Origin of the sequence: Proteus sp. FME41 (assembly GCF_014897315.1) — a bacterium.
Classification (GTDB): Bacteria; Pseudomonadota; Gammaproteobacteria; order Enterobacterales; family Enterobacteriaceae; genus Proteus.
In genome coordinates this window covers 1-230,686 of record NZ_JABUYL010000001.1, presented here as the reverse complement: position 1 = coordinate 230,686, position 230,686 = coordinate 1, and the positions used below count along the sequence as shown (strand labels likewise).

Below are 230,686 nucleotides of genomic sequence, written 5' to 3'. Positions count from 1 at the left end.
GTTTAGGTGAAGGTAATATTGGTAAAGTTCCTTTTAGCTATATTATGCAAGATCCCCGTTTTGATGGCATTCCACTTATTTTAGAAACGATTAATCCAGATATTTGGCCTGATGAAATAGCGTGGTTAAAATCACAACAACGCTAATCGCTGTGATATCTACTACAGCTACAATTGCGGTTTACCTTTCAATAAACCGCAATTAATAAATTTTATTTAATAGGTATTAATTCAATCTGAGTCATCATTTCAGCAAGTTGACTTCTGTCTTTTATTCCTACATCCGACTGACTGACAGATAAAGCAGAAATCGCAGTCGCAAGGCGCAATGTATGTTCACTGGTTTGGCTCATTAATAAACCATAAACTAAACCTGCAACCATTGAATCACCTGCACCAACAGTGCTTATGACATCACAATGAGGAGGTTTTGCTAGCCAAGCTCCTGATGCATTTACCCATAAAGCGCCTTTTTCACCTAATGAAATAACCACATGAGCAATACCATTCTCTCTTAGTTGATGAGCAGCATTGATAATATCTGTCATCTCAGTAAGCGCATGTCCTATCCATGCTTCTAATTCTCGATGATTAGGCTTTACTAACCAAGGCGCAGCTTTCAGTCCAGCAACAAAGGCATCACGACTACTGTCGAAAATAATACATGGACATAATCTTCTTAATTTAATCATCCATTGAGTAAAAGCATCAGGTTCAATGCCTTTAGGCAAACTTCCACTCACCACCACCATATCAAAATGGCCTAACCAATTTAGCGAGTCTGTTGAAAAGCGTTGCCAGTCTTGCTCTGCTACCGTGAAACCTGAAAAATTAAAGTCTGTAACTTGCCCTTTTCCTTCAGTTAATTTCACATTAATACGTGTTCGTCCTGACACAAGATAAAAACGGTTTGCCATCCCATTTTCACTGAAAAAATGCTGAAATTCCTCTTGGTTTTCGCGTCCCATAAATCCGCTAACCGTAATATCTATTCCTAAATCGCGCAGAACTTTAGCGACATTATTTCCCTTTCCAGCAGGATTAAGCCCAGCAGTTCGGACTAAATTAACACCACCTATATCAATAGCTGGACAAGCACCAACAAGATCATAGGCCGGGTTTAAGGTGATCGTAGCGACACGGCGACTCATGCCCTCACTCCCAAATCGTTTTTATTATGAATATTTAGGGTGCTATATATAGCATTAATTAACCTTTTATTCAGTGAAATCACTCGGGTTGTTCTTGCACTCTTGCTATCATCAAAGGACAATATCACCCATAAAAACGACTTATCTTATCCGTTATCGATAACTATATAAAAAATAAGGAGCTTAGAATGTCAGTCGTGGTAGGCGTTGGCGTGATTATCGTAAATGAAAAAGGCGACATTTTAGTAGGAAAGCGTTGTGGAAAACATGCACCTTACTGGTCAATTTTTGGTGGTCATGTTGATGAAGGTGAAACATTTGAACAATGCGCCATTCGTGAAATAGAAGAAGAAATTGGTATTGCAATTACAGCGCCTCAAGTGATTGGTATTAGTAATAATCTGGAAACTTACCAATTAGAAGGCAAACACACTGTCTCTATTTGCATGGTTGCACAATACCAAGGCGATAAACCCAAATTAATGGAGCCAGACAAATGCTCTGAAATTCGCTGGTGTTCACCCGATGATTTACCTGAACCTCATTTTGAAGCTAGTCGTAACTCCATTACCTTATGGAAAAGTAAACAATTTTACCAAGATTAATTAAAAATCCTCTATCCTGTTCATTATTCTGAATATTCTCTATTCAGAATAATGTTTTATTTTTGCTTAAAACTTGACTTATTTATCCCCTTATTTCTTTATCATTTCTAATAACCTTCGCACTAATCTATTGATTTATATAATCACATTTTTCTATTGTATTATTTTTACTCAGTTTTTTCTTTTATAAAGCACTATTTCCTCTATTTACACCTTGAATTCAAAAGTGTATTCTTTACACCATCAAGCTAGTACATTGAGTTAATTTTATAAGGACATCTTATGTCAGAAGTCACATCACTAACAAAGCGACCATCCGTACTCGGTGGTGCTATGATCATTGCAGGTACCGCCGTCGGTGCTGGTATGTTTTCCATTCCTATTGTGACTTCAGGTATCTGGTTTACCGGTTCTATTTTTCTGTTGATTTACACTTGGTTTTGTTTATTTATGTCTGGATTAATGATCTTAGAAGTGAATCTTCATTATCCTTTAGGTTCCAGCTTTCATACCATTACCAAAGATTTGTTAGGAAAAGGCTGGAGCACCATTAATGGCCTTTCTATTGCATTTGTTCTCTATATTTTGACTTATGCTTATATTTCAGCAGGCAGCTCAATTATCGTACAAAATTTTGCAGAGATGATCAGCGTACCACAAGCGATTGCAGGCCTAGTATTTGCTTTGATTGTCGCTTTCTTCGTGTGGTTATCAACACGTGCAGTGGACAGATTAAGCACTATTTTAATTGGCGGGATGGTCATTGCGTTTATATTAGCTATTGGCGGTTTATTTACTGAAGTAAAAATGCCGGTGTTATTTAACACAAATGAAAGCAATGCCAGCTACTTACCATATGCCTTAGCCGCATTACCTTATTTACTTACCTCGTTTGGTTATCACGGTAATATTCCAGGTTTAGTAACGTACTACCGTAAAGATGGCAAAGCAGTCATGAAAAGCTTACTTATTGGTACGTTAATTTCACTCGCGATTTATATTTTATGGCAGTTTGTGGTACAGGGTAATATACCTCGTGAAGATTTCAAGCAAGTCATTGCTGATGGTGGAAATATTGGTAATTTATTAACTCAAATGCGTTCAACTACTGCCAATGCTACAGTATCACTGCTATTAGATTTATTCTCTTATATGGCATTAGCAAGCTCATTCTTAGGCGTTTCATTAGGATTATTCGATTACTTAGCGGACTTCTTTAAATTCTCCAATACAGGAAGTGGTCGATTTAAATCTGCACTAGTGACGTTTATACCCCCGACTATTTTAGCCATTATTTTCCCTGATGGCTTCTTATATGCCATTGGATTTGCAGGTCTCGCAGCAACTATTTGGGCAGCAATTATTCCAGCCTTAATGGCAAAGGCCAGTCGCCAACGTCATCGAGGTCAGAGCTTTAAGGCTCCTGGTGGTATGTTTATGATTGGATTTGTTATTTTATTTGGCATCATCAATGCTAGCGCACATATCTTAGCAAACTTTAATTTTCTCCCTATCTACCGTTAATCCCTTCATCAAAAGCCAGCATTAGTTGGCTTTATTTTTTATTAAATCTTATAAAAATGTGTGCGAATAACTTGCCAAGTTTCTGCACTACGAGTAATTTTGTCGCCATTATCGTCAATGTTATTTAATGGAAGGTTTTATATGGCAAAAGCCAATGAAATTAAACGTGGTATGGCTGTTAGTTATAACAACAAATTATTACTGGTAAAAGATGTTGATATTCAAGCACCGAGTGCTCGTGGCGCAAGTACTCTGTACAAAATGCGCTTTACTGATATCCGTACAGGCCAGAAAGTAGAAGAGCGTTTTAAAGGCGATGATATGGTTGATACTATCAACTTAACGCGTCGCGCTGTCAGTTTTTCTTATATTGATGGTGATGAATATATCTTTATGGACAATGAAGATTACACACCTTACACCTTCAAAAAAGATCAAATTGAAGATGAATTACTGTTTATTCCTGAAGAAGGCTTAGCAGGAATGCAAGTATTAACAATGGATGGCCAGGTTTTAGCATTAGAACTGCCACAAACTGTTGATATGGAAATAGTAGAAACCGTTCCAGGTATTAAAGGTGCATCAGCAAGTGCGCGTACAAAGCCTGCAACATTACCTACAGGATTAGTTATTCAGGTACCTGAATACCTTTCAACAGGTGATAAAGTTCGTATTCATATTGCTGAACGTCGTTATATGGGCAGAGCTGACTGATCAATAGTCAAATGCTCCCTCATTAGCAAATCGCTAATGTTGCTTAAATAGGTCAGATAATCGTAAGAAATCCAATGTGACAAACGATTATTTGACTTGTTTATCCTTGATACTTCTCTCTGGCACAACATCTTAAAAATATTGAACGTCAATAACACCATTCTTTTGTGTGCTATCCATCCAACGAATTTGTGCCTTACCCATATCTTTAGGCAAAATAATAGTTTGTTGGGATTTATCAAAAGAAGCCGGAACGATAGATTGAGTAGAGGTAAACACTTTGTTGTGTTTGTAGCACTGATATTCAGCTTTATCGAGAGTGAAATTCATTTCACATGCAGGATCAACAATTGCACCCCGCAGATAAATCTGCCCTGTTGTTTGCATGGGATCAGATGCCCAAGCTAACGATATCGAACTGGAAACGAGAAGACTACATACTACGGTCAGATATTTTCTCATAACGACCTCACTTCTTGTTTGCGCTAGCAGGTATGAGGATCACACCTACCCGACATATTTTCATCATAGCAATAAAATATGACAATCATATAGACAGAAGAAGAATATTTGATGTCTATCAAATATAAGTGTTCGATATTTATAAATAAGAAATCAACGTTGATTAAACTTAAGTCAAATATTTTTAACTTTAATAACAGTTCTATAAAACCATTAAAATTTTATTTAATTAACACAATTATTTTTATAATAAAGACAATAGAAAATTAATTATAAACAATATTCATTACAGCTAAGTTGTCATTAATCCATTTAATATCCATAGAACCTTTGTTGTTAATCAGCTTTGAGTTAAAGTGTTTGTTCCTTTCTAGCTGATATTCAGATTCCTGCATTTCACGTCCATTCCAACAGCTTGTTTTAAAAGTATTTTTATCCGTATCCATCTGACAATTTCCTTCCACAATTGCACCAACAAAAGTAATTGTTCCAGAGCCAATGACTTTATTTTCTTTACTAAAAGATGAAGTACTAAATAATAAAGCCAAGCACATAGCTGTAATATATACCTTCTTCAAAACTAATCTCCTCTATTTATTGGGTGTAGAAAGCCAACAGGCCAATATGTTATTAAAGTCCTAACTAATATCGGCTTGTTACTTTATTTATTTAATTTTTATCTTTAATTAAAGAATAGAAAAAAATTATACAATACTCAAATTAAGACTATCAAGAAAAAATATTCTAAATTTAAGTTAGGTAAGGATGAATGCAATCAACAAAAATGAAACGAACAGGTAACATTTATCTAAGCGACAAATTGCAAAGATATATTTTTTTATTTTGACTATAGTCCTATAATCAAATTTAAACTTATTGTGATCTACATCACTAAATACACGTAAAAATTGTCATTCTATTACTATGAAACTTTCTAATTTTCGTCAAAAAGCAGTCGCCATCTTTCTACTTAATCTGGCGGGACTAATCATTTTTTTCTCTTGGTATCTTCCAACGCAACACGGATTTTGGCTATCAATAGATACTCATATTTTTTATTTTTTTAATCAGCATATTTTGCCTGATACGTTTTTTGCTACTTTTGTTGCCTATATCAATAATAGAGCCTTTGACTTAGTCATTTTATTTGCAATGGGTGCACTTTATTACAATACATTTCGTAAAAAAGATTATATAGGCAAACGTCATCTTATAATTGTGGGATTAGTAATGGTAATAAGTGCCGTGCTGATTAATCAAATTGGACAAAATATTCCCATTGAAAGGCCCAGCCCAACACTGCATTTTCAAGATGTACATAGAGTAGGCGTTATCACGGGTATTCCGACAAAAGATGCCTCTGGCGACAGCTTTCCGGGGGATCATGGCTTGATGTTGCTTATCTTTTGTAGCTTTATATTACGTTATCTTTCATTCCGCTCTTTCTTATGTGCGCTTTTTATTACTGTTATATTCTCACTACCTCGTGTTATGGCTGGCGCACATTGGGCTTCTGATATATTAGTAGGCTCAATTTCTTTAACTTTAATCACGACCAGTTGGTTATTAATCACGCCATTATCTGATGTCATAATTAAAAATTTAGAAAAATACCTCCCATTTAAAAAACAAAAGGGAAAATGAATCTAATTTATTACAAAAGAATAGGTGTAATCTTTGCACTTATTCTTTTGGTCCGATTTTTATGAGTTAAATGATATTATTATGACAAAATGAGATCTATTTTAAGTATTAGCACTTTATTATCTAATGTTTTGTAAATTAAGCCTCTTTTCTCTCGCCATTTAACGCCTCTTTCTGTACACTTTTCTAGTTTCCTCATTATTTATTGTTTAATGTGGATATTTACGTGCTTTAGAGCACGTTTTTCGCGAAATGGGGTTGCCAGAGTTAAATTACACTATATTCTCTGGTTATTTGGTGAATTATTCATGTGCGCTTCTGCACGTAAGGATGTAAGGGAAATCTGTCACAATGAGAACAAAACCGTATATGAGAATGCTTAAGCTCATACCGGCGTTCATTGTTGTAGCTACGTTATCGGCCTGTAGCTCACAGAACGCAAATTCACGCTTAGCGAATTCAAGCACTGCCCCACTTAATACATCATCAAGCACGTCTATTTCCCAAGCATCTCAAGATGAATTTGAATCATTGGTGAAGAATCTTGATATCAAATCTAAGATACTTGACCAATATGCAGACTGGAAAGGTGTTGCTTATCGTTTAGGTGGAGACACAAAAAAAGGCATCGACTGTTCTGCCTTTGTACAACGAACTTTTCTTGACCAATTCGGTGTAGAACTACCTCGCTCAACCTCAGACCAACAATTTTCAGGTACTCAGGTTAATAAATCAACATTACAAGCAGGTGATTTAGTTCTATTCAAAACAGGCCGCACTATGCGTCATGTCGGTATTTACATTGGTAATGATAAGTTTGTTCATGCATCCACCAGCAATGGTGTTACTGTGTCACAAATGTCAAATGTATACTGGAACAAACGTTTTTATGCAGCAAGACGTGTTATTGAAAATAACGATGCAGCACTTGTTGAAAACAACCTTTCTCAAAATATATTAAGATAACTTATTCCCTTATATCTTATCGCAATAAAAAAGCCTCATTATTTGATTAATGAGGCTTTTTTTGTGTTCTTTACTCATACTATAAATCACACAATCATTATGTCACTTTTATAAAGACATATAAATGTTATAAATAAGAATATGCAGTAGGGAATGGCTCAGCGATAGCAACACCGGCATTTTTTAAACAACATAATGCTGCACATTCATCGTCGCTACACAAGAAAAGGCAACGTACCCCATCCCACTCAATCACAACGCTATCAATATGGAGATTACTCAGATACTGACGCAAATTTTGTATTGCCTCGTCCAGTGTCATACCATCATGACTTAATAATTTTAAGCCAATCAATGTATTTTGCTTTCCAGCATCATTTTCAGGCAGTATCTCGACTCTTGTACCTGCAAAACCTGCTAGCCACCGATAACTCAGCGGCAGCTTATGAACTACCGAAAGTTGTACATTATTCACAAATCAATCCTGTTTCATCAACACGTTAATTTAATACATCATCAATACGAGTTTGAACTGACTTGCTCACACTTCATATTAGAACTTGGTTAATTGTAAAACATAAATGTTACATTTATTTTACAAAAAAAGTAAAGAGACGTATCAAACCATTTATTTAGTCTGGTGTTTGTACGCATTCATTTCTACGATGATTAATCTCATCAATTATTCTTTCATTTATTTAACATTTTATCAACCATATAAAATAATTGTATAAAATATTACGCATTCATGTAAAACAATTTATCAATTTTTATCACGATACTTCATATCAACAAAACAATAATAGATGATTATTAAAATAAATTTTACTTAATTTAACAAAAAAACAACATCAGGTATTGATTCAAATCAAAAAACAGACTAATTGGAAACGTTTCATGAAATACAGCAGAGGAAAATGTGGTTTATTCAGAGGAAATAAAGGAAAAGAAAAGAAGCACGCTATAAACTTCTGTTATTTATAGCGTGATATTCTTATTTATAACGACGAGCAAGTAAAATAAAGCCCATAGCAAACAGTACACAAAAAGCCATAGCACTAACCATTGGCCATTCTGATTTTGCAGGAAACATAGCAATGGCTGTACCCACTAAAGCACCCACACCAAAACGGACTGTTCCTGCTAAAGAGGCAACCGTTCCCGCCATATGAGGATAATCATCAAGGATCACGGCCATCGCATTTGAGGTGATCATGGCAATTCCACCGATATACATTGCAACCCCAACAACAAGGAAATAGAAATGCAAATTAAGCGCAACCACGAATAATAAAAAGATCCCCATAATACATTGAATGGTTAAACCAAGACGTAACATATTCAATGCACCAAATCGACGAACATATCGTCCATTAATACTGGTCAGAACAATTAAGAAGATGATATTAAAACCAAAATACAAACCAAATTGATCAAATGGAATGCCGTGTAATTCGATATACACGAAGGGTCCTGCACTGAGAAACGAGAACATCCCAGCAAAAGAAAATCCCGATGCTAAAATATAACAAAGCACGCGACGTGTTCTAAATAAACTAATAAATTGGCTAAATGTGACCCTTAAACTAAAGCGCTGACGGCGCTCTTTTGGTAATGTTTCTGGAATATAAAAAGCAATTAATGCAGCCGCAATCACTGCGGCTATTGCGATACTCCAAAAAATAGCATGCCATGAAAACCAATTCATCACCCAAGCACCTAATAATGGTGCTAATAAAGGTGCAATTGTCATTACTAAAGAGACAAAAGACATACTTCTAGAAAAATCATCTCTAGAAAACATATCTCTCATTAATGCATTAATCACCACACTGGCAGCCGCAGCAGCAAAGCCATGTAAAAAACGCATGCCAATTAACATATCAATAGATTCAGATAATGCACATGCGCTAGAGGCAAAAGCAAAAACGATCACACCTCCCAAAATAACAGGTTTGCGCCCCAAACTATCAGCCATAGGCCCATACACTAATTGCCCTATAGCAAAACCAAAAATATAGATACTTAATGTCAGTTGCACTTTACCACTAGGCACGCCAAAATCTTGCGCAATAGTCGGTAAACTTGGCAAATACATATCTATAGCCAATGGCATAAGCATGGAAATCAGCCCCAGGATTAAAATGAGACTCAGGTACGACGAACGTTGCTGTTGCACGCAGATAAACTCCCAAAAACGACAGGATAGATAATAATTATTGAGGTATGTGGATGCTGTTGATCTCTTCTTCTGTTAATGGACGATATTCGCCCTCAGCTAAAGTTTCATCTAATGTGATATCCCCAATACGCTCACGGTGTAACGCACTTACATGATTACCCACCGCAGCAAACATACGTTTTACTTGATGATATTTGCCTTCACTAATAGTGAGTTTGACTTCTGTTGGCGTAATAATTTCTAAAGTTGCTGGTTTTGTCAGATCTTTTTCGCCATTAAGTTGCACGCCTTTTTGGAACTGTTCAGCAACACCCTCGGCAATAGGCTCTTCCAGTGTGACGTAATAGGTTTTCTCACAATGATGCTTTGGTGCGGTAATACGATGTGACCATTGACCATTATCTGTCAATAAAACAAGCCCAGTAGTATCAATATCTAAACGCCCAGCAGCATGTAATTTATAAGCCAGTGGTTCATCAATAAAATACAGAATTGTCGGATTAACAGGATCATCAGTTGAACATACATAGCCGATAGGCTTATTCAACATAAAGTAACGAGGCCCTAAAATTTGAGTTAACACATTACCGTCATAAGCGACTTCTTGCTCTGGCGCTATTTTGGTTGAACCGCTTTTCACCACGTCACCATCAATTGTTACAAGCCCTGATCTCAGCTCACGAAGGATCAAGCTACGGCTAATCCCCAATTGCTGGGATAAAAATTTATCTAATCGCATGAATTTCTCTGAAAAATGGAAGAATACCATCTGATATGAGGTATCTATTAAAAATGAATATTAACAATAAAACAACTAATTAATTTATCAATAAATTATCACTATCTTTACCCACTAATCCCCTTTTCTCTTATTCGCGCTATCTATAAAAAAATGTTACGCTGGCACCCTGTTTGATTTCTTATGTAGAGTTATGGCTTTTACACTCAGACCCTATCAACTTGATGCCGTTAACGCGACAATCTCTTATTTTCGCCAACACCACACACCCGCGGTCATTGTATTACCTACTGGCGCAGGGAAAAGCTTAGTTATCGCAGAACTGGCCAAACGAGCGCGTGGGCGTGTATTGGTATTAGCACACGTAAAAGAATTAGTAGAACAGAACCATAGCAAATATGAAGCTTATGGTCTATCTGCTGATATTTATGCCGCTGGCTTGCAGCAAAAAGAAAGTCGCGGGAAAGTTGTCTTTGGTAGCGTACAATCTGTCGCGCGTAATTTATCTCAATTTAATGATAAATTTTCACTTCTTATTATTGATGAATGTCATCGTATTAGTTTGTCTAAAGATAGCCAATATCAACAAGTTATTAAGCAACTGCAATCCATTAATCCACAATTACGTGTTTTAGGATTAACTGCAACACCTTATCGTTTACCTACTGGTTGGATTTATCAATATCATTATCACGGTATGATTAAAGGCGATGAAAATTGTTTTTTTCGGGATTGTATTTATGAATTACCGTTGCGCTATATGATAAGTAATCATTTTTTAGTGCCACCAACACGCTTAGATATGCCTATTTTGCAATATGATTTTAGCCAAGTAAGAACAAGTCAAAATGGAATATTTAATGAAGAAGATCTTAATCGTGAAATAAAAAAGCAAAAACGCATTACACCACATATTGTTTCACAAATTAGTGAATATGCAAAAAATTGCCGTGGTGTGATGATATTTGCGGCTACCGTTGAACATGCAAAAGAAATTCTCTCACTTTTACCGCCAAACGAGGCCGCATTAGTAAGTGCTGATACGCCCTCTCATGAACGAGATACACTTATTTCTCGTTTTAAACAACAACAGTTACGTTATATGGTTAATGTTGCTGTATTAACAACAGGCTTTGATGCACCTCATGTTGATTTAATTGCGATTTTACGCCCTACGGAATCAGTCAGCTTATATCAACAAATTGTAGGGCGCGGATTAAGATTATTTGCAGGAAAAACAGAGTGCCTGATTTTAGATTATGCAGGTAATCCTCATGATCTCTATCTTCCTGAAGTCGGCACTAAAAAACCAAATCCAAATAGTAAGCCGGTACAAGTTTTCTGCCCTATTTGTCAATTTGCCAATACCTTTTGGGGAATTGTTGATGCTGATGGCGATATCATTGAACATTATGGGAGACGTTGCCAAGGTTGGGAACTAAATAAAGATGGGCAAAAACAACAATGTGAATTTCGTTTTCGTTTTAAATTATGTCCCCACTGTAATGAAGAAAATGATATTGCAGCGCGCCGTTGTATCCACTGTGATGAAATTTTAGTTGACCCTGATGATATGCTTAAAGCAGCATTAAAACTCAAAGGGGCACTTGTCCTGCGCTGTGGTGGCATGCAATTTCAATCTGGAAATGATAGTAAAGGCGAATGGCTAGAAATTCATTATTTTGATGAAGAAGGTACATCAGTATCAGAACGTTTTCGTCTAACCACTCCAGCACAACGTAAAGTCTTTGAGTTGAAATTTTTGCGTGAACATCAACGTGTACCGGGTGTCCCTATTGTTTGGCATAATGCTAACGACATTATTAAACAATTTGATTTATTACGTTACCCTGATTTTATTGTTGCCCATAAAGGTAAAAAAGAGCACTTTTGGAAGATAAGAAATAAAATTTTCGACTACGTCGGACACTACCGAAAAGCAGATACCTTGTATTAATATGGATTAACATTTGCTGTTAGCCCGCTTTTTCGTTAAAATGCGCCCCGCTTTATCTATTTTTAGATAAACCAAATCTCGAGCTTGTTGCTGGGTCGCCTGTAACAGGTATGTATTTTCTTTCTTTTTCATAAGAGAAAAAAGATGTTAACTATTAATGCAACTGTACGTAAAGAGCAGGGTAAGGGTGCGAGCCGCCGCCTGCGTGTGGCTAACCGTTTTCCTGCTATCGTTTATGGCGGAAATGAAGAGCCAATCGCTATCGATTTAGATCACAACGAAGTGATCAACCAAGAACACAAATCTGAATTCTATTCTGATTTCGTTAACCTGGTTATCGATGGCAAAGAAACTAAAGTTAAAGTTAAAGCAGTGCAACGTCACGAGTATAAGCCAAAAATTACTCATATTGACTTCCTGCGCGCTTAATAAGCCACCCTTCGAGCTTTATTTTTCGGGACGCCGAGCATGTAACGCCACTTAATGTGGCGTTATTTGTTTCTGTCGCTTAATTATTTTTCTGATGCCCTACGCTGTAACTGATCACGTAAGTTCGGCGGTGTGCCTTTAATGGTGAGTGTATCTGTTGCTGGATCCCAGAATATTTTCTCTCCTAATAATTTCGCATCAAAATTAACGGTTAATCCACCACCACTGCCAGAGTATTTCATCAGTTGACGTAAGGTACTGCGATCAGCAGGGAACGTTTCTGCTAACTCATAGCCCTTTTCTTCTGTAAATTGTGCAAAATTTTGATCACCTAAAGAGGGAAGTTCTTCGGCAAGCTGAGTTAAGGCGATTTCTTCTCCAGATTGCAATTGCTCATTGCAGTAGCTATATACTTGTTCACGACAGGTTTGACGTTCTTGTTTACCCATTTCTGATGCTTCACAAAAATCATCAACGGCCTGTAATAAACCTTTGTTTTGAACCTTAGCGTTTAAACCTTCTTGAGCACCTAAAAAATCCATAAAGAAGTCAGAAACTTTACGACCGACTCGACCTTTTAAAAAAGTTAAATAACGCAGCGAATCTGGTGCAGTTTCCCACTCTGTTAAATCAATACGAGCAATGATATCTGCATGAGGAATATCTAAATAGCGCGTTGATGAAACATCAAGGCTGTCATTCACCCACATACTGTTACAACTACTGAGCACCGCAATTAAAAGATAATCTACCGCTAAATAACGATAATGACAAAAGAGAACCGTGCCCCCTTCAGCAAAAGGATATTTTGCTAATTCATCTTTTAATCTCACTGTTGCTGCTCGCGAAAAACCTAAAAAATTTTCTTCGCCTTTACGCTGTAAACGCAATGCTTCAGCTAATTCGCTTTCTTCATTAAACAGACCATAAGCTTTATTTTTTGCACTGTAGACACGATGCAACTCTTCAATCATTTCCTGAACAACAGGCTCAATGTCTAATACTGAATCGCGTAGCACCACTTCTAATGTTTGCTCATCTCGCTTGATAAGCTGATGTAAGACTAACTGACTAATATCTAGACTCATGGTCGTCCTCTTTTATTTCTTCACTTTCTCATGCGCGTATTCAAACACTCCCTACTTTCAGTATCAAGGGAAAATTAATTAATTTAATAGCGGAAAAAGACCTAGCAATACGGTAATATATAGCGTTTTATTCATTTAGTAGGAATTCTGATTTTATGCCACAAAAATCCCGTTATAGTGATGAACAAGTTGAGCAATTACTTGCAGAACTTGTCAGCGTTCTTGAAAAACATCATACTCCTACAGATCTTTCTTTGATGGTGTTGGGGAATATGGTGACAAACTTAATTAATACCAGTATTGCACCTGCTCAACGAATGCTGATTGCTGATTCTTTTGTTCGCGCACTGCGTGCTTCAATTGATGAAGGCAATATTCACTAATAAACATAGAAAAATTACTCATAGACATGGTAACGAGACCTCAATCCTATCGTGAAAAAGTATCCCAAATGATCAGTTGGGGTCACTGGTTTGCGCTATTTAATATTATTCTAAGCTTACTGCTTGGAAGTCGTTACCTGTTTATTTCAGATTGGCCTGCAACTTTTGCGGGTCGTTTTTACGCTATTGTAAGTTGGATGGGACACTTCAGTTTTATTGTCTTTGCTATCTACATCCTTATTCTTTTTCCACTCACTTTTGTCGTTGTTTCTCAACGCCTACTCAGAGTGATCTCTTGTGCTCTTGCCAGTGCAGGTTTAACTATCCTTATCTTTGATATGGCTGTTTACCAGCAATTTCAGCTTCACCTTACTCAACTTGTTTGGGATTTAGTTATTAATCCAGATGAAGGTGAAATGACACGTGAATGGCAACTTATTTTTATTGGCATCCCTATTATCTTTCTTATTGAGATGCTGTTTGCAACGTGGAGTTGGCAAAAGTTACGTAGTCTAAATCGTCAGCGATGGGGAAAACCCTTGGCAGGCGTCTTTATTACTTGCTTTGTATTATCACACTCTATGTCAATTTGGGCTGATGCTAACTTTTATCGCCCTATCACCATGCAACGCGCTAATTTACCGTTATCGTATCCAATGACAGCGCGTAAGTTCCTTGAGCGCCATGGTTTCATTAACCAATCAGAATATGAACAACGTGTTATCAGTGAAGGTAATCCAGCCGCACAAGGTATCACTTACCCACTTGCTCCATTAATCTATGCCGAAGATACCTATTCTTATAACTTGCTCGTGGTTGTTATTGATGGTTTAGGTAACGAAGAAGTGCCTAAATTACCAAGCTTGCGACAATTTGCACAAAATAACCTCGATTTTTCACGCCATTATTCATCTGGGATTGATAATGATACGGCATTATTTGGTTTATTTTATGGTATTTCGCCATCTTATTTAGATAGTGTGTTAAGTAGTAGAAAAAATTCAGCCTTTTTCGATGCGCTAAGTTATCGAAACTATCAATTAGCCTTGTTCTCTACCAATGGGTTTCAAACCCCCTTGTTTAAACAAGCGGTATTATCTGATTTTTCTATTCCGACATCACGTAGTGATAATAACGATGCTACGATTGATAGCTGGCGAAATTGGTTAGTGAAAAATAATCAAGCAACACCTTGGTTTTCTTTCTTACAAATTAATGGCCATACTAATAAAGACGCTCAGCGTATAACATTGAATGCACAATTAGAGGCTATTTTTAATACACTGCAAGACACCAAGGTACTTGATAATACCGTTGTCATCGTGACCTCTAACTATCATCAAGACAGTGATAAGAAGCAAAATAATCAATGGCTTTCTAATAAAACAACGTTTAACTTAAGCCAATCACAGGTACCTCTGATGATACATTGGCCAAATATGGCACCACAGTTAATTGATAAAATGACTAGCCATCAAGATATTATGACGACGTTGATGCAGCATGTTTTACATGTCATTAGCCCTGCGGATAACTATTCTCAAGGTGAAGACCTTTTTGCAAGTAGTCGCAATCACCCATGGATATTCACAGGTGATGACGAAACATTTGTGATCTTTTTACAAGATAATACTTTGTTGATAGATAAACATGGCAGATATGCATTATTTGATAAATCAGGAAAAGAAATTAGTGCCGCAAAACCTGATTTGAAATTATTACTGCAAGTTCTTGCTGAACAAAAACGCTTCATTGAGCGCTGATCCTATCAATAATGTATAAAATTACGTCACTTAATGCGCAAAGGGTTGCTTTAGCAGTCAAAAACAGTAATATACGGGATATAAACGGCATGTAGCGCAGCCTGGTAGCGCACCGTCATGGGGTGTCGGGGGTCGTAGGTTCAAATCCTATCATGCCGACCAACAATATTTAAGAAAACCAACCATTTACGGTTGGTTTTTTTATGTCTGAAATTTGCTACTGGTAAAACTCTGGTAAAACGACGACAAATAATCTCTCAAAATCCCCCTTTCTTTAGCCCATAAAATTGCCCTTTTCTTCTTGCTATTCTATTCATTACTCTATATAAATTACTGTACAAAAACACAGTTAAATAGGTGGTACCATGATTAAACTTGAAATCAATAATGCTGAATATATTGCTCAGTTAGAAGAGGCTCGTTTATCTGCAGATAACCCTTATGGCTATCTGTTTATGGATATTATCTTTTCTGATCCAATGTTTGATGAGAGCACGTTTAAAATGAAAGATGTTAGACGGGAGCCAATGAGGACGTATATGACGGAGGATGTAGCAAGGGATTTGTTTGAGAAATTAAAAACTCATTTCAATCATCAAAATATGGTACCGACATCAAAAAACATAAAGAATCTTATGTAGTTTTAGTTATTTGAAATCATCTTTCTCGCTTGTTACTAATGAGTTTGTTAGTATCTATTTTAATTAAATTTTCTTTAGTATATAGATAAAAAGAGAGATTATAATGGACTTAAAACAGTGCGATAAAAAACAATTAAAAGAAGAATTTGATAGACTTACAGCATTAACAAGCTATAAATCAACAATGGGTGTTTTTGATATTTTCACTAGACTACCTGAATTATTAAATAATGGTGAAACTGTTTTATGTGTTAATAGCGGACTCGTAAAATCTAATATTTGGTTGATCATTCCTACAAACAAACGAGTTATTTTTCTACATAAAAAGAGTGGCCTTTTCCATAAAAAAATTGATTCATCTTCCGTAAATTATGATGCAATTACTTCAATTGATTCATCTTCTGGATTAGCAGGAGGCAAAATAAAAATAAACACTCCTGGTACTATTTATGAAGTTGGTACACTACAAAAAAATTCAGTACAGCCACTAGTTGATATTATCCTATCTACAAAAAATAACTCATCACAACAACCTTCTAATAATAGTGGTGGTGATGATCTGTTATCTAAATTAGAAAAATTGGGTAAATTAAAAGAAAGTGGTGTACTGACAGAAGAAGAGTTCCAAGAACAAAAAAGTAAATTACTTAATTTATAATTTTAATAGCGGACTCTCTAATTAGTGTCCGCTATTTTTACTCATTCTGGCTTTTCTGGAAATTCTATATCGGGAGCTAACAATAGATTTACATCGTCTAATTTAACTGTATAAATTTCCCATGCTGTAAGTAATTCTTTATCTTCGTCTGTTGATAACCCCAAACGTACTTTACGTTCTAGTTGAATAATACGAGATTCTGCAAGTTGTGAAAGCTCCTCTTTTTGTTTTGTTGCTAAATTAACATGAGCATCTCTGACAGCTTTTTTGTCAACAACCCAAATTTCCCCATTCCATTTATCAAACTCACTAGTTGGCTTCAACAGTGTGAGTGTTTCAGGTAATGAACCTATAAAATCAATCATAATGGGTTGTTTGGTTTGTGTATCATAGGCAACTGAATCTCGATAATCGTCAACAATTTCCCACGATGCACTATCTTTTGTACGCCGAACGGCTTGATTTTCTTTTTTGGGTAATAGTGGCTCATCTAAATAGGCACCGGCTGACAACGAAACATCAAACAGAACATTTTCCATTGTTGCTCCTATATATTCATTCGTGATTGGATGAGCCAAATAACATTTAACCCAGCCAGCAACTTTTGCCAACCCATTTTCGCCAATTATTCCATTTTGAATATCTAAACTATATTTGCTCATTATGCTGCTCTCACTATGTATAAAAATGCAATGTTACGCATGCGGGTTTCGTTGCTATTTTTGCCTTCTATTTGTTGCCAAATGCCGTAACCACCTTGGTTATTCGTACCAGTACTACCAATCCAGCCTACTTTCTTTTCATACTGTGTTGCTACTTCACTATCATCATTAAATAGATTTGTTGATAGCAAACTGTTACCCATCTGTTCTGACAATATTTGACGCCCTACATCAACACCTCGGCCAGCATCTAATCCACGAATAACATCAGCACGCAAATCTGGCAATCTTCCAGATGGATATGCAATAGACAATTTGGGATATGTTGCTTTATTGAATGTTTGACCTTGGCAGATTAAATAGCCGGAGGGTGCTGTCGCTAATGACCAAGGAATAGGGGAACCAACAGGAATATTGTTAGCCTCTTCAATATCACTCATTAAGGCAAGGGTACCGGTTTTATCTGGAAGTACGACACCTCTCCACCCATTAACACCATCAGTGTGTGTGATTTCGGGTCTACCCGCTGTTAATTCGAATTTAATTCGGCGCTCACCCGCCTTTGCGCCAACATTATTCGTTGCGTAAATAGGGCCATTAAAATCTTGGTTTAAGCTAGACGATTTATCAGCATAATTGCCTTTACTTTGATATCCATTTAATTTTGCATCAACTTGAGATTGAGAATAAACACCCGACATTCTGTCAAAATGCACTGTGCCCCTTGTCATAAATCCGCGTTTATCAAATCCCCACACTGTTGCTTGAGCATCCCGATCATACCCACCTGTTGCTCCATCATCATTAACAAAGATAAGTATTTTATTATTGGGGGAGATGATTTTTGACTCTTTACCTGAAAAACTTAAAAGCGGTAATTTTGGCGAGTATCTATTATCAGACTCTAACTTTGTATAACTTTCTCCAGCTAGCGCCATTGTTCCTGATTTATCAGGAACAACTATGGTTTTCCATGTTCCTGATTTACCATATTTAACAATTATTGTAGGGGTGTTAGTTGCTGTTTTTAACGCAAGCCTCACATCTTCAGAAGAGGATTGCACCTCCCCCGTAACTTCTAATGGCCCTTCAAATTTTTGAGTAGATTTTGAACCTTTGTCTGCATAATTACCTTTTAGTTGGTAATTTTTTCCGGCCTCTTCAATATCACTCATTAAAGCAAGGGTACCGGTTTTATCTGGAAGTATGACACCTCTCCACCCATTAACACCATCAGTGTGTGTGATTTCGGGTCTACCCGCTGTTAATTCGAATTTAATTCGGCGCTCACCCGCCTTTGCGCCAACATTATTCGTTGCGTAAATAGGGCCATTAAAATCTTGGTTTAAGCTAGACGATTTATCAGCATAATTGCCTTTACTTTGATATCGCCCATCACTTTCTATTGCTGTATAACTATCACCTTTATTAGCATAATTGCCTTTTCCTTGATATCGCCCGTCACTTTCAGTTTTTGTGTAACTATCCCCTTTATTGGCGTAGTTACCTGCTGGCGCATAATTGCCTCTGGGCTGATACTTATTATCAGTTTCAGATTTTGAGTAGCTGTACCCAGAAAGTATGTAATTGCCTAGTGGTTGAAAGCGTTTATCTGATTCCCCCTTTGAATATGCCCCCACATCACTAGCTGTGGTGTCTGCTTTTAATTCTGTCCATGCATTACCCGTGACTGGCTCAACATTATTATTTTCAATTTTAGATTGCCAAGCTTTGTTTTTATGATAAACCACACTACGAATAGGGTAAGGTTTACCCGCTTCTGACCACTTAGCAAAACCTTGCAATTGCATTTCACCAATAGACTCGGTGATATCGTGAAATAAACTATTCATTTTTTCACGTTCAATATCTTTTGCGGATGGATCTGAGGTCTGGTCACGTTCATAGTCATAACTGTATCCCTGAGTATAAGATACAGAGCCATCAGGCTGAGTTTCAACAGGCACAACTATTTTATCCCCTTGTGTTGCAAAGGGAACTTTGAATATTTTTGTCATGGAAATTATGCTCCGAAGTTACTATCTATGAAGTTTTTACGATGCTGACTAAAGCCAAAGGATTTTTTTGTCACAATACGATATTTAACACCGACACCTGAAGGACGAGGCATTAAATCGAAGTTTTCTAATAAAAGTCGTAAACGCTCGTCGGGATTAAAATTAAAAACGTAATACATGTAGGACATATCTAGAGGATCAAGCACAAAGACTTTACTGTTATCACGCCAAAAGAAGCGTTTAAGAAAATCATTAATATTGGTGACCGTAGGACTTTGTGTCAGATTAAAATAGCGCATTCGCACTAACATGCGTTTTTGGTCAGCCGTCAGTGACAATGTGTAATCCGCATTGCGTCTGAAATTGGCTTTAAAATTGGCTTTCTTTTTGCCAAAACCAAACCCGATTTTATTTTTATCACTGGGTGGAATATCAATGCCTAACGGCACATCCAGAATGCGTGACCAGATTGAAAGCCCAAAGTCATTCGCTGTATCGATATTAAACACGTCTCGGTACCAGTTTTGCCAAAATGACACCATCGACTTCTCAAAATGAGAAGCTTTAAAACTGGCGAGTTTTTTTAGATTTTCGGCATCTTCATACTGCCAGAGGATCGCTTTTAATAAGTCTGAATGAAACTCAAATTGTTGAATGTTCATACAATCACCACTTGCACAGCACCCCGTTGCAAGCGTGCGATTTGATTAATAGCAATAGGTATTAACGCAACATTCCACACTTTCCCGTCCAGTGACAATTCAACTTTAGTGACAAATAAACGAGGCTCAACAGTATTTACCGCTGAAGCTATCTCAAAAGGCGACACTTCACGCCCAACAATCAAACCGTTATCGCCGTCCAGCTCTCCGCGCGTCCATTGTTCTATGGCACTAGGGATAATAGTCTGCGCATCAACGGCTGATTTTTTAACTGTCACTCGACAAAAAACGGTGATCTCTTTAGGGCGTGAAAATTTCACCTTGTATTCTTGTCCACTCACTGGCTCTACAACACCAATTTCGATCTCACCATTAAAAGCCGATCCAATGGTTTTGGTTCTAAGTAATGATTTAGCAATTTCGTTACTATCGCCCCCTTCCACACAAACGTAAATACTGTGAGGTAACAGAGAGACACCATCAATAGTGAGCACTGCATCGGTGTAGTTCTCTCGAAAAGAAAGTGAGTTAACGCCCTCTAGCTCATACAGTGAAGAAGTGATCGCTTCTGCAACACTGACGGTATTTTTAGCCAGTGTTTGCTTGCGTCTTCGCCTTGCTTTGATATCAGATTCAGCATAACGGCCAACAACGGCGTGAGTGGGATTATTGACTTTTTCCCAGCCTAACACTGAACTGGCAACCGAATTAAGTTGGCCAGCACCGCATTCAACAGGGCCATATTCAACTGCCCTCATATCCCCTGTTGCTTTACCTGTATTATCAATAATCAAGGGTGAAACTGTTTCGAAGATAGCACCGGCAACACTGGATGCGAGTGAACTTTTTGGAATAATCGTGCCGGGTACGCCACTAAATTCAACACTCGAAAGATAAGAGTGTGTAGCATTAATACGTTGGCCACCCATTAGTGCCCATATTGCATCAAGAAAAATACCACCAGCAATATCAGGGTTTATTTGATTTGCTAACTCGGCATTATTCCGTGCCATCGCATCACGATTTTCGACTTCCATCGTAGCCAATACACCTTGTGGTGTTTCAGGGGCAAGGTTAATAGATTGACCAAACACCGCACGAAACTCGCTTTCAACTTCATCACGTATTGTGGTTGTGTCGGGAAGAATAACGCCTTTATTATTGATATAACGATAATCAGCCATTCAATGTAAACCCTCCGTATATCGTGCGAATTGTTGCTTGATACTTCAATTCACCGTTTTCCACTGTGGCGCTAAAATGAATCACTTCAATCACCTCCTCAATTTCGCTCATACGTTGTCTAAATGCGGTTTCAAACATCGGAACATCCGCTTGGCGACCAAATGTCGTTGGCCAGAAAGGAATACCTTTATCTTTTTTATGTAACATTTCACCACGCACGGCTTTAGCAAAGTGCTGACAAAGTTTTTTAACCGCTTCATCTTTTTCGCTAAATTGGAGATTTCCATCAGGGCCAATAAAGAGATCATTATTTTTATCAATTAAAAAGGTTCTCATAGAGGCGCTCCTGTATTCCCTCGGCCGGTTTCAACACCACTATGTTGGTGTGTAGAACCAATATCTTTCCCGTTATGTCGCATGGTTCCCCCTTGTGAATCGCTATTACCATTTACCGCGTAATTACCGTTCACAGTGACATTGCCAGTAAATATCGTTTCAGGGGCGTTGATTTCATACTTTGGCGTTTCTAGCACCACTTTATCGTTATGAAGAGAAAAACAGACTGAACCATCCATTGATTGAATAACTAAAGCATCAATGTTCTTTCCATCAATAGCCCATCCTTTGATGGTGTCAGGGAAAAACATCGCATCACTGAATGAATGGAGACGCGCAGTATTGGGTTGATCTTCTAATCCGCCACGTTGGAAAATTAGGCTAATATCTCTGTCATTGGCTTTTATCCAGCCAAAATCACCCGGTTTAATGGGCGCTCTAATAAAAAAACCACCACCACCAAATCGAAACACGGGAATATTAGCAACCGGTGCTCGCCCGACTGTTCCCCCTTCCGTTGTTACCATCATCACAAGCGGTTTGATAACAGCACGATTGGTTTTATCGTCATAACTCACCACAGTTGCAGGAAGCATATCTTCTGTATTCATCATCAGATTACGAAATGCAGACGTGAACGCACCTGCCAGTGAGCCGTCACTGGCAATGTCAGTATTGGGTTTATTCATTGTTATGCTCGTTTACAGGTAGCCTGATAAAAGAAAGGATCATCATGTGAAGCAACATCAAATTTCAGTTGTTCAATGATGTAGTCGCCATTAAGTGCAGAATTGAATTTACTCTCGAGTCGTAGCATTCCCCCTAGTTCTGAGGCGCCATCAATTAAGTAGGTAACGGACAACCCTTTTTCGGTGGCTTTGGGTATACCCACCATGCCTGATTTCATGCTAAGAATGCGCAAGCGCCCTTTTAATGCTTTATCGTCATCTTTTACAAATAACGTATCATCATCAATAAACGCTTTAACGTTTCCCGCTTCCTGCAGTCGCTGTACTTGCTGTAATGCTGAACCGCAAAAATACCAATTAGCAATATTCTTATCGGTAGCTTGAAAATCTAGTCTGACTTTACAGTCTTTCGCTACTGACGATGCGATCTCGCTTATTTTCTGCATGGCCCCACCACTGGAAGAAACAATATCACCCGAACTGGCGTTATTAGTTTTAGCCTTAATTGTTAATGTCACATCCGGAGGAGAGGCAATTTCTGCACTGACAATATCACCCGTAAAAATACGAAATAATCCCGTATTGACACGCCCGACCTCAAGATAGAGGCGACGAGTTTGTTTGCTTTTATGATAAGGGCTGGTTTCAGTGAGAAGATAATCTCGAGTGTGGGCGTTTAATCCATCAATGCTAATTGTGCATTCATTTTGTAAAGGATTGGCATACTTGGTGCCGTTGGCTTTAATACGCAAACCTTCATACCACTGCAGTCGTTCTGCAACTTCAATCCCCACCCGTATTCGTCGTAAGTCCATCATCACTCCAAATAATTAATGATTGGGTTCTATCAAATAATTCGTACCAGGGCAGATCATCATTTTCTGTTATAAATGCTAAATTGGACCATCGGTCAGGTAACGATAAGGAATGATAGGTGTGTTTGCCACCGCACGCATGCCCACTGCAATAACCTCACTTTCTCGTTCAATATCGAGATACATTGCATGGCGACCGGCTTTTATTGTTAGCGTCCAATTAACACCGTCTAAATTGACGGATAAGCGCTGGTTTGGTATGGCTTTTAAAGGAACAGTTTTCATTAGAAGCTCCAATCACCATCCGCGATACGAGTTGCAACAGAGCCTTTTTTCTTAGTCTCAGCATCCGCTTCTTTTGTTTGCACATTCCCCCGATTTACCGTTGATGATTGTGACGGCTTTTGTGTTGAACGAGGCGGTAATTCTCCATACTCAGGCTCAACAGTGCGCCACTCAACAAACCTTAGGGACATCTTTATAGCATCAATCATGTCGGGTATTTCATCATGATTAAAACCCGTTAATAACATCGGTTGGTAAGTTTTAACTCGGGTTTGAATACCGACAAGTTTGTGTTCATCAAAAACTTGTTGCATCGATGAGAAGATGTTTTTTATTTCCCCTGTTAGCACTAAATCCATACCAATTTCGATGGGATTAATAATCACATGATCACTACGAGTTTCACCGCTTTCAACTTGAAACTGTGTCGCTTTATGCTCATCTCTGATGTTGATTTGAATTGGATTAACGCTATCAAACAGTGTAGAAAACGACTCTAAATCAAAGATTTTGACTTCTGTTATCATTTTGCTACTCCCGTTGAGTTTTGCTGATTAAAATCGGCTAGCTGATCTTGCAATGCATCTTTTGCGCCCGATGCCATACCCTGCGCATCTGTGGCTTGAGTTTCAACCTTAATTTCTCCAATGCTTATGTTACTTTCATGTTTCACATTGGATTGATTACTAATAGCTTGGCTTGTAATCGGGTTCATCGCATTGTTGGCAATCGCATCTAACTGTGCATTGGCTTGAGCAAGAGATTGTCTAACCGGTGGCTGTTGTGCTGTTTTGCTTTCTTCTTGAGGTATCGCATATTCAATATCACCATTATCATTGACTTTACGTTCTACGTTTTGAGTGACAGTGATTTCTTCATCATCACCGAAACCGAAAAACTCTTTAGCCGATTTCCAACCATTTTTAACCGCATCAAGTCCCGTATTTACCCAACCAATGATTTTTTTAACTTGCTCCCACATCCATTCAAACGCTCCCACAACGGCATCCGTCACCGTAGTAAAAACACCCGCAAAAGACTTACCCCATCCTGCAATCACTGAAATACAATTGATGAGAAACTTAACATACGCTTTTAAGCCTGATGCCATTAGATCCCAGCCGGCAACAACAATATCCGCCACAACACCAACGATAACTTTTAGATATTCAAAGAGCTTTTTGAATGTTTCCCACAATGTAAGAATAACAATTTTCAATCGTGGATATTTTTCAAGAATACGCCCAATCATCGAATCGTTACCGTCGATAAAGTTCATGATGTCGTCATAAACAATCGCAAATGCCATAGCTAAAAGCGCAATAATGGCAATAATAGCGATAATTGGCCATGTTGCTGCAAGTGTTGCTGATGCAGCAGCTATCATTGGAGGGACGTAATAAAGTGCTACGGCCAAACCAACAGCTGAGAAAAAACCTATCAATAAGTTTTTATTCTCTTTGCAGAAAGAGATAAATTTAGTTAACCAGCCTAACCCCTTCGATAAAGCAGGGATCACCATCTCTAGAAAGGAATTCTTTAATACGCCTGATGTTTGTTGAAACTTAGACATGGCTGTATTGAATTTAATCGAACTTTCAATACTCTCTTTGCTAATTCCTGAATATTCTTTTTGAATACCCATTGTGCGCTCTAGTTCTTTGCGCCCCTTCATCATTAACTCAATGGTTTTATCGTCCGATACTCCCATACCTTCCAGCGTTTTCTTCGCTTTATCAAAGCTCATACCTTGAACTTTGTCCGCTGTCTGAAGCACTTTTTCCATTGAGTCTTTAGTGTTGCCAAACGCATTGGCCATAGCGGATAAATCGGCTTGTGCGGACTCTATAGAACCGCCCAATTCAGCCATTGCACCAGAAAATGCATCAACGTCTGCGGTCGCAACGCCGATCTGTTTACCCAACTTATCCAGCGTTTCAATCTCTTGAGAACGAGAAACGGATTCAGCAAAAATACTACCAATACTCATGACAATGCCAACGGCACCTAGCGCCTTTGTCGCAAATCCTGCAACCGAGCTTCCAGCTTCTTTATACTTTGCCTCTGTTTCTGAAAGTTCTTTTTGTAAGTGATCTTGAGCCTTTGATTCCTCGTCAGTGGTTTTAATCCCTTTTGTACACATTGTTTCAATAAACTGCGTATAGTCGGCATTTAATGCAGTGAGAATGGCTTCAATGGCTTTCTTTCCCTCCCTGTTCTTTTTCTCTGCATTAGTGAGTGTGCTTAACTCATTATTCAAAGCCAGTAATTCATCTTGCATCTGTTGATATTGTGCATTTAACGCGTCAGATGAAACATTGCTGTCATTCATCCCTTGTGATAGCTCATCACGTTGAATATCAAGCAAACTCATTGATGATTTCAGCTCATCAATTTTAGATGTTACAGACGTTATTTTTTCTGGTATGTCATTACTATTAAGATCAAGAGTAATTTCACTATCAGGAATATTTGATATCTGAGAAATAATCGTTTGAATAAATCCACTAAATTTATTTTCAGTGTTATTTAATCCATTTTGAATGCTTTCAATTTCAGAGATTAAATTTGAAGAAATATCGGCACTATCACCCGTTGATAAAATTGTTTCCTTTAAGCTTTTCAGCTCTTTTATTGTCGACGCTATTTTTTGTTGTGCTTCACTTGTATTGATATCTATTTCAAGAGAATCATCTAATTGAATATTTCCGATATTATCGATAACGCTTTGAATAACATTAGTTATTTCATCTGCGTTTGTGTTTGCACTTTCTTTAATGCGTTCTATTTCAGCAATGATGTTATTAGCAACTCCTGATGTGTCACTATTAACATGAATATCGACTGAGTTTGATGATAACTCTGTCAATTGAGCTGATAAGTTTTGAATAAATTGAGTAAACCCATCAGCTCCCATTGTTGCCGATTGTTGCGCTTTTTTCATCTCAGCAATAATGTCATCTGTCGATTTACTGACTCGATTAAAAGCATCATCAGCTTGTTGAGTATCAAACTCAAACACTTGTACAAACGTATCTAACAGCGACATGATTAACTATCCTTTCGATGAAGCCAGCGCTTCGTTATAGCGATTAGTAATTGCGATCTCCCACAAATCAAACGCCTCTTCTAAATCTATTGACGTTTTGAGTTCTGTGAGCGTGGCGAAACCGGCTGAGATGATGACGGCAAAGAATCCATCAGCGTTTTTATAATCGACGGGAGTGAACCGGTTATTTTGTTGAGCAGGAATTGGAGGAAACCTTGGCTCCCGTCTTTGCCGAAAAAACTGGTGTTATACTTCAGCATTTCGAGTTCAAGACGGATCAATGCTTCTCCATCGGGCACATGATTATCAATCAGAGTGCTAGTTTTTAAGTAAACTTCTTGCCCTTCTTTTTCTACTGCAACGTAAGCTATCATTTTGAGCATGGCTTCTTTGCTGACTTCATAATCACCAATTTTGGGCGCATTTGATAAAGGGTATTTAGCGAGAATTTCACGCCCAATCGTTGCCGGTAATCGGCTAATAATAAAAGTGTGCTCTTCACGGTCAGCATCGGTGATCGTAATTTCTTTCGGTTTAATCAACATGATTGATATCCATAAAAAAAGGCGGAAGAACCGCCTTGAATTAACGTGCGCGAGTGCGGTCGAAGTCTTGGAACACAAACGTGTATTGCTTTGATTTGTGGCGTCCTGCACTGGCAACAGAACTACCGCGACTGCCATTTGTAATTTTCCCGTTACGCGCAGTAGTCGTTGAACCATCTCCGTATGAGGCAACCATTGTGATAATGTCGCCTGCATGACGTTGTCCGCGACGAGCAGTATTAGAGTCAAGCAAGATAGCGAGATTTTCATCTTCTTCGCTACCGGCTAAAACATTAATCGTCACCGTTTGAGGCGTAGGCGCTGACCAACTGACTAGATTGCCATTGATGTCCATACCAGTTTGCGCAATATCGACAGCTGGCAAATCTAATGGATCGGCATCATCAGCGAACGTTGTTATTTGAATACCGGTTGGAAATGTTTTGTGTGCTTGAATAACAATACTCAAGCCGGTTGCTGATACATCATTCATATTGTGTTCCTTACACTAAGTTGTGAGAGCCTTCGACTTTACGAACCCAGTCGCCCTTACCGTAAATTAATACATATTTCATCACGTACTCGGGCAAATCAGATGGGCCTGTGCTTTCGACAATTTGAGCGTTGTACCAATAACCCTTGTTTTGTACATCATGCCATGCCAAATCATCACCAGAAGCGTCTGTCACCGCGATTTTTTGAACATCAGTTAAGGTTTTACCAGCCAAAATGGTGCCGTTATTAATCGCCTTAGTTACCGCCCCTGCAATCACCATCATTGCTCGTGCTTCACCGTCTTTATTGGCAGGAACTCCACGTGTGGCCATTAACAAACTAAACCACTGTTGTGAGATATAGGCCTTTAACCATTGCTCGTTAGCATGGACACTCATATCTAATGGGTTAGCAATACCACCACATAAAAAACCACGTTGATAGAAACTAATATGTGAACCCGATACCGCCGTTTCTCCGTAATAGTTCACCCGTAGTTTATCTAAGCGATCAGCGTCAATATCGGTCGTGATTTGCGATGGGAACGTGACACCAAATTGACGGTACATATAGTTTGTCGTCGCATTGGTTCGGTCATAATCCGTGGCTGACATAATGGCCATAGGCAACGCATGAACAAAGAATTTATCCGCTGTTCTCAGGTTTAAGGCTGTTGAAGCCGTTCCCACCAACGCTCCACTAAAATCTTCAGCATTTTTGTTAGTCACAGATAAATGAAGTTGGTACTTCACGTTTTCACCCGCAACATACTGCGCCAGCTCTACTGCATGTTCTAATGAGAGTTCCGTTAAAAACGTTGCGCTACCAAATGAGTCTGAAATTGCTTCAGATGTGATGAACGCTTGCAATGGAGTCTGAGCAGGATTACCGGCTGATGATGTGCCATGGCTAATATTCATTGCATCAGCAAGCACTGATTGACGCACGCTAATATCAGCACGCTCTTGTACGCCACCGCTAATAACAAAAGCGCTGTCTAGGGAATTAAACGTGACATACGCGCTAGAAAACTGAGGTTCATTTTCTGCATTCAATTTCGCTTGCACAGCTGTCGCAACATCCGCATATGATGTGCTTTCAGTAAGATCAATTCCTGTGATTGTTTTTGTCACTTTTCCAATGGTGATATTGAGTTCACCATCATTAATCAATTTTAAATCGGCTAAATCCCCCGTTTTGTTGCCAAATAAGGTCGGAGCTCGACCAACGGGCTCATAAGATGCAATTTGCAATTCTTTGGGCTTGCTTGCTGGTGCTGGGCTGACATAGCTGAAATACTGTCGTGCAAAATGTGCCTCGGGTGAATCAGCACCCAATAAGTCATCGACTTGGCCACTGGCAAATTCAAGCACTTTACCTGCAGGGATTTTAGGATTAGTTGAAAAAATACGAGCCGTGAGCTTGCGCATCGGTACAGCAGACGCGCCAATCACCGCACTCGCGATATCGACATAGCGAGTTTGTTTGATAGACATAACGTTCCTTAAATACGATAAATATCGGGATACAACGCACTCACGGCGTCAGTATCAGGATGAAGTGTGCGATTAAATGTCACATTGAAATCAAATGAGGGGTTTTGTTCGTAGTTGCCCTGGTCATTCAGAAAATAAGGCGTTCGAATACCGGTTGCACGTTGAATGCCAATACCTTGTTTCCGAAGTGCCTCAACAAACGGTAATGAATTGGCGATCATTCTGACAATCGCGGTAATATCCTTGGCTGTATAATTGCCTAATTGCGTCACGAACGCTTGAACTTGGTACGTATTTTCTGATAACTGGTTTTCTTGGTGATTGGCTTTATTGCCTTGAACATTATATTTTCGCCCTTGCCAGCCGTGGCCGTTTTCATTAATGGGAAAAAACATCACCATATTATCTTCACGACCTTGCTTTGTAGATTGGAAACCGGCTTTAACAGGGATCTCAATACCGACTTCTTTTAACTGCAACAAGAGTTGCTTACGAATTGCGACATCAACATCATAATCCGTCATAAGTGCCCGCCTCGATACAGATCACCGATTTCCAGCCATCTTGTTCGTACCAGTCTGCATCACCCACTACGTCATATTTACGACCATTGAACACCAGAAAATCAGGAGATGTACCACGTTGAACGGCTTTAATATCATGAGAAGTATATAAGCGCCGGTACACTTGGCTTGTATCTAACCCCATTGATTGAACATCTTGAGTATCAACGGCCTGCCAACTTCCACGAACTTCTACGGGATCGTAATAGTAATTCTGGTCATTCCCTCTAGCATCAGGCCCACGCTCCTTAAATCGAAACCAAAGCACCTTTTGCTGGGGAATATAACGTGAAGCGATACGGTTTAAGTTACCAAACATTATTTATCCTCCACTGCGAAACTAACCGCTTGAAGCATTTGGCCAGTATCGACTAACGGCTTATCGGTGGCTTTGCCTTTGCTATGTCGACGAGCTCTTGCTTTGACCGTTGACTCCTCCAGCGCTGGGGTGGTGACTGCTTTTATTGCCATTTTCACATCGCCCGCAACCGTCGCACCAATTTGAGTCAGTCCATTATCCAGCGTGATATTGCCCTTAATAGAGGCTTTCACAGCACGAAAAATTAACTGACTATAATCCTGCTTTTTATCATTCATGGTCGGTCTTAAAAATGGGCGAGGAGGAATGCCACCAGCGGGATAGCCCAACTCTTGAATAGAAGCAACATAAGCAATAGGTGTTCCATCGGGGTACTTTGAATGCTCAAAGAAGCCAACACTTAATCGCTTTTTAGCCAATTCATCGTAAACCGCTTTTAATTGTGCTAATTTAGTCATTAACGTAATCGCCCTCCTCGCGTAAATCGCCCTCCTACACCCCGAAAAGCTGAACGCTCACCGCCACCACCAAAATATTGAGGAACGCTACAACGCTTAATCAGTGCTAGAAACTGCTGGCCAAAAGTTGTCATTTTAAACCAGTGCGACCAGTCCGAACCGGCAGGGGGTGCCGTAAATGACACGCTCACCTTATCAATGGTTACACTCGTCACCACACCGGTGGGCGACTCATCATCAGCAATCATTTTTCTGAGTGTTAGCATGTGTGCAACAACGAGCATCCACAGCTCGTTAGTACAAACACCCTTACAGGCAGAGAAATAGTTCAACGCAGATTGAGCAATGATAAATATTTCATCATCACCCACAGAGTTAAACTGCGGATAGAGCACACGGAATGACGTTAAAGGGAATGTGCTCGTATCCATAATCACTTACCTTTTTTGTTGGCTTTAGGAACATCTAACTTTTCAGCCTCTAACGATTCAGGAGTGTCAGGGGCTGATTGGTCGCTAGCTTCCATATCAGTGGCAACTTTTTCGGGATCTTCTTTGCGATGCTCAACTGTAATAAAGCCATTCTCACAATGAAGCTTAAAAACGTGATTTTCTTTGAGCTGTTTATATTGCTCATCAGTAATTTCTGTCACACGGCCACGCGGTGTGTACATGTGTTTAGTCATCACGTTAGCTTGGCCAGCAATAAACACTTTCCCGTCTTTTACCGTATAGTTCTGGTCATTTGATAAGGTGCAATATGCGTAAAGAGGCATGGAGTGCTCTCCTATTGTTTAGATATAAAAAAGCCCTCAAATGAGGGCGCAAAAAGAGAAGTGGTAAGATTAAATGCCGGTTAAGCGTGTCACCGCCCACGGACGAGTTACAAACACACCCGCTGTCGCATTGGTCGCATCTTCCATATACCCTTTAATTTGATTGAGTGAACCTAATAACTGGTATTTCACAGGCACGACTTGAAGGATCACCGCACTGGTTGCCGTTGAGCCATCATCAATGCTATCTGCGAACATATAGGCCACATCAGCCCCACCATTTGCGCCAACAAATTCAGGAGAGAAAACCAGACGCATATTTGGATAGTTTTCATTTATCCATTGTTTGACTGTTTCACCACGTGCCACCGGATTAGCCACATTCAGTGCAGAACGAAAGCCCAACGGCAATGTTAAGGTAATTGGCGTATCATCTTTGATAATACCGCCAGAACTCGTTTCAATACGCGAGAACATATCGGTAATATCGGCAGTAATATCCGCAAAGGTTCCGCCTTTCCATTTACCCTTTGCGGTTTCATAGGCGGGCAAATTAGGCTCATTCATCAAACCAAAGACGCGCGTTTCAGGGCTATTAAACCCGTAGTAACCCACGCGCTCACGCCCTTGCTCTAATGATTCAGTCACTGAATTGCGCTTTTCTTCCATCGCAACAAAGCCTGCAGACGATTGGCGTGCTTCTTCTAATTTCCCCACTTGGAAACCCAATTCGAAACGGACAAGACCACGGCGCTCTTGGTCTTGCGCATAAGACGCTAATGGTACATTGGTATGGTCACCATAAAGCTCTGCTTTACCAGTTGGCGTTGCGACATTCAGAATAATTTCTTCATCATGCCACTCACCCGCATTGACAATACCGGTGATTTCATCCAGTACACGCACGCGCGTTGCGGTACGAATGACACCCGGTAAAACGTGTTGCAACATTTCGCGTTGAATTAAGCCCCCCTGCATTGCACCACCGCTAATCGCGGAGTCCATCGCAGAAAAACCACCAAAGCCGATTTGCGCTAATTCACCGTATGTCCATTTCTGATCAGGGTTAATATTCAGTTGTCCATGTTTTTTGACATCACGGCCAGACATGTGAAATTTAATGTTACTAACTGGCATTACTCACCTTCCTTTGGAGACACTGGATATGGGATTTCTGTTAAACGAATAATGCCCAAATGAGCACTCTCTGTAGATTCAAGGTGTCGGCTGATATAACCAATAACACGATCACCAGCATTAATTGTTGCTTTAGACGATAACGAGCCGTCAGCTTCATCGAACACAACCGGTGCGTTGATTTTTCCTGCCACTTCTTTTAGTTCAACGAAAACTTCACCCATTGTCAGGAATTCGCCCTGTGTGCCGTTAAGAGCAAATTTTTTCTCGATACGATAGGCTTTAGGGTTAATCATGATCCCAGCAAATGCGCCTTTACCACCTACCTGAACGGATTCCACTGAATCATCGTTGTAGGTATACGCGCGACCGAAAATATTTAGCTCTTCATCCGCTGAACTAAGAATGGCTGAAACAGCGCGAATAGGGCCTGCATGACTAATTTCACCGACAACACCAGAAATTAGCCCATTTGCTACTGAATTAGGAATTGCCATTATTTCTCCCCCCATTTATCCATAATTGATTTATTGCTCACTGCAGAGTCCATTGTTGAACTCGGTTTTTGAGAGTCAGGAATACGCCCTTGCATCCAAGCATCGAGGGCGATCGCTTCGGCGCCCTTACTGCATTGAATACCCAGTTTTTCAACACCGTACTCTGCGACTTGTTGTTGAGTCATAGCAGAGTGGTCAAACACACCAATGAACGGCGTTAACTTATGTGCTAACGAATCACGCACACCGATTTGTTTGAGTAACTCACCAGTATCCATTACCGGTTTTGCTTTCTCTAATCGCTTAACTTTACGTTTTAGAGATGCCATTTCATCCATTGCGGTAATGCTACTATTCAGGCGTTTTAAACGACGATGGAGGCCATCAGTAGTTGCTTGATCAAGATGCTCTTTGGCTTCTTCAATCGCTTCAACTGCAGTTTCAATCGCAATTTCGGCTTTCTCAACTGCCTCGGGTTCGCCAGTTCCCGCCTCTTCTGTGGCGACTTCGGCTTTTTCCACCGCTTCTTCCGCTTTCTGCTCTTCGTCAGGGTCTGAATCAGTTGAAGGTTTATCTTTATCGTCTGGTTCATCGTCTGTCGCAGGCTTAGCGCTGGTAATTGCTTCTTTGATAATGGCTTTTAACGCTTCCAATTGCTCAGGCGTAAAGGCACCTTCATCAGTAGTTGGTTTGTCTTTGTTTTCATTTTCAGGATTCATGCGAATAAGTTCCTTTGTGTCTATGGTAATAACGGAATGGTCTTGCACAGCAACATCAGCGCCAGTGCGCCCTTCATCAACTAACGCAAGATGGTTGGCTCTAATATGCCGTTGTATGGCGTCATAACGTTCACCGTTAAATTCGCCTGGTGTGAAATCGTAAACACAGCGATAACCAGGAGATAATTCAATTTTTCCTCCATCAATTTGGCTAATCGCTGAATTAGAAAGGATTTTGATATTGCCTCTGAGGTAGGGGTATTCAAAATAAACCCGCTCCCCGATGACTCCTTGTATCCCCTTTTTTTCTGCAGGTGTGCCGTCTTTCCCTAACATTTCATGCTCATCAACAAAGGGCATTAATTTGAAAGAGTTAATTGTCTCTGTGCTGGCTAGTTCTTCTTGCGGGCGATACACCTTATAAATTTTGTCGGGTATTGGTGCACCAATTTCACACCCCAAATAATCAAAAACCCCAACTTTAGAGATGGGGTTATCTTTTACTTCCAGCCAGCCGTTTAAATCATATTGTCGCTTTGTCATGTCTCCTCACCAAAATCAATAACCGGTGTCCAGAAGCATTTACAGTTTGGCAACTGTCCGGGCAATCCTCGCTCTCCCGTTTTGGGATCAATAATTGGTGGGTTATCTAAATCGAATACTTCACCATCCAATTTAATATGCCATTCACGAGGTTCTGCACCCCCACCAGAGTGATGCCAAACTGCCTTACGAATACCAGCAGATTTCATACGTTCATAGTTAACCGCCGTTGTAATCTTTCGCGTTTGATCAACTGCGATAAAACTCGCTCTTTTTTCTAGCTTTTCCTTTTCTATATCAATAAGCGGTTTCACTTCATCAAATAACGTTTTAGCGCCTTCACCACCTTGGCTAATAGAGAGTAAGGCAACACTTTCAATACGTTGATGAAATTGCAGTGGAATAGATTTAATGAGTGATACGTTTTCAGCCGTAGAGGCAATGATTTTATCTTTCAGAGCTTCAGGCATATTAGGGGTTTTGATAGTGATCCCCCCTGACAGCTGTTTGAGAGAATCATCTAAATTACGCTTTGCGCCTATATCGACTTGAGAAACAAACTTATCCGCAATCTCTGAGGACTTTTGCTTAAAAATACTATCCCATTTACGTTTTAGCCGGTTCAACCAGATACGTGTTTGACTGGCAAAACTAGCATCCATCGTAAAACCCTCAAAGTCGTCATTTAATTCACTAAACACTTTTTCATAGTCTTTAATCATTGAATTAATGAGTCGTGACATGTCACATTGATAACGACTAGAGGGAGCTACTGAATACTGCAGGGGCTTCCCTTTCATTACTGCTTGGCGAGAGGTTGCCCATTGCGCTCGCTTCGTTTGTACTCGTATTCGCCTCGACATAATCTGCCTCGTTCACTTCAATGCCGTAATAGCTGGATGCTTTATCGCTGGCTAGTTTCTTACGAATATCTAGCCCATCAATGGCCCCTGTTGTTGCATAGGCTGAATCGGCTTGTGCTTGCTTAAGCTCAATATCTGCACTCTCAACAGCCGTTGGGCTATCAAGTGGTGCCCATGTGATAGAGATTTCTGTCACGGGTAAATCTTCGCTACGCATTAACATGTCGTAATGACGCTGTAATAGCTCTTCAAGGTCGTTTGATTGAATACTTTCAAGCTCTTCGCGGTAATTGGCTTCTTCGTATTCCCCCGTTGAATTAAAGCCTTTCGGTGTAGTACCTAATAGCTTTGTTGCTGGTACATTGGAAGCCGATGCCACCAGCTGATATTGCGTCATGATTGTTGCATCTAAATCCGCTAATGAGGTGTCGAATTGCTGAACGACATCTTCTTTGCCTACTGTCTGAACACCGTAATTATCTCTCGTTTCAATGAAATCAAGAATATTTTGGCGAATAGTCAGTTCATCCATCCCTTCAATATCTGCCATGCCAATCGTCAGTAAGCGCTTGGTCATTGCCAGTTGTGGTGCTTCATTCGCTGTGCGTTCTGAGGCATAGACTCGCTCATAAATGCGTTCTGGCACTGATACACCAAAATAGTTGTAAAGTGGCTTAAGCACGTTAGGTACAGGGAATGGTACAAACTTAATAAAGTGAGACTTGTGATATTTACGCCCACCGATCACATAATAAGTAGGCTCGTAGAAATCCATGCTGGCAGGATCTTGAACATTGGCATCCGTTAAATCAGCCGTTACCCATTGTGGGTCAATCTGTTTAATTCCCTTGTACATGCCTTTGGTCACGCCATCGATATTAAACGGGTTTTCATACCACTCTTTCGGGTTTGATGTCTCAACAACAAATAACGCTAAACGACCGCCGTATACTCTCCCAAAGTGAACCAGCTCTTTCAGTTGGTGTGTAATACGGTATTTTTTATCACGTTTGCGGAGCTTTTTGCTGATAGCGCGATCATCGTCGTTATCACAATCAATATCGTAACCCTGACGTATCGCATCACGCGCGGGCATATTGCAGGCTTTATCCACCAGCCAATGTTTGGCGATAACCGCACACATATTGTTACCGATAAACATTTGTGAGGCATACCAAGAAGCCTGTGACTCCGGCACACCGTAAACCTGCTCACCTTTAAATGAGGGAACATAACTATCAATGCTATCCATTGCGACGCCATTGATTGTAGGCTGGGGTAAGTCCAATCCTTTAAAGTCATTATCAGGAACCAGTGAAGAATATAAATGCGTTGAGAACGCAGACCGTTTGGGTGCTTTTCTTATTTCAATTTTTTTCTTACTAAATGGCCACATACTAAGTCCTCTTACGAGAGAAGAAACCGCCTTTTTTCTTCTGGTATAAATCACGTAGTGCCTGCGTCATCGCATCCACTGTGTCGTCATGGCCAGCAAATGGGAATGTGGTAATTTCCTCCACAGTTTCCACAATCCACGGTGCAATGTCTTTGTGGGGGAGCCACACATTTCCAGCCTCCCATTCAGCAGTACACGCATGGGCACGAGCAACCTTGCTACCATCTGGCTCGACGGGAATTAACCCTGATATGGTTGATTTGAGAGAGTCGATTACAGCAGGGCCATTAGCTTTGTCTTCCACCAACTTACGTCGCCCTTCAGGGAATTTTTCAGCTAACCATTTCACCGACTTTAAGGTTTCAGTAAAACTCATGCGCTTTCTAATTTGATACAGTAGATAAGCATTTGCATCTTTCTTGCCCCATACCTGCCCCACCACATAGTCAGTACCGTCACTATCTTTAAAGGTCATATCCCAACTATGAATAACCGTATCGAATTTTTCAGGTAGGTCTTTCGGTAAGTAATACTGAGCAAATTCTTCGTGGAAGATTTGACCATCACCCGGCTTAGGTTTTTGTTGGTACATGGCAGACCAGAAGTAATCACCGAGGATTGCTTTTGTCTCAAGAAGTTTATCAAGAGGGTGTAACTCAGGAACAAGCGCCTCATTCTTATCGTTGATAGCAGGAAACGTTAATACTTGCGTCTCTGGTGCAATATCTTTTAATCGTCCAGATAAGTCATCAGTAGCCCACCGAGTGGCCATGATGATTTCACCGCTATATTTAGAGAGACGCGTTTTAAACGTAGAAACGTACCAATTCCATATCGACTTTTTAGTCGTTGGACTCAAGGCTTCTTTTGAGTTCTTTATTGGGTCATCAATAATACCGAGATCAACTTTCTTACCTGTTAATGGCCCACCTACACCAGCACAAACATAACTGCCTTTGTGGTTAACAATATCAAACTCGTCAGAATTACGTTTAACCGCAATACCGTTTTCAGGCTTATTGCCTAACCAGCTTTTAGGAAATAGCGCACGATATTCATCGGACATCATAATTCGCTGAACATCTGTATTCATATCCCCAGCTAAATCTGAGGAGTACGATAATGCCCCAACGCGCATATTTGGGTATTTACCAAAGAAATAGGCTGGCAAATAGCGAGAAACAATATCAGACTTACCATGCTGAGGGGGCGCACTTAAAATTAACTTAGGGCGTTCGCCCTTCATCATATTTTCAATAAATATATCTAGCGCATTACACACCGTTTCTGAAAAGTGGCTTGTAATGTATTCATGGTTTATATACTGAATAAATTCATGCAAACTACGCCTAGCTATCTCTCTCCTGACCTCTTCATCAAACAAGTCGAAATTGACATCCATAGAGATACCTAAAGTGACAAAAACAACCCTTTCATACCGTAATTGGCACGAAATGATTTTCATGTTTTTGATAACAATTGATTAACAATAAAAAAGAGATTAAACAGAAAGAAAATTGTTACTTTTAGCGGTTTAGGTTGTGTTTTTAGTTGAGTTCAAAAGTGAAGGGGCGCATTAGAACCATTATGTTAAATAGAGCTACTTTTCACCCTTTTTTCTCAATTGAAGTAGTTGCTCGAAACTAAGGTGACTTAAATCTATTCCTGTTGTTTGAATAGGCCCACCATCGGCACCAGTTAATTCCGTCTTGTTCTTCAGCATACCTAAATGCTGTGCAACCATCTTAAGCGCTTCATCTTGATTACGAGTGATAACCTCAACACCAAACTTACCTTCTTTCACTCCCGCAAATACTCGACGAGCTGGCCCTGTTAAATCACGCGTATCATGAAAATGCGCACGACCAACACCAGCACCGTTACAGCGCGGACAATCAGGATTTGGATCTAATGTTTCATCGTAACCATAGCCACCCACATCTTGTGGAGGAGGTTTCTTTGCTACGACTGCTTTTTTAGTAGCATCTTCAAATTCTATTGAGTCACACCACTGATAATTGAAACCAAAGCCCCAGCAATGACGACAACATAATCGACGGTATTCAGTCAGCTCGTTAACGTCTGCTGTTGCAATATCCCACCACATTTTTAATACAGCGTCTTGGGTTATCTCTGTTCTGCGTTCCCGTTCTGCTAATGCGTCAGTGATTGCTCGTGAAACCTTAGCATTTCTTAGCATGCGAGTAGCATTGACATAAGCTGTATTTCCTTCGCCTTTATAGCCAGCTCGCTTATATGCTCCCGTTCGATTTAAGTCGATGAGGTATTCACTAACAAATTTAACCTGTTGTTCAGTTAGCCCGTAATTGCGCAGACTAAACGTGTTTTCATCATCGTGCGCATTACTGGATTCATTACTATGCGCAGTTGGTATATCACTATTGCGCATTGGCTCTTTTGCGCATTCTTTTTTCTGCGCAGTGCGCAATTTCTTGTGCGCAGTTTTTTGCGCATTCTGCGCACTGGATATTTTGATATATCGTCGGGCTGTTGAGTAGTTCAGTTCCTTTAGTTCACACCACTCTTTAGGGGATATTCCTGTTATAGCATGTTCGGCGAGGAACTGTTGTTGTAGCATCCCCCAATCCGGTTTTGCCATTGTGTTTATCTCCTTTGCCTATTAAAAAGCCCACTCGAAAGTAGGCTTTGTGATTGGCTATCCCCACACATATTTAGAGAGGCTCCGATTTTTAGTGTGCGATTACACTTTATTCACATTAAAAGCTTAATAAAACATCTATTATGATAGCGTATTCATACTATTACTTCGTTTTATCTTGCTCCAAACTCTGGATGTTTTTTATTTTTGACACGCAGCGCCCATCAACTAAAGTTAATTAGCGCTAGTCAAAATCCTCTCCCCATTCCTCATTCATCCATTTGAACATATCTTTATTTTCAGAATTAGGTCCAAAACCTGACCATGTATCTCCATCTTTATTCATTTCTATAACCAGCATCCTAGTACCAGGACAAATCTCTTGTAACTTATCCCTCAAAAAACTGGCACTCATATCTTCCTTACTTGATGTTAACAGCCAGAAATTATTTAACCAGCTCCACCACCCAAAACCGTTTGATTTAACAAATTTTTTTATTTCATCTATTTGCTGTTCTGTAGTAGAATTTAATCCTATTATAAATTTCTTTTTCATTACTTTTTATCCTCCGCTGCGTCTTTATTACCATCATTAGAGGATGTTATGTTTAGGACTTTTGGGTTACCATAATCCTTCTCACTATTTGTTAGGTTTATATGCTGGTTTTCAATGTGTTCACCAGTATAGCTGTCACCAACTACCTGTTTTTCTATTGCCATTTTTTGTATTGACCACTTTTCACTTCTTAAGTAATCTGGGTTATTAGTCAAACAATGCCAGTAAACTACCATCAGGAATACCAAGATAGCTAGTAGCAAGATAAATGTGCCGACCTTCAGTAAATTGTCAGCCTTGAAATAAACCTCCGCAATTAACGCTGAAATCAATATACCAATAACCCATAACAAGGGGTGTATAATTGTTGATTTCTCCCCAGTTTGATTGGCCTGCCCGAATAATGACGTGATCCATTTAGGTGAAATCAAAGCTGCTTTCCTCTAGATATAATTAATTTCACCATCTTATCACACCTACTAATATATTTGTAAAATGGCCATTTAGAATATTCTTCCAGTCAAATCTACATAAAATGCCACTAATACTCTAATTTGTTATTTTTTATTCTCTATATACACTATCTGCTTAGAGGTAGCAGGTCTCAACTAACACACAGGCCAGCAACAACACCGCTCTATGACATTACTTTGATTGTCCTTTTCTAATTTGTTCTAACGCATCGAGTTGAATATTTGCCTGCTTGAGATCCGCTAATAAATAAGGTATCCATTCAATAGCCTGACAATAAGTTAATTGTCGGGAGGAAGTGAAACCAACACCTGTTGTGTCAATCCGCTTGGGATCGCCGGACAAGGTGCTGGCTCGTAAACGGTATGTGTCGTAGAGCATCCCATCAGTAAAAGGCTGAGGAACAATAAGATCACAAGTTGGCTCTTTCTTAAGAATCGTTCTGTATTCAATGATTTTCTCCTGTGATTCTGCTTTAGAGACAATGCCGTTTCGATAAGCAGTACCCGTTATTTGATTGATACGGTTGAATTCGAATGACTGTTCAGCAATCAACTTGCTTTGTTTGTCATTATCGACTTGAAGCCTGTCATTATCTTTTTTCAGCAGCTTATTATCATCGTGAACAGTAACAACCCACCAGCCTAGGCCAACAACCATAATGAATAGCCAAAATGATTTATCGAATTTCATTACAAACCCCAATACGCATTAAGCCGGATATGACTTATGTGTTAATTGGAAGTGCGGGCCGTCTTTAAAGCTTATCCAGTTGCCGCCCCACTCAAGGTCAACGCCTAGCTCTTTTGCAGCTTGAAGCATTGCATCAGCAACTAATTTGAATTTCGACCAATCTTTCCATGGGATTTCACGATTAACCAGCGGTGCGCAGTCAACTGCATGGCCAGTTAAGTGGCGGCTGTTCATTGTCTGGCTAGCGCCATTTTTCACTAATTGTCGTTGACGAGCTTCCGTTCGCTTACCTTCGATAACCATAAAATCGACATCGCTTAATTCTAGTGCTCGTCGAGTTACTTTGATTAAATCAGGATGAACACCCTGCATGTTCTTTTCACTACGCGTACTAAATACAAATTTACTCACCACTAACCTTCCTTAAAAACCGCTTTTCTAATGTTTTAATTAACTCAGCTCCAGACCAACCGGCTAAACCAGCAATACCACCAGCTAATTCTGGAACCCACTCATAATAGCTAGATGCTAGATACACCATTGCACCAGCAAAAATAGAGACGATAACTTGAAAGAAAAATACCCCCCAACTTATATGCTCCCCATTCAGCGCTTTATATGCACAACTAGCTGCAGTGCCTAACAAAGTCATGACGCTGATAAGTATGCCCACAAGCCAGTTATAGTTATTGGGGTCTTTATATGGCATTTTCTTCATACCTCCCCCTTAGCTTGGGGCTTATTAGTTAATAAAAGTCGGACTTAGTCATAATTACTTTCGTAATCTAAACTGTTCTATTTCCAGTCTGGTTTGTTCAAATCGCTCTTTCTCAAGTTCAACCCCAAGAACTCGACGATTTAACTTTAATGCGGACTTTAGTGTTGCACCTGATCCCATAAAGAAATCAGCAACCAGATCACCTTCGCGACTGCTTGAGCGAATAATGTGTTCCATCATTTCTGCTGGTTTTTCACAAGGGTGTTTACCTGCGTAATATTGCACAGGTGGATACGTCCACACATCGGTGTAAGGAACATCAACGGTGACAGAAAAAGGACGACGTAATAATTGATATTGTTCAGCAAGCTCCTGGTATTCTCGACTAAGAGAAGCCTGAACCTCTATCAAATCAGCATGATCACGATTTAAAGGATTACTACTAAACTTTTCACTTGCTACACGCTGAAACAGCTCCTGCAGTTTTTTGTAATCAGACTCACTAGGTAGTTGCCATTGGCTATAACTAAACCAGTGTGAAGCCATATGCTTACCTGTTGTCTGTTTTATTTCTTTTGCTGTTATTCCTAATGATTCACGTGCAGATTTAAAATACTCAATTAAAGGCTTAAATACGTTTTCTTTAAGCGCCTTGCATTGCTGAAGATAAGCACTACTTTTGCCCTTGTATGGGCTTTGATAATGTTCAGCAAATAAAATTCTTTCAGTGCTTGGGAAAAAACTGCGTAAATCAGCTTTACATGCCCTACGCCAAGGCCCTGATGGTTTAGCCCATACAATGTGACTTAGAATATTAAATCTTTCACGGACGAGCAATTCTGTATCTGACGCTAGTTTTGAACCACAAAATATATAAATACTGCCATTAGGCTTTAATACTCGCCAAAATTCAGCAAGCATTTCATCAAGCCAAGATAAATACGCGGTGACATTTTCCCACTGATTATCCCAACCACACGCCTTTACTTGAAAGTATGGCGGGTCAGTTGCAATTAAATCAATACAGTTGTCTGGAAGTGTTTTTATATAGCTGAGTGAGTCATCATTGACTAAATTCACACTGTTTAAATTCACAGTATTTTTCATAGATCAGGAGAACCTTTTTTGATAAGCTCACAATGCTTTGTGCACATAAGCAGTGGGCTTTAGTTTGTCCGTGATCTACCAGAACGGGCAAATGACAGCGGGGATGTTAGTAGCATCCTCACTGTCGCCCATTTTCACAGTATTAGATATTTTGAAATGTGTTTTCTTTGATGTTTTCTTTGATTAGTCCCGCCATCGCCAACTGCGTTAATATCAATTGACAACGTGGCTCAGTTAAATAAGTAAATTGTGCAACTTCGCCAGCTGTAACTTCCATCGTGTGCGGAACAACTTCAAAAACAAGTCTTGCCTCTTCTGTCATATCACTATGTTTTAACATGATATTTTAATACCTTTGGTCAGTTATTGGTCGTGAATACACATGTAACTCTGAACAAAGGAAACAGCAAGCCTTATCTGTTTTAGATACAAAAAAACCCAGCGCTTAGGCTGGGTTAGTTGGTCACTGTATAAAAACGGCAACTTATACTTAAATAGTGGTTCATTGGCTCAAAGAAGTCAACACGTTCTTGCTATTATTTTTACTTTTCCACTCTTTTTCACGTTTTTTAAATGCATCTTTTAAATATGGGTAAATTAAATATTCAGCTGAACTAATTATGTCCTCAATTTCTCTTCTGCATGTAGACATAGAGGGTTTTCTATATTCTACCGTTCTATTGCGTCTAATCATTTGGCGCGGTTTCACGATATGGTGATAATAACGAGCAATAGCGCGATCTGAACTACCAAAGGCATACCGCAGTAATAAGAGCGTAAAGGCTATTCTGTCTATGTGATAAATTTTATCGACCACTTTAGCGATCAACATACCATCATCATCATTACACATTTCTCGCTCGGGATAATCGCGCCTTTCTACTGTCGCCATAAATTCAGCGATAATACTGCTTTGCCTTTTTTCTATCCTCCCTGAATAAACCCATGCTCCAAATTTTGATAACCAAGGCTGAATCCATGCGACTTGATCATCATCAAGTTTTAACCCATCAGATATACTCTTTATACTCGACATGCTCGTAACTCCATTACTTCTTGCTTAGTCTGTTCCAATAACTCAATCTCGGTACCATGAATTTCTTGCCACGATTTAGGCGAAGCGTGAAAGCCGGTTTCGTAACACGCTCTATGATGTGGAGGACACAGTGGTAAAACATCCGTATGACTAGCCCGTTGTGCCATTCCCTGCCCCGTTCTAACATGATGAATTTCCGCTAAACTGGCTCCAAACCCCATATTGCGACAACAAATACACCCCAGTTCTGCTACATCTGATAGCCACTGTCTTTCTTCTTTGGTCTTTGATTTGATCATTGGTCTTGCCTCTATGTGAAACTTAATAATTGAGATACTGTATTTTCTACAGCTTTTTGAGTAGGGAATTGCTTGCGAAGGATAAAATTCCACAGCACATCGAGTGTGGCTTTGTAGAGTTCACTAAATGCTAAGTCGTCCATATTTGCAAAGCTGATTGATTTAGCGACACGACGCAAACTACCGTCTGGCATTTCAAACGTATCGTAATAACCGGCTTGCTCTATGACCCAATAACGAAAAGCATCAAATGACTTTGTTGCTGAGATATTTTGCGCACGATTTTGTGCAACTTCTTCAAGATAGATATCAGATGCGAATAAAAGCGCGTCAGCATTATCCGTGTGATATGAAAGGAATGTGACGTAACCACGCACTAATTCTTTTTCTTCAGGTGAAATTGTACCGCCAACCGGCTCCCAATATTCATAGCCTAAATTAAGTAATGCGAAGTATTTACGATGGAATCGAGGGTTACGAGCTTTCTTAAAATTCGCTGAAAGCACATCACCACACTTGATTTTTGAATGCAGAAAATCTCTCGTAACAGGGTTAGCCGGTACAAGAGTATCGTTAGACATTTTGATAAAGCTATGCTGTGCCATACTTGACTCTCAGTTGACACAGCAAATATTTAGGATTGGGTGTTCAGGCCAATGGTATGATTATATAGGAATTAGCTAACCGAATAAATAAAAGAAGTTTTATCACTAATTGGTTTATTAACACAAAACAATTCTCGTACTAACTCTCTTGTAATCCCTGTTTTAACAAGAATGTTATTCCATGATAGGTCGTCTAACATTTCAATACTTCTAGTAAGTAACGTTGGTTCTTCAACTTGGATAGAATTATCCCCAGGCTCAATTGCAGTATATCCTTTTGTATTAAGATACATATATCCTTGTCTTGCTTGGTCTTTTGTAATTACCCCTAAAGCTGAAGCTCTATAAATTATCATTCTTAGGCTTACTCTCCAGCGTAATTTAAACTCAACTAAAGCACTCCAATCTAAATAACGCCCTTTCATTTTAGGAAATTCTTTCATGAAAGAAACTCTTGGAACCATAAAAGCACTAGAAAACTGATTTGCTTGACTCTCAGTTAAGTTATCTCCAGTAATAATTCCATCGTGTAAAACAATATGACCCAATTCATGTCCAATATCGGATCTAAATCGACATACAGAACTTTTAGCATCGTTACGAATTATTATTGGCCTCTTACTATTTACAGTAAAAGCATCAACTCTGTCATCAACATCGGACACATGTGCGATAATAATGCCTAAATTCTCAACGAATTTAACCATAGATGTTATTGGTCCTAAACCAATACCCCAATAGCGACGACAACTCTCAGCTATTCGTTCAATATCATCTAATGTACTCATTGCTCGATCTGAAATATCCGGAATATTTAGTTCAGGATATTCAATTTCATCTTCAAGAGCAGATAATAAAGAACTCAAGATTTCAGCCCTTGCTAATATGCTATTAGTTAAAGTTTTAGTTCTCGATTTTTTACTTCTAAAATGACATTGTTCATCTTCTATTGGGTAGCTACGCTCACTAAATAGAAAATTAGGCAATATATTCAAATGCCTTGCAATCTCATCAGTTAGCTCTTCTGATGGTTTAAATCCTTTCTCTAATTTGCTAATATATTGTTTACTTTTACCTAAAGCGGTCGCTAACTCTTCACACGACAACCCCCTCGCCATCCTAGCAAGACGTAATTTATCCCCTCTATAGCCTGATTTAAAATCAAACAGTTCCATCTTTTTTCACAGTTTCATCTGTTGTGTTACGGCGTTTCAATGGAGCATCATCAATATCAGCGGCATCAGGTCTCGCATCAGAACTATCCATCAACGGAACGGAAACAGTTTCATAATATCTAATTTCACTTACGCTAGAACCATTTTGGTTAATGCCTACTAAAGCCACATCCCATTGAGGAAACTCATCAGCCTCCTCAATAAAATACGGCTCAGCAAGTATTCGCCATATTAAATCATGCTCCGCTTCTAAATCATTACCGCCAAATAACGTTAATTGTTTCGATTCAGCTTTGTTTCTCACTAATCGATGCTTTTTCTTTGGTGCAAAAATACAGTCTTTCGAGAACTGGATAGGAACCATATTAATCGAAAAAACAAAATCAAGTCTTCCAGACACCATTTTCAATTCAGGTATGGTGCCTTCTTTAGCTGTTATTTTAATATGCTCTCTTACCCAGATATACTCACGTGATCCAGTAATCAAGCGACAATCTAATCTATGCTCATGTTTAGGAACCTCCATAAGTACACCAACAATAGATTTTAGTAAGTCCATAACTGGTTTTTGTTCTAAATATGGTTGGATATCCCAACAAGGGGCAAGGCTTCTATCTTCCATTCGTATTAAATCCTATTTTGTGAAATGTCAGATATATATTTTCGTATTTTCTTGTTTTTGTCAACTAGAAAACTTCGGATATATTGATATTTGACAACCAATACTCTTGATCTATTTATATACTCAATTTTATCTCATTATATCCTTTGGTTACCCAACATTGTGAATCGCCAGACAAACAGCATTGTTGAACAGGTAATTGCTCACCACAGCGTTTACACTTTTGCTTAGATAACATCTCAGCTTGCCTTTTATACTCAGCATCATCTTTACGAATAAGCATCTGTAAGTATTCAACAACGTCATACGGTTCTCGACCAGGCATGCGTAATACACAATTACGCTTTAACATTTCCAATTCTTGATTATCTACAAGTAATTCAATTTTGGTTACACCTAATTCTTTCTGCCGTTTACGTTGTTCTGATTTGCGTTCTGCTACTGTTTTTGCCATTGGTCTTGCCTCTATTAGTAGTACAACTGCTCACAAACAATTTAATCACTAAAGTTAAATTCAAATAAAAGGTAACCATGCTTGGAATGAATCACAAAATTATCCCAGCGTATTGCGTACCAAACTGGCGGGATCATATTCACTCTGTATATTGAAGAACCTATAGTGTATGGCTGAATTAAATCTCTAAAACCAACGACTAAATTCTTTAGTAAATCCGGATGCTTTGTAGCAATACCAAGCTGAAAAAACCATTCTTCCACTATTTTAATCATATCGTTTTCACTGATTTGCTCTAACGAAACATTCCAATGCTCAATGGGGTGTTCATCGCTATGAGGAATAATTACTGACTGAAGCGAGCTAAGTAACGTCGCTTTTTCTTCCACATAAGTGCACTCATAGTCAGGGGCAACATTTGGCTCCCTATTCAGTGACTCAACAGCGCATAAGTAGCCATTAATTTTTTCAACATCCAACAAAACAAGTTCTTTCGACATCGGTTTACATTTCATTTTTCATCACTTTTATTTGATTTAGATATCAATTACATATAATAAATTCAGCCAATAATTCATCATTTACCTCGATATAAGATAAATTTTCGCCCTAATTTTCTTTAATGCTTGCTGCCCTATCAGTCGATATTTACCATCTTTATCGATTAATTCTGATGTAGAAATTCCTCTTTGATTTCGACCAATTAATGGCCTAATCGGTGGTATCACTCGCCCGTCTTGTATTTGCTGATAATAAATAATTAACTGCTTTCTTATGAAATCCCTAACATCTTTATCGGGTAAATTATATTGCGTCATTCGCGATCTCGCCTCAGGCACAATTAAATACATAATATCTGAACTCCACGGGAACGACTCAATCGATGGATATCGCCACTCCATGTTGCTATAACGCTTCATTTCATTCATCACTTCACAGACTGAAGGCAAACCCATTGATTGCATCATTCCTTCACGGCACCAACCAATAAATTTTCCACAGGATGGCCAAAAATCTGATTCCTGCTGTCTGGCAATACTCATCCCGGCTTTTAATTGCTCAACAGATGTTATTTTATTTTCAATAAATGCGAGTACCCATTGGCGTTTAGTCGCTGAAATATCATCTCTATTTGAAAATACGGTATGTTTTGAAGCTGGGAAAATTTGTACTAAATTATCAAATAGCATATCAACCAGTTTTTCCGCATACGCATTAATACTTGTAGGTTTATTTTGTGGTTGAGCCAACTCGGATAATCTCTGGCCATCTCTAGTTTCAATCGCTGAAATTAAATTTTTCATAGGGTATTCCCCCATGCTTCAGGGCTATTCCAATGAACTTGATCCGATGTGCAGTTTTCATCATGAGAAATTTCAGCAAATTTTAGTACAAGCTTATCCCACTGTTTTCTAAGTGTGCTTGGACTAAGTACATTTTTGCACCAAAAAGGATCTTTATTTACCCTATTAAACAACTTGCATATTTGTCTATGAGTTCGACCATCAATTGTTCGCATCAATCGCACCTCGTTGGCCCATAACGCCCAATTAGGTTCTTTAGGTGGATCAATATCACTATCTGATTCAGATGCGTTATCGTAAAGCTCCATCACTCTTTTGAAAATCCATTGAGCACATAACAAATCATCTGCAGTACCCCATTGCCGTTTTTTAGCGCTGAATACAACAGCCTCAGGGTGACGAGTAATAAATAATTGGTCACTCGCATTTTTGTCTGGTTGTGAAGCAACCGGACAAGAAGGGGTTTTATTATCTGTAGTAATATATGTAGTAATCTCTGTAGGATCGAACTGCGGATTTGTTTCACCGCCACCGTCTGTTTTGTCTTGTCGCGGTCGTTCGTTTTGTTGTTCCGCGAAATCACTATTATGACTTTCCCCAGTTGCGCTTTGCGCATTTGGGGCATTTTCAATAGGTTGTGACATGACACTATCTAATTTTTCACAGTCAATTAGATAATAAATTTTATGTTCTAGGCGTTTATTAGTCTCAATCAAAATGCCTCTGCTAACTAAATGCTTTCTGGCCGTAAGTTGTTCTCGATAGCTTAAACCCGTCTCAGATTCAATTTCTTCTGATGTTTTATAAACACCTAATTTAGAGTCAGCTTTGTCTTGCCAATAAAATATTTGGCTAAAAAATATTACTGCATTTACACTACCCAAGCGTTTTACTAGCCCGGGGAAATAAGCAACTGGACGTCCAAAGTCTAATAACAAATCGGATGCTCTCACTTCACACCCCCAACGATTTAGCTATGTCATAACAAGCATTTTTATACTGCTCAGCGGTTAGTTTTTTTAGGCGTAACTTTTGTTTCTGCTTCTCATACTGTTCCCAAACTAATAACGCAATAACACGTCTACCCTCAAAGATATCTTTAATTTCTGATATGTGGGCAGGCTTATCATTCAGCATAAACCCGTTACGATATGTAATTTTTTCAGTTGATCTAATCATTGGTCTTGCCTCTTGAATTAATGCACGCTGGTCGGGCGTGATATCTCATTTAATGCACGTACTACATTGTTTATTTGGTGTGACATGTCACGACCCTCTAATAAGATTTCAGTCATAGCATCAGCAAAACGCTGAATAGCTACGGTTGCTAAATAGTTTTTGGTGTCTCCACGTACTCGAGCTAACCTTGAAGCTGGTAGTGCCATTTCTATCGCTGGCATTAACTCAGCAATCTTTCTTTGAGATGCACGAGAATCACCCCTTAACCAGCGAAATATTTGTTGCCGGTTATTGTTGATTGCTTTCCAATCAGCTTTACCCGATTGATCTTCAATTGCGTGTAAACGACCATGTTCTTGATTAATAACCAATCGTAAGTAAGCTCGGCTAATCTCAATAGCAACATACTCTTGCCCTTGTTCTACAGCCCAATTCTCAACTTCAGCTCTGATAATATTGATATCAAAATTCATTTTTGCGTCTCCTGTCGCTAAAAAATTGATTATGCATAATCAGTTTTTTAATTTGATACCTGTAATACTGAATGCTCCTTTGGTAAGCCATCCCAAGGGTTAGGATAATCAACTGGATTGAGATCATGTGGTGTTACTAACCAATTAGTTTTTGCTGACCATTCAATAGCTTTTCTACCTTTTGGTAGGTAGCTACCAGCTATAACTTGGCTAATAAACCCTTGGGTAACTCCAACCATTTTCCCAAATTCAGATTGGCTAATTTTTTGTTTTTTTAAATACAAACCTAATTTCATGTTTTTCTCCTGTTATTTAACAACTGAATATTAGCAATGCTAATTTAATAAATCAATAGCAATGCTATTGGAAAATTATTAGCAATACAAATAAAATATAACTATGAATAGAAAAATTTCAGAATCAGACAAAATTGCAGCTCAGAACCTACGAAATATTTGGGAAGCTAAAAGAGAATCTCTGGGCTTAACCCAAGAAAAAGCTGCAGATATTATGGGATTTGCAACTCAAGGCGCCGTAAGCCAGTATCTAAACGGTAGAACAGCTTTAAATACAGATACTATTCTAAAGTTTGCATCATTATTGAGAATTGATCCGGAGGATATTAATCCGGAACTAAAAACTTTATTAGACTATGTTAGAAAAACAGGAAAAGAAGAAGATACAAAACAACTAATGCCATCCACTCAAGATGAACATACAACATTAAAACTAATGGATGTATACGCGAAGGCAGGCCCTGGTGGCTTTATAAATAACGATTTCCCTGACACAATTAAATCTATTGAGTTTTCACCAGAGAAAGTTTTTGAGTTATTTGGCCGTAAAAGCTTAAAAGGAATTGAAATAATTAATATTAGTGGCGACAGCATGTCCCCTGCTATTAACCCCCGAGATGTTGTTTTTGTTGACACCCACAATGAGTTTTTTGATGGCGACGGTGTTTATATTTTTTGCTTCGAAAACTCGTTGTTTATAAAAAGGTTACAACGAGTTAAAGGCAGAAAACTAGCGGTTAAATCAGATAATCCTGCTTATGAAACATTTTATATCGAAGAATCAGAAATGTATGATCTTCGAATTATTGGAAAGGTAATAAGATCTCTTCCTATTAAAATGATTGATTTTGCGTAAAATAACAATGAGTTAAATATAACCACCGTTGATGAGGTGGTTTTTTTTCACCTAAATATTAGCATTGCTATTGACACATAAAATAGCAATGCTAATATTAAAGCCATTCAAAACAACACAGCAAGTGTTTAGGTAAGTGTTCAAATTCAGTTTTGCTGTTATGCCGGAGGAGAACTACAGCTCTCATCGTGACCTGTCATGATTACCACGACATAACGGTAAATTTTTTAGCAGTACCAGGGAATTTAATTAGTGACCGACCACAGCTATAAGGCAAGACCTGACAGCTCGGAAAGACGGGCAACAAATTTTAGACGTAAAAAAACCCACCGAAGTGGGCTCTTTTACCCGGGTCGCTGACCAAAGCTAACCGGAAGTTCTACTAGCGCGACCAAACGCTAGAAGAGGCAAGACCAATGATAAATCACTGATCACCGTTATTTTAAAGGAGTTGCTATGAAAGCACAACCTGAAAGCCTAACAGTCACACTCTATATTCACGCTCAAAAACAGTTCGATGGTTCTTACCAATATAATGCCTATGCATTTAAAGCAGATCCCAATACTGGGCTAGGTTTTGTTATTGCAGAACACACTATTGATGTTCCTTTTAAAGAGCCTACTCAAACTGATCTCATCCATGCTGAAATTGATTTTCTACGTAATGAGCAAGAAAAAATTCTTGCTGATGCCCAAGTGAAATCAAGCTTATTAGAAGATCAAATCCAAATGTTACTTTGCTTAGAAGGCAAGCCAATCTCTAAAACTGACGAAGAAATTCCTTATTAAGAGGCAAGACCAATGAAAACTTTTATCTGTGTATTTGAGCCTACGACCGAGGCTCGTACAAACAACGGTGCTGTACCGCTGGCTATAGCGTTAAGCACTGCTAATACAAAGCTGGCAACAGCAACGGCTGTAGTAAAATTATCTGAAGTATATCCAGAATCAATGGATAACTTTAATACTGATGAGCCTTTAATGAGTGAATACATTGACGGTTCTTCTTGCCCTACTTTAGATGCTTTCGATGAAAAATTTGCCATTGAAAATGAGTTTGATGGTACTCAATGGAAACCTATCGAATATAAAGAATTTAAAAAACTGGCCACAAAACCTCGTATCGCAAGTTTATTATTATTTGGTAAGACGCTAATAACTAATAAAGAATTGTCGCACGCATTGAAATACCTCAATGAAAGTAAAGAAAATCCAAAAATTTGCAATATCGCCACAGGTCTTGCCGAAATCACAAAGTTATCTTTGATGGATGCTGAACAAACAATGGAAATAGCACAGTCTATCTATGAGTTTGCTAATGATGATGTCACCGTTGAAGAGGCTAAGTCATTAGGTGAAAGTTGGCTGACAGAAGAACCAAAGCAACAGGAAGAAACGTCTTCTATCAAACGTAACTATGCAACCATAGATACTGAAATCGCATTAGCGTTATTAAATAATTTTGATCCTACTAATGTTCTTCCCTCTCAAGTGAAGAAAGCTAAAGAACTGATAGATGATGACGACAAAGCATGGAAACGCTGGTCAATGGATTTACGCACCACAACGGGCATCTTAGAGATACCTCGTGAGAAAATTTTCTCGTTAATAACTGAAAGTAAAAAACGGTCTGAACTATTAGATAATCCCAATGCACGAAAAGAATTTATTGATCAGCATTTAGGTATTAATAAACCTAATAACACTGAAAAAGAAGAACATATCGCGTCTAATCAAACAAATAATGTCTCTTCTGCATCCAATGAAAATACAGTTGAAAAAGAAACCAAACCTAAGCGTTCACGTAAAAAACAAGAAGAAGTTCCAAAAACAGAGGTTTCTCAAGTGGTCGAGCAAACTGAAGAACCTAACGAACCTGAAACACCATCAGTACAACACGATAATTTTGAACAACGAGCTAGTGTGCTTGATGAAGTTCTTAATTTAGGTGATGCAAATAATCTTAATATTTGGAAGCGTGTACAGCGTACAGACCCTCGCTTTACTAAACCATTAGAAGGCATGGGATTCATCGGAACCAGTATAAACAGCACCTACATGTTTATGCGCGCGACTGAAATATTTGGCCCTGTCGGTGAAGGGTGGGGTTATGAAGTTCTTGAAGAAAAATTTATTGATGGAAAGCCTCTTGTAGAACCTGTTCTCGATGAGCGTAATAAACAAGTTGCAACCCGTTTTTTACGTGATGGTGATGGCTCGTTATTCTGCGAACAGAACCACTCAGTTAAGATCCGCTTTTGGTACATCATCGAATGTGAAACCCGTGGTGAGTTTGAAAGCTATGGTGCTACTCCTTACCGTTATCAAACCCAATATGGCATTAAAGTTGATGGCGAAGTTATTAAAAAATCGCTGACTGATGCAATCAAAAAAGCACTGTCAATGCTTGGCTTTAGCTCTGATGTTTTTATGGGAATGCACGATAACCCTGAATATTTAGCAAGTAACAAGCTTGAATTTGAAATTAAAAATGCGAGTGAAAAAGCTGAAGATATCACTCGTATTCGTAAAGAGTTAGACGAGAAATTTACTAAGCATACGGAAGTTATGCGTAGTGCTGTTACTGAGAATGAATTGCGAGGCATTGCATCCACATTAACGCGCGAAATTTCTGCACATATCAAATTAGCTCAAGAACGTCGTGATAACGATTACGAGAAATATTTATCTGGTCGATTACGTCGATTAAACCAAATCGAAAAAGAGTGTTTAGACCAACTGAAACATAAAGAAGAGGCAATCTAATGACCAAAACTACCGCTATCGCACTGGCGACTAATTACGAAAAATTACAACAACTCGTTGAAACAGGAGAATTCTCTCCTGAAGATATCGCAGATACGTTGGAAGGTATCGAGGGCGAGCTAGGTGATAAATTGGATGCAATTATGCACCACGTTCGCAATATCGAAGGTCAAGCTAAAACACTTGATGAGGAGTCTAAACGGTTATCTGATCGTAAAAAATCATTCGAAAACCAGGCTAAAAACCTAAAGAAATATGCTCTCAACTGCTTATTAGCTTCAGGATTAGATAAATTAAAAACAACAAAAAATACATTCACAGCTAGAGCTGGTGTTGTTCGAGTCATTATCGACAATGAAGCTTTGTTACCGGATGAATTGGTTGATGTTCAAACAATCACCGCGCCTGATAAAAAAGGCATCAAAGATGCGATTGAACATGGTCTTGAGATCCCCGGAGCACATCTTGAAGTTGGTGAACGCTCATTGATGGTTCGTTAATTCATAATAGCGCCCTTTATCGGGCGCATTATCAGGAGATAAACGTTATGGCCATGAAGTTAGAAGTTGTCATCACTCATGATGAAACGACAAATAAATGCAGTATAGAATGGTCTACGGCATCAACAGAAAATGTCACTGAGCAAGAACAACAGGCACTTTCATCAATGCAAAAAGCATTATTACTGCAACTGGGGCATCCCACAAATATCGCTATTATCCATTAGTGTGACATGTCACGAAGAGGCAAGACCAATGCTAAGACACTCTCAACAAAAAGACCAAGCCGTAAAGATCACATTACCTGATGGTACACATGGCTTTGTTTCAACAGATAGACGTTGCCACGTTTCATACGATTTTCCAGCACACGTGAAAATTGAACTTCAGCAAACCATCGCTGAACAACAAAGGGGGGAACAGTAATGTTTGGTTTATTCCTTTTAATATGTAGTTCAGTGAATTGCCAGTTCGAGCCCTATGGCTACATTTATCCTGATGAACAAAATTGTTTAATTGATAAAGAGGTACTCGCTACCAAAGGGAAAATTGCGGAGTGCTATCCAGTAGAGGGAATTATTCGGGTAAAAAATTGATTAAGCATAATCAGTTTTTACTTTTCGTTATTATTAACATTGTGGTTTATTCAAAACCAATGGATAACCACAATGAAATTATTAACACCTTGGGAACCGGGTTCTCAATTATTAACAAGTTTTGATATTAAATTAGGTCGGTTAGCGTTCAGTGTAAGAAATAGACCATGTACTGAAGCTGAAATCAAACACTCCTGCGATACAGCAGACCGGCTTATTTTATTGATGATGAGGCAAGACCAAAATGAGCAGAAAACTGATGAAAGCTAGTGCATGGGCTAAAAGAGAATTTGAAATAGGTTCTATTCCAGATAATAGAACCATAAAAAAATGGGTAGAAACTGGTTTATTAAAAGGCAAAATCGTTGATTGTTCTGTTTGGGTGTATTCATCTGAGCGCTGGGGTATCGAGTCCGTTATTTCTTCATGTGTTGATGAGTTAATAAGGGCTTCTTGATATGGCCAGTAGACCAAGAAGAAAGGAATTTAGGCATTTACCTGACTTCCTTTATTTTGATAAATCAGTCAAACAATATCGTCTTACATTAACTAATGGATTAAGAAAATGTATTGGTGCTGATAAAGCAAAAGCTATCGCAATAGCCAGAGAATACAATAATATCATGCGACCAGAAAAATCTGTTTCTGTAAATTCATTAATTGTTGATTCAGGAGGGCAATATGGTGAAGCCCTTCCCTTCTCTGAGCATTTAGATAAATTGTTTTCTCGGATCATTAATGATGAGCAACCATCTAAAAGCACGTTGAATGACTGGACTAACGACCTAGAAAGAGTGAAATCCTTTTTTAAGGATATTCCATCAAATGAAATATCTCTCGAACACGTTAATGGATTTATTAATGAATACCATGCTGAAGCTTCTGCCAATGTACAAAATCGAAAAGTAGGCTTTTTAAAGAAGATTTTCAGTTATGCAATAGACGAATCTCTTATGTTCGATAATCCAGCAGAACGTAAAAAGATGAAAAGAGTCGACGGCAAAAAACGTAGAAGATTATCTTATGATGACTTTCTTAAAATTCGAGCATCCGCAGAGCCTTGGTTAAGAACGGCAATGGATCTCGCATTACAGACAACACAGGCTAGGCTTGAAGTCTCACGAGTAAAATACAATATCAAAGCACCTAAAGAAAGAATATGTGGGTGTGTTTGGTATGAGGAGCCTAAAAATGGGATATATGGAATGATCTATATCCATAGGCAGAAAGTACAATACAAAGAAGCTTCTCACGTTGCTATTCCTATAGGAAAGGCATTAAAAGAAATCATTGATAATAGCCGTGACAATGTGGCAAGCCCTTATATTGTGCATAGACTGCCTACTCGTATCCCAAATAAAGTGAGTAAAGAAGTTAATCATCCAACACAAGTCGCACCTGATTACCTTAGCCGTGCATTTTCAGCGTTGCGTGATCAAGTGGGCGTTACCAGTCATTTGCCTTTAGATGAAAGACCAACCTTTCATGAAATAAGAGCATTGGCGGCCTTTATGTTTAAACAACGTGGTTTTGATCCTCAAGCTCGAATGGCTCACAGTGATGCAGAGTCGACAAAGATTTACACCGAAAACCATGTACAATGGGTTGAAGTGCCACATTGTGAGATTGCATAAGTTATATTATTGCAGATTTAGTCTTATACAGCTGAACCAATTCTAATTTGACACGCTGTTCTTACCAGATAAGGACATTAGCTTTTCAGTCTGTATTAACAGATATACTATTGTATGTTTCATTAATTCAGAGTAACCCTGAAAAAAATTTAATGAATACAGTCAGAAAACAGAATGTAAGAGGCTGGCATGAAAAAAAACACGGGAAAGGAATATGAGGAATTTGTTGGAGCTATTCAACAAAGTTTGTTAAATGCGGAGGGGATGTCGCATTTAAAAAATACATTAGTGGAGGTAAACAAAAAAATAGAAGACAGAAACGGAATTTTAAGGCAGTTTGATGTGTATTGGGAATTTAATTACGGTGGTTATGATTACAAGACGGTAATTGAATGCAAAGACTATGCATCCACAGTGACCATTGACAAAATTGATGCATTTATTGGTAAAACACAAGATATACCAGGTCTTCGTCTCATCTACGCTACTAAAACAGGCTACCAGAGCGGAACCCAAAAAAAGGCAGAACAATATAAAATAGATCTTCTTATTATAAGAGAAGGAATTGACGATGACTGGACTGCACCTGATGGGACACCATTAACAAAAATTATAAATTTAAATATCATTGCTCACTCGTCTCCAATAATTACTTCATTTTTTCCTATAATCGAATCCTCTTGGTTGGGCTCTCAGTTAGGGCTTAATATTGAAGATATAAAAAATAAATTCAGTGATATATGTAATAACAAAGTTTTCATATTAAATGAAATAACTGGCGCCAAATTTTCACTTTTTGACTTGGAAAATTCACTGACTAATAAAATACCTGATATAAAGTATGGTGCTGGAACATATAGTGAGAAGCTAAGTAATTCATATTTAGAGTCTACTGATGGAAAATTAAAAATAAAAATAAAAGGATACAAGTTAAACTATCAATACTCTGAGCCAATAGTGTCTACAACAATAATTGATTACTCCAAAGAGCTCTTAGGTATTGTACAGAACTACTCATCAGGAGATAAACGAATGATATTCAAAGATGGGCAGGTTAAGTGATTCTATTTTGAATAAAAAACCAACATTCAATCGCCCTCTAATGGAGGGCACTTTTTACAATGAGCACGTAATTATATACTATTCACTCTTGATATTTATTAATAAATATACAGTTTTATTAGCAATTATCCATCAACAGTAAGATAACTCATAACATCTATTTTTTCGCTCAACTCTTCATATTTAACTACACCCTACCTACGAAACATATCAATTCTAGTTTGAACTAACGTACATAAATATAGTGGTAAAACTCTCTCTAACTCATTGATTCTTATAATGCACATTTTGTATATTTAGCACTGTATGTAATTACATATAAAAGCATTATTTGCATTTATAATCAATGCGTTATGTAATTTAAAATCGGTTTCATGGGGTGTCGGGGGTCGTAGGTTCAAATCCTATCATGCCGACCAACAATATTTAAGAAAACCAACCATTTACGGTTGGTTTTTTTATGCCTGAAATTTGCTTGGTGTAAAACTGGTGTAAAACTGGTGTAAAACCCCCATCTTGTTTGCCCTGGTTAAAGCTCAATTCTCGCCCGGTTTCTATACTATAATTTTTGCTTAAGTTATTAACTAATTATGTAAAAAAGATCTTGTAGGCTAACTAAAAAAGATAAATTAAACGATAGATATGATTACTTAAGAAAGAAATAAGAAATGCATGATATGAGAAGCTTTCCTTGATTAAAGAAGAGTAAAATCTTTTTATTATGTTAATCAACCTCGTAAGTTCCATAAAATGGAATAGGCGACAATATGAAAAAATAATACACATACTTAGCATTATTATATTAGCCACATTTTTGAATAGCTGTACATTCTTCTCGTTGGATGAATCAGATACTCTTTCATATTAAACAAGTGAGTTAGTTAACAAAAACGGCTCCACAATTGCGGAGCTCTAATAAAATTAAATGTGATAAGAATCAATCGCCCACTATTTAAAAATAGAGCTCTAATTAAATTCAAAAACCAACATTTACACTGTTTATAAAAGAGCCTTCCCCTGTTGTGGTGGATAGTACATAATTAATTTGTTTTCAAACACGACACAACCTTTATGGTTTATCTATTTTAATGAGATGGAATTCCTTATGAGCGTACCACAAACAAAAGCTGAATTACTTTTAGCTATTGATAAAAATTTCAATAAATTAATTAGTTATTTAAATGCAATCCCAGCAGAAATGACATCTGAACACTCAATGGATGGGCACGCCAAAGGAACAGAGATGAGTGTTCATAATCTTGTTTCTTATTTGCTCGGATGGAATGCTCTTATTGTAAAATGGATCACTTCTGATGCCAAAGGCCTACCTGTCGATTTTCCAGATACGGGTTATAAATGGAACCAACTTGGTCTTCTTGCTCAAAAATTTTACTCCGATTATAGCGAGTTAAATTATGACTTGTTAGTATCTGAGCTTCAGACTGTGAAAAATGAAATTGTGAAGCTTATTGATGAGCGAACTGATGATGTCTTGTATGGCAAACCATGGTACACAAAATGGACGATGGGCCGGATGATCTCATTTAACACATCTTCGCCTTACGCCAATGCTAATGGAAGATTAAGAAAATGGGCAAAAAACAATAATATCGAATTAAAGTAAGTATCAGTGTAAAAATTACACATGTATTTAAAAACAATGTAGGGCTAGTGATCAATGTAATCGACTAAGTGATATAATCACTCAGTTATCATTGCCGATGTTTAATTGATATCCTGTTATTTTTATAATGGATAGGAATATGAATAACAAACAAAAAAATAAAAAATTGTTTACATTTACATCTCCATTATTATCTTTGACGATATCACTCTATCTCAGTATATTTACATTTGGCTATAATAATATTATTTGGCTAGTTTCTTCTTCTATTATTTTTTTTGTCGGTATTGTCGTATTTATATCTTCTTTAGAAATTTCTATAAAAGTTATTTATTTTAAAAAAATATCATTTTTACATACTAATAAATTTGTTATTTTAATCTTTACTTTAATGAGTTTTATAGCAGCCACCATCGTGCTGATAATGATATTTTATGAAGAAAAATTATCCTCTAACTTTTTTAACAGTGTGGAATTTGTTGCTTTTCTTATAGCTTATTTTTCTTTTATCTTAGTATCTATTTTTGTTTCTTGCGTATATTGCATGATTAATAATAACAAAAAATTCTTTTTACTCTCTCTGTTTTTGTTATTGATAATGATAATTATTTTCTTTAAAGAAAGAGATGCTCATTTTTTAATATTCTATTCCCTTATTTTCTTTATTATATTTTTAGGTGGAGTAACTATTATTACGATAAGAAAGGCTTTTTCTAATTATGATTAAGTTGTGGTTTTTCAATAACATATTTTTAATAGATTAAAAATTTCCTTTACTACGTTGCTGCTCAATATAAATGTTCTGATTAGCTTTAATACTATTTAATGTACTATCAGAATATGGATCTTCTTTATGACTTTTACTTTCTTGAGATTCTATTGCTCCTGTTGATGAGCAAGCAGAAATAAAAAAAATACCCAAAAGCATAAGTAATCTCATATCTACTCCAAATAATATTTTAAATTAATAGCAAATGTTTAGAGTAAAAATAAACAATTTAGTTCATAAAATCAATCGTCTTCATTTTTTATACTTACTCTTAATATGGTTACATAATAAATCATACATCGATCGCAACACAAAAAATGGATGCAATAATGAAATTATTTATGTCCTATGTTGGCGGCAATGTGGTAAGTTAAACATAAAAACCCAATATATTCAATGTGTTATATCATAAAAATCTATAGATACTTGGCCTGCATTAAGAAAGGTATGGTTTGGTGACAAAGATAAAGTACATATTGATGGTTATACTGAAATTACTTGGGTTGATGGATTTGATATCAGTCTTAGTCTTAGCAATAAGACGAGCAACAATAAATTATATTTTGTTAATGTAGGTAGTTATCACCCATCAAACCTAGCTGAACTATTTATTTGTTGCACAATCGCCAAATGAGGCCAAAGAAAAAGCCATCCTAACGCTTTTAGTCGATAGCCAGCAATACATAAAAATAATTTAAAAGATGTTGATGATTGCATTTTGTTGAGTAAAATCGGTAATTACTACATTCATCTAATATCAAGTAATGCAAGTGAACATTTCAAACCTTTATGGCAAGGTTATCAACCTATTGGTATTGAGAAAAATTAATAATTATTTTTACTGCGCTGTAAATTGTCAATGTAGTAAATTTCTCGAGTGACGCAATCATCAACTCATTTTCAAATATCAATCAACCACGTATTAAATAATATTGATATTTTCATTTGAAATAATTTTATATTATTTTTTTGTTACTTTTATTATTTAAAATTCATCAATTTTTTAAAATAAAAACCTTTTTTAGTTTTTGGAAATTTATTTCCATTATATATTTTTCGTTCATAATCTCGACCAGCATAGTGATTATCACCATAAAATTGACCATATAATGCTGTTTTAGGGCATACATCATCAGAAAAGAATCTATGATTATTATCCACTTCCATTTTCCTTATTTAATTTTAATTAATTAGATACCTCTTAAGGTAAAATATCTATAAATAGTTATTAACTTACAATATATATAAATCATTCAACACCATACTACTTCTATAAAAATAGATCCAACTTTGTTCTTATTTTTATTTAAAAAAAACAAATAAAATAATAAAAATAGAATATTTCAACTAAAGGCCATATTAGACAAAATAAAAAAAGAAGGTATGATATAAATATCACACACATTTTTTATTATAATAATTTATTATCTATATCTTTGTTCGCTACACCAAATGGGATATGTACAGAAGGAAGTTCAGACGAAGATTTTAAATGTAACTTTTGATCATCAAAGAATATATGTGGTTTTAAAATCTTTAGCACATTCGCTTTCTCTACTCCGCCCATAAAAAAGGCTTCATTAACAGAAATTCCCCACGCTCTCATGGTATTAATAACTCGCTTATGAGACGGCGCATTTCGTGCAGTAACAATGGAGATTTTAAGTAATGGAACATAACTAGAGTCTTGTTTAACTTTTTCTAACTCAAGCTTTTGAATATCAGAAATACGCAATAAGAAATTTTTTAATGGCCCTGAGTTATGGGGTACATCAACCATTTTAGCTTCATGACGATGAAAGTGAGATAACTCACCTGAAGTTTTATAAATAATCTCAGCTTCATCATCAGCAATAACACCATCAAAGTCGAAAGCGATTCTTAATTCATCTGCACTATCGTCATTAATATGACCCGCTAATATTTGGCCTGCTGGATAATTTGCCTTAATTGCTTGTAAAACATCGTCATGATCTGCAGATAAAAATAATTCAATATCGAAAGCTGGAATGTAAATATGTGGTGATTTACCTTGAAGAAATACAGCTCGAGTGATCCCTAATTCATAATGTTCAATAGAATTCATCACCCTTAATCCCGTATCAGGATCATTTCTGGACAATAAAATAACTTCAACTAAAGGATCATTCGGTCGAATATTATTCAATTTTAAAAGCCGACTAATAAAAGGAAATGCAACACCTTTATTAAGAGGGTTATCTTGCATTTTTCGTTGATAGTGCCGATAAGCTTCTTCGCCTTCTGTGCGAAATATATTATCTGACTCTTCTAAATCGAATAATGCACTAGAAGAAAGCCCTATGACTAATCTCTTTGTTAAATCATATGCCATAGCGTAAGTTCCTTGTTAACTCTCCATATTATTCATACTATCACCCTTTTAATAGAAGTTAGATAAGAAATTTTTTGGTTATTAGTATTCATAAAATCTCCACTTTAAATTCAGTAAAATAAGCACTTTTATTGACTTTTTGTGTAAATAAATAATATCCACATTTTTTATAGGGTTGACATATCAAATGATAATGATTATCTTTTAACTTGTGAGTAGTTGAGTATTTTACTTGGTTATTCACAACGACATTGCTCACATTGCTTCTAGTATTTATTGACCAACTCTCCTAGCGTTGGTCTTTTTTTTATCTCCCCTTCTATTTAACGAAAAATACTATTATCTTATTGAAGATAAAATGGTTTATAGCGAAAATTCAGTAAGATAATATTTTTATATTTGGTTTTTACTATCCAAAAAAGATTATTAAAGAACCATTTTATGATTAAACCATATCATCAATAGGGATTTTAATTTATGGGTTTTATTTCAGCTATCTTTAAAAAAAATAAAGAACTGACACCACAGCAACAATGGGAGCAAATAAATAAAAAATATGCAGATAATCTTATTGAACGTATCCGTGAGAAATTGGTACTAGTAGTTAGTATTGATCATGAATATAAGGAATTTGGTGCTGATAATCATAAATATCAGCTAAATTCTCCACTATCAATAGAGAACGTTAACCAACTACAAGTAAAAGCAGGCTGTGAATTTCCTGAAGATTATATCGCCTTTGTAACTCAAATTGGCAACGGTGGTACAGGCTCTTATGGTGGCGCAGGCCCCTATTATGGTCTCTACGCTTTTGATGAAGCAATAGATAGAAATGGTATACAAAATTGTGCATTACCCTGTTTATTGAGTCCTAAAATGGATATTGATGAATGGAAAGCACTATGCCATGTACCTGATGATTGTAGTGATACAGAATTTGATAATATTTATGATAGGATTCATCAGGGTACACTTTATTTAGGGACATGTGGTTGTGAATACGATCTTTTGTTAGTGATAAATGGTGATTATAAAGGCCATATTTTATACACATCAGACTGGGTAAATTCAGATACTCCCTACACTTTTTCCTATGAAACTTCTTTTACACAATGGTATGAACGTTGGTTAGATGAAGTAATTTTAGGCTATGATACCAGTTGGTTTGGCCATCGTATGGGCGGTAATGAAGAAATACTTATCACATTTGCCGAAAATAATAATATTACTAAAAAAACAGATGCTATCAATGCCTTAACAAGACTTCCTAATTTAACAATTAATAGTCTATATTTTTTAGAGCAACAGCTAAAAACAGAGTATATTGAGTTATACAAAGCCTCATTAAACGTGTTAGCAACCTATTTTAAAGAACAAGTATTGCCTCATATTCAAGGTGTATTAGCCGATCCACTGAATCAGAAAATAGATATTGTTATTCCAATTATTTATTTTAAATATAAAGATCAATATATTTTATTTAAAGATAGCCTTTTCCCTATTCTTAAAAAAACTGAGAATGAGAATACATTGCGCTTTATTGGCTATACATTAGAAGAGCTGAACGCGGTTTTAGTTGAGGATTTTCAACCCTTCTTCACACATCAAAATGTAGAAATAGTCAGAAGTGCAATTTATGCAGCTTCTCATGATATTGATTTAAAAGATAAGATTTCAGCATTTTTTGATTTAGCTATCTCAAACAATGCAGAGATTAGTTTGAGTGCTATTCAAGCTCTTTCTAGCTCAAATTATATTAATAACGAGTTATTACCCTATTTGAAAAAAGCATGGCTAATGTATCCTGAAGAAAAAAATCCTTACATTAGAAATAATATTTCTTTGTATATCAATAAAATATATAAAAACAATGAAATTGACATCAATAAATGGTCTCTCAATTAAAAAATATTTTTTATTATAAGTGAATAAATTGCTAGGTAAGAATAAGTTATTACCTAGCAAGATTAGAATTACAAGTAATAATACGTATTTCGCCATTAACAAGCTAAAAATAGTTATTTAAACTCAAAAAATTTCACATAAATGTATGTGGTTTTAAATGAAAGTATGACTAATAATAATTTAATTGAATTCCATAGCCTTTACTTGACGCATAAAAAATTCTTTAAAAACAACAAAATAAAAATAACTTCATTATTGAGCCACCCTTTTTTCTCTCTATTCTATTTAAATAATTAATTATTTTTCTTTAAGATTTGTTACAGATTGATATCTTTTTTTCCCTTATTATCGTTTTCAGTATTTCATCACTGATAGATATTTAATATTCCCCCGCCTAGTGCGGGGATTTTTTTATCTGAATTTCTTAATTCCTTCTCATATTTATTCATAAAATCACAGCTATTTTCACACTAAAAATGCTTTTATTTACTTTCTTTATAGCGAAAAGACATCATGACTGTTATATCTTTTACAATTCGATAGAGGATGTATGTCCGTAAACCCTAAACTATCACTAAAAAAGTATTCAACATATTTAGAAAAGGGAAGTGACTGTACTATCAACCCTATTTTTCCGAGCTTAAACACCAAATTTATAAGCTGAAAATATTTAGTTAACCATCTAATTTATCAAGGAAATTTATTGTGACTAATAAAATATTAATTACAGGTGCAACAGGGCAAGTCGGAGGCCTATTAATAAAATCACTACAAAAAAAAGGTTATAAAAATGTTGTATTAGCGATTAGAAAACCTGCAGAAAATACCCACTTTCCCTATCCTACTGTATTAATGGATTACGACAACCCTGAGACAATAAAACCAGCTCTTAATGGTATTGATTCCGTATTTATGATGACGGGTTACACAATTAACATGCTTCAACAGAGTAAAATTTTTGTTGATATCGCCAAACAACAGGGTATCGATTACATTGTTCATTTGGGAGCTTGTGGTGATGATAATGCGCAGGTTTCACATTGGGCTTGGCATCAACTCATTGAGCGTTATATTGAATGGTCAGGCATCCGCTTTACTCATCTCCGTCCTGAATCCTACATGCAAAATCTACTAGGCTATCAGGGAGATAATAATCTAAATAAAAACACTCTTCGTTCTTATTTTGGTGATGCAACTTTAAGTTGGGTTGATTGTACCGATGTGGCTGAAATAGCTGCTCATTGTCTATTATCACCAAGTTTACATGCGGGGAATACCTATCGATTAGGATATGAAAATAAAAATTATCCACAAATTGCACAGTTAATTACTGAAACATTAGGCCAACCTTTTCAATATAAAGCCGACTCTCCTGAAGTGTTTTGGCAATATGCTCAAGAAAATGGACTTGAACTTTCCTATATGAAAAGTATTTATGACCATTATGTGGATTTCACTTCAGGAAAATTATCGAGAGAGGGCGCTATATTTGATAATTTTGAAAAAATAACAGGAAAGCCAGCAATAACATTAAAACAATTTATTCTTAATAACAAAAAACACTTTAGTTAATGCAAAAATGTTAAATATGAAATAGGCTATTAATTATAATAGCCTATTTATTGCTAATTAATAAACACTATATTTTATAGGCTTCAAAGGTAATAATTTCAGTTTCATTATTAGGCACTTGCAAATATTGGTAGTCACCCGAGATTGTTATTCCTTTAAAACCAATAGATTCAAGTAAATGTTTAAATTCAGAAACACCAAACCATTTCAATTTAAAGACTTCCCATTCACTTTCAATTATTTTACCCTCTCTCCACTTATCATAACGGTGATGAGATACAGTAAGCTGATTAATGTGATCTATATCGGCATTAATGATCTGTAAAGTAATTAAATCTCCTTCAGGGGTTTCAAATTGTCTGCTAGTACATTGGCCCTTCACAAAAGAGTGTGCCAAGCTGATATCCACAAGTAAACGTCCTTTAAAATTCAATGCGTTATAGCATTTTTGAAGTGATTGTAACGCTTTCTCTTCACTATCTAGTAGCAAAAAAGTTCCTGTGGGAATAATAACTGCATCAACTAAAGTTTCTACTTGGAATGTTAGCAGGTTATCTTTGACTACTTTTTTTGCAGTAAAGCCATTATTTTTCAAATTATCCACACAGAAATAAAGCATTTCGTCTGAAAGATCAAATCCTGTTATATTTAGTCCCGCTTTTAATAAAGGGATCAAAATTCGTCCAGTTCCTACTGCGGGTTCTAAAATCTTGCCATCAATATCTTTAAGGCGCTCTTGATAGTATTCTACATCGCCAAAGCTACAGCCTATAGGCTTATCTATTTGATACACTTGGGCTGATAATGAGTGATAACTCTGCATCGTACTTTACTCTCTCTTATTTTTACTCTATTGATGATAGGGTTATAAAATAAGATATCAACAACTCATTTTAATTAAAAACATCAAATAATGATGTTTTTTTTCTTTGTTAACAATTTTATTGAAATACTTTGATAAGTTTTATTTAATTCTGAAATCACTCCATTTATACATCTTTTGTTTTAACAACAAAATGTATCATTGAAAAATTAAGTAATATAACTGATATTAAATTATATTAACTTATTAATGAAATCATTAAAATTCTATATTACACCTTATTTATCAATCCATTACATTTAAATCATAAAAATTAAATTATTAAAAAAACATTAAAACCACCAATAAATCATTCATCATTATTTATATAACTGTCATTAACCATCAAGATTTTTTACAGATTGATATATTTTTTTCCTCTAATATTCCCTTCATCAACTCGACACGGAAAGATATCAATTAAACGTGTGAGAAAAAATCAATCATAAACACTAACTAATTTTTTTATTAGAAATTAGTACACAAAGATAATCAATAAAATATTTGAGGAATAAATAATGAAAAAGAATCTTATTATCGGAACTTGCTTAGCATTTTTATTATCAGCACCAGTTATAGCAGATACAAATAAAGTCATTGGATCAGGAACGATTACTTTTACAGGTTCTATTGTTGAAGGTAATTGTATGACAGACTCTGTTGGCCATGTTTTTAAAACGAACTGCTGGAATGGTGTTGAAATGGAAGAAATACAACACAGAATCGAACCCAATAAAATGTTTAATGCTAAACTTGGTGAAAATAGAGGTTCAATGAATATAAACTGGATTGGTGAAAATTTAGCAATAATGGATATTATGTATAACTAATATTCATAAAATTTAAAATTCCTATATTTTCAATAAACATTAATCTATAATTAATTTAGGAATAATATTTATTATTAAATAATGAGTATATATTTTTAGAACATCAGAAGTTATTACTATATTTATATAAATGGTATTTTTCTACTATGGTCATAATATATTAAGCAGGTATAGTCTATTTCTATACCTGCTAACTCAGTGCTTTTAGTTTTCTTTTATCTGATTTGTTCTTTTTTCTTTTCAACCTATCCTTTTGCCTTTATTACATTCCTTTCTATTTACACTTTCCTTTAATCCATACAAACGCTAGGGTTGACAACCCAACTGATAATGATTATCTTTTAGCTTGTGATAAAGTTGAGTATTGTACTCAACTTTATCACAACGACATTGCTCACATTGCTTCCAGTATTTACTGTGACCAACACATTGTGTGTTGGTCTTTTTTTATTTAACAATTACAACTTAATTATAAAGACTTGCTTCACCTTCAGGTCTAGTTTTAAAACGTCTATGTGCCCATAAGTATTGCTCTGGCGCTCGCATTATCTCTATTTCGATCAGTTTATTCATTCTATCTGTATCATTTTGAATATTTTCAGTAGGATAATTTATAAGCTCCTTACCAATTATCAGGCTGTACTTCTTACCTTGTTTTTTTTCATTTCTGACCAAAGTTACTGTTAACGTTGGTGCTCCTGATAATTTAGCTAAAATGGCAACTCCTTTTGAAGTCGATGCCTTCTTAACAGAGAAAAAAGGTGAGAATGTGGTTCCTTTTAACCCAAAGTCTTGGTCAGGTGCAAACCAAATTGCTTTCCCTTTTTTTAACTCCATAACCATAAACTTTAAATTACGTCTATCAATCATCCCTTTATCAGAACGGCATCTTGCTTTAGTTTGAATATATTCCATAGCTTTATTATTGTGTGGGCGGTACATGGCATTAACAGGGAAACAAAGCCCCATGATTCTACCACCTAGCTCTAACGACATGGAATGTATCCCTATCAATAGAATTCCCGCATTTTTATCATTCGCATTGGTGAAATTAGAAATTCCGTCTACTTCAAAGAGATTCTTTAACCGACGATCGCTCCAAAACCATGCCATTCCTGTTTCAAATAATGCAACGCCAAGAGAAGATAAATTATCCATGACAAGTTTATTAATTTCATTTTGATCTTTGTCGGGAAAACACAACTCTAGATTTTTCTTTATTATAGAAACTCTTCTCTTTACAAAAAAACGTGATAACAACCCTAAACGTTTACCAAGAAAAAGCAGCCAAGAATAAGGTAATTGTACTAATAAAAAAAGAATAGAAACACCAAACCACGTCAGAAAATATTTTGGGTGTAAAAGGTGCAATGAGAAAAAATTTTTAGCGTACACTAGTTTGTCCTTTAGGAACTAAAAGTATTTAAACCACATAGAATTAGACATCAATTGTTTAAGATAAGCCATTAAATATTAATTTAATTTTTAACTTCAATTATCTTTTTATGATTTATCCGATACTTTTCTATTCTAATGAATTTTTTTTCTTTCTTTTCATTGAGAAAGCAATATCTTACTATCTTTATTTTGCCATTATAAGAATTTTATTATTATTTAAATTATTTTTATGTATTTTATTGGTTATTAAAGTAAATATATTTCTAATCAGGAAAATTATTTACCTTCGATATTTACATAACTTTAATAATAATATTTTGAAGTATTTTCAGAAATAAAATGAAAGTGAAATTATGGACATTATTAAAACAAAAAAACCCACCAAGGTGAGGTTTTTTTTATTGGCATTATCAGTATGTTTGATACTGCATTAAGCAATACATACTGTAATAATAACCAATATTACAGACCGATTACGTTCGCGGCTGCAGGACCTTTAGCGCCATTTTCGATAGAAAATGAAACTTCTTGGCCTTCTTTCAGAGATTTAAAGCTTTCGCTTTGAATTGCTGAAAAGTGTACGAATACATCTTTGCTTCCGTCTTTAGGAGTGATAAAGCCAAAACCTTTATCATCGTTAAACCATTTTACTGTACCAGTCATTGTATTAGACATAAGATTTCCTATAATTAATTTGTTTGCCATAAGGCATTGTTTGCGGTTTGATTTCGGATTTTACTTATGGTCACTATTTGAAGGAATTCGCAACGAAGAGGTATCATGGATAACGCTAAACGGTGAACTACTTAAAACTGCACTAACATAAATAGGTCTGTACTTCCAAACCAGTGACGCTATTAAGTCATATAATTCATTTTATAGCAAATTATTTTCACCTTTATTTTAAAAAAAATTTTTCACGCACCAAATTAGAAAATAATTATAAGTTAAAAATAATTATCTATTTTACCTATCTCATTATTTTAATTTAAAAACATGAATAAAAAAGTAGATACTGTTATTTTTTAAGATAACCAGTATCTACTCTATCATTAATGTACTACATCACCTTAATCAACTAGTTCTAATAAAATTTCTTCTGTTTTCGTCCACAGAAGTGAACCACCTTCTTCTGGCCATAAATGTCGCTCAGCATTAGGAAAACGTTGAAATAATAAATCTCCAAAGTCCGGAGAATGAACGGTACTAGTATCCTTCATTCCGTACCATAAAGTTGTTGGTGTCTTTATTTCTTCAGGTGAAAATCCCCAAGGTTGCATCGCAATCAGCAAATCTTGAGTGTATCCATCATTGCCCTGTTTAAAAGCTTCTGCCATACATTCTTGATAAACAGGGAGAAAATCAACTGATTTATAAATAGCCAAATCAACATCAGCACTGTAATTTAAAATAAAATCCATTAGCCATTTAGCTGTTATATTTTGCTTAATCCAACTGGTTAACAGTTCTGGTGCTCCAACAGCTTGACGTTGCATATTAACAACATCATCTGTTAGCTTATTTTGCGTATCAGGATAATCAAATTGATCTTGCCCTGCGACAATCAGTAATTTATCAACATGACAGTAAACACAAAGAGCCATCGCAAAAACAGCCCCCTGTGAAAATCCCATTACATTAATATTTTTGATATGAAGATGATCTAATAAAAATAAAATATCTTCAGAAAAAGATTTTAACGATTTTTTAGGATCAAAAGTAGAATCGCCCAATCCTGGGCGAGTTGGCGTAATCAGCCGAATATTAAGTTTACTTAAGAGGTCAACGTCTACACCTAATAAACCACTCATACCTGCACCAGTGCAAAATAATACTGGCTTACCTTGCTCTGGACCCGATTCATACCACGTTAAAATTCTATTATCTGGTAATGATACATTATATTTTCTTGAGTTTTTAATTTTCATTAGATTTTGTCTTTTATTAATTTTTGATAACACATTACCTGCCATATTGGATAGCAATGCCTATTTTAAAGTTCTTCTTTTAAAAATTAATATTGAGATTAGCTAAGGGTAAGACTTCATATAAACTCACAATAAATATTGTTTAGTTGCAGATAAGTGGATAAACCAAAAATTTATTTTTTGTTTTTTTTAAATAAAAAAGAGTAGATGTCATACTACTCTCTATTAGTATAACCAATTAGCTGTAATAAGTAAGGGCTTTACCACTGATCACCTCTACGAAAATCACAATATAACGATGAAGTTAAATCAATTTCATTTATAGTACTCAATGCCATAATTCCTTCATCATCACCCTCTGTTTGTTTATAAACACCTTGGTTTAATTCAAAGAGCTTACCTGTCCATTTACGCCATCCTAACAAAGAATATAACGGTATACCTTTCTCAGAAGCAGAGAGTAGTCCAAGCTGATAACAAGACTTGATAATATCATTCGCTTGAGTCATTAATTCTTTACCTATTCCTTGTCGACGATAATCCTTTAAAACAGCCATTGCCTCAACATATCCTACCGAAATAGGATTATTATCAATCGCCATATTTCTTTGAACAATAGCAACATGCCCTACCATCTTTTCTTGATAATAAGCAAAAATATGCATACCACCTAATGCATGCTGAAAGTCATCTAATGAAAAGTCATCACCAAAACTTTCTATTAACAAAAAATACAGTATTTCTTTCTCTATTTTGGATAAGTGACAAGTATGCTTGGATGTATATTTAATAATCATAAAAAACCATTTAGCAATCACAATAAGACTATCTTTATAACTGATTTGTTTTTTATGACCAACTTATTTGTGTGATAAAAAATGCGTTATTACTTTTCTATACTTATTTTTAATTATTATATTTACTTAATCTTTTTCTTATAAAAAAGAGGACAATAAATTGCCCTCTTTTTTATTTATAACTAGTTTCTACGTTATTTTACTAATTTACAGGTACGGCCCTTATCTTCAGCAATTCGCCCATTAACTGCATCATCTTCTGAAATCGTTGCTAAATTAAATTCACCTTTACCTTTGCCCCAAATTTGGAAGTTCTCACCAACATAACGAGCACCACTAGCCGCAACAGCCTCTTTTAAAACAATAATTTCATCGCTGTAATACATAACAGCTAACTGTTCAGTAGGAAAAGAAACTCTGATTTTTTGGCCTTCACAGTTATAAGTATCCGTTTTAGCTGCCAAAGCAGGAGCTGTTATTAATGAAGAAACTAAAGCAATAGCAGAAATAGAAAATAACTTATTCATATACATCTCCTAAAATAACCGATAGGGTTTTACTAATATAATTAAGCTAGACTTTTTCTAAAAAAGAAAAAATAGGATATCTCCGCATTTTATTAAATATAGAAATATTCATATAGATTTTAATTTAAACTTAATTTTAATAAAAAAACATCAATCATTGATTAGTGAGTTAAATGCGCTGTTTTTATTTACTATCAAGTTTAATTTTAAAAAATAGCAATACATAACTTTACATTATCACCTACCTATTTTACTTTATTCAATGTAACTATCACTATACGATATGCTATTATCCTAACACCTATAAATTTATTGTAGCTCAATAAATTAAGTCGATCTTATTGAAAATAATCGATAAAAAAAATAATAGGAATATTCATGCTTCAAGAGAATGTTGTTAAAGATATCATTGTTTGGATCGAACAAAATCTCGATTCACGTTTATCATTAGATATTGTTGCTGAAAAGTCAGGCTATACAAAATGGCATTTTCAGCGCTTATTTAAAGCTTATACAGGAATATCTTTAGGAAAATACATACTCGCCCGTCGTTTATCTTGTGGCGCCTATGCCTTAAGAATAACGCGTTGTAGCTTGTTAGATATTTCATTGAAATATCGTTTTGATTCTCAGCAAACATTTTGTCGAGCCTTTAAAAAACAGTTTAATATCACCCCTTCAGAATATAGAAAAAAGCCAGGATGGGATATTAGTGAGCTTATTTTTCCCGCTCTGGAAACTGTTGAACTTAGCGCCAAATACGAAGTAGTTACCCTTCCTTCTCTAAAATTAGTAGGTATGTCCCACCATTACAATAAACCCATTTCTACATGGGACTCTGACAAAAAAAAATTCAGAAAAGAATTCTGGCGTAAATTTTTAAAAGATGTACATACAATACCCACTGAGTTATATGCAATGCATAGAGCCTCTGCATCTACACTAGAAGATACAATGTATATTTATAGCACCGCCGTTGATAAAGATAACTTATCAGCAACATCAAATGTCTCTTCTATGTCGCAACTGGAGTTGCCTAGTGGCAATTATTTAGCCATTACCTTTCATATGGATGAGATTTTAGATTCATTAACGGGCTATGATGATATTATTTATACCGTATACACTAAAGTATTACCAAAAATGAATTTATTGCGTAGACCTGGCCCTGACATTGAACGATACACATTAAAAGGCGCCGTTAGCTATGATAAATTGCTAGGGCAAAGTGGAGAACACTTACAAAAAATTAGCTATTATATTCCCGTTCTTTAGTCATCCCTACATTGAAAAAGATCCCAAAAATAAATTGGGATCTTTCGGTTTCAGTATTTCTTAAAACACTTATTCTTTATTAGTCTTTTTTAGATTTATTAGCCAAGAAAATATCATCTTGAATATCTTTTGTTCTCACGGTAAATAATTCATTAGTTAAATTTTCCGTCAACTTTTCCGCATCCGCCATAATGCGTAAATTAAACTCGTTAAGCATTTTATCTGCACCCACTTTATCGGTTTTAACCATATTGAGATATTTAGCTTCCATTTCTTTTTGTTCTAATGCTGTTTTGATTTCCCAATCTTGATAGGCTTTTTTTACTATTGGCGCTAGTTTTGGATAATCGGTCATAACTAATGTCTGCAATTTACGATACTTCCAATAAATCGAGTCACTGTCCGCTTTATCTGTTCCCATGCCATAATGTTGAGGATAGACTTTTAATCCACTGTAATACGGAACAAATGCAGTTAAATCCGCCATACCTAAACCAACATAAGTTACTTCACCTATTTCTTGAGGAAGTTCAGGGCGAACTTGCATTACATGTGCTTCATAAGTTCTAAACACACTAATTGGGCGCCAAGATTCTTTACCATTTAATCCATTAGAATATGGGTCGTGTTCAGTTCCTTCAAAGTGATTACGTAACATCGCTTTAGCTTCTTCAACAGATACTTTTTTCTCTGGTGTTAATAAAGGTGCGAAATGACGACCATCATCCACAGCTTGTTTTAATGACGGATTAAATTGTTGTTGAATAACCCATACCCGAGGATCGTTGTAAGTACGATCTCGTTCATCATCACGGGTATACGCCTTAGAAAAGTTAAATATCCCCTCTTTTTCTGGATTATAAAGTCCTTTTTCAACCGCAAACTCTACTAAATTTTTAGAGCCTAAGATATCTTCACTGTTTACATCATAGGTTTGTAACCTTCCTTGGTTACCTGTCGCAAAATATTTATCTTTAGGTAACTTTTGTGCAATCCAGTGGTGTCCTGTTCCTGTTTCTAAATACCAAAGCTCATTTTTATCAACAACAGCAACACCAAACCCTTCTCCTGCACCTTGTTTTTCAATAATACTTCCTAATAATTCAATTGCTTCACGCGCTGTTTTCGCTCTTGAAAGAAGCACATCTGGAATATCATCTTCTGTTATACCGGTATCTTCAACATAGGGATCGAACTCAAGGGCTTTAGGTGAAGCAAAAATAGATTCTGTACCACTAACCCCGACTCCCAGTTCATTAAATCCTGTCGCACCATGAAGCTGTGTTTTCCAATTTGGGACAGTGGTATAACGCAATGAATTTTCAGGTAATGGATAAATAAAATTATTAGCACCATTATGTTCTTTAGTACTATAAGTCCCTGCTTGATTTGCTTTTGCTGGATGAATAACAAAATGTTGTGCTTTTAATGCATTACTATCTGCACTACGAGCAATAATCAATGATCCATCATTTGTTGCATCACTTCCTGCTAACAAGGTGGTACAGGCTAAAGCAGAAGAAACTAATGCAATATTAAGCGATAATGCAATAATACCTTTTTTAAATAAAGACATAAATTTTCCCATTTGCTTGTTATTTATAATTTATAGATCAATTAGGTATCTTGAAAAATAAAAAACCAGATAGATAATTGGACGTGAAATATTAACAATGAGAAAGCGATCATTACCGTGATTTATATCTCAATGAGCATTGTTTTTTTAAATAATCATATTAATTAAATGTATCATATTAATATCATGGGATTTTTTAAAATATATATTTTATATATAAATAAAAATAAATTCGTTATAAATGTTATTTTTATGTAATTAGAAGTCACATTATTCATTAAGGTTAGTTTTAATACTAAAGTTAATAACAATACATTAAATATGATAATAATCTATGTTATTTTTAGTGTACCATAGTAAATAAAAGGATGTGAAACTTGTTAAATAATTATAAAATAAAAATAGAGATTAAGATTGAGATATTTTTATTTCTATAATTCATTACTTACAACATTTTATTTAAAAAACATTATCCACATTAAAAAACAAGAAAAATAGAGGTAAATAATAATCATATTAAAATAGTGACTAAAGTGTTTATTCTTTTAACCACTATTTTATTTAATCGTTATTTAGCTATAAACCGCATTAATTGCTGGCGTAATTGTTTATTTTCCTGTTTTAGCTGCTCCATTTCATCTAATAAAGCAAGCGCAATGGCAATGCCATGCCAATCTAAGGCAAGCTCTTTATGAAGCTTTAATGCTCGGTGTGTCACCACAATCGCATTATCATCAAAAAGCCATTCTTGAGTTTCAATCTCTAATGGTTCAATCATGCCAAGCGCAACACATTCTTTAAGCTCATCATTTGATATCCCAGTATGATGACAAAATTCAGTGACAGTAAATACCGTTGTTGTTAATTGAGCCATTATTTATTCCCCCAGTTTTCACGTGGATTATAATCGGCCTGACTATCTGCAATCTGTTGCCATAATGCACGTGCTTTCTCATCAGATTGAGGTGGCATAACAATTTTGATAATGGCATATAAATCACCACTGACTTTTTGGCTGGCTAATCCTTTGCCTTTAATACGCAATCTTTGCCCTGTTTGGCTTCCTGCTGGAATGGTTAATAAAATTTTGTCTTTAATTGTAGGTATCGGAATTTTTGCACCTAATGCGGCTTCCCATGGAGCAATCGGAACGACTATTTCTAGATCATGGCCTTTTACATCAAATAAAGGATGAGGTGCTATACGAATAGTTAACCATAAATCACCATTTTCACCACCATTTTCGCCTATTGTCCCTTGTCCTTTTAGACGGATGCGTTGACCATCAATAACACCCGCAGGAACTTTAACATTTAATGTTTTAGGAATTTCTTTTTCCACGATCCCAAAAACATTATAAACAGGTAAACGGTAACTAATTGTGCGTTTATGTTCTTCTTGTGATTCTTCCAGAAAGACGGCTAATTCTATTTCTAAATCATGTCCGCGTTGTTTGAGTGGTTGCTGGGTTCGACGTCCTTCAAACGGAGAATGTTGACCAAAAAATGAAGTGTAAATATCATCAAAATCTTCTTGGCTAAAGCTTTCTTGATTTGTATTTGAATGTTGTTGTGTAAATTGCTTAAATTTTGGATCGTTGCGGTGAGCCCAAAGTTCATCATATTCAGCTCTACGTTGCTCATCACCTAATATCTCCCACGCTTGAGCAATTTCTTTAAAACGCTCTTCTGCATTAGGTTCTTTACTTACATCTGGATGGTATTTTTTTGCTAAACGTCGATAAGCTGTTTTAATCGTTTTAGTATCATCGGTGGGCTTCACCCCCATTATGGTATAGTAATCCTTTAATTCCATAGTGATATCTCAATTATGTTAAATGATGAATTAAATACTACTCCCCTAGACTTGATTAATTATAGAACAAAGAAATCATATTAATAAATAATGTTCCTCTTAAAAAATTTCAATTCAAGTAAAAAATAAATATAAAAAAATAGTTTAATCATTAAATTTAATTTAAGCCATACAAAACAATTAATTAGAGTAATGTTGGGTGAAATTATTGTTTTTTATCCTTAAATTGCATTTGAAATACCTCATTATAAGGGGTAAATTTTACTCCACAGCTCAATCATTTACTGTGTTACTAACTTCAGTTTTTCAACTAAAGTTAATGAACAGAAATATCAAATTCTTCACTATTTTAGGGAGGTAAAGTGGAACGTATTATTATCCCAACTCACTATATTCATGTTCGAGCAACACCGCTTTGGACTAAAGACACTGCCCCTAAATCAATTTGGGAAAGACATCTAGATAAAGGAACTCGCCAAGGGGTTTACCCTAAACTATCGGTTATGCAAGGAACGATTGTGTATTACGCATATGCAGATGAATTCAGTCAAAAACCAACTGAAACACTTGTAATCAATGCAGGTGAATTTGGTGTATTTCCACCAGAAACATGGCACAAAATAGAAGCTAAGACTGAAGATACTGTTTTTAACGTCGATTTTTATGTCGATCCTAAAATACTTGCTGAAGACTAAAAGGACGGATGATGGATAATGAAAATAAAGGCTACTTGTTAGAGCTAATTAATACTGATACTCAAGAAAAATCTCAAAAAAATTTTCTTAACCCTAAAATTTTATATATTCCTGAGGTTGCTACAAAAGAGATTTTACTCTTAATCGATGAACTAAAAAATAAAATTAATATCGATTCACAAGCCATTTCTTTAGTACTAACAAATAAAAATAACGGTGTTTCTGTCGATAAGGAAAGCGCATTAACCGATCTCTTGAATCCCGAGTACTCAAGCTTAATAGTAAAAGATCTCATCAATATAGTACGTGGTTATGATATGGATGAAGAAACAAATGTTTGTGGTTGGTGATCACCATTATTAAAGTAATAATAAATCAAATTCATCTTTGTTATTAATAATAAAGGTGAATTTGATTTTTTTAACACTTAACGAGAAAATTGCAGATCATTTTTTAGAAGTTTATCAATCATCCAATATCCTGCTTTTCCGGGTGGATTATTTCTCGACCAAACTAAATCAATATCTATTTTTTTCGGAAATTGGTCATAATTTAAGCTAACCAATAAATTATGACCAAATTGCTCAACAAGCCAGGTAGGTAAAATCGCCCATCCCATTTCTTGTTCCGCCATTTCTAATAGTAATAAATAATTAGGTGCTAACCAATTTTTTTCACTATTAATAACGAATTGAGCACGGCTGCTCAGCCTTAATTGACGATGCATTGTTAAATGTTGATAACCAATCTGTTTTTCTTTAGCAAGAGGGTGTCTTTTATGTGCATATAATCCTAACTCACCGCTCACTGGTAGACGAGAAAAAGCAATATCCGCTGGATATTCTATTCGTGATTCCATCATACCAATATGTGCCTGCTTATTTTGCAGCATATTAATGACATCATCATTTTCAGCAACGAGAAATTCAAATTCGATATGAGGAAATTCTTTATCTAGAATTTTTAAGAGTTGTTCAGAATAAGGCGGTTGGTACATATCAGAAAAAACACAACTTAATCGAGGTTCCATCTCTGGTGATAATTCTATTCTTAATGCCTGTAATCGTTCATCAGCCACTAAAATATCCTCAACTAAACTTAATACTTTTTGACCAGCAAAAGTCAGTATTGATTCTCTTCCTTTACGTTCGAATAATTCGAAGCCCATATCATCTTCAAATCCTGTGATAGTGCTACTAACTGTAGATTGGCTTTTATTTAATTTTCGGGCAGCGGCAGAAAATGATTTTAGTGAAGCTGCTTCTACAAATGTACGCAAAGTTTCTATGGAATAGTTCATATGGTATCGACTTTTTCGATGGCACCTATTTTGTATATATACAAAATATCACCAATAATTGCATCTGTTTTTTGCTAAATAATTACTTTGAGGTGGGATATGAGCCAATATCAGAAAACATTTACTGAGCGCGTTTTTCATGCTGTTTCATTTGAAGTCATTGCTATTGCAATGACAGCGCCGCTGAGTGCATGGCTTTTGGGACGCTCAATTTTTCAGATGGGAACTGTCGCTATTGTTTTATCAACATTAGCCATGCTGCTAAATCTATTTTATAACATGATTTTTGACCGTTATTGGCCGTTATCAAAAGGTTTAAGACCAGCCAAAATACGGATCATTCATGCGATTGGTTTTGAATTTAGTTTTGTGATTATTGGTTTACCTATATTGGCATTCTTATTAAGCATGTCATTATGGAATGCATTTTTATTAGAAATTGGCTTCTTTATTTTCTTCCTTTTCTATACTTATGCATTTAACCTAACTTACGATAGATTGCGTGAAAGTTGGTTTGATCGTAAAGAAAAAAGCATTATTGCACGCAATTAATAACGATGTACTTAAGCACTTAATAAGCTATTATTAAGTGCTTTTTTATTATCACTATTAATAAAAATAAATTAATCTCACTAAACTTTTCTACTCATCATCAAATAAATGAGTCAGTGTTTTTCTATACTGTGTTTTTGCCGTTAATATTTTAATACCACCAGCAGGCTGTAGTTGTTCTTTATCTCGTGTTATTTTTCTCATTTCATCAACGCGTAATTCATCATTAAGGAGATGTTCTAAGGTGCTCATACTGACAATTCTGTATATTGTTTGATAAACTCCTTGGGTTGTTCCTAATTTATCAAAATAATAGTAGCTATTTTCTTTTTTCCACACTTCACCATAACGATGATAAGTCACATCTCCCAGCTTTTTCCACTCACCTACTGTATTTTCGTCTAGGAGATAAAGGTGCGTACTACGAGAAATTAATCCTGGTGATTTATTTCCTCCCCAACTTTCTGATGTTTGTAAAAAATAGATTTTACTATTATAAGAAAAAACTAGTGGTGCTATCTCTTTCCAATAGCCTTTTAAGAACGGATTATCCCCAGCTCTACGGATTTTCTTTTGTTGTGTGTCATAAAAATAAACACCTTGATTAGATAAAAATAAGCCATGATAAACATGCCCACCATAATGACTTATTACTTTATAAGGTGCATTGTCTAAGGGAAAATCGATATTATTCATCGATATTTGCCCTGTGTTAGGCTCAAATAAATAAGCATTTTGATATAAATTACCAATATAGAAACTATATAAATCTGGGCTATTCTTTATACCTAACTTGTGCTGCTTATAATAAACATTAATTTTATCATGATGATAAAGATGACTTTTTCTTAAAGATCCATCGTTATACAATATATTAATTGATTTTAACTGTTCAACGGATGCATTAGGCATCAAATTTCCTTCATAAAACACTTGCTCTCCATTACTAATTAAATCAGCCTCAAGTATAGGTTGATAAGGTGTTTTTGATAAAGGAAGCGTTCTCATTGGATAGTAAAACGTCTGAGGTTTTTCGCCAAATGACCAACCGTATAACCATGTTTGATATAATTCTTTAAGGCTAGATAATTCGATATTTTGTAACGTAAAAGGCGCACAATAAAGGGTGTTTTTACCGTCTGAAAAATAGCTATGTCCTAATGCTTTTACTTTATTAGGATCAAGATCAGGAATAATACGGTTACCGCAATAACCATTATTCTTATCTATCGCAAATTGACGTTCTCGGTAATTAAACTTTTTTGATAACATTCTGAAGCTACTAGGATCAGCAAATGCAATGACATACTCTCCATTGCTAGGCACAGTTGCATAAATTTTGTCGTTATAGAGCGTAAAAATACTGTTTCCAATTTTTTTACCATTATCAATATCACTTCCTGATACTTTATAGAAAGAGAGTATTAAGCCTGACAAAAATACAATCGATATTAGAATAATACCAATACTAATCATGACAATAAATTTAGATATCTTCATAAAATGATATAAAATCTCTTAAGATTCAGATAATAACGATAAATTTTAATATTGTATTTATGCTAACATGACTTAATAAGCCTCAACAGAAAATTAAATTTATAACACTATGATAATATTCTGATAAATAATCATTTTTAGATTAAAAACATAACGTTTAACAAAAAAGGAATTTAAGTATGATATTTTTTATTAGCTATATGCTTTTTGCTATATTTCTAATTGCAACATTAGCATATTGGAGTTTTTCTGCATTATTTCCTAAAGCTCCACCAACCACGCTGTCATGCCTTTTGATAAGAGTACTTATTGGTGTATTACTCATTATCGTGGATATTAGTCTTATTTTGGTTTTTTTAAGCCAAGTACTGTGATTTAAATTATGTTTAACATATGGAGGGATATTTTAAGAATAATAAATTATAAATATTCCTTTTTCTCTTAAATATCCCATTATTTGAAATAAAAAATAGACAGATAACCATCAATGATTTTATTTCTATCCTAAACTACCTATCACCTATCACCTATCACCTATCACCTATCACCTATCACCTATCACCTATCACCTATCACCTATCACCTATCACCTATCACCACATATTTTTCTTAAAATTTATATAAACGGACAGATTATTGTCCAATTACGAGCAAAAAACGTGATTATATAAGCAGAATAAACTTAATTAAACACTATCATCTTAACAAATGTAATAAATTTTTAACAAGTGAGGATGATATGAAAAAAAAGAGTAGCATTGCATTTATTAGAAAAAAATTAATTAAAGATAATTCCATCTATGTAAAAGAACTCAGTGTTCTGCTTCATGTATCAGAAAGAACGGTGAGGAGATATATAGATGAATTACAGCTTTTAGGGATAGCCACTAAATTTCATGGTGGCGTAAAATTACAAAAAATTGAGCTTGAACCCATCATAACCCAAACTATTGATGAAACTAAAGTTATTCATATTAATAGTCAAAAACAAAAAAGGGACAGAAAGGATGTCGATAAATGTGCATTATATATCTTGGGATCATTTAATTTAGATGTTGTCACGGAAGTGGAACGATTTCCCTTTGTAGGGGAGACAATCAAAGCAATATCCACAAATTTTTTCCCCGGCGGTAAAGGAGCAAACCAAGCTGCAGCGGCATCAGAGCTAAATGATAATGTGCATTTTTTCGTTAAAGTAGGCGATGATTCATTTGGTGCAACTGCAGAGAAATATTTTAGTACGACAAAAATAGGCTCATACACATTAATTAAAGATCCCAATGCAAAAACGGGAAATGCCCTTGTTATGGTTGAGAATTCCTCTGGAAACAATAGCATTGTTATTGATCTAGGTGCTAATGCAACGATTACTAAAGCAGAAATTCTTTCCGATATTAATCACCTGCAATCGGCAAAAATTTTTCTTACCCAATTAGAAAATAATATAGAAGCGACAAAATTTGCCATTGAAATAGCAAAAAAGTCGGGGTGTTACATCATTCTGAATCCAGCCCCCTACTCTGATCAAATTATTTCACATTTACCCTCTGTTGATTTATTAGTTCCCAATGGAACAGAAGCAGAATTGATATCAAATATTAAAATCGATAGCGTTATTTCGGCACAAGAAGCCATAAAAGCAATATACAACTTAGGGGTTAAAGAAATAGTAATGACGCTTGGTGACAGTGGTGCACTTTATTTCAATGGCACCACAATGAAATATTATAAAGCAATGAGTGCTTCTGTTGTTGATACAAGTGGCGCTGGTGATGCCTTCACAGGCTCCTTGGCTGCAAATTTGATTGAAGGCAAGAATATAGATGAAGCCATCAAATTTTCTATCGCTTATGCATCATTAGCGGTTGAGAAGAAAGGTGCATCATCAATGCCATCTCGTACAAGTGTTGCTGCCAGACTCAAAAAAGAGTGTATGTAAGGGAAGTGTATAAATAACCCACCCCGTTCATAAGTTATATAATCGAGGTTGTTATGAAGTATTTAATTTTTGTCATTAGCCTTCTCTTAATATTTACAGTGGCATCTTCTATCAGTTTTAAAGCTCGTGAAATAAGAAAAAAATTTATTCCAATTGTAGTTCTTTTATTAATAGAGGCTATTGTTGCTTTTATACTTTTGCATACATCTGTCGGAACAACAATTCTTAATACAACGACTATTGGCATAGAATATTTAGTGCATCATGCAAATAAAGGTATTGATTTTGTATTTGGGGATATCAGCACTAAAACACCTATTGTGTTTGTTGTTGTTGCTCTAATGCCATTGGTATTTATTTGTTCAATTATTGGAATATTAAAATATTTTGGTATTCTTCGATTGATTATTCTGACCATCGGATACCTTATTAATAAAATTGCCAAAGTAGGTAAACTTGAATCTTTCTCTGCAGTTAGTGCTGTCGTCGTTGGCATGATGGCGGTATATGTATCAATTAAAGAGTACATTCCAAATTTAACAAAACCACAAATGTATACAATAGCTGCGTGCTCATTGTCTACTGTCGATATTGCAATACTTGGCGCATACACTCAAATGTTATCTCCTCAGTTTGTCTTTATCGGTGTGTGCCTAAACTTTTTCAGTACTTTCGTTATTGTTTCTATTATTAATCCTAATGATCCCATTGAGATATCAAGTAATTTCTCTGGTCCGAAAAATGAACACCACAGCTTTTTTGAAGTATTAACAGAACATATGTTAGATGGCTTTAAGTTAATTCTAGCTATAGTTCCTATGCTGCTCGGCTTTATCGCTTTAATTAGTATGTTGAATGATATTTTCTTACACATCATAGGTATAAGTTTCCAAGGGCTTCTTGGATATCTTTTTTCTCCTCTCGCTTTTGTACTTGGTGTTCCTTGGCAAGACAGCATTCAATTTGGACAAATTATTGCTACAAAGATTTTAACTAATGAATTTGTTGCCATGATTGATTATATCAAATTAGAGGATCTGAGCCCAAGAACTGAGGCCATTATGTCAGTCTTTCTTATCTCATTCGCAAATTTTGGTTCTGTAGGAATGATTATCGCCTGCGTCGCCAGTATCAGTAAAGAGCATGGAAAAATGATAGCAGCAAATAGCTTTCGATTGATCGTTGGTTCAACGTTAGTCAGTTGTTTATCTGCAACTATGGTCGGTGTTTTTGTTAGTTAATGTTTATTTTTCAAGCACTCTATTTCTATTCATACCATTACTATTCAATGCATTACGGTAATTATTAACGGAGAGGTTATATGACTAAAATTATTATAGATTGTGATCCGGGCGTAGATGATGCTATTGCAATTTTACTCGCATTGGCATCACCTGAAATTAAAGTTATGGGGATTACAACTGTCGCAGGAAATGTTGAACTTGATAAAGTCCATGAGAATGCCCGCAACATTCTTTCATTTGTGTCACGCCCCGACATCCCTTTAGCCAGAGGATGTGAACGACCTTTGATTGCGCGTCGAGGAAATAAAACACAAGTACACGGTAATAACGGCCTTGCGGGTGTAACGTTACCGAAATCCAATTACACTTATCCTGATATACATGCTGTGGATTTCATTATTGATACTGTGATGTCTAATCCTAAAGAAATTACCCTTTGCCCGACAGCCCCACTTACCAATATCGCCATGGCAATGCTAAAAGAACCCAGGCTTAAGGATAATGTGAAAGATATCGTTTTAATGGGAGGAGCTGCATTTCGTAATGGGAATATAACACCAGCAGCCGAATTTAATTTTTATGTCGATCCACACGCGGCACATATCGTCTTCGACACTGCGGAACACATTACTATGCTGGGACTAGATGTCACCCATAAGGCTGATATTCGAGCAGGGTTATGTCAATCGTTAGACCAAGGTAACATCATTGCTAGAACAGCAGCAAAAATGTCTCGTGGATATGCCGCATTTGATCCTTTTTTACATGATCCTTGTGTAATAGGTTATTTAATCCGCCCAGATATTTTCACCGGTATAAATGGCCATATTGATATTGAGTACGAATCACGCAAACTCTTTGGTTTAAGTTTTGCAACAGTCCATGATGATTCAATACCACCTAAAAATAATAGTAGTTTAAATGAATGTCGTATGAATACGATGATAATCACCGACGTTCAATCGGAGAAATTAATGTCACTGATATCTGAACGAATTTTATCTTTGTAAACTAAATCAAATAGAAAGAAATACAGAGAAGTGTAGCTTCTCTGTATCAAACTTTATGATATTATTTTTTATACTTTTTTATTTGAAAATTAATATTATTCTTCCTAACAATAATTGATTAATATCTTGCCAAGAACAAAACAAGAAATATCCTAATAATAATCATGTACTCTATTTAAAAATAAATAAGTCTATTATGATGATCAACATCGTAGCAAGAGGATGTTGGTATTTATATAACAAACATATATAACAATAAATTAGGATAAAGGAACATGACTAGTTATAAAAAATTAATGGCTTTAATCGTTATATTATTTACCTTCATAATCGGGAGCGCATATGCAGAACAACGCCCTGATGTGGCAGATAATGTTATTGCCTATAAAGGCCAACAAGGGGTGATTGTTTGGACTCTGCGTATTGGTGATCGTAATGCGAATGAAGCATTAGTGCAGATCGAAAGTATTGACCATGACTGGAATTTAAAAATTCAGAAGATGCAGGTCGAAAAAACAAGTAAAGATACCCGATACTCAATAAATATCAATGGCAATAAATTTGTTGCTCTAATTATTGAGAATAAATGCTGTGGTAATCTGTACATACCTGAAGAATCTCAACCTATATCAGTAAATTACTCTGAAGGAATATCCCATGAAGGAAATGCACAAGCATTTCTCACGGATTACCTTCAAGTTAAAAAGAATGAAAAATAATATTAATACCAATTTGGCCACAGTGTTGCATATAAAGAACGATCAAATATGCAAATCATTATGGTAACGCCTCATGTATTTTTTTGTTGGCGTCAATTCAACCAGATAATTGTTGTGTTACATTATCCTTTTTCTTATTACTGACTATTATTAATTTTCTTAACTATTAGTTTTATATTGGGGGGATTAAATATTAAGGGGGATATAACATCTTCCATTTATACCCCAAAAAATGGAGCTTTCAAGAGACATCAGGAGACAATGATTTTGTTGGAATGCTTGATTTACTTGGAATTTGGGAGACTTCAGGAGACGCTAGGAGATGATGAGATGGCGGAGGAGGAGAGATTCGAACTCTCGGATGGTTTCCCATCGGCGGTTTTCAAGACCGCTGCCTTCAGCCGCTCGGCCACCCCTCCGCAATGGGGAGCAATATAAACACCTAGGCTTATATTGTAAAGGCCTTATTGTACTGTTTGCCGTAAAATTAAACGCATTACAAGTCAATGGCTTAATTTATCAACGATTTATGGGTTCTACTTGGGTATCTTCCTTATTTTTGCTAAATTAGCACTATTATTTTTGATTGGTCATAATGCGCATGTTTGTATTTAACGGAAAAGAAATCGAGACAGATAGTCACGGTTACCTAAAAAATAGCAATGAATGGAACGAAGATATGGTTCCTACATTAGCTGAAATAGAAGAAATTGAACTGACGGAGCAACACTGGGAAATTATCCGCTTTGTTCGCCAATTTTATTTAGAATTTAATACCTCCCCTGCTATTCGTATGCTGGTAAAAGCCCTTGCACAAAAATATGGCGAAGAGAAAGGCAATAGTCGTTACCTTTATCGTCTATTTCCTAAAGGCCCTGCGAAGCAGGCTACAAAACTGGCTGGTTTACCAAAACCCGTTAAATGTATTTAAAAAATTAGCTTTTAATAAAAGCTAATTAAAAAATCATTAAAAACTATATTACTCATAATGGCGGATTGAAAAATCTGCCATTGGTTCATATTCACAGTTTATCGCAGACCAAAATGTAATTTTGGCACTTCTGGGCCCCCCCATTTCTAGCCAACTTTCAAATTCTTTTAATGCATCTTCTTTCGCAAATGCTCTTACTCCCACACTGCCGTCATCACGATTCCAAACATAACCTGTTATTGGTTTTCTTTTCATCCATTGATAAGTAAAAAAACGAAAACCAACACCTTGTACACGCCCTTGAATAATATATTCTCGACCTATTCTCATTTGATCTCCTGGTAGTGTTTTTACAATAAAAATTCTGTTCAGGTTATTGTCTTTTCTTTATACAATAGATAATCTGATTTTGTGAGGGTCTTTATTCATAATGAAAGCAAAGGATTATATTTTTTTTAAATCCTTGAAATTTCACTTTATGCCCTCATATATATAACCAATATGCAAGGCTATTTGGAGGTGATACTATGATGACCACCAGCAAATTTGGGATAGGACAGCAAGTTAGACATAAATTACTCGGCTATTTAGGCGTTGTTGTCGATGTGGATGCTGAATATTCCCTTGATCAACCTAATGAGGATGATATTGCATCTAATGTGACCTTGCGAGCAGCACCTTGGTACCATGTTGTAATGGAAGATGATGAAGGGCAACCTGTTCATTCTTATCTTGCTGAAGCGCAGATAACTTATGAAGTTTCAGATGAGCATCTAGATAATGACTCATTGGATGAATTATCATTATCTATTCGAAGTCAATTACAGGCACCACGATTAAGAAATTAATTTAATAATCTCGCTAGAATGCTATCTGAATCTCAAACAATAATCGCCGAATTTATTTTCGGCGATTTTATTTAGGTGCATTACCAAGGAAGACCATGAGCCTCTATTTCTTTTTTAGGACAACGATCCATAACCACTCTTAATCCTGCTTTCTCTGCTAATTCTTTAGCTTCCTCATTGATTACACCAATCTGTAACCATAATACCTTAGCTTTAATTCCAATGGCTTCTTTTGCAATTTCTAATGCAACAGAAGACTGGCGAAAAACATCAACCATATCGATTGCAACAGGAATATCTTGTAATGAGGTATAGCATTGTTGACCCAACAACGTTTGCCCAGACATGCTTGGATTCACAGGGATAACATCATAACCTTGTTCTAATAGGAATTTCATGACCTTATAGCTTGGGCGATCTTCTTTATTGCTTGCGCCGACAAGAGCGATTGTTTTAACACTTCTTAAAATGTCATAAATGTCTGAGTCCACCATTTACCTACTCCGTTCATCATGAAGATTGAAAATATTATGATACATCATAGTATCTTGATCCGTTCATAGCTTATAAGATAAAAAAAAGGTATTTTGACAACTGGAACAATAACTGTATTTATTTTTAAAGGTATCAAATGGAACAAATTGACCGCACGCTCTTAAAAGAAAAAAATATCGCGCTTGTTGCCCATGATCACTGTAAAAGCTCATTACTGGAATGGGTTGAAAATAATCGTGAACAACTGTCCCTACACAAGTTATTTGCAACCGGAACCACCGGTAATTTAATTAATCACCACACAGGCCTTTCTGTTACTCAAATGCTAAGTGGCCCAATGGGGGGTGATCAACAAATAGGTGCCATGATTGCTGAAAAGAAAATTGATATTATGATTTTCTTTTGGGACCCGTTAAATGCAGTTCCACACGATCCGGATGTAAAAGCGCTTCTGCGCTTAGCGACAGTGTGGAATATTCCAGTTGCAACCAATCGTGCAACTGCAAACTTCTTAATTTCATCACCTCTGTTCTCACAAGAATCTATAATTAAAATTCCTGATTACGAAGGTTACTTAAAAGAAAGACTAAAATAATCCTAAGGTTTTCGCTGTATAGGAACACCTTGAGATTTTAGCTCTGACACAAAACAGGATGGCTGTTGTTTATTAAACAGCAGCCATACTTGTTTTTTCGCTCTTGTTAATGCGACATACATCAAACGTCTTTCTTCTGCATTAGGATAATCTTCAACTTTTGGTAATAGTGCTAACTCAATAATTGATTCTCTTGCTGGGGCAGGAAAGGCATCTGTTCCCTCTTGCAGGCCTAAAATGATCACATAATCTGCTTGTTGCCCTTTCGATGCATGAAATGTCATAAACTCTAAATTTAAATTAGGCCAACGTGTCTTTGCTTTTTTTAATAATTCTGGTTTCAAGTAATGATAACGGGCTAATAAAAGAATCGTTTCATCTTCACCGACATAGCCACTCATCTTATTTAATAAGCTTTCGAGCTGATCATCAGCTAGCAACACAACTGCCTTTTTATTACCTTTGACTAAGCTATTTAAAGGTTTAGATAATTGCGATGGGTTTTGTTGAATAAACGTATTTGCCACATTCCCTATTGTGTCATTAAAACGATAGGTCGTATCTAATGCGCATTCTGCACCGTCACCAAAGATATGATGAAAAGACGTCGTTAATAATAACTCGGCACCACTAAAACGATAAATAGCCTGCCAATCATCACCTACAGCAAATAAAGATGTTTGTTTATTTTGTTGTTTTAATGCCGTTAATAATGAGGATCTAAGAGGAGAAATATCTTGGAATTCATCAACAAGAATATGCTTCCATGGGCTTATAAAACGTCCTTTTTCAATAAGACTGATAGCTTGATGTAGTAAGCCCGAAAAATCGATCGCCTCTTCTTCTTTTAATGCCGATTTCCAAGCTTTTAATAATGGTGCTAATAATTTTAAATATTTTTTAAATATTTCAGTATATTCAGATTGTACACTTTCAATCAGTAATTTTTGGCTACCGCCCTGCATTCTTAATAAGCCAATCCAACGTTCTAATCTTACCGCAATTTGATTTTCTAATTTTTTATCATGCCAAAACTCACCTTCTGGAATATCCCATTCAAATTCTTGAGATAACCACTCTCGCCATCCTTTTGCTTGTGCTTTTTTCTGCTGGCACTGATTTCGCCATTCACCTAATAATAATGCCCTTCTTTTTTCACTGTTTATTTCAAGCTCACTAATTTTAGGTTGTTTTTTGGTCGCTTGTTGAATAATCGATAATGCTAGAGCGTGAAACGTTTTTGCCATAATATCAACATTTAAACGTGATGAAAGCCGTTCATTCATTTCTTGCGCGGCTTTACGACCAAAAGCCAGTAATAAAATTTGATCAGGTTGAGCTAAATGACGGCGCAGTAACCAGCCAACCCTTGCCACTAATACTGATGTTTTACCACTTCCCGCACCGGCTAAAACTAAAATATTTTCTTCACCATTAATAACTGCGCGACATTGTGATTCATTTAGTGGAGATGATTCAATGGTATTAAAAAATTCCGTATGCGCATTTAGCATTTGTGTTATCCATGCAGAATTTTCTTTATTAATAAGCTGATCACCCTGTTTTAGCCATTCTAAACATTGGTGATAAAGTGCTTGGCAATGATCAAATTGAGTGAGACGTTCAAGTGGAAGAGGCAGTGCAGAAAAACTCTCTTTAATGGATTGTTGAATTTCACTCAAATGGGATTGCTTTATCCATTTATTTGATTGTGTGATTTCAGCGATATTCTGGAGTTGTTTCTCAAGAACTTGAGCGCTTATTTCGCTCATTTCTTTACTCCAATTTTGCCATGTTTGGTAAAGGTAACGATAAAATTGCTGAGTTTCTTCCCAATCTGTTCCATGTAATCGAACAACTTTATCTTCAGGAAGTAAAAATTCTAATTCACCCCATACAATTCCCTTTTTACAGAAAATATTAATCAACTCGTTAAAAGGAATTAAATATTGATGTTTTTCACCGCTGACTTCAATGCCTGCATTTAACAATTTGACGCTATTATAAGGATGTTGTGCTAAACGTTGTCCCATTGGGGTGGATTTCAGTTCCATACTGTAATTCCTACAATAAATAACAAATAGTCTGTTGTTAGGCTCTTTTTAATCGGTGATAAACCCTATATTCTAAGAGGTAATTATCTTCATTTTGTTTATTTAAGGGCTTTTTGTGTTTACTTTGCTAAATGGCGCCCGCCGATTTATCTATAATAGCCACTTTCTCTATTATATTCGCATAATAATCGCACTTACGGGAACGACTTTGTTTCCTTGGGTTTTAGGGCAAGAGCCGAAATATACCATACCACTCACTTTAGGTGTGGTTGCGGCGGCACTAACTGACTTAGATGACAGGCTTGTTGGTCGCTTAAAAAACCTTGTCATTACTTTATGCTGCTTTCTACTTGCTTCGGCATCAATAGGATTGCTTTATCCATACCCAATTTTATTCTTTTTGGGTTTAGCAATTTCTACTTGGGGATTTATTTTACTCGGGGCTTTAGGGCAACGTTATGCCACAATTGCTTTTGGTGCTTTACTAATCGCTATTTATACCATGCTAGGAATGCCTATTTTTCCAGAATGGTATGAACAACCTGTTTTACTGTTATTAGGGGCAATTTGGTATAACGTACTCACTTTAATTGGTCATTTATTATTCCCCATCCGACCTGTTCAAGATAATTTAACCCGATGCTACCAACAGCTTGCGACATACCTTGAAGCTAAAGCCACTTTATTTGATCCAGATATTGAAGACGATTATCAACATTCGCTTTATAGTTTAGCAATGGCAAATAGCCAGCTCATTGATACTATGAATCAAACTAAAGTCGCATTATTAAGCCGCTTAAAAGGTGATAGAGGCCAGCGCAGTAGCCGCTTTACACTTCACTATTATTTTGTGGCTCAAGATATTCATGAAAGAGCCAGTTCATCCCATGTTCAGTATCAGCTACTAAGTAATGAATTACGCCATAGTGATGTGCTTTTTCGTTTTCAACGTTTACTGTCTATGCAAGCAAGAGCTTGTGAACAAGTAGCCCAATCCATTCTTTGGCATAAAAAATATCAACATAACCCCGCACTTGAACGCTCTATTAATTATTTAGAAAATGCATTAAGTCATTTAAAAAATACGACATCAGAACCACAATTAATGACGCCTTTAAATAATTTATTACAAAATCTTCAAGGCATTGATGCGCTTTTACGAAGCATTAGTACAGAGCAGTACCAAATATCACATGATCAAAAAGAAGAAACTCAACTTTCTGATGATGGTTTAACAGGGTGGCGAGATATTGCATTAAGAATAAAAGAACATCTCACGCCTAAATCGGCTCTTTTTAGGCATGCCGTTAGAATGTCATTAGTGCTCTGTATTGGTTATGCCGTTATTCAATTTTTCCAATTAGACAGAGGCTATTGGATATTATTAACCAGCTTGTTTGTTTGCCAACCAAACTACAATGCCACTCGCCGGCGTTTAACATTACGTGTCAGTGGTACCATTATTGGCATTTTAATCGGTTTTCCTATCTTATATTTTGTTCCTTCAATTGAAGGGCAGTTAGTTTTGATTGTGATAACAGGTACCCTTTTCTTCGCATTTAGAACGATACAATATGCACATGCCACACTCTTTATTACCTTATTAGTCTTGTTGAGCTTCAATTTACTGGGCGAGGGTTATGATGTTGCCCTTCCTCGTATTATTGATACCTTAATTGGTTGTGCAATTGCCTGGTTTGCTGTCAGCTTTATTTGGCCCGATTGGAAATTCCGCCAACTGCCTTTAGTTATTCAAAAAACAATGACCAATAACTGTTATTACCTTGATGCTATCCTCATTCAATATTATCAAGGGAAAGATAATAGCTTGGGTTATCGAGTTGCTCGGCGTAATGCTCATAGCAGTGATGGCGAATTAGCATCACTAATTTCAAATATGTCATCAGAACCTAAAAGTTATCAAGCCTCTCAAGAAGCAGCTTTTCAATTACTCTGTTTGAATCATACCCTGCTCAGCTATATTTCCGCATTGGGTGTTCACCGTTCTAAAATAGAAAATGAAAACGTACTTGCTCTGCTTAATGATACTGTCTGTTATATTGATTCTGCTTTACGGCGTAAAACACCGCAAGATAAGGCTTTTAAACAATCTCATGTAGAATTGATTGAAAGGATCAATACATTTCCTAACGCAGATGATGGTCGTATTCAATTAATACTAACTCAAATTCGATTATTGTTAGATTTACTACCACAAATCATTAACTGTATCCAAATTATTGAGCAAGGTGAACTTAATAGCCTATCTCAACCACCAGTTTAATGATTAATTGATGCTATTTTCTCTAATCCCTATAAGGACATTAGAGAAAATAGCAATCCTTTATTTTTCTGACTAAAAAGACAATTCGTTATACCAATCTAATAGCTCAGTTTTAAGCTGATTTGGTAATACTGAACGATGACATCCCACTATTGCACCAGCCAATGACAATAAGAGTTCACTATTTTTTAAATGATGGCTATGTATTAGCTTTAAATAACACGCTTTCGCACCTATCAAGCGAAGTTCTTCAACTTTATTAATACCTATTTGATTCAGTTTCTTCTCTAATATAACGCCAAGGTTAGGTAAGTCCTTTATGCGGCAAGGCCTTTTTCGTTGACCTAAATACTCTTGAATACTGTAGTGATATGACAGATCAATATATTGATCCAATTTTTGCTGATTCTCCCATAAAGTATCTGTTATTTGATAATAACGTAATGTGATAGGGCTCCCTTTCTTTAGGTAGACATAGGCTTCCATTTTTGTTGCCTTATAGAGCGTCTCTAAAAAACCACTTCCTTTCAGATAAAGTTCGTTATCTGTTGTGATAGCAAACATAACGTCATCAATCATTAAACTAACACCACCAAATTGAGACTTCGTTGTTAACTCTCCATATTTCGCAATACGCGATAATAAATGAGCGTTCCTTTGCTCAGGTAAAAATGACATTAAAACTCCAATAACACTATTGATATTAATTTTTTATCTTTGAATTCAAAAACATGCAAGTAGATATTACAAGGGGACAATAAAGACTTTCCTTTTTATTGCCAATAGTTAACCGTTAGAAAAGGGGAATTTACATAAAATTTGAGAGGAACTTTCAAAAAATTGATCTTGATTTAAGCGAAATTTAGGGATACTGTATATTCATACAGTATATATTAGAACGAGGTAACCATGAAAATCTCAACATCATCTCCGACAAGACAAAATACTATTCTCCAAGAGATCTCGAACGAGGTATTGCCTCTATCTATCCCTTTAATAAAGACTATCTCTGAGAATGATAATAAACAAGGTATGGTGAGTGAACTTCTCTATCAAAACCCACTCGTCATTAATCATATTTTGTTGCCATTACTGAAACAGTATAGTCATGAATCACGTTGGTTACTGTGGCTTAATCCACAACAAAAACTAAATCGCTCTTGGCTAAAAAAAGCAGGTTTGCCACTTAATAAAATAATTCAATTAAATCATATCAATATGATAACTACGGTCGATTTAATGGAAAAAGCATTAATGAGTGGTAATTACAGTGTTGTTTTAGGTTGGCTACCCGAAATATCACCAGAAGAGATGAAAAAATTAGAACAGGCTGCCAGCAAAGGTAAAACTCTCGGCTTTATTATGCGACAGCAAATCAACGCAAATATCCATTTAGAAAGTACTAATACACCTAAACGACATTTAAATTCCGTAAAAATTCATTCAATTCACTACCATTAGTGAAATTTAAGAGTTTTCCTAATACTCAAAACACCCTTATATCATTTAAGATAAGTTAAAAGTATTTATAACCTAAATCATAGAGTTACAATAAATTTAACAAAAATACAGAATCTTCCCCATTGTGGAATAAGGCAGATCTTTTTAAAATTTTAAGTCGAATTTTAAAGGATTACTTGTAACTTTTTAAGTTCATTGTAGACTTTATGTCGTTAAGGTTATGCTTTAAATCCCATTTTTTGGGATCATCATTTGATGAAAGCATTGGATTCCTAACAATAATTTAACCAAGGGCAAATAATAAGGCTTAAAGCCAAATGCCTAACTTGGATGATAACGAGGCGTAAAAATGAAAAAGACAGCTATCGCATTAGCAGTGGCAGTGGCAGCTTTCGCAACTGCAGCGCAAGCAGCTCCAAAAGACAATACCTGGTATACCGGTGGTAAATTAGGTTGGTCTCAATACCAAGGTACAAGTAATCATTTCGGTGATACTTCTATCGGTAACGGTAACACTCACCGTGATCAGTTAGGTGCAGGTGCATTTGCTGGTTATCAGTACAACCAATACTTAGGTTTTGAACTGGGTTATGATTGGTTAGGTCGTATGACTTACAAAGGTTCATATGATAACGGCGCATTCCGTGCACAAGGTGTCCAATTAACCACTAAATTAAGCTATCCAGTAATGGAAGACTTAGACGTTTATACACGTTTAGGTGGTATGGTATGGCGTGCAGATTCATCTGCAACTAAAAACGCAACTTCAGCATCTCCAGCTCAAGAACGTTTTTCTAATAACGATACTGGTGTTTCTCCAGTGTTTGCATTAGGTACTGAATATGCGATTACTCCAAACATCGCTACCCGTGTTGAATATCAATGGATCAACAACATCGGTGATAAAGGTACTCTGAATGCACGTCCAGACAACGGCATGCTGAGTGTTGGTGTTGCTTACCGTTTCAACCAAGAAACGCCAGCACCAGTTGTAGCGCCAGCACCAGTTGTCGCGCCAGCACCAGTTGTTGAGAACAAAACCTTTACTCTGCGTTCAGACGTTTTGTTTAACTTCAACAAATCAACTCTGAAAGCTGAAGGTCAAGATGCTCTGAATGGTCTGTATTCTGAACTGGCTAACATCGACCCAACTCAAGGTCGTGTCGTTGTTATCGGTTACACTGACCGTATCGGTTCACAAAACTATAACCTGCCTCTGTCAGAAAAACGTGCTCAATCTGTAGTTGATTACCTGGTTTCTAAAGGTATCCCTGCAAACAGCATCTCTGCAGAAGGTCGTGGTAAAGAAAATCCAGTTACTGGCAACACCTGTGACAACGTTAAAGCTCGTTCAGCTCTGATCGATTGCTTAGCGCCAGACCGTCGTGTTGAAATCGAAATCCAAGGTACAACTGAAGTTGTTGTTCAACCTGGTAAATAATTCAGATAGTAGATTAATCTACTGTTGATGAATTCAAAACCCTGCCAATGGCAGGGTTTTTCTTTATGGGTATAGGTATATGAAATAAAGAGATATAAACCAAGATACAAGAGAATTGTTGTATAACGGTAGGTAAGATTTAATCCCCTACGCCCTGACGAACAGGGAGATAACGCGTACTGAGTAAAGTAGGTATGAAATATTACAATAAAAATTGAGGATAAAAATAAACCTCAATTAACCAAAAGAAAATATTATTTATTTACCTTTATCTCGTTCTAGTAACTCAATTAATCCATCTTTTAAACTATGTACTTTGAGTGCATATTGTTCTTTGCGTTCAGCATCTTCAATTAATTGCACTATCGTCTCTGATAATGTTATTCCCCGACGCTGAGATAAAGCCGATAAACGTTGCCAAACCTTAAATGTTAAATCGATAGATTTTTTACGTGTATGCTGATGCTCTGCATTAAAATAACGTTTTCTACGGGCCCTGATAGTTTGTTTCATCCTATTTGATAACTCAGGATTTATATGTAAGTCTATCCACTCTATTACTTTTGATGGTTGTGATTCGATAAGTAACAATTTCTCAACCACTTCATCAGCCGCACTTTTTTCAATATAACGGGTAATTAATTCACCTTCACGGTGTTTTTTTACTAGATAGGCCCATTTCCAGCCGCATTCTAGGTTCTCTAATTGTTGATATTTCATACAAACCCCCGTGACAACGTAACTATATAGTAGTTTATCAACAATTTTACAAAAATACTGCCACTGAACCGAAATTTTTAGCCTATTTTATAGGCGAAGTTATTTTAGATAATCTTTTTTATCAATTAATAACAAGATTTGATAAGGGATAGTTTTCTGAGCACATTATGATAGAATCGAGCGTCGCTACCCTAAAACCATAATGGCTATTTATTAGCTTGTTGTTATAAGTAGTAGCAATACATATTCCCTGCCTACGCAGTTGATGACAGTTAAAGAACCGTCTTATTGCAGGATAGATATCGCTATACGGTATCTAAATAAATCTCTTTTCACTAACCAATAATAAAAACGGTAACCTTGAAAAACAACGAATTAGAATGGCAGGCGTTACGCCCTAATTACGCCTCCTATCAGACTTTCTTTCAAACAGCATCTCAATTACCTGCATCTCTACTTCGTGAGGTTCAACCTCGCCTGTATGAAAGCCTACAATGGCTAAATAATGCAGATTCAGGTCAATTTATGCTGCTTAAAGCCGATGATTCTGCTGCGTATTTTGATATGCTGACTGATACATTGACACAATCAGAAATCAAAACCTATCCAGTTGTTGGTGCTTATCAAGCAGAATCAAATAAACTCTATTGGCAAGAAAATGTACAAGGTGCATTTTCATCATCAGAATCCATTACTTGCTGCCAGTGGATAGAACCCGAACAACTTTTTGGCTCATTTTATTACCATAAGAATGAAGTCACTGTGAGCCCCGGTTTACTGCATAAAGTGAATGGTGGCGTCTTAGTTCTCTCTATTAAATCTTTATTAGCACAACCATTAATGTGGTTCCGCCTTAAAAAAATGGTTGAAGAACAACGTTTTGAATGGTTAGTTTGGAATGATAATCAATCCTTACCTTTGCCCATTGAAAGCATGCCTCTCAATCTGCGCGTTATTCTAGTTGGTGATAGACTCAGTCTTGAAGAACTTGAGTTTATGGAACCCGAGTTTAGTAGTAATGCTTTATATGGCGAATATGAATATGACATGTATTTAGAAGACGAAAATGCACTTTCTCAGTGGTGCGGTTTTGTGAATACATTATGCCAAAAATATCACCTCCCTTCTTTATCAGCCGATGCATGGGAAGTGTTGTTAACACAAGCGGCAAGACAACATGAAGATCAGCTGATATTGAGCTTAGATTTAGAATGGATCTTACGTCAACTTCGTTACGCTATGCGTTTTAATCATGATGCTTATCTAAATGCTGATGCATTAAAAAAAGCTGAAGAAAATCGCTTATGGCGGCATAGTTATCTATTAGAACGTAGCCGTGATGAAATTCTACAAGATCAAATTATGATACAAACAGAAGGCGAAGCTGTTGGTCAAATCAATGGGCTTTCTGTCTTAGATTATCCTGGTTATCCTGATTTAATTGGTGAACCCACTCGTATTACCTGTGTTGCTCATATTGGTGATGGCGAATTTACGGATGTTGAGCGAAAAGCAGAGCTTGGTGGTAATCTTCATGCTAAAGGGATGATGATTATGCAAGCTTACTTAAACTCAGAGTTACGTTTAGACCAACCACAGCCATTTAGCGCTTCTATTGTTTTTGAGCAATCATATGGTGAAGTTGATGGTGATAGCGCCTCTCTGGCTGAATTATGTGCATTAATTAGTACGCTTGCACTGCACCCCATTGACCAACAAATTGCTGTAACTGGTGCTGTTGATCAATTTGGTCAGGTTCAACCGATTGGTGGCGTAAACCAAAAAATCGAAGGCTTCTTTGATATTTGCCAACAAAGAGGATTAACCGGATCACAAGGTGTCATTATCCCTCTTGCGAATATTCGTCATCTTGTGCTAAATGAAAATGTACAACAGGCAGTAAAAGAAGAGAAATTTCATATTTGGCCCGTAACCCATGTAGCAGAAGCAATAATGCTACTGACTCGTCAGCCATATTATGAAGAACAAGGCGAACCAGAACAATCTGACGCACACCTGTTAGCTGTTATTCATGACCGTATAACACTTGCAAATAACCAAGATAGACCTAAGTTACCTTGGTTCTTACGGTTATTCAGATAATTCTGTTTCAAGTGATCGGAGTTGTTCAGCGTACAAGTGTAAGCTATTCTGTTGACTTACACATGATAAAGGCTATATAGACAATGGTTGATAAACGCGAATCTTATTCTAAAGAAGACCTCATTGCTTCAGGCCGTGGTGAATTATTTGGCCAAGATGGCCCACCACTGCCATCGGGTAATATGCTAATGATGGATCGCATCATTAAAATGACGGAAGATGGCGGCACCCATAATAAAGGCTTTATCGAAGCAGAATTCGATATCAAGCCAGATTTATGGTTTTTTGACTGTCACTTTGTCAATGATCCAGTAATGCCAGGTTGCTTAGGCCTTGATGCTATGTGGCAACTTGTTGGCTTCTATCTTGGTTGGCTTGGTGGTGAAGGTAAAGGCCGCGCACTCGGTGTAGGCGAAGTTAAATTTACCGGACAAATATTACCAACAGCAAAAAAAGTTACCTATAAAATTGATTTCAAGCGTGTTATCAATCGTAAACTGATTATGGGTATTGCCGATGGTGAAGTGTATGTTGATGGTAAGCTGATTTATGAAGCAAAAGACTTAAAAGTTGGCTTATTTAAAGATACAACTGCATTCTAAGTTCGATAATAATCCGAATCTATTATAAAAATACCGTGTAACATAAAGTACACGGTATTTTTTTATCTACACTAACAGTGTATTTATTTTCTTTATAAAAAACAGATCATATTCAATTCAGTTTTTATCAACACAAACCGTCGATTGCTTATCTTTTAGACACTGAAAATGATGCTTAATTTTAGCAGAGAAAAATAAGCTATATGTGAGATAAACAAATAAACCGGCTAAAAATAAAACACCTAATACTTCACCTGAATTTTCTGCTTGATTACTACCATTTGTATTATCAAATGCATTTTGAATTCCAATTATTATTGCGATAGTGATCGGAAACATTGATATACTCCAGAATATTTTCAGCATCATTGGTGCTATTTCTTTCTTCATAAAAATAACAAAAAGTGTAATAACATATAAAGTAGGGAGTGAAAAAGTTTGTATCATACTCCACAATATAGAAAGAGAAGCTATTAAATTAAAATTCGCACTATTTTTTATAAATACACTCAATAAAGTCGAAACACTAGTAAATGAAGACATTAATTGCCCTAGTGTGAAAAAAGTAAAAGCAATTAATATTATCCATAATGAGATTGGTTTTTTCATTGAAGTCTTCCTTGTAAATAAAAGTCGCTATAATAAATTAATCTATGTATAGTGTCATTAAATTAGTAAATGAATTTTATATATAAATATAAGCTTAAGTTAAGTGAGCTTTCTTATCATAAATAAATATGATACTAAAAATTTATATCAACTTAGTACAAGTAGATTATGTTAAGGAATAATCGTATGGATATGATTATAAGCGCAATTGTAGAACTCTTTAGCTTTCTTATTGAACTTACTTTTTTTCTTTGTAAAGCCATTGGCTATCGTCTCACGATTTTATTGATTATATTTATTTGTATGTATGCTAGTCAATTCGATATAAAATGGATCTTAGGCTTTTCTATAACCTCATTATGTTTATATAGCCCAAACTTATATAAATTATTTAAAAAATCAAAAGAAAACCTTTAAGTTAAATTAGTTTTTATAAAAAGAAAATTTAAGGAAAATAAGTGATTAACAAAGGAAAAGTATCTAAAAAAATAGGCAGACTTTATGTTTTATGGTGGCATATTTTTGATATTTACATCTTTTATAACTTGGTTTACTTCAGAAAAAATTGATTGGCTATATAATTCCGTCAATACAATACTTGCTATTTTTCTTACTGTTTATGGTTTTCGCTTACGTAAAAATTTTCATGAAATAAAATTAAAAAAGTAATGATAATATAACGTAAAAAGGCTTACAAAATATGTAAGCCTTTTTTATATCCAAATTAATCGTTTGTTATTTATACTCAAATTGTCCTATGCTCAATATGTACATAGGAATGTATATAAATAACCCTCGTTTTGATTGTCGGTAAAATCTTAGTGATAATATTTAATATAGCTAAAAATAAGCTATTATCTATTTCACTACGACGGGTTATTTATTTTACCAGACTCGGGCGATCTTCCATCGCCTGTCGCCAACCTCCAAGCCAATGTGAACGCGCATCAATGGCGAAATAAGGGCAAAGTTCTTTTGAACGACCTTGCATACCAGCTTGATAACCTTTCGATAATGCTCTTGCTAAACGATCTCGTTTCTGTCTTTTCATATCTAGACAACCCTCACGTTCTAAGTTTAAGCGGAAAGATAATGATTGTTTTTTCAACAACCACTATAAATTGATACGCTTTATTGAGCATTTAAGCAAGTAAAGAAGTTAATACAAATGTCATATTTGTGATATTGAGCCAACCGCAAGTTTAATAACTATTGTTATCATTTATTTTATTTAATGTTTTTATTAAAATATTATCTAGTTTTTTAATAAGTTACATTGCAGATAAATATAACCTATTGATATTTTAAAACAATAAAGAAACAAAAAATATTTTTTCCATTTTCATTTCATAAAACCAAAAAATCAAGTAAGACAAAATGATGTTTTAATTTAAAATTATGTCAATATAAGACTTGGTTTATAAATATAACTTTTTGCTCTATTTTTATTTTTTTGTAGAAAACTCTTTTTAATTACCTTTGTTTTATTAAGGAATTAGCTATTATTGAAAATAAAATAGGCTATTAACACCACTTACATACTTCTATTAATTCAAACTCTTCAAATACCAACTCCATATCTTCTGAAAAATGACCTTCTCGATTAAAGAAGGCTTTATGTCCTTCTTGCCAATATGCCAAACTTAAATCCCCTTCGCCTTCTCTCTTAGCCAATTCTTCGGTGACTTCATTAAATCGGATTAGTTGCAAAGAACGTGTTCGAATAACACAAATAGGCTCATTTTTACTATTTAGAATAATGCTAAAGCCCCCAATAACAGGAATAACGCTGTCACTAAAAAAACCATTTAATGAGCTACACGTTGCCGTTTTTTTTCCTTCTACCACCAGCATAGCAAGCTCATCCGCTAACTGAGCATTATCCCCAAATGACCAACTGATCGCAGTGGGATATTTCTTTTTAAGGCTTTCTAACATACTGTTTCCTTTTTTTGTTTTTTAAATAAACAAAACCCAATACCCCACTTAAATATAATTTAAGAGAGTATTGGGTTTTAATAAACGTAATGCTAAATCAGTTAGTATTGCGCTTGAATTGCTTTCGCGATATCAGAGACAACCTGTTCCCAACCTTGCCCTAATGTGCGTACTAAAGCGGGATAACCATCTTCTGTTTGTGTCAACACTAATGAAAATGGCTGACTAATAACCTTATTGTCTACAGCATAAATCCAATCACCTGAAATAATGACTTTTCCGTCATACCGACCTTGGAAGTAATTAACAGTTACTGTTAATTTCGCCAGCTTATCTTCAACTGGCTGATTAGCAACAACCGTATCAGGCAATGATTTAGTCAACCCCGAAATAAGATTTTGTTGTAATTGCTGATCAAGTGGGTTGATCCATAAATGTTGGTTCGCTACGGTATAGTTAATATCCGTTGTTTGATAAACAATTCCTGCACTTACTAGCATATTAGATAAGCGGATCGGCTGAACCCAGATTTGAGGCTTCTTCGCTGCTTGTATTGTCGTTACTTCTACTGATACACCATTCTGGTAAATATCAGGTAACTGATAATACGTTTTATTAGTCTGGCTTGAACATGCCGTTAGCATCAATACAAATATTCCAATGATGTATTTCATCATTTCTCAGCCCTCTTTGGTTCTGGATCTTTACCTTCCTTCGCTTCGAAAATCAATGCGTTGCTCTTATTGTTCAATGTTTTCAATAAAGGCTGCATCTCTCTTAACACCTGATCAAGCTGTTGCATGTTATCGATCATTTTTCCGTATGCAGGAGAACCGGGTTGGAAGCCTTGCATACTGCGATTGATCTCTTTCAATGATTGTTGGATATCATTAGGGAGGTTTCTAAATTCATCACTACCAATCATGGCATTCAATGCTTTTAACGTTTCTTTAGCCTCAGTGACTGCTTTTTGACTTTCAGATAATGTCGCTGTCATCTCTTTGAGCATTGGCTCAACAGGAAGATTGTTTATCTTATCAAGTGATGTCATCACTTTTTGCTGGATCTGCGCTAAACCTGAACTTACGGTAGGAATTTGTTGGAAACCCGCGACTTCTTGAGTCCCTTCCCATTTGGTTTCATCCGGATAGAAATCGAGGTCAATATACAACGCACCCGTTAAAAGGTTTCCTGATTTCAATGACGCTCTTAGTCCATTATTAGAAGCAGAGGATATTTCTTTAACAAAATCAAAACTTTCACCAACATCATTGGCAAAACGTTCTGGCTCAACATGAATAAGTACAGGAATACGGAAATCTTTATCCAGTGATTGTTGCATACCTTTCGTGTAATAAGGCACTTGAACAACGGTTCCCATCCGAATTCCGCGGAATTCGACCGGAGCACCTGCTTGTAATCCTCTCACTGAATCAGAGAAGAACATGATGTAGCTACGGTAATCGGTATATAACGAGTTTTGAATGCTCTTTTCATTATCGTAAAGCTTAAATTCAGTTTTAGGTGCAATTTGTTCACCAGGTAACCAACCAGGAGGAACATCAAAACTCACGCCTCCACTAAAGAGTGTAGAAAGTGACGCCATTTCAACTCGTACACCCGATGAAGACATATCAAAGGCAATACCTGAATCTTTCCAGAATCGAACATTGGATGTCACCATTTTGTCATAAGGGGCTTTGATAAAGAGTTGGTAATGCATGTCTCGACTATCAATGTTGAACTCACTGGTTTCAACTGAGCCAACTTGATAACCTCTGAATAAAATCGGATCACCTGCATTTAATTGGCCCGCTCTTTCGCTGACTAAATTAATGCGGATACCCTTAGCATCCGGTGAAGCAAGCGGAGGGGCATCAAGGAGATTAAACTCATCTTTTTCTTTACCAGTTAATCCTGGTTGTAACTCAATATAAGCACCTGAAAGCAAGGTTCCTAAGCCAGTTACACCATCTTTGCCTATTTGTGGCCTTACAACCCAGAATGCTGTGTCAGTACGTAATAACTCGTTCATGCCTGTATCAAGACGTGCATTGATAATAACGCGGCTAAAATTACTGTCGAGTGTGACACTTTCAACTAAGCCAATATCTACACTACGGCTTTTAATTTTGGTTTTACCCGCTTCAATCCCCTCGGCATTATAGGTAATTAATGTAACTTCTGGGCCTTGATGGCTGAAATGATAATAAAGTATCCATGCACCAATCAGTAAAGTGACTAGAGGGATAATCCAAACTGGAGACCAGCTTTTTAATTTGTTAATTTTTGCTTCCTCGAAAGCAGTTTCATTCTTTTCAGTCACCCTTAGGCTCCTTAATCATGGGGTTATCATCATCGGCTGTACACTTATCCCACGTCAACCGAGGATCAAACATCATTGCAGAGAACATAGTTAACACGACGACCAATGCAAATAGCACCACACCAAAATCAGGGTAGATGCTCATCAGACGTCCCATTCTGACTAATGAAGCTAAAACCGCGATAACGAAGACATCGATCATTGACCAACGCCCGACATATTCAACAACTTCATAGAGAAAATGCATTCTGGCAGGATCTCTTTTACCTTTTGATTTATGCGCATCCCAACATAACCAAGCAATCGCGATCATTTTTAAACTGGGCACCATAATACTGGCAATAAATATCACCATGGCAACAGGATAAGAACCATCTTCCCATAACAAAATAACCCCAGCCATAATGGTCGAGTAAATATTATTGCCCAGAGATTCAGTCACCATAATAGGTAATAAATTAGCTGGGATATAAAGGATTAATGACGTAATCAGCAGAGAGACTGTCCATTGCAAACTTTTTGGTCTTCTTGCGTGTCCTTTAACTTCACAACGACTGCATTCATATTGTGAAACTGGCAAAATTGCCGTGCAGGAACGGCATAATCTAACCCCTTGCTTTAGGCCTGATTTGCCTGACTCTATATCAGGATAGGCAGGACGAGGCTCTAACTTCTCCCATAATGTATGCCTATCAAGGCATTGGAAAGCACGAATTTGAAATAAGCAATAAAGCACATAAGGTAAAAAACTTAATCCTAAACCAATATCACCATATGCCATTAATTTAACAAAACTGACTAAAATTCCGGCAAGAAAAATTTCTGCCATACACCATGATTTAAGTTGGAATAAAATACGAGATAACCAGATTTGTAACTTCCTAGGTAATTTAATCGGTGTGCAAAGTAATAAAATTGCCAACATACAAAAGGCAGGCACAATCTGGACAAATAATAAGAAAAAAGCCCCCAGTTCGATGTAATTTTCACTAAACATCACGTTTGGGATTTGCATCAGAGTAATATTATTGGCAATACCTGCAACTTCCATGCTCACAAAGGTAAATTGACTCGCCATAAATAACATAAATAATGCACTGATTGCCAATGCAACAGGCTGATAAAAAGGCTGACGCCAACGAGCTGTTAATACCGAGTGACAACGAGGGCATGTGGCTTTGGTTCCTTGCGCTAATTCAGGAACATTGACCACCAGATCGCACTGAGGACATAATATTTGCTCATGCTTATGTTCATGACGATGTTGTTGACCAGAGCACACAGCGACACCTCTTATTTTTGATAATCAATAAAAGAACATTCAATCTAGTAAGTAAAACGGGGCATCATGCCCCGCTTTCAATCGGTTATTCACCGTTTTGCATTATTTCCAGCTCTTGCCATCTATCAAAAGCGGTCTCAAGCTCTTGTTCTTTGTCTGCCAGCGCCTTTAGCACTTTTTCTGTCTCTTCGTGAGGACGAGTAAAGAAATCTGACGCACTCACTTCTTCTTGTAACGCACTTAACTGCGTTTCTAAACTTTCTAACTTAGCAGGAAGTTGTTCAAGCTCACGCGTTAAATGATAACTTAACTTGTTACCACTACGAGTGTTTTTTTTGGCGCTATCTTTAGTTTTGGCTTCTTTTTCAGCTTTTTCTGGTGCATTACGTGGTTTATTTTGATCATTTTTCAATGAAACAGTCTGTGCTCTTTGTTGTTGAGCATCAAAATATCCCCCCACGTAACTATTAATAACGCCATCGCCTTCAAAAATCCAACATTCAGTAACACTGTTATCAACGAATTCACGATCATGGCTGACGAGTAAAATAGTTCCTTGGTACGCATCCACCAGCTCTTCCAATAATTCTAATGTTTCAACATCCAGATCATTGGTTGGTTCATCGAGGATCAGTAAATTACTTGGTTTTAAGAATAAACGCGCAAGTAATAAACGGTTTCTTTCACCGCCAGACAGAGCACGAACAGGTGTCATCGCACGCTTAGGCGGGAACAAGAAGTCTTGTAAATAACCTAATACATGGCGAGGACGACCATTTACCATGACTTCTTGTTTACCTTCTGCAAGGTTGTCCATGACTGTTTTATCAGGATCAAGTGCAGCACGATGCTGATCGAAGTAAGCAACTTCAAGCTTAGTACCACAATGGACTCGTCCACTGTCTGCTTTTAAGTCACCTAACATCAGTTTTAATAGCGTCGTTTTGCCACAACCATTTGGCCCAACTAATGCAATTTTATCACCACGTTGCACCTTGGCAGAAAAATCACGAACCAATTTACGTGTTCCAATACTGTAATTAACCTCTTCCAGCTCAAACACAATTTTGCCCGATCGAGTTGCTTCTTCGACTTGCATACGTGCACTGCCTAATACATCACGGCGTTCACTACGTTCAACACGCAGTGCTTTTAAAGCGCGTACACGCCCTTCATTACGAGTGCGTCGTGCTTTAATACCTTGACGTATCCATGTTTCTTCTTGTGCTAACTTGCGGTCAAACTCTGCATTTTGTTGCTCTTCAACACGCAAGGCTTCTTCTTTGCTTTCAAGATATTTATCGTAATTTCCCGGCCATGATGATAAATGCCCCCGATCCAGATCGATAATACGGGTTGCCATATTACGGATAAATGAACGGTCATGGGAAATAAACACAATACTTCCTTGGAAATCTTTTAAAAATTTCTCAAGCCAAAGAATGGTTTCGATATCAAGGTGGTTTGTTGGTTCATCTAAGAATAAAACTTTAGGTGCGCTGACTAAAGCACGCCCTAACGCCGCTTTTCTTAACCACCCTCCCGATAAAGAAGAGAGTTCAGCTTCACCATTTAAGCCTAGTTTTTCTAGCACTTCAGCAATGCGGCTATCAAGCAACCATAAGTTACGGTTATCAAGCACTTCTTGCAGTTCAGCCATTTTATTGAGGTTTTTATCCGAAGGATCAGTCTCAATCAGCTTAGAAATATGATGATAATCTGTTAAGTATTTAGCGTCTTCTTCAACCCCTTGTGCCACGAAGTCAAAAATAGTGCCTTCAATATCTCTTGGTGGATCTTGTTGTAAACGAGCAGTCACAAGATCTTGCTCATAAATAACTTGACCATCATCTAAAGGTTGTTCTTTAGATAACACTCTTAATAGCGTTGATTTTCCTGCACCATTGCGCCCAACTAAACAAACGCGTTCATTTTCATCAATAAATAAATCGGTGCTATCTAATAAGGGGGCATCACTGAAAGATAAATAAGCCCCAGTCAAACTAATTAACGGCATTGTAAATTATTCCTCACCAGCATGAGTTAACAGCCAGCAATTGTGGATTTGTCGGTTACGCGCAAAATCTTGCGATAATGTTTTCTGTGTTATCTCTTTTGCGGATAATCCTATTTTTGCTAACTCGTCATATTCCATTTTGAATCCACGTTTGTTATTTGAGAACATAATTGTTCCGTCTTTTCTCAACAAACGTTTCAGATGTTTCATTAATTCAATATGATCACGTTGTACATCAAACGTGTTTTCCATTCGTTTTGAGTTAGAAAACGTAGGTGGATCGATAAAAATCACATCAAATTGTTCATGACTTTGCATTAACCATTGTAAGCAATCCGCTTGCATTAAACGGTGTTGTCTACCCGACAGGCCATTTGCTTGAAAGTTTTTCTCAGCCCATTCAAGATAGGTACGTGACATATCAACAGTCGTTGTACTTTTTGCACCACCAATGCCGGCATGAACAGATGCGGTACCGGTATAAGCAAAAAGGTTTAAGAAATCTTTTCCTTTACTCATCTCACCTAGCATTTTTCGTGCAATACGGTGATCTAAGAACAGCCCAGTATCAAGGTAATCTGTTAGATTTACCCAAAATTTTGCACCAAACTCATTAACTAAGAAAAAATCACCTTTTTCTGCCATTTTTTCATATTGCAGTTTGCCTTTTTGACGCTGGCGAGTTTTTAAAATAAGTTGATCAGAACGTAATCCTAAAACTTCCATTGTCGCACTAATTACATCAAACAAACGTTGGCGTGCTTTGTGTTCATTAACTGTTTTAGGTGGTGCATATTCTTGAATAACAACTTTTTCGCCATAACGGTCTACAGCAACATTATATTCAGGTAAATCAGCATCGTATAAACGATAACATTCAATTTGCTGTTGTTTGGCCCATTTTGCGAGTTTTTTCTCATTTTTACGCAAGCGGTTTGTAAAATCTTCAGCAAGTCCTGTGTTAATCGTTGAAGGGGTATCAGAAAGTAGATAATTCTTCTGCACACAATCAAGTGGACCATTTTTCGCTTTAAACTCACGTTCAGCACGAAGTTGAATGCAACTTAACAATTCGGGTGATGCACTGAACAGTGATAATCTCCAACCTGGAAAATGCGCTTTTACCGCTCGTCCTAATTGACTATGCAGTGCAATAAGTGCGGGTTCACTTTCTAAACGTTCACCATAAGGTGGGTTACTGATTATTGTCCCTTTGATTTCTGCTGAAACAGGGTTTGTTAGTTTTGCCGCATCACCGTGAGTAAAGGTAATTAAATCAGCGACATCAGCTCTGCGCGCATTGGCTCTTGCCATATCCAATACACGTTTATCAACATCAAAACCATAAAAACGGGCGGTTGTATTCTTTTTGCCTTCACGAAAACGTGTGAAAGCTTCATGAGTGACTTCTTTCCATAACGCTTCATCATGACCTAACCAATGGCGAAATCCCCAGTGCACACGATTTAATGCAGGAGCACAATCTGTTGCCATCATGGCAGCTTCAATTAATAACGTTCCTGAGCCACACATTGGATCAATTAATGGTGTATCTGTTTTCCAACCTGACCGCATAATAATCGCGGCAGCTAAGTTTTCTTTTAAAGGTGCTTGCCCCGTTAAATCACGATAACCACGTTGATGTAAACCATCACCACTTAAATCTAAAGATAAAGAGGCTTTTTCTTTGTGAAGATGAATAGTTAAGCGGATATCAGGAGATTGCTTAGCCACATCAGGGCGTTGCCCTATTTTACGTTGGAATGCATCAACGATGGCATCTTTCGCTTTTAATGCACCATATTGACTGTTACGAATAACGTCATTTGTGCCATTAAAATGGATAGCAAAGGTCTGATTAACAGTAAAAATCTCACTCCAATCAATTGCCTGCACACCAAGATATAAGTCTAAATCGCTGTAAACATTGAATTCATTTAACGGAAGAATAATACGCGACGCTAAACGACTCCAAAGTAAAGACTGATACATGGTTTTATCATCAGCACGAAAATAGACACCGCCTTGTGTTATCTGGCAAGCCTGAGCACCAAGGTGTTCAAGTTCAGATTTTAAGAGTTCTTCCAGACCTCGGCCTGTGCTGGCAAACAGAGAGCGCATAGTATTGTTACCACCTAAAATAAAATTGTTGGGCATTATAGCTAATTGTATTACGTTGTCATAAAGTTACTGGCTATAAAAAATAATAATGTCTTTTGGGAGCACCGATGATCAACGTTTCACGCCTTTATATACACCCAGTTAAATCCATGAAGGGAATTCGACTTTCTCATGCTTTTGCTCGTGAGAGCGGATTCACGTTTGATCGTGATTTTATGATAACCACGCCTGAAGGGACGTTTATCACCGCACGAAAATTCCCCGTTTTGCTGTGCTTTATTCCCACTGTCATGGCAAATGGTATTTATATTCAAGCACCTGATGGTGAGGGTATTGCTATCACCTATCAAGATTTTGAGACCACATTGCAACCGACAGAAGTTTGGGGTAACCATTTTACCGCGTATGTGGCACCAGATGAAATAAATCAGTGGTTCAGTCGTTATTTAAAAATGGATGTTCAACTTCGTTGGACTGGTGAAAAATCGACACGCCGAGTGAAAAAAAATCCAGAAACCGCTGTTTCTTTCGCTGATGGTTACCCTTACTTATTAATCAATGAAGCCTCATTTCAATACTTACAACAACGCTGCCCTGCTTCAATTAATATTGAGCAATTTCGAGGTAATATCCTCATAACAGGTGCAAAGCCTTTTGAAGAAGATACTTGGCAGACTATTCGTGTTGGCTCTGTTGTGATGGATCTGATGAAACCTTGTAGCCGTTGCATCATGACCACAATTAGTATTGATAAAGGCGTTAAACATCCTAACACAGAACCACTTGCAACACTGCAAACATTCCGTAGTGATGAAACAGGTGATGTCGACTTTGGTCAAAATATCATCATTCGCCAAACAGGTATTATTCGTGTAGGAGATACTGTTGAAGTATTAGCTTATAAAGAGGCAAAACAGTATCTTGTAACAGCACCTGTTGAAACACAAGCAACACCTATGGTTGAAAACTCACAAGAACAAACTGTCAGCATTGAATTTAACGGTGAGGTTTTCGAAGGTAATAACCAAGAAGTCCTGTTAGAACAGCTTGAAAATAATGGTTATACCATTCCTTATAGTTGCCGGGCGGGTCTTTGTGGCTCTTGTGTTATCCAACTAGATGAAGGTGATGTTAATGCATTAAAAGCTGGAGCAATTAAACGTTCAGGTAAAATTTTAGCCTGTAGCTGTGTTCCTAACGGTAATGTGAAACTTTCATTTAAAGATAATAAAAATCAAATTGATATGAACAAATAAATTAAATAAAAAACTAAATATAAACACAGTTATGTATGATATATATCGTTATCAGTAAACATTAAATTGATTAATTTTACCTCATTCATATATAACTGAGTTTATTGAACTCTTAGTCTCAAGTAAGCTCACTCGGATTTTCGTTGCATTGCCAGTCGTTAATGGTTTTCGGGGAAAGCATCATATTCTTTAGCACAAAGGTAATGGAGACGATTTTATTGAGGATGAGTGTGTGTAAAGTTGATTAAATGACTAATCTTTTCTAGGACGTCTCTTTGATCAATAAAAAAAGCCTCTGTTAAGAGACTTTCAAAATGATATAAAAAAATATTATATACGCTTACTCATTACCACTTATCACGGTAATCAAAAGAAATTTGGTAAAGATACTTATTTAATTCAATTTTATGTGTAACATGCTTTTGAATAGCGTTGACCCAACCTTCGTGTAAATCGAAAACTCCATTATTAATTATATTTTCATCTTTCGGGTCAATTGTTTCATCAATCAGGAAGTCATCATCACCAAAATCTTTTGAGTATTCCTCTCCTATAATTTCTTCTGTTTTTTTATCAAACCACTGAGTATGTAATTTCAATCCCATAATCTTATCTTCCTTATAGATATTTTTTGATATTGCGTTTAGGATCAGCTGGTTTTAACTGGTTACCTGTTTTTGGGTCAAATGCCCCAATATGTTGGCCATCACTGGCACGATATCCTTCCAGCTCACCATGCTGTGAATCCCATTCATAAATTCTTCGCCCCTTATCATCTTTCCAGCGATTGCGCTTACCTGCTCCACCTTGTTTAGGTGTTTTACCTTGGACTGGCTTAAGGATACCCAATCCTTTAATATCTTCAGTTCTTGGTGCTGGATGATAACTATGACCACGCTCTTTTACTCCCTGACGAGGTTTATCCTTTTTCCCCGTTGATAAATAAATTGGTTTTATCCCTAATTCCCATGGAAACACCAAAATTATAGGCTCTTTCAGCGTGGACTGCTTTTTCTCACTTTCAGTAAAGAATGTTGGCGGCTGTAAAGGTAAGTTATTAAATCTAGGTATATCGTATACCTTACCTGGTAGATATTTATGCCTTTCAGATTGAGGTAGAGCCGTACCCGTTAATATCGCTACGTTACCAATTTGAACCCTTCTTTCTTGTTTTTCATTTGGTAAAATATAAGCAAAAATACCTTTTTCAACCGTTTTTCTCGCTTCAACTACACGAGTTTTAACGGGTGCATCCGTTTTCACTAATTCAATTTGTTTTGTCCCATTAACTACTTGTTCGATTACAATAGCTGAGGTATTAATTATCCCTTGTTTCGCTGCAATATCTCTCAACTGTGCTTCTTTGGGGATATTTAACCTCACCCCAGCGTCAGTAAGCGCAGTTTCTTTGTTTTTTGGGTATTCTTGATAAATCATCGAAGGGTATCTATCACTCCCCACCCCAACGGGAGGGGAATACAGCATAAGACCAGCACCTAAACCTAATGCACGACCTAAAATAGCACCGAACGTTTCTGTCGCCGTTGTACTTGTCGTTGTTATTGCAGGAGTGAATACAGCGATCGGAGCCAATGTGGCTTTATCAATAGTCTTTCCAGGGATTAAAGTTGATTGAGCAGATGTTATTGCTGTATTTAACTCAACGGGAATACTGATTTGTTGCTTAGGCGTTGAAGTAACCATTTGAATAATAGAATCATATGATTCAACTGCTTTCTTTAAACTGCCACTAATCAGCCCCGCATACTGTAGATAACGCTGAGAATATATTTTTATCGCTTTGGTTATATTACCTTCCCTAAACGCATCCATCATCTCCTTACAATGCTTATCTTTTGTTAAAAATGGACAATCCATTTTTGCACATACAGGACAAATATTACGCCTTATTACCTCGATCGGTTTGACTCGTTTACTCATATAAATTCCTTTTTATATTTAACCATACAATGACAATAGTGCTCTAATATGACCAATACTCAATTATTCATCTATTCTGTTTTTTGATACGAGGTTTATAAATTTCTTTACCCATGGCCGCCATTAGACACACCATAAGGAAATTCTCTTGATTAAAGCGTAATATTTAATATGGCCATGTAGCACCTTGGCCAACCATGTTCTCTCTATAAAAAAGAAGCTTTTTTAAAGGTCTATCTTAGTTCTGCCATACCATTCAGGTAAAATTTTAGCCTGTAGCTGTGTTCCTAACGGTAATGTGAAACTTTCACTTAACAAAAAATAACTCTTATCTTTATCGCAAATTAAAAGAAGGTAATTTGTCCTTATCTTCTTTTTTTATTTTAAATAAAATAGTTCGTTTAATAAGAATTATCTTATTAATACCTGAGCAATGAATTATCGATAAACTCATTTTATTTGTTTCTAGAAATGTACTGTAAGAAAAGAATAATAGAGATTTGATTTTAGGAAGTGTTGTTTAAGGTGAATTTGTTTTTGGGATGTGAAATTAATGAGTAATAATAAAAAGAGAAAGTCCTTTTTACTCTTTTTGTTAAATAACTTTTTCGTACAAAAATGATCCTGACTCTGACTCTTTATGATAATCGCTCAACCTGTCATTCATAATTTTTATCGGGTCACAAAAATTAAGTATTCTATCAAATAACGTTAACTGCGGTTGCGCTAATAAACATAAACAAGCTTGAGCCCCCACTTCTGTCACTAAAAAAAGGGCTGTTTCATTGCCTTCTTTTAATGAAGCCTCTACCACTTGCGATAAATAAGGGTTGATTTGATTATTGTTAACTTCAAAATACCAACTCTTAGGCATCAGCGGTTTTAAAAAGCGATGGGCTATTAATGCATTTAAAGCTAATTCAGCTCTTGATTCTGATGGCATATCTATTTGGCGAATTTGCTCATCGTATCCATAATAAAGAGCTGCATCATCGACGGTAAAAGATGCTGATTGGCGAGCGCTCTCACTTAACATTTTACTTGGAAAGCGTGAACGAAAAATCATGCCATTGGCTAAATCAAGCATTAATTTTTGTTGCTCAACATCAAAATACCAACGCCAGCGATCATCGGGTTTTATTATCACTAATTAATCCCCCTTCGATTCATTACCTGTTTTATACTCGGATAAACGATCAAATTTAAATGACCTAAATAAAATATTTAATATCACTTAACAAAAACAGGATTCATTTTACTATTAATTAAGCACAATCAGTGCAATTTAATAAAAAATAACCAACTAGGGGCAATATAAACGAGTTAGGGGCAGAAGAAAAGCCCCTATCTCATTATTAAATAGATTTAGATATGATTAATTATAGATTTGATAAGTGCAGGACCTTGGTAAATGAATCCTGAATAGACTTGAATAAGAGAAGCACCAGCATCCATTTTTTCTCTTGCTGCTGTTAATGAATCAATTCCACCTACACCAATAATAGGCAATGCACCTTTTAATTCTTCATTTAATTGGCGGATTATTTGTGTGCTTTTTGATTGTACTGGGCGACCACTTAATCCCCCCGCTTCATTACAATGATCTAATCCACTGACTAATGATTTATCTAATGTCGTATTTGTCGCAATAACACCATCAATATGATGACGCACTAAGCTATCTGCAACTTGAATTAATTCTTCATGTGTTAAATCAGGTGCAATTTTAACCGCGACAGGAACATATTTTTGATATTTTCCCTGCAACTCTAATTGTTTATTTTTAATTGCAGATAGCAGATCGTCTAACGCTTCACCATATTGTAGCGTGCGTAAACCTGGAGTATTTGGTGATGAGATATTGATTGCGATATAACCGGCATGCGCATAGACTTTTTCCATACAAATCAAATAATCATCTTTACCTTGCTCGACTGGGGTATCTTTATTTTTACCAATATTAATACCCAGTACACCGCCATAACGAGATTGTTTTACATTTTCAATGAGGTTATCAACGCCAAGGTTATTAAATCCCATTCGGTTAATTAAGCCTTCGGCTTCCACTAAACGAAATAACCGAGGTTTATCATTTCCTACTTGAGGGCGTGGTGTCACAGTACCTACTTCAATAAAACCAAATCCCATTCCACCAAGTGCATCTATGCAATCGCCATTTTTATCAAGACCGGCTGCAAGACCAAGAGGATTTTTAAATGAGAGTCCCATACAGGAAACGGGTTTTGAAGGAAGCGACTGCTGAATAAGAAATTGAAATGGGGAATGAGATAAACGTTTTAACTGACGGAAGGTAAAATCATGGGCACGTTCAGGATCTAGCCGAAACAATGCCTTCCTTACTAAGGAATAATACATACGATCTCCATTGAGAATATCGGGTATTAGGAATGGTACGTCTACGACAATTTAAGCGTCGTGCATCTTATAGATAAAAGCACGAAAAGTAAACGTTTCAACTTCACAATTCGCCATAAAAAATCCCCAGACTATGCAGGGGATCTTATCATCATGCTAATTTAACACTATTTATTCACTTATAAAGTGATATAAAACGCGATATTAATCAACTAACGCTTTGGTGATTTTCTCATAAAGATCGCCCGATAAATTATCCAGCGTTTTCAGTTTTAATAACTCAGCACGCATTTTTTCTTGGCGTGTTGCATCATAACGTTTTAAACGAATAAATGGTTCAATAAGGCGTGATGCAACTTGTGGGTTACGGCTATTTAAGTCAGTCAGAATTTCTGTCAATAATAAGTAACCAGAACCATCTTCAGCATGGAAAGCGACTGGATTATTATTTACAAATGCACCAATTAACGCACGAGTACGGTTAGGGTTTGCTAATGTAAATGAACGATGAGATAACAAACTACGAACTTTCTGTAACACGTCTTTTGCGGGGCTCATGGCTTGTAAACTAAACCATTTATCCATCACTAAACCATCTTGATGCCATTTATCATCGAACTCTTGCAGTAACACATCTTTGCAAGGCAATTGTGCCATGACGGCTGCATTCAATGCTGCAAGTGCATCAGTCATATTGTCACTGTTGTGATATTGTGCATCAACAAGTTGGTTACCTGTTTGCTCATCTTCAGCCGCTAAATAACCTAAACACACGTTACGTAAATCACGTTTTGCAATATCATCATGATTAACACGATAAGCGCCAATATGCATTGAATGATAAACAGCAGAGAACTCATCTGCCATTTCAATCGCTAATGTTTTACGAATAAAACCAAGCGCTTCATGAATAGCGATAGGATCAATAATACTAAATGATTCACCCGCTTCAACATCAGTTGGTAATGTCAGAATAAGTGCAGCTAATGCTGGATCGATATCTTTATCAAGTAATACGGCACGGAAAGCATCAATCACCATATCAGGAAGAATACCGCTTTCGCCCTTTTGAACACGAGCCACATTTTCTTTTATATAACGGCCTAATAATGATTGCGCCGCATCCCAACGTGAAAAGGCATTACGTGCATATTTCATTAAAAAGGACAGTTGCTCATCCGTAAACGAATAATCAAGTTTTACGGGTGCTGAGAATTCACGTAATAAAGAGGGAATAGGTTGTTCTGGAACATCATCAAACACAAATTGCTGTTCTTCACGTACAATATTCAATACATTAGAAATCGCCTGACCTTGTGAGCGCAAAGGAATAACATCGCCTTTGGTATCATATAACTCAATATCTAATGGAATATGCAGTACTTGCTTTTCAGTTTGATCTGCGGTGGGTGGTGTCATTTGACTAACAGTTAAGGTGTATTGCTTTTTGTTAGCATCATAACTATCACGCACTGTCAGTTGTGGCGTACCTGATTGGCTATACCAACGACGGAATAAAGTGAGATCAACATTAGAGGCATCTTCCATTGCTTGAATAAAATCGTCACAAGTTGCCGCACTTCCATCATGACGATGAATATACATCTGAATGCCCGCTTGGAACTGTTCTTCACCTAATAAAGTGTGGATCATTCGGATCACTTCTGAACCCTTCTCATATACAGTTAAGGTATAGAAGTTGTTCATTTCGATCACGCTATCAGGGCGAATTGGATGCGCCATCGGACTTGCATCTTCAGCAAATTGCGCACTACGCATTACGCGTACATTATTAATACGATTGACCGAGCGTGAACCTAGATCCGAGCTGAACTCTTGATCACGGAAAACGGTTAAGCCTTCTTTTAAACTTAATTGGAACCAATCACGGCAAGTGATTCGGTTACCTGTCCAGTTATGAAAATATTCATGACCAATAACAGATTCAATACCCAAATAGTCTTTGTCTGTCGCCGTTTCACTTTTAGCCAGTACATATTTCGAGTTAAAGACATTAAGTCCTTTGTTCTCCATTGCACCCATATTAAAGAAGTCAACCGCAACTATCATATAGATATCAAGATCGTATTCTAAATCGAATCGAGATTGATCCCATGCCATCGCATTTTTCAATGATGTCATTGCCCAATCGGCACGATCTAAATTACCCTTATCAACAAACAGCTCTAAAGCAACTTCACGACCGCTTTTGGTGATAAAAGTATCTCGTAACACATCAAAATCACCTGCAACCACCGCAAATAAGTAACTTGGTTTTGGATGTGGATCTTCCCATGTTACCCAATGACGACCATCTTCAAGTTCACCTTGTGCAACACGATTACCATTGGATAATAAATAAGGATACTGTTTTTTATCCGCAGTAATTGTTGTTGTGTAGCGAGCTAATACATCAGGTCGGTCTAAATAATAGGTAATATGACGGAAACCTTCCGCTTCACACTGTGTACATAATGCATCACCCGATACATACAGCCCTTCTAATGCAGTATTAGCAGATGGATTAATTTCGTTGATAATTTTTAATGTAAATTGCTCTGGCAGTTGTTCAATGATGAGTTTGCCGTTTTCTTCTTTATAGTGTGTCCAAGCAACATCATTTACTGCGATTGATTTTAAGGTTAATTCTTCACCATCTAAGACCAAAGGTGTTGAGGTTGAAGCCAAGCGCTTACATTGGCTGATCGCCGTAATCTGGGTATTTTCTTTATCTAAAATAAAATCAAGATGCAAATCGGTGATTGTGTAGTCAGGGGCACGATAATCTTTGCGAAATTTCGCGATTCTTTGTTGTGTCATAAATAAAAACCTTTTAGTTAACACGACTATTTAACGGTTATATTGCCAAAGCTTACTCGTCAAAAATCTGTTTAGCCAGTCGAATATTCAATTGAGAACATTAAAAGTCAACAAGATGTTAATAGATTATTAATACATGTAATCAATTTATTTGGTAAATGATGCTAATAGACTCCCAAATTATGTTTAACGTGGTAAACTCATCTAAGTTTTACAGCTTGTTTTTATGTCGCAGAGAAATATTATTGAATAGTGACTTTTTGTTATCATATTCGGGTATACTCTCCAACCTTAACGATTTAGCAGACATAAAAACGCTCCGTGAGGATGCTTGACGCGCTATGATTTTAGACGCTACACCGATTATTACATCACTTTTGGATACCGATGCATACAAGCTCCACATGCAACAAGCGGTTTACCATCATTACAGTGATATTCCTGTCGTTGCTGAATTCCGTTGCCGGAGTGATGAACGTCTAGGTGAATATGCAACAACCTTACGCCATCAAGTTAACATGATGGCAGACTTGTCATTAACGAATGAAGAATTTGACTATCTTCAGAGCCTCCCCTTTTTCAAAAATGACTATCTGCAATGGTTTAAGCATTTTCGTTTTAAACCAGAACAAGTCCAAATTTCAACCACACCTGAAAACCAACTTGCCATCAGAATAACAGGCCCTTGGCGTGAAGTTATTCTATGGGAAGTGCCTTTGTTGGCTTTAGTGAGTGAAATTGTACATCGTACTCGCTCCCCTGAAATCACTCCTGATGATGCTGTTGACCAATTACGTAAGTTAATTGATATCTTCTATCGTGATGCTGCTGAACAGCAGATTAATTTAGCTGATTTCAAATTGATGGATTTCGGCACTCGTCGTCGTTTTTCTTATGATGTGCAGTGTGCCATTGTGGATGAGCTGAAAAATCATTTTCCTTATCTCATTGGGACTAGTAACTATCATTTAGCAGAACGTATGCAATTAGCGCCAGTGGGTACACAAGCTCATGAGTGGTTTCAAGCACATCAGCAAATTAGCCCTGAGCTTGCCAATAGTCAGCGTGCCGCCTTACAGTCTTGGTTAGATGAATATCCTGATCAATTAGGTATTGCATTAACTGATTGTATTACGATGGATGCGTTTTTGCGTGATTTTGATAAAGCCTTTGCCGTAAGCTATCAAGGTTTACGTCATGACTCTGGCGACCCTATTGAATGGGGAGAAAAGGCCATTGCACATTATGAAAAATTGGGTATTGACCCAATGAGTAAAGTACTCGTCTTTTCTGATAGTCTCGACTTTCAAAAAGCTCTCGTACTTTATAAGCATTTTCATAAACGCATTCGCTTGATCTTTGGTATTGGCACTCGACTCACTTGTAATATTCCAAAGATAACACCGCTCAATATTGTGATTAAGCTGGTGGAGTGTAATGGTAAGCCGGTGGCTAAATTATCAGATAGCCCTGGTAAAACAATTTGTGAAGACGATGACTTCGTTGACCAACTTCGCAAAGCCTTTGATGTCCCGCTCATAAAACAAGCCTGTTGATTAGCTAAAAATCTTCATTCACAAAAGAAAGGGTAATAAATACCCTTTTTTTTGTCATAACTCCCTTTCTTATCAATATTTCACCTGTTTTTATCAATTTATTTTATACAAAAGCTTTTCTCTTCTTTATTGACTCTTTAAACTAAAATTTCCTACTTGTTTCCTGCGCTATTGCAAGTAACATAGAAAAACTGTCCGACAGGGGCAGAGTGAATTAACCAAACAATTATTTTAATTAAACGAAGAGAGATTTATTTATGATCGTTGCGCCTGTAGTCGACGTACTGCAAGGCCGTATCGCGGTTGGCGAAGACGTCACCGTTCGCGGTTGGGTACGTACAAGAAGAGATTCAAAAGCTGGTATCTCATTCCTTACCGTCTACGACGGTTCCTGCTTTAATCCAGTACAGGCCATCATTAATAATAATTTACCGAATTATCAAGATGAAGTGCTGCACTTAACCACAGGTTGTTCTGTGGAAGTCACCGGTAAAATTGTTGAATCTCCGGGCCAGGGACAGAACTTTGAAATTCATGCTACTCATATTGTTGTAGTAGGAATGGTCGATGATCCGGAAACTTATCCGATGGCCGCCAAACGTCATAGTATTGAGTACCTACGTGAAGTTGCTCACCTTCGTCCTCGTACTAATTTAATTGGTGCAGTTGCACGTGTTCGTCACACGTTGGCACAAGCACTACATCGTTTCTTCGATGAACAAGGCTTCTTCTGGGTTTCTACGCCACTTATTACGGCCGCAGATACAGAAGGTGCTGGTGAGATGTTCCGTGTTTCTACACTTGATATGAATAACCTGCCACGCACTGATAAAGGTGAAGTTGATTTTAGTGAAGACTTTTTTGGTCGCGAAGCATTTTTAACCGTATCAGGCCAGTTAAATGGTGAGACTTATGCTTCTGCATTAAGCAAGGTATATACTTTCGGCCCAACATTCCGTGCTGAAAATTCAAATACCAGTCGCCATTTAGCTGAATTCTGGATGGTTGAACCTGAAGTGGCATTTGCTGATCTGAACGATATCGCAGCCCTTGCAGAAAAAATGCTGAAATACACTTTTGCCGCAGTGTTAGCAGAGCGTAAAGATGATATGGAATTCTTTGCACAACGTGTCGATAAAGACGCGGTCTCACGCTTAGAAAGCTTTATTACGTCTGATTTTGCTCAAATTGATTATACCGATGCAGTCGCTGTACTTGAAAATTGTGGTGAGACATTTGAAAACCCTGTTTACTGGGGTGTTGACCTCTCTTCTGAGCATGAGCGTTATCTGGCAGAGAAACACTTTAAAGCGCCTGTCGTTGTAAAAAATTACCCAAAAGATATCAAAGCATTTTATATGCGTATGAATGAAGATGGGAAAACAGTTGCAGCGATGGATGTATTAGCACCAGGTATTGGTGAGATCATCGGTGGTTCTCAACGTGAAGAACGTTTAGATATGTTTGATAAACGTTTAGAAGAAATGGGCATGAATAAAGAAGACTACTGGTGGTATCGTGACCTGCGTCGTTACGGCACAGTACCTCATTCAGGCTTCGGTTTAGGTTTTGAACGTTTAGTTGCTTATGTGACCGGTGTCGCAAACGTTCGTGAAGTTATTCCATTCCCACGTACACCAAGAAATGCTGATTTCTAATTTAGTGATTAATTAGTATTCAATCAGAAATTTGCACTGCTGTTTTATTGTGCAGATTTAGCTTAAGTGAAGAAGCCAACCACAAGGTTGGCTTTTTTTATGCATGGCTCTTATTTGATTCAAAAGTTCCCCAAAATACATAATTTGAAATGCATAGTTACAATTTGTTACACTTTTTTCGTTTTTGTAGCAAATTGGGGGTAGATAAAATTTTTTACCAATGGAACACTGTCACCCGACACAGACGACACTTAACTCTCATAAATAGTTCCATAAAAATTAAGAAACTATTTCTGGCAGTGGCAAAGGTGTCTGAATAACACCAATGAGGGTAATAATAATGATGAAGCGCAATCTTCTTGCAGTGGTAATCCCAGCTTTAATGTTTGCTGGTGCAGCAAACGCAGCTGAAATGTATAACAAAGACGGCAACAAAGTAGACATCTACGGTAAAGTTGACGTTCGTCATTACTTCGCTAACTCTGAAAGAGACGGCGGTAAAGAAAGCGGTGACGCTTCTCGTGCGCGTATCGGTTTCAAAGGCGAAACTCAAATCAATAAAGATTTAGTTGGTTTTGGTCGTTTTGAATACGAAGTTCGTACTGGTGAACAAGAAGGTGAAACAGACTCACGTGCTCGTTTCGCTTACGCTGGTTTAAAATTTGCTGACTTCGGTTCAGTAGACTACGGTCGTAATTACGGTGTAATTTACGACACCAACGCATGGACAGACGTTCTGCCTTTATGGGGCGGCGACTCAATGTCACAAACTGACAACTTCATGACTGGCCGTACTACTGGCGTTCTGACTTACCGTAACACTGATATGTTCGGTTATGTTGATGGTCTGAATTTTGCTCTGCAATATCAAGGTAAAAACAACTCAGAAACTACTAACACACGTACTGATGTTAAAAAACAAAACGGTGACGGTTTTGGTTTCTCTACAGCTTACAACTTAGGTTGGGGCGTAACTCTGGGTGGTGGTTACTCTAATTCATCACGTACTGCAGAACAAAAAGTAAGCTCAGCTAAAGGTGAACGTGCAGAAGCATGGAACTTTGGTGGTAAATTTGCAGCTAACAATGTTTACTTAGCCGCTATGTACGGTGAAACTCGTAACATGACTGGTTTCAAAGGTAATATTGCTAACAAAACTCAAAACATCGAGTTAACTGCACAGTATGACTTCGCTGATTTAGGTATCAAACCATCTTTAGGTTATGTTCAATCTAAAGGTAAAGATTTACAAGTTAACAACGTAAATGACGAAGATTTAGTTAAATATATCTCTGTAGGTTCTTTCTACAAATTTAACAAAAACATGACTGCAGTTGTTGATTATAAAATCAACCTGATCAAATCTGATAACAAACTAGGCATCAACGACGACAACGTAGTTGGTTTAGGCCTGACTTATCAGTTCTAATTACCACTTAGGTAATTAAACAGTCAAGTTAATTGATTTGAAAAGCAACACTTCGGTGTTGCTTTTTTAATTTCACCGTTAACATACACTCTCCCTTCCTCTATCTATTTATTCTATATTTATATTAATCACGCTTAATTGGTTTCTTGATCATCATAACTCTCTCCTATACTTTCTATTTTGAGAACATTAAAAAGTTTATCATACTAAACAATTATGACTTTTTAGTGATTATTTTTACATGTTAATGTAATCACAGGATATTCACTTACTTACATCTTGTTTTGCTATTTATTCTCACTTAGTTCACAACTTCTTGTTAATTTCTCTACAAACAGTTGGCAAAAATCCCTCATAGCGTTACTCTTGATACTCATATTTCGGCTTCGTTTTGAGCTTAGGGAACAATTACACTATGTTTGAGAAAATCATTGCTGCACCAGCCGATCCTATTCTGGGTTTAGCTGATAGTTTCCGTTCTGATCCTCGTGAAAACAAAATTAATTTAGGAATTGGTGTTTACAAGGATGAAACAGGCAAAACCCCTGTTTTAACCACAGTTAAGAAAGCAGAAAAATACCTGTTAGAAAACGAAACCACTAAAAACTACCTTCCTATTAGCGGTATCCCTGAATTCGGTGCTGTTACCCAAGCACTTTTGTTTGGTGAGCAACACCCTATTATTGCAGAAAAACGTGCGCGTACCGCACAAGCACCCGGTGGTACTGGCGCTTTACGTATTGCGGCTGATTTTATTGCACAACAAACCACAGCAAAACGTGTTTGGATAAGCAATCCAACTTGGCCTAACCATAATAATATTTTCCAAACAGCAGGTCTTGAGATCTGTAATTATGATTATTATGATGCAACAACACGTGGGCTAGATTTTGAAGGCATGTTAGCAAGTCTTGCAAAGGCTCAAGCAGGTGATGTTGTCCTGTTCCACGGTTGCTGCCACAACCCAAGTGGTATTGATCCCACGGAAGAACAATGGCGTCAACTGGCTGCATTATCAGCAGAAAAAGGCTGGCTACCGGTTTTTGACTTTGCATACCAAGGTTTTGCTCGTGGTCTTGAAGAAGATGCGCAAGGCTTACGTCTTTTCGCAGAAAACAACTCTGAACTTATTGTGGCAAGCTCATATTCTAAAAACTTCGGTCTTTACAATGAGCGTGTTGGTGCATGTACTATTGTCACCAAAGACAGTGACACTGCTGAAAAAGCCTTTAGCCAAGCCAAAGCCATTATTCGTGCCAACTACTCAAACCCACCCGCACATGGAGCTTCTGTAGTTACCACCATTCTTTCTAATCCAGAATTAAAAGAAGAGTGGATTGAAGAGCTGACAACCATGCGTGAACGTATTAAACGCATGCGTCAACTGTTAGTAACCACATTACAAGAAAAAGGCGCAAAACAAGATTTTAGCTTTATTATCGACCAAAATGGGATGTTCTCATTTAGTGGTTTAAATAAAGAACAAGTTGAACGTTTACGTGCTGAATACGGTATTTATATCGTAGGCTCTGGACGTATTAACGTTGCAGGCTTAACCCTTGAGAATATGGTTCCGTTATGTGAAGCCATTGTGGCTGTGCTTTAATCTCTGTTTAGAAGCTGAATAAGATAAATGCCGCGTTATTACGTGAACTGTCCAATAAACTGGGGTCAGTTCGATTACGTAACGTGGCATTTTTATTGGCATAAAAGAAATATTAGTTATATTTTTTAATTATAAAAAAGCTCTTTATAATAAAGAGCTTTCATATTTATTCACTTATATCAGCGCACTATTACCAAATTGGCATTTCATCTTGTAAAAAAGGATTATATTGGCGTTCATGTCCTAAATTAGACATAGGACCATGTCCCGGAATAAACAGATAATCATCACCTAAAGGTAATACTTTATTTTTAATTGAAGCAATAAGGTCAGCATGGTTACCACGAGGAAAATCTGTACGGCCAATGCTTTCTTTAAACAACACATCACCCATAGAAATGAGTTTATTCTGGTGATTAACAAAAATTATATGTCCGGGTGTATGGCCTGGGCAATGTAAAACAGATAACGAAATTGTTTTACCAATTGTCACTGTATCACCCTCATTTAACCAACTGTCTGGTGTAAATGATTTTCCACAGGGGAAATTAAACATGCGGCACTGTTGCTCTAATTCTTCTAATAAAAAACTGTCATCTTTATGAGGACCATAAACAGGAACCTTGAAGTACTCAACAATCTGAGAAGTACCTGCTATATGATCAAAGTGTCCATGTGTTAATAATACTTTGGTCAATGTTAATTGGCGTGCTTCGATTTCAGCAATCAACATTTCAGCATCGCCACCAGGATCAACAATTGCGGCTTCTTTTGTGTCATCACACCAAATAAGGGTGCAATTTTGCATATAATTTGTCACGGGGACAATGTGATACATCATTAATCACTCCACTCTCTATTAACTCATTCTTAATAGATTACCATGAGCGGACAGGTCCTGTATCAATATGCACAAAATTACTTCTTGGGTAATATCCAACACCGCCGGATTTCATTCTTAATGCCACTTGGCGAACTTTAGAAAGATCAGTACCGACTAAACGGAAATCCATTGCTTGCCCGCGAGTATGGTAACTTTTCTTAGCCACACCACTGCTACTTTGACGCAAGTTATTATTGGTCACTAAAGAACGATAACCTGAAATAAGTTCAACGGGTTTATTATTATTTAACATCACTTGCAGTAAGTAGATTTGGTCAAACAGTGCGGGATCAATGGTTTTGATTTTATTTTGACGATAATCTCTAAAAAGGTGATTTAATTTAGCAAGTTCATGTTTATTATAACGTTTTCCATCAAAAAACTCGGCTTTAATAGTTTCACCAGTATTTAAATTATTAAAGCGAAGAATTTTTGGACGAGGTGTTGCTAATGAAGCAAAAGCATGAGAAGGCAATAAACCTAACCCCACTGCGGCCATACCCAGCCCCAGCCATTTACGGCGATGTGAATCAATAATATCCATAGTCTATGTACTCAAAAAATTATTTCAGGAGGAAGAACCTTTATTATGACAATATTTTTCCCGAATTGTTTCTTATAGTTTGTATAGTATTGTAAATAATACTTTCTTTTAATTTATCAACATTTAAAATTTTATTAATTTAGTTATTTATACTAGATTGTTTTTTATCATTCTATTTTTAATGTAAAATTTAAAAATATTTTGTATATTTATATTGCCTTTATCTTTCTTATTGAATGATACAAAACAAAACACATCCTATTGATTTATATAAAAATAAAGGATAGTCAAATTAACCATCCTTTATTCAATTTATATTTCTTTATATTACAAATATTTCTTAATATTCTCTAAATAGGGTTGTGCATTTGAAATACTTTTATCATAAGCATAAATATCGGCACGATATTGAGGGGTATTTTCCTGCGCTACCCATGCAGTTTGATAATATAAATAAACCGGAATTCGTTCTGGAATAGGCGCATATTGTGTTGAACCTCGTTTTAATGCTGCATCAATTCTATCTTGTTTCCATCCCGCATCACCTAATAAAATTGAGGCAAGCTGAGACGCTTTATTGACACGAATACACCCAGAGCTAATCGCTCGCATATTTTTTGAAAACAGCGAATGATTAGGGGTATCATGCAAATAGATTGCCTCTGAATTTGGCATATTAAATTTATAACGCCCTAAAGAGTTGGTTGGACCAGGAGCTTGCCAAATTCGATAAGGAAAATTCGCTGCACTCATATTTTGCCAATCAATATCGTAAGGGTTAATAGGATAAGCATCATTGCCCCAGCCTGAATAAATAGTATATCCCTTACGACTAAAGTAACTAGGATCTGCTTTACCTCTAGGAACAATATCTTTGCGCGTCATGCTAGTTGGCACATTCCAAGGAGGATTAACAACCACGTTATTCAACGCACTACTCATAATCGGTGTTTTTCTATCAGGACGACCAACAATCACTTTTGAATCAAGAATAAGTTCATTATTGGCATAGAAATAGAGTGAAAAATCAGGAATATTCACCCAAATTCCAGTATCACCAATAGCAGGCGTTAGGCGTAGACGTTGAATATTTAACGCCATAATACTGGCTCGTTGTGCAGGTGTTGTATTTAGCCACACTCGTGTTTGTCGTCCAATCACGCCATCAGGCTCTAACCCATGAGCCGTTTGAAATACTTTAACTGCGGTAATTAAAGGTGCGTCATAAACTGTTGTGGCAATTTCTTGCTCATTTTCTGCTAATTCAGGTATTAATTTTAAATGGCGTAAAATTTGCCTCAATGCCAAGACTTCTTCAGATGATTGATTTGGCTTTAATGATGCTGTGCCTTTCATTTCAGGCCATACAACTGCATTCTGCAATTGCTTGCGCACTTCTTCTTTCATTAATGCGTAATAAGGATGGGAAGGAGCATAAGAAATAATAAAGCTACCCAATGTGTTATTTAGAATATTTTGTTGCAAGTCTGCTACGGATTTATCTGAAGGTAATGGTAGCGCTTGTGTTGCATTACGATACAGTAAAGAGGCTCCTGATTTATTTACTTGCTCAACAAAACTGATATAACCTAAAAAAGCGTCTGATAAAATAATATCACGCCCTTCTTTTGTTAATTCAGGTATTTCCAATTGCGTCAGCCATTGTCCAAATTGAGGCTGAATACCCGAAATTGCCACTTCTGCAATTTGTTGCTGTAACTGCTGTACCACCTTTTCATCTTGCCAAATTAATGCAAGATTATTCGCTTGGTAAACTTTTGCTAACTGCGTTAAATATAATGGTTTATATTCCTTGGGGCCCCAAAGCTGTAGCGTTGTTTTTGCTTCTAGTTCAGTGATTTGCGGGATATTCATTGCCACAATGGCAGGTGTTGGTATTGTTTCATCCGTTACAGGAACTAATGTCGTATTTTCTGTTGCAGGTGTAGAAACAACGACAGGCTCTGATTCTGTTGCCACGGCATAATGCCCAGACAGAAGTGAGCTTATAACAACTGAATATGCGATTGCTCTTTTAATTGGTTGGTGCGCCATAAATCCTCTACCCTCATTCCTTATTATTATTTTGGTATCCTAGAATAATAGATGAGCTTGGAAAAGAATTTTATAGGAATAAACTAATATTTTTAAAGTTTTATAAACCTTTGATGGGAATTTAATTTTATTTAATCAAAAAAAGACTATTTAGCTGTTTTTATATTCAATACTATATGTTAAATAAAATTGCACATAAGTAATAAAAGACAACTTATTTTAAAATGAATATATCAATAATAAACGAAGAATAGAGAATCGATAAATAAGATTATCGACATGGAAGGCGTTTTAAAATAGAAAAAGGCGCAGTTTTCTGCGCCTAACAAATAAAGGTAAACAAAGGGTAAAAATTAGTATTCTGAATTGATAACGACTTCTTCACCAAACTGACCTGCTTTAGGCAGTGGTTGGTAAGAAGAGTTAGCTGCACGCAGAATACGGACACCACGGATACCTAGCTCATCTGCTGCTGCGATATCCGCATCCGCATCACCGTAGTAAATTTTCAGTTTATGATCACGCATCCAGCTTACTTTGTTATTTGCACCAGGTTGGTCACCAGCAAAAATAACCGATTGCATTTTATCTGCTGGAATATTCAACCCTTCTTGAACATATTTGGTCACAGTCTCAGTTTTAGTTTGAGTACGACCCGTAATGAAATAAACAGTATCTCCACGTTTTAAGTGCATCTGAACAAGATCGATACCGACTTGTTTAGGCATACTGAATTTATCCCATTCGTTATTCATTTTTTCCCAGAATTCTGGGTTTTTCAGGTAACTGAAATCATTCGGAGAATATTCCAATTTACCACGATAAAAACCTGGGCTTGAGAACAGAACGGTGTCATCAATATCGAAACCAACCGCCATCGGCGCTTGGCCTGCTAAGCTTTTCTCGATATCTGCAACAGAAACCCAGTTAATAGGTTGTTGTTGTGCTAATTGAGCAACAGTAACACCTGGACTCACTACTTCTGGCATATGAACTTTTGCCATTGCCGCGCCATTTAAACTTAACGCTAAAGCAATTGCACTAAAAGCTAACGTGACTTTACGCATTCTCTTTCCTTTAATTTTTATATTAATCACATACGGGAACAATCATAGACATCACGATTACATTTAAATGAGAGATAGCGCACGTTACGTTGTTTAAATTTTCATTTTTTTGTTAATTTACTTTCATTTTTTGATCTATCTAACACTTTGGAAAAAGAAAGCGCCATAAGCATATGCCCATAGCGCCTTTCTATTTGCCAATTTAAAGCAAGTCACGAAATAAAACTATTCTGTTATTTCAGCAACATTTGATGATGCAATTTTATCTTTTTCAGCCTGTTGACCAAACCCTTTTAATCCAACAACATGAACATGTTCTGTTCCATTGAACACTTTACGGACTAGTTTATAGGTTGTGCCTTTTTCTGGGCTAATATTTTCAGGTGCTGCAATAATGAGCTGCATATCTAAACGGTCACACAGTTCAAATAACGTTGCGATAGATTTCGCATCTAAACGCGCGGCTTCATCAAGGAAAAGTAAACGACAAGGTGAAATATCTTTTCCTCTTAAACGTCGTGATTCTTCTTCCCAGCTTTGTACAACCATCACTAAAATTGACATCCCCGTACCAATCGCTTCACCAGTAGATAAAGCACCACTTTCGGCTTTTAACCACCCTTCTGGTCCACGATTAACTTCAACATCCATTTCAAGATAATTACGGTAATCTAGCAGTTCTTCACCCACAGTTTGAGGCATCCGTTGTCCAATATCCACTTGTGGGTTGAGACGTTGATAAAGTTTCGCCATTGCTTCAGAGAACGTGAGGTTTTGGTTTTTAAATAAGTCTTGGTATTGATTGTCTTCTTCAGATAACACATCAAGAAGTACTTGATGACTTTCACGAATATTGACGTTAAGTCGCACACCACGCACTTGACCAAATGAAACCGCTTGCAAACCTTGGTTTAGCATCCGAATACGGTTTTGTTCGCGCTGAATAGTTTTACGGATAATATTTGCCACACTGCGTGAACTGATCGCTAATTTCTGCTCACGGTTGGTCAATTCTTCCGTTAAGCGAGCTAGCTCAATTTCCATCTGTTCAATTGCATCAACCGGATCGTCTGTTTTAATAATATCTTGGCGAATACGCTCTCTTAAATGCTGGTATACCGCAATAAAGAACTGAACTTTACGATCAGGATATTTAGCATCCTCAGAACGACGTAATGCATCGCGTAAATATTCATTATCAGCAACTGCTTGACGCAATGCTCCTAACGCTTTATCCGACATTGAACGTAATTCATCCGCAGAAAGATAAGCAAAGTCTCGACGATGTAAACGACGTTCCATACCATTTTCTTTGACCAATCGCATTACTGCACACCAACCCGCTTTTGCACTCACAACATGTTCACGGATTTGAATATAATCACGCTCAAGTTTACGAATTTTTTTAGTCAGATTATCGCGTTCCGCTTCACTCAATGCGATATCACGCTCAAGTTGACTAATACGAGTACGGTTAGCACTGACTGCCGAATAACGTTGATCACGTAGCTCTTTTGCTCTGGTTTCAGCACCAACATCAATTTGGATCCCCGTGTCACGCATCTCTTGCTCAAGCTCTCTAAGCAATTCAGATTTAGTATCAAAAGAGCTCTTTAATGAGGCCAACACTTGATTAAATTGAGCACATTGGGCTTGTTGTTGACGATAAAGCTCTCTTGCTGTCGTACGTTCTGTCTCAGCCATTTCTAAACGGTGACGTAACTTTTCGTTAAGATCGCTGTTTTCACTGACAATTTCAACGGCATCACTATAGCTAAAGTGCGCGCGACGTTGTGCCACTTCCACCAGCAAGAAAGCTTGTTGTTGATAACGCTGTTGCTCTACTTTAGCTTGTTCGTAATCTTGTGCTAATTGTTCATGCTCTTGAGGATCACTTTGTAAAATTGACGCAATAGGCTCTAGGGTTGCTAACGCTTTTTCATGACGTTGTAAGTGACGCATAGATTCTTCAGCGGTATACAGCTCCTCACGGAGCTCTTCAACGCGATCAATCAGCGTTTCATCCATCAAGATATTCACTTGAGGGATCAGTTTATTAAGTAAATTCAGTGACTCTTTAGCACGGGCATAATGTTGACGTTGCTGCTGAGTACTTTCTTCATACTGTGCGAGTGCTCTTTCTAGCTCATTACGTCTTTGATTAAGTTGGCGGATATCTTCTTCAGGATCGGCTTCAAAGGCCACTGAAATATGTTGTCCGACAAATTGACTAAAAGCATGGTGAGCACGTTGAATTTTCTGCACGTCAAAAGCTTGTGTTGCATAAAGCTCAGAAAGCTCATCTCGTTGACGAGATAAAATCTCTAATTGGTTTTCACGCGCTGCACGACCAAAAAGTGGAATTTCTGGGTAACGAGAATAACGCCATTGTCTATCTGAGCTTTTAATCAGAACCGCTTTATTCATCTCTTGTGCATTAAATACACTGTCATCGAAAGATTGTGGATCACCTTCAATAAAATAGAGATCTTCAGGACAATCTTCTAATGTTTCTAATTGTTCCTGAATTGGAGCGAGATCTTGTACCACAATAGCATGGCGTGCAGGACCATATAATGCAGAGAAATAAGGTGCATCATCTAACGTAATATCATCATAAATCTCTGATAATAGGACCCCATTAAAGCGCTCTGCTAACGTAATTAACCGCCCATCTTCAGCACCACTTGGCTGACTTAAACGTTCAATTTGTGCTTCGATTTGCTGTTTACGCGTTGCAGTTTCATCACGTAATACGGTGGCTTCACGCTCTTTTTCAAGTAACTGCTGCATATATTCTGTTACTTGATGGCCCGTTTCAAAAGATTGACGAGTCTGCTCACATAATTGCGTTAATGCATCTTGTGCCGCAAGCCATGCGGGGGCTTGTTTCTTTAATTTTTCAATTTGTTGTTTGAGTTGATCGAGCTCTTGACGCATTTGCATGCGATGTTCACCAGACTCATTGACATAATCGCTAAGTTCTTCAATTTTAGCTTCTAGCTCATCTTGTAGAATTAAGAGATCGTCAGGCTCCATGGATTTACCATGGTGTTTATTAAATTCTTCAAGCTGGTGCTGAGCATTATTTCGTTGATGTAAACGTTGCTCTAACTCTGCTAACTGCATTCTGATAGGATGAACCCTGTCAGCTTGATGTCGATGCGAAGACCATTCACGTAACGCCGTTTTAGCTGCACTCCATGCATCTTTACGATCAACCTCACCTACAATGGTGCTAACCAGTTTATAGGCTTGATCAAATTGTGTTTTCGCGGCATCAGAAACATTGAGTTTCTGTTCCATAGAAAGCAAGGTGTGAGTAATGGTTTGAATTTTTGCTTGAATACGTTCAGCCCACTGATCAGCATTACTTTCATCTAAATCAGCAATATCACATTGTGCTTTAGCACGCTCTAAGGCTTGCACAGCTTGGCGATATTGAATAGCACGTGTTTGTTGCACGTCTAATGCTTGTTGATAATCTGCCAACTGATTTTTTAGTTCATCCACTTCTTCTTCCGCGGACTCAACCCGCGCTTCAAGCTCTTCTTTCTTAGACGCAGCTTCTTCAACAACTTCGCTTTGTTCTTCTAAGCGGAAAGTTATCTCTTCCACATCAGCAACATAACGATCAATTTTTTCTTGCTGACGAACCGCATTTTGTACCAAGTTTAATCGGTCACTTGCCGCTTGATAATCCGCTTCAAGATCAGAAGAAAGCGCTTGTTGTTCTTCTAACTCTTTGCCCATTTCAACAAAACGGTAGGCTTCATTATTAATAGATTTTCGCTGACTCCATAATTCTCGACGTACATTTAAAGCTTCATCAAGATGAACACGCCTTTCATTGGCATGGCGCATATAGTCAGCCGCAACATAAGAGGTTGCTTCTGTAATCAGGTGTTTAAATAAATCACGATCAGATTGAGTGACACGAATCGCTTCAAGTGTCATACGGTTTTCCCGCAATGCCCCTTCCATATCTTGAAATGCTTTTCTTACACCGCTATTTTCAGGTAATAAGTAGTCACGTAAAGAACGGGTAATTGCACTCGAAATCCCCCCATACAACGATGCTTCAATTAAACGATAGAATTTCGCGCGATCGCTTGCTGAACGTAAACGTTTAGGAATAACCCCTAAATCAAACATAACAGAATGGAAATCAGTGATTGAATTAAATTGTCTAAAAACAACACCATCAATCGCTTCGACTTTTTCTTTTAATTCATTTAGCGGTAACACACGTGCTTGGCGATCGGCAACAGCTTGCGTTAAGATTTCTGTTGGATTCTCTGCCATAGGCAACCCTTGGATCATAAAGGGTTTGATATCGACTTTTTTATCACGTCCTGCAATCTGTTGTAAACGCACACCAACCACTGCACGTAAATGTCGTGAGTTAATCACATCCAATACGGCATAACACACACCAGGACGCAGTTTCCCGTATAACCCTTTATCACGTGATCCGCTTGTCGATCCTGCTTCTGTGGTATTACGAAAGTGAAGTAAAGTGAGATCAGGGATCATAGCTGTGATAAATGCAGCCATGGTGGTTGATTTACCTGCACCATTTCCGCCTGATAACGTAGTCACCAACTCATCTAAATCAAAAGTACGAGCAAAAAAGCCATTCCAGTTGATCAATGTTAATGAGCGAAATTTTCCCCGTTCAATCATTTATTTTCTTCCTCCGCATCATCTTCACTCGACTGTAAATGCTCATCGTCATTTTCTTCTTCATCGTTTGGTGTGTCTGATCCCGTATCAAGTGCCATTGCTTCACCATCACGGATCATGCGCATTTGTGCTTCAATGGGTGAATCACCACTACGCACATCAGCACCGAAACGGAACACTGATTCAGTGATTGAAAAACGCTGTAAGTCATTTAATAAAAACGAGATCATTCCTAAGCGACGTAAGCGATTAAGAGATGTTCTCATTTTTTCTTGTAATTTTTGTAAATCAAGATCAGAGCCTGTTGAGCGCTGATTGACTAAACGAAGCAGTTTGGTTTCATCCGCTAACGTTCTCAATTCATCAAACAATTCTTGAACAGTGAATATACCCTGATTTGCTAACCGTTCTGGGCTTAGGTAGAGATAACAAAGAATTTTACCTACCAGCATATCCATTTCAGAAAGAACAGAGCGAGGGATAAGTGTGGTCGAGCGAGGACGTAAATAGAAAAAGCCTTCTGGTGCTCGAATTAACTCGACGTTATAACGCGCATAAAAATCGGATAACTCATCTTGGAAGTCCATCAAGAAAGCATGATTATCCAGAGAATCTATACCGATGTGTCGGCCAGCACGTAACTGACTATCCAGTTCAGGAAAAAGTGAGTTCGCTAATGCCTGAGCCAGTTTTGCTGGCATAAATTGTTCAGTATGTATCGATGACATGCGCCTGTACCTTAGCTCCATATTCGTTAATTTCTGACCATTTTGCAGGTAATCCCGCAAGTTCAGCGCGTGCAACCCCTAATCGTACTGCTTGATCAATAACAATACGTGCCACATCAAAATGTTTTGGTTGTGGATAATGATTGAGGTATTCAACTAACACTGAACTGAGATCTAACGCTCGTTGTTCTAATTTGTAAGAAGCCAGCTCTTGCTCTACCCATTGTGCTATTTGTTCGTTCACTTCACTGAACATTTGATATTCGAGTTCTTCTGGCAGCTCACCCGTAACTTCTTCATCACGTAAAGTCAGCTCTTCATCACGCATATCAAACAACCTATCCGCATTGGCATAAGTTAATGCCCAAGGGCTTTCAAAATAATTTTGTACCGATTGACGTAACCGACGAGAGAAAATACGGTTTTTATCCATATCAATCGCCGTACGAATAAATTTATGAACATGTCGGTCATAGCCAATCCATAAATCAATAGATTGTTGACCCCAACTAATAATGCGGTCTAATTTGCTTTGAAGCTCAAAGACTAGTGTATCAATTTGCTCAACATGGCCCGTATTCATATTTGCTTCTTGAATACGTAATAGATTGGCTTGAAGCTTATCTCCCGCCGCTTCAAGTGTATCTTGCAACTCTCTTAATGTGCCTGATGTTTCAGATAACAATTGCTCACAGCTTGAAATTGCCGCTTGCCAATCTTGATTTAATAATTCAGCAATATCTTCTTTTACTGTATTTTGCTGCTCATCCATTATTCGCTGAGATAAATCGATGCTATCGAAAATTTCTGCAACAGAATATTTTAGGGGGGCAAAAACATTACGATGCCAATGATATTCATCTCCACCATCTTCCGCAGAGCTGGCTGCGGAATCAAGTTCACCGGCAACAATAGATAACTGCATAGACAAACGTAACGATGAAAACTCACGCTGGCGGATATAGTAATCACTAATTCCAATGCCTAACGGGGTTAAACGATATATTGCATTACCCTCTACCAGTTCACTGGTAAAACGGTTAAAAAGCCGCTGCTTTACCATGTCATTAATGGCATTATTAGCACGAACTTGTATTGATTCTATGGGTTGCTCAAAGCCTTTGCATACTTCTCTAAAGGCATCAATTAACTCACCTTCACTGATTTCGCCATCAAGGCGCTCGCCATTTAATACAGCAACAGCCATCAAAAAAGCTAATCTTTCAGGTGGCAGTGAGATAGAGAAATCATTTTTTCTCGCCCAAGACACTAACTCTGGAACGGTCTGGGTAAAATCACTCATAGTACATCCTTAATTTACACGCTTTTGTGCCATGACATGAATGTAACGCCCCAGACTGATGTAGGGCTCTTGCCGACAATATCGTTGCTCTAGTGCAAGCAATGATGGAAAATCTTTATTTTGTAGTTGGCGACTTTGCAAATAATCATGAAAAACACGCACCCCCGTTTTTCCTAAAATCGTCATTGAAAACTCAGCCAGCCATTGATAAACATCTTCAGGTTGTAATGGGTTTTGTGGTGATAACGATTTTTTTCTTCTACGCGGAATTTCGGGGTTTGCCAAATGAAAATTACCTAAAATTGCGTTTCTCATCACAATGCCATTCGCATTGTAAAACATTAGCGATAAGATACCATTAGGTTGCAATATATCGGTAAGAACATTTACGGCGTCTTTCTGATCCGTGATCCACTCCAATACGGCATGAAACAGAATTAAGTCAACCTTTTCATTAATATGCTCTTTAATCTCTTGAGCTGCACAACAAATAAACGTCATGTTCTCGACAACACCTTCTTCAATCGCCGCTTCTTTGGCGCGATTAAGCATCTCTTGTGATAAGTCACATAAAATGATTTGGTGTCCTAATTGAGCAAGCTGGCGAGAAAAATAACCTTCGCCTCCTCCTGCATCTAAAATCCGCAAACGCCGATGAGGTAAGAGAGTCAATAATTGTTGTAGATCTTCCCAAATCACAGCTTGGCGAATTTTGCCTTTTGTTGTGCCATAGATATTGCGGGAGAATTTATCTGCAATATCGTCAAAATTACGATCTGACATTAAAACGCCTCATGATAACAACTTGCTACTTGCGCTCTTTGCATTCTGATAAATTCAAAAAATATGAGACACTGTACATAAAATAAAGACAGCAATTTTACCAGTGTTCTATGATACTGACTGTTTTCTGTAAAGAAATAAGCCATGAATCAGACTATTCGCAAAGCGCAGTATAAATATAACGCTTATTAATGAAAAAATTAACGCTCAAACGTTTTTCGTTTTATAAATAATTAAATGGTTCTTTATTTCTATTGATAAAAACTGAGTGAAACATTGTTGTGCTCGCTATTTTGACACAATGACTTGGAATTCCCCTAGTTTTCACTAAGCTTTCGCTATCAATTGCATGTATTTCACTCAATCTAGGATGATTTATGCTGTTTTTGCTCAAAAAATATGTTGCAGGCTTTCTGATGCCCTTGCCTTTACTCTTATTAATCGCCTTTTTTGCATTAGCACTACTTTGGTTTACTCGTTGGCAAAAAACCGGAAAAAGTCTACTCACTGTTGTGCTTGTTCTGTTAACTATTTTAGGCATACAGCCTGTTGCCGATACACTATTAATGCCAAGTGAAAAAGAGTATCAAGCTCGTTATGAATTACGAGAAAATTCGCAGCAAGATGTGAACTACATTGTTGTTTTAGGTGGTGGATTTACTTATAACCCTGATTGGGCACCCAGTTCTAATCTTCTTAACAATAGCTTATTTCGTGTTGCTGAAGGTGTAAGGCTTTATTATCGTAATCCTAATGCGATACTCATTTTCACAGGTGGGGCAGGTGTTAATCAGATAAGTAGTGCAGAGGTGGCAGCTCAAGTGGCACAATCTTTAGGTGTTCCTGCTGAGAGAACTATCGCATTATCAACACCGAAAGATACCGAAGAAGAAGCCTATGAAGTTGATAAATTAATTGGTAAGAAACCATTTTTACTTGTGACTTCTGCCAACCATTTAGCCCGTGCTGAACGTTTCTTTTTAGCTCGCGGTATGAAACCTATCGTTGCACCTGCTAACCAATTAGCAATCAGTTCTCCATTGCATCCTTGGGAGAAATATTTTCCTTCCGCCACTTATTTTCAACACAGTGAACGTGCATGGTATGAGTTTTTAGGATCAATGTGGCAATCAGTAAAACCTGCTGGGCAACCAGCGACTATTCCTGAAAATGAAAATCATCAATCTGATAAGGACGAAAGCCAATAATCAAAAATTTCTCCGCAGAATGATACCAAAACGGCACTTAATTTAAGTGCCGTTGAAATTTATTTGTTTTTTACTGTACGAGAAGAGATCAAATTGCTTTTGTTTGCCTGATCATAGGAAGATTTAAGCTGGCGCATTGCTTCTATTTTACGTTCCATTACACTCATTTTTTTCAATTTAGAAATATCGTGTTTTGATAGCATATCCTCTCCCCGTTTCTCCAATATCATGGGTAATAATTGATACTACTTCAACCGACAAAGCCTGTAAAACTCTATCATAATAGCGCTTTAATTTATGGTTTTCTGCAATAAACAAATATGCTTTAGAGCCATATATCTTACAATGAAGAGTAATTATCATTTCTAACGCTTCAGTTAATTCTTTTTGAAAATGAAATTTTCGTGAACACTTCCCTTTTTCTGGCGGCTTATAATACGTTTCATTAAGAAAATTTTCTTTTCTATCAAATTTTAAATCATAACAGTTATCTATAATTTCAAATCCAGCTTCTTCACTTCGATAACAAAGATATGCTTTATCCATAATGTTAATTTGAGTAAAAAACAAAATAAAATTAAATTCATCAATAAAGAAATCATATGTATGCGCAATAAAATTATTGTTGGGGAATTCTTGAAACCTACCTGAATATCGTATCATCATATAAAAACTAAGTTAATAAACCTAACGACACACTAACATAAATAATTCTTACCGCAGATAGTGAATCTCACTTTTCAGACAAACTTTATTTATCATAGGCTTAATTAACTTAATAGGTAAGAATTGCTGTAAAATGTAGACTGTATAAATACAAAAACGGCACTTAATTTAAGTGCCGTTGAAATTTATTTGTAACCATTAAGAATTAGAATTCTTGGTTAAGTGCGCGATATGCCGTTCTTGCTGCGACAAGATCATCTTGAGTATCTACCCCCACACCAGGAACTTCTAATGCTTTTGCAACATGGATTTTTTCGCCATACCACAGCACTCGTAGCTGCTCTAACATTTCAATAGATTCTAATGGGCTTGGTTCCCAAGTAATATATCGACGTATAAAGCCTGCACGATAAGCATAAATGCCAATATGACGGAGATAATGCTCACCAATTTCATCATGTGATAAATTAAAACGGTCTCTTTCCCAAGGAATGGTTGCACGAGAAAAATACAGTGCAAAACCTTTTGCATCCATCACCACTTTCACAGCATTAGGATTAAAAGCTTCTTTTGAATCAACAATTGGCACTGCCAATGTTGCCATTCCCGCACCACAGTTTGCTAAATTTTCAGCAACTTGAGTAATAATCACAGGTGGAATAAGAGGTTCATCGCCTTGTACGTTAACAATTATCTCATCATCTGCAAATTGATATTTTTCAATGACCTCAGCTAAACGTTCTGTGCCTGAATGGTGGTCTTCGCGAGTCATACACGCTTCTCCACCCGCCTTTTCAACTGCAGCAACAACATCTAAGTTATCTGTTGCAACAATGACACGATTTGCACCAGAGCGCATAGCCTGTTCCATCACACGAACAATCATAGGTTTACCATGAATATCCGCGAGGGGTTTACCCGGTAAACGAGTCGATGCATATCGACCAGGGATAATGACCGTGAACATGAAGTTACTTTTCCTCTTCTAATGACAATTCTCTTGCTTCATTCTCCAGAAGAACGGGGATATTGTCACGAACAGGATAAGCTAAATGATCAATTTTGCAGATAAGCTCTGAGTTTTCTTTATCAAAGATAAGTTTGCCGTGGCAGACTGGACAAGCAATAATTTCAAGTAAGCGGTGATCCATTTTGTCCCTCTCAAGGGTTAATCATTTTATATGGCAAAAGGATATCATAAGGAAGGATCAGCGTTAATACTCAAAGCCGCTCGTTTAGTCATAATTCAGAAATTATTTTAGCAATTAATAAATTTATTATTTTCTCTTTTACTATAAGCAACAAAAAAGCCACATTAATGTGGCTTTTTATCGTTGAGTCTGCAACATTATTAATAAAGAATTACATTCCGCTTTTATTGATAATAATTTAACCTTTTTATTATCTTTATTGCATTCTAATTAACGTAGCGACCCTTTTATATTACTTACTGAGCGTGATGATAAACATTTTATCTTTATCCCACCCTAAATAAGCATAAACGATAATTTAAGCTCAAGGTTAAATTATCGTTTTATCTGTACTAACAAGGCTAAATTTTATTTAAAACCCTATAACATCAGCAGCTTCTAGACCTGCTGCTGTTCTGATAACAGAAAATTCAACGTGTTGACCTTCTGTTAATGCTTTATTTTTTGTATTGGCAATCGCTTTTTTATTGACATAAACTTCTTGTTCAATATCTCTTGCAACAATAAGACCATAACCTTTGTTATTGTCGAACCATTTTACGCGACCCATTCTTAATTGTAATGTCATGATAGATAAACTCCTTTTGTTCTTTGTATAGTTTTTATTTTTCTATACAAATGCATCCTACTTTTTATTAAGTCTTCTTATATAAAATCCCAATTAAATTCTGAACACATTAATTTAAGTAGTGCATTTTATTATTCAATATAAATGTTCAAAACCGTGATAGCTAAGCTTAATGAATATCTATAGGCTCAATAAATATTTACAGCATGTTCATGACAAAAAGATGACATGAGAAAAGCATCTTATTGTGCACCTATAAATTAGATAACCGAATATAACGATTAATAGTCACTATTTAAAATAGTTTCTACCTTCTATTGTGCACAAAACCTATTACATTCACAGCAAAAAAATATTACGTCCTACATCAAAGATCCACAAATCTCTACACAAGGCTTTTGAGTAGATAGGGTATTTTGCGAGTTAAATTGAACTACGACAAAAGCGATATGTGACTGTGGGTAGGTAATCTTTTATGTAACACTATCCTGATTTCCACTATAAATATCATTGTTTCAGATCAGATACAAGTTTTTTTCGAGCCGTAAATTAAATTACTGACTTGTTTTAGCACAGATTGGTTATTTAACTCTGCACTTACTGGTAAATACCACCAGTTTTCCTGTGCAAAATGCCGACATTTAACAGCATCTTTTTCTGTCATAATTAGCGCTTCTTGGTGAGGTGTTAAATCTTGCAATTCTTGTGCGCTATAATCGCTATGGTCACTAAATGCTTTGGTGGCTATTAATTCAATGCCTTTTTCCTGCAAAGAATTAAAAAAACGAGGAGGATGTCCGATACCAGCTATTGCAACCGCTTTATCGATTTGTTGAACCGGTTTCTTTTCACCTGTCTTAAGGTTAACAATGATATCCCCTTTTAAAACCATCGCTATCTCATTGCCTTGGCTTAATCCACCGTTAACAATAATTGCATCAACAGAATGTAAGCGCCCGGCTCGTTCACGCATAGGGCCAGCGGGCAACCACCAACCATTGCCAAATCGTCGTTGTCCGTCGATAACAACTATTTCATAGTCTCGTTGTAGTGCATAGTGCTGTAAACCATCATCCGTGATGATCACATCAAGATTATACTGCGCTAATAAAGCTTTTACTGCCTCTCGTCGATTAGGTGCAACGGCAACAGGTGCACCTGTTCGATGATAAATTAACACAGGTTCATCACCCGCCATCGCGGGTGTTGTTTCTGATGTTAAGAGCAATGGATAATGGTCTGATTTCCCACCATAACCGCGAGATACAACCCCAGGTTTAAACCCCTGCTGAATTAATTGCTCAACAAGCCATATAACAACAGGTGTTTTACCATTACCACCCGCTGTTAAATTCCCCACAACAACGACGGGGACAGGGGCTTTCCATGATGCCAATCCACCTTTTTGATAAGCAAAGCGCCTAAATACAGTAATAGCGCCATACAACCATGAAAATGGCAGCAATAGAAGATAAAACCAAGATTTACCAGACCAAATCCGTTCAATCATTTACCAAATTGCATCCTGTGAAGTTGTGCATAAACACCTTGTTGCTCAATCAAATCAAGGTGTGCGCCACGTTCAACAATTTCACCATCTTCAATAACTAATATTTCATCCGCTTTTTCAATGGTAGATAAGCGGTGGGCTATCACTAAAGAGGTTCTATTTTTCTGTAGTTCATCCAGTGCAGATTGGATCGCGCGCTCTGATTCTGTATCCAGTGCTGATGTGGCTTCATCAAGGATAAGGATCGGTGAATCACGTAGTAACGCCCTTGCTATCGCGATACGTTGACGTTGTCCACCCGAAAGCAAAACACCATTTTCGCCAATTTCGGTATCTAGGCCTTTATCCATTTTATTGATAAAGTCCATGGCATGTGCCATTTTCGCTGCTTTCTCGATATCCTCACGGCTATATTGGTCTTCACAGGCATAAACAATATTGTTTGCTACTGTTTCATTGAATAAATGAACATTTTGTGAAACTAGCGCCACTTGGTTCCGTAAAGATTTCAATGTGTAGTCACGAATATCATGACCATTAATCAATATTTGCCCTTCATTGATATCATAGAAGCGGGTAATTAAGTTAGCAATAGTCGATTTACCTGAGCCTGAACGTCCAACCAAAGCAACTGTTTTCCCTGCTGGAATAGTAAATGACATATTTTTCAAGGCAGGTGTATCTTTTGTCACATATTGGAAAGTTACATTACGAAATTCAATATCACCCGTTGGTTTTTTCAGCTCTAACTTACCAGTGTCTTTTTCTTGCTCCATATCGAGGATAGCAAATAAAGTCTGACACGCAGCCATACCTCGTTGAAATTGAGCATTCACATTTGTCAGAGATTTCAATGGACGCATTAATGCCACCATTGAGGAGAAAACGACCGTAATTGTTCCTGCGGTAAGTGTTTCCATAATTTCAGGAAAACTTGCAGCATAAAGAACAAAAGCTAATGCAAATGAAGCAATTAATTGAATAATAGGATCTGAAATTGATGATGCAACAACCATACGCATACCTTGGCGGCGAATATGGTTACTCACATGATTAAAACGTTTATTTTCAACTTCTTGACCATTAAAAATTAAAACTTCTTTATGCCCTTTCAGCATTTGTTCAGCACTCGTTGTGACTTGTCCCATGCTGTTTTGAATACGTTTACTGATCGTTCTAAAACGAGTCGATACCACTCGGATGACAATAGCAACAACAGGTGCAATCACAATCAAGATAAGTGACAATTGCCAACTATAATAGAACATCAATGCAAATAGCCCGATGATATAAGCACCTTCACGGACAACAGTAATTAATGCACCTGATGAAGATGAAGCAACTTGCTCTGAATCATAAGTGATACGAGAAAGCAAAGTTCCTGTTGATTGCTGATCAAAAAAGCTCACCGGCATTCCCATAATATGAGAAAACAACCGACGACGCATATTCATTACAACTTTTCCAGATACCCAAGAAAGGCAGTAACTTGAAATAAAGTTAGATATACCGCGCAGAACTATCAGTCCAATAACAGCAATAGGCATCCATTTTAATACGTCATTACTTGCTTTACCAAAACCTTCATCGAGAAGTGGCTTTAATAAAGAAATCATAAATGCATCTACACCCGCATTGATGATTAATGCAATTGCTGCTGTGATCAAACCTGCTTTGAAAATCCGAATCATCGGCCATAAGCGTCGAAATGTTTGCCACGTTGATAGGTCTATATCATTCATATATATTACCAAACTTTTAATAATTAGCCGGTCATTCTACTCGGGAAACGTCAAAACACCAAACCACTGATGATACCAACGAGGTAAAATATCTCGTCTATAGGTAAATACATCAATATTATCGTGATTAAACTCGATAGAAATCTGCCCACTAATAGGGGTTGTTAGCCAATTAATGGCTTCTTTTTTATAACGGTGATGTACTTTATCAGAAGGTAAATGCCAAGGGCTATAACGAGCCACAGAAACTAAAGCAAATTTTGGTGATACTGCTTGAATAAACGCTAATGTTGACGATGTTTGACTACCATGATGCGGAACTTGCAAGATATCCGCTTTTAATTGTGATTTTTCCAGCCTGACTAATTGAGATTCGGCTTCTTTTTCTATGTCGCCCGTTAATAAAATATTCTGTTTACCATCACTAACATTAATAACACAAGACTGATTGTTTTTTGGAGAGCGTGAGGTATTCAGTGGCCATATTGCATCGAAATTAAGTCCTTTCCATTGCCATGATACTCCTTGTACACACGGTAAATGCGTGGGTGAATCAAAACTACTGCGCAACGTTAAATTAGGATAAGTCATAAATAGATCATCCATTCCGCCGGTATGATCAAGATGATCGTGACTAATGATCAAAGCCACAGGATTAAGCCGATGATACTTTAAATAAGGGATAATCACACTCTTCGCAATTGAACCACCGCTTTTCCAACGGATCCCAGTATCATAAATGACAGCCTCCCCCTCTTTTTCAATAATAATAGCCAAACCATGCCCTACATCTAGCATTGATATACGCCATTGATAACGTGTGGAAGCAGTACATTCACAATAAAAAATAGTCACAATAGTGATTAGCAAAATAAAATGGTGACGCCACCATGACATTCGTATCACTAAAATTATTCCAATACCCAAAAACGCGACTAAAAAGGAAAGCCTACCACTATTTTGCCAATAGGGTAAAAATACAGGAGCACACCAAAAAGCAAAATTGATAGAAAGATCAACCCAGTGCCAAAGCAATGGCTGTGAAAATGAAAAGAATGATGTCAATAATCCTAACATTATCAAGGGAACAGTAATAAAGGAAATAATGGGAACTGCCCATAAATTAACGATTAAACTAAAAAAATTAGCGCCACCAAATAAATAAAACTGAAAAGGTAATAAAATAATTAATAAGCCAAATTGTAAGTGCATTAGCCTCAGAATAAACCAACGCTTTTGGTAATTATATTTTGATTTTAATGGACACATCCAATACCAAAAAATAATGGCAAATACAGCTGAAAATGAAAGCCAAAAACTGGCTGAAAGAATTGAAAGAGGTTCAATAATAAGAATAAGGGCTGCACTCCAAAGTGCCCACTGCCAAGGAAGGAATAATCGACTCCCCCAATGTAGTATCACCCAAACACTTAACCCAATAACGGCCCTTGTTGCTGGTATTCCCCAACCCGATAATGCCGCATAAAAAACACCACATCCCCAAGCAATAATCAGTGGAAATTGTGTATTTATCCATTTTAAGGGGAAAAAAAACTGAATTCCTCTTGCAATAACCCACCCTACAAATGCAGCTAAACCTATATGTAAGCCGGAGATAACAATAAGATGCGCAACTCCTGTTTTCATATAAAGTTCTTTTCTTTCTGGATCTATTTGTCGTTTATCACCTAAAACTAAAGCAATAATTTCACCTTTATTTTTAGCGGTTTGCCAATAGGGTGAAACTGTATGAATAAACTGAGTACGTAACGGAATATCAGCATGAACAAATGTAGCTAGCATCACTTTTCCTGCTAATGTTTCTTTCATTGAAGCTGCATATTTTTGACTATCAAACCCACCTTCATTTAAATAGCTGTGAACAGCTCTAAATTGAATTTTAAATTTCCAATATTGTCCTATTGCGACATTATTAGGCGGGTTTCGCCAATATACACTAGCGTAAATAGTGGAAGAAAATACATGTTCTTTAGGTATAGGAATTTTAACAATCAGACTACCATCTGATAATTCACGATATTCAATAATAGGAGTTTCAAATGTCGCAATATTATCAACAAGCTGTGTTGTTCTCGCCATTAACGATTGTGCAGCAAGATTTGAATAAACCCAGAAAAATAAAAATAATGCTAAAAAACGAATTAAAGAGAAAGGTATTAGCAATAAAATTATTGCGATAGTAATGACAATATAATAAGTAATTTGACTAAAAAGTGTATGTTGCATTAATAAAGGCAAACACCCTAATATTATAGCTAAAGTAATATGATCTAAAGTCAGCGTCGTAAAATACAATCGTTGAAAGTATGTTGAATGAAAGCAGTGCTGTTTTATTAGCAATATTCTCAGCTGAAAAGCACTTATTATCTTCTCCAATAAAATCATCATTCCTATTTCCACCTCAAATAATTTCTTTATATATCATGAGATTATAATAAAACTAAAGATAGCTATTAAGGCTGTTTTTTAGAGCCTCTTTATAAAAAAGAAAAGCCGTTTTGTCATATACACTATCTTTTGAGAAGGTGCTCGAAAAAACTAAAACAATTTAGTGAGAATGGTGATTAAATCGAGAAATTAAAATTAAACTACAATAAAGTAATACAAGAAAAAGTAAGAAAGAGGATAACTTGAGTAACAGAGATTTCATAAAATGAAAGAAGGAATTAAAGGCGAGAACCAGAAAGGAATAATACAGAATTAATAAAAGATAATAAATATGAATAAAAAAGAATAAAAAAACGACACCTAAGTGTCGTTTTTGAGAAAGTTAACTAACATCGTGCCATTTCGACAGGAGTTATTATTCCGTGTAAATATTTACGCGGTCACGCAACTCTTTGCCTGGCTTAAAGTGTGGAACGTATTTACCTTCCAGGTCTACTTTATCACCAGTCTTCGGGTTACGACCCGTACGCGGCGCACGGTAGTGTAGAGAAAAACTGCCGAATCCGCGGACTTCGATACGCTCACCATCAGCTAAAGTATCAGCCATATGATCAAGCATTTCTTTTACAGCTTCTTCAACCGTCTTAGCCGAAAGATGAGATTGTAGGCCTGCAAGTCTCTCGATTAACTCAGACTTGGTCATATTACCTCCCTAAACTACCGATAAATAGGCAACGTTTAACGTTGCCTTCCGTTAATAACTTAAATTATTCGCCTTTAGCTGCTTTGAAAGCTTCAGCCATAGCGTTGTTTGAAAAACCAACTTCTTCTTTATTGTTTACAGAAGCGATAGCGTCTTTCTCGTCTGCTTCGTCCTTAGCACGAACAGATAAGTTGATAACGCGGTTTTTACGGTCAACGCCAGTATATTTAGCTTCTACAGCTTCGCCAACATTCAGAACCAGAGTTGCATCTTCAATACGGTCACGTGAAGCTTCTGAAGCACGCAGGTAACCTTCAACACCGTCAGCTAATTCTACAGTTGCGCCTTTAGCGTCAACAGCAGTTACTTTACCAGAAACAATAGCACCTTTTTTGTGAGCAGACAGGTAATTATTGAATGGATCTTCTGATAATTGTTTAACGCCCAGTGAGATACGTTCACGTTCAGCATCAACTTGCAGAACTACAGCAGCGATTTCGTCGCCTTTTTTGTATTCACGAACGGCTTCTTCACCTGCAACATTCCAAGAAATGTCAGATAAATGAACCAGACCGTCGATACCGCCGTCTAAACCGATGAAGATACCGAAGTCAGTGATAGACTTGATTTTACCTTCAACACGGTCGTTCTTGTTGTGAGTTTCTGCAAACTGCTGCCATGGGTTAGATTTGCATTGTTTCAGACCCAGTGAAATACGGCGACGTTCTTCATCGATGTCAAGAACCATAACTTCAACAACATCACCAACGTTAACAACTTTAGATGGGTGAATGTTTTTGTTAGTCCAATCCATTTCAGAAACGTGTACCAGACCTTCAACGCCTTCTTCGATTTCTACGAAGCAGCCGTAATCAGTCAGGTTAGTTACACGACCAGTCAGTCTAGTACTTTCTGGATAACGTTTAGCGATAGCTACCCATGGATCTTCGCCCAGTTGTTTCAGACCTAATGATACGCGAGTACGTTCACGGTCGAATTTCAGGACTTTAACAGTGATTTCGTCGCCAACATTGACAATTTCGCTTGGGTGTTTAACACGTTTCCAAGCCATGTCAGTGATGTGCAGTAAGCCGTCAACACCGCCCAGATCAACGAATGCACCGTAGTCAGTAAGGTTCTTAACGATACCTTTAACTTCCATGCCTTCTTGCAGATTTTCTAATAACTGATCGCGTTCTGCGCTGTTTTCAGATTCGATAACCGCACGACGAGACACAACAACGTTATTACGTTTTTGGTCTAATTTGATGACTTTGAACTCAAGCTCTTTGTTTTCCAGATGAGTTGTATCGCGAACTGGGCGAACGTCTACCAGTGAACCTGGTAAGAACGCACGAATGCCATTCAGTTCAACAGTGAAACCACCTTTAACTTTACCGTTGATGATACCAACAACAGTTTCGTTTTCTTCGTAAGCTTTTTCCAGCATCAGCCACGCTTCGTGACGTTTTGCTTTCTCACGAGACAGAACGGTTTCACCGAAGCCATCTTCAACCGCGTCCAGAGCAACATCAATTTCGTCGCCCACTTGGATTTCTAATTCGCCTTGAGCGTTTTTGAATTGTTCTACAGGAATAGCAGATTCTGATTTCAGACCTGCATCAACCAGAACAACGTCTTTATCGATAGCAACTACAACGCCGCGAACGATAGCGCCAGGACGAGTTTCGATTGTTTTTAGGGATTCTTCAAAGAGTTGAGCAAAAGATTCTGTCATGTTAATGATCTTCAAGTAAATTTAATTAACGTCCATTTAGCATCCGGCCGAATGGGGTTGTTTCACATACCTCGTTACATCCTTTGTGACAAGGTCATCGGGCATTATTGTGTTTTCATTAACACGTCAACCCGATTTTGATAATTACCTAGTATAAACGAAATAAAAATTAATTACGCTGATAATTGCAGATTTTTTTTAGCATAAGTCAACGATTTTTCAATGACTTCGTCGATAGACAAACTTGTAGAATCGAGAATTAATGCATCTTTCGCCGCAATAAGTGGCGCAACAGCGCGATTCCGGTCACGGTGATCGCGTTCTTTTATCTCGGATAAAAGGCGTTCAAAGTTAACATTAAAGCCTTTTTCCTGCAACTGTAACGTGCGACGACGTGCTCGTTCTTCTGCACTAGCTTCAAGAAAAATTTTTACTTGAGCATCTGGGAAAACGATTGTTCCCATGTCTCGGCCATCTGCAATTAATCCTGGCGCAGTACGAAACGCACGTTGGCGACGTAATAATGCTTCTCTTACTCGAGGGAAAGTCGCTGTTTGTGATGCTGTATTTCCGACTGTTTCTGTTCGAATTTCATTCGATACATCTTCGCCTTCAAGGATAACATTTAAACCATTTTCAGTAGGAATAAAGCGTACATCTAAATTAGCCGCTAATGGCACTAATGCATCTTCAGAAGTGATATCAACATCGTGGTGTAAAGCGGCTAATGCCAGCACACGATAAATAGCACCCGAATCAAGTAAGTGCCAACCAAACGCTTTCGCTAATGCTTGACATAATGTTCCTTTACCTGCTCCGCTAGGCCCATCAACAGTAATAACAGGGACGATAATCGCCATGAGTTTCTCCTTTATATGGGCACTGCGTTTCTGTGTTTGCCACCTTTACTACATTGATATAATAGGCATATTGCTCAAACAAAGAAAAACAGTATGAATATATTGCGCGCCATTATACGCATACAATGTATAGGAAGAAACAAGCAGATAAACACAAGGGAGATTTATTCAATATTATTTTTTCAAGATCCATTATTTTTTAGAAAAAAATAACTCATTACAAGAAAAAATCGACACTATTATTCCTTATAAAGTTCAATAGTGTCGATTTAACTGATTTAATTTTGACTGTTTTTTTTAGTTCATTTTATATTAATGATTACGCTGTGAAAGTGTTTCTAATTTTTCAAAATAATCAGGAAATGTTTTTGCAGTGCAACCTGGATCTAGGATCGTAATCGGTGTATCCGAAAGTGCCACCAGCGAAAAACACATTGCAATACGATGATCATTATAAGTTTTGATATCAGCGGTGGTTAACTGCTTAGGAGGCGTCACCTTTAAGTAATCATGTCCTTCTTCAACAATGGCCCCCACTTTTCGTAATTCTGCCGCCATTGCTGATAATCTATCGGTTTCTTTTACGCGCCAGTTATAAATATTACGAATAACAGTATCACCTTCAGCAAATAGTGCTGTCGTAGCAATGGTCATTGCGGCGTCAGGTATCGTATTCATATCCATATCAATACCTTTTAATGTGCCGTGTTCACATTCGATATAATCATCACCCCAACGAACTTTCGCACCCATTTTTTCAAGAACAGAAGCAAAATGAATATCGCCTTGTAAGCTATTTCTGCCAATCCCTGTCACGCGAACAGTACCACCTTTAATGGCAGCTGCGGCTAAGAAATAAGATGCTGATGATGCATCGCCTTCTACAAGGTATTTTTCTGGTGATTGATATTGTTGCCCACCTTTTACCACAAAACGTTGATAATCATGATTTTCAATCTTACCACCAAAAGTGTTAATTAATGCTAAGGTAATATCGATATAAGGTTTTGATACTAGCTCACCTTTAATAGTGATAGTGGTGTCTTGCTGAGCTAATGGTGCGGTCATTAATAACGCAGTAAGAAATTGACTAGAAACTCGACCATCTACGGCAACATCCCCTCCCTTAAAACCACCTCGTAGGCGAATAGGTGGATAATCTGTCTGTTCAAGGTAATCAATGTTAGCACCACCTTGACGTAAAGCGTCAACTAAGTGTCCTATTGGACGCTCTTTCATGCGCGGTTCACCCGTTAAAATAATATCATGCTCACCTAAGCTTAATGCCGCTGCTAATGGGCGCATTGCCGTACCAGCATTACCTAAAAAGAGCTCTAGTGGAGAGTGTGATTTAAATTCACCACCTAAACCTTCAATATCACATACCGTATTATTATTTGATAACTGATACTGTATACCCAATGTTTTTAAAGCATTAAGCATATGACGAATATCATCGCTATCTAATAAGTTAGTTAAACGTGTTTTACCTTTAGCTAAGGCGGCTAATAATAATGCGCGGTTAGAAACACTTTTTGATCCGGGTAAATTAATAGTCCCTTCAACATGCGCGATAGGTTGTAACGTCAACGATTCCATAAACAGGTAGAACTCCAATAGATAAGTAAAATAAAACTAGACGTTATTTAATTCATAATTAAATTATTCGGTTTCTATATTTTTATTTATTATTTTCGTACTGAGCTAACTCAATTTTAATTATTAACATCTTTAATGATAAGAAAACCTGCTATTATGGGCAGGTTTTCTTAGCCTAGAATAAACCAATTATGCGTGGCGACGTTCAAAATCAGCCATAAAATCCACTAAGGCTTGAACACCTTCTAATGGCATTGCGTTATAAATTGAAGCACGCATTCCCCCTGATACGCGGTGGCCTTTTAAAGCAACCAGACCTTGTGCTTCAGCTTCTTTTAAGAAAACAGAATCCAGTTCAGGAGACGACATTTGGAAAGGTACGTTCATTAGTGAACGGTTTTCTGTCGCAATGCGATTAATATAAAAATCGCTATTATCAATGGCACTATAAAGAAGCGTCGCTTTTTCATAGTTACGTTTTGCCATTTCTTGTAACCCACCTTGCTCTTTCAGCCATTTAAAGACCATGCCGGATAAATACCAAGCAAAGGTTGGTGGAGTATTAAACATAGAGTCATTTTCAGCAAGCACCGTATAATCAAACACAGACGGTGTTTCTTTGTGCGCGTTGCCCAATAAATCTTCACGAATAATAACAATGGTTAAACCCGCTGGGCCGATATTTTTTTGTGCCCCCGCATAGATCACACCAAAACGGCTAACATCAAGTGGTTGCGATAAGATAGAAGATGAATAGTCCGCAATCACAATTTTTTTATCATCAAAATCGGGCTCTTCATGAATAGCAATTCCGTCAATAGTTTCATTTGGGCAATAATGTACATAAGCAGCATCATCACTTAATTTCCACTCTTTCATTGGCTTAACACCAATTTTGCCATCAATTTCTGTTTTAATTTTAATGATATTTGGCGAGCAATATTTAGCAGCTTCTTCGGCAGCACTCTGTGCCCAATAACCACCATCAATGTAGTCTGCAGTTGCTTTTTCACCTAATAAATTAAGCGGCAAAGCAGCAAAATGACCACGAGCACCACCATGACAAAAAAGAATTTTGTAGTTTTCTGGCACATTGAGTAGATCACGAAGATCTTGCTCTGCCTGATGAGCAACATCTAGAAACTCTTTACTGCGGTGGCTAATTTCCATCACCGAGCGCCCAAGTTCATGCCAGTTGCATAATTCTAATTCTGCACGACGGAGAACTTCTACCGGTAACATAGCCGGACCTGCACTAAAGTTATATATCTGACTCATTCAAATTCACCCTATCTGAATATGTTTTTACAAAATGACCTTTATCGGTTGTATCATTCCCGTTAAATTGGCGCAATGATTATTGTGAAGTAACGCATAATACGCAGTGCGTAAGAATAACGGTTAGGAGTGTTTTATGTCGGGGAGTCTAAATAAAAAAGAAGAAGCGAGCTGGGGAATGCTTCTTCATGGAAAAAATAGTCTAAAATCTCTCGCGTTAGCAGGAGGTGTCGCATTACATGCGATTAATGTCTATATCACGATAACAACACTGCCTTCAATTGTACGCGATATTGGCGGCCTCAATTTATATGCATGGAATACAACCGTTTTTATTTTAGCGTCTATTCTCTCTTCAGCACTTACTTCGCGCTTACTCAGTGTATTTGCGCCTCGTAATAGTTACCTTTTTGCTACCATTTGTTTTTTAGCCGGTTCAATTATCTGCGCAACCGCACCATCAATGTATATATTACTGTTAGGGCGGTTTATACAAGGAGCTGGGGGCGGTATGCTATTAGCCCTTGCCTATTCATTAGTCAGAGTGATGTTTCCACAACCCCTTTGGTCTAGAGCCATGGCATTAATGTCAAGTATGTGGGGAATATCAACATTATTAGGCCCTGCATTAGGTGGGATATTTGCAGAGTATGATATTTGGCGGGGCGCATTTTGGTCTATCTTATTCGTTGGCATTCCCTATGCTATTTTATTATTTACTATTCTTCCTACAGAAAATAATGCTGATAATATCGTTGCAAAATCCCCTTTACCTTATCAGCAACTTATTTTATTAATGCTTGCTGTATTATCTATTTCAATCGGCAGTCTTTATAACATCACGTTATATCACGTATTATCATTTTTATTTGCCATTCTCTTTATCTTACTTTTAATACACATTGATAAAAAATCTAATGATGGTTTATTTCCTAAAGGCACATTTTCTTTTTCTGCACCTTTAGCACCAATATACCTCACAATGGCATTATTAGGGATCAGTGTACAAACAGAAGTCTTTGTGCCCTATTTCTTGCAAATTATCCATAATATTACCCCACTACTTTCCGGTTATTTAGCTGCATTGGTTGGTGCGGGTTGGTCTTTCTCTGCCATTATTTCTTCATCAAGTAAGCAACATACTGCTCAACACTTAATGCGTTTTGGTCCTATGATTAACTTTTCTGCGATAGTTATTCTCGGTTTATTTATATCCAAGAGCATCACATTACCTTATGGGCAAATGATCATTATTTGTGTGGCGCTATTTTTTACGGGTGCAGGCATTGGTATGGCATGGCCTCATTATTTAACTCGTGTTTTACATGTTTCTCAGGGCCAAGATGCCCAAAAAGCAGCGACATCAATTACGACTATCCAATTATTTTCAACCGCCGTTGGTGCCTCAATATCAGGTACTGTGGTTAATATGGCAGGGTTAACTGAACCAGGCGGAATTATAGGTGCTCAAAATGCGGCACATTGGTTATTTATTGTTTTTGCAATCACGCCTCTATTTGCTTTTTTCACAGCTAATATTGTTGTTGTTCGTTATAAAAAATCAAATTTATAGATTTATATTTATTAACGCAAAGACTATTAAAAAATAGTCTTTGCGTTATTTATAAATAAAGACCCTTTTTATTTTATCATCTTTATTCCTTTCATTATTATCTATAAATTAAACTTAGATTTAAATAAGAAAGGAAAACTATATGAATTTAAAAACTGCAATAATAATGGGTTTAATATCTGCATCATCAATATGTCAGGCAGATAATCAAGAACATTATGCTATTAATAAAGAATATGCTGAATATGAAGATGGTACTGAAATTCTTATCAACAAAGATTCTCTAACTACAGTTAAAGCGAGCCTAAATAATGATGAAGTCGCTGAAATTTTCATCTCACCTAAAGATGAAAACCATATTTCACACAATAAATATGACCGTTTCCGTGTTGATGATGGCGGTATTATTTTAAATAACACCCAGGTAAAAGCTGACTATATTATTAATGAAGTGATTAACAATGGTCCAACCTCTTTAATAGAGGGTAATATTGGCATCAAGGGACAAGCAGCTCACGTTATTATTGCTAACCCTAATGGTATTACTTGTGATAATTGTAGCTTTTCAAACACATTATCTGAAACACTTGTTAGTGGAAGTGTTCAGAGGCTTAACAATACCGTTGCTATTTATAATGCCACAGAATTACCCGATATATCATCCTCAGATCACTCTAAATTTATCCCTAACCGTGGGAAAATAAACATTATAAATTCAAAAAGCATCGACAATAACACCATATATAATCAATTAAATATTATTAGCCATGGAATAACAATTAATAATAAAATATCCTCATCTAACAATATTAATTTCTTTAATAATTACAATGTGATACATAATTTAGATAGCACAATGAATTTATATTACCCTATGGCTAAGTTTAATTCCCCATCAGTCTTAAATCCGCTCAGTCGCGCTAATCGACCTGTAAAAAACTTACCAAAACGCCCCAACAACAACTATTTGATAATTGGTAATAAAGAGACTACTAATGCTATCCCATCAAACTTAAGTGGTAGCATATACAGTGACAATGAAATTACTATTTATGCAAATCAGTCTCAAGTGAAAAATCATGGTTATCTAAATAGTAGAATAACAAATTTATCACTTTATAATCGAAGTAAACTTGAAAATCACAACTCTATTTTTACGGAAAATTTAATTTTAAACAAAGAGCGCACATCCACAATAATCAACATGGAGTCAGGCTATATTTTTCATTACTTACCTCATATATATAACTCAACGTCTTCAATGGAAGAAATAAATGATAATGAAATAAATAATAATGAAAAAAACAGAGTCATTACATCATTAAATCATCACTCTTTTAATAATAGAGGTGTTTTCCAATTCTTAACCTTAAAACATACTCATTAATTTTGTATTGATAATGAACGGAGAATGAAGCCTTGTAACAAGGCTTCATTCTTATTCAAACTACTTTGAATTAATATTTTTCGAAATTCTCTTGGATCTTGGCAGGCTCTTGTGTTTGTGTTAATGACAATTGTAATAATACTCTTGCTTTTTGTGGATTTAATCGTTCAGATGCCACAAAACCGTATTTTACATCATCCACTTCACCATTTTGTGTTGTAAAACCTACAGGCACACGACTTGCGCGAACAACAACGACACCTTTTTTAGCACCGTCTGCTAAAGTATTAAAAATATCAGTATATAAATTACCGTTACCTACACCCGCACTCACAATACCTTTATAGTCATTATCAATAAAAGCTTTGGCAGGTAAATCAGAGGCATTTGAGTAGTTATAGACAATGCCTACTTTAGGTAATTCAGTCAGTTTACTCACATCAAAGACGGGCTTATCGGCACGAGGCAATGCAGCCGTATAAAAATGAACTTTACCGTTATGTACATAACCTTGAGCACCCGCATTAACTGGTTGGAAGGCTTGTACTTCCGTCGTGTTCATTTTCACGACATCTTTACCACTGATAACGGCATTATTCATGGTGACTAACACACCACGATTTTCAGACGCTTTATCACTGGCAATCACAACTGCGTTAAAAAGATTTAAAGGACCTTCAGCGCCTAATGCAGTTGCAGGACGCATTGCACCCACCATAACAACTGGTTTCTTACATGCTGTGGTTAAATCAAGAAAGTAGGCTGTTTCTTCCATGGTATCGGTACCATGAGTGATCACAAAGCCGTCTGTTTTATCGCAATCGGCATTAATTTTATCAGCCAGCTTGAGCCATACTTGGTCATTCATATCTTGAGAACCAATATTAACGACTTGCTCACCGTTTAAATTAGCGATTTTTTTAGCCTCGGGGACGGCATTAATCAACGTATCAATACCTAATTTACCTGCGGTATAGCTTGATGTTGTTGCTGAATCACCGCCCCCCGCAATTGTACCACCGGTTGCCAAAATAGTGACATTAGGTAAGGCAAAAACAGAACCACTAGCTACAGCTAATAGGCTGGCAAGCAATGTTTTTTTCATCATCGAACTGATCCCTTATGAGTTTATAAATAAATCCAATTATGATGATTTAAAATTATTAATTCCGTGATAAATCGAACGTATTTATTAAAAAAACTCATATATCAAATAAATTATTAATTATGAATATGGTTAGTCTTTGGTAAATGAGAGAAATTATTAGTGCATTACAGGGGATTTCAGTATCATGTGCCCCTAACTATCACCAGCAAAATATTGATGAAACCTGCCATGTCACAAACATTTATTCCTGGCAAAGATGCCGCACTGGAAGATTCTATCGCTAGCTTTCAAAAAAAATTAACCGACTTAGGCTTTAACATTGAAGAAGCGTCTTGGTTAAACCCTGTTCCTAATGTCTGGTCTGTTCATATTCGTGATAAAGATTGCCCTTTATGTTTTACCAACGGTAAAGGTGCCAGTAAAAAAGCAGCATTAGCTTCTGCATTAGGCGAATATTTTGAACGTCTTTCAACCAATTATTTCTTCTCTGATTTCTGGCTAGGTGCTGATATTGCAGAAGGTGAATTTGTTCACTATCCAAGTGAAAAATGGTTCCCACTAACAGAAGATGATTCTGTTCCTGCTGGCTTATTAGATACACGTTTACGTGAATTTTATGATCCTGAAGGTGAGTTATGTGGTAGTGAGTTAGTTGATTTACAATCAAGTAATCATGATCGCGGAATTTGCGCCCTACCATTTATACGTCAGTCTGATGAAAAGCCTGTTTATATTCCTGTCAACATTATTGCTAACTTATATGCATCTAATGGTATGTCAGCAGGGAATACAAAGAATGAAGCTCGCGTTCAGGGACTTTCTGAGGTTTTCGAACGCTATGTAAAAAATCGCATTATCACTGAAAGAATTAGCTTACCTGAAATTCCTAAAGAAGTTTTAGCGCGCTACCCTGCTGTTATTGAAGCGATTAACACCTTAGAGCAAGAAGGTTTCCCAATCTTTAGCTTTGATGCGTCTTTAGGTGGGAAATTCCCTGTTATTTGTGTGGTGTTATTTAACCCACAAAATGGTACTTGTTTTGCCTCTTTTGGTGCTCACCCTGATTTTGGTGTAGCGTTAGAGCGTACCGTCACTGAGTTATTACAAGGCCGTAGCCTTAAAGATCTGGATGTTTTCAATCCACCAAGCTTTGATGATGAAGAAGTGGGTGATCACACCAATCTTGAAACACACTTTATTGATTCAAGCGGCTTAATAAGTTGGGATCTGTTTAAAAAAGATGCCGATTATACTTTTGCTGATTGGAATTTCAGTGGCACCACTGAAGAAGAGTTCCACACCTTAATGACGCTGTGCCAACAGTGTGATGCTGAAGTCTATATTATGGATTACTCACACTTAGGCGTTTACGCTTGCCGTATTTTAGTGCCTGGTTTATCTGATATTTACCCTGCAGAAGATCTACAATTAGCCAATAACATTATGGGTGTACATTGGCGTGACACTATTCTTTCTTTACCAACAAGCCAAGGTACTAACGAAGAATACCTTTCTCTTATTGGTCAATTCGATGAAGATGGTTTAGACGACTTTACACGAATTAGAGAAATGATTGGTATTGCACCAGGCAAAGATAATGGTTGGAGTCATTTACGTGTAGGTGAATTAAAATCGATGCTTGCACTTGCAGGGGGTGATCTTGACCAAGCCCTCGTTTGGGTTGAGTGGACTCAAGATTTCAACGCTTCTTTGTTTACTCCAGAGCGTCAAAACTATTATCGCTGTTTACATAATCTCTTATTATTAAAACAAGAGACTGAGCGTAAACCCGAGCAATATATGCATGCATTCTCTCGTATGTATGGTGAAAAGACACTACAAGCCGCACTAAATGCGATGCAAGGTAAGCAAGCATTTTATGGTTTACAACCTATTGATGCAGATTTAATCAATCTACCTGTACATCAATCATTACTTGCCGCTTATGAGAAATTACAAAAAGCAAAACGCCAATTGAGCAAATAAACCTATTTTATTTAAGGTAATTTATTAAATAATCACTAAATTTAACTGAATAATAAGCACATATTTAAAGTGAAACACTCTATTGAAAAGTAGAGTGTTTTATTTTGCTGAAAATAAATTTTTGACAAATTTGTCAACATGGCAAATCTGTCATCCGACAAAAGTGTCAAAATATGGCAAAAGTGACGATTTGAGGTGTTTAATATGACACTATAAATACATATTGAATTTTTTCACTAAGAATAACGCTTAAAATTAGTTTAAATTGCTATTTGTTTAACTAGGTCTCAAAAATTTAAAAACCTTATTTTTATAATGGATATATGTCTGGGGTAATCAATAGAGATTAACCATAAATAAAGTAATGTTTATATTTATAGCAAAAGTAAATAAGGCGTTAAATTTTATTTTTATTATTAACATACGGGGTTTAAATAATACTTTATATTTACTTTTTACTTTATTCATCCAGCTAGTCTAAAATTTTTTGATAATTTTTAAAAAATTTTTTTACTTAATTAATCAAATAGTTATAGTCGAAATAGCGGGTTTTTACGCACTAAAAATGAGATCTCAATAAGCGACTATGATCCATATCAATTTTAGAAGTAAGCCCCTTTGCTACTATTATTGCGTACTATAATTATTCCAACATATAAGAGAGTGTTAGTATGAAAGCTGACAGCCCTTTTAATTTATTATCCCCTGCTGATATGGCAAAAGTTGCCGATGATGCAGGTTGTTATAAAGCAAATAAACAGATCTCAACGACTTACTTATCTGCATTTACTGCGGGAATGTTTATATCAATTGCTTTTGTTTTTTATATTACTGCTACTACAGGCACCGCATCTGTTCCATTTGGGCTGGCAAAATTAGTCGGCGGGATCTGCTTCTCTCTGGGGTTAATGCTCGTGGTCGTTTGTGGCGCGGATTTATTCACCTCAACTGTTCTTACTATTATTCCTAAAGCAACCGGACGTATATCTTGGGGCAAAATGCTTGCGAACTGGATAAATGTCTATCTGGGTAACTTTGTTGGCGCACTCTTTTTTGTCGCCTTAATGTGGTTCGCAGGTCAGCATATGGCAGCGAATGGGCTTTGGGGGCTAAATGTTTTACAAACCGCACAACATAAAGTTGAACACACCTTTATAGAAGCTGTTTGTTTAGGTATTTTAGCTAACTTGATGGTTTGTCTTGCAGTCTGGATGAGTTATGCAGGCCGTACACTTATTGATAAGCTTTTTGCACTAATTTTACCTATCGGCATGTTCGTTGCTAGCGGTTTTGAGCACAGTATCGCTAACATGTTTCTTATTCCTTTAGGTATTGTTATTAAGAATTTTGCACCTGCAGAATTCTGGACTAAAGTAGGTGCATCACCCGAACAATTTTCAGATTTAACGATATCAAATTTCCTCGTTGATAATTTAGTACCCGTCACTATCGGTAACATTATTGGCGGAGCAGTCCTAGTCGGTCTGGTATACTGGTTAATGTATCTGCGCGGTGACAAGCATTAATCCGTGCAGGTATGACTGATTTCTTAAGTTCCATTGTAAAAAGGTAGAAGTATCATGTCTGATTTAAATGAAAAATTTGCTGAAGCATGGAAAGGTTTTTCTGAAGGTGAATGGCAGAACGGTGTTAACGTTCGTGACTTTATTCAAAAAAACTATACTCCATATGAAGGCGACGAATCTTTCCTAGCAGGTTCCACTAAAGCAACTGATACACTTTGGGAACAAGTTATGGAAGGCATCAAAATCGAAAACCGCACGCATGCGCCGGTTGATTTTGATACTTCTGTTGCTTCAACTATCACATCTCACGATGCGGGTTACATTACTAAAGATTTAGAACAAGTCGTAGGTTTACAGACTGATGCACCTCTGAAACGTGCGATCATCCCATTCGGTGGTATCCGTATGGTTGAAAGTTCTTGCCAAGCTTATGATCGTGAGCTGGACCCAGAACTGAAAAAAATCTTTACTGATTACCGTAAAACTCACAACCAAGGCGTTTTCGATGTTTATACTCCAGACATCATGAAATGCCGTAAATCTGGTATCTTAACAGGCTTACCAGATGCTTATGGTCGTGGACGTATCATCGGTGACTACCGTCGTGTTGCACTGTACGGTATCGACTTCCTGCGTAAAGACAAATTCGCTCAATTCACTTCTTTACAAGAAAGAATGGAAAAAGGCGAAGATCTGGAAATGACTATCCAACTGCGTGAAGAAATCGCAGAGCAGCACGCTGCTTTAGGTCAAATCCAAGAAATGGCTGCGAAATACGGTTATGATATTTCTCGTCCTGCTCAAAATGCAAAAGAAGCTGTACAATGGACTTATTTCGGTTACTTAGCTGCTGTTAAATCTCAAAACGGCGCGGCAATGTCATTTGGTCGTGTATCTACTTTCTTAGATATCTATATCCAACGTGATATTGATGCTGGCCTTCTGAATGAAGAACAAGCTCAAGAGTTAATTGACCATTTAGTCATGAAATTACGTATGGTTCGTTTCTTACGTACTCCTGAATATGATGAGCTGTTCTCTGGTGACCCAATCTGGGCAACAGAATCTTTAGCAGGTATGGGCTTAGATGGCCGTACTATGGTAACTAAGAATACATTCCGTTTCTTAAATACCCTGTACACAATGGGTCCGTCACCAGAACCAAACATGACCATCCTGTGGTCAGAACAACTGCCTATCAACTTCAAAAAATACGCAGCAAAAGTCTCCATCGATACTTCATCAATTCAGTACGAAAATGATGACTTAATGCGTCCTGACTTCGACAGCGATGACTATGCAATCGCATGTTGTGTTAGCCCAATGGTTGTTGGTAAACAAATGCAGTTCTTTGGCGCTCGTGCAAACTTAGCCAAAACTTTACTGTATACCATCAATGGTGGTGTTGATGAAAAACTGAAAATCCAAGTAGGTCCAAAACATGCGCCAATCATGGACGAAGTATTAAACTTCGATACTGTGATGAACCAAATGGACCACTTTATGGATTGGTTAGCAACTCAGTATGTAACTGCACTGAACGTTATCCACTATATGCACGATAAATACAGCTATGAAGCCGCGTTGATGGCACTTCATGACCGTGACGTATATCGTACAATGGCATGTGGTATCGCAGGTCTGTCTGTTGCAGCTGACTCACTGGCTGCTATCAAATATGCGAAAGTTTCGCCTATCCGTGATGAAAACGGCTTAGCAATTGATTTCAAAATCGAAGGCGAATACCCACAATTTGGTAACAACGATTCTCGTGTAGATGATATCGCTTGTGACTTAGTTGAACGTTTCATGAAGAAAATTCAGAAAATGCGTACATACCGTAATGCGGTACCTACACAGTCTATTCTGACTATTACTTCAAACGTTGTTTACGGTAAGAAAACAGGTAATACCCCAGATGGTCGTCGTGCTGGTGCGCCATTCGGACCAGGTGCTAACCCAATGCACGGTCGTGACCAAAAAGGTGCAGTTGCTTCACTGACTTCAGTTGCTAAACTGCCATTTGCTTATGCAAAAGACGGTATTTCGTACACCTTCTCAATCGTACCTAATGCGTTAGGTAAAGATGATGATGTTCGTAAAGCGAACCTTGCAGGCCTGATGGATGGTTACTTCCACCATGAAGCAGGTATTGAAGGTGGTCAGCATCTGAACGTTAACGTGATGAACCGTGAAATGCTGTTAGAAGCAATGGAAGATCCTGAAAAATATCCTCAGTTAACTATCCGTGTTTCTGGTTATGCAGTTCGCTTTAACTCACTGACTAAAGAGCAACAGCAAGACGTTATCACCCGTACATTTACAAAAACAATGTAATTTGATAACTAATGCATTTATTTACTGAGAAAGTAGATAAAATCGCTTAGAATAAAGGCCCCTACTTTGGGGCCTTTTTATCTAGACAGTTTTGGAGTAACCCTGTTATGTCCGTACTTGGTCGTATCCACTCATTTGAATCCTGCGGTACTGTTGATGGTCCCGGAATACGTTTCATTGTTTTCTTTCAGGGATGCCTAATGAGATGCCTCTATTGTCACAACCGTGACACATGGGATACTCATGGTGGGCAAATCGTCACAGTTGATGAACTAATGAAAGAGGCGGTTACCTATCGTCATTTTATGAATGCTTCTGGTGGCGGCGTTACTGCTTCTGGCGGTGAAGCGATTTTGCAAGCAGAGTTTGTGCGCGATTGGTTCCGCGCATGTCAAAAAGAAAATATCCATACTTGCTTAGATACTAACGGCTTTGTTCGTCGTTATGATCCTGTGATTGATGAATTAATCGATGCCACTGACCTGGTTATGCTCGATTTAAAACAAATTAATGATGAAATTCATCAAAAATTAGTGGGTGTATCAAACCAACGCACACTTGAATTCGCGCGTTATTTAGCCAAACGAGGCCAAAAAACATGGATTCGTTATGTAGTTGTACCCGGCTGGTCTGATGATGATGATTCAACTCATCGTTTAGGCGAATTTATTAAAGATATGAAGAACATCGAAAAAGTAGAGCTTCTTCCTTACCACGAACTCGGCAAACATAAATGGGTCGCGTTAGGCGAAGAATATAAACTTGATGGTATTCATCCACCGTCAAAAGAGACGATGGAAAATGTAAAATCCATCCTTGAGTCTTATGGCCATAAAGTCATATATTAAGTTTTTCACTTAAGATTTATTTAAGAAGCAGCGTTTTTAAGCGCTGTTTTTTTGTCTGTAAAGATAAAATAAGGTTAATATTAGAGAGACTTGTTCTATTATCTTCTCCCTTTTATTTTCATCCGTTTTAAACGTTTTACCCGATGAATCATATATTCTTTATTAAATAAATTGTAGTCATCCTACTTATTTTATTTATTATCAAAATAAACCAAATGACACCTAACTGGTAAAAATAACTTTATAAGAATTTCCTTAACCTATATTAAGTTTAATATTGTTGATCAATAACAAAACAAAAAGATACTATAGAAGACTTATATTTATAAACAAAATTATTGGGATTAAGGTACAGGAAATGGAACAAGACAATAATTCATCGCAAACAGAGCCACAAGAGGTCTTTACGCCACTCCCTCAGGCTCGAGGTGCCTCCGGCGGAGTACGCTGGTTAGGGCTGGGATGGGATTTAATAAAAGAACGTTTTTGGATGTGGATAGGTGTTATTATTATCTACTTTATTGTGAGCCTTATAATATCAACCATTGCTGGATTTATTCCACTTATTGGTCCAATCATCTCACCTTTTATTACGACGGTATTAGCCGCAGGTGTCGTGGCGATTGCTCATCAGCAGTATGAAACTCAACGAATGGATGTTGATAACCTGTTCACTGGTTTTTATAACAAACGTTACCTTAGCTTGATGGGTGCATATGGTATCAGTTTTCTAATTTTACTTGTGGGCATTATTCTCGCATTTATCGTCAGTAGTGCTGCCATGATGGATATTTTTTATGCTATCAATAGCGATTATCCCGAAGAGATCATTGCTGAAATGATGGTGGATAACTCATCTGGGTTTACATTATTTTTTGTTATTATCGCTATTTTTGGTGCATTGAGTACCGCAGCCTATTGGTTTGTTCCTGCACTTGTATTAGTTAATGGCTATACTGCTTTCTCGGCGGTTAAAGCGAGCCTTGCCGCAGTAAAAATAAACTTAGTAGGTGGTTTTTTCTTCTTTATTTTACTGTTCTTTATTATGGCAATTAGTATTATTCCATTTGGTTTGGGCCTATTAATTACTATTCCACTTTCTTACACTGCAATGTATGCTTCTTATCGTGATATTTTTTATCACCATAATGCAGGAAATAATGGTGGAAATGGTACAATTTCTCTCAATAAAACGGCTGAATCCAATATTGGTAAATTAGTCAGCTAATAGAAAAGTTATCTCGCTTAAATAAAAAAACAGTAGACCTCACAGCCTACTGTTTTTTATTATCCAAAATAAATCTTATTAATGTAATTAACCTGCAAATGGATTTTTATTATCATACGATTTATTATAAAGTGCATCAGACATCAAATAGTTATAAATTTCATCAACAATTTCAATACCTTCTTTTTCACTTCTTTGCTCTTCTATTTGGCTATTCTCACCAGGATAAAGAACGTTCTTTACATGAGGAGCTGGCTTAATGGCATTTAACTCCCCCATAACCTGTGAGATATGTTCTCTAAATAATGTTGCATCAGTAAAAAATGCAGGATTAATGACAATATGTAATTGACCTAATTCTCGCCCTTGCGTTAAATCGTGGTACATCGAGCTAACATGTTTGCCAAAAGGAAGCCCAAGCAAAATACCTGACAACACATCAACCATCATCATCAAGCCATAACCTTTAGGGCCAGCAATAGGTAATAAGCCTTTTACCGCAAAGGGATCCGTCGTAGGCTTACCACTTTCATCTACCGCCCAAGTATCAGGAATTTCTGCATGACGAGAGCGTGCATCTAGGACTTTTCCCCACGCTTGTACTGTTGTCGCCATATCAAATGTAATATGTTTATCACCGATACCCGGTGCTGAAAATGCGATAGGATTAGTACCATAATAGACTTCTGAGCCACCAAAAGGCACAACCATAGGATCTGATTGGCACAGTGAAATACCTATCATGCCTGCTTGTGATGCTTGTTCAACAAAATAAGAGAGTGCACCACTGTGGCCTATTCGTCTTACACCAACAACGGCAACACCTTTCTCTTGTGCCATGTTGATAGCACGTTTCATTGCATCTTTCGCAGCAACATGCCCAGCACCATTATCACCATCAAATACGGCGCTACAGGGCCCAGTTTCAGTATAAGTAAAGTTAGGTGCCGTATTAGTACCACCTTTACTTATACGCTCAGCATAATACTCAACTCGCACAGCGCCATGAGAGTGAATACCTTTAGCATCAGCATGGGCTAAGACATCAGCCACCGTATCTGCATGCGCTTCATTTAGCCCTGCATGATGTAATTTATTTTTTATTAATTGATGTAACTGTTGTTTAGAAACTATCATAGAATATGCTCTTTTGTAGGGTTCTAATTTAATAGAAACGTCATAAAATAATTGAGATAAATTCGAGTGATAGCTCTAATTTAACAGTATAAATAGGATCTGCCGTGATCGGTTTAACCAATGACAGATTGCGTTATATTTTTGTTAAATAGTCATTTCTTTATTAAAAACCTTTTGATAATCTTCTTAAGAATAAGCAAAAAAGCGGCATAATTTCTTACACCACTTTTTTATACATTATTTTTAAAATAGATCGATTATGGAACAGGAACAGCTTCACCTTTAAAGTTATCCAAAATAAACTTTTTGGTTTCAGGTGCTTTTAACTGTGCCATTAATTTAGCAATGCGTGGATCATTTTTATCTTCCTCTCTTATGACAATCACATTGGCAAACTTACTGTTAGCAGCAGGCTCTGTATAAATCACTTCTTTGGTTAAATCGAGCCCTGCATTAATGGCAAAGTGTCCATCTATAGAAGCAACATCCGCTTCACCATTTTTATAAATTTGGGGTAACAATGGCCCATCATAAGTAAATAGAAATTTAATATTACGTGGATTTTCTACAATATCATCTATCGTAGAATCATCAGGATCGATTCCATCACGTAACTTAATTATTCCCTCATCTTGAAATAGTTTTAATATATGCCCATGTTGTGCCAGATTATTACTGCTTATCATTTTCGCACCATTAGGCAAATCTTGTAAGCTTTTATATTTCTGTGAAAAAAAACGATATGGGTGCATATGTACTGCGCCTGCTGATACTAATTTCCAATCAGGGTGATCAGCAAGTGTTTTATTTAAATAAGGGACATGTTGAAAGAAGTTGGCATCTAATTCTTTTTCTGCTAATGCCTGATTAGGAATAATATAATCATTAAAAATTCGAATATCTAACTCTAATCCTTCTTTTGCTAATTGGGGTTTAATAAATTCCAGAATTTCCGCGTGAGGTGTACTTGATGCACCGATAATTAATTTATTTTCTGATTTTTCATCTGATGGTTTACAAGCAGAGAGTGCGAGGCTAATAAGTAGCAGTGATCCCAGCTTTTTAAATACTGTTAATTTCATTGTTATAACCTTATTTTTAAATTTGATTTTTAATTGAAATATTTTTTAATTAGCGTTTATCTATATTTCTTACAACACTATCTCCCAATAACTGAATACATAACACAATAAATAAAATCACTAATGTTGCAATCCAAACTACATCAAGATGGCTGCGCTGAAACCCTTCTAAATAAGCCAAATTACCTAATCCACCCGCACCTATTGCGCCAGCAACAGCTGTTCCACCCACTAATGAAATCAATGTTACCGTTAAACCAGAAACAAGAGCTGGCGAAGATTCAGGTAATAACACCTTAAATATTAGTGTTGGTAAATTAGCGCCCATTGAGAGACTTGCTTCTATTACACCTTTATCAACTTCACGTAATGCTAATTCAACCAACCTAGCATAAAAAGCAGCAGCGGAAATCACTAATGCAGGTAGTGCTGCATTAACACCTAATATGGTTCCCACAATTAATTTAGTAAAAGGAAACAATAAGATAATTAAAATAATAAAAGGCACCGCTCTAAAAATATTTACAATAAATGAAAGTGTTCTATATATAGAAACCTGCTCTTTATATCCCTCTTTTGCCGTTAGAAATAATGCGACACCAATTAAGATCCCTAATAAGCAAGATAATAAACCAGAAACAAGTGTCATATATAATGTATTTAATGTTTCTTCACCTAATACATTGAGTTTTAAATGAGGTAAATAACTATTAATCCAACTTTGTATTTCATCCATATCACACGACCGCTATATCAAATTTATTATTCTCAAGATATTGGATAATTTCATCCGATTTATTATTTAACTGTAAATAAATAAACCCACTCTCTTGCGAAAAACTACCTTTTATTAAATTAATAGGTTCATTAAAATTAGAAATTAAATCATAAAGTAAACAGTCATATTTTTTACCCTCTTGCAGTAACAGTTTTATTACTGTGCTTTGCTGTTTTATATTATCAATATCATCACTGTTATCTGTTACATGTATTGATTGTGATAAAAACTGTTGTGTCACTTTATGTTTTGGCTGGTTAAAGATTTTTACTACTTCACCTTGTTCAATTATTTTTCCTTGCTCGATAACCGCTACTTTATTACATATTGCTTTTACAACTTGCATTTCATGTGTGATCAACACAATCGTAATATTCATTTTTTTATTAATGTCAGCCAACAATGCTAAAATTGTTTGTGTTGTTTTTGGATCTAATGCAGATGTTGCTTCATCACATAATAAAACATCAGGGTTGTTTGCCAGTGCTCTAGCAATACCCACACGTTGTTTTTGTCCACCACTTAATGTTGATGGATATTCATCGGCTTTATCAGCAAGCCCAACCAAGGCCATTAGTTCACTCGCTCTCTGAAAGCGTTGTTTTTTATCTACACCCGAAATTTCGAGTGGAAATTCAATATTCTCTCTCACTGTACGTGACCACAATAAATTAAAGTGCTGAAAAATCATGCCAATAGAATGACGAATTTTACGGATCTCACGTTCACTGCTAGCAGTGATATTGTATTTTCCTACAATCACTTCCCCTTTTGTAACTGGCTCTAAGCGATTTAATAGTCGGATCAAACTACTTTTACCTGCACCGCTATACCCAATAATGCCAAAGATATCCCCTTGTTCAATATTGAGATTAATATCATCAACAGCAACAGTTTGTTTTTTCCCTCGCTGGTAAATTTTGCTGACATTTTTTAGTGTTATCATTTTAATCAACTCACTTATTAAATGGATACATAGACGTCTAAACATCTAGATTTCCAAAGTAGTGTTAATGAGCAGTATTGTCAAGCAGGGAATAAGAAAGGGATAAAACAAAAAATGCATACCTTAGAATTAAATTATTTCCAATCGCTTTTTTATTTTATTTTTGTACGGTAATAACGCTAAAAAATACTATTCATTACTATAAAAATAGTAATTGTCAGTGATAAATATTTTATTGAGGCAATAAAAAACCCTCAGTCTAGGCTGAGGGTTTTATGGCTAATATTCAATTAATTAAAGAATAATTAACCGATATATTCTAAGCCGTTCATGTAAGGACGTAACACTTCTGGAATTTCAATACGGCCATCAGCCATTTGATAGTTTTCCATAATTGCTACTAAGGTACGACCGACCGCTAAGCCAGAACCGTTTAATGTATGAACCAGTTGAGTTTTCTTATCGCCTTTAGAGCGGAAACGTGCTTGCATACGACGTGCTTGGAAATCCCACATATTTGAGCATGAAGAGATTTCACGGTAAGTATTTTGAGCTGGAACCCAAACTTCTAAGTCGTAAGTTTTACGTGAACCAAAACCGATATCACCCGTACAAAGAATGACTTTACGGTAAGGCAAGTTCAACAATTGCAGTACTTTTTCAGCATGACCTGTTAGTTCTTCTAATGCTTCCATTGATTTTTCTGGATGAGCGATTTGAACTAGCTCAACTTTATCAAATTGGTGCATACGGATAAGACCACGGGTATCACGACCATAAGAACCTGCTTCTGAACGGAAGCAAGGTGTATGAGCCGTCATTTTTAGTGGCAGGTCATCTTCTTCAAGAATTTCGTCTCTGACCATATTGGTCACAGGCACTTCTGCTGTTGGAATAAGTGCGTATTGGCTTTCTGCTTCTTCTTCTAACGGTTTAGTGTGGAATAAATCTTCACTAAATTTAGGTAACTGACCTGTACCGTACAGTGTTGCATGGTTAACCAAATAAGGAACATACATTTCTTGGTAGCCATGCTCTTCTGTGTGCAGATTCAGCATAAATTGTGTAATAGCACGATGTAAACGTGCAATTTGACCTTTCATTACGACAAAGCGTGAACCGGTAATTTTTACCGCAGAAGCGAAGTCTAAGCCATCAGTCAATTCGCCTAAAGTCACATGATCTTTTAATTCAAAATCATAAGTCTTTGGTGTGCCCCAACGAGAAACTTCTACGTTTTCGCTATCGTCTTTGCCATTTGGAACAGCATCATCTGGCATATTCGGGATAGTTAAAACGTAATCACGAATTTCCGCTTGAAGCACTTCAAGTTCTGCTTTCGCAGCTTCAAGTTTTTCACCTAACAGGTTAACTTCCTGACGAAGTGGCTCAATATCTTCACCACGCGCTTTTGCCGCACCGATGGACTTCGATCGAGAATTACGTTCTGCTTGCAGGGATTCAGTTTCAACCTGTAACACCTTACGGCGTTCTTCTTGTTGACGAATTTTTTCCACATCGAGGGTGAACCCCCTGCGAGCCAGTTTTTCGGCGACCGCGTCTAGCTCATTACGCAGTAGATTTGGATCGAGCATGCTTATCCTGTGCTTATTGATAGATTAATAAAAACCTTTTCTCCTATCTTTATCAAAAAGATATCTGAGACAAGGCATAGTTAAGAAATTAATGATAATTTAATAACCTTACCGCATCTTTACATTTTGCGATAGCGTTTTGTAACACTATTTTGATCTTGTTGAGAAAGCCAGTCTAATTTCTCTCCAACCTTGATCTCTAACCCTCTTTTTACTGGGTAATAGTACTGTGTATTGGCCATTTCTTTAGGAAAATAGACCTCTCCAGCAGCATAAGCATTAGGTTCATCATGGGCATAACGATATTCAGCACCAAGCCCCATTTCTTTCATTAATTTTGTAGGCGCATTACGCAAATGCTCAGGTACATCGTAATCAGGTTTATTTTTAGCATCTGCAATTGCCGCTTTAAAAGCGGTGTAAACGGCATTACTTTTTGGTGCACACGCTAAATACACTATCGCTTGTGCAATCGCACGTTCGCCTTCAGCAGGACCAACGCGTGTAAAGCAATCCCATGCAGCAATGGCAACTTGCATTGCGCGAGGATCAGCATTGCCCACATCTTCTGACGCAATAGCCAATAAACGACGAGCGACATAAAGCGGATCGCCTCCTGCTGTAATGATCCTTGCATACCAATAAAGGGCCGCATCAGGCGCTGATCCTCTTACTGATTTGTGTAGTGCAGAGATAAGATCATAAAAGCGGTCACCTTTATTATCGAAACGCGCGCTACGTTCACCACTGATTTCTGTCAGTAATGCTGGTGTTAATGTGCGGTTTCCTTGGCTATCCACTTCGGCAATATCTGCCATCATTTCAAGCAAATTTAGCGAGCGACGCGCGTCACCATTTACAAGTTGTGCAATCATTTTACGTGTATCATTAGGTAAAACGATATTGCGTCCGCCTAATCCTCGTTCTTTATCATCTAAGGCTTGTTGTAGAACGTGCTCAATGTCCGTTTCAGTTAATGAACGTAATAGATAAACTCTGGCCCTAGAGAGCAATGCAGAATTTAACTCAAAAGAAGGGTTTTCTGTTGTTGCGCCAATAAAAGTAATAGTGCCATCTTCGATATGAGGCAAGAAAGCATCTTGCTGGCTCTTATTAAAACGATGCACTTCATCAACAAACAGAATTGTTCTACGCCCTGCATTGCGGTTTTGACGCGCAATTTCAATAGATTCTCTGATTTCTTTAATACCCGAGGTTACCGCAGATAATCGTTCTATATCGGCTTGTGCATAACGACCAATAATCTCAGCAAGCGTTGTTTTGCCTGTACCAGGAGGTCCCCATAAAATCATGGAATGCAATTGACCCACCTTAATCGCACGAGGCAGTGGTTTACCTTCGGCAAGTAAATGCGTTTGTCCGATATAGTGTTCCAACGTTTCAGGGCGCATTCTTGCGGCTAAAGGCTGGAACTCATTGCGTGAAAAATCGAGTGAAAAATTACTCAAAATATCCTCACTGACGTTGGTCATCCATAGTCACACCCGCAGGTGGCGTAAAGCGAAAAGCAGAGGCATCAATAGGTGCAACAGTTTGAGCAGTCAGTTGATAATTACTTATTTGACCATCTTGTTCTGTGGCTGCAAATTGTTGAATTTGCCCATTAGGTAATACCGTAATTGTAAAGTGCTTTAAGTTATTTTCTACTTTTGGTGTTAACTCAAAACGATCACCCGCTTGTTTTACTTCATAGTTTTGCCACTCTTTACTGTCATTACGCGCGATCAACATAAAAGGGGTATTGCTTGTGGCACTTTCAAGCCAAGTTGCTGTCACTTGCTCTACAAAGGGATTGTAAAACCACAATGTTTTACCATCAGAAATCAGAGTACTCTCGTCAGGTGCAGTCATTTGCCAATTAAACAAATCAGGACGCTGTACTTTTAAATTCCCTTCCCCTTTTTGGATAAGCGAGCCTTCATTGCTTGTGACTGTTTGGCTAAAATTAGCTTGAAAGCTATTCACTTTATTTAATCGTTGTTGTAAATCTTGACGTGCATCAGCCCAAGCGGCTTGGCTACTTATTAATGTCATCACACACACTGCAAATAATACTTTTTTCATTCTACAAGCCTCGGCATGAGATAACGCCGACATAATGTCGGCGTATAATTTATTAATGATGTTGTGCAGGTTACCACGCTATCTGATTAGCTGATAACTGTGTTTTCAAGATATTACATATCAGAAGGCGGTGGCGAAAGTACATCACGCGTATTGTTGTGGTTTGGCGTGCTGACAATACCTTGCATTTCCATTTGCTCTACAATTCTCGCCGCGCGGTTATAACCAATTCTAAATTGGCGTTGTACACCTGAAATGGAAACACGCTGTTTTTCAACTACAAATTCAACAGCTTGGTCAAATAATGGGTCTAGCTCTTCACCGTCATCGTAACCACCACCATTGCCAGCTTCGCCTTCTTCACCACATTTAGTAATAGCCTCAATATATTGAGGACGACCCCGTGCTTTCCAATCTGTTGCGACAGCATGCACTTCATCATCACTCACAAACGCACCATGGACACGTTCAGGTACAAAGCCGTTTGGTGCATAAAGCATATCTCCCATGCCTAATAAAGACTCTGCACCGGCTTGGTCTAAAATAGTTCGAGAGTCAATTTTACTGGATACCGTAAAGGCAATACGACTAGGAATATTGGCTTTAATTAACCCCGTAATAATATCAACAGATGGCCGTTGGGTTGCAAGCACAAGATGAATACCCGCAGCACGTGCTTTTTGTGCTAAACGTGCAATTAATTCTTCAACTTTTTTACCTGCTGTCATCATTAAATCAGCAAATTCATCGACAACAACCACAATGTAAGGCTCTTTCCCTAGGGTTGGCATTTCAGTTGCCATGCTGTCGGTTGGTTTCCAGGATGGATCAGGAATTGGCCGTCCCATTGCTTCTGCTTCTTTAATTTTTTCGTTATAACCCGCTAGATTACGTACACCTAGAGCTGACATTAATTTATAACGACGCTCCATTTCTGCCACACTCCACCGCAACGCACTTGCCGCATCTTTCATATCCGTAACAACTTCGGTCAGAAGATGTGGAATACCTTCATAAACAGAAAGTTCAAGCATTTTGGGGTCAATCATAATAAAGCGGACATCTTCAGGTTTCGCCTTATAGAGAATGCTAATGATCATCGCATTCACACCGACTGATTTACCTGAGCCAGTTGTCCCTGCCACCAATAAGTGAGGCATTTTAGCCAAATTTGCCACAACAGGCTGACCGCCAATATCTTTACCTAAAACAACAGTAAGAGGGGAACGACTCTCACGGAATACATCACTGTCTAGCAATTCACGCATATATACGGTTTGACGTTTTTTATTAGGTAATTCCAGCCCTACATACGGTTTTCCTGGGATCACTTCGACAATACGTACGGCTATAGCTGACAATGAACGTGCTAAGTCACGAGATAAATTTGAAATTCGAGCCGCTTTTACACCCGGTGCAAGTTCAAGCTCAAAACGTGTGATAACCGGCCCCGGTGAAATACCCACCACCGTAGCTTTAACACGATAATCATTAAGACGCGCTTCGATTAATTTACCAATACGCTCAAGCTCAAACATATCAACAGGTTCATCTTCTACTGGCGGCGTGGTTAGCAAATCCAGAGACGGCATTGGCGTTGTTGGTTTTTGCAACGGCCTATCATTACGCATCAAGAATGGGTGAATTAATGATTCTTGTTGCTGTTGCTGTTGCTGTTGCTGTTGCTGTTGCTGTTGCTGTTGCTGTTGCTGTTGCTGTTGCTGTTGCTGTTGCTGTGCAAAATGCTGAACCATATTAGTCTGTGGTTCAATACGTGATTGCGACGCAGATTGAGGAGCAGCATGTGGTGTAACAGGTTCTGAAACAATCGGTGTAAACACTGGCTCTATCGGATCTTCATCCAATAAATCATCAATAGGTGAGAACGCTTCTAATGCAGTGAGTTCTCTTTCTAACTCAATTTTCGGGCGGTACTCTTCCTCTTCTTCATCACGAGGCGAAATTTGTAAAAATGCATTACTGGTTGGGTACTCAACTTTCTTCTCAAGAGTTTGTGTCGGTTGTGCTGATTGTGGCGCAAATGAGTGTTGAATGTGGGGTTGATACCCTGTTGTTGCTTGTAGTGAAGATGTCTGTGTGGATAGTTGAGGCAATACTTCATCTTCGTCATCATCTAACGCAACATCATCACCGTAACGATCCTGCAATTGTTGTTTAAATTGTGCAGCCAATAGTTGGTCATATTGCTCATCTTCATCAACCTCAGCATTACTATCTTCTACTGAAGAGAATGTATTTGTTGTCACCGTGGGTTCACCACGATAATCATCTTGTTGATAGTCAAATGCAGAAACGGGTGATTGAATATTCTGCTCATGAGCAGGAGGATAGTGTGTATCAGCGTCATCTCCTTCAGCACCGTAACGTTCACGCTGTTGCTCAATAAATTGCTGACGTAATTCTTGTTCAAAATTAGCCTGATCTTGAATATCCGCTAACTCGTCTTCAGGTTCAAAGTGAACAGCACCTTCGCGACGACGCAGTTCTGCTTCACGTTGTGAAGGAATATGAATGCCATAGAGCTCACGACGAGTAGGTAACCGTACTGGATTTGGTCGCGGCAGTTCAGGCCCTAAACCTTGTTTAACTTGTGCAGCGTGATTCACTAGGGGACTTGTTGCTACTCCCGCAGACACCACAGCCGCTTGTGTTAAGGTATCATCACTCTCTGGTGCTAATGAAAATGTAGGTTCAGCTTGCCCAACGGGCATAAAACTATCCACAGATTGCGCGATAGGATTATTTTCAACTAACGGCATTACAGAAGATGTGTTCTCTTCTGGTATTGAATAAACAGAATGTTGAGGAGTACTGATTTCTGGTTGAATGTCTTTTTTTAGGAAGGCTTCCGGAATATCAAAACGATAATGTTCAGGTGCTTCTTCTGTTATCTCAGACGTTTGTTCTACAACAGGTTCAGCTATAACAGGTGCAACTTGCGTTAATGATTGAGTATGCTCGTCTGTATCATTTGTTGCACTGAAAGAAGGTAAATCATCTTCTTGTTCCGTTTTTGGTTGTGATGAATCGATATCTTGCTGACGAGCAAGTTCAAGCGCTGAAGGCGCAGAAAATAAGATGTCATCACTCTCTTCGGTTGTCAGTTCTAATGATTGATTTTCTGTTTGATTTGAATGTTCAGTAATATCATCGGCTAAATCTTGAGTGCTATCATCGTCTTCGTATTCAGTATCGTGTTGGCCTCGATTAGTTATAAAACCCACGGAACCAAGGATAACTGCACCAATTTTTTCTGTGATAGTTAACCACGACCAGCCTGTAAATAATGTAAAGCCAACCGCCCAAACAGACAACAGAGCAAGCGTTGCACCCAATATATTAAACCACGGTAATAAGGCTTTACTAAATAAGCTACCAATCACCCCTCCTGAGCTGAAATTATAGATATCATCAAAATTAAGATCAGCTAATGCACAAGAGGTAAAGATCAGAGCCAAGGCACCAATCGTGCGAAGTGCAAGGGAAAAGAAGTCGGTGTATTCACGGTTTTGTTGGTAGCGTAGAGAATTCCAGCAGCCAAAAACCACGACAACAGGAATGGCATAGGCAAGTAAGCCAAATGCAGAAAATAGAATATCAGCTAGCCATGCTCCGATGCTGCCACCTAAATTTTGAATAGGTTCATTCCATGTGGTTTGTGACCAGCTAGGATCAGAGGGATGAAAGCTAAGTAAAGAAACCATCAAAAAGACAGCGCCAATCCCGATCAATATGAGAATAGCTTCCCAAATACGGCGACGGTTACTTATCTTTGTTAAACGAATATTTTTATCTTCTGTATATTCCTGGCTCAAAGAGGGCTCTCCAGGTTTAACTTAGGGTTAAATTAAAACGGAACAACGCTGAGATATCTCAGCGTTGAAACTGTATGCATAAACAGGAGTGTACCTAATTTTTTCCTGTTTTGCACCAACCTATTAAGTTGGCTTAGCGAGTTTTGATTACAAGGCGGTTGCTTTGCTTAACTTCTTCCATAACCACGTAAGTACGTGTGTCGTTAACACCAGGAAGACGTAACAAGGTTTCACCTAACAATTTACGGTAAGCGGACATATCAGGTACACGAGTTTTCAACAGATAGTCAAAATCACCAGAAACTAAATGACATTCTTGGATTTCTTCTAATTTTTGAACAGCCATATTAAATTGTTCAAAAACATCTGGTGCGCCACGGTTTAGTGTGATTTCCACAAATACCAGTAATGATGCATCTAAGTAATGTGGGTTTAATAGCGCGGTATAACCGGAAATAAATCCTTGGCGCTCTAAACGACGTACACGCTCTAAACACGGTGTTGGTGATAAACCGACACGTTTAGATAGCTCAACGTTTGAAATACGACCATCTTTTTGAAGCTCATTTAGAATATTCCGGTCTATTCTATCAAGATCTTTACCCGGACGTTTTTTATTATCAATCATCTCTATACTCTCTTTCTCTTTTTCTCTTACTTTATTTTCCTATACCCATACCTGTACACCTTCAGCATCAACGTCGAAACTTCGGTATCAAACGGTCAGAGCAAACTACCAATCTATTTTCTTTTAATGCCAGATAAAACATCTATTTTATCTAAATACTCATTAGCAAATATCGCAAAGTAACTATCCCATACCCTGTCTGTCTAAAAAATAGTGCGTGTAACATCCGAGGATAATTATCTTTAACAATCATGTTTTCGCAAATGTACAGCGGATTGTCAAAGCAAATGAGTAAAAATCAGAACAAGGCGCTATGTTATTATCTATATACGCAAGATAGTCATCAATTGTAAAGCAAAATGTTTCAGGTTAATTCGATGATGTTAGCCCAATATAACTCTATAATTATTAAACTATATTGGTATCAACTATTGCTAAAATAGCTAAAATATTATGTCTATTTCTCGTCATTAGCTTTTTTTAACGTCTTATTTCTCCTACAATCCCTCAATTCGCATCACGCCTAATCAGAGATGAGGTACACATGAGCACCATCAAACATAGCAAACTTATTATTTTAGGTTCAGGCCCTGCGGGTTATACTGCCGCCGTTTATGCGGCAAGAGCCAACTTAGAGCCTGTACTGATTACCGGTGTTGAAAAAGGCGGTCAGCTCACAACAACAACAGAAGTCGAAAACTGGCCCGGCGACCCAGAAGGGTTAACAGGCCCAAACTTAATGGATCGTATGTTTCAGCACGCAGAAAAATTTAATACAGAGATTATCTCTGACCATATTAATAAAGTCGATCTGAAAAACCGCCCTTTTCGCCTATTTGGTGATGAACAAGAATACACGTGTGATGCATTAATCATCGCAACAGGCGCGTCTGCACGTTATATCGGTTTGCCTTCAGAAGAATCCTTTAAAGGTCGTGGTGTCTCTGCTTGTGCTACTTGTGACGGTTTTTTCTATCGTAACCAAAAAGTCGCTGTTGTCGGTGGTGGTAATACTGCCGTAGAAGAAGCGCTGTATTTAGCAAACATTGCATCAGAAGTTCACCTAATCCACCGCCGTGATTCTTTCCGTTCTGAAAAAATCTTAATTAATCGCTTAATGGACAAAGTGAACAGTGGCAATATTATTTTGCATACTGATCGTACCTTAGATGAAGTTATCGGCGACGATATGGGTGTGACTAAAGTTCGCTTAAAAGAGACTAAAAGCGATAAAACTGAAGAATTAGATGTCATGGGTGTTTTTATTGCGATTGGTCATAGCCCAAATACCGCTATTTTTGACGGACAATTAGAATTAGACAACGGTTACATCAAAGTTCAATCTGGTACACAAGGTAACGCGACTCAAACCTCTATTGAAGGTGTTTTTGCTGCTGGTGACGTAATGGATCACATTTATCGTCAAGCAATTACCTCTGCAGGTACTGGTTGTATGGCAGCTTTAGATGCAGAACGTTACTTAGACGCACAAAAATCCAATTAAAATCATCACTTCCTTTCAAGGCGCTATTTCAGTAGCGCCTTTTACCATGTAACATACAAGACTGGTTGCCAAAGCGTATAACTACTTACCTTGGCCTTTCTGATACTTTGTATCCCACCTGCAGATTTGAATCTTTTCTTATGGATAAAACTAAACAAAATGAATTGGTTCGATGGCTGAAACAGCAAAGTGCTCCAGCCCGTCGATGGCTACGGCTATCAATGATTCTAGGTGTTGTAAGCGGTTTATTAATCATTGCTCAAGCATGGTTATTAGCTGTTTTACTTCAAGCATTTATCATGGACAGTCTTAACCGTGATACGCATATACCTACCTTTCTCACTCTTATTGGTATTTTTATCTTACGCGCTGTAGTCATAGCAATTCGAGAACGTGTTGGCTATCGCTGTGGCATGGCTGTCAGGCAACAAATCCGTAAAATGGTTCTTGATAGACTTGAAGAATTAGGCCCTGTTTGGGTTAAAGGAAAACCCGCGGGAAGTTGGGCAACCATTATTCTTGAGCAAATCGAAGATATGCAAGATTATTATGCTCGTTATCTTCCTCAAATGTACCTTTCTGCTATTGTTCCTATTCTTATTCTTATTACAATATTTCCTGTTAACTGGGTCGCAGGCTTAATTTTATTCTTTACCGCCCCACTTATTCCACTGTTTATGGCGTTAGTGGGATTAGGCGCAGCCGATGCAAACCGCAGAAACTTTCTCGCATTAGGCCGTTTAAGTGGTAACTTCCTCGATAGATTAAGAGGGTTAGAAACTTTACGGTTATTCAACCGCGGTCATGCTGAAGTCAAACAAATTACAGAAGCAACAGAAGATTTCCGTAAACGTACAATGGAAGTGCTAAGAATGGCATTCCTTTCATCGGGTGTATTGGAATTCTTTACCGCTGTTTCTATTGCTGTTGTTGCCGTTTACTTCGGTTTTTCTTATTTAGGTGAACTTAACTTTGGTAGTTATGGCTTAGGTGTGACACTCTTTTCAGGCTTTTTAGCCCTTATTTTAGCGCCTGAGTTTTTCCAACCTTTACGTGATTTAGGGACTTATTATCACGCAAAAGCGCAAGCAGTTGGTGCGGCTGAATCTCTGGTTGAGTTTTTAGATGCTGAAGGTGAAAAGCCACAATTAGCCGGCAATGAGCGTATCCAGTCAAACGAAAGCATTGAGATAACGGCCACAGAGCTAGAAATTTTATCTCATCAAGGTATCAAACTTGCAGGCCCATTAAATTTCACCATTAACCCTAATCAACGCATTGCGATTGTGGGTCAAAGTGGTGCAGGTAAAAGCTCGTTATTAAATGCACTTTTAGGCTTTTTACCTTACCGTGGTTCGCTAAAAATTAACGGTATTGAATTAACACAGCTTTCTCCTGAGTCATGGCGACAATGTTTAAGTTGGGTGGGTCAAAACCCGAATTTACCGGAGCAAACCTTACTTGATAATGTGCGTTTAAGTGCCCCAAATGCCACTACAGAGCAAATCAATCTTGCCATCGAAAAAGCCTACGTCAGCGATTTTATTAACGATCTCCCTGAGGGTTTAAATACTGTGATTGGCGACAGTGCTGCACGTCTTTCGGTTGGTCAAGCTCAGCGCATTGCTGTTGCGCGTGCTTTATTATCACCTTGCCAGTTTTTGTTATTAGATGAACCCGCAGCAAGCCTTGATTCTCACAGTGAACAACGTGTTATGCATGCACTTAATAATGCATCATTGCATCAAACAACCTTGCTTATAACCCATTTATTGGAAGAAACACTGGATTATGATCAGATTTGGGTGATGGAAAAAGGTCAAATTATTGAAACAGGCACTTATGCATCATTAAGCCAACAGCAAGGTGCTTTTGCTCGTCTTCTTGCTCATCGTAAAGAGGAACTTTAATCATGAGAGTATTGCTTCCTTTTCTTGCGCTCTATCGCCGCCACTGGTTTATGCTCTTGCTGGGTATTATTCTGGCTATTCTCACGTTGCTTGCCAGCATTGGTCTTTTAACATTATCAGGTTGGTTTTTAGCAGGCACATCTCTCGCCGGTTTTGCCGGCATTTATAGTTTTAACTATATGCTTCCTGCTGCAGGTGTTCGTGGTGCGGCAATATTTCGTACTGCGGGTCGTTATTTTGAAAGACTGGTCAGTCATGATGCAACATTTCGCGTCTTATCACACTTACGTGTATTTACCTTTAAAAAGATCTTACCACTATCCCCTGGGGGCATTGCTCGCTTTCGTCAAGGGGAGTTACTTAACCGTTTAGTGGCTGATGTTGAAACCCTCGATCACCTCTATATTCGTGTTATTTCACCTATTATTTCCGCCTTTGTCGTCATTATGATGATTATGTTTGGGCTTGGATTAATTGATGCACGTTTAGCCAATACGTTGGGTGGCATTATGCTCACCTTACTGATTGTTTTACCTTTTGTATTCTATTATGCAGGTAAACCTATTGGTCGTGATCTAACTAATTTACGCGGTCAATATCGCACAGTATTAACCAGCATGTTGCAAGGACAAGCAGAACTGACTGTTTTTGGTGCGTTACCCCGCTTTAGACAAACCTTAGCGCAAGTTGAAGCTAAATGGTTACGCAGACAAGCACAACAAGCAAACTTAACTGGCTTATCGCAATCATTGATGATCCTTGCGTCAGGATTAACCGCGACATTAATTTTATGGCTAGCCGCTGGAGGAATTGAGCATAGTTTTATGCCTGAAGCCTTAATTGCATTATTTACTTTCTGTGCATTAGCCGCTTTTGAGTCTTTAGCTCCTGTCACTGTTGCTTTCCAACATTTAGGCCAAGTGATGACATCAGCGACGCGTATTTCTCATTTAATTGAGCAAAAGCCAGATGTTACATTCCCTGAAAAAGGGGGAGAAGTGAAAAATAGTGCTTCGCTTACCCTGCATAATATTTGCTTTACTTACCCTTCCCAACCTATGCAAGTTATTAATCATGTCAACTTAAGCATCGAGTCTGGACAACACATTGCATTATTAGGTAAAACGGGTTGCGGTAAATCAACATTATTACAGTTGGTAAACCGTGCTTTTAACCCGACTCTCGGTACTATCACCTTAAATAATTCACCACTTGCTGATTATGATGAAGCCACATTGCGTTCAATGATGTCTGTGGTTCCTCAACGTGTTCACGTTTTTAGCCATACATTAAGAGAAAATTTAATTATGGCAAAAGAAGATGCAACGGATGACGAACTAAACCACGTTCTTCAGCGAGTTGGGCTTGAACAATTACTGGAGAATGAGGAAGGCTTAAATGCATGGATGGGCGATGGTGGCAGACAGCTCTCAGGTGGCGAACAGCGACGTTTAGGACTAGCAAGAGCTCTACTCCATAATGCGCCACTTGTATTGCTTGATGAGCCGACAGAAGGCCTTGATGCCGATACTGAGCAACAGATCCTTGCACTCTTACATCAGCATTGTCAGAACAAAACCGTATTAATGATCACTCACCGACTTCACGGTTTAGATAAAATGGATAAAATTTGCGTTATGGATAACGGAAAAATTGTTGAAACGGGTACACATGCTTCGTTATTACAACAACAAGGGCATTATGCTAAATTTCACCAAAGGCAGGCTCTATTAACACCGTCTCACGAGGCATAACATGCCTTTATTTCAATTAGATAACAATGAGTTAGATTTTCCAGAACCTCATTTAGCACTAAAAGAGCCTAATGGGTTATTAGCGATAGGGGGAGAAATCTCCCTTTCCCGATTGCGTGTTGCGTACCAATCGGGTATTTTCCCTTGGTACTTTCCTAATGAAGAACCGTTATGGTGGTCTCCAGATCCTAGGGCTGTATTACCTATAGGGTCGTTGCATATAGGCCGTAGTTTGCATAAATTTTTACGTAAACAGCCCTATAAGATAACGTTAAACCATGCCTTTAGCTCTGTTATAGAGTCCTGTTCTATTCGTGATGAAGGAACATGGATAGGCCCTGATATCAAAGCAGGTTATGAGGCGCTTTATCAACAAGGTGAAGCACACTCTGTTGAGGTGTGGGAAGGTAACGAATTAGTCGGTGGGTTATACGGCGTTAATATCGGTGCTGTTTTCTGTGGTGAATCGATGTTTAGTCGTCGTGATAACGCTTCTAAATGTGCCTTTATTGCCTTTTATAACCATTTTCTTCGTTATGGGGGTCAACTATTTGATTGTCAGGTGCTAAACTCTCATACTGCCTCGTTAGGCGCCACAGAGATTTCGCGTGAACAATATTTAGTTGCATTATCTCGTTGGAAAAAAGTGATTATTGATAAAAAGTGTTGGTATCAGCAATCGTTGGAATTATAATCACAGCTTATTTTTGTAAAGCCCTTCTTATTGACGACAGAATCAAGAATATCATTCTGTCATTTGGACAAAAGGTTTATACAAAAAATTTATCTGCACACCCATGATGTGGTGGGGGTGTTGTTACTTTATTGTTACAAACACCACAAATTAAAGAATTACGACTTCTGTTATTACTGTTGCTTTAGCTGAGTAAAACGTGAGTCACGGTAAGGATGTTAAGTACAATAGCAAGGTAGATACCTTTGCTATCCAATAACATTCCTTTACATAGGACAATATTTTCGGCATTATCTTGCCGTTTAAAAAATATGGTTATTAAAACTTAGAGGATTAGATGGCCAAAGAAGACAACATTGAAATGCAAGGCACTGTACTGGATACTCTGCCAAACACGATGTTCCGCGTAGAATTAGAAAACGGACACGTCGTTACCGCTCATATTTCAGGAAAAATGCGTAAAAACTATATTCGTATCCTGACAGGCGACAAGGTTACCGTTGAGCTGACCCCATATGACCTGAGCAAAGGCCGTATCATCTTCCGTAGCCGTTGATCCCAATCTGTTCTCTCCCGCTATTGTCATGTAACGGGTGAAAAAAACACCACAGGCAAGGCATTAATTAATGCTCACCTGTGGTGTATGCGTTTATGGCTGAGTTAAAAACCGCTATCTTTAGATAACGGTATCTTCATTTTTAGCCAACTTTTCTTGGCTTAAAAACTCATAATCTAACTTACCTACGTGTTTATCCAATGTAACAGAAACTGAACCGCCATTTATCAAAGAGCCAAATAAAATCTCATTGGCTAATGGTTTTTTCAGATTCTCTTGAATAACACGTGCCATTGGTCTTGCGCCCATCGCTTTATCGTAGCCCTTATCGCACAGCCATTGGCGTGCTTCTTGACTCACTTCCAGCGATACCCCTTTATCGTCTAACTGTGCTTGTAGTTCAACAATAAATTTATCTACAACCATCGAGATAATTTCTGGCGATAATGCATTAAACCAAATAATGTTATCTAAACGGTTACGGAACTCAGGTGAGAAGGCTTTTTTGATTTCAACCATTGCATCAGTGCTATTGTCTTGCTCTGTAAATCCGATAGATTTACGTTGCGTTTCACGCACACCCGCATTGGTAGTCATCACTAAAATAACATTGCGAAAATCCGCTTTGCGACCATTGTTATCCGTTAATGTACCGTTATCCATGACTTGTAATAGAATATTAAACACATCTGGATGTGCTTTTTCAATTTCATCAAGTAATACCACAGAATATGGATTTTTGATCACGGCATCTGTTAACAATCCACCTTGATCAAAACCAACATAACCCGGAGGTGCACCAATTAAACGACTAACCGTATGTCTTTCCATATATTCAGACATATCAAAGCGCAGTAATTTCACATTCAACGCTTTCGCTAACTGCACAGTGACTTCTGTTTTACCCACACCGGTTGGGCCTGCAAACAAGAAAGAACCAACAGGTTTATTATCCTGGCTCAATCCTGCTCGACTCATTTTAATGGCTTCAGACAGTGCATGAATCGCCTGATCTTGACCAAACACCAGCATTTTTAATTGATTATCAAGGTTTTTTAGCATCGATTTATCGCTGCTAGAAACCGTTTTCTCAGGAATACGCGCAATTTTAGCCACAACCGTTTCAATGTCAGAGACATTGATGGTTTTCTTACGTTTGCTCGGTGCAACTAAACGTGTTCTCGCACCAGCTTCATCAATAACATCTATCGCCTTATCAGGTAGATGCCTATCAGTGATGTATTTAACCGATAAATCAACTGCAGCCTGAATCGCTTTACTGGTATAACGTACATCGTGGTGCGCTTCATATTTTTGGCGCAATCCTTTAATGATTAACACTGTTTCATCTGGTGATGGTTCAGTGACATCTATTTTTTGGAAACGACGAGCCAGTGCTCTGTCTTTTTCAAAGATATTACTAAACTCTTGATACGTTGTAGAGCCTATCACACGGATCCGACCGCCTGATAAGAGAGGTTTAATTAAGTTTGCAGCATCAACTTGTCCACCCGAGGCTGCGCCTGCGCCAATAATGGTGTGGATTTCATCAATAAATAAGATACTCTTCTCATCTTTTTCGAGGGTTTTCAGTAGCGCTTTAAACCGTTTCTCGAAATCACCACGGTATTTTGTGCCCGCAAGTAATGAGCCAATATCCAGTGAGTAAATGGTATAACCTTTCATAACCTCAGGAACATCATCTTGCTCGATACGCCATGCAAGGCCTTCTGCAATCGCCGTTTTACCTACGCCTGATTCACCCACTAATAGTGGATTGTTTTTACGACGACGGCATAACACTTGGATTGTTCTTTCTAACTCAGCTTGACGCCCAATCAGGGGATCAATTTTACCTTGGCGCGCTAACTGATTAAGGTTAGTGGTAAAATTATCCATATGATCGTCACCTTGAGGCATCTCTTGCTGAGATTGTGCGTTCATCTCATTCATGTCAGAAAGATCATCGTTTTGTTGATCTTCCTTTGAAATACCGTGGGAAATAAAATTAACCACATCAAGACGACTAACGTCATGTTTACGTAATAAATAAGCTGCGTGAGACTCTTGTTCACTAAAAATAGCCACCAGCACATTCGCGCCAGAGACTTCATTTTTACCTGATGATTGCACATGAAAAACAGCACGCTGTAACACGCGTTGAAAACTCAATGTTGGCTGTGTTTCTCTGTCTACATTCTCAGGCAGTATTGGGGTTGTTTTACGAATAAAAACATCAAGTTCTTCACGTAAGACCGCCAGATCGACTTTACAAGCTTCCAATGCTTCGCGTGCCGATTTATTACTTAATAGCGCCAACAACAGGTGCTCTACAGTCATAAATTCGTGTCTGTTATCACGGGCTTTCGCGAATGCAACATTAAGACTCAGCTCTAATTCGTGATTAAGCATAAGCACCTCCTCCTTAAAAGACTAACCGGATCATGCTTGTTCAAGAGTACATAAAAGTGGATATTCGTTTTCTCTCGCATACAGATTAACTTGAGCCACTTTTGTTTCAGCAATATCCGCACTATAAACCCCACAAACTCCCTTTCCTTTATGATGAACGTCCAACATAATTTGCGTGGCCTTTTCCTCGCTGAGGAAAAAATACATCGTAAGCACTTCTACAACAAAATCCATGGGGGTGTAATCATCATTATTCAAGATCACCTTATACATCGATGGTGGCTCAATGACCTGATGAACGTCATCCCTTAGCGTAGTTTCTGTTAAAAAATCAAACTGACCCATTGTTTTGCATTACTCATCATTTTATTAAACATCATATTCAATTATGACATTTAGTTTACCATCTCACAGGAAAGTCTGCCTATCAACGCTTTTTTATTCCCTCTTTTTACACTCAAATAAATAACAAAGCGTTAGCTACATCAAAATTTCACCTCATTGAAACACATTCTATCCCTTTCACCTCTTGACGACTTAAACAATAAAATAGAGTATGTTTTATGAACAGCTCAGTAAATATACTGAAGGTAATGTTAAACAAATAAATATAAGTATATGAGAGAAGCTAAGTATGGAGACAGGTACAGTAAAATGGTTCAATAATGCTAAGGGCTTTGGTTTTATTACCCCAGCAAAAGGTGGCGAAGATATTTTTGCCCATTATTCAACAATTAGAATGGAAGGCTACCGCACACTTAAAGCGGGGCAGATAGTTAATTATAGCACGATAAAAGGACCTAAAGGTGATCATGCAGACCTTATCATTCCTATTATTGAATAGAGGATAAATGACCGTATAGGTAAATTTTAGTACAAATACCTTTTACTCAATAAGCTTGCTATTTCAGCTAAATATGAAGCCTAATTCATTCAAATAAAAGCCCTTTATGGTGAAGGGCTTTTATCTTACTGTTTGAATTACTCTCGTGCTAATGCATCTATGGGATTCATTTTTGCCGCACTTCTTGCAGGTAAAAATCCAAAAATAACCCCAATTGCAGTAGAACATGCAAAGGCACTGATCAATGCAATAGGTTGGAAAACAAATTGCCAATCAGGCAACATCGCGCTGGCTATCATCGCAATACCAAATGAAAGGCCTATTCCTAATAGTCCACCGACTAAACACACCAATACAGACTCAATAAGAAACTGTTGCATCACATCACTGGCTCTAGCACCCACGGCCATTCTAATACCGATTTCTCGGGTTCTCTCCGTTACCGAAACCAACATAATATTCATAACGCCAATGCCACCAACCACCAACGAAATAACAGCCACTAAAGTGAGAAATAGCTGCATTGTTTGTGTGGTGCTTTCGGCAGCTTTAATAAAGCTATCAAGGTTATAAGTAAAAACATCTTTCTTACCATGCCTTATCGTCAGTAAACGGATCATTTGTTGCTCTGCAATACTGGCATCATAGCCTTCTATCACCCTAACCGTAATGCTATCAAGATAGGCTCGATTTAAAATACGGCTATTTAATGTGCTATAAGGCACCCACACCCTAAGCGATTGTCCATTACCAAAAGCCGATTTTTTTTCTGCAATCACCCCAACAATCGTAGAAGGTATATTTCGAATAATAATTTGTTCACCAATCACCGCTTTTTTATTAGGAAAAAAACGGTGTCGCGTATTTTCATCGATCACCACAACTTGCGCTTGCCGTTGGATCATATCAGGGGTAAATGAGCGACCTTGAGAAAATTTCATGGCATACACAGTGAAATAGTCATCACTTACGCCTGCAACAGAAGCAGGCGAGTCCTGATTTCCACGGCGTAATCGTGTAGCAAATTGCACTTGTGGTGTTACTGCTTGCACATAGGACTGCTGTTTTAAGGCAAAAACATCTTGTAATGTTAATGATTGCCTATCTTCTGGAGAATCACTGCCAAAATCTTTTCCGGGATAAATATCAATCGTATTAGAGCCAATGGCTTTAATATCTGCGAGCACCATACTTTTTGCCGCATCACCGATTACGATTATTGTTACGACAGAAGCAATTCCAATAATAATGCCCAGCATAGTGAGCAATGTACGTATTTTATTGACAACCATGGCACGCCAAGCCATATCTAATGCTTGGGTAAAGCGACCAATAACTTGTCCTAAATAAGAAGAGGTTAACACTGTCGTTGCTTCTTTTTTGACTTTATTTACCGTGGCTTGATGACGATTATCATTGATAATTTTACCGTCTTTTATTTCTATAATTCGCTCAGCTTGCGCGGAAATTAAAGGATCATGGGTAACAATAATAACCGTGTGCCCTTGTTCATTTAATTGTTTCAAGATAGCCATCACCTCTTTACCTGAATGACTATCTAATGCTCCTGTAGGTTCATCAGCAAGAATGACTTCCCCCCCATTCATCAACGCCCTAGCAATGCTCACACGCTGTTGTTGCCCTCCAGAGAGCTGATTAGGCCGATAATCTACGCGATCACCTAACCCTAAGCGTGTTAATAATTCGCGCGCCCTTTCTTTACGTTGTGTCGCATTCTTATCTGCGTAAATCGCGGGGATCTCTACATTTTGCTCTGCACTTAAATGAGCCATAAGATGATAACGTTGAAAAATAAAACCAAAATGCTCACGGCGTAATGCCGCAAGTTGATCGCTTTCCATTTTAGCAACGCTTTGCCCCGCCACTTTATATTCGCCGTGACTGGGTTTATCTAAACATCCCAATATATTCATTAAGGTCGATTTACCTGAGCCCGAAGCGCCCATAATAGCGACCATCTCGCCTGCATTAATCGTTAATGAAACTTTATTAAGAACAATCGTTTCTTCTTCACCATTGGTATATGAGCGGCTAACGTCATTAAGTTCTAATAATGCTGACATTATGCTTCTCCTGATGTCTCACCCAGAATAACCTCATCGTTTTCCTTTAATCCGCTGAGCACTTCTGCATAAACATCGGTACGCATACCAATTTTTACCGTACGCTTTTCAGGTTGACCATTAACAAGCACTTCAACGTAATATTCGTTAATCCCTGCATCATCACCTAACACAGAAAGGGGAACTAAAAGGATATCTTTCTTATTCTCAAGTAGAATTTTAACTTGAGCAGTCATTTGTAGTCGTAATAAATGCTGATCATTAGGGACTTCAAAACGTGCATAATAAAAAATAGCATCATTAATTTTTTCAGGCGTTGGTAAAATATCTTTTAACTTACCGCTAAAGGCTTTATCTGGTGCTCCTAAAACGGTAAATGAGGCACTAAGATCAGGTTTTAGATAGATAACATCCGCTTCTGATACTTCTGCTTTAACCAACATCGTATCTAAATCTGCCAAGGTTAGGATCGTCGGCGCTTCTTGTGCTGCTATCACGGTTTGGCCTTCAAGCGTTTTAATAAAAGTCACTACGCCATCCATTGGCGCCGTTATACGGGTATATTGAAGATTCGTTTTTGCCGTATCTAACGTTGCTTGGTTCTTTTTAATTTGTGCTTGATAGGTGATGATGCGCGCTTTTTTAACATCAACATCAGTTTTCGTCCGATCTAGCTCATCTTGTGCAATCGCATGAGTACCGATTAGCTTTAATTGACGCTGGTAGGTTAATTGCGCTAAACGTAATTCAGCTTGAGCTTGCTGAAGATTGGCTCTAAGTTCGTTATCTGTTTCTTGCGACTCAATGACATCATTTTGTGCTTTTTTAGGATCAATAATAGCTAATAAATCGCCTTTTTTAACCGTGTCCCCCTCTTTTACAAACAAGGTTTGTAATTGACCACTGACCTGTGCACCGACATCGACTTTACGAACAGCATCAAGCTTACCCGTTGCAGTGACTTCTTTTGAAAGTTCACCTCGAGTAATCATCTGTGTTTGATAGGCAGGTAAATTCTCTTTGGGCCAAAAAAAATAGGCAGCAATTGCTGCGATAATCAAAATAAGGGTAATCACTTTCCCTTGCTTTTTTAAAGATAAAAAAGCCATAAAATATCCTTCTTAAACATAACGACTTAATACACCATAAAAATTTTAGCGATGAGGTTTAACAATCACCGCTCAATAAAACTTGCATTAATTCTGTGAATTTATCTTGCTTGCTATAACGACTTAATTGGCCTTACCTCTTGCCAGCCATGCAACACGAGAAAACATACTTTTCAGTATGGAAGGGATGGAATCTACTCCTCGTTGAGCCGCATTGTTAGCCACTGTTAGTGCAAGATCAGGCTTTGATGAACGTTGAATTGCTTTAATAATCACGCGCCGTGTTGGCCATTTTTCATTATCAGGAACTCCCGCAATATCATGATATACATTACGAAAACCTTCTTTGTATAAGAAATGTTCCATATCTAACGCAGGAAGTTTCGTTAATCGATCGCGCTCAGCATCGTTACTTCTCAATGCAAAATCCTTGACGGTTGCAGCATACTTTTTACCCGCTTCATCGCCATCCACTAAGGTGTGCCATTCTATGCCCATATATGTTGCGTACTTTAATAATGGCTTAAGCCCACATTGTGCAAATTCGATAACTTTTATACCTTCGGCCTCGAAGAAATAATTACATTGTCTTGCTAATTCATTCATTAACCAAATTTCGGTTTCACCTTCAACTAATAACCAACAACGAGCAAAAAGTGCGGAGGGTCGGTTATAACGAATGTGAAATGAGATACGTCGTTCTTCATCAGACTGCAATTGCTGATTGCCGACACGATAAGCAGCCACTTTGTCAGTATCACGCACTAAACGGCAAACGCTCTGTAATGGCGCTAATGAAAGTAATTCACCTGAGTTTGTCGTTGTAATTCGTTGTAAGGAGAAAAGGTTGAGTAATCCCCAAGCCACCGACAGCATAATAGGATGTAAACGAGTTTCTGGGTTTTCAACAATAACAATAGGTCTGGCGTAAGGATCTAATGCAATACTGCCTCGCGACTGCAATATCGAGGAAAACATACCTAAAATAATTAATCGAATATTTCGTTGATTGGGCTTTGCCAATACTTTATTAATGCTTTCTAATGCATGCCATCCTCGCACATGCGGTTCATTGACTTTGCGATGACGAGATCGTGATTTAAACAACAACGAACCGTGATCCGCAAAATAGTGCCCAAGTAATTGCTGCATAGCATCTAAACCTTCCCGTAAATCATCATCAGACAACTCGTCAGGATTGTTCACTAAGGCTTTGGTCAGTTCACTCATCTTATTATTAAATGCTTCGCGATGAGGCTTATTGTGAGGATCAATCATTTCAGTGGCAAGATTACGAACAAAACGCGCATCTTGTAAACGCAGTACAGGATAAAGCCTCACCAATTCAGCAATAATGTCTTGTGTTTGCCCATTAGGTAAGCGAACTTGCTTTCCTTCTTTATCAAGAAAATAACGGAACGTTTTTACATTTTTCTGCTCATCCAATTCAGCACTAATACGATAATAAATGTGCTTAAGTTCATCTCCATTTTCAACCCATACTGGCTTTAGCTTATGGAAGCGATAAGAGCGATGACGACCAGGACGAGATTCAGTAAACGTTAAAATAATTTGCAGGCTTTTTTTACCATTTTCAGGCTCATTTGGCAGACGATGGAAATCATCAGGTGTAAATGCATATTGATAGGTCTCAATACCCAAACTGAGTGTTAACGCATCAAGTAATGAGCTTTTACCCCACGCATTTTCACCCACTAAAACTGTATTCATATCAAGAGGTAATGAAAGACGATTAAGTCCACGGAATCCAACTATTTCCACTCTTTCTAAATACATAAATTCCCTCGTTAGTTACGACTAAGCTATGATTTTATTTTATAATTTCCGTCTTAATTTTATGCTTAATCAGCCAATAATTTAACTTAATGAATGATTTCATTAAATCACAGTTAAAGATAACCGTAATAAAATTTACTCAACTATTCGATATATACCCTATTAGTACGTATTTCAAACAATTAAAGCCTCTTAAATCCAAACGTGCTAGGCTCTTTGCCTTTCAATAAAATTTTTAGACTTATTCTTAGTTTCTATATCCACATCCACAACATCATAAGTAAATGTTATAATCCATCTTACGTTATTAGTTTATTTTATAATTTGAGCACACTCAGTTCAGTAAGGAATAGAAATGCTATCAGGATTATTGATTATCCTACTTCCGCTTTTTGTAGGGTATTTGATTAAGTTAAACAATCGCCCATTGCTTCATCTGGCAAACCGCCTACTCAGTGCGATGGTTTACGTTATCCTCTTTCTGATGGGCGTCAGTTTAGCCATGTTAGATAATATTGGTGAAAACTTAGTCTCTATTCTCGCTTATGCCAGCGTTTTCTTTTTATGCACTTTCGGTGCAAATTTACTGTTTTTATGGTTACTGGATAAAAAAGATCCTTGGCATGTCCCTGCGCATAAGCAATCTAAACCGCCATCACGTATAAAAATGGTGCTTGAGTCATTACAACTTTGTGGTGTCGTCGTTATTGGTTTTTTTATTGGTTTAACCGGCTGGTCTATTTTCCATTATGCGTCTCATGCCAGCCAAGGCGCCCTTATCTTTTTACTTTGGCTAGTTGGCTTACAATTACGTAATAGTGGAATGAGCCCTAAACAAATTTTCATCAATCGCCGTGGCACAACCATTGCCGTTGTGATGGGTATCAGTGCACTTGCGGGGGGTGCGTTAGCCGCTTATTTATTGGGATTGCCAATGAAAATGGGATTAGCAATCGCATCAGGTTATGGTTGGTACTCTTTATCAGGAATTGTACTCACAGATGCTTTTGGCCCTGTTATTGGTAGTACCGCTTTCTTTAATGATTTAATGCGAGAATTAGCGGCGATCATGCTTATTCCTATTATTGTTAATCGTTATAGAAACACCGCATTAGGGATTTGTGGCTCAACCTCCATGGACTTTACGTTACCCGTTTTACAACGAAGTGGCGGTGTTGCTATCGTGCCTGCCGCTATTGTGCATGGATTCGTGTTAAGTTTAATCACACCAATATTGATGGCTTTCTTTACTTCATAGAAAAATCAGTAACAATAGAACGATAACGTTCTCTTTTTACAGTGGATTAACAATGAATCAACAACGTGTATTAGTACTTGGCGCAAGTGGGCATATTGGTCAAAATCTTATTCCAGCGCTGATAAAGCAAGGCCATCAGGTCACAGCAGGAGCACGAAGAGTTGACTGGATGATGTCTCAAGGTTGGGAAAATACACGCTGTATCTTTGTGGATTTACATACCCCAGAAACCTTAAACAAGATAATGCACAATACGGATATCGTGTACTACCTTGTTCATAGCATGGGCGATGCACATAATTTAGTTGAGCAAGAGCGTAAAGCAGCAATTAATGTTGTGGAAGCATTAGAAGGCACAGAAGTTAAACAAATTATCTTTTTAAGTGCATTACAACATGAAGATCAGCAATACTCGCCTCATCTTATTGCCCGAAAACTCACGGGTGAAGTATTAAGAACAAGCGCGATCCCTGTGACTGAAATTCGTACCTCAATGATTGTCGGCCCCGGTTCTGCCGCCTTTGAAATTATGCGTGATATGGTTTATAACCTCCCTATTCTTACACCTCCGCGCTGGGTTCGTTCAAAATCTTCCCCTATTGCCTTAAAAAACTTAATTCACTATTTAACAGAAATTATCCATCATCCCACACATCAACATCGTATTTTTGATGCTGGTGGCCCCGAATATATTAGCTATCAAACTCTTTTTGAGCGCTTTATTAAAATTTCAGGTAAAAAACGGGTATTGATCCCGTTACCAATGCCAGCCAGTATCATTTCCGCGGGATTTATTAGCCTAATAACCTCAGTACCCACCTCTATTGCCAAAGAGCTTATTCAAGGGCTTAAACATGATCTTCCTGCCAATGATGAGCCATTACGCAAACTTATTCCTCAAACCTTAATTAAATTTGATGATGCCGTCAGAGAAACATTAGCAGATGAAGAAGCCGCTTTAGATAATCAAGATTGGGGTTACTCTTCTGCTGTACGCAATCGTTGGAAACCCGGTTATGGTTATTATCCTAAAAATGCAGGTTGTACCTTATCAACACCGGCTAGTGCGGCATCACTTTGGCATACCGTCCAACAAATCGGCGGTGAACAAGGTTACTTTTATGGTAATGCTCTATGGAAAACGCGGGCTATTATGGATGATATTGTTGGAAATAAAGTCACTTATGGTCGGCCTCCTCGAGACACATTAGAACTTGGCGACATGATTGATGGTTGGCGAGTGATCAAGCTAGAACCTGAAAAACAGCTCACGTTATTATTTGGAATGAAGGCTCCTGGATTAGGACGCCTTTCTTTCACGATCCATGATAGTGGACATCTTCGTTCAATCGATGTTCGTGCTTGGTGGCACCCTGCTGGATTTAGTGGATTACTTTATTGGTTTGCCATGATGCCTGCGCACTTATTTATTTTCAAGGGCATGGCTAAAACGATAAGTATTAACGCTTATAAACTGGATAAAAATTCACCTAAAAGTGAAAGGTAATGGCTGAACTACTCATTTTTACGTAAAAAAACCACTTTATTATGCAGTTTTAGTTGCATAATTATTCTTATCGTTTTATTATTTGAACCAGTTAATGACTATTCAGAAAAAACGCATGAGTATTCAATTAAAAAATATAAATTGTTTCTACGGTTCGCACCAAGCACTCTATGATATTAATCTAGAATGCTCTGCTGGCGAAACAATGGTTCTACTAGGACCAAGTGGTGCAGGCAAGAGCTCACTAATGAGAGTTCTTAATTTATTAGAAATGCCACGGTCAGGCGAATTAGACATTGCGGGTCTGCATTTTGACTTTAGCCAACAGCCTAATGCAAAAGCGATTCGTTCATTACGCCAAAATGTAGGTATGGTATTTCAGCAGTATAATCTATGGCCACATTTGACGGTTCTTGATAACTTAATTGAAGCACCTTGTCGTGTATTAGGTTTATCAAAACCACAGGCTAAAGAAAAAGGCATGAAATTACTTGAGCGTTTACGTTTAAGTGATTACGCAGGACGCTTTCCGCTACATTTATCAGGTGGACAACAACAGCGTGTAGCTATTGCAAGAGCATTAATGATGGAGCCTCAAGTTCTCTTATTTGATGAACCAACGGCAGCATTAGATCCTGAAATTACCGCTCAAGTTGTTGATATTATAAAAGAGCTTTCTGAGACGGGTATTACACAAGTCATTGTGACCCACGAAGTTGAAATTGCACGCAAAGCCGCGAGCAAAGTTGTATATATGGAAAACGGCCGTATTATAGAGCAAGGCGATAACTATCGTTTCACGGCTCCACAAACGGAAGCTTTTGCTAATTACTTGTCACACTAAATCGGGATCAGACAATGAAAAAAATATTATTTGCAGCACTTCTGACCAGTATTACATTTTCTGCTACTGCGGCTGAGAAAGAGACAATCCGTTTTGCAACTGAAGCCACTTATCCTCCTTTTGAAATGATTGATGCAAATAATCAAATCGTAGGATTTGATGTTGATTTAGCCAATGCTATGTGTGCAAAAATTAATGCTGATTGTACCTTTACCAATCAATCATTTGATAGTTTAATTCCTAGCTTGAAATTTCGTCGTTTTGAAGCCTTAATGGCAGGTATTGATATTACGCCAGAGCGTCAAAAACAAGTTGATTTCACAGACTCTTACTACGATAACTCAGCAGTATTTATCACTGTAACAGGTAAAATTTCCGATGTTGCTAGCTTAAAAGGCAAACAAATTGGTGTACAAAATGGGACAACCCATCAGAAATTCATCAATGAACAACATAAAGAGATGAAAACAGTTCCTTATGATAGTTACCAAAATGCGGTATTAGATCTTAAAAATGGTCGTATCGAAGCTATCTTTGGTGACACAGCAGTTGTCAATGAATGGCTGAAAAAGAATCCTGAATTAGGTATTGTAGGCGACAAAGTTGCAGATCCTAACTATTTTGGTACAGGTCTTGCGATTGCCGTAAGAAAAGGTAATGCTGATTTACAAGATAAATTAAACAAAGCATTAGCTGAAGTAAAAGCTGATGGCACCTATGATGTCATTTATAAAAAATGGTTTGAATAACAATAATAGCTTAATAAATGAATGAAATAACAACTCTAGCAGGTGCGGCCGTTACAACGGTCTCACTTGCTATTTCTGCTCTTATCATCGGATTAGTTCTTGCCATGCTGTTTACGGCTTGGGAATCCGCGAGATGGAAAGCCTTTGCTTTCTTAGGAATATGCTGGGTAACACTAATTAGAGGACTACCAGAAATGCTGGTGGTTCTTTTTGTCTATTATGGCACCCTACAAGGCGTCATGATGTTAATGGATGGTATTGAATTAGGTTTTTTCACCTTGCAAATTGATTTTGGTGATACTGAATCATTACCCTTCTATTGCGGTGTTATCGCCCTTTCACTCCTTTACGCTTCTTATGCATCACAAACCTTGCGAGGCGCATTAAAAGCCGTACCAACCGGGCAATGGGAAGCTGGTCAGGCACTAGGTATGGGGCGTGTCACGATATTCTTCCGCTTTATTATGCCTCAAATGTGGCGTCATGCTTTACCTGGTTTGGGGAATCAGTGGTTAGTTTTATTAAAAGATACCGCGTTAGTGTCATTAATCAGTGTTAACGATTTAATGCTACAAACACAAAGTATCGCTAATAGAACCCAAGAACCTTTTACCTGGTATAGCATTGTTGCATTAATTTATTTGGCAATTACGCTGGTCAGTCAATATATCCTGAAATGGTTAGACATGAGAACGACTCGATTTGAACGGAGTGCCTCATAATGTGGGATTATATTGTTGATATTTTACCGGGGTTACCAACAAGCCTGTCATTAACGTTAGTGGCTCTATTGGTGGCATTTACACTCTCCGTTTTAATGACCTTTATTTTGGCATTAAAAACCCCAGTAATTACCCAAATTGTAAAAGCATATATTACCTTATTCACAGGCACTCCTTTATTAGTACAGTTTTTCTTAATCTATTATGGGCCTGGACAATTTCCTGCGTTGCAAAAATTCCCTTTGATTTGGGAGTTATTATCAACACCTTGGTTTTGTGCGATGGTCACATTAGCATTAAATAGTGCCGCTTATTCAACCTTACTTTTCTATGGTGCAGTAAGAGCTATTCCCGCAGGGCAATGGCAATCTTGTCAAGCATTAGGAATGTCGCCGGTACAAACAGCAAGGGTAATATTACCTTATGCCTTTAAACGTGCACTTTCATCCTATTCAAATGAAGTTGTATTGATATTTAAAAGTACCTCACTTGCCAGTACGATCACCCTACTTGAATTAACAGGGTATAGCCGACAAGTCTTTGGCCAAAGTTATGACGTGATGGTATTTGTTGCCGCAGGCATTATCTATTTAGGCATCAACGGAATACTGACACTCTTAATGCGTTTAATTGAGAAGAAAGCTTTAGAGTTTGAACACCGCAATTAAATAATTGCTAATAAAAAAGTTATAGATTTAAAAACACCCCAACCGTTTTCACTTTGGGGTGTTTTTTTATTCACTTATGACAAAACAATTAATTTATTTTTTGGTTATGTTTTTTTCGATTAATGCTTCTTTATGGCTTACTCTATACGCATTCCATGCTAATAGACCACCGATTAGCATCACAATGGCTAACGCTAATTTAGGTTGTACGGGTGATGCTAGTGCCGTTAATCCCAAAGTAGCGCCACCTGCCATTTGAATGAACCCGACCAATGCTGAGGCAATACCGGCAGTGTGTGAATAAGGTTCAAGTGCATAACTTGTTGCTGGTCCCATGATAAAGGCTAACCCCGCGCACGCACTTGCCACAGGAAGCATATAAATAAGCCAATGGCTTTGTGTTTCAGCAGGAATAAACAATAAGCTTAACAATAAACTTATACAACCCAATCCCATGAGTCCACCGCCTAAGATAAGACAAATAGGTCTCCCCACGCGATGAATAATACGGTTCGCATAAAAACTGACAAACATTATCCAAAAGCCATTAACACCAAAAACAATAGAAAATATTAATGGTGATAATCCTGCGTCATTCATTAATACAATAGGCGAAAATGAAACATAAGTTAATGCCATACCCATTGTGCCAGCATTGACTAAAGCAAATGTTAAGAAGCGTTTACTGCATAAAATCTCAAGGTATGTTTTACCTAAACTTTGTTGTAATTGCGTTGTGCTTTCAGGTTTTGTTTCTGGTAAAAAACGGGTGATCAGTATTAAAACAAGGATTGAATAGAAAATTAAAAAGCTAAACGGCGCACGCCACCCCCAATATTCTGCTAATAAGCCACCTAATAGCGGCGCTAATGCAGGAATAATATTTAAAGTGCCATTTAAAAAACCAAAAACCCGAGCAGCATCATTACCATTAAAGCAATCACGTACACACGTAAAAGCAACAACAGAAGTACAACACACCGCTGACGCTTGTAATAATCGTGAAATAATAAAAAGTGTTGAGTCTGTCGAAATAGTCGCAATAATCGACCCTAAAATATAAATAAGGATACCGACAATAGCGATGGGTTTGCGACCATATTTATCTACCAGTGGCCCAGAAATAAGTTGCCCTACGCCTAACACTAAAATAAATAAAGCAATAGTTGATTGAATAAGAGATTCACTGCTCCCTAAATCTTGAGCAATAGCAGGAATAGTAGGTAGGTAGAGATCAATTCCTAATGGCCCTAATAACACCATGACTAATAACAACGCTTTTAAATTCTGCATAAAATAGAATGCCTATCTAATCAACAAAGAAAACGCTCGATGTTATCCATCGAGCGTTAAATACTCATTTATACTAGCATTCATTATCTATTTTGTAATAAATATCTTAATTATCTTGTAAAACCAATAATGTGAGTACTTCATAGTGCGAGGTATGAGGAAACATATCAAACAGTTGCACTTTCTCTATACGATAATGAGAAAGTTGCTGAATATCTTTTGCCATGGTTTGAGCATTACAACTGGAATAGAGAATAAAAGGGGGTTTCATTTTATTTAAATAACCACACAATGCTTCTCCAATACCACGTCTTGGTGGGTTAACAAGCACTAATTCAGGTACCGACGATTTCGCTAATGCATACCCTGTAGAATCTAATGCTTGAAACTCAACATGCTCTAAACCTAATTCATGGGCTGATAAACGTGCACATTCTATCGCTTCTGGGCTAATTTCAATGCCGGTCAATTTTGTTGATTTATCTGCACAATGCAATCCAAATCCGCCTGAACCACAAAACATATCCCATAAATGAGTGATATTTAATGCTCTTACCCAACAACCTGCGGTGGCATAAAGAGATGAAGCAACGTCTGGATTTGTTTGAAAAAAACCTCTCGGGCGAATATGTAATGGGATCTGATTAAAAGATTCATCCAAAAACGTTTTATCGGTCAGAATAATTTCTTGTTCACCTTCAAGAATTGCCATATGAACAGGCTGAATATTCACAGAAATGACGACTAATTGAGGCAATTGCTCTTGTAACCAAGGAAGCACGTTACGTAGTTGTGTTAATTTTTTTTCTGACCGTAAAACAAAACGCAACATCATGGTGCTATTGCTTCGGCTTTCTGTTAATAAAATAAACTTAAGCTCACCACGGCGTCGTTCAATATCGTAAGGCACTAATCCTGCTTTCGCGATGAAGGTTTTTAAAATCGGGAATATTGGGATAAATGCATCAGAATAAAGTGGGCATTCGCACAGATCGACCGCCTCGCCCTCTCGTGTTTTTAAGCCTAAAATTGGTTTTTCAACACTACCACTGACGACCATTTTTGCTTTATTACGAAATTGCGCTTGTTGGCTTTCAACAGGCGCTAATTTATCAAAGGCATAATCTTCAGGTAGCAATGCTAATAAGCTGTGCTGTTTTTTCTTAATTTGTTCAGAATAAGCAAGAGAAAGCCATTCACAAGAATGACAATCACCCGCACTAAATCGTGCGCATTGCATAAGATTTTATGACCGTTATGGAGATTAATATTAATGAACAGTATAAGCGGAGTCCGTTGATGAGCTACTTACTTCAACATCATCTTCCTCTTCGTCTTCATCATTTTCACTTTCTTGTTTTTCACCATACAAGAAACCATTATTAAAAATTTCACTGACCACTTCAGCCGATTGTTCTTCCGCTTTTTGTAAGAACAGATCGAATTGATTAAGTGAGATCCCAGATGCAACGGGGAATGACTGGCAAAAAACTAATTTAGGTAAATTGTCATCACTAATTTCTAAAAATGTTTTAATAAATAAAGAGCTGGCATTAATTTGGCTAAGATTAGCCATTAAAGGCACTATTGCTGAAGGTTTTAATTCAGCGATAGCGGTAAATACAAGTACCTCTTCAAGAATATCAATTTTGGCATCAAAAATGCCACTGATATATTGAAGATGTGGTAAATGTAACGCCTGACAAGAGTCACATTCATAATAAGCAATCTGTAGTTCATCAAGCCAAGATTTTAGCTGATCCAGATCGGGAGTCACAACAGCGTTCATTCAAATAACCTTTACGCGCTAAAAAAAGAGTGCCTTTTGGCATTAAACCTATTTTGCCACTTTTTCTATCTTGAAGGCACTAATAAATGGAGAAACTAAGAAAATTAAGCCAATTTATACATTGGATTTTCTTCGTCTTTAATCCATTGTTGAGAAAAAACAGTACACTATTCTTCGTTATTCTCTTTTTTCTTTTTATTATCCGTGGCTTTATTATCAATACCTAAGAAGGTTAAACGATAGATCGCACGCCATACAATATGAATGGCAGGTGGGATCATACAAATCACCCCAAGTATCACTAGCGTCACTTGCCCTGTATAAGTTCCTAGCCATTGCGGGGAAGTGATATATTGATTGATATATAAATAAGCAATCACTAACAAAATAATCCCAATGACCTCAATGATAATGATGGGCGTTGGCATATCTGACAGTGATTTCATATCCCGTTTAGACGATTTTTCCATATTTTCTCCGCTAAATGCTACGTTGCAGTCCTATCTCATTATTCGGCAAATTGGTATAATTTATTACACTAAAAGGCAATAACTGTTTTTGTTTAGCCTAATAAAAGGGCATAGTACCCATTAATAAAGACTATTATGCCTGAATTTTATTTCCTCAATAAGGAGTGTCGTATGTTTGTTGTAATTTTTGGTCGCCCTGGTTGCCCATATTGTGTACGTGCTAAACAACTGGCTGAAACTCTGGCTGAAAAACGTGATGATTTTGACTTTCGCTATGTCGATATTCAGGCCGAAGGAATTACGAAAGCAGACTTATCAAAAACTGTCGGTAAACCTGTTGAAACTGTGCCGCAAATTTTTATTGATGAGAAACACATTGGTGGTTGCACAGATTTTGAAGCTTATGCTAAAGAAAATTTAGGCATCTACAACTAATTTAAAAGCGCTAAAACAACTTATTTTTCAATATGTTTTAGCGCTTTCCTTCTTTCTTTCCCCAGATTCTCTTTTTTATTCTCCTCTTTCCAAAAAAAAATTCTCTTTTTTTTCATTAGTCAGCGAACTTTCTTTCTAACTCAGAGTCTGAATTAGTGCCACTGCTTTTCTTTGATGTCCCCAAATATTGAGGAGCCCGATAGTTTCAACCCCTTTGGTGAAATTACTGTCGGGTTTTTTATTGCCTAAAATTCAACCTCACTCGCCTTGCAATGTCACAATAATACGTCTACGCCCACCATGATTACGATGTTCACCAAGATAAATTCCTTGCCAAGTCCCCAAATTAAGCTCGCCCTGACTAATAGGAATAGTGACACTTTGTCCAAGCAAGCTACTTTTTATATGTGCGGGCATGTCATCACAGCCTTCATAGGTATGAAGATAATAATCTTCTCCCTCTTTTACATTTCGATTAAAGAAACTTTCAAAGTCGCTTCGTACTGTTGAGTCTGCATTTTCATTAATCGTTAATGAAGCCGATGTATGCTGAATAAAAAAATGAGCAATTCCGATTTTGTATTGTCTTAGTTCAGGTAATTCTTGAATCAATACTTGTGTAATTAAGTGAAATCCTCTCGACCTTGCGTTGAGTATGATATTTTTTTGGAACCACATTTTTTATACCTCGTTGAAGATAAGAAAAAAAACAATGTGAGAGTAATACCATAAGTGAAATACTCTTTTTAAGCATACTTTTGTCCAGTTTGAGATAAAACTGACAAATCTTTTAAAAAAGCACAATTAAATAAGAAAAAAACACTTTACCCCTATTACTCACTCATTTACCCTTAAAAACTTGCGTATTATGTATCATAAACATCGCTTATCAGCACGACATGTATGGAGCCTACTTTGCTGGAACAACTTAATTTAGCCGTATTTTCAATGATGAATGCAACGCCTGCGGCATCTCCTTTCGAAATCGGTATGGCGATAATTATTGCTAAGTACCTTGTTTATCTCTTTCCTTTGTCTTTAGTGTTCTATTGGCTGTGGGGTAATGAAAAATATCTTAATCAGCAAAGAACATTAGTATGTAAAGCTGCTGTTAGCTTAGGTATTGCGCTTTCTATTTCTTGGTTAATTGGTTCAATTGCCCCACACGAGCGTCCTTTTGCAGCCAATATTGGCTATAATTTTCTTGATCATGAAGCGACCCCTTCATTTCCAAGTAACCATGGTACGTTTGTTTTCACTATTGCCTTGGCGTATCTGTTTTGGCATAGCAGCAAACGTATTGGCTATATCATGCTAGGGTTAGGGCTTGCCATTGCATGGACACGTATTTATCTTGGTGTACATTGGCCCATCGATATGGTTGGTGCTTTTATTGTTGCCCTGCTCTCTTGTGGCTTAACTCAGATTTTTTGGTCTAAAGGCGGGAATGTACTCCAAAAATGGGTACAACAGCTTTATCAACTCTGTTTTGCTTATCTTATTCGTAAAGGTTGGACAAAAGCTTAACCTTTCTAATATCGAAAAAGACCACACTTATTGTGGTCTTTTTTATATTTACCTTAAGTAACATCGTTATTCTATATATTAATATATAAATAAAAATATTCTCTATTATTATATTATTTGTCCAAGAAATATAGGTGTTGTTATTTTAATCAAAATGAAAATTTTATATTCATCTTATAATAATGCAGCATGTTCAGTTATTAACAAATTTATTGTCGTAATAATAAACAATATTCTACTTATGCTTGAAATATTGCCATATTCATTTCATAGAATAAAAGAAAGTCATTAATAAATAATCATATCCTCATATTTTCATATTCATTTCCCTACTTTTATACACAATCTTATTAAAATAATTAATTAATATATATCAATAACATACAATGTTATCACAATGTTTTAATTGTGAATAAAAATAACCTAATTGATTTAAATCATTTATTTAATAAGAAATAAAAAAAACAAAAATTAATCATTAACATGTGAACATTTTAATATTTAACTTTCTTTTTTATTACTATTAAAAATGGAAAAGTATTTCAAAATGTATTAAAAACCTCATTAAAAACACAAAATATAAAAAATGTTACATTTTTAGGTTTTTCAGTTATATTTAGCATTTGAGATGGTGATCACGGTAGTTTATCCTGAAAAACACTATATTCTGCACCTCTTAAGTCTGGATATAAACTTATCGAATATTTTTTCAAATTTTAGAAGAGCTTAATTCTTTTGAAATTTAAAGATTTTTAGTTTGTGGTAATTGAAGATATTGAGATAACACCAGGTACTCAATGCACTCATTTATTCATAATTAAATTTATGCTGTGATTATTTCTATTATGAAGAAATACAATCACGCACTTATTTTTATTCATTATTTTATTTACCGCATTATTTCGGAGAGTATTATGGATACAACCAAAGCTGGTTCTATCGCATCAGGTAACACCCAAGGTGATTACAAAGCATGGCGTAAGTCAGACACAGTATGGATGTTAGGTTTATACGGCACAGCGATTGGTGCTGGCGTTTTATTTTTACCTATCAATGCAGGGATTGGTGGTTTGATTCCCCTGTTTATCATGTTAATTCTTGCGTTTCCAATGACCTTCTTTGCACACCGTGGTATGTGTCGCTTTGTGTTATCAGGTAAAAACCCAGGTGAAGATATTACAGAAGTTGTTGAAGAACACTTTGGTAAAACAGCCGGTAAACTGATCACTCTGCTCTATTTCTTTGCAATTTATCCTATTTTGTTGGTTTATAGTGTTGCTATTACTAATACTGTAGAAAGCTTTATTGTGAACCAAATGCACATGGCAGCACCACCTCGTGCAATTTTATCATTGGTACTGATTATCGGTATCATGTCGATTATTCGCTTTGGTGAACAAGCTATCGTTAAAGCAATGAGCGTACTGGTGTTCCCGTTTGTTGCAGTCTTGATGGTGTTGGCTCTGTATCTTATTCCAGAGTGGAACAGTGCAGTCCTTGATACACTTTCTTTTGATCATGCAACAACCTCAGGTATGGGCCAAGGCCTATTAGTCACTCTGTGGTTAGCAATTCCAGTAATGGTGTTCTCTTTCAACCACTCACCAATCATCTCTGCGTTCGCAGTTGCAAAACGTGAAGAATACGGTGAAAACGCAGAAAAAAAATGTTCACGCATTTTAGCTTATGCGCACATTATGATGGTTATCACTGTTATGTTCTTCGTGTTTAGCTGTGTATTTAGCTTAACTCCAGAAAATTTAGCAGAAGCAAAAGCGCAAAACATCAGTATTCTGTCTTACCTTGCTAACCATTTTGAAGCCCCTGTTATCGCTTATATTGCACCTTTCATTGCTTTTGTTGCGATTACAAAATCATTCTTAGGTCACTACTTAGGTGCTCGTGAAGGTTTCAACGGTTTAATCATCAAATCACTGCGTGAAAAAGGGAAAACAATCGAGAAAGATCGTTTAAACAAAATCACTGCCCTGTTTATGCTGGTGACAACGTGGATCGTTGCAACGTTAAACCCAAGTATCTTAGGTATGATTGAAACATTAGGTGGCCCAGTTATCGCAATGTTACTGTTCCTGATGCCAATGTATGCAATCCGTAAAGTACCCGCGATGAAGAAATATGAAGGCCATATCAGCAACGTATTCGTTGTAATCATGGGTCTTATCGCAATCTCAGCAGTTTTCTATAGCTTAATTAACTCGTTAGTGGGCTAATAAGGCGTCTGATGGCGGCTTTCTTAACAAGGAGTCGCCATCACAGCGTTAGACTTCAAAACTGACACTTATCACTCTAATAATCACACAGTTACGCCTTTAAATTAATTAGGGAGGCGAATATTATGGTTAGCGTCTTTGATATTTTTAAAATTGGTATCGGTCCTTCAAGCTCACACACTGTAGGCCCAATGAAAGCAGGTAAAGAATTTGTCGATATCCTTGCTGACAAAAATCTTCTCTCTTCAGTTTCCCGCGTTATCGTTGATGTTTACGGCTCTTTATCTTTAACAGGTAAAGGCCATGCAACCGATATTGCAATTATTATGGGATTAGCAGGAAATTTACCAGATACCGTCGATATAGATTCTATCACTCCATTTATTAAGCAAGTGGAAGCCACAGGTCGCTTGATGCTGGCAAATGGCATTAAAGAAGTCGATTTTCCCGTTGATGGTGGTATGAATTTCCATAAAAGCAATTTACCCCTCCATGAAAATGGCATGACTATCACCGCTTATAATGGTGAACAAGTTCTGTTGAAAAAAACCTATTATTCTATTGGTGGTGGTTTTATTGTTGATGAAGAGCATTTTGGTCAACCCGAAGAAAATGCGGTTCAAGTTCCTTATCCTTACCAATATGCAGCTGATTTACGCCGCCATTGTAAAGAAACAGGCCTCTCGTTATCAGCATTAGTGATGCAAAATGAATTAGCATTACGAAATAAAGAAGCGATATCCGCCCATTTTGCTGCTGTTTGGGATGTCATGAAGTCGGGTATTGAACGGGGTGTCAATACCGAAGGCTTATTACCAGGACCACTGCGTGTACCACGTCGTGCCTCTGCCTTACGTCGTATGTTGGTAACTGAAGATAAAACGACGACAGATCCTATGACTGTTGTTGACTGGATCAACATGTTTGCGCTTGCCGTTAATGAAGAGAATGCAGCAGGTGGGCGTGTTGTGACAGCACCAACAAATGGAGCATGTGGCATCATTCCTGCGGTACTTTCTTACTATGATAAATTCATTCGCCCTGTAAATGAAAACTCTTACAGTCGCTTTTTCTTAGTCGCGGGTGTCATTGGTTCACTTTATAAAATGAATGCATCTATCTCAGGTGCTGAAGTCGGTTGCCAAGGTGAAGTAGGTGTTGCTTGCTCAATGGCCGCTGGGGCATTAACAGAACTTCTAGGGGGTAGTCCAGAGCAAGTCTGTATCGCGGCTGAAATAGCAATGGAACATAACTTAGGATTAACCTGTGATCCTGTCGCAGGACAAGTACAAGTCCCTTGTATTGAACGTAATGCTATTGCTGCAGTGCAGGCTGTAAACTCATCTCGCATGGCTTTACGCCGAGTTAGTGACCCTCGTATTTGTTTGGATAAAGTGATCGAAACCATGTACGAAACAGGCAAAGACATTAATTCTAAGTATCGTGAAACCTCCCAAGGCGGATTAGCTATAAAAGTGTCCTGTGACTAAGCTTAAGAGGATCAAATAAAGATAATTATTATCGATAAGGCGCTGATATTAGTGCCTTTTTTTGTAAGAAAAATAAATGATATTTGCTCTCTCTTTTAATACTACCTTTTGTCTGAGATTAAAGTACTATTCTTCGTTAAAATAAGAGCCTGATAAAAAGGGAGTGCGATCAAGGGTAATATGTCTTGAGAAAAATAAATTAAGTGATATTGCAATGCGTACGTTGTCTACAGCTGAATAATCACAAATTAATCAATCTATTGCCATATTTAGATTATTAGCTACAGTTGATAAGTAAAGATAACTAGAGACATCATAAAACGGGATAAAAGAGAACTAAAATGAAATCAGACATTCAAATCTCCCAAGAAGCACACCTCTTACCTATTCAGGATATTGCAGAAAATTTAAATATTGATCAAGACGATATCGAGTTTTATGGCAAATACAAAGCTAAATTTAGTCACAGTATTTGGTCGAAAATCACAGCAAGAAAACAGGGAAAATTAGTTTTAGTTACGGCGATTAATCCCACACCAGCAGGTGAAGGTAAAACAACGGTTACTGTTGGTCTAGGTCAAGCACTTAATCATATTGGAAAAAATGCCATTATTGCCTTACGAGAGCCTTCTTTAGGCCCTTGTTTTGGTATTAAAGGCGGCGCCACTGGCGGTGGTTATTCACAAGTTGCTCCAATGGAAGATCTTAACCTTCATTTTACGGGCGATTTTCATGCGATTACATCAGCAAACAACTTACTGGCCGCCATGCTTGATAATTCCATTTATCAAGGTAATCCTTTAAATATCGATCCTAAGAAAATTGTGTTTAAACGCTGTATGGATATGAACGATCGCGCTCTACGTCATATTGTTGTGGGATTAGGTGGCGAAAAAGACGGTATTACAAGAGAAGATAACTTTGTAATTACTGTCGCCTCTGAAATTATGTCTATCCTTTGTTTAGCTGAAGATATTGACGATTTAAAACAAAGGCTTGCTCGTATTATTGTCGCTTATTCTTATAATGGAAACCCCATCACAGCCGATGATCTGCAAGCAGTAGGTGCAATGGCAAGCTTACTAAAAGAGGCTATTAACCCTAATTTAGTACAAACTCTTGAGAATACACCCGCCATTATTCATGGTGGTCCTTTTGCGAATATTGCTCATGGATGTAATAGCGTTAGAGCAACAAAATTAGCACTTCAACTTGCCGATATTACAGTAACAGAAGCCGGTTTTGGTGCTGATTTAGGGGCTGAAAAATTCTTTGATATTAAATGTCGTATCAGTGGGTTACGCCCTGATTGTGCCGTCATTGTTGTCACCACAAAAGCATTAAAATATAACGGTGGGTTAGGTAAAAACGAATGGAATAATGAAGATTTAATTGCGCTGGAAAAAGGCATTGTAAATCTCGAAAAACATATTGAAAACCTTAAAAAATATGGCTTACCCGTTATTGTTTCACTTAATGCCTATGTTACTGACAGTGTTGCAGAACATCAATTTATTGCCAAATTTTGCCAAGAAAAGGATTGTCGCTTCGCGATGACCCACGTCTGGGAAAAAGGAGGCAAAGGGGGGATTGAGTTAGCCAATCAAGTTATTGATACACTTAAACATGAACCAAGCCAATTTCAATTAATTTACCCTGATAATGCCTCACTTAGTGAAAAAATCGACATTGTTGCAAAAGATATTTATGGAGCAAATGGTGTGACTTATAGCCAAGATGCACGCAATATGTTGGAAAAAATAGAAAATATGGGGTTTGGCCATTTTCCTGTATGTATGGCAAAAACACAATATTCACTCTCAGATAATCCAACTTTATTAGGGCGCCCTACTGATTTTACGATAAATGTACGTGAAGTATACGTATCTGCGGGTGCTGGCTTTGTTGTTGCGTTAACAGGCACTATTACCACTATGCCAGGATTACCGAAAACGCCAGCAGCCATTACGGTTGATATTAATAATCGAGGCAAGATTGATGGGCTTATTTAAATTCTAAAGTCTATAACTCTTTATTTCAGTAAATATAAAAAAATCCGTAATCGTCATTCTAATTACGGATTTTTTATACAAAAACGATAGTTAGTCTTTCTTTATGGGTGAAAAACTCAGTAACGCGTTGATAAAACCATTATTGATAATTTTAACCAAAAATAGCGTTAAACCAGCCTGATACTGTTTTAGCCACAAAGTCCCAGATACGACTAAAGAATCCACCTTCTTCAACCGCTTCTTTTACCACTAATGGACGCTGTTCAATCACTTCATCATTTAATAAAAAGTTAACGGTACCCACCACCTGATTTTTAGCTAATGGTGCTTCTAATACAGGATTAGTTAAAGTAAATGATGCTTTCAAATTTTTCAGTTCACCTTTAGGAATAGTGATTGAGGCATCATTCGCAACACCTAAAGCCACTTCGCCTTTATCACCGTACCATACTTTTTGCGTTGTGAGTGGCGCATTCTCTTTTACTGGTGTCACTGTTTCAAAAAAGCGGAACCCCCACCCCAATAATTTTTCACTTTCAGCAAAACGAACTTTATCTGATGGTGTTCCTAAAACAACGGCAATTAAACGCATATCGCCTTCAGTAGCCGAAGAAACGAGGTTATAGCCTGCGCCATTAGTGTGACCCGTCTTTACACCATCGACATTCATATTTTTATTCCACAATAGCCGATTGCGATTTGGCTGACGAATATTGTTGAATGTAAATTCTTTTTCTTTATGAATTTCGTATTCGGCTGGAACATCACGGATCATCGCTGTAGTTAGCAAAGCCATATCTTGCGCTGTTGTATATTGCCCGTCAGAATCTAATCCATGTACTGTTTTAAAGTGTGTGTTTTTTAAACCAAGATTATTGGCATAAGAGTTCATTAAATCAACAAAGGTTTCTTGACTGCCCGCGACATGCTCAGCTAATGCAATACTGGCATCATTGCCCGATTGAATAACCATACCACGATTTAAATCAATCACTTTCACTTGATCACCCGGTTTTAAGAACATCAATGATGATCCTTTCAATACCGGATTACCTGTTGCCCATGCATTACGTCCAACAATCACCATATCGTCTGGTGACATGCGCCCTTCTTTAATAGCCTGTCCAACGACATAGCTACTCATAATTTTTGTCAGACTGGCGGGATCTAAACGCTCATCAGGTTTTTCTGATGCCAGAATTTTTCCGCTGTTGTAATCCATTAGCACATAAGATTTAGCCTCTATTTGAGGAGGTACAGGATTATTTACCGCAAATGAAGGACTAGAAATAATTAGCAGTAAACCCATTCCCGCGGTAACCTTACCCAGAACAGATGGAATATTTTTTTTCATTACCGATCACCCTTTTATATCAATTTGTTAAAGCTTTCCTACTATATGGCTTTCTGGAATAAGACGCCAACATTGATATATAGAGATTTATCTTATATTCATGTTTAGCGCCCTATAGAGGGAATTTTTATTACTTATCGTGGTTTAGGAGACCTTTATGTTAAAAGTCTGGGGTAGAAAAAACTCATCTAACGTTAAAAAAGTGCTTTGGTGCTTAAAAGAGTTAAATGTTTCTTATGAGCAAATTGATGTTGGGGGCCCATTTGGCGGACTCAATGAAGCAAATTATTTAGCAATGAATCCCAATGCTTCTATCCCAACATTACAAGATGATGACTTTGTGTTATGGGAGTCTAATACCATTATTCGTTATTTATGCTCAAAATATGAGAATAATGCACTCTATCCAATTGACCCTAAACAACGAGCAAATGTAGAAAAATGGATGGATTGGTCAAATGGCAGCCTATTTTCACCCATTCAACAAATGATGATAATGATTGTTCGTACACCTAAAGAGCAACAGAACCCCGAGCTTGTTGAAGCATTAAAAGAAAAGCTTAACAAACTGATAAAAATTGCAGATAACCAACTGGCAAAAACACCTTATTTTGCAGGTGATATGCTTTCTCTTGCTGATATTGCTATCGCACCATTGGTGTATCCATGGCTTGAAGTTTGCAAAGATAGACCTCACTTTCCTCATATTGAGCGGTGGTTTGCACAATTAAGTGAGCGATCTATATTCCGTGATATCGTATTACTGCCAGTTAATTAATTCATCGGCATTTTGTCGGGGTCTGGATAGTGGTAATGAAATCCAAGATCCCGACAAATTTCCTGACCATCAATTTCACGAATTAAAGGTTTATCTTCATCGGCAAACTCTGGCGGAATAAGTTCAAGCTGAGTTGAAACCCTAGCGTAAAAATCTTTCTTTTTAGGATGAATTGGCGCACATAAATTATATAAATGTCCCCCTTCATTCTGCGCAAGCAGTTGTTCAACCGCAAAAATGACATCATCTAAATGCACTAAATTGACGCTTTGGTGCGCGCCTTTTACCTGTTTTTTCCCTGATAAAAAACGTCCTGCATGACGACCGGGACCCACTAACCCGGCCAATCGAAGAATATCAACGGTTGTCAACGGTAAACGATGTAACCAGTTTTCAACTTCAGCTAACATTTTTGCTGATTGTGTTTCTGGTTTGATATCCATTTCTTCTGTGATATTACCCGTTTGATTGCCATATACTGAAGTCGAACTAATATAAATCACTCTGGTTACATGGCGTGACATTGCGCTATCCACTAGCGTTTGAATGGCTTCAACATAATCATAACCGCCACCAGCAGCGCTAGGAGGTAATGTGATAATAAGAACGTCTGTTTCCAATAAGTAATCAAAATCATCTCTATCACATTCAATTGCAGGTGTTAAATTCACTAAACAGCAATCAACGCCACTCATTCTTGCTGCTTCTACGCCATCTTCGGTGGTTTTAGTCCCTTTAACTTGGTAGCCTGCATCACGTAATGCAGCGGCAAGTGGTAAACCTAACCAACCTAATCCAACGATGGTTATTCGTTTCATTTTGCTCCCCTACTTAAATGGCTTATTCAAAGTATGCTATAAAATTTAGGTTTCGCCATTACCTATAAATACTACTTATATTTTGCCAGTTTTTACTATACCTCTATATACTCGCTCACTTATCGCATTAAGTAAATAAGAGAAATATTTAAATAGCATTAAAAACAAAAGGTTACAAAATAATTAAATTATTATTAAAATATAGGTTGCTTTTTACTTTGCAAATCATGTAGGTTGAAAGGCAGACAAATTCCAAATGCGTGTGACTAAATACAAATTAATAGTAACGGGCATTATTAAATAACGAATAGTGTATTAGCTAGGAAAATAATCATGTATAGCATTCAACTAAACCACCATCATCACCATCACCCTGACTAGTCTTTCAGGCGATGAGTGCTGGAAGACGTTTAAGAAACGCTTCCGGTGGTCTGAATGCAGACAAATAACAAAAACCCCGGAAGGCAACTTCCGGGGTTTTTTTATAGCTAATTTTCAATCAAAAATTAAGACAAGGATAGGGTGACATTATGTTAGATAAAGCAAGATTAAGAATTGCAATGCAAAAATCAGGCCGTTTAAGTGACGAGTCTCGTGCCCTTTTAGCACGCTGTGGTATCAAAATTAACTTAAACCAACAGCGCCTAATTGCTTACGCTGAAAATATGCCAATCGATATTTTACGTGTTAGAGATGACGATATTCCTGGTTTAGTTATGGACGGTGTTGTTGATTTAGGGATTATTGGCGAAAATGTATTAGAAGAAGAATTATTAAAACGTCGTTCACAAGGTGAAAACCCAAGCTATGTAACATTACGCCGCCTCGATTTTGGAGGTTGCCGTTTATCTCTTGCGACACCTGTCGATTTTAACTATCAAGGTACAGAGTGCCTTAATAACACTCGTATCGCGACATCCTACCCTAATCTATTAAAACGCTACTTAGACCAAAAAGGGATTGCCTTTAAATCATGCCTATTAAATGGCTCAGTTGAAGTCGCACCTCGTGCGGGTCTTGCTGACTCAATTTGTGACTTAGTCTCAACCGGTGCAACACTTGAAGCAAACGGCTTGAAAGAAGTCGAAGTTATTTATCGTTCAAAAGCGTGCTTAATTCAACGTGATGGTGAAATGGATACCGATAAGCAAGCTCTTATCGACCGCTTACTGACACGTATTCAAGGTGTTATCCAAGCTCGTGAATCAAAATACATTATGTTACACGCACCTAGTGATTGTCTTGAAGATGTCATTGCACTGCTCCCCGGTGCCGAAAGACCCACTATTCTACCGCTTGCTGGCGATCAAAATCGTGTTGCTATGCATATGGTCAGCAGTGAAACCCTGTTCTGGGAAACAATGGAAAAACTTAAAGCATTAGGTGCAAGTTCAATTCTTGTTTTACCAATAGAAAAAATGATGGAATAAGGTGAAATAATGAAAACGGGTTTTAATACATTAACTTACTGGAATGAATGTACGCAAGAGCAGCAACAAGCGCTATTAACTCGCCCTGCTATTTCGGCATCCGGTTCCATTACAGAACAAGTCGCTGGCATTATTTCACAGGTACGTAATGACGGGGATAAAGCGCTTAAAGCACTCAGTCAGAAATTCGATAAGACAGCGCCAGAAAGTGTATTGGTGCCAAAAGCGCAAGTTGATGAAGCCACAGCAAGACTTAATAACGAAATAAAACAGGCAATAGCGCAGGCGATGAATAATATTCGCCGTTTTCATGAAGCTCAAATACCTAACACCATCGAAGTGGAAACTCAGCCTGGCGTATTTTGCCAGCAAGTAAGCCGACCGATTAATGCGGTAGGACTTTATATCCCAGGGGGATCAGCGCCCTTACTTTCAACCGTCATGATGTTAGGTATCCCAGCGCGTATTGCAGGTTGTCGCAAAGTTATTCTATGCTCGCCCCCTCCTATTGCTGATGAAATTTTATATATCGCACAACAAATTGGTATTGATGAAATATTCCAAGTGGGTGGCGCGCAGGCGATTGCAGCAATGGCGTTTGGTACAGAATCTATCCCTAAAGTAGATAAAATTTTTGGCCCCGGTAATGCTTATGTTACGGAAGCCAAACGTCAAGTCAGCCAATCGCTACAAGGTGCAGCTATTGATATGCCAGCAGGCCCTTCAGAAGTTTTGGTGATTGCTGATGCAGATGCAAATCCGGCCTTTATTGCTGCTGACTTACTGTCGCAAGCAGAGCATGGCCCTGATTCACAAGTCGTATTATTAACCCCAGATGAAACATTAGCCAAAGCCGTTATTGCTGAAACGGAAACACAACTTACTCAATTAAGTCGCGCTGAAATTGCCAAACAAGCTTTAGCTGAAAGTCGAGTCATTATTACTCGCGATCTCGATCAATGCATTGAAATCAGTAACAGTTATGGCCCTGAACACTTAATTATTCAAACCAATGATGCTGATGCGCGTGTTGACAGTATTACCAGTGCTGGTTCTGTATTTCTGGGTGCTTGGTCACCTGAATCTGCGGGAGATTATGCTTCTGGTACTAATCACGTTCTACCAACTTATGGTTATACATCAACCTATTCAAGCCTAGGTTTAGCCGATTTTATGAAGCGTATGACCGTACAAAAACTCACGGCACAAGGTTTATCTGATTTAGCACAAACTATTGAAATATTAGCGCAAGCTGAACAATTAACGGCTCATAAAAATGCGGTCACACTTCGTGTTAATGCTTTGGCTCAGGGGAAAAAATAACGATGAAAAATGAATTTGATATCACCACACTTGCCCGAAAAAATGTACGTGAGTTAACACCTTATCAGTCTGCAAGGCGTTTAGGGGGTAATGGTTCAGTTTGGTTAAATGCAAATGAATACCCTGTTGCACCTGAATTTACTTTTAATGAAAAAAATTTAAACCGTTACCCTGAGTGTCAGCCTGTTAATGTCATTAATCGTTATGCCGCATATGCAGGTGTTAATCCAAATCAAGTCTTAGTTAGCCGTGGTGCAGATGAAGCCATTGAACTGCTTATTCGTGCTTTTTGCGAGCCTGGTAAAGATGCTGTGCTTTATTGTCCGCCGACTTACGGTATGTATAGCGTTAGTGCAGAAACCTTTGGTATAGAACAACGTGTTATTCCTGCCCTTGCTGATTGGAGTCCTGATGTTAAAACAATGGCATCACAGCTTGATAATGTAAAACTCATCTATCTTTGTAGCCCTAATAATCCAACCGGAAACATTGTTAATCCTTCACTGATTCGTGATGTATTGGCACTGGCTAAAGGAAAAGCTATTGTTGCAGTTGATGAAGCGTATATTGAGTTCTGCCCACAAGCCTCGATCATTTCATGGCTTGAAGAGTATCCGAATTTAGTCATTTTGCGAACCTTATCGAAAGCATTTGCTTTAGCTGGGCTGCGTTGTGGATTTACGCTTGCCAATCCCCCAGTTATTGAATTATTACTAAAAGTCATCGCACCGTACCCGCTTTCGACACCTGTTGCAGATATTGCTGCGCAAGCGTTAACAGAAGCAGGTATTGAGATAATGAAAAAACGAGTAGCAGAAATTTCTCGCAACAGAGCCATTTTATCTGATTCGTTAAAAAAACTGCCTAATGTTGAACAGGTTTATAACAGTGAAACCAACTATATTTTAGTGAAATTCACTGATGCCAATCTAGTTTTCCGTACTTTATGGGAGCAAGGGATCATTTTACGCGATCAACAGCGTCAATATGGGCTTAATGGCTGTTTGCGTATTTCTATCGGTACCGCAGAAGAATGTGATAGCGTGATTAATGCCATAAAAAATATTCAAACTGCAAACGTATAAAACATTAAAAACGATAACAACAAAAAATCGCAACTGAGGGATCTCAACCATGAGCCAAAAAATTCTTTTTATTGACCGTGATGGTACTTTAATCACTGAGCCACCAACAGATTACCAAGTTGATAGACTTGATAAACTAGCCTTTGAAAATGGCGTGATCCCCGCACTTACTGCTCTGCAAAAGGCGGGTTATAAACTCATTATGATCACAAATCAGGACGGATTAGGCACAGAAAGTTTTCCTCAAGCAGATTTCGATCCGCCTCATAATTTAATGATGCAAGTTTTCTCATCTCAAGGGATCTCATTTGATGATGTGTTAATTTGTCCTCATAAACCTGAAGACAACTGCCCTTGTCGCAAACCAGAAACAGGGCTTGTCACCCAGTATTTAGTTGATGGTGCACTAGATAAAGATAACAGCTATGTCATTGGTGATAGACAAACTGATATTCAGTTAGCTGAAAATATGGGTATCAAAGGCCTGTTTTATAATGCTAATGAGCTTAACTGGGCGGTTATCACAGAACAACTCACGAAAAAAGATCGCTATGCTCATGTTGAGCGCAAAACCAAAGAGACAAAAATTGCCATTGATATTTGGCTTGATCGTGAAGGTGATAGCCAAATCAGCACTGGCGTGGGTTTCTTTGATCATATGCTTGATCAAATTGCCACTCATGGTGGTTTTCGTATGAACATCGATGTACAAGGCGACTTAGTGATTGATGATCACCACACGGTTGAAGACACTGGTCTTGCTTTGGGTGAAGCATTACGTGAAGCCTTAGGTGATAAACGCGGTATTGCTCGTTTCGGCTTTACATTACCAATGGATGAATGCCTAGCAAGTTGTGCGTTAGATATTTCTGGTCGTCCACATCTTGAATACAAAGCCGAATTTAAATATCAGCGTGTCGGTGATTTAAGTACAGAGATGATTGAACACTTTTTCCGTTCACTCTCTTACACCATGGGATGCACATTACACCTGAAATCAAAAGGCAAAAACGATCACCACAAAGCTGAAAGCTTATTTAAAGTCTTCGGTCGTACATTACGCCAAGCCATTCGTGTTGAAGGCAATACATTACCCAGCTCAAAAGGTGTACTGTGATGAAAGTGGTTATTCTTGATACAGGTTGTGCCAATTTAGCCTCCGTCGCTTACGCCGTTAAGCGACTCGGTTATGATCCCATTGTTTCCTATGAAAAAAATATTGTGCTATCTGCGGATAAACTCTTTTTACCCGGTGTAGGAACAGCTAAAGCCGCGATGGAACAACTCAAAGCACGCGAGCTAATTCCTCTAATTAAAGCGTTAACGCAACCTGTTTTAGGTATTTGTTTAGGAATGCAAATTTTGGCTTCACTAAGCGAAGAAGGAAAAGGGATCCCTTTATTGGGTTTAGTTGATGGCACTATTGATAAACTTGATACAGCGGGATTGCCATTGCCTCATATGGGGTGGAATCAAGTATTAGCAAAACCTGCTCATCCTCTTTTTCGTGATCTTGGTGACGATGCTTGGTTCTATTTTGTTCATAGTTACGCTTTAGCACTCAATGAATCAACGATTGCTGAAACTGAATACGGCTCGCGTTTTAGTAGTGCCATTCAAAAAGATAATTTTTATGGAGTGCAATTTCACCCAGAGCGTTCAGGAAAAGCTGGTGCTCAACTTATCAAGAACTTTTTGGAGATGTAACCCGTTATGATTATTCCAGCATTAGATTTAATTGATGGGAAAGTAGTGCGTCTTCACCAAGGTGATTATGCGAAACAACGTGATTACGAAGACAATCCGCTGACACGCTATCAACAATATGAAAAAGACGGTGCAAAACTCCTTCATTTAGTGGATTTAACGGGCGCTAAAGATCCCTCTGCTCGTCAAATTTCATTATTAAAAGAACTTGTTGCCTGTGTGAATGTGCCTGTACAAGTGGGCGGTGGCATTCGCACTGAAGAAGATGTGAAATCACTATTAGATGCAGGTGCAAGCCGGGTTGTTATTGGCTCTACCGCAGTCAGCCAACCTGACATCGTGAAAACATGGTTTGAGCGCTATGGTGCAGATGCCATTGTATTAGCTCTCGATGTTCGTATTGATAAACAAGGTAAAAAATGGGTAGCTGTCAGCGGTTGGCAAGAAAACTCACCCTATACCCTCGAAGAGATCATCGAGCTTTACCAAAGTGTTGGATTAAAACATGTACTGTGTACTGATATCTCTCGTGACGGTACATTAGCAGGCTCTAACGTTGAGCTGTATAAAGAAATTAGCCAGCGCTTTCCCGATATTTTATTCCAAGCATCGGGCGGTATTGGTGATCTACAAGATATCGCGGATCTTCCAGCATCAGGTGTTGCTGGTATTATTGTTGGTAGAGCATTATTAGAAGGTAAATTTACATTAAAAGAGGCGATATCATGTTGGCAAAACGCATAATTCCTTGTCTTGATGTCCGTGATGGACAAGTTGTTAAAGGTGTTCAATTTCGCAACCATGAAATCATTGGTGATATTGTTCCGCTTGCTGAACGCTATGCCAAAGAAGGCGCAGATGAGCTAGTATTTTATGATATTACGGCATCTTCTGATGGTCGTGTTGTTGATAAAAGCTGGGTATCACGTGTCGCTGAAGTGATTGATATTCCTTTTTGTGTTGCTGGTGGCATTCGCTCTGTTGAAGATGCAGGGAAAATTCTCTCATTTGGTGCAGATAAAATTTCGATTAACTCCCCTGCACTTTCTGATCCATCACTGATATCACGCTTAGCTGAACGCTATGGTGTGCAGTGTGTTGTTGTAGGCATTGATACTTGGTTTGATGAAAAAACAGGTGAATATTTAGTTTACCAATTCACTGGTGATGAAAAGCGGACACAACAGACACACTGGAAAACGCTTGATTGGGTGCGTGAAGTTCAGCGGCTCGGCGCAGGTGAAATTGTCTTGAACATGATGAATCAAGACGGTGTAAGACAAGGTTATGATTTAAAACAACTGGCACGGGTACGCGAAGTGACCGATGTTCCTCTTATTGCCTCTGGTGGAGCTGGCGAGATGTCACACTTTCTTGATGCCTTTAAATTAGCCAATGTTGATGGTGCACTTGCAGCTTCTGTTTTTCATAAACAAATAATTAATATCAACGAATTAAAACAGTATCTTGCAAAGAATGACGTTAAGGTAAGAATATAATGAATAATGAAACATTAGCGCAATTAGATTGGGAAAAAGTCGATAACCTCATGCCTGTGGTTATCCAAAATGCCATTTCAGGCGATGTATTAATGCTAGGTTATATGAACAAAGAAGCATTAGATGTGACATTAGAAAGTGGAAATGTCACCTTCTATTCCCGCACTAAGCAACGTTTATGGACGAAAGGTGAAACATCAGGCAACTTCCTAAAATTAGTCAATATTTACCCTGATTGTGATAATGATACTCTATTAATTTTAGCTAATCCCATTGGCCCAACTTGCCATAATGGTACTGAAAGCTGCTTTGCACCCGCGCAAAGCCAGTGGGGATTTCTCTATGAGCTTGAAAATATATTACGTGAACGTAAACATGCCTCACCGGATAGCTCTTACACTGCTCGCCTTTACGCCAGTGGTACAAAACGTATCGCTCAAAAAGTGGGTGAAGAAGGTGTAGAAACAGCATTAGCTGCCACGGTTAATGACAGAGAAGAGCTAAGAAATGAAGCCTCTGATTTGCTCTATCACTTAATGGTATTATTACAAGATCAATCCCTATCACTCTCCGATGTGATAGGTTGCCTGCAAGAACGCCATAAAAAAGCAGAGTAATGTATCAATAAAAAGCCGATACAATAAGCGTATCGGCTTTTTTTAGAAAAATAGTGAGTTAGCTATTTTTGTATTTCTTAAATATTACATTGCTTGGCGGAATAACTCGATAACATCACTTTCAGAACCCTGAACTGGGTTAGTGATTGCACAAGCATCTTTCAGCGCATTTTCAGCTAATGTTTTGAAGTCTTCTTCTTTTACGCCTAACTCTTTCAGGCCTGCTGGAATACCCACGTCTTTTGCCATTTTACGAATTTCTTCGATGCATGCTTTAGCGCCTTGCTCATCACTCATTGCAGAAACATCAACACCCATTGCTTGTGCAATATCTTTTAAACGACCTGCTGCTGCTTGGATGTTATAAGCTTGAACATGTGGCAGTAAAACAGCATTACACACACCATGAGGTAAGTTATAGAAACCACCTAATTGGTGAGCCATAGCGTGTACATAACCTAACGATGCGTTATTAAATGCCATACCTGCTAAGAATTGAGCATACGCCATATTTTCACGTGCTTGTTCATCGCCACCGTTATCAACAACTTTACGTAAAGATTGGCTGATCATTGTCACGGCTTTTAATGCACAGGCATCTGTAATTGGGTTTGCAGCAATTGAAACATAGGCTTCAACAGCATGAGTTAATGCATCCATACCTGTTGCAGCGGTTAAACCTTTAGGCATGCCAATCATTAACTCTGAGTCATTTACAGATAAGATTGGGGTAACGTTTTTATCAACGATAGCCATTTTGATATGACGCGCAGTATCAGTAATAATACAAAAACGCGTCATTTCTGATGCAGTACCTGCTGTGGTGTTGATTGAAATCAGTGGTAATTGTGGTTTAGCTGAACGGTCAACGCCTTCGTAGTCTGCAATTTTTCCGCCATTAGCGGCCACTAAAGCGATACCTTTAGCACAGTCATGTGGCGAGCCACCACCTAAAGAAATGACACAGTCACATTGGTTTGCTTTCAGCAGAGCTAATCCCGCTTCAACGTTTTCAACCGTAGGGTTTGGTGCAGTGCCGTCATAAGTCACACTAGAAATACCTGCTTCTGTAAGTAATTTACTGACTTTATCAACAACACCCAGTTGATTTAAAATACTATCGGTCACAATTAATGCTTTATGAAAACCAAAGTCTTTCATTGAACTTACCGCTTCTGCAAGACAACCTGAACCAATTTTATTGACAGAGGGAATATAGAATGTTGAAACAGCCATTATTGACTTCCTTTTTAGTAGTTAAATCTATGTTTTAATATGTTCTATTCTTTTTGTTCTTAAATTGATCACTATCAAAATAATGAATAAATATCAATTTGATTATCATATTAGTATAAGCAATTAAATTTAGATATTTAATTACCCTATTAATTCAATAGGATAATACTATTAACATATTATTATTTGTAACAAAATAATTTGAAAAGCTTATCAAAATAATCAAAACCAGCTTATAACACCATAGCAGAATATTTTTTTTAAAGTCGTATAATGATGCTAAAGAAATCACCTATTAAATTCAGGAGTCATTGATGCCTTTGACTATTTTTGAACAACTCACCACTTTATTAAACAGCAACAACGCAACTTACCGTGTTATGGAACACCCAACCGCAGGTCGTTCTGAGGAAGTCGCAAAAATTAGAGGAACACAATTGGGACAAGGAGCAAAAGGACTCGTTTGTCATATAAAAGGAAATGGAATTAAGCAACATGTGCTGGCGATATTACCTGCAGATAAACAAGCTGACCTCACTAAACTTGCACATCAAATAGGAGGCACAAGAGCCTCTTTAGCAAGTCCTAAAGAAGTGAATGACCTTACTCAATGTGTCTTTGGCGCAATACCTCCTTTTAGTTTTCATGCTTCATTAAAACTTGTTGCTGACCCTTTACTGTTTGAACGCTTTGATGAGTTAGCTTTTAATGCGGGTACGTTAGAGCGCTCAATTATTCTCAATACTCAGGATTACAAACGTATCGCACAACCTGAATTAATTTCTTTTATTCGTGACGAAGAAATCGAATAACAAAAAACCAATTTATCTTTAACAATTACCCTAGTCATAAATTCAACTAAGGGTAATTGTTATCATAGTATCAACTCTTGTTGTATGTATAGATTTACACCCTCAAAGACAATATTAGATAATCTAATCTGAAAATATTCAAAAATTTAATACTGAGAATAATAAAAAAATCAGAATAAATATCACTAATTTCACATTACCTCATCAATAACGCTGAAAAATGTACGAAACAGAAATTCTTAACTTTCTTTTACGATTCAGCACTCAATAATTAACTAAATAGATTTTATTTTATTGACCTGATTTACTCGTACATTTAAGTTAGCATCAATAAAAATACAATAATGTAAAATTCAGTTTACAACTCTGTCATTTTCTAACATATAAATATATAAACAATGTACCAATAGGTGCAGGGAAATCTTCATGCAAACTTCAACTAAAAAACAACCGCTTTATAAAGTGCTTTATGTTCAAGTTATCGTTGCTATTTTGCTCGGTATCTTACTCGGACACTTTTATCCTGATGTAGGTGAATCCTTTAAACCGCTTGGTGATGGATTTATCAAAATTGTAAAAATGATCATCGCACCTGTTATCTTCTTAACGGTAGTCACAGGTATTGCGGGTATGAACAACATGAAAGCAGTGGGTACAGTCGCGGGTAAATCCATGGCTTATTTTCTCACTTTTTCAACCATTGCATTAATCATTGGTTTGATTGTTGCAAACGTTATTCGCCCAGGTGATGGTTTAAATATTTCCCCCGCTTCATTAGATGCAAGCAAAGTAGAAAGTTATGTCACTAAAGCACATGATTCTTCTATTGTTGGCTTTTTAATGAATATCATCCCTGACACTGTTGTTAGCCCATTAGTTAATGGCAATATCTTACAAATTCTCTTTGTTTCCATTGTCTTTGGTATTGCATTAGCCTCTATTGATGCGCGTGGCGAACCGGTACTCAAATTCTTACAAAACTTCTCTGATCCCGTTTTTAAAATGGTAAGCATGCTGATGAAGTTAGCACCAATTGGTGCCTTTGGAGCTATGGCTTTTACCATCGGTAAATATGGTATTTCCTCAATCAGCAACTTAGTCTTACTTGTTCTAACGTTCTACATCACCTCATTACTGTTTGTCTTAGTCGTATTAGGTGCGGTTGCGAAATATAATGGCTTTTCTATTCTCTCTTTAATTAAATACATTAAAGATGAGCTTTGGTTAGTCTTAGGCACCTCATCTTCAGAAGCCGCGTTACCTAGCTTAATGCGTAAAATGGAAGATGTAGGCTGTAAAAAATCAGTCGTCGGCTTAGTTATTCCAACAGGTTATTCCTTTAATTTAGATGGTACTAACATCTATATGACCATGGCCGCTCTCTTTATTGCACAAGCAACCGGTATTGATTTGTCATTAACAGAACAAATTACGTTGCTCTTAGTTGCGATGATAAGTTCAAAAGGCGCCGCAGGTGTAACAGGAGCGGGCTTTATTACCTTAGCAGCAACGTTATCGGTTGTACCAAGTGTTCCTGTTGCCGGTATGGCGTTGATTCTGGGTATTGACCGCTTTATGTCAGAATGTCGTGCATTAACCAATCTTGTTGGTAATGCGTGTGCTTGTATTGTGGTTGCTCGTTGGGAAAATGCCTTAGATAAAGAACGAATGAATGACGTCTTTAGTGGCAGAGCATCCAGTGAATTTATTGAAGATACGCCATTAACTCCTATTGAAATTGAATCTGACAACTCAATAAAAATCCCAGTAAAATAAAAACCATTTTCTATCATCGATAAAAGAGCGCATGTGCGCTCTTTTATTTTTTATATTCCTAACCACTACGAATAAATACTTATTTTTTATAATTTATTTATTATTGTCTCTTTTTCTCATAGATTATTCTTTACTTATTTTTATAATTTTTTAATTCATAAATAAGGGATAAAATTGTGAATAAATTAAAAGATCTGATAACAAAACAATATTCTCTGAAGCTTTTATTTTTCAAATATTGGTTGGGTGGTTCCGCCATAATAATTCTTAGTAGTATTATTCTTTTTTATACGGTTGTTGTACCACTCATTCAAATTGAAGTGTTTTCTTTAGATATCGCTATTTATCTTGTTGCGTTTGCTTTGGTAATAAAAATTATATTTTCTGCAATCATGCTACCTCATTTTTTTCTCTTAGTCAGAGATACCTTCGAGTTTCCCTCAATATTCGCTTTTATTATTGTTTTTTCTGAATGCTTATTTGTTGGTTGGTTAGCGTTTATTTATATTGAAGGATTTATCAGTGGTTCATTTTTCCCTTGAAAATAAATTGAATAGAAACAAATAATTGTGCCTAGTTACTCTTCCTACCTTTCCTTATCCATATCTATTTACATTTAAATCATCCCATTCACCAAAAAACAAAGTTAAAAACACATATTCTTAAAGAAACCCGACAAACTAAAACAAAATATAATTTCATTAACCTATTGATTTAAGAAAAATAAATTCTTCAAATGGCAATAAATTGAAATTAAATCTAATTTTTTAGATGAAGAGCACAATATTTGATAAAATCAACTTTATTTTATTGACCTGATTTACTCAGACCTTTAAGTTATCTATCACAACAAAATAAATGTAAATAATAATTTACATCATAATTTCTTTTTTATTTAGTCAATATCTTTCAGTTACAGGGAATTTTTATGCAGACTTCATCCCGCAGGCTCCCCTTTTATCGTGTGTTATATATCCAAGTTATTATCGCTATCATTCTTGGCATTTTACTGGGTCATTTTTATCCTGATATAGGTGAATCTTTTAAACCTCTTGGTGATGGATTTATCAAAATTGTAAAAATGATCATCGCACCTGTTATCTTCTTAACGGTAGTAACAGGCATTGCAGGTATGAACAATATGAAAACAGTGGGGAAAGTAGCAGGTAAATCGATGATTTACTTTCTTACATTCTCTACTATCGCCCTGATTATTGGACTCATAACGGCTAATATTATTCGTCCTGGTGATGGTTTAAACATCTCTCCTGAATCATTAGACAGTAGTCGAGTAGAAATGTATGTCACTCAGGCACATAGCTCTTCTCTTGTTGATTTTTTTATGAATATTATTCCTGATACTATTGTTAGCCCATTAGTTAACGGTAATATCTTACAAGTGCTGTTTGTGTCTGTAGTTTTTGGCTTAGCATTAGCATCAACAGGATCACGAGGTGAGCCTGTATTAAAATTCTTACAGCATCTTTGCGATCCGGTCTTTAAGATGGTTGGTATGCTAATGAAGTTAGCGCCGATTGGTGCTTTTGGTGCTATGGCTTTTACTATAGGTAAATACGGCATTTCTTCCATTGGTAATTTAATGTTGTTGGTAATTACTTTTTATTTAACAGCATTGCTTTTTGTGTTAGTGGTTTTGGGTGCCGTTGCTAAATATAATGGTTTTTCTATCCTCTCTTTAATTAAATATATAAAAGATGAGCTCTGGCTTGTATTAGGCACTTCTTCATCTGAAGCTGCATTACCCACATTAATGAGTAAAATGGAGAGTCTTGGCTGTAAAAAATCAGTCGTCGGTTTAGTTATTCCTACGGGTTATTCCTTTAATTTAGATGGCACTAATATCTATATGACCATGGCTGCATTATTTATCGCTCAAGCAACAGGCGTTGATTTGTCGTTAACAGAACAAATTACATTACTCTTTGTTGCTATGATTAGTTCCAAAGGCGCCGCAGGTGTAACAGGAGCGGGCTTTATTACCTTAGCAGCAACGCTATCCGTTGTACCAAGTGTTCCCGTTGCAGGTATGGCGTTGATTCTGGGTATTGACCGCTTTATGTCGGAATGTCGCGCATTAACTAATCTTGTTGGCAATGCTTGTGCTTGTATCGTGGTTGCTCGCTGGGAAAATGCATTAGATAAAGAGAGAATGAATGATGTTTTTAGTGGAAATATATCAATAGAAACCAAGCTAGATACTGATTTAATATCAGATAAATGAAAAAACACACTATATAAAATCATATGAGTAATAATTTTTATATTTATTAATAAAACACAAAATAAAAAGAGAGTATTTAAGTACTCTCTTTTTATTAAATAATCTTAGTATATTTCTTCAATGATTTAATAAAGTGAAATTTAAATCAAAAACTTAAATATCAGTAATAATTTCATTCTGTGGTAATCTTGATTTTGGTAAATTGTAGTTAAAATCATCTTCTTCTTTATAACCTAATGCCACAATAGCCACAGCATGAAGCCCTTTATCATTTAAAGAAAATGTTGAATCTATTTTTGATAGGTCAAAGCCTTCCATTGGAAGAGCATCTATTCCTAACGTTGCAGCCCCTAGTAACAAAGACCCCATATTTAAATAAACTTGTTTCTCTATCCAATGGGATAAATCATCAAGTTGTTTTTCATGTAAATTAACAAAAAATGATCGGGCGAGTTTATTCTGCTCTTTGAATTCTGTTGTAGAATATCTTCCCGCTTTATCTTCTAATTCAAGCAAATGAGAGAGATATCCTTCAGATAACGTATTTTTTGCACACATAACCACAACATGTGAAGCACTTAATATTTTCTCTTTATTAAATTCATATCCACCTTCGGTAGATCCTGCAATTTTCAGCTTCGCATCATCAGTTTTCGCTATGATAAAGTGCCATGGTTGAGTATTCACACTTGATGGACTTAGCTGCAGCAACGCTTTTATCTGTTCTAATTCTTGCTCAGGGATCACTTTATTTTTATCAAAATGTTTTGTCGCATAACGAGTTTTTAATACTTCTAATAAATTCATTTATTACACCATTTTCAAATAAGCCACTTGTATTACGTCTATTTTAATAATAATTTACTATCTGGCAAGTACGCACAATTTATGTATATAGGATACAAATGGATACTGTAAAAAAGAATAGATATAACGACTACACCTATGACGGATGCCCCGTTGAAGCATCTTTAGAACTAATGGGCGGTAAAGGAAAAGGCATGATCCTTTACCATTTACAGGGAAAAACATTGCGATTTAATGAGTTAAAAAGAAAGCTTATTTCAATCACGCCAAGAATGCTGACTAAGCAATTACGTGAACTTGAATCTGATGGGCTTATTGAACGTAAAGTGTATGCGGAAATTCCACCTAAAGTTGAATATAAACTAACTGAAGACGGAGAATCACTCTCTCACGTTTTAGCTGCACTAAAAAACTGGGGAGAAGAACGTGCGATCCCTATATTAAAAAAATCAACGAATAGAAAATAATAACCTTCGAATAATGTCGTTGTGAATGATTGCCTTTGAAATTTGGATAATAAAAAAGGCACTTATATCAAGCACCTTTTATTTGTCATATTTCAATTAATATAACCTAATATTTAATTTTACTTATTCCATCCACTCTGTATGGAATACGCCATCTTTATCAGTACGTTTATAAGTATGCGCACCAAAGTAGTCACGTTGAGCTTGGATTAAGTTTGCTGGTAACACTTCTGCACGATAGCTATCGTAGTAAGAAATCGCCGCAGAGAATGTTGGAGTTGGAATACCTGCTTGTACGCCATAACAAACAACATCACGCAGAGCTTGTTGGTACTCATCAGCAATATTTTTAAAGTAAGGTGCTAACAGCAGATTTGCAATGCTTGCATCTCCATTATAAGCATCTGTGATTTTTTGCAGGAATTGAGCACGAATAATACATCCTGCGCGGAAAATCTTCGCGATTTCTCCGTAGTTTAAATCCCAGTTATATTCGTCAGATGAGGCTTTCAGTTGTTGAAAACCCTGCGCATAAGAAACAATTTTACCTAAATACAGTGCGCGACGAACATTTTCAATAAAGGCTTTTTTATCACCAGAGAACGCTTTAGGTGTTGGGCCTGATAATACTTTAGAGGCTGCAACGCGTTGATCTTTTAATGAAGAGATATAACGTGCAAATACAGATTCAGTAATTAGGGTCACGGGGACACCTAAATCTAAAGAACTTTGGCTAGTCCATTTACCAGTGCCTTTGTTTGCCGCTTCATCAAGAATAACATCAACAAGGTATTTACCGTCTTCGTCTTTTTTACGGAAGATATCCGCGGTGATCTCAATCAAGTAGCTACTTAATTCACCTTTATTCCACTCAGTGAAGGTTTCTGCTAATTCTTCGTTAGTCAGACCTAAAGAGTGTTTTAAAACGGAATACGCTTCTGCAATCAGTTGCATATCACCGTATTCGATGCCGTTGTGTACCATTTTTACATAGTGGCCTGCGCCATCAGCACCGATATACGTCACACAAGGTTCACCTTCGGCAACGGCAGCAATTTTTTCAAGGATTGGTGCCACTAATTCGTAAGCTTCTTTCTGTCCGCCAGGCATAATTGAAGGGCCTTTTAATGCGCCTTCTTCACCACCTGAAACACCAGTACCAATGAAATTAAAGCCTTGAGCTGATAATTCACGATTACGACGAATGGTATCTTTAAAGAAAGTATTCCCGCCATCAATAAGGATATCGCCTTTATCTAAATGCGGTGTCAATGCAGCAATTGTTTTATCCGTTGCTTCACCCGCTTTTACCATTAATAAAATGCGACGCGGTTTTTCTAACGAATCAACAAACTCTTCAATAGAATAATTCGGAACCAGTTTTTTGCCTGGGTTTTCAGCGATAACATCGTTGGTTTTATCGCTTGAGCGGTTGTAGATAGAGACAGAATAACCGCGACTTTCAATATTTAGCGCAAGGTTACGTCCCATTACTGCCATACCAACCACGCCGATTTGCTGTTTTGACATGAAAATAACTCCCGTCTGAAAATAAACCTGCCAGTATCAATGTACTGACAATTTGTTAACCTGATCACATAGTAACGCACTCTCCCATTTGGTGGTAGTTATTGATGTCATTGGTGTCACAATCTTTTCGACAAAATAAAATTATTCTCCCGATATCGATAATAAATTATTGAAAAATTCCTTCAAATTGCTCATTATTCCCAAGTCGGCATAAGCCGTCTTTATAGAAGGTAAAACAAACTGTATGGAATGGATCTTAGATCCGACGATATGGGTAGGACTCTCCACCCTAATTGTTCTCGAAATCGTACTTGGTATCGATAACCTTGTTTTCATTGCTATTCTGGCAGATAAACTTCCTGCAAAACTAAGAGACAAAGCGCGTATAACGGGCTTATTGTGTGCCTTAGTGATGCGAGTTGTGTTGTTATTCAGCCTTTCTTGGCTTATCACCCTGACAAAACCTATTATCACACTGTTTGATCATCCTTTCAGTGCAAGAGACTTAATTATGCTTGTCGGGGGGATATTCTTGCTGTTCAAAGCCACAATGGAGCTTAATGAACGGCTAGAAGGCAAAGACCATGGTGAGGGAAAACAACGTAAAACGACACGCTTTTGGTCTGTCGTTGCGCAAATTATCGTGCTGGATGCGGTGTTCTCGCTTGACTCGGTAATAACCGCTGTGGGTATGGTTGACCATTTAGGTGTCATGATTGCGGCTGTCACTATTGCAATGTTCTTGATGATCCTTGCAAGTAAGCCACTGACAAACTTTGTCAATAATCACCCAACGATTGTTATTTTGTGTTTAAGCTTCTTACTAATGATAGGTTTCGCGCTTGTTGCCGAAGGCTTTGGCTACGCCATTCCGAAAGGTTATCTGTATGCGGCAATTGGTTTCTCTATCATGATAGAAGTCTTTAACCAGCTTGCACAATTTAACCGCCGTCGTTTCTTATCTGCCTCTCGTTCTTTACGTGAACGTACAGCAGAAGCGGTATTACGCATTATTAATGGCAAGCCCGAATCTTCTGAGTTAGATCCCCATACTTCTAACTTAGTTTCTAATGCAGAAGAAGCATTCGATCCTCAAGAACGTCAAATGATTGTGCGTGTGCTTGGTTTAAGTCAGCGTAACGTTAACAGTATCATGACTTCACGCCATGATGTTGAATACATCGATTTAAACGCAACACAAGATGATATCCGCCAATTATTAGAAAAGGATCCCCACTCACGTCTTGTCATTACCGATGAACAGCACAGTGATGAACCAGTAGGTGTTGTGAATGTGATTCAATTATTGAATCAACAACTACGTAATGAACCTCTAAATTTACGTTTGTTAGTAACACAACCGCTGATATTCCCTGAAGGTTTATCATTGCTACAAGCATTAGAACAGTTCCGTAGTGCCCATACTCACTTTGCTTTTGTTGTAGATGAGTTTGGCTCTGTTGAAGGTATTGTGACGTTAACAGACGTAATGGAAACGATTGCAGGTAACTTACCTGTGAGTTCTGAAGAAAACGATTCTCGTCACGACTTAGTTCAAAATGAAGACGGTTCATGGACTGTTAATGGCTTTACACCACTTGAAGACTTAGTGCTTTATATTCCAATCAAATTGGATGAAAAACGTGAGTATGAAACCTTAGCAGGTTTATTAATGGAGCATTTACAACGTGTTCCAACTGTCGGTGAGAAGATCATTATTGATGGCATTGAATTTGAGCCGTTAGAAGTGAACAACCATCGAATTAATAAAGTTCGAATTGTGGAACCTACACCGGAAGACGAAGAAAACGTGGACGAAGCGTAATCCCTGTCAAATAGTAAAATATCCGCCTTTAAGGCGGATATTTTTTATCTGGAGATAGTCTCTACTGGAAAATATATGCATACCAATGTCTGGGTTAAAATCGTCTGGTTAACCTCTGCTGAAGGGGGAAGACAATCACCACCGCCTTTAGCTGGTTTTTATTATCCAACTACTCAACTGCCTTATGAGCCAAATAGTTGGAGTCTTGCCATTAAAATCACTCACACAAAACAAGAGTCTGAACATTGGATAAGTGAGGGCAATATGCAGTTTTTAGTTGAACATGCCCCTCATCATTTATTAAAAGAATTAGAAAAATTTGAAATTTATGAAGGTCCTAAAAAAGTCGCAAATGCTTTTATTCAGTTTAAATAATTATTTTTATACAATTTTTCTTAAACAAATAAAAAAACGGGCTTTGATAACAGTTTGAGCTATTCGAAATAAGCAATCATTGAATTAATAAAATTCATATCGTTGAGCGGAAAACTAATAAAAATGTTGATGAAATACAATATAGATGATTTTTAATAAAATGCTTTCCAGAGATCTTTAGGATTCGTTTTTTCATTTAAGATATAAGGATCATTAGGGTCTATTTTGCACTGCTCTTCTACTTCCTCTGGCCAAATAGGATGGCGACTGGTTAAGATTGCAATATAACGCGGGATACTGATAATAAAGATAAGTGGAAACATTAATAACATCAGGATCTTAAATAGTCCTTTAAATAAAGTACATATATAAAAAAAGGTAAAACCATAACTCTCTTTTTTATTAGCTATAGGTAAACAAAATTCGACTTGTTGAATAATATTCTCAGGTCCTTCTTCCATATAGCGTCGAATAAATTCCCAATGATGTTGCAATAATGCTGGATTACCTGTGGAGGCAGGAAGACAAAACGTATCAATTACCGTTTTATTATCATCTGCAAGTACATGACCACTAATATAATAATCAGCACTTATATTTTTCACATAATTAAGTCCTGTAGTAAAAAACACCTTTTCCCAAGGCACTGAAATAATAGAACCGTCAGTGCGAAAGGCATAAACCATCTGATTTTTTCGATCAAAGCGTAAAGGATAATGTGTCCATGTAAACCATTCTGTTTTCAGTAAATAGAACATAAAGGATCCCATTCCAATAAGTGGAAGAATCATAAAAAGAGTAAATATTAAATCTTTTTTAGATAATTGATTGGAGAAAATAAGATCTGTTGTAAATAATAATATACCACCTAAACACATTATGGTTCCAAAAGCACCTATAAAACTAAAAATACCTTTTGAAGAATAATATTTATCCACCATTTCTAGATAATGAGAATTTATTGCGATCACTTTTACATCTGGAATTAACTCTTCATTTTCTAAATCAATACGATTATTTTGGTCCAATTTACCAGCTATTTCTTCGTTATTTAATGGGCGATTAAGCTTAAATTTTTGTAGTAATCCATAAGAGTCCATTTTAATTATCTCTTTATTTGTTTAAATTTTTAATCTAAAAAGATCTTTTCCGGTAAAATAAAATTGCGTAGTTGCAAAAGTGCGATTGGACCCTCGCCCATTTCGGTTCTTAAGGTGTAATTGAGTGACTGGCCATTTAAGGTTTTCCAACTGACAGAGTAACTGCTGGTGCTGCCGGCATAAGGGACAATTTGGGCATCTTCCAATAACCGAATGATGCCCCAGACGCCACGATAATCACCATAAATACGTGTGCCTGTCTTGGTGGTGATCCAACTGAGTGATGCACCTGAGGCAACGGTATCCGCTGGCCAAACAAAGCGTTGCCATTGCGGTTGTTGGTTATCGTAGATCAGTGATTGTCTATCAATCATTAAATGGGTTTGCATAATGTCGGGTGATGTCCCCGGACGTAATTCAAAGTAAAGACGCGCTTCACCATTTGCAAAAACCACATCGCCTAGATAGCTTAATTTATCTAAGGCTTTTAAGAACTCAGGGTTAAAGGTTAAGCCTTGTGCGTTAGTCGTAT

220 protein-coding genes, 2 tRNA genes, 2 pseudogenes and 1 other annotated feature (1 of these 225 cut by a window edge) are annotated in these 230,686 nt (G+C 37.3%); of the genes and pseudogenes, 92 read left to right on the top strand and 132 right to left on the bottom strand.

Annotated elements, in window-relative coordinates; all coding sequences use genetic code 11:
• A protein-coding gene (gene nfo, locus INT04_RS01115; RefSeq protein ID WP_193014323.1) for a deoxyribonuclease IV crosses the window boundary here: on the top strand, positions 1-146 show its end. Its footprint begins 697 nt before the window's first position; 146 of the gene's 843 nt are visible here — the last part of the coding sequence; its start codon lies beyond the left edge, outside the window; it ends in the stop codon at positions 144-146.
• A gap of 65 nt (positions 147-211) precedes the next feature.
• On the opposite strand, the gene fruK is transcribed toward nfo, so the two are convergent.
• Positions 212-1,150, bottom strand: coding sequence for a 1-phosphofructokinase (fruK, locus tag INT04_RS01110; protein WP_193014322.1), 939 nt, complete (start codon positions 1,148-1,150; stop codon positions 212-214).
• A 188-nt stretch (positions 1,151-1,338) separates the two neighbouring features.
• Between fruK and INT04_RS01105 the strand changes: the two genes are divergently transcribed.
• The 3 genes from INT04_RS01105 to yeiP all read left to right on the top strand — a co-directional run bounded on the left by INT04_RS01105 (position 1,339) and on the right by yeiP (position 3,993).
• The gene (locus tag INT04_RS01105) at positions 1,339-1,755 is read left to right on the top strand and encodes an NUDIX domain-containing protein (protein ID WP_193014321.1); all 417 of its coding nucleotides are present in this window, start codon (positions 1,339-1,341) and stop codon (positions 1,753-1,755) included.
• 282 nt (positions 1,756-2,037) lie between these two features.
• A complete protein-coding gene (gene mtr / locus INT04_RS01100) occupies positions 2,038-3,279 on the top strand; it encodes a tryptophan permease (protein ID WP_193014320.1) in 1,242 nt (413 codons plus the stop codon).
• A gap of 141 nt (positions 3,280-3,420) precedes the next feature.
• Positions 3,421-3,993, top strand: coding sequence for an elongation factor P-like protein YeiP (gene yeiP / locus INT04_RS01095; protein WP_193014319.1), 573 nt, complete (start codon positions 3,421-3,423; stop codon positions 3,991-3,993).
• Positions 3,994-4,125: 132 nt separating this feature from the next.
• On the opposite strand, the gene INT04_RS01090 is transcribed toward yeiP, so the two are convergent.
• Together INT04_RS01090 and INT04_RS01085 are read right to left on the bottom strand one after the other, a co-directional pair.
• A complete protein-coding gene (locus tag INT04_RS01090) occupies positions 4,126-4,455 on the bottom strand; it encodes a hypothetical protein (protein ID WP_193014318.1) in 330 nt (109 codons plus the stop codon).
• A 266-nt stretch (positions 4,456-4,721) separates the two neighbouring features.
• Positions 4,722-5,033: a hypothetical protein gene (locus tag INT04_RS01085; protein ID WP_193014317.1), complete on the bottom strand. Its 312-nt coding sequence runs from the start codon at positions 5,031-5,033 to the stop codon at positions 4,722-4,724.
• Positions 5,034-5,379: 346 nt separating this feature from the next.
• Between INT04_RS01085 and INT04_RS01080 the strand changes: the two genes are divergently transcribed.
• Complete coding sequence (locus tag INT04_RS01080) at positions 5,380-6,099, top strand: phosphatase PAP2 family protein (protein ID WP_193014316.1); 720 nt, start codon at positions 5,380-5,382, stop codon at positions 6,097-6,099.
• A gap of 351 nt (positions 6,100-6,450) precedes the next feature.
• Positions 6,451-7,065 carry a bifunctional murein DD-endopeptidase/murein LD-carboxypeptidase gene (gene mepS / locus INT04_RS01075; RefSeq protein ID WP_193014315.1) on the top strand — a complete coding sequence of 205 codons (615 nt, stop codon included), beginning with the start codon at positions 6,451-6,453 and terminating at the stop codon, positions 7,063-7,065.
• A 127-nt stretch (positions 7,066-7,192) separates the two neighbouring features.
• Here mepS and INT04_RS01070 read toward each other — a convergent pair whose 3' ends face one another.
• The 3 genes from INT04_RS01070 to rsuA all read right to left on the bottom strand — a co-directional run bounded on the left by INT04_RS01070 (position 7,193) and on the right by rsuA (position 9,986).
• Positions 7,193-7,540, bottom strand: a complete 348-nt coding sequence (locus tag INT04_RS01070) for a YejG family protein (RefSeq protein ID WP_193014314.1) — start codon at positions 7,538-7,540, stop codon at positions 7,193-7,195.
• Positions 7,541-8,059: 519 nt separating this feature from the next.
• Positions 8,060-9,244 (bottom strand): Bcr/CflA family multidrug efflux MFS transporter, encoded by a 1,185-nt coding sequence (locus INT04_RS01065; RefSeq protein ID WP_413465685.1) that lies wholly within the window; start codon positions 9,242-9,244, stop codon positions 8,060-8,062.
• 37 nt (positions 9,245-9,281) lie between these two features.
• Positions 9,282-9,986: a 16S rRNA pseudouridine(516) synthase RsuA gene (gene rsuA, locus INT04_RS01060; protein WP_193014313.1), complete on the bottom strand. Its 705-nt coding sequence runs from the start codon at positions 9,984-9,986 to the stop codon at positions 9,282-9,284.
• 193 nt (positions 9,987-10,179) lie between these two features.
• Between rsuA and INT04_RS01055 the strand changes: the two genes are divergently transcribed.
• Positions 10,180-11,943: a DEAD/DEAH box helicase gene (locus INT04_RS01055; RefSeq protein ID WP_193014312.1), complete on the top strand. Its 1,764-nt coding sequence runs from the start codon at positions 10,180-10,182 to the stop codon at positions 11,941-11,943.
• Between the two features lie 144 nt (positions 11,944-12,087).
• Positions 12,088-12,372, top strand: a complete 285-nt coding sequence (rplY, locus tag INT04_RS01050) for a 50S ribosomal protein L25 (protein ID WP_006537318.1) — start codon at positions 12,088-12,090, stop codon at positions 12,370-12,372.
• 83 nt (positions 12,373-12,455) lie between these two features.
• Here rplY and yejK read toward each other — a convergent pair whose 3' ends face one another.
• Entirely contained in the window at positions 12,456-13,460 is a 1,005-nt protein-coding gene (gene yejK / locus INT04_RS01045; RefSeq protein ID WP_193014311.1) for a nucleoid-associated protein YejK, read from the bottom strand.
• Between the two features lie 155 nt (positions 13,461-13,615).
• Between yejK and INT04_RS01040 the strand changes: the two genes are divergently transcribed.
• From INT04_RS01040 to INT04_RS01020, 5 genes are all read left to right on the top strand, one after another.
• Entirely contained in the window at positions 13,616-13,843 is a 228-nt protein-coding gene (locus INT04_RS01040) for a YejL family protein (RefSeq protein WP_193014310.1), read from the top strand.
• 26 nt (positions 13,844-13,869) lie between these two features.
• Positions 13,870-15,606, top strand: coding sequence for an LPS biosynthesis-modulating metalloenzyme YejM (gene yejM / locus INT04_RS01035; RefSeq protein ID WP_193014309.1), 1,737 nt, complete (start codon positions 13,870-13,872; stop codon positions 15,604-15,606).
• An 85-nt stretch (positions 15,607-15,691) separates the two neighbouring features.
• Positions 15,692-15,768: transfer RNA gene (locus tag INT04_RS01030), tRNA-Pro, on the top strand.
• Positions 15,769-15,971: 203 nt separating this feature from the next.
• Entirely contained in the window at positions 15,972-16,247 is a 276-nt protein-coding gene (locus tag INT04_RS01025; RefSeq protein ID WP_072069949.1) for a hypothetical protein, read from the top strand.
• A 103-nt stretch (positions 16,248-16,350) separates the two neighbouring features.
• The gene (locus INT04_RS01020; protein ID WP_193014308.1) at positions 16,351-16,905 is read left to right on the top strand and encodes a PH domain-containing protein; all 555 of its coding nucleotides are present in this window, start codon (positions 16,351-16,353) and stop codon (positions 16,903-16,905) included.
• 41 nt (positions 16,906-16,946) lie between these two features.
• Here INT04_RS01020 and INT04_RS01015 read toward each other — a convergent pair whose 3' ends face one another.
• From INT04_RS01015 to INT04_RS00800, 45 genes and pseudogenes are all read right to left on the bottom strand, one after another.
• Complete coding sequence (locus INT04_RS01015) at positions 16,947-17,567, bottom strand: tail fiber assembly protein (RefSeq protein ID WP_193014307.1); 621 nt, start codon at positions 17,565-17,567, stop codon at positions 16,947-16,949.
• Positions 17,567-18,007, bottom strand: coding sequence for a phage tail protein (locus INT04_RS19275; protein WP_226893926.1), 441 nt, complete (start codon positions 18,005-18,007; stop codon positions 17,567-17,569). The genes INT04_RS01015 and INT04_RS19275 overlap by 1 nt, the downstream gene beginning before the upstream one ends.
• A 977-nt stretch (positions 18,008-18,984) precedes the next feature.
• Positions 18,985-19,585, bottom strand: a pseudogene (locus INT04_RS19505) (hypothetical protein); the annotation flags it as partial.
• A gap of 5 nt (positions 19,586-19,590) precedes the next feature.
• Positions 19,591-20,247 carry a DUF2612 domain-containing protein gene (locus INT04_RS01005; protein WP_193014305.1) on the bottom strand — a complete coding sequence of 219 codons (657 nt, stop codon included), beginning with the start codon at positions 20,245-20,247 and terminating at the stop codon, positions 19,591-19,593.
• Positions 20,244-21,431 (bottom strand): baseplate J/gp47 family protein, encoded by a 1,188-nt coding sequence (locus tag INT04_RS01000; protein ID WP_193014304.1) that lies wholly within the window; start codon positions 21,429-21,431, stop codon positions 20,244-20,246. The genes INT04_RS01005 and INT04_RS01000 overlap by 4 nt, the downstream gene beginning before the upstream one ends.
• Entirely contained in the window at positions 21,424-21,768 is a 345-nt protein-coding gene (locus INT04_RS00995; protein WP_193014303.1) for a hypothetical protein, read from the bottom strand. Before INT04_RS00995 ends, INT04_RS01000 begins: the two co-directional genes overlap by 8 nt.
• The gene (locus INT04_RS00990) at positions 21,765-22,457 is read right to left on the bottom strand and encodes a Gp138 family membrane-puncturing spike protein (protein ID WP_193014302.1); all 693 of its coding nucleotides are present in this window, start codon (positions 22,455-22,457) and stop codon (positions 21,765-21,767) included. Before INT04_RS00990 ends, INT04_RS00995 begins: the two co-directional genes overlap by 4 nt.
• A gap of 2 nt (positions 22,458-22,459) precedes the next feature.
• Complete coding sequence (locus tag INT04_RS00985; RefSeq protein ID WP_193014301.1) at positions 22,460-23,275, bottom strand: baseplate hub protein; 816 nt, start codon at positions 23,273-23,275, stop codon at positions 22,460-22,462.
• Between the two features lie 75 nt (positions 23,276-23,350).
• Complete coding sequence (locus INT04_RS00980; protein WP_226893904.1) at positions 23,351-23,557, bottom strand: hypothetical protein; 207 nt, start codon at positions 23,555-23,557, stop codon at positions 23,351-23,353.
• A complete protein-coding gene (locus INT04_RS00975) occupies positions 23,557-24,084 on the bottom strand; it encodes a phage baseplate protein (RefSeq protein ID WP_193014300.1) in 528 nt (175 codons plus the stop codon). The genes INT04_RS00980 and INT04_RS00975 overlap by 1 nt, the downstream gene beginning before the upstream one ends.
• A complete protein-coding gene (locus tag INT04_RS00970; RefSeq protein WP_193014299.1) occupies positions 24,081-26,606 on the bottom strand; it encodes a hypothetical protein in 2,526 nt (841 codons plus the stop codon). The genes INT04_RS00975 and INT04_RS00970 overlap by 4 nt, the downstream gene beginning before the upstream one ends.
• Positions 26,607-26,692: 86 nt before the next feature.
• Complete coding sequence (locus INT04_RS00965) at positions 26,693-27,151, bottom strand: hypothetical protein (RefSeq protein WP_193014590.1); 459 nt, start codon at positions 27,149-27,151, stop codon at positions 26,693-26,695.
• A gap of 40 nt (positions 27,152-27,191) precedes the next feature.
• Positions 27,192-27,644, bottom strand: a complete 453-nt coding sequence (locus INT04_RS00960; RefSeq protein ID WP_193014298.1) for a phage tail fiber protein — start codon at positions 27,642-27,644, stop codon at positions 27,192-27,194.
• Positions 27,645-27,654: 10 nt separating this feature from the next.
• Entirely contained in the window at positions 27,655-29,142 is a 1,488-nt protein-coding gene (locus INT04_RS00955; protein WP_193014297.1) for a DUF3383 domain-containing protein, read from the bottom strand.
• An 8-nt stretch (positions 29,143-29,150) separates the two neighbouring features.
• Entirely contained in the window at positions 29,151-29,666 is a 516-nt protein-coding gene (locus INT04_RS00950; protein ID WP_193014296.1) for a phage gateway protein, read from the bottom strand.
• Positions 29,653-30,024 (bottom strand): phage collar protein, encoded by a 372-nt coding sequence (locus INT04_RS00945; protein ID WP_193014295.1) that lies wholly within the window; start codon positions 30,022-30,024, stop codon positions 29,653-29,655. The genes INT04_RS00950 and INT04_RS00945 overlap by 14 nt, the downstream gene beginning before the upstream one ends.
• A complete protein-coding gene (locus tag INT04_RS00940; RefSeq protein WP_193014294.1) occupies positions 30,024-30,482 on the bottom strand; it encodes a hypothetical protein in 459 nt (152 codons plus the stop codon). Before INT04_RS00940 ends, INT04_RS00945 begins: the two co-directional genes overlap by 1 nt.
• Entirely contained in the window at positions 30,482-30,913 is a 432-nt protein-coding gene (locus tag INT04_RS00935; RefSeq protein WP_193014293.1) for a DUF4054 domain-containing protein, read from the bottom strand. The genes INT04_RS00940 and INT04_RS00935 overlap by 1 nt, the downstream gene beginning before the upstream one ends.
• Before the next feature lie 2 nt (positions 30,914-30,915).
• On the bottom strand, positions 30,916-31,257 hold the full coding sequence (locus INT04_RS00930; RefSeq protein ID WP_193014292.1) for a hypothetical protein: 342 nt from the start codon (positions 31,255-31,257) through the stop codon (positions 30,916-30,918).
• A gap of 69 nt (positions 31,258-31,326) precedes the next feature.
• Positions 31,327-32,394 carry a major capsid family protein gene (locus INT04_RS00925; RefSeq protein ID WP_036937879.1) on the bottom strand — a complete coding sequence of 356 codons (1,068 nt, stop codon included), beginning with the start codon at positions 32,392-32,394 and terminating at the stop codon, positions 31,327-31,329.
• The gene (locus tag INT04_RS00920) at positions 32,394-32,891 is read right to left on the bottom strand and encodes a phage minor capsid protein (protein WP_193014291.1); all 498 of its coding nucleotides are present in this window, start codon (positions 32,889-32,891) and stop codon (positions 32,394-32,396) included. Before INT04_RS00920 ends, INT04_RS00925 begins: the two co-directional genes overlap by 1 nt.
• Complete coding sequence (locus tag INT04_RS00915) at positions 32,891-34,153, bottom strand: DUF2213 domain-containing protein (RefSeq protein ID WP_193014290.1); 1,263 nt, start codon at positions 34,151-34,153, stop codon at positions 32,891-32,893. Before INT04_RS00915 ends, INT04_RS00920 begins: the two co-directional genes overlap by 1 nt.
• Positions 34,150-34,875, bottom strand: coding sequence for a phage minor head protein (locus tag INT04_RS00910; RefSeq protein WP_193014589.1), 726 nt, complete (start codon positions 34,873-34,875; stop codon positions 34,150-34,152). Before INT04_RS00910 ends, INT04_RS00915 begins: the two co-directional genes overlap by 4 nt.
• 37 nt (positions 34,876-34,912) lie before the next feature.
• Entirely contained in the window at positions 34,913-36,412 is a 1,500-nt protein-coding gene (locus INT04_RS00905; protein WP_193014289.1) for a DUF1073 domain-containing protein, read from the bottom strand.
• A gap of 1 nt (position 36,413) precedes the next feature.
• Complete coding sequence (terL, locus tag INT04_RS00900) at positions 36,414-37,814, bottom strand: phage terminase large subunit (protein WP_193014588.1); 1,401 nt, start codon at positions 37,812-37,814, stop codon at positions 36,414-36,416.
• A gap of 198 nt (positions 37,815-38,012) precedes the next feature.
• Positions 38,013-39,032 carry a terminase small subunit gene (locus INT04_RS00895; RefSeq protein WP_193014288.1) on the bottom strand — a complete coding sequence of 340 codons (1,020 nt, stop codon included), beginning with the start codon at positions 39,030-39,032 and terminating at the stop codon, positions 38,013-38,015.
• A 244-nt stretch (positions 39,033-39,276) separates the two neighbouring features.
• Positions 39,277-39,588: a hypothetical protein gene (locus INT04_RS00890; RefSeq protein WP_193014287.1), complete on the bottom strand. Its 312-nt coding sequence runs from the start codon at positions 39,586-39,588 to the stop codon at positions 39,277-39,279.
• A complete protein-coding gene (locus INT04_RS00885) occupies positions 39,588-40,019 on the bottom strand; it encodes a hypothetical protein (RefSeq protein ID WP_193014286.1) in 432 nt (143 codons plus the stop codon). The genes INT04_RS00890 and INT04_RS00885 overlap by 1 nt, the downstream gene beginning before the upstream one ends.
• Positions 40,020-40,233: 214 nt before the next feature.
• Complete coding sequence (locus tag INT04_RS00880) at positions 40,234-40,752, bottom strand: hypothetical protein (protein WP_193014285.1); 519 nt, start codon at positions 40,750-40,752, stop codon at positions 40,234-40,236.
• An 18-nt stretch (positions 40,753-40,770) separates the two neighbouring features.
• Positions 40,771-41,163 carry a M15 family metallopeptidase gene (locus INT04_RS00875; RefSeq protein ID WP_193014284.1) on the bottom strand — a complete coding sequence of 131 codons (393 nt, stop codon included), beginning with the start codon at positions 41,161-41,163 and terminating at the stop codon, positions 40,771-40,773.
• Positions 41,156-41,470, bottom strand: coding sequence for a phage holin family protein (locus tag INT04_RS00870; RefSeq protein WP_226944487.1), 315 nt, complete (start codon positions 41,468-41,470; stop codon positions 41,156-41,158). The genes INT04_RS00875 and INT04_RS00870 overlap by 8 nt, the downstream gene beginning before the upstream one ends.
• Positions 41,471-41,524: 54 nt before the next feature.
• Entirely contained in the window at positions 41,525-42,577 is a 1,053-nt protein-coding gene (locus INT04_RS00865; protein ID WP_193014283.1) for a DNA-methyltransferase, read from the bottom strand.
• A 142-nt stretch (positions 42,578-42,719) separates the two neighbouring features.
• Positions 42,720-42,917: a TrmB family transcriptional regulator gene (locus INT04_RS00860; protein ID WP_087726619.1), complete on the bottom strand. Its 198-nt coding sequence runs from the start codon at positions 42,915-42,917 to the stop codon at positions 42,720-42,722.
• A 162-nt stretch (positions 42,918-43,079) separates the two neighbouring features.
• Positions 43,080-43,613, bottom strand: a complete 534-nt coding sequence (locus INT04_RS00855) for an antiterminator Q family protein (protein WP_193014282.1) — start codon at positions 43,611-43,613, stop codon at positions 43,080-43,082.
• Positions 43,601-43,912, bottom strand: a complete 312-nt coding sequence (locus tag INT04_RS00850) for a Ref family recombination enhancement nuclease (RefSeq protein WP_036908156.1) — start codon at positions 43,910-43,912, stop codon at positions 43,601-43,603. The genes INT04_RS00855 and INT04_RS00850 overlap by 13 nt, the downstream gene beginning before the upstream one ends.
• 11 nt (positions 43,913-43,923) lie before the next feature.
• Entirely contained in the window at positions 43,924-44,517 is a 594-nt protein-coding gene (locus tag INT04_RS00845) for a DUF1367 family protein (RefSeq protein ID WP_193014281.1), read from the bottom strand.
• Between the two features lie 71 nt (positions 44,518-44,588).
• Positions 44,589-45,692 carry an ImmA/IrrE family metallo-endopeptidase gene (locus INT04_RS00840; protein WP_193014280.1) on the bottom strand — a complete coding sequence of 368 codons (1,104 nt, stop codon included), beginning with the start codon at positions 45,690-45,692 and terminating at the stop codon, positions 44,589-44,591.
• Positions 45,679-46,314, bottom strand: coding sequence for a hypothetical protein (locus INT04_RS00835; protein WP_193014279.1), 636 nt, complete (start codon positions 46,312-46,314; stop codon positions 45,679-45,681). Before INT04_RS00835 ends, INT04_RS00840 begins: the two co-directional genes overlap by 14 nt.
• 115 nt (positions 46,315-46,429) lie before the next feature.
• A complete protein-coding gene (locus tag INT04_RS00830) occupies positions 46,430-46,768 on the bottom strand; it encodes a hypothetical protein (RefSeq protein ID WP_193014278.1) in 339 nt (112 codons plus the stop codon).
• 41 nt (positions 46,769-46,809) lie between these two features.
• Positions 46,810-47,268, bottom strand: coding sequence for a hypothetical protein (locus INT04_RS00825; RefSeq protein ID WP_193014277.1), 459 nt, complete (start codon positions 47,266-47,268; stop codon positions 46,810-46,812).
• An 81-nt stretch (positions 47,269-47,349) separates the two neighbouring features.
• Positions 47,350-48,072: a replication protein P gene (locus INT04_RS00820; RefSeq protein ID WP_193014276.1), complete on the bottom strand. Its 723-nt coding sequence runs from the start codon at positions 48,070-48,072 to the stop codon at positions 47,350-47,352.
• Positions 48,069-49,025 carry a hypothetical protein gene (locus INT04_RS00815; protein ID WP_193014275.1) on the bottom strand — a complete coding sequence of 319 codons (957 nt, stop codon included), beginning with the start codon at positions 49,023-49,025 and terminating at the stop codon, positions 48,069-48,071. The genes INT04_RS00820 and INT04_RS00815 overlap by 4 nt, the downstream gene beginning before the upstream one ends.
• 1 nt (position 49,026) lies before the next feature.
• Positions 49,027-49,251: a hypothetical protein gene (locus tag INT04_RS00810; protein WP_193014274.1), complete on the bottom strand. Its 225-nt coding sequence runs from the start codon at positions 49,249-49,251 to the stop codon at positions 49,027-49,029.
• Positions 49,252-49,268: 17 nt separating this feature from the next.
• Positions 49,269-49,724 carry a toxin YdaT family protein gene (locus INT04_RS00805; protein WP_193014273.1) on the bottom strand — a complete coding sequence of 152 codons (456 nt, stop codon included), beginning with the start codon at positions 49,722-49,724 and terminating at the stop codon, positions 49,269-49,271.
• Positions 49,725-49,771: 47 nt separating this feature from the next.
• The gene (locus INT04_RS00800; protein WP_006533548.1) at positions 49,772-50,020 is read right to left on the bottom strand and encodes a helix-turn-helix domain-containing protein; all 249 of its coding nucleotides are present in this window, start codon (positions 50,018-50,020) and stop codon (positions 49,772-49,774) included.
• Positions 50,021-50,123: 103 nt separating this feature from the next.
• Here INT04_RS00800 and INT04_RS00795 point away from each other — a divergent pair, with 103 nt between their 5' ends.
• The 12 genes from INT04_RS00795 (at position 50,124) to INT04_RS00740 (ending at position 59,785) form a co-directional block, all read left to right on the top strand.
• Positions 50,124-50,876 (top strand): S24 family peptidase, encoded by a 753-nt coding sequence (locus tag INT04_RS00795; protein WP_193014272.1) that lies wholly within the window; start codon positions 50,124-50,126, stop codon positions 50,874-50,876.
• A 456-nt stretch (positions 50,877-51,332) separates the two neighbouring features.
• On the top strand, positions 51,333-51,665 hold the full coding sequence (locus INT04_RS00790; protein ID WP_193014271.1) for a hypothetical protein: 333 nt from the start codon (positions 51,333-51,335) through the stop codon (positions 51,663-51,665).
• Between the two features lie 12 nt (positions 51,666-51,677).
• Positions 51,678-53,642 carry a hypothetical protein gene (locus INT04_RS00785; RefSeq protein WP_193014270.1) on the top strand — a complete coding sequence of 655 codons (1,965 nt, stop codon included), beginning with the start codon at positions 51,678-51,680 and terminating at the stop codon, positions 53,640-53,642.
• Positions 53,642-54,142 (top strand): siphovirus Gp157 family protein, encoded by a 501-nt coding sequence (locus INT04_RS00780; RefSeq protein WP_193014269.1) that lies wholly within the window; start codon positions 53,642-53,644, stop codon positions 54,140-54,142. Before INT04_RS00785 ends, INT04_RS00780 begins: the two co-directional genes overlap by 1 nt.
• Before the next feature lie 47 nt (positions 54,143-54,189).
• Positions 54,190-54,369, top strand: coding sequence for a hypothetical protein (locus tag INT04_RS00775; protein WP_006533555.1), 180 nt, complete (start codon positions 54,190-54,192; stop codon positions 54,367-54,369).
• A gap of 28 nt (positions 54,370-54,397) precedes the next feature.
• Positions 54,398-54,568, top strand: coding sequence for a hypothetical protein (locus INT04_RS00770; RefSeq protein WP_193014268.1), 171 nt, complete (start codon positions 54,398-54,400; stop codon positions 54,566-54,568).
• Positions 54,569-54,810: 242 nt separating this feature from the next.
• Positions 54,811-55,008 carry a hypothetical protein gene (locus tag INT04_RS00765; protein ID WP_193014267.1) on the top strand — a complete coding sequence of 66 codons (198 nt, stop codon included), beginning with the start codon at positions 54,811-54,813 and terminating at the stop codon, positions 55,006-55,008.
• Positions 54,983-55,195: a hypothetical protein gene (locus INT04_RS00760; RefSeq protein WP_193014266.1), complete on the top strand. Its 213-nt coding sequence runs from the start codon at positions 54,983-54,985 to the stop codon at positions 55,193-55,195. The genes INT04_RS00765 and INT04_RS00760 overlap by 26 nt, the downstream gene beginning before the upstream one ends.
• A 1-nt stretch (position 55,196) precedes the next feature.
• Positions 55,197-56,372, top strand: a complete 1,176-nt coding sequence (locus INT04_RS00755) for a tyrosine-type recombinase/integrase (RefSeq protein WP_193014265.1) — start codon at positions 55,197-55,199, stop codon at positions 56,370-56,372.
• Between the two features lie 189 nt (positions 56,373-56,561).
• Positions 56,562-57,434: a hypothetical protein gene (locus INT04_RS00750; protein ID WP_193014264.1), complete on the top strand. Its 873-nt coding sequence runs from the start codon at positions 56,562-56,564 to the stop codon at positions 57,432-57,434.
• 1,105 nt (positions 57,435-58,539) lie between these two features.
• Positions 58,540-59,058 (top strand): ClbS/DfsB family four-helix bundle protein, encoded by a 519-nt coding sequence (locus INT04_RS00745; protein WP_193014263.1) that lies wholly within the window; start codon positions 58,540-58,542, stop codon positions 59,056-59,058.
• 139 nt (positions 59,059-59,197) lie between these two features.
• Positions 59,198-59,785, top strand: coding sequence for a hypothetical protein (locus INT04_RS00740; RefSeq protein ID WP_193014262.1), 588 nt, complete (start codon positions 59,198-59,200; stop codon positions 59,783-59,785).
• Between the two features lie 33 nt (positions 59,786-59,818).
• On the opposite strand, the gene INT04_RS00735 is transcribed toward INT04_RS00740, so the two are convergent.
• The gene (locus INT04_RS00735) at positions 59,819-59,998 is read right to left on the bottom strand and encodes a hypothetical protein (protein ID WP_193014261.1); all 180 of its coding nucleotides are present in this window, start codon (positions 59,996-59,998) and stop codon (positions 59,819-59,821) included.
• A gap of 158 nt (positions 59,999-60,156) precedes the next feature.
• Here INT04_RS00735 and INT04_RS00730 point away from each other — a divergent pair.
• Positions 60,157-60,656, top strand: a pseudogene (locus INT04_RS00730) (DUF1543 domain-containing protein).
• Positions 60,657-60,808: 152 nt separating this feature from the next.
• Here the strand turns inward: INT04_RS00730 and INT04_RS00725 are convergent.
• A complete protein-coding gene (locus INT04_RS00725; RefSeq protein ID WP_115351004.1) occupies positions 60,809-60,988 on the bottom strand; it encodes a hypothetical protein in 180 nt (59 codons plus the stop codon).
• Between the two features lie 250 nt (positions 60,989-61,238).
• Entirely contained in the window at positions 61,239-62,180 is a 942-nt protein-coding gene (locus INT04_RS00720) for a 5'-nucleotidase (RefSeq protein WP_193014260.1), read from the bottom strand.
• 477 nt (positions 62,181-62,657) lie between these two features.
• Between INT04_RS00720 and INT04_RS00715 the strand changes: the two genes are divergently transcribed.
• Positions 62,658-64,085, top strand: coding sequence for an SMI1/KNR4 family protein (locus tag INT04_RS00715; protein ID WP_193014259.1), 1,428 nt, complete (start codon positions 62,658-62,660; stop codon positions 64,083-64,085).
• Positions 64,086-64,790: 705 nt separating this feature from the next.
• A complete protein-coding gene (locus tag INT04_RS00710) occupies positions 64,791-65,657 on the top strand; it encodes an NmrA family NAD(P)-binding protein (RefSeq protein ID WP_319021309.1) in 867 nt (288 codons plus the stop codon).
• 67 nt (positions 65,658-65,724) lie between these two features.
• Here INT04_RS00710 and INT04_RS00705 read toward each other — a convergent pair whose 3' ends face one another.
• Positions 65,725-66,480 carry a class I SAM-dependent methyltransferase gene (locus INT04_RS00705; protein WP_193014258.1) on the bottom strand — a complete coding sequence of 252 codons (756 nt, stop codon included), beginning with the start codon at positions 66,478-66,480 and terminating at the stop codon, positions 65,725-65,727.
• Positions 66,481-67,037: 557 nt separating this feature from the next.
• Here INT04_RS00705 and INT04_RS00700 point away from each other — a divergent pair.
• Entirely contained in the window at positions 67,038-67,349 is a 312-nt protein-coding gene (locus tag INT04_RS00700; RefSeq protein WP_193014257.1) for a hypothetical protein, read from the top strand.
• Between the two features lie 465 nt (positions 67,350-67,814).
• Here the strand turns inward: INT04_RS00700 and lpxL are convergent, their stop codons facing one another.
• The 5 genes from lpxL to INT04_RS00675 form a co-directional block, all read right to left on the bottom strand.
• Positions 67,815-68,744 carry an LpxL/LpxP family Kdo(2)-lipid IV(A) lauroyl/palmitoleoyl acyltransferase gene (gene lpxL, locus INT04_RS00695; RefSeq protein WP_193014256.1) on the bottom strand — a complete coding sequence of 310 codons (930 nt, stop codon included), beginning with the start codon at positions 68,742-68,744 and terminating at the stop codon, positions 67,815-67,817.
• Positions 68,745-69,209: 465 nt separating this feature from the next.
• Positions 69,210-69,422: a cold shock domain-containing protein gene (locus INT04_RS00690; protein WP_193014255.1), complete on the bottom strand. Its 213-nt coding sequence runs from the start codon at positions 69,420-69,422 to the stop codon at positions 69,210-69,212.
• 395 nt (positions 69,423-69,817) lie between these two features.
• Entirely contained in the window at positions 69,818-70,675 is an 858-nt protein-coding gene (locus INT04_RS00685; protein ID WP_193014254.1) for an alpha/beta fold hydrolase, read from the bottom strand.
• A gap of 260 nt (positions 70,676-70,935) precedes the next feature.
• Positions 70,936-71,472, bottom strand: a complete 537-nt coding sequence (locus INT04_RS00680) for a GNAT family N-acetyltransferase (RefSeq protein WP_193014585.1) — start codon at positions 71,470-71,472, stop codon at positions 70,936-70,938.
• Between the two features lie 194 nt (positions 71,473-71,666).
• The gene (locus INT04_RS00675) at positions 71,667-71,999 is read right to left on the bottom strand and encodes an MliC family protein (protein ID WP_193014253.1); all 333 of its coding nucleotides are present in this window, start codon (positions 71,997-71,999) and stop codon (positions 71,667-71,669) included.
• Between the two features lie 378 nt (positions 72,000-72,377).
• On the opposite strand from INT04_RS00675, the gene INT04_RS00670 reads away from it, so the two are divergent.
• On the top strand, positions 72,378-73,274 hold the full coding sequence (locus INT04_RS00670; protein ID WP_193014252.1) for an AraC family transcriptional regulator: 897 nt from the start codon (positions 72,378-72,380) through the stop codon (positions 73,272-73,274).
• A 79-nt stretch (positions 73,275-73,353) separates the two neighbouring features.
• Here INT04_RS00670 and INT04_RS00665 read toward each other — a convergent pair whose 3' ends face one another.
• The 3 genes from INT04_RS00665 to cbpA all read right to left on the bottom strand — a co-directional run bounded on the left by INT04_RS00665 (position 73,354) and on the right by cbpA (position 76,665).
• Positions 73,354-74,850 (bottom strand): C69 family dipeptidase, encoded by a 1,497-nt coding sequence (locus tag INT04_RS00665; protein WP_193014251.1) that lies wholly within the window; start codon positions 74,848-74,850, stop codon positions 73,354-73,356.
• A 568-nt stretch (positions 74,851-75,418) separates the two neighbouring features.
• Positions 75,419-75,724, bottom strand: a complete 306-nt coding sequence (cbpM, locus tag INT04_RS00660) for a chaperone modulator CbpM (protein WP_193014250.1) — start codon at positions 75,722-75,724, stop codon at positions 75,419-75,421.
• On the bottom strand, positions 75,724-76,665 hold the full coding sequence (gene cbpA, locus INT04_RS00655; RefSeq protein WP_193014249.1) for a curved DNA-binding protein: 942 nt from the start codon (positions 76,663-76,665) through the stop codon (positions 75,724-75,726). The genes cbpM and cbpA overlap by 1 nt, the downstream gene beginning before the upstream one ends.
• Positions 76,666-77,027: 362 nt before the next feature.
• Between cbpA and INT04_RS00650 the strand changes: the two genes are divergently transcribed.
• Together INT04_RS00650 and INT04_RS00645 are read left to right on the top strand one after the other, a co-directional pair.
• On the top strand, positions 77,028-77,360 hold the full coding sequence (locus INT04_RS00650) for a DUF1971 domain-containing protein (protein ID WP_193014248.1): 333 nt from the start codon (positions 77,028-77,030) through the stop codon (positions 77,358-77,360).
• A gap of 11 nt (positions 77,361-77,371) precedes the next feature.
• Entirely contained in the window at positions 77,372-77,710 is a 339-nt protein-coding gene (locus tag INT04_RS00645) for a DUF1869 domain-containing protein (RefSeq protein WP_193014247.1), read from the top strand.
• A 77-nt stretch (positions 77,711-77,787) separates the two neighbouring features.
• On the opposite strand, the gene INT04_RS00640 is transcribed toward INT04_RS00645, so the two are convergent.
• Complete coding sequence (locus tag INT04_RS00640; RefSeq protein WP_193014246.1) at positions 77,788-78,660, bottom strand: LysR family transcriptional regulator; 873 nt, start codon at positions 78,658-78,660, stop codon at positions 77,788-77,790.
• Between the two features lie 99 nt (positions 78,661-78,759).
• On the opposite strand from INT04_RS00640, the gene INT04_RS00635 reads away from it, so the two are divergent.
• A complete protein-coding gene (locus INT04_RS00635) occupies positions 78,760-79,212 on the top strand; it encodes a multidrug/biocide efflux PACE transporter (protein ID WP_193014245.1) in 453 nt (150 codons plus the stop codon).
• Between the two features lie 90 nt (positions 79,213-79,302).
• Here INT04_RS00635 and INT04_RS00630 read toward each other — a convergent pair whose 3' ends face one another.
• Entirely contained in the window at positions 79,303-80,712 is a 1,410-nt protein-coding gene (locus INT04_RS00630; RefSeq protein WP_193014244.1) for a DKNYY domain-containing protein, read from the bottom strand.
• A gap of 179 nt (positions 80,713-80,891) precedes the next feature.
• Here INT04_RS00630 and INT04_RS00625 point away from each other — a divergent pair, with 179 nt between their 5' ends.
• The 5 genes from INT04_RS00625 to INT04_RS00605 all read left to right on the top strand — a co-directional run bounded on the left by INT04_RS00625 (position 80,892) and on the right by INT04_RS00605 (position 85,624).
• A complete protein-coding gene (locus tag INT04_RS00625; protein WP_193014243.1) occupies positions 80,892-81,086 on the top strand; it encodes a hypothetical protein in 195 nt (64 codons plus the stop codon).
• Positions 81,087-81,451: 365 nt separating this feature from the next.
• On the top strand, positions 81,452-82,651 hold the full coding sequence (locus tag INT04_RS00620) for a ribokinase (protein ID WP_193014242.1): 1,200 nt from the start codon (positions 81,452-81,454) through the stop codon (positions 82,649-82,651).
• Positions 82,652-82,704: 53 nt separating this feature from the next.
• A complete protein-coding gene (locus tag INT04_RS00615) occupies positions 82,705-83,892 on the top strand; it encodes a NupC/NupG family nucleoside CNT transporter (protein ID WP_193014241.1) in 1,188 nt (395 codons plus the stop codon).
• A gap of 80 nt (positions 83,893-83,972) precedes the next feature.
• Positions 83,973-84,905, top strand: coding sequence for a nucleoside hydrolase (locus tag INT04_RS00610; RefSeq protein ID WP_193014240.1), 933 nt, complete (start codon positions 83,973-83,975; stop codon positions 84,903-84,905).
• A 275-nt stretch (positions 84,906-85,180) separates the two neighbouring features.
• Positions 85,181-85,624 carry a hypothetical protein gene (locus INT04_RS00605; RefSeq protein WP_193014239.1) on the top strand — a complete coding sequence of 148 codons (444 nt, stop codon included), beginning with the start codon at positions 85,181-85,183 and terminating at the stop codon, positions 85,622-85,624.
• A 331-nt stretch (positions 85,625-85,955) separates the two neighbouring features.
• On the opposite strand, the gene INT04_RS00600 is transcribed toward INT04_RS00605, so the two are convergent.
• Positions 85,956-86,043, bottom strand: a tRNA-Ser gene (locus INT04_RS00600).
• Between the two features lie 182 nt (positions 86,044-86,225).
• Here INT04_RS00600 and tusE point away from each other — a divergent pair.
• Positions 86,226-86,555, top strand: coding sequence for a sulfurtransferase TusE (gene tusE, locus INT04_RS00595; RefSeq protein ID WP_193014238.1), 330 nt, complete (start codon positions 86,226-86,228; stop codon positions 86,553-86,555).
• Positions 86,556-86,603: 48 nt separating this feature from the next.
• On the opposite strand, the gene INT04_RS00590 is transcribed toward tusE, so the two are convergent.
• Positions 86,604-86,885: an acylphosphatase gene (locus tag INT04_RS00590; RefSeq protein ID WP_193014237.1), complete on the bottom strand. Its 282-nt coding sequence runs from the start codon at positions 86,883-86,885 to the stop codon at positions 86,604-86,606.
• Positions 86,886-87,082: 197 nt separating this feature from the next.
• Here INT04_RS00590 and hspQ point away from each other — a divergent pair, with 197 nt between their 5' ends.
• Positions 87,083-87,403 (top strand): heat shock protein HspQ, encoded by a 321-nt coding sequence (gene hspQ, locus INT04_RS00585; RefSeq protein WP_193014236.1) that lies wholly within the window; start codon positions 87,083-87,085, stop codon positions 87,401-87,403.
• Between the two features lie 80 nt (positions 87,404-87,483).
• Here hspQ and INT04_RS00580 read toward each other — a convergent pair whose 3' ends face one another.
• Positions 87,484-87,897 carry a CoA-binding protein gene (locus INT04_RS00580; RefSeq protein WP_193014235.1) on the bottom strand — a complete coding sequence of 138 codons (414 nt, stop codon included), beginning with the start codon at positions 87,895-87,897 and terminating at the stop codon, positions 87,484-87,486.
• 137 nt (positions 87,898-88,034) lie between these two features.
• Between INT04_RS00580 and INT04_RS00575 the strand changes: the two genes are divergently transcribed.
• A complete protein-coding gene (locus INT04_RS00575) occupies positions 88,035-88,493 on the top strand; it encodes a methylglyoxal synthase (protein WP_193014234.1) in 459 nt (152 codons plus the stop codon).
• A gap of 2 nt (positions 88,494-88,495) precedes the next feature.
• Here the strand turns inward: INT04_RS00575 and helD are convergent, their stop codons facing one another.
• Positions 88,496-90,547, bottom strand: coding sequence for a DNA helicase IV (helD, locus tag INT04_RS00570; protein ID WP_193014233.1), 2,052 nt, complete (start codon positions 90,545-90,547; stop codon positions 88,496-88,498).
• A 115-nt stretch (positions 90,548-90,662) separates the two neighbouring features.
• Between helD and yccS the strand changes: the two genes are divergently transcribed.
• On the top strand, positions 90,663-92,831 hold the full coding sequence (yccS, locus tag INT04_RS00565; protein WP_193014232.1) for a YccS family putative transporter: 2,169 nt from the start codon (positions 90,663-90,665) through the stop codon (positions 92,829-92,831).
• A gap of 72 nt (positions 92,832-92,903) precedes the next feature.
• Here yccS and INT04_RS00560 read toward each other — a convergent pair whose 3' ends face one another.
• Positions 92,904-93,509, bottom strand: coding sequence for a TfoX/Sxy family DNA transformation protein (locus tag INT04_RS00560; protein ID WP_193014231.1), 606 nt, complete (start codon positions 93,507-93,509; stop codon positions 92,904-92,906).
• A 231-nt stretch (positions 93,510-93,740) separates the two neighbouring features.
• Between INT04_RS00560 and sulA the strand changes: the two genes are divergently transcribed.
• Together sulA and ompA are read left to right on the top strand one after the other, a co-directional pair.
• Positions 93,741-94,292, top strand: coding sequence for an SOS-induced cell division inhibitor SulA (gene sulA, locus INT04_RS00555; protein ID WP_193014230.1), 552 nt, complete (start codon positions 93,741-93,743; stop codon positions 94,290-94,292).
• 349 nt (positions 94,293-94,641) lie between these two features.
• Positions 94,642-95,733: a porin OmpA gene (gene ompA, locus INT04_RS00550; RefSeq protein WP_193014229.1), complete on the top strand. Its 1,092-nt coding sequence runs from the start codon at positions 94,642-94,644 to the stop codon at positions 95,731-95,733.
• Positions 95,734-95,991: 258 nt separating this feature from the next.
• Here ompA and matP read toward each other — a convergent pair whose 3' ends face one another.
• Positions 95,992-96,453, bottom strand: a complete 462-nt coding sequence (matP, locus tag INT04_RS00545) for a macrodomain Ter protein MatP (RefSeq protein WP_193014228.1) — start codon at positions 96,451-96,453, stop codon at positions 95,992-95,994.
• 360 nt (positions 96,454-96,813) lie between these two features.
• On the opposite strand from matP, the gene INT04_RS00540 reads away from it, so the two are divergent.
• A complete protein-coding gene (locus INT04_RS00540) occupies positions 96,814-98,556 on the top strand; it encodes an AAA family ATPase (protein WP_193014227.1) in 1,743 nt (580 codons plus the stop codon).
• An 83-nt stretch (positions 98,557-98,639) separates the two neighbouring features.
• On the top strand, positions 98,640-99,158 hold the full coding sequence (fabA, locus tag INT04_RS00535; RefSeq protein WP_023581351.1) for a bifunctional 3-hydroxydecanoyl-ACP dehydratase/trans-2-decenoyl-ACP isomerase: 519 nt from the start codon (positions 98,640-98,642) through the stop codon (positions 99,156-99,158).
• 117 nt (positions 99,159-99,275) lie between these two features.
• On the opposite strand, the gene INT04_RS00530 is transcribed toward fabA, so the two are convergent.
• From INT04_RS00530 to rlmKL, 8 genes are all read right to left on the bottom strand, one after another.
• Positions 99,276-99,767 carry a hypothetical protein gene (locus INT04_RS00530; RefSeq protein WP_193014226.1) on the bottom strand — a complete coding sequence of 164 codons (492 nt, stop codon included), beginning with the start codon at positions 99,765-99,767 and terminating at the stop codon, positions 99,276-99,278.
• An 880-nt stretch (positions 99,768-100,647) separates the two neighbouring features.
• On the bottom strand, positions 100,648-100,818 hold the full coding sequence (rmf, locus tag INT04_RS00525; protein ID WP_023581348.1) for a ribosome modulation factor: 171 nt from the start codon (positions 100,816-100,818) through the stop codon (positions 100,648-100,650).
• 473 nt (positions 100,819-101,291) lie between these two features.
• Positions 101,292-101,705, bottom strand: a complete 414-nt coding sequence (locus INT04_RS00520) for an ASCH domain-containing protein (RefSeq protein ID WP_193014225.1) — start codon at positions 101,703-101,705, stop codon at positions 101,292-101,294.
• A gap of 101 nt (positions 101,706-101,806) precedes the next feature.
• Complete coding sequence (pqiC, locus tag INT04_RS00515) at positions 101,807-102,382, bottom strand: membrane integrity-associated transporter subunit PqiC (RefSeq protein ID WP_226944489.1); 576 nt, start codon at positions 102,380-102,382, stop codon at positions 101,807-101,809.
• Positions 102,379-104,031 (bottom strand): intermembrane transport protein PqiB, encoded by a 1,653-nt coding sequence (pqiB, locus tag INT04_RS00510; RefSeq protein WP_193014224.1) that lies wholly within the window; start codon positions 104,029-104,031, stop codon positions 102,379-102,381. Before pqiB ends, pqiC begins: the two co-directional genes overlap by 4 nt.
• A complete protein-coding gene (pqiA, locus tag INT04_RS00505; RefSeq protein ID WP_193014223.1) occupies positions 104,024-105,313 on the bottom strand; it encodes a membrane integrity-associated transporter subunit PqiA in 1,290 nt (429 codons plus the stop codon). The genes pqiB and pqiA overlap by 8 nt, the downstream gene beginning before the upstream one ends.
• A gap of 85 nt (positions 105,314-105,398) precedes the next feature.
• Positions 105,399-107,330 (bottom strand): ABC transporter ATP-binding protein, encoded by a 1,932-nt coding sequence (locus INT04_RS00500; RefSeq protein ID WP_193014222.1) that lies wholly within the window; start codon positions 107,328-107,330, stop codon positions 105,399-105,401.
• 6 nt (positions 107,331-107,336) lie between these two features.
• Complete coding sequence (gene rlmKL, locus INT04_RS00495; protein ID WP_193014221.1) at positions 107,337-109,451, bottom strand: bifunctional 23S rRNA (guanine(2069)-N(7))-methyltransferase RlmK/23S rRNA (guanine(2445)-N(2))-methyltransferase RlmL; 2,115 nt, start codon at positions 109,449-109,451, stop codon at positions 107,337-107,339.
• Positions 109,452-109,558: 107 nt separating this feature from the next.
• Here rlmKL and INT04_RS00490 point away from each other — a divergent pair, with 107 nt between their 5' ends.
• Positions 109,559-110,707: a YcbX family protein gene (locus INT04_RS00490; protein WP_193014220.1), complete on the top strand. Its 1,149-nt coding sequence runs from the start codon at positions 109,559-109,561 to the stop codon at positions 110,705-110,707.
• Positions 110,708-111,054: 347 nt separating this feature from the next.
• Here INT04_RS00490 and INT04_RS00485 read toward each other — a convergent pair whose 3' ends face one another.
• The 5 genes from INT04_RS00485 to pepN all read right to left on the bottom strand — a co-directional run bounded on the left by INT04_RS00485 (position 111,055) and on the right by pepN (position 117,844).
• Entirely contained in the window at positions 111,055-111,312 is a 258-nt protein-coding gene (locus tag INT04_RS00485; RefSeq protein ID WP_193014219.1) for a colicin E3-like toxin immunity protein, read from the bottom strand.
• 13 nt (positions 111,313-111,325) lie between these two features.
• Positions 111,326-112,648 carry a colicin E3/pyocin S6 family cytotoxin gene (locus tag INT04_RS00480; protein WP_193014218.1) on the bottom strand — a complete coding sequence of 441 codons (1,323 nt, stop codon included), beginning with the start codon at positions 112,646-112,648 and terminating at the stop codon, positions 111,326-111,328.
• A gap of 595 nt (positions 112,649-113,243) precedes the next feature.
• Entirely contained in the window at positions 113,244-113,795 is a 552-nt protein-coding gene (locus tag INT04_RS00475; RefSeq protein ID WP_193014217.1) for a cell division protein ZapC, read from the bottom strand.
• Between the two features lie 218 nt (positions 113,796-114,013).
• Positions 114,014-115,024: a quinone-dependent dihydroorotate dehydrogenase gene (gene pyrD, locus INT04_RS00470; RefSeq protein ID WP_193014216.1), complete on the bottom strand. Its 1,011-nt coding sequence runs from the start codon at positions 115,022-115,024 to the stop codon at positions 114,014-114,016.
• Between the two features lie 204 nt (positions 115,025-115,228).
• A complete protein-coding gene (gene pepN, locus INT04_RS00465) occupies positions 115,229-117,844 on the bottom strand; it encodes an aminopeptidase N (RefSeq protein ID WP_193014215.1) in 2,616 nt (871 codons plus the stop codon).
• Between the two features lie 341 nt (positions 117,845-118,185).
• On the opposite strand from pepN, the gene pncB reads away from it, so the two are divergent.
• The 4 genes from pncB to INT04_RS00445 all read left to right on the top strand — a co-directional run bounded on the left by pncB (position 118,186) and on the right by INT04_RS00445 (position 124,093).
• Complete coding sequence (gene pncB / locus INT04_RS00460; protein WP_193014214.1) at positions 118,186-119,400, top strand: nicotinate phosphoribosyltransferase; 1,215 nt, start codon at positions 118,186-118,188, stop codon at positions 119,398-119,400.
• A gap of 257 nt (positions 119,401-119,657) precedes the next feature.
• Positions 119,658-121,058 (top strand): asparagine--tRNA ligase, encoded by a 1,401-nt coding sequence (gene asnS, locus INT04_RS00455; protein WP_193014213.1) that lies wholly within the window; start codon positions 119,658-119,660, stop codon positions 121,056-121,058.
• A gap of 340 nt (positions 121,059-121,398) precedes the next feature.
• On the top strand, positions 121,399-122,487 hold the full coding sequence (locus tag INT04_RS00450) for a porin (protein ID WP_319021311.1): 1,089 nt from the start codon (positions 121,399-121,401) through the stop codon (positions 122,485-122,487).
• Positions 122,488-122,902: 415 nt separating this feature from the next.
• Positions 122,903-124,093: an amino acid aminotransferase gene (locus INT04_RS00445; protein WP_193014212.1), complete on the top strand. Its 1,191-nt coding sequence runs from the start codon at positions 122,903-122,905 to the stop codon at positions 124,091-124,093.
• A gap of 190 nt (positions 124,094-124,283) precedes the next feature.
• On the opposite strand, the gene INT04_RS00440 is transcribed toward INT04_RS00445, so the two are convergent.
• The 8 genes from INT04_RS00440 to cmoM form a co-directional block, all read right to left on the bottom strand.
• The gene (locus tag INT04_RS00440) at positions 124,284-124,934 is read right to left on the bottom strand and encodes an MBL fold metallo-hydrolase (protein ID WP_193014211.1); all 651 of its coding nucleotides are present in this window, start codon (positions 124,932-124,934) and stop codon (positions 124,284-124,286) included.
• Positions 124,935-124,971: 37 nt separating this feature from the next.
• A complete protein-coding gene (locus INT04_RS00435; protein ID WP_193014210.1) occupies positions 124,972-125,520 on the bottom strand; it encodes a YcbK family protein in 549 nt (182 codons plus the stop codon).
• Positions 125,521-125,847: 327 nt separating this feature from the next.
• Entirely contained in the window at positions 125,848-127,575 is a 1,728-nt protein-coding gene (gene ldtD / locus INT04_RS00430; RefSeq protein WP_193014209.1) for a L,D-transpeptidase, read from the bottom strand.
• A gap of 353 nt (positions 127,576-127,928) precedes the next feature.
• Positions 127,929-128,642: an acid phosphatase AphA gene (gene aphA, locus INT04_RS00425; RefSeq protein ID WP_193014208.1), complete on the bottom strand. Its 714-nt coding sequence runs from the start codon at positions 128,640-128,642 to the stop codon at positions 127,929-127,931.
• A 225-nt stretch (positions 128,643-128,867) separates the two neighbouring features.
• Positions 128,868-133,328 carry a chromosome partition protein MukB gene (mukB, locus tag INT04_RS00420; RefSeq protein ID WP_193014207.1) on the bottom strand — a complete coding sequence of 1,487 codons (4,461 nt, stop codon included), beginning with the start codon at positions 133,326-133,328 and terminating at the stop codon, positions 128,868-128,870.
• Positions 133,325-134,056: a chromosome partition protein MukE gene (gene mukE / locus INT04_RS00415; RefSeq protein ID WP_193014206.1), complete on the bottom strand. Its 732-nt coding sequence runs from the start codon at positions 134,054-134,056 to the stop codon at positions 133,325-133,327. The genes mukB and mukE overlap by 4 nt, the downstream gene beginning before the upstream one ends.
• Positions 134,037-135,359, bottom strand: coding sequence for a chromosome partition protein MukF (gene mukF, locus INT04_RS00410; protein ID WP_193014205.1), 1,323 nt, complete (start codon positions 135,357-135,359; stop codon positions 134,037-134,039). The genes mukE and mukF overlap by 20 nt, the downstream gene beginning before the upstream one ends.
• A 9-nt stretch (positions 135,360-135,368) precedes the next feature.
• Positions 135,369-136,142, bottom strand: a complete 774-nt coding sequence (cmoM, locus tag INT04_RS00405; RefSeq protein WP_193014204.1) for a tRNA uridine 5-oxyacetic acid(34) methyltransferase CmoM — start codon at positions 136,140-136,142, stop codon at positions 135,369-135,371.
• Between the two features lie 377 nt (positions 136,143-136,519).
• Here cmoM and elyC point away from each other — a divergent pair, with 377 nt between their 5' ends.
• Positions 136,520-137,350 carry an envelope biogenesis factor ElyC gene (gene elyC / locus INT04_RS00400; protein ID WP_193014203.1) on the top strand — a complete coding sequence of 277 codons (831 nt, stop codon included), beginning with the start codon at positions 136,520-136,522 and terminating at the stop codon, positions 137,348-137,350.
• 177 nt (positions 137,351-137,527) lie between these two features.
• Here the strand turns inward: elyC and INT04_RS00395 are convergent, their stop codons facing one another.
• The 12 genes from INT04_RS00395 to serC form a co-directional block, all read right to left on the bottom strand.
• A complete protein-coding gene (locus INT04_RS00395) occupies positions 137,528-138,016 on the bottom strand; it encodes a hypothetical protein (RefSeq protein ID WP_193014202.1) in 489 nt (162 codons plus the stop codon).
• A 205-nt stretch (positions 138,017-138,221) separates the two neighbouring features.
• Positions 138,222-138,983 (bottom strand): 3-deoxy-manno-octulosonate cytidylyltransferase, encoded by a 762-nt coding sequence (gene kdsB / locus INT04_RS00390; RefSeq protein WP_193014201.1) that lies wholly within the window; start codon positions 138,981-138,983, stop codon positions 138,222-138,224.
• Between the two features lie 4 nt (positions 138,984-138,987).
• On the bottom strand, positions 138,988-139,167 hold the full coding sequence (locus INT04_RS00385; RefSeq protein ID WP_004244593.1) for a Trm112 family protein: 180 nt from the start codon (positions 139,165-139,167) through the stop codon (positions 138,988-138,990).
• A 412-nt stretch (positions 139,168-139,579) separates the two neighbouring features.
• The gene (locus INT04_RS00380) at positions 139,580-139,795 is read right to left on the bottom strand and encodes a cold-shock protein (RefSeq protein ID WP_193014200.1); all 216 of its coding nucleotides are present in this window, start codon (positions 139,793-139,795) and stop codon (positions 139,580-139,582) included.
• A gap of 520 nt (positions 139,796-140,315) precedes the next feature.
• A complete protein-coding gene (gene lpxK, locus INT04_RS00375) occupies positions 140,316-141,305 on the bottom strand; it encodes a tetraacyldisaccharide 4'-kinase (protein ID WP_193014199.1) in 990 nt (329 codons plus the stop codon).
• A complete protein-coding gene (gene msbA / locus INT04_RS00370; protein WP_193014198.1) occupies positions 141,302-143,047 on the bottom strand; it encodes a lipid A ABC transporter ATP-binding protein/permease MsbA in 1,746 nt (581 codons plus the stop codon). The genes lpxK and msbA overlap by 4 nt, the downstream gene beginning before the upstream one ends.
• A gap of 36 nt (positions 143,048-143,083) precedes the next feature.
• Positions 143,084-145,294, bottom strand: coding sequence for a DNA internalization-related competence protein ComEC/Rec2 (locus INT04_RS00365; protein ID WP_226893902.1), 2,211 nt, complete (start codon positions 145,292-145,294; stop codon positions 143,084-143,086).
• A gap of 577 nt (positions 145,295-145,871) precedes the next feature.
• Positions 145,872-146,159 carry an integration host factor subunit beta gene (ihfB, locus tag INT04_RS00360; RefSeq protein WP_006537420.1) on the bottom strand — a complete coding sequence of 96 codons (288 nt, stop codon included), beginning with the start codon at positions 146,157-146,159 and terminating at the stop codon, positions 145,872-145,874.
• A 64-nt stretch (positions 146,160-146,223) separates the two neighbouring features.
• Positions 146,224-147,897, bottom strand: coding sequence for a 30S ribosomal protein S1 (gene rpsA, locus INT04_RS00355; protein WP_193014581.1), 1,674 nt, complete (start codon positions 147,895-147,897; stop codon positions 146,224-146,226).
• A gap of 173 nt (positions 147,898-148,070) precedes the next feature.
• Positions 148,071-148,757, bottom strand: coding sequence for a (d)CMP kinase (cmk, locus tag INT04_RS00350; protein WP_193014197.1), 687 nt, complete (start codon positions 148,755-148,757; stop codon positions 148,071-148,073).
• A gap of 312 nt (positions 148,758-149,069) precedes the next feature.
• A complete protein-coding gene (aroA, locus tag INT04_RS00345; protein ID WP_193014196.1) occupies positions 149,070-150,356 on the bottom strand; it encodes a 3-phosphoshikimate 1-carboxyvinyltransferase in 1,287 nt (428 codons plus the stop codon).
• A 189-nt stretch (positions 150,357-150,545) separates the two neighbouring features.
• Complete coding sequence (serC, locus tag INT04_RS00340) at positions 150,546-151,634, bottom strand: 3-phosphoserine/phosphohydroxythreonine transaminase (RefSeq protein WP_193014195.1); 1,089 nt, start codon at positions 151,632-151,634, stop codon at positions 150,546-150,548.
• Positions 151,635-151,770: 136 nt separating this feature from the next.
• Between serC and INT04_RS00335 the strand changes: the two genes are divergently transcribed.
• Positions 151,771-153,207 carry an MFS transporter gene (locus tag INT04_RS00335; RefSeq protein WP_193014194.1) on the top strand — a complete coding sequence of 479 codons (1,437 nt, stop codon included), beginning with the start codon at positions 151,771-151,773 and terminating at the stop codon, positions 153,205-153,207.
• A 142-nt stretch (positions 153,208-153,349) separates the two neighbouring features.
• Entirely contained in the window at positions 153,350-154,594 is a 1,245-nt protein-coding gene (locus INT04_RS00330; RefSeq protein ID WP_193014193.1) for a filamentous hemagglutinin N-terminal domain-containing protein, read from the top strand.
• A 70-nt stretch (positions 154,595-154,664) separates the two neighbouring features.
• Here the strand turns inward: INT04_RS00330 and ansB are convergent, their stop codons facing one another.
• Positions 154,665-155,702 carry an L-asparaginase 2 gene (ansB, locus tag INT04_RS00325; protein WP_193014192.1) on the bottom strand — a complete coding sequence of 346 codons (1,038 nt, stop codon included), beginning with the start codon at positions 155,700-155,702 and terminating at the stop codon, positions 154,665-154,667.
• Between the two features lie 228 nt (positions 155,703-155,930).
• Here ansB and ycaO point away from each other — a divergent pair, with 228 nt between their 5' ends.
• The 5 genes from ycaO (at position 155,931) to INT04_RS00300 (ending at position 163,627) form a co-directional block, all read left to right on the top strand.
• On the top strand, positions 155,931-157,688 hold the full coding sequence (gene ycaO / locus INT04_RS00320) for a 30S ribosomal protein S12 methylthiotransferase accessory factor YcaO (RefSeq protein WP_193014191.1): 1,758 nt from the start codon (positions 155,931-155,933) through the stop codon (positions 157,686-157,688).
• Positions 157,689-158,359: 671 nt separating this feature from the next.
• Positions 158,360-159,214 carry a formate transporter FocA gene (gene focA, locus INT04_RS00315; RefSeq protein WP_193014190.1) on the top strand — a complete coding sequence of 285 codons (855 nt, stop codon included), beginning with the start codon at positions 158,360-158,362 and terminating at the stop codon, positions 159,212-159,214.
• Positions 159,215-159,268: 54 nt separating this feature from the next.
• Positions 159,269-161,551, top strand: a complete 2,283-nt coding sequence (gene pflB, locus INT04_RS00310) for a formate C-acetyltransferase (protein ID WP_193014189.1) — start codon at positions 159,269-159,271, stop codon at positions 161,549-161,551.
• Between the two features lie 107 nt (positions 161,552-161,658).
• Complete coding sequence (gene pflA, locus INT04_RS00305; protein ID WP_193014188.1) at positions 161,659-162,399, top strand: pyruvate formate lyase 1-activating protein; 741 nt, start codon at positions 161,659-161,661, stop codon at positions 162,397-162,399.
• A gap of 358 nt (positions 162,400-162,757) precedes the next feature.
• Positions 162,758-163,627, top strand: coding sequence for a BPSS1780 family membrane protein (locus tag INT04_RS00300; RefSeq protein WP_193014187.1), 870 nt, complete (start codon positions 162,758-162,760; stop codon positions 163,625-163,627).
• 87 nt (positions 163,628-163,714) lie between these two features.
• On the opposite strand, the gene allD is transcribed toward INT04_RS00300, so the two are convergent.
• The 9 genes from allD to lrp all read right to left on the bottom strand — a co-directional run bounded on the left by allD (position 163,715) and on the right by lrp (position 175,714).
• On the bottom strand, positions 163,715-164,764 hold the full coding sequence (allD, locus tag INT04_RS00295) for an ureidoglycolate dehydrogenase (RefSeq protein ID WP_193014186.1): 1,050 nt from the start codon (positions 164,762-164,764) through the stop codon (positions 163,715-163,717).
• Between the two features lie 257 nt (positions 164,765-165,021).
• Complete coding sequence (locus tag INT04_RS00290) at positions 165,022-165,846, bottom strand: MetQ/NlpA family ABC transporter substrate-binding protein (protein ID WP_088493302.1); 825 nt, start codon at positions 165,844-165,846, stop codon at positions 165,022-165,024.
• Positions 165,847-165,895: 49 nt separating this feature from the next.
• Positions 165,896-166,582: a methionine ABC transporter permease gene (locus INT04_RS00285; protein WP_193014185.1), complete on the bottom strand. Its 687-nt coding sequence runs from the start codon at positions 166,580-166,582 to the stop codon at positions 165,896-165,898.
• 1 nt (position 166,583) lies between these two features.
• Positions 166,584-167,570: a methionine ABC transporter ATP-binding protein gene (locus tag INT04_RS00280; RefSeq protein WP_193014184.1), complete on the bottom strand. Its 987-nt coding sequence runs from the start codon at positions 167,568-167,570 to the stop codon at positions 166,584-166,586.
• A 305-nt stretch (positions 167,571-167,875) separates the two neighbouring features.
• On the bottom strand, positions 167,876-169,165 hold the full coding sequence (serS, locus tag INT04_RS00275) for a serine--tRNA ligase (protein WP_193014183.1): 1,290 nt from the start codon (positions 169,163-169,165) through the stop codon (positions 167,876-167,878).
• Between the two features lie 119 nt (positions 169,166-169,284).
• Complete coding sequence (locus INT04_RS00270) at positions 169,285-170,634, bottom strand: replication-associated recombination protein A (RefSeq protein ID WP_193014580.1); 1,350 nt, start codon at positions 170,632-170,634, stop codon at positions 169,285-169,287.
• Between the two features lie 7 nt (positions 170,635-170,641).
• On the bottom strand, positions 170,642-171,250 hold the full coding sequence (lolA, locus tag INT04_RS00265; protein WP_193014182.1) for an outer membrane lipoprotein chaperone LolA: 609 nt from the start codon (positions 171,248-171,250) through the stop codon (positions 170,642-170,644).
• Positions 171,251-171,363: 113 nt separating this feature from the next.
• Positions 171,364-174,975 carry a DNA translocase FtsK 4TM domain-containing protein gene (locus INT04_RS00260; RefSeq protein ID WP_413465690.1) on the bottom strand — a complete coding sequence of 1,204 codons (3,612 nt, stop codon included), beginning with the start codon at positions 174,973-174,975 and terminating at the stop codon, positions 171,364-171,366.
• Positions 174,976-175,219: 244 nt separating this feature from the next.
• The gene (gene lrp, locus INT04_RS00255) at positions 175,220-175,714 is read right to left on the bottom strand and encodes a leucine-responsive transcriptional regulator Lrp (protein WP_004244566.1); all 495 of its coding nucleotides are present in this window, start codon (positions 175,712-175,714) and stop codon (positions 175,220-175,222) included.
• Between the two features lie 544 nt (positions 175,715-176,258).
• On the opposite strand from lrp, the gene trxB reads away from it, so the two are divergent.
• The 5 genes from trxB (at position 176,259) to infA (ending at position 182,132) form a co-directional block, all read left to right on the top strand.
• Complete coding sequence (gene trxB, locus INT04_RS00250) at positions 176,259-177,218, top strand: thioredoxin-disulfide reductase (protein WP_193014180.1); 960 nt, start codon at positions 176,259-176,261, stop codon at positions 177,216-177,218.
• 140 nt (positions 177,219-177,358) lie between these two features.
• Positions 177,359-179,128 (top strand): heme ABC transporter permease/ATP-binding protein CydD, encoded by a 1,770-nt coding sequence (cydD, locus tag INT04_RS00245; RefSeq protein WP_193014179.1) that lies wholly within the window; start codon positions 177,359-177,361, stop codon positions 179,126-179,128.
• A 2-nt stretch (positions 179,129-179,130) separates the two neighbouring features.
• Complete coding sequence (gene cydC / locus INT04_RS00240) at positions 179,131-180,882, top strand: heme ABC transporter ATP-binding protein/permease CydC (protein WP_193014178.1); 1,752 nt, start codon at positions 179,131-179,133, stop codon at positions 180,880-180,882.
• A gap of 1 nt (position 180,883) precedes the next feature.
• A complete protein-coding gene (gene aat, locus INT04_RS00235) occupies positions 180,884-181,576 on the top strand; it encodes a leucyl/phenylalanyl-tRNA--protein transferase (RefSeq protein WP_193014177.1) in 693 nt (230 codons plus the stop codon).
• 337 nt (positions 181,577-181,913) lie between these two features.
• Positions 181,914-182,132 (top strand): translation initiation factor IF-1, encoded by a 219-nt coding sequence (infA, locus tag INT04_RS00230; protein ID WP_004244560.1) that lies wholly within the window; start codon positions 181,914-181,916, stop codon positions 182,130-182,132.
• Between the two features lie 120 nt (positions 182,133-182,252).
• Here infA and clpA read toward each other — a convergent pair whose 3' ends face one another.
• The gene (gene clpA, locus INT04_RS00225) at positions 182,253-184,544 is read right to left on the bottom strand and encodes an ATP-dependent Clp protease ATP-binding subunit ClpA (protein ID WP_193014176.1); all 2,292 of its coding nucleotides are present in this window, start codon (positions 184,542-184,544) and stop codon (positions 182,253-182,255) included.
• Positions 184,545-184,574: 30 nt separating this feature from the next.
• Positions 184,575-184,889, bottom strand: a complete 315-nt coding sequence (gene clpS / locus INT04_RS00220; protein ID WP_193014175.1) for an ATP-dependent Clp protease adapter ClpS — start codon at positions 184,887-184,889, stop codon at positions 184,575-184,577.
• Positions 184,890-185,178: 289 nt separating this feature from the next.
• Here clpS and cspD point away from each other — a divergent pair, with 289 nt between their 5' ends.
• The gene (cspD, locus tag INT04_RS00215; RefSeq protein ID WP_193014174.1) at positions 185,179-185,388 is read left to right on the top strand and encodes a cold shock domain-containing protein CspD; all 210 of its coding nucleotides are present in this window, start codon (positions 185,179-185,181) and stop codon (positions 185,386-185,388) included.
• A gap of 137 nt (positions 185,389-185,525) precedes the next feature.
• On the opposite strand, the gene macB is transcribed toward cspD, so the two are convergent.
• The 3 genes from macB to INT04_RS00200 all read right to left on the bottom strand — a co-directional run bounded on the left by macB (position 185,526) and on the right by INT04_RS00200 (position 190,378).
• On the bottom strand, positions 185,526-187,472 hold the full coding sequence (gene macB / locus INT04_RS00210) for a macrolide ABC transporter ATP-binding protein/permease MacB (RefSeq protein ID WP_193014173.1): 1,947 nt from the start codon (positions 187,470-187,472) through the stop codon (positions 185,526-185,528).
• Positions 187,472-188,581 carry a macrolide transporter subunit MacA gene (macA, locus tag INT04_RS00205; protein ID WP_193014172.1) on the bottom strand — a complete coding sequence of 370 codons (1,110 nt, stop codon included), beginning with the start codon at positions 188,579-188,581 and terminating at the stop codon, positions 187,472-187,474. The genes macB and macA overlap by 1 nt, the downstream gene beginning before the upstream one ends.
• A gap of 123 nt (positions 188,582-188,704) precedes the next feature.
• The gene (locus tag INT04_RS00200) at positions 188,705-190,378 is read right to left on the bottom strand and encodes an ATP-dependent nuclease (protein WP_193014171.1); all 1,674 of its coding nucleotides are present in this window, start codon (positions 190,376-190,378) and stop codon (positions 188,705-188,707) included.
• 355 nt (positions 190,379-190,733) lie between these two features.
• Between INT04_RS00200 and INT04_RS00195 the strand changes: the two genes are divergently transcribed.
• The 6 genes from INT04_RS00195 (at position 190,734) to artM (ending at position 196,126) form a co-directional block, all read left to right on the top strand.
• Positions 190,734-191,636, top strand: coding sequence for a lysine exporter LysO family protein (locus tag INT04_RS00195; protein ID WP_193014170.1), 903 nt, complete (start codon positions 190,734-190,736; stop codon positions 191,634-191,636).
• Between the two features lie 52 nt (positions 191,637-191,688).
• Positions 191,689-193,143, top strand: a complete 1,455-nt coding sequence (locus tag INT04_RS00190; protein ID WP_193014169.1) for a DUF2867 domain-containing protein — start codon at positions 191,689-191,691, stop codon at positions 193,141-193,143.
• A 115-nt stretch (positions 193,144-193,258) separates the two neighbouring features.
• A complete protein-coding gene (gene artP / locus INT04_RS00185; protein ID WP_193014168.1) occupies positions 193,259-193,987 on the top strand; it encodes an arginine ABC transporter ATP-binding protein ArtP in 729 nt (242 codons plus the stop codon).
• 14 nt (positions 193,988-194,001) lie between these two features.
• Entirely contained in the window at positions 194,002-194,736 is a 735-nt protein-coding gene (artJ, locus tag INT04_RS00180) for an arginine ABC transporter substrate-binding protein (protein WP_193014167.1), read from the top strand.
• A 17-nt stretch (positions 194,737-194,753) separates the two neighbouring features.
• Complete coding sequence (gene artQ / locus INT04_RS00175) at positions 194,754-195,458, top strand: arginine ABC transporter permease ArtQ (protein ID WP_193014166.1); 705 nt, start codon at positions 194,754-194,756, stop codon at positions 195,456-195,458.
• Positions 195,458-196,126 (top strand): arginine ABC transporter permease ArtM, encoded by a 669-nt coding sequence (gene artM, locus INT04_RS00170; protein WP_193014165.1) that lies wholly within the window; start codon positions 195,458-195,460, stop codon positions 196,124-196,126. The genes artQ and artM overlap by 1 nt, the downstream gene beginning before the upstream one ends.
• 93 nt (positions 196,127-196,219) lie before the next feature.
• Here the strand turns inward: artM and INT04_RS00165 are convergent, their stop codons facing one another.
• From INT04_RS00165 to INT04_RS00150, 4 genes are all read right to left on the bottom strand, one after another.
• Positions 196,220-197,419: a multidrug effflux MFS transporter gene (locus tag INT04_RS00165; protein ID WP_193014164.1), complete on the bottom strand. Its 1,200-nt coding sequence runs from the start codon at positions 197,417-197,419 to the stop codon at positions 196,220-196,222.
• A 106-nt stretch (positions 197,420-197,525) separates the two neighbouring features.
• On the bottom strand, positions 197,526-198,659 hold the full coding sequence (rlmC, locus tag INT04_RS00160) for a 23S rRNA (uracil(747)-C(5))-methyltransferase RlmC (RefSeq protein WP_193014163.1): 1,134 nt from the start codon (positions 198,657-198,659) through the stop codon (positions 197,526-197,528).
• A gap of 30 nt (positions 198,660-198,689) precedes the next feature.
• Entirely contained in the window at positions 198,690-199,208 is a 519-nt protein-coding gene (locus tag INT04_RS00155; protein ID WP_193014162.1) for a YbjN domain-containing protein, read from the bottom strand.
• A gap of 167 nt (positions 199,209-199,375) precedes the next feature.
• The gene (locus tag INT04_RS00150) at positions 199,376-199,678 is read right to left on the bottom strand and encodes a YbjC family protein (protein ID WP_193014161.1); all 303 of its coding nucleotides are present in this window, start codon (positions 199,676-199,678) and stop codon (positions 199,376-199,378) included.
• Between the two features lie 171 nt (positions 199,679-199,849).
• On the opposite strand from INT04_RS00150, the gene INT04_RS00145 reads away from it, so the two are divergent.
• Positions 199,850-200,113: a GrxA family glutaredoxin gene (locus tag INT04_RS00145; RefSeq protein WP_193014160.1), complete on the top strand. Its 264-nt coding sequence runs from the start codon at positions 199,850-199,852 to the stop codon at positions 200,111-200,113.
• Between the two features lie 258 nt (positions 200,114-200,371).
• Here the strand turns inward: INT04_RS00145 and INT04_RS00140 are convergent, their stop codons facing one another.
• Positions 200,372-200,791, bottom strand: coding sequence for a secondary thiamine-phosphate synthase enzyme YjbQ (locus tag INT04_RS00140; RefSeq protein ID WP_193014159.1), 420 nt, complete (start codon positions 200,789-200,791; stop codon positions 200,372-200,374).
• Positions 200,792-201,028: 237 nt separating this feature from the next.
• Between INT04_RS00140 and ybjG the strand changes: the two genes are divergently transcribed.
• From ybjG to INT04_RS00120, 4 genes are all read left to right on the top strand, one after another.
• A complete protein-coding gene (gene ybjG / locus INT04_RS00135) occupies positions 201,029-201,640 on the top strand; it encodes an undecaprenyl-diphosphate phosphatase (RefSeq protein ID WP_193014158.1) in 612 nt (203 codons plus the stop codon).
• Positions 201,641-202,554: 914 nt separating this feature from the next.
• Positions 202,555-203,871 (top strand): HAAAP family serine/threonine permease, encoded by a 1,317-nt coding sequence (locus INT04_RS00130; protein ID WP_193014157.1) that lies wholly within the window; start codon positions 202,555-202,557, stop codon positions 203,869-203,871.
• Positions 203,872-203,996: 125 nt separating this feature from the next.
• Positions 203,997-205,361: an L-serine ammonia-lyase gene (locus INT04_RS00125; protein WP_193014156.1), complete on the top strand. Its 1,365-nt coding sequence runs from the start codon at positions 203,997-203,999 to the stop codon at positions 205,359-205,361.
• A 341-nt stretch (positions 205,362-205,702) separates the two neighbouring features.
• Positions 205,703-207,373, top strand: coding sequence for a formate--tetrahydrofolate ligase (locus tag INT04_RS00120; RefSeq protein ID WP_193014155.1), 1,671 nt, complete (start codon positions 205,703-205,705; stop codon positions 207,371-207,373).
• A gap of 151 nt (positions 207,374-207,524) precedes the next feature.
• On the opposite strand, the gene INT04_RS00115 is transcribed toward INT04_RS00120, so the two are convergent.
• Entirely contained in the window at positions 207,525-208,727 is a 1,203-nt protein-coding gene (locus INT04_RS00115) for a serine hydrolase (RefSeq protein ID WP_193014154.1), read from the bottom strand.
• A gap of 157 nt (positions 208,728-208,884) precedes the next feature.
• Between INT04_RS00115 and INT04_RS00110 the strand changes: the two genes are divergently transcribed.
• Positions 208,885-209,505 (top strand): glutathione S-transferase family protein, encoded by a 621-nt coding sequence (locus INT04_RS00110; protein ID WP_193014153.1) that lies wholly within the window; start codon positions 208,885-208,887, stop codon positions 209,503-209,505.
• Here the strand turns inward: INT04_RS00110 and INT04_RS00105 are convergent.
• Entirely contained in the window at positions 209,502-210,323 is an 822-nt protein-coding gene (locus INT04_RS00105) for an SDR family oxidoreductase (protein WP_193014152.1), read from the bottom strand. The two genes, INT04_RS00110 and INT04_RS00105, sit on opposite strands and share 4 nt — an antisense overlap.
• Positions 210,324-210,679: 356 nt before the next feature.
• Positions 210,680-210,810 (top strand) — a sequence feature (His leader region).
• A gap of 43 nt (positions 210,811-210,853) precedes the next feature.
• On the opposite strand from INT04_RS00105, the gene hisG reads away from it, so the two are divergent.
• The 8 genes from hisG to hisIE are packed head-to-tail and all read left to right on the top strand — an operon-like array spanning position 210,854 to position 217,984.
• The gene (gene hisG, locus INT04_RS00100; RefSeq protein WP_193014151.1) at positions 210,854-211,753 is read left to right on the top strand and encodes an ATP phosphoribosyltransferase; all 900 of its coding nucleotides are present in this window, start codon (positions 210,854-210,856) and stop codon (positions 211,751-211,753) included.
• Positions 211,754-211,762: 9 nt separating this feature from the next.
• Positions 211,763-213,076, top strand: coding sequence for a histidinol dehydrogenase (gene hisD, locus INT04_RS00095; protein ID WP_193014150.1), 1,314 nt, complete (start codon positions 211,763-211,765; stop codon positions 213,074-213,076).
• Positions 213,077-213,078: 2 nt separating this feature from the next.
• The gene (gene hisC, locus INT04_RS00090; RefSeq protein ID WP_193014149.1) at positions 213,079-214,161 is read left to right on the top strand and encodes a histidinol-phosphate transaminase; all 1,083 of its coding nucleotides are present in this window, start codon (positions 213,079-213,081) and stop codon (positions 214,159-214,161) included.
• A 49-nt stretch (positions 214,162-214,210) separates the two neighbouring features.
• Positions 214,211-215,278: a bifunctional histidinol-phosphatase/imidazoleglycerol-phosphate dehydratase HisB gene (gene hisB / locus INT04_RS00085; protein ID WP_193014148.1), complete on the top strand. Its 1,068-nt coding sequence runs from the start codon at positions 214,211-214,213 to the stop codon at positions 215,276-215,278.
• A complete protein-coding gene (gene hisH, locus INT04_RS00080) occupies positions 215,278-215,868 on the top strand; it encodes an imidazole glycerol phosphate synthase subunit HisH (protein ID WP_193014147.1) in 591 nt (196 codons plus the stop codon). The genes hisB and hisH overlap by 1 nt, the downstream gene beginning before the upstream one ends.
• 6 nt (positions 215,869-215,874) lie before the next feature.
• Positions 215,875-216,612, top strand: coding sequence for a 1-(5-phosphoribosyl)-5-[(5-phosphoribosylamino)methylideneamino]imidazole-4-carboxamide isomerase (hisA, locus tag INT04_RS00075; protein WP_193014146.1), 738 nt, complete (start codon positions 215,875-215,877; stop codon positions 216,610-216,612).
• The gene (gene hisF / locus INT04_RS00070) at positions 216,594-217,367 is read left to right on the top strand and encodes an imidazole glycerol phosphate synthase subunit HisF (protein ID WP_193014145.1); all 774 of its coding nucleotides are present in this window, start codon (positions 216,594-216,596) and stop codon (positions 217,365-217,367) included. The genes hisA and hisF overlap by 19 nt, the downstream gene beginning before the upstream one ends.
• Positions 217,367-217,984, top strand: coding sequence for a bifunctional phosphoribosyl-AMP cyclohydrolase/phosphoribosyl-ATP diphosphatase HisIE (gene hisIE / locus INT04_RS00065; protein ID WP_193014144.1), 618 nt, complete (start codon positions 217,367-217,369; stop codon positions 217,982-217,984). Before hisF ends, hisIE begins: the two co-directional genes overlap by 1 nt.
• Positions 217,985-218,068: 84 nt before the next feature.
• Here hisIE and yiaY read toward each other — a convergent pair whose 3' ends face one another.
• Positions 218,069-219,220 (bottom strand): L-threonine dehydrogenase, encoded by a 1,152-nt coding sequence (gene yiaY, locus INT04_RS00060; protein WP_193014143.1) that lies wholly within the window; start codon positions 219,218-219,220, stop codon positions 218,069-218,071.
• A gap of 314 nt (positions 219,221-219,534) precedes the next feature.
• On the opposite strand from yiaY, the gene INT04_RS00055 reads away from it, so the two are divergent.
• From INT04_RS00055 to INT04_RS00040, 4 genes are all read left to right on the top strand, one after another.
• On the top strand, positions 219,535-220,032 hold the full coding sequence (locus INT04_RS00055; RefSeq protein WP_193014142.1) for a YbaK/prolyl-tRNA synthetase associated domain-containing protein: 498 nt from the start codon (positions 219,535-219,537) through the stop codon (positions 220,030-220,032).
• A 426-nt stretch (positions 220,033-220,458) separates the two neighbouring features.
• Positions 220,459-221,808, top strand: coding sequence for a dicarboxylate/amino acid:cation symporter (locus INT04_RS00050; RefSeq protein ID WP_193014141.1), 1,350 nt, complete (start codon positions 220,459-220,461; stop codon positions 221,806-221,808).
• A gap of 176 nt (positions 221,809-221,984) precedes the next feature.
• Positions 221,985-222,350, top strand: a complete 366-nt coding sequence (locus INT04_RS00045; RefSeq protein WP_193014140.1) for a hypothetical protein — start codon at positions 221,985-221,987, stop codon at positions 222,348-222,350.
• Between the two features lie 386 nt (positions 222,351-222,736).
• Entirely contained in the window at positions 222,737-224,050 is a 1,314-nt protein-coding gene (locus tag INT04_RS00040; RefSeq protein ID WP_193014139.1) for a dicarboxylate/amino acid:cation symporter, read from the top strand.
• Between the two features lie 153 nt (positions 224,051-224,203).
• Here INT04_RS00040 and nfsB read toward each other — a convergent pair whose 3' ends face one another.
• The gene (gene nfsB, locus INT04_RS00035; RefSeq protein ID WP_193014138.1) at positions 224,204-224,857 is read right to left on the bottom strand and encodes an oxygen-insensitive NAD(P)H nitroreductase; all 654 of its coding nucleotides are present in this window, start codon (positions 224,855-224,857) and stop codon (positions 224,204-224,206) included.
• A 98-nt stretch (positions 224,858-224,955) separates the two neighbouring features.
• On the opposite strand from nfsB, the gene INT04_RS00030 reads away from it, so the two are divergent.
• Entirely contained in the window at positions 224,956-225,324 is a 369-nt protein-coding gene (locus INT04_RS00030; RefSeq protein WP_193014137.1) for a winged helix-turn-helix transcriptional regulator, read from the top strand.
• Between the two features lie 123 nt (positions 225,325-225,447).
• Here the strand turns inward: INT04_RS00030 and gndA are convergent, their stop codons facing one another.
• A complete protein-coding gene (gndA, locus tag INT04_RS00025) occupies positions 225,448-226,854 on the bottom strand; it encodes an NADP-dependent phosphogluconate dehydrogenase (protein ID WP_193014136.1) in 1,407 nt (468 codons plus the stop codon).
• A gap of 244 nt (positions 226,855-227,098) precedes the next feature.
• Between gndA and INT04_RS00020 the strand changes: the two genes are divergently transcribed.
• Together INT04_RS00020 and INT04_RS00015 are read left to right on the top strand one after the other, a co-directional pair.
• On the top strand, positions 227,099-228,679 hold the full coding sequence (locus INT04_RS00020; protein WP_193014135.1) for a TerC family protein: 1,581 nt from the start codon (positions 227,099-227,101) through the stop codon (positions 228,677-228,679).
• A 75-nt stretch (positions 228,680-228,754) separates the two neighbouring features.
• Positions 228,755-229,054, top strand: coding sequence for a hypothetical protein (locus INT04_RS00015; protein ID WP_193014134.1), 300 nt, complete (start codon positions 228,755-228,757; stop codon positions 229,052-229,054).
• Positions 229,055-229,206: 152 nt separating this feature from the next.
• Here the strand turns inward: INT04_RS00015 and INT04_RS00010 are convergent, their stop codons facing one another.
• Both INT04_RS00010 and INT04_RS00005 read right to left on the bottom strand, forming a co-directional pair.
• On the bottom strand, positions 229,207-230,154 hold the full coding sequence (locus INT04_RS00010) for a DUF6708 domain-containing protein (protein WP_193014133.1): 948 nt from the start codon (positions 230,152-230,154) through the stop codon (positions 229,207-229,209).
• A gap of 29 nt (positions 230,155-230,183) precedes the next feature.
• A partial coding sequence (locus INT04_RS00005) for a type VI secretion IcmF C-terminal domain-containing protein (RefSeq protein WP_319022953.1) occupies positions 230,184-230,686 on the bottom strand: 503 nt, incomplete at its 5' end.

Coding starts and splice junctions, on each gene's coding strand:
- INT04_RS00015 (WP_193014134.1), top strand. CDS start 228,755: ATGCATACCAATGTCTGGGTTAAAATCGTCTGGTTAACCTCTGCTGAA.
- cmoM (WP_193014204.1), bottom strand. CDS start 136,142: ATGTCAGATCGTAATTTTGACGATATTGCAGATAAATTCTCCCGCAAT.
- aat (WP_193014177.1), top strand. CDS start 180,884: ATGCCTTTATTTCAATTAGATAACAATGAGTTAGATTTTCCAGAACCT.
- yejK (WP_193014311.1), bottom strand. CDS start 13,460: ATGAGTCTAGATATTAGTCAGTTAGTCTTACATCAGCTTATCAAGCGA.
- pncB (WP_193014214.1), top strand. CDS start 118,186: ATGATTTTAGACGCTACACCGATTATTACATCACTTTTGGATACCGAT.
- INT04_RS00575 (WP_193014234.1), top strand. CDS start 88,035: ATGGAACAAATTGACCGCACGCTCTTAAAAGAAAAAAATATCGCGCTT.
- INT04_RS00970 (WP_193014299.1), bottom strand. CDS start 26,606: ATGTCGCTGTTAGATACGTTTGTACAAGTGTTTGAGTTTGATACTCAA.
- INT04_RS00620 (WP_193014242.1), top strand. CDS start 81,452: ATGAAAAAAAAGAGTAGCATTGCATTTATTAGAAAAAAATTAATTAAA.
- INT04_RS19275 (WP_226893926.1), bottom strand. CDS start 18,007: ATGAGTGATATTGAAGAGGCTAACAATATTCCTGTTGGTTCCCCTATT.
- INT04_RS01000 (WP_193014304.1), bottom strand. CDS start 21,431: ATGGCTGATTATCGTTATATCAATAATAAAGGCGTTATTCTTCCCGAC.
- INT04_RS00445 (WP_193014212.1), top strand. CDS start 122,903: ATGTTTGAGAAAATCATTGCTGCACCAGCCGATCCTATTCTGGGTTTA.
- INT04_RS00280 (WP_193014184.1), bottom strand. CDS start 167,570: ATGATAACACTAAAAAATGTCAGCAAAATTTACCAGCGAGGGAAAAAA.
- helD (WP_193014233.1), bottom strand. CDS start 90,547: ATGGAACTGAAATCCACCCCAATGGGACAACGTTTAGCACAACATCCT.
- elyC (WP_193014203.1), top strand. CDS start 136,520: ATGCTGTTTTTGCTCAAAAAATATGTTGCAGGCTTTCTGATGCCCTTG.
- INT04_RS00870 (WP_226944487.1), bottom strand. CDS start 41,470: ATGAAGAAAATGCCATATAAAGACCCCAATAACTATAACTGGCTTGTG.
- cmk (WP_193014197.1), bottom strand. CDS start 148,757: ATGGCGATTATCGTCCCTGTTATTACTGTTGATGGGCCTAGCGGAGCA.
- INT04_RS01105 (WP_193014321.1), top strand. CDS start 1,339: ATGTCAGTCGTGGTAGGCGTTGGCGTGATTATCGTAAATGAAAAAGGC.
- INT04_RS00705 (WP_193014258.1), bottom strand. CDS start 66,480: ATGCAGAGTTATCACTCATTATCAGCCCAAGTGTATCAAATAGATAAG.
- INT04_RS00945 (WP_193014295.1), bottom strand. CDS start 30,024: ATGTTTGGTAACTTAAACCGTATCGCTTCACGTTATATTCCCCAGCAA.
- INT04_RS00765 (WP_193014267.1), top strand. CDS start 54,811: ATGAAATTATTAACACCTTGGGAACCGGGTTCTCAATTATTAACAAGT.
- ompA (WP_193014229.1), top strand. CDS start 94,642: ATGAAAAAGACAGCTATCGCATTAGCAGTGGCAGTGGCAGCTTTCGCA.
- ycaO (WP_193014191.1), top strand. CDS start 155,931: ATGTCACAAACATTTATTCCTGGCAAAGATGCCGCACTGGAAGATTCT.
- INT04_RS00760 (WP_193014266.1), top strand. CDS start 54,983: ATGAGCAGAAAACTGATGAAAGCTAGTGCATGGGCTAAAAGAGAATTT.
- hspQ (WP_193014236.1), top strand. CDS start 87,083: ATGATGACCACCAGCAAATTTGGGATAGGACAGCAAGTTAGACATAAA.
- cspD (WP_193014174.1), top strand. CDS start 185,179: ATGGAGACAGGTACAGTAAAATGGTTCAATAATGCTAAGGGCTTTGGT.
- INT04_RS00165 (WP_193014164.1), bottom strand. CDS start 197,419: ATGCAGAATTTAAAAGCGTTGTTATTAGTCATGGTGTTATTAGGGCCA.
- focA (WP_193014190.1), top strand. CDS start 158,360: ATGAAAGCTGACAGCCCTTTTAATTTATTATCCCCTGCTGATATGGCA.
- asnS (WP_193014213.1), top strand. CDS start 119,658: ATGATCGTTGCGCCTGTAGTCGACGTACTGCAAGGCCGTATCGCGGTT.
- INT04_RS00690 (WP_193014255.1), bottom strand. CDS start 69,422: ATGTCTAATACAATGACTGGTACAGTAAAATGGTTTAACGATGATAAA.
- hisC (WP_193014149.1), top strand. CDS start 213,079: ATGAAAAATGAATTTGATATCACCACACTTGCCCGAAAAAATGTACGT.
- INT04_RS00735 (WP_193014261.1), bottom strand. CDS start 59,998: ATGAGATTACTTATGCTTTTGGGTATTTTTTTTATTTCTGCTTGCTCA.
- INT04_RS00335 (WP_193014194.1), top strand. CDS start 151,771: ATGTCGGGGAGTCTAAATAAAAAAGAAGAAGCGAGCTGGGGAATGCTT.
- INT04_RS00055 (WP_193014142.1), top strand. CDS start 219,535: ATGCCTTTGACTATTTTTGAACAACTCACCACTTTATTAAACAGCAAC.
- INT04_RS00895 (WP_193014288.1), bottom strand. CDS start 39,032: ATGGCAAAACCGGATTGGGGGATGCTACAACAACAGTTCCTCGCCGAA.
- INT04_RS00835 (WP_193014279.1), bottom strand. CDS start 46,314: ATGGAAGATAGAAGCCTTGCCCCTTGTTGGGATATCCAACCATATTTA.
- INT04_RS00830 (WP_193014278.1), bottom strand. CDS start 46,768: ATGGCAAAAACAGTAGCAGAACGCAAATCAGAACAACGTAAACGGCAG.
- ihfB (WP_006537420.1), bottom strand. CDS start 146,159: ATGACCAAGTCTGAGTTAATCGAGAGACTTGCAGGCCTACAATCTCAT.
- hisH (WP_193014147.1), top strand. CDS start 215,278: ATGAAAGTGGTTATTCTTGATACAGGTTGTGCCAATTTAGCCTCCGTC.
- INT04_RS00110 (WP_193014153.1), top strand. CDS start 208,885: ATGTTAAAAGTCTGGGGTAGAAAAAACTCATCTAACGTTAAAAAAGTG.
- rpsA (WP_193014581.1), bottom strand. CDS start 147,897: ATGACAGAATCTTTTGCTCAACTCTTTGAAGAATCCCTAAAAACAATC.
- artM (WP_193014165.1), top strand. CDS start 195,458: ATGTGGGATTATATTGTTGATATTTTACCGGGGTTACCAACAAGCCTG.
- hisB (WP_193014148.1), top strand. CDS start 214,211: ATGAGCCAAAAAATTCTTTTTATTGACCGTGATGGTACTTTAATCACT.
- INT04_RS00770 (WP_193014268.1), top strand. CDS start 54,398: ATGCTAAGACACTCTCAACAAAAAGACCAAGCCGTAAAGATCACATTA.
- aphA (WP_193014208.1), bottom strand. CDS start 128,642: ATGCGTAAAGTCACGTTAGCTTTTAGTGCAATTGCTTTAGCGTTAAGT.
- sulA (WP_193014230.1), top strand. CDS start 93,741: ATGAAAATCTCAACATCATCTCCGACAAGACAAAATACTATTCTCCAA.
- INT04_RS00645 (WP_193014247.1), top strand. CDS start 77,372: ATGGATAATGAAAATAAAGGCTACTTGTTAGAGCTAATTAATACTGAT.
- INT04_RS00635 (WP_193014245.1), top strand. CDS start 78,760: ATGAGCCAATATCAGAAAACATTTACTGAGCGCGTTTTTCATGCTGTT.
- lpxK (WP_193014199.1), bottom strand. CDS start 141,305: ATGATTGAACGGATTTGGTCTGGTAAATCTTGGTTTTATCTTCTATTG.
- INT04_RS00890 (WP_193014287.1), bottom strand. CDS start 39,588: ATGAAAAAGAAATTTATAATAGGATTAAATTCTACTACAGAACAGCAA.
- INT04_RS00880 (WP_193014285.1), bottom strand. CDS start 40,752: ATGAAATTCGATAAATCATTTTGGCTATTCATTATGGTTGTTGGCCTA.
- INT04_RS00560 (WP_193014231.1), bottom strand. CDS start 93,509: ATGTCATTTTTACCTGAGCAAAGGAACGCTCATTTATTATCGCGTATT.
- terL (WP_193014588.1), bottom strand. CDS start 37,814: ATGGATGTCAATTTCGACTTGTTTGATGAAGAGGTCAGGAGAGAGATA.
- INT04_RS00810 (WP_193014274.1), bottom strand. CDS start 49,251: ATGATTAGATCAACTGAAAAAATTACATATCGTAACGGGTTTATGCTG.
- INT04_RS00285 (WP_193014185.1), bottom strand. CDS start 166,582: ATGGATGAAATACAAAGTTGGATTAATAGTTATTTACCTCATTTAAAA.
- INT04_RS01080 (WP_193014316.1), top strand. CDS start 5,380: ATGAAACTTTCTAATTTTCGTCAAAAAGCAGTCGCCATCTTTCTACTT.
- hisF (WP_193014145.1), top strand. CDS start 216,594: ATGTTGGCAAAACGCATAATTCCTTGTCTTGATGTCCGTGATGGACAA.
- INT04_RS00930 (WP_193014292.1), bottom strand. CDS start 31,257: ATGCCTCTTTACGCATATTGCACCTTATCAAATGACCAGAACTATACG.
- pflA (WP_193014188.1), top strand. CDS start 161,659: ATGTCCGTACTTGGTCGTATCCACTCATTTGAATCCTGCGGTACTGTT.
- allD (WP_193014186.1), bottom strand. CDS start 164,764: ATGATAGTTTCTAAACAACAGTTACATCAATTAATAAAAAATAAATTA.
- cbpM (WP_193014250.1), bottom strand. CDS start 75,724: ATGGCTCAATTAACAACAACGGTATTTACTGTCACTGAATTTTGTCAT.
- INT04_RS00680 (WP_193014585.1), bottom strand. CDS start 71,472: ATGATTATTAAATATACATCCAAGCATACTTGTCACTTATCCAAAATA.
- tusE (WP_193014238.1), top strand. CDS start 86,226: ATGTTTGTATTTAACGGAAAAGAAATCGAGACAGATAGTCACGGTTAC.
- INT04_RS00530 (WP_193014226.1), bottom strand. CDS start 99,767: ATGAAAAAACCAATCTCATTATGGATAATATTAATTGCTTTTACTTTT.
- INT04_RS00050 (WP_193014141.1), top strand. CDS start 220,459: ATGCAAACTTCAACTAAAAAACAACCGCTTTATAAAGTGCTTTATGTT.
- INT04_RS00965 (WP_193014590.1), bottom strand. CDS start 27,151: ATGTTGATTAAACCGAAAGAAATTACGATCACCGATGCTGACCGTGAA.
- mukF (WP_193014205.1), bottom strand. CDS start 135,359: ATGAGTGATTTTACCCAGACCGTTCCAGAGTTAGTGTCTTGGGCGAGA.
- hisG (WP_193014151.1), top strand. CDS start 210,854: ATGTTAGATAAAGCAAGATTAAGAATTGCAATGCAAAAATCAGGCCGT.
- INT04_RS00290 (WP_088493302.1), bottom strand. CDS start 165,846: ATGAAATTAACAGTATTTAAAAAGCTGGGATCACTGCTACTTATTAGC.
- INT04_RS00640 (WP_193014246.1), bottom strand. CDS start 78,660: ATGAACTATTCCATAGAAACTTTGCGTACATTTGTAGAAGCAGCTTCA.
- INT04_RS01090 (WP_193014318.1), bottom strand. CDS start 4,455: ATGAGAAAATATCTGACCGTAGTATGTAGTCTTCTCGTTTCCAGTTCG.
- INT04_RS00990 (WP_193014302.1), bottom strand. CDS start 22,457: ATGAATAAACCCAATACTGACATTGCCAGTGACGGCTCACTGGCAGGT.
- pflB (WP_193014189.1), top strand. CDS start 159,269: ATGTCTGATTTAAATGAAAAATTTGCTGAAGCATGGAAAGGTTTTTCT.
- INT04_RS00950 (WP_193014296.1), bottom strand. CDS start 29,666: ATGACGGATTATGATGTTGATGTCGCAATTCGTAAGCAACTCTTGTTG.
- ldtD (WP_193014209.1), bottom strand. CDS start 127,575: ATGGCGCACCAACCAATTAAAAGAGCAATCGCATATTCAGTTGTTATA.
- INT04_RS00790 (WP_193014271.1), top strand. CDS start 51,333: ATGAAAGCACAACCTGAAAGCCTAACAGTCACACTCTATATTCACGCT.
- INT04_RS00010 (WP_193014133.1), bottom strand. CDS start 230,154: ATGGACTCTTATGGATTACTACAAAAATTTAAGCTTAATCGCCCATTA.
- clpA (WP_193014176.1), bottom strand. CDS start 184,544: ATGCTTAATCACGAATTAGAGCTGAGTCTTAATGTTGCATTCGCGAAA.
- INT04_RS00120 (WP_193014155.1), top strand. CDS start 205,703: ATGAAATCAGACATTCAAATCTCCCAAGAAGCACACCTCTTACCTATT.
- INT04_RS00850 (WP_036908156.1), bottom strand. CDS start 43,912: ATGATCAAATCAAAGACCAAAGAAGAAAGACAGTGGCTATCAGATGTA.
- clpS (WP_193014175.1), bottom strand. CDS start 184,889: ATGGGTCAGTTTGATTTTTTAACAGAAACTACGCTAAGGGATGACGTT.
- INT04_RS00740 (WP_193014262.1), top strand. CDS start 59,198: ATGAATAACAAACAAAAAAATAAAAAATTGTTTACATTTACATCTCCA.
- yejM (WP_193014309.1), top strand. CDS start 13,870: ATGGTAACGAGACCTCAATCCTATCGTGAAAAAGTATCCCAAATGATC.
- INT04_RS00040 (WP_193014139.1), top strand. CDS start 222,737: ATGCAGACTTCATCCCGCAGGCTCCCCTTTTATCGTGTGTTATATATC.
- INT04_RS00820 (WP_193014276.1), bottom strand. CDS start 48,072: ATGAAAAATTTAATTTCAGCGATTGAAACTAGAGATGGCCAGAGATTA.
- INT04_RS00105 (WP_193014152.1), bottom strand. CDS start 210,323: ATGAAACGAATAACCATCGTTGGATTAGGTTGGTTAGGTTTACCACTT.
- infA (WP_004244560.1), top strand. CDS start 181,914: ATGGCCAAAGAAGACAACATTGAAATGCAAGGCACTGTACTGGATACT.
- gndA (WP_193014136.1), bottom strand. CDS start 226,854: ATGTCAAAACAGCAAATCGGCGTGGTTGGTATGGCAGTAATGGGACGT.
- mtr (WP_193014320.1), top strand. CDS start 2,038: ATGTCAGAAGTCACATCACTAACAAAGCGACCATCCGTACTCGGTGGT.
- INT04_RS00675 (WP_193014253.1), bottom strand. CDS start 71,999: ATGAATAAGTTATTTTCTATTTCTGCTATTGCTTTAGTTTCTTCATTA.
- INT04_RS00755 (WP_193014265.1), top strand. CDS start 55,197: ATGGCCAGTAGACCAAGAAGAAAGGAATTTAGGCATTTACCTGACTTC.
- INT04_RS00610 (WP_193014240.1), top strand. CDS start 83,973: ATGACTAAAATTATTATAGATTGTGATCCGGGCGTAGATGATGCTATT.
- yeiP (WP_193014319.1), top strand. CDS start 3,421: ATGGCAAAAGCCAATGAAATTAAACGTGGTATGGCTGTTAGTTATAAC.
- INT04_RS00980 (WP_226893904.1), bottom strand. CDS start 23,557: ATGAAAACTGTTCCTTTAAAAGCCATACCAAACCAGCGCTTATCCGTC.
- INT04_RS00150 (WP_193014161.1), bottom strand. CDS start 199,678: ATGGAAAAATCGTCTAAACGGGATATGAAATCACTGTCAGATATGCCA.
- INT04_RS00920 (WP_193014291.1), bottom strand. CDS start 32,891: ATGGCAATTCCTAATTCAGTAGCAAATGGGCTAATTTCTGGTGTTGTC.
- mepS (WP_193014315.1), top strand. CDS start 6,451: ATGAGAACAAAACCGTATATGAGAATGCTTAAGCTCATACCGGCGTTC.
- INT04_RS00720 (WP_193014260.1), bottom strand. CDS start 62,180: ATGGCATATGATTTAACAAAGAGATTAGTCATAGGGCTTTCTTCTAGT.
- INT04_RS00935 (WP_193014293.1), bottom strand. CDS start 30,913: ATGGATACGAGCACATTCCCTTTAACGTCATTCCGTGTGCTCTATCCG.
- rsuA (WP_193014313.1), bottom strand. CDS start 9,986: ATGCGATTAGATAAATTTTTATCCCAGCAATTGGGGATTAGCCGTAGC.
- yiaY (WP_193014143.1), bottom strand. CDS start 219,220: ATGGCTGTTTCAACATTCTATATTCCCTCTGTCAATAAAATTGGTTCA.
- INT04_RS00145 (WP_193014160.1), top strand. CDS start 199,850: ATGTTTGTTGTAATTTTTGGTCGCCCTGGTTGCCCATATTGTGTACGT.
- INT04_RS00845 (WP_193014281.1), bottom strand. CDS start 44,517: ATGGCACAGCATAGCTTTATCAAAATGTCTAACGATACTCTTGTACCG.
- INT04_RS00625 (WP_193014243.1), top strand. CDS start 80,892: ATGATATTTTTTATTAGCTATATGCTTTTTGCTATATTTCTAATTGCA.
- INT04_RS00925 (WP_036937879.1), bottom strand. CDS start 32,394: ATGCCAGTTAGTAACATTAAATTTCACATGTCTGGCCGTGATGTCAAA.
- INT04_RS00590 (WP_193014237.1), bottom strand. CDS start 86,885: ATGAGAATAGGTCGAGAATATATTATTCAAGGGCGTGTACAAGGTGTT.
- INT04_RS00480 (WP_193014218.1), bottom strand. CDS start 112,648: ATGAGTAAACGAGTCAAACCGATCGAGGTAATAAGGCGTAATATTTGT.
- INT04_RS01055 (WP_193014312.1), top strand. CDS start 10,180: ATGGCTTTTACACTCAGACCCTATCAACTTGATGCCGTTAACGCGACA.
- matP (WP_193014228.1), bottom strand. CDS start 96,453: ATGAAATATCAACAATTAGAGAACCTAGAATGCGGCTGGAAATGGGCC.
- INT04_RS00365 (WP_226893902.1), bottom strand. CDS start 145,294: ATGCAACATACACTTTTTAGTCAAATTACTTATTATATTGTCATTACT.
- INT04_RS00750 (WP_193014264.1), top strand. CDS start 56,562: ATGAAAAAAAACACGGGAAAGGAATATGAGGAATTTGTTGGAGCTATT.
- INT04_RS00440 (WP_193014211.1), bottom strand. CDS start 124,934: ATGATGTATCACATTGTCCCCGTGACAAATTATATGCAAAATTGCACC.
- INT04_RS00670 (WP_193014252.1), top strand. CDS start 72,378: ATGCTTCAAGAGAATGTTGTTAAAGATATCATTGTTTGGATCGAACAA.
- INT04_RS00975 (WP_193014300.1), bottom strand. CDS start 24,084: ATGATAACAGAAGTCAAAATCTTTGATTTAGAGTCGTTTTCTACACTG.
- rplY (WP_006537318.1), top strand. CDS start 12,088: ATGTTAACTATTAATGCAACTGTACGTAAAGAGCAGGGTAAGGGTGCG.
- hisA (WP_193014146.1), top strand. CDS start 215,875: ATGATTATTCCAGCATTAGATTTAATTGATGGGAAAGTAGTGCGTCTT.
- INT04_RS00020 (WP_193014135.1), top strand. CDS start 227,099: ATGGAATGGATCTTAGATCCGACGATATGGGTAGGACTCTCCACCCTA.
- INT04_RS00485 (WP_193014219.1), bottom strand. CDS start 111,312: ATGGGATTGAAATTACATACTCAGTGGTTTGATAAAAAAACAGAAGAA.
- INT04_RS00700 (WP_193014257.1), top strand. CDS start 67,038: ATGAAAAAGAATCTTATTATCGGAACTTGCTTAGCATTTTTATTATCA.
- INT04_RS00800 (WP_006533548.1), bottom strand. CDS start 50,020: ATGAAATTAGGTTTGTATTTAAAAAAACAAAAAATTAGCCAATCTGAA.
- cydC (WP_193014178.1), top strand. CDS start 179,131: ATGAGAGTATTGCTTCCTTTTCTTGCGCTCTATCGCCGCCACTGGTTT.
- INT04_RS00385 (WP_004244593.1), bottom strand. CDS start 139,167: ATGGATCACCGCTTACTTGAAATTATTGCTTGTCCAGTCTGCCACGGC.
- INT04_RS00190 (WP_193014169.1), top strand. CDS start 191,689: ATGAATCAACAACGTGTATTAGTACTTGGCGCAAGTGGGCATATTGGT.
- serS (WP_193014183.1), bottom strand. CDS start 169,165: ATGCTCGATCCAAATCTACTGCGTAATGAGCTAGACGCGGTCGCCGAA.
- nfsB (WP_193014138.1), bottom strand. CDS start 224,857: ATGAATTTATTAGAAGTATTAAAAACTCGTTATGCGACAAAACATTTT.
- INT04_RS00840 (WP_193014280.1), bottom strand. CDS start 45,692: ATGGAACTGTTTGATTTTAAATCAGGCTATAGAGGGGATAAATTACGT.
- INT04_RS00615 (WP_193014241.1), top strand. CDS start 82,705: ATGAAGTATTTAATTTTTGTCATTAGCCTTCTCTTAATATTTACAGTG.
- hisD (WP_193014150.1), top strand. CDS start 211,763: ATGAAAACGGGTTTTAATACATTAACTTACTGGAATGAATGTACGCAA.
- INT04_RS01005 (WP_193014305.1), bottom strand. CDS start 20,247: ATGAACATTCAACAATTTGAGTTTCATTCAGACTTATTAAAAGCGATC.
- macB (WP_193014173.1), bottom strand. CDS start 187,472: ATGTCAGCATTATTAGAACTTAATGACGTTAGCCGCTCATATACCAAT.
- pyrD (WP_193014216.1), bottom strand. CDS start 115,024: ATGTATTATTCCTTAGTAAGGAAGGCATTGTTTCGGCTAGATCCTGAA.
- INT04_RS00520 (WP_193014225.1), bottom strand. CDS start 101,705: ATGTTAGAAAGCCTTAAAAAGAAATATCCCACTGCGATCAGTTGGTCA.
- INT04_RS00780 (WP_193014269.1), top strand. CDS start 53,642: ATGACCAAAACTACCGCTATCGCACTGGCGACTAATTACGAAAAATTA.
- INT04_RS00995 (WP_193014303.1), bottom strand. CDS start 21,768: ATGAGAACCTTTTTAATTGATAAAAATAATGATCTCTTTATTGGCCCT.
- INT04_RS00195 (WP_193014170.1), top strand. CDS start 190,734: ATGCTATCAGGATTATTGATTATCCTACTTCCGCTTTTTGTAGGGTAT.
- INT04_RS00865 (WP_193014283.1), bottom strand. CDS start 42,577: ATGAAAAATACTGTGAATTTAAACAGTGTGAATTTAGTCAATGATGAC.
- INT04_RS00910 (WP_193014589.1), bottom strand. CDS start 34,875: ATGATTAAAGACTATGAAAAAGTGTTTAGTGAATTAAATGACGACTTT.
- INT04_RS00115 (WP_193014154.1), bottom strand. CDS start 208,727: ATGAAAAAAAATATTCCATCTGTTCTGGGTAAGGTTACCGCGGGAATG.
- INT04_RS00490 (WP_193014220.1), top strand. CDS start 109,559: ATGATCAACGTTTCACGCCTTTATATACACCCAGTTAAATCCATGAAG.
- pqiC (WP_226944489.1), bottom strand. CDS start 102,382: ATGATGAAATACATCATTGGAATATTTGTATTGATGCTAACGGCATGT.
- INT04_RS00940 (WP_193014294.1), bottom strand. CDS start 30,482: ATGACTAAATTAGCACAATTAAAAGCGGTTTACGATGAATTGGCTAAA.
- INT04_RS00715 (WP_193014259.1), top strand. CDS start 62,658: ATGGGTTTTATTTCAGCTATCTTTAAAAAAAATAAAGAACTGACACCA.
- INT04_RS00450 (WP_319021311.1), top strand. CDS start 121,399: ATGATGAAGCGCAATCTTCTTGCAGTGGTAATCCCAGCTTTAATGTTT.
- cydD (WP_193014179.1), top strand. CDS start 177,359: ATGGATAAAACTAAACAAAATGAATTGGTTCGATGGCTGAAACAGCAA.
- pepN (WP_193014215.1), bottom strand. CDS start 117,844: ATGACACAACAAAGAATCGCGAAATTTCGCAAAGATTATCGTGCCCCT.
- INT04_RS00030 (WP_193014137.1), top strand. CDS start 224,956: ATGGATACTGTAAAAAAGAATAGATATAACGACTACACCTATGACGGA.
- INT04_RS00605 (WP_193014239.1), top strand. CDS start 85,181: ATGACTAGTTATAAAAAATTAATGGCTTTAATCGTTATATTATTTACC.
- lolA (WP_193014182.1), bottom strand. CDS start 171,250: ATGAAAAAAGTATTATTTGCAGTGTGTGTGATGACATTAATAAGTAGC.
- INT04_RS00775 (WP_006533555.1), top strand. CDS start 54,190: ATGGCCATGAAGTTAGAAGTTGTCATCACTCATGATGAAACGACAAAT.
- serC (WP_193014195.1), bottom strand. CDS start 151,634: ATGAGTCAGATATATAACTTTAGTGCAGGTCCGGCTATGTTACCGGTA.
- rlmC (WP_193014163.1), bottom strand. CDS start 198,659: ATGCAATGCGCACGATTTAGTGCGGGTGATTGTCATTCTTGTGAATGG.
- artJ (WP_193014167.1), top strand. CDS start 194,002: ATGAAAAAAATATTATTTGCAGCACTTCTGACCAGTATTACATTTTCT.
- INT04_RS00955 (WP_193014297.1), bottom strand. CDS start 29,142: ATGTCTATCAAACAAACTCGCTATGTCGATATCGCGAGTGCGGTGATT.
- INT04_RS00630 (WP_193014244.1), bottom strand. CDS start 80,712: ATGAAGATATCTAAATTTATTGTCATGATTAGTATTGGTATTATTCTA.
- INT04_RS00855 (WP_193014282.1), bottom strand. CDS start 43,613: ATGTCGAGTATAAAGAGTATATCTGATGGGTTAAAACTTGATGATGAT.
- aroA (WP_193014196.1), bottom strand. CDS start 150,356: ATGGAATCGTTGACGTTACAACCTATCGCGCATGTTGAAGGGACTATT.
- cbpA (WP_193014249.1), bottom strand. CDS start 76,665: ATGGAATTAAAGGATTACTATACCATAATGGGGGTGAAGCCCACCGAT.
- INT04_RS00330 (WP_193014193.1), top strand. CDS start 153,350: ATGAATTTAAAAACTGCAATAATAATGGGTTTAATATCTGCATCATCA.
- rmf (WP_023581348.1), bottom strand. CDS start 100,818: ATGAAAAGACAGAAACGAGATCGTTTAGCAAGAGCATTATCGAAAGGT.
- INT04_RS00665 (WP_193014251.1), bottom strand. CDS start 74,850: ATGTCTTTATTTAAAAAAGGTATTATTGCATTATCGCTTAATATTGCA.
- INT04_RS00260 (WP_413465690.1), bottom strand. CDS start 174,975: ATGGTTTCTTTACTTAGCTTTCATCCCTCTGATCCTAGCTGGTCACAA.
- INT04_RS00785 (WP_193014270.1), top strand. CDS start 51,678: ATGAAAACTTTTATCTGTGTATTTGAGCCTACGACCGAGGCTCGTACA.
- INT04_RS00805 (WP_193014273.1), bottom strand. CDS start 49,724: ATGAATTTTGATATCAATATTATCAGAGCTGAAGTTGAGAATTGGGCT.
- INT04_RS01020 (WP_193014308.1), top strand. CDS start 16,351: ATGGACTTAAAACAGTGCGATAAAAAACAATTAAAAGAAGAATTTGAT.
- INT04_RS00825 (WP_193014277.1), bottom strand. CDS start 47,268: ATGTCGAAAGAACTTGTTTTGTTGGATGTTGAAAAAATTAATGGCTAC.
- hisIE (WP_193014144.1), top strand. CDS start 217,367: ATGAATAATGAAACATTAGCGCAATTAGATTGGGAAAAAGTCGATAAC.
- INT04_RS00140 (WP_193014159.1), bottom strand. CDS start 200,791: ATGTGGTTCCAAAAAAATATCATACTCAACGCAAGGTCGAGAGGATTT.
- INT04_RS00745 (WP_193014263.1), top strand. CDS start 58,540: ATGAGCGTACCACAAACAAAAGCTGAATTACTTTTAGCTATTGATAAA.
- lrp (WP_004244566.1), bottom strand. CDS start 175,714: ATGATTGATAATAAAAAACGTCCGGGTAAAGATCTTGATAGAATAGAC.
- mukB (WP_193014207.1), bottom strand. CDS start 133,328: ATGATTGAACGGGGAAAATTTCGCTCATTAACATTGATCAACTGGAAT.
- INT04_RS01015 (WP_193014307.1), bottom strand. CDS start 17,567: ATGAGCAAATATAGTTTAGATATTCAAAATGGAATAATTGGCGAAAAT.
- INT04_RS00125 (WP_193014156.1), top strand. CDS start 203,997: ATGGTTAGCGTCTTTGATATTTTTAAAATTGGTATCGGTCCTTCAAGC.
- mukE (WP_193014206.1), bottom strand. CDS start 134,056: ATGTCATCGATACATACTGAACAATTTATGCCAGCAAAACTGGCTCAG.
- INT04_RS00915 (WP_193014290.1), bottom strand. CDS start 34,153: ATGACAAAGCGACAATATGATTTAAACGGCTGGCTGGAAGTAAAAGAT.
- artP (WP_193014168.1), top strand. CDS start 193,259: ATGAGTATTCAATTAAAAAATATAAATTGTTTCTACGGTTCGCACCAA.
- rlmKL (WP_193014221.1), bottom strand. CDS start 109,451: ATGCGCTCTCTGTTTGCCAGCACAGGCCGAGGTCTGGAAGAACTCTTA.
- INT04_RS01025 (WP_072069949.1), top strand. CDS start 15,972: ATGATTAAACTTGAAATCAATAATGCTGAATATATTGCTCAGTTAGAA.
- INT04_RS00130 (WP_193014157.1), top strand. CDS start 202,555: ATGGATACAACCAAAGCTGGTTCTATCGCATCAGGTAACACCCAAGGT.
- INT04_RS00580 (WP_193014235.1), bottom strand. CDS start 87,897: ATGGTGGACTCAGACATTTATGACATTTTAAGAAGTGTTAAAACAATC.
- INT04_RS00795 (WP_193014272.1), top strand. CDS start 50,124: ATGAATAGAAAAATTTCAGAATCAGACAAAATTGCAGCTCAGAACCTA.
- INT04_RS00395 (WP_193014202.1), bottom strand. CDS start 138,016: ATGATGATACGATATTCAGGTAGGTTTCAAGAATTCCCCAACAATAAT.
- macA (WP_193014172.1), bottom strand. CDS start 188,581: ATGGCTTTTTTATCTTTAAAAAAGCAAGGGAAAGTGATTACCCTTATT.
- INT04_RS00435 (WP_193014210.1), bottom strand. CDS start 125,520: ATGGATATTATTGATTCACATCGCCGTAAATGGCTGGGGCTGGGTATG.
- artQ (WP_193014166.1), top strand. CDS start 194,754: ATGAATGAAATAACAACTCTAGCAGGTGCGGCCGTTACAACGGTCTCA.
- INT04_RS00985 (WP_193014301.1), bottom strand. CDS start 23,275: ATGATGGACTTACGACGAATACGGGTGGGGATTGAAGTTGCAGAACGA.
- INT04_RS00500 (WP_193014222.1), bottom strand. CDS start 107,330: ATGCCGTTAATTAGTTTGACTGGGGCTTATTTATCTTTCAGTGATGCC.
- INT04_RS00155 (WP_193014162.1), bottom strand. CDS start 199,208: ATGAACGCTGTTGTGACTCCCGATCTGGATCAGCTAAAATCTTGGCTT.
- INT04_RS00905 (WP_193014289.1), bottom strand. CDS start 36,412: ATGTGGCCATTTAGTAAGAAAAAAATTGAAATAAGAAAAGCACCCAAA.
- INT04_RS00300 (WP_193014187.1), top strand. CDS start 162,758: ATGGAACAAGACAATAATTCATCGCAAACAGAGCCACAAGAGGTCTTT.
- INT04_RS00960 (WP_193014298.1), bottom strand. CDS start 27,644: ATGAATGATGTATCAGCAACCGGCTTGAGTATTGTTATTCAAGCACAC.
- kdsB (WP_193014201.1), bottom strand. CDS start 138,983: ATGTTCACGGTCATTATCCCTGGTCGATATGCATCGACTCGTTTACCG.
- INT04_RS00860 (WP_087726619.1), bottom strand. CDS start 42,917: ATGTTAAAACATAGTGATATGACAGAAGAGGCAAGACTTGTTTTTGAA.
- fabA (WP_023581351.1), top strand. CDS start 98,640: ATGGTTGATAAACGCGAATCTTATTCTAAAGAAGACCTCATTGCTTCA.
- ansB (WP_193014192.1), bottom strand. CDS start 155,702: ATGATGAAAAAAACATTGCTTGCCAGCCTATTAGCTGTAGCTAGTGGT.
- INT04_RS01040 (WP_193014310.1), top strand. CDS start 13,616: ATGCCACAAAAATCCCGTTATAGTGATGAACAAGTTGAGCAATTACTT.
- msbA (WP_193014198.1), bottom strand. CDS start 143,047: ATGAATGATATAGACCTATCAACGTGGCAAACATTTCGACGCTTATGG.
- trxB (WP_193014180.1), top strand. CDS start 176,259: ATGAGCACCATCAAACATAGCAAACTTATTATTTTAGGTTCAGGCCCT.
- INT04_RS00380 (WP_193014200.1), bottom strand. CDS start 139,795: ATGACATTACAATTAAGAATGGGTCGCGTAAAATGGTTCGACAATAAC.
- INT04_RS00200 (WP_193014171.1), bottom strand. CDS start 190,378: ATGTATTTAGAAAGAGTGGAAATAGTTGGATTCCGTGGACTTAATCGT.
- INT04_RS00685 (WP_193014254.1), bottom strand. CDS start 70,675: ATGAAAATTAAAAACTCAAGAAAATATAATGTATCATTACCAGATAAT.
- fruK (WP_193014322.1), bottom strand. CDS start 1,150: ATGAGTCGCCGTGTCGCTACGATCACCTTAAACCCGGCCTATGATCTT.